The sequence below is a fragment of the Nocardioides pyridinolyticus genome, from assembly GCF_054653575.1.
Genome location: NZ_BAAIFY010000001.1, coordinates 53,352 through 276,136 on the forward strand (window position 1 = coordinate 53,352; position 222,785 = coordinate 276,136).

Here is a 222,785-nt window from a genome sequence, read left to right on the forward strand (position 1 = left end):
TCTACGCGCGGAACAAGTTTGAGCCGATCGAGGGAGACGAGTCACGTCTCATCATCAAGATGTCCGCTATCCGTCGCGTCCTTCAGTAGGTCGAGCAGTCACCGCGGCTCCGGAAAGTTCTCGTTCGTCAGCCCGCCGGCCGGCAGTTGCAACTTCGCCCGCGCCTGCCCCGAGCGGTGTGCGTTCCACGCCCGGATCGTGAGGGCCAGGCCGACTGTTTCGTTGATCCGCCCGCCGCGCACGCGTAGTCGGGTGATCCGGGACCTGAGCTGCGCGATCGGGTCCGATGACGCGATGCCGTCGCCATCCGAAACGCGCATCAGGAACCAGGTCGCTGCCTCGGCGTCGGTCTGGGCGAAGAGCCAGTGGCAGAGCCCGTAGACGGACGCTGGCAGGCTCTCGCGAGACGCCAGGCGCGCAGCGAGTTCTGCTGAGGCGCGGATTTCGGGGTGGCGCTCGAGGAAGTCGTTCATCTCGAGCGGCGTCGGCTTGATCGCGCCCGTGTTGGTCTTCATGCCGCGGTCCCACATCACGGCCCGACGGGCGACTGCGGCGAGGGTCGAGGTGTTCTCCTCTCCCTGGAGCTTCAGCGCGTCCGAGTAGGTCCGCTTGGCACCGGCGTCGACTGTCGGCATCACGTCGGGTGAGAGTCCGCGAACCACGACCATCGGAACCGTGGCACCTGACGCCACGATTGCGTGGAGGCGGTGCTGGCCGTCGAACAGCTCACCGCTGGTTGAGAACTTCACCGTCTCCCCGTTGAGGTGCCAGTGGCCGGCCGACATGTCACGGGCGTAGGAGTCGACCACTGGGCGGCGCAGGTTCCGGTTGTTCGGGTTCTTCGAGAGCCACTCCTCGGCGGTCGCGGGGGAGACCTCGACGATCTCGACGGTGGGGACTGAGCAATTTTGCTCAGTTGCGGGCTTGGGCATCGGTTGCCTGTCGGTCAGGTGTCCGGTTTCGGACAGGTGGGCAGGTGTTCAGTCCTGAACAGGTGGGGACATGTCCCCACCTGTGCCCGCCCCTTGTGGAGCGGGCGCCTCGGTGGGGAGCGGCCGGGCGGGTAGGTGGCGGCCATATCAGTCGTCGTCCGTGGTGTCCGCGAGTTCCGACAGGCGCACCAGCTCGGCAGCCAGCGCCCGGGCGTCCGAGCTAGCGAAGCGGTGCTCGAACGAGTCCCGTGTCGTCTCGCCCTCGTAGGACACCCAGATCTCGGGGACATGCCCGATTCGTCGCCTCAGCGAGGTCTGGAGGTGGTCCGGTCGCATCGTGTCGTCGGACCACTCGATCTCCGGGTAAAGGCTGAGGTCGACGTCCGCGCCGAACAACCAGCATGAGCGATCGACGGGGCAAGCGTCCGGGTGACCATCCGGCCGATCGCACCACGGAGCGCAAAGGTCGGCACGAGCGGCGACGGCCTCGTTGTAGCCACGCCCGAGGTCCGCTACTCCATCGTTGATGTGTCCGAGGAGAACCACGACCTCGTCAACGTGACGCCTCATTCGGACCAGCCCGTTCCAGTCGACGTAGATCAGTCCGTTCGGAGCCCAGATCTGACCAGCGTCGACCACCGACCCGCCAACCTCGGCGGCGAGCTTCTCGGCTGTCGTAGTCATAGCCGCGCCTCGACCTGCTCGGCCGAGGTGATCAGGGCGGTTGCCAGCTCACGCGCCTCCTCGGGACGAAGGCAGGCTTCACCGCGGCCGTTGTCCTCGAGTCGGACGTAGACCGGAAGCTCGGCCGCCGCGAAGTGCACGCGCGGCTGTCCGTCCGAGATTCGGGTCGCGGCTTCGATGCTGACCTCGAAGGTTCGGGCCTCGCCAGGGAGACCACACGCCAAGCCGGTCTCCACCAGAACCGCACGTGAAGAGTGCGACGTGGTCCCGCCGTGCGGGTCGCCGGCGTCGAAGTCGACGACATGGTCGACGCACCAGTCCGGGCAGTTCAGGTTGACGGTGCGAACAGTGGTAGATGATGTGGTCATGGTGCTGGTCCTCCTACGGACTAGTTCCACGGCCTCGCTGGTCCGGCATGACCAGTCGAGGCCACCTTTAGTTAGAGGGTCACGCTGGCCACCGACATGTCGGTGGCGCGGGCCTTGGCGATGATCGACGCGAGGTCGGCGGTGTTGTCCCAGTCGAGGAACCAGCGCAGGGTGCGCCACTCGGCGGGGGTGAGGTCCAGTCCGTCAACCGCCTGGGCGAGAGCCTCGCGTTGCTCGACGAACGGCCTGTAGAGCGGTTGGTTGGTGCGCTCGCGTAGGTCGGCTTCGTACTCCCCAATGGACTGTCGGAACTCGGCGCTGTTGCGGATCGCCTTGATCATGAATTGAGTCCGTCGACTCGCGTCCGGAGGAGACCTGCCAGCCCCTCAGCGGCAGGGGAGTCCAAGTGTGCGACGTACCGACCGTCCATCCACAGCGTCAGCGGCGCATCAGCCTCCGGGAGCACGTCGACCTCCCAGCGGTGGCGAACCTTGGGCGCGGTCGGGTCGCCCATGTCGGCCCTGGTCGCCTTGATCGATGCCTTCGTGAGGGCAGGGCCTACTGCGCCTGCCTCGTCGGGCGTCAGGACCAAGCGCCGCGATCCAAGCAGGTCTGAGTCGACGAACACGAGAACCTCGTCGCTCTGACCCTTGCCGACGACGATGCGGAGCTGGCCGGACCAGCCGCCGTCAACCTCGGTCTCGTGGAGGATGTTGGTGTAGTTCTCGCGGGTCGTGGCGCTCATCCCGCCTTCACCGCCTCCGCTGCGGTGACGAGGTGAGCAGCCAGCTCGAGAGCCTCGTCGGGCGTCAGGGAAACCGTGACGTCCTCGACGCGCTTGCTGCCCTCCAGATAGAGCGCGACCGCCGGTTGGCGGCTGTCACCCTCGGCCCAGAGCGGGTAGGTGCCCAGCTTCGGAGTGCCGTCGTACTCAGGGTCCGCAGTGGCCTCGATCGTCGGCCACAGCGACAGGTCGGGAAGATGCTCCCCGCGGTCGCAGAAGGTGCTCGGCCTACACCAGGACGGGCAGGTGCTGGTCGGCGGTACGGTCGTGATTGGTGCAGTCATGGTGGGTCATCTCCAAGCCTGAAACTCGCCCGATAACTTCACCCACAACGCTTGTCCCACCGCCGTCTTCGCCGCTCAGTTGCACAGCGCTTAGCTGGTCGGCACCCCGAAGATGCCGGGGGAGCCGCCCAGGGTCCAACCCAGCAAGAAGAACGCTCTCAACTGGGAGGACGATGGCGTGACACGGAAGGCAGGGTCGTGATCTCGGGAGCGACGGGGAGTGATGGCTACTGCAGCGCTGACGAGCCGGCCGCTTCGCAGCGTTCTGCGAGTTCGTCGATCCCCACGAGCCACGCCAGGTTGGCGTTGGGCAGTTCCGGATCCTGGGCGCTTGCCTGATCGAGGTACACCTCGGTGGGCGTGATGAGGAGATCGAGAGCGTCCTGCGCCTCCCGATCGCCCTGCTCGCGGAGGTCGTTCAGCTGCGCCGCGAAGCGCTCGAGGGCCGCCGGCTTGGGCTGCATCTCGCCCGGCAGCGCGGACTCGACCTTCGGGCAGATGTCCTTCAGGGTCAGCTCTCCCTCGGCTGTCGTACCGGCGTCGGTGGTACCGCCGCATCCGCTGAGCAGGTAGGTGGCTGCCGCCAGCGGCATGACAAGTCGCATCCTCATGGGCGGGAGGCTAACGGCAGAGCGAGGGGGGACCTGAACAGTCGCCGAGCACTGGGACGAGGACGGCAGCCGCGTCGAGGGGAACTGATCGCCGCTCACCCCTAGGGGTGTTGCGCAGGTTTGGATATCCTTCTGTCAGGGAATCGATCCTTCGACCGAAGCGACCCTCCCGAGGTGATGACGCATGCAGTCCGCCGTGCCGCCTGTCGACCCTGTCCGGGTCGGGCTGATCACGGACCACGCGATGGTGCGTGCCGGAGTCCTCGGGATGACGGCGCCGTACGCCGACCGGGTGGTCGTCGTCGAGATCGGGCCGGACTCCGACCTCGGCGAGGCCGATGTCGTCCTCTACGACGTGCTCCGGCTGAGCCACGGCGACGGCAAGGACCTCGAGACCGCGGTCAAGGCTCACCCGGGCCGGGTGCTGGCGCTCTCCCGGGAGCTCCAGCCGGGCCTCACCGCGCGTGCCCTCGGCATGGGGGCGATCACGGCGGTGTCGCTCGGCGCCGACGCCGACGAGCTCGTCCGGGCGATCGAGGACTTCGCGGCCGGCTACCTCGAGGACGGCTCGCAGGCGGACCTCGACAACCAGGCCGACCAGCGCCGCCAACAGGGGCGCGACGTGAACCTGTCGCCGCGCGAGCTCGACGTGCTCGGGCTGATCGTCCGCGGCCGGTCCAACGACGAGCTCGGCGACGATCTCTTCATCACGATCAACACCGTCAAGACCCTGATCCGGTCGATCTACCGCAAGATCGGGGTCACCACGCGCGCGCAGGCCGTCGCCTGGGGCGTCGAGCACGGGTTCCCGACGTCGGCTCCGGACGAGTCCTGACCGCGCTACCGCATGTTCTCGCGGAACAGCTCGAGCATCCGGTACGCCGTCGGCGTGCTGTCGCCCAGCCCGGAGCCGAACGGCCGGCGCATGAAGTCGGAGTAGCCGGCGACCCCCTGGAGGTCGGCGGTGCCGACCTCGCGGAAGTCCATCGACCAGTCGGGGAAGGCCCGCTCCTCGATCTGGTCGCGCAGCAGGACGAGCACGCCGTGGTGGCGGGTGTCCCGCTCGATCCCGGCGAACGTCGTCTCCACCACCTCCTCCGGCCCCTCGAGGGTCTGGATGATGTTGCCGCCGCTGTGCAGCAGCATGCCGGTCAGGCCGCGCTCCTGGTTGCGTGGCCGGATGGCGTCCAGCAGGTCGACGAGGTCGGGCACGTCGAGCACCTGTGAGGCAGAGCTGACGTAGGTGAGGGACAGCATGGACGCGCTGTACCCCGAGCGCGACCGGACATGATGTCGCCATAAGCGAGGACAAGCGCGTGGCCCGGTCCACCGGCGAGCCGGGCAAGCACGGGCCTGCGGGCGCGGCCCGCTGGACGGCGTACCTCGGCTGGGTCCGTGAGGACATCGCGGACGCCGTGCTGGGGCTCAGTGAGGACGAGCGGCGTCGGACGAGGCTCCCGTCGGGCTGGACGCCGATCGAGCTGCTCAGCCACGTGCTGCACATGGAGCAGCGCGGTTCGTGTGGGGCTTCCTCGGCGAGCAGGTCGAGGCGCCGTGGGGCGACTGGACCGTCGACGAGCCGTGGGACAGCGAGCTCGGCGGCCGATGGCACGTGCCCGAGGAGGTGACCGTCGGGGAGCTCGTCGCCGGGCTGCGAGCGGTGGGGGAGCGGACCCGTGCGGTGCTGCGCGACTTCCCGCTTGACGCGACCGCGTCGCCCGGCGGGCGGTTCGCCGCGGACCCGCCGACGCTGGAGTGGATCTGCTTCCACGTGCTGGCCGAGTACGCGCGGCACGCGGGCCACCTCGACATCGTCGTGGAGCTCGGGACGACCCCCTGACATGGAGAAGGCCCGTTCCGCCTTCCCGGGAGACCGGGCGCGCGGAACGGGCCTTCTGGACCTGCCGTTGACGCTCCCCCCAGCGCGCCGCGGATCCCCACGCTCCGCGTGCGGTAGGTCCACCCGATGTTGAGTTGACCGGAGGCCATCCCCCTGAGGTCCTTCGGCCTTCGGTGTCGGAGTGTTTCCCTTCCGACGACCAGAACACTAGAGATCCGAGATCCACAGCCCGCCCACGGAAGATCCACAGATCGGCCAGAAATCCGTAACGCGTTAGCCTCGGCGCGTGCTCCTCGCCTTCGACACGGCAACACCGCTCGTCACCGTCGCCCTCCACGACGGGGACGACGTCGTCGTCGAGCTGACCGCGGACCGTGCCATGAAGCACGCCGAGCAGCTCGCCCCGCTCATCGACCGGGCGCTCACCGACACCGGCCTGGTCCGCCAGGACCTCACCGCGATCGCGGTCGGCGTCGGCCCTGGCCCGTTCACCGGCCTGCGGGTCGGGCTCGTGACCGCGCGGACGCTCGCCTTCGCGCTCGACCTCCCGGTGTACGGCGTCTGCTCGCTCGACGTCCTCGCCGTCGAGGCCGTGGCGACCGGCGCCGTGGACACCGACTTCGTCGTCGCGACCGACGCGCGCCGCAAGGAGGTCTACCTCGCCCGGTACGACGCCGGCGGCGCGCGCCTGGACGGCCCGCTCGTCGACCGGCCGGCCGAGCTGGCCACCGACGCCCCGGCCGTCGGTCCTGGCGCCGAGCTCTATCCCGAGGCGTTCCCGCGCCGGGTTGGCCCGGCCGCCCCGAGTGCCGGCTGGCTCGCCCGCGCCGTCGCGGAGGAGCGGGTCGAGCTGCACGACCCGGAGCCGCTCTACCTGCGGCGCCCCGACGCCGAGGCGCCGCACGCCCCGAAGCGCGTGTCGTGACCATCCGGCCCGCCGCGGCCGCGGACGTCGGCGCGGTCGCGGCCCTCGAGCAGGAGTGCCTGGGCGACGACGCCTGGTCCGCGGCCCTGGTCGAGGAGGGCATCCGCGGCGCCCTGCCGACGATCCACTACCTCGTGGCCGAGCAGGACGAGCTCGTCGTCGGCCACGCGGTCGCGAGCGTCGCCGGTGACATCGCCGAGCTCCAGCGGATCGCGGTCGCCCCCGAGCAGCGCCGACACGGCCTCGCGACCGCGCTGCTCGACGCGGTCGTGGAGGTGTCCCGGGCGGCGAGCGCCGACCGGCTGCTCCTCGAGGTCCGGGAGGACAACGCCGGCGCGCTGGCCTTCTACGCAGCGCGCGGGTTCGTCGAGGTCGACCGGCGCCGCCGCTACTACCGCGACGGCGCCACCGCGGTCGTCCTGAGCCGTGCTCTGCGGCCTCACTGCGGCTAGGGGTGCATCCGGGCGCCCTTGACGACCTTGTCGACGGCGTTCTTGGGGCCGTGCAGCGCCAGCCCGGCCAGGTCGAGGTCGTCGCGCCGGACGGCCGCGACCGCGGCCCGGTTGTCGTCGTCGTTGCCGGTCCGGAACAGGTCGGAGGTGAAGACGCCGACGGTCATCTCCCGGCGCAGCGCCCGCTCGTGCGCGGCCTTGAGGGTGGCCGCGTCGGCCTCGAACACCATCACCGGCTGGCCGAGCATCGCGAGGTACGGCGTGCCGTCGGCGTCGGCGTACGGCTCGCCGATCAGCTGCGGCCACTGGTGCGCGACGCCGCTGACGAGGAACGCGGTCATGTTCAGCCGCTGCCAGGTGGCGAGGTCGTCGCGGACCAGCACGGCGATCTTGGTGTCGAAGCCCATGCCGGGACGATCCCCGGTCAGGCGCGTGCGGGTCTTGTACGTTCCTGACATGGCGCCGCAGCCCACGATCCGCGCCTGGCGGCCGCCGGTCGCCGGGGTGGCCGAGGTGCTGCACGCCCACTTCCCGGACCACGCCTACCCGTCCCACACGCACGACACCTGGACGGTGCTGCTGGTCGACATCGGCACGGTCCGCTACGGCCTGGACCGGCACGAGCACGGGGCGCTCGGCGACCGGGTGACGCTGCTGCCGCCCGGCGTGCCCCACGATGGACGCTCGGTGGAGGCCGACGGCTTCCGCAAGCGCGTCGTCTACCTCGAGCCCGGCCTGATCGGCGCCGACCGGGTCGGCGCGGCCGTGGACCACCCGGGCTGGGTGGAGCCGGCGCTGCGCCGTGAGGTCAGCGCGCTGCACGACGTCCTCGACCACCCCGGCGACGCGTTCGAGGCGGAGGTCCGGGTCGCCCTGGTCGCCGACGCGCTGCGGCAGCGGCTGTCCGGCGCCGCGGCGGCGGTGCGGCGGGACCGCCCGGTCGCCCACCGGCTCCGCGACCTGCTCGACGCCCACGTCGTCGACGGCCTGTCGCTGCCGGAGGCCGCGGCCGCGCTGGGCGTCACGCCCACGCACCTCGTGCGCTCGTTCGGCGCGGAGTTCGGGATCCCGCCGCACCGCTACCTCACCGGCCGGCGCCTGGACCGGGCCCGCCGGCTGCTGCTCGCCGGGGAGCGGGCCGCCGACGTGGCGGTCGCGGTGGGCTTCCACGACCAGGCCCACCTGACCCGGCACTTCCGCCGGCTCCTGGGTGTCCCGCCGGCGGCGTACGCCCGGTCGGCACAATGAGCACCATGAGCGAGCGCCGGATTGAACCCTTGGTCCTCGGCATCGAGACCTCGTGCGACGAGACCGGGGTCGGGATCGTCCGCGGCAACACGCTGCTGGCCGACGCGGTCGCGAGCAGCGTCGACGAGCACGCGCGCTTCGGCGGCGTCGTGCCGGAGGTCGCCAGCCGGGCGCACCTCGAGGCGATGGTCCCGACGATCGAGCGGGCCTGCGAGACCGCGGGCATCCGGCTCCACGACGTCGACGCGATCGCGGTGACCAGCGGCCCCGGCCTCGCCGGCGCGCTCATGGTCGGCGTCGCCGCGGCGAAGGCGCTCGCCCTCGGCCTCGGCAAGCCGATCTACGGCGTCAACCACCTCGCGGCGCACGTCGCGGTCGACCAGCTCGAGCACGGGCCGCTGCCCGAGCCCTGCCTGGCCATGCTGGTCAGCGGAGGCCACTCCTCGCTGCTGCGCGTCACCGACGTGACGACCGGCGTGGACCCGCTCGGCGCCACCATCGACGACGCCGCGGGCGAGGCCTTCGACAAGGTCGCCCGGCTGCTCGGGCTGCCGTTCCCCGGTGGCCCGCACATCGACCGGGCCGCCCGCGAGGGCGACAGCGTCTACGTCGACTTCCCGCGCGGCCTCACCTCGCGCCGCGACCTGGAGCGGCACCGCTTCGACTTCTCGTTCTCCGGGCTCAAGACCGCCGTCGCGCGCTGGGTCGAGGCGCGCGAGCGGTCGGGCGAGCCGCTGCCGGTGAACGACGTCGCGGCGTCGTTCCAGGAGGCGGTCTGCGACGTGCTGACCCGCAAGGCGATCGACGCCGCCCAGAACGAGGGGATCGAGGACATCCTCATCGGCGGCGGGGTCGCCGCGAACTCCCGCCTCCGCGCGATGGCCGAGGAGCGAGCCGCCGCGAAGGGCATCCGGGTGCGGGTCCCGCGCCCCGGTCTCTGCACCGACAACGGTGCGATGGTCGCTGCGCTGGGGTCGGAGATGGTCGCGCGCGGGCGGACGCCCTCCGCGCTCGACCTCCCCGCCGACTCCTCGCTGCCGGTGACCGACGTCCTCGTCTGACAACACCACCGCTCCCGCGCTTCGTCGACCCCCACCCGGACACGAGCCGGCGAGGGATGGGTTGTCATGCTTGCCCCATGCATCAGGTGAAGGGCGTAGTCGCCCGCGCGAAGGGTCAGCCGGTCGAAGTGGTGACGATCAACGTCCCGGACCCGGGTCCGGGCGAGGCGTTGGTGAAGGTGCAGGCCTGCGGGGTGTGCCACACCGATCTGCACTACCGCGAGGGTGGCATCAACGACGACTTCCCGTTCCTGCTGGGCCACGAGGCCGCGGGCGTGGTCGAGGCGGTCGGGCCGGACGTCACGAGCGTGGCGCCGGGGGACTTCGTGGTGCTGAACTGGCGCGCGGTCTGCGGTGAGTGCCGGGCGTGCAAGCGCGGCGACCTGCAGTACTGCTTCAACACCCACAACGCGACCCAGAAGATGACGCTGGCCGACGGTCCGGACGCCGGGGCCGAGCTGTCCCCGGCGCTGGGCATCGGTGCGTTCGCGGAGAAGACGCTGGTCGCGGCCGGCCAGTGCACCAAGGTCGACCCCGAGGCGCGGCCCGCGGCCGTGGGCCTGCTGGGGTGCGGGGTGATGGCGGGCATCGGTGCGGCGATCAACACCGGCGCGGTCTCGCGCGGCAGGTCGGTGGCGGTCATCGGCTGCGGTGGCGTGGGCGTGGCGGCGATCGCGGGTTCGGAGCTCGTCGGCGCGTCCCCGATCATCGCGGTGGACATCGATGCCAAGAAGCTCGAGACCGCGAAGAGGATGGGCGCCACCCACACCGTGGACTCCTCGCAGGTCGACCCGGTCGAGGAGATCAAGCGGATCTGCGGTGAGTTCTTCGAGGGCGCCGACGGCGCGGACGTGGTCGTGGAGGCCGTCGGGCGGCCCGAGACGTGGAAGCAGGCGTTCTACGCCCGCGACCTGGCCGGCACCGTGGTCCTGGTCGGCGTACCGACCCCGGACATGAAGGTCCCCGACCTCCCGCTGATCGACGTGTTCGGCCGCGGTGGGGCGCTGAAGTCCAGCTGGTACGGCGACTGCCTGCCCACCCGGGACTTCCCCATGCTGGTCGACCTCTACCAGCAGGGCCGGCTCGACCTGGACGCGTTCGTGACCGAGGAGATCGGCATCGACGACATCGAGGCCGCGTTCGAGCGCATGCACCACGGCGACGTCCTCCGCTCGGTGGTGGTCCTGTGACCGCCCCCGGATCTGTGCGCGTCGACCACGGGATCACCAGCGGCACCTTCAGCCTGGACGGGCAGACCTTCGAGGTCGACAACAACGTGTGGGTCGTCGGCGACGACACCGAGTGCGTGGTCATCGACGCCCCCCACGACGTCGAGGGCATCCTCGCCGTCGTGGGCGACCGCACGGTGAAGGCCATCGTGTGCACCCACGCCCACGACGACCACGTCCGGGTCGCGCCCGAGCTGCGCGAGCGCGCCAACGGTGGGCAGGGTGCGCCGATCATGCTGCACCCCGACGACCGGGTGCTGTGGGAGCTGACCCACGTCCAGGACGGCGAGGGCCACCTGTGGGACCTCGACCTCGCCGACGGGGTCCGCATCGAGGTCGGGGGCACGGCGCTCGAGGTGCTCCACACGCCCGGCCACGCGCCCGGCGCGGTGTGCCTCTACGCGCCGGACCTCGGCTGCGTGTTCACCGGCGACACGCTGTTCAACGGCGGGCCCGGCGCGACCGGGCGCTCCTACTCCGACGAGGACCAGATCTTGCGGTCCATCCGGTCCCGGCTCTTCGCGCTGCCCGACGACACCGTCGTCCACACCGGGCACGGCGACGACACCACGATCGGTGCGGAGAAGGAGAGGCTCGGGACCTAGGTCCCTCGCTGTCCTAGAACGGCCGGACCAGCAGCGCGACCCCGTGGCCACGCGCCCGGGTGAGCACGATGGTCGCCTCGGCCTCGCCGTGGAGGTCGAGGCGCTTGCGCAGCTGCTCCGGCACCACGTCCACGCCCCGCTTCTTGATCGTCAGCCGCCCGACGCCGCGCTCGCGCAGCGCGGCCTTCAGCGCCTTCTCCCGGTAGGGCAGCTCCTCGAGCACCTGGTAGCTCCGCGCGAACGGCGTGCGGAACGAGTGGTCCGAGGTGACGTAGGCGATGTGCTCGTCCACGAGCCCGCCGTCCACCCCGGCCGCGACCGCCGTCACCAGCCCGGCGCGGATCACCGCGCCGTCCGGCTCGTAGAGGAACGCCCCGACGTCGCGGACGCCGGCGCCCGGGTCGTCCTCCTCGGTGAGCGTCGCGAGGCCACCTTCGCCGATCACCGTCGCCCGCCGCGCGGTGGTGGCCAGCCGGCCGGACCACAGCGCGGCCTCCTTCACCTCGCCGTGGTCGCTCACCCACTCGGCCTCGACGCCCGCCGGGACCAGCTCGTGCGGGATCCCCGGCGCGACCTTCACGCACGCGTCGCGCGCCAGCAGGCCCTCGACGAACGGCCACGGGGGAGTCCAGCCGTCGACGTCGAACGTGCGGCCCCTCGCCGTACGACGAGCGGGGTCGGCGAAGGCGACCTCGAACGGCGTCGTGTCGATCGTCGTCGCGTCCGCGACCTGGACCGCGCCGGCGAGGTCGAGCGCGTCGAGGTTGGCCCGCGCGACCTCCACCCGCACCGGGTCGAGGTCCACGCCCGCGCACACGATCCCGACCCGGGCGGCGGCGAGCAGGTCGCCGCCGATGCCGCAGCCGAGGTCGATCAGGGTCTGCGCGGACGCCGCGGCCAGCCGGGCCGCCCGGTGGTCGGCGACCCGCCGCCGGGTGGACTGCTCCAGCCCGTCGGGCGTGAAGTACATCCGGTCGGCCAGGTCGCCGAACTTCTCCCGCGCCCGGACGCGCAGCGTGGCCTGGGTGAGAGCCGCGGCCGCCTGCTCGGGGGTCGCGCTGCGCCGCAGCCGCGTCAGGGTCGCCAGCGAGTCGTCGCCGGCGGCGACCGCGTCGCCGAGCAGCCGCTGGCCGTCGTCGGTGAGCAGCCACCGGAATGCGTCGAGATCCACCCCGGGATCCTCGCAGGACGGGGGTTCTCTGGCACTCAGTCGGGGAGAGTGCTAGTTTCTGATCTGGCACTCTCCTCCGGAGTGTGCCAGCGCTTGCGACACGGTGCGACCCCCGCGACGGCGTACCCGACCCGCAAGCACCAGACGTGCATCACCCAACACATCGAAGTGCCAGAAAGTGGAGGTCGACACGTGTCGGTCAACATCAAGCCCCTCGAGGACCGCATCGTCGTCAAGCCGCTCGACGCCGAGCAGACCACGGCCTCGGGCCTGGTCATCCCGGACACCGCCAAGGAGAAGCCCCAGGAGGGCGAGGTCCTCTCCATCGGCCCCGGCCGGATCGACGACAACGGCAACCGCGTCCCGCTCGACGTGAACGTCGGCGACAAGGTCATCTACAGCAAGTACGGCGGCACCGAGGTCAAGTACGCCGGCGAGGAGTACCTCATCCTCTCCGCGCGCGACGTCCTCGCGGTCGTTTCCTGATTTCACCGGGTCGTCCGCCTCTCGGCTGCCATGAGCACGCCCTGAGGCGGACGGCCCGATCTCGTTAGAGGAGAGTCATGCCGAAGATCCTGGAGTTCGACGAGAACGCCCGCCGCGCGCTCGAGCGCGGCGTGGACGCGCTCGCCAACACCGTCAAGGTCACGCTCGGCCCCAAGGGCCGCTACGTCGTCCTCGACAAGAAGTGGGGCGCCCCGACCATCACCAACGACGGCGTGACCGTCGCGCGTGAGGTCGAGCTGGACGACCCGTTCGAGAACCTCGGTGCCCAGCTCACCAAGGAGGTCGCCACCAAGACCAACGACGTCGCCGGCGACGGTACGACGACGGCGACCGTCCTGGCGCAGGCCATGGTGCACGAGGGCCTCCGCGCGGTGGCCGCCGGCGCGAACCCGATGAGCCTCAAGCGGGGCATGGACGCCGCGGCCGAGGCCGTCGGCGACGCGCTCAAGGAGGCCGCCCGCGAGGTCGAGTCGGTGGAGGACATGGCGTCGGTCGCCACGATCTCCAGCCGCGACAGCCACATCGGCGACCTGCTCTCGCAGGCCTTCGACAAGGTCGGCAAGGACGGTGTCATCACCGTCGAGGAGTCCAACTCGATGGGCACCGAGCTCGACTTCACCGAGGGCATGCAGTTCGACAAGGGCTACATCAGCCAGTACTTCGTCACCGACCCGGAGCGCATGGAGGCCGTCCTCGACGACCCGTACATCCTGCTGCACCAGGGCAAGATCTCGGCGGTGTCCGAGCTGCTCCCGCTGCTGGAGAAGGTCATCCAGTCGGGCAAGCCGCTGTTCATCCTCGCCGAGGACGTCGAGGGCGAGGCGCTGTCGACGCTGGTCGTCAACAAGATCCGCGGCACGTTCAACGCCGTCGCGGTCAAGAGCCCGGCCTTCGGCGACCGCCGCAAGGCGATGATGCAGGACATCGCGACGCTGACCGGTGGTCAGGTCGTCGCCCCCGAGGTCGGCCTCAAGCTCGACCAGGTCGGCCTCGAGGTGCTCGGCCAGGCCCGCCGCGTCGTGGTGACCAAGGACAACACCACGATCGTCGACGGCGCCGGCGACTCCGCCGAGGTCGAGGGCCGCGTCAACCAGATCAAGGCCGAGATCGAGTCCACCGACTCCGACTGGGACCGCGAGAAGCTCCAGGAGCGCCTCGCGAAGCTGGCCGGTGGCGTGTGCGTGATCAAGGTCGGCGCCGCCACCGAGGTGGAGCTGAAGGAGAAGAAGCACCGCATCGAGGACGCCGTCTCCGCGACGCGCGCCGCGATCGAGGAGGGCATCGTCCCCGGCGGTGGCTCCGCGCTCGTCCACGCGGTCTCGGTCCTCTCCGACGACCTCGGGCTCACCGGCGACGAGGCGATCGGCGTGCGCATCGTGCGTCGCTCCGCCGACGAGCCGCTGCGCTGGATCGCCGAGAACGGCGGCGAGAACGGCTACGTCGTCACGACCAAGGTCCGTGACCTCGGCGTCGGCAACGGCTACAACGCCGCCACCGGCGAGTACGGCGACCTGGTCGCCCAGGGCGTCCTGGACCCGGTCAAGGTGACCCGCTCCGCGCTGGTCAACGCCACCTCGATCGCGGGCATGCTGCTCACGACCGAGACCCTGGTCGTCGACAAGCCCGAGGACGAGGAGCCGGCTCCCGCGGCCGGCCACGGCCACGGTCACGGCCACTGATCTAACGCCGAGTCGGCGCAGTCTCAGCTGAGACTGCGCCGACTCGGCGTTTCAGGGGCAGTCGGGCTGCACCGTCGGTCGCTCCTGGCCCCGGAGCAGGTAGACGGGCTGGCCGGTGCAGGTCGTGCCGTGCTCGACGTAGCGCTCCCGGACGACCTTCTCCAGCCGAGGTACGCCGGCGTCGGTCCAGGCGTCGAAGTCGACCCACTCGACCAGCCAGGTGGGGGCGTCCGGGCCGGCGAGCAGCGCGCGCAGCTCGGCGTAGCCGGGGTCACGGGTGCGCATCGGCAGGCTCCACAGGTAGGGGTAGGGCGAGCGCAGCCCGCTGGCGTCCTGGAGGTCGGCACGGCCGCCGAACACCACGAGCGTGTCGGCGGGCTCGGCCGCCTCGGCGAGCGCGTCACCGGTGCGCACCTCGTCGAGCTGCTGCTGGCCGGTGAGGCTCCAGGTCAGCCAGCAGGCCGTCGCGGCTGCGGCGGACAGCACTGCGGCGACGACCAGCACGCGCATCCGGCGTCCGCCGGGCGACTCCCGGCCGGCCAGCAGGGCCACGCACAGGACGGCTCCGGGAACGAGCGGCAGCAGGTAGTCGCGCCAGTAGCTACCGCCGAGCAGGAGCGCGACCAGGTCGACGGCGACGACCGCGAGCGTCCCGGCGAGCAGGGGCGGGTCGTCGGCCCAGAGCTCTCGGAAGTGTGCCACCAGCCCGGCGAGCACTGGGAGCAGCATCGTGGCGACCGCGATGACCAGCAGCAGGAGTGCGCGCCGCTCGGGTGCGTCCGGCACCTCGTCGGCGATCACGTGGGCGGCGTCGGCGCGGAACCCGTAGGCGGCGTACCAGAGCTCGCCCAGGTGGATGCCTTCTGCGTTCGCCCAGGCCACGGTGACCAGCACCGGCACGGCCGCGCCCGCGAGCGCGGCGAGGCCGAGCCGGAGCGCGCCTCCGACGCGCCCGGTCACCGCCCCGGTGAGCAGCAGGGCGGCGGCGAAGACGAGCCCGGCCGCGAGGTTCTGCTTGAGGCCGACCGCCGTCATCGCGGCGAGGCCGGCGGCGAACGCGAGCCAGCCCGAGCGGTGGCGGACGGCGAGCAGCGTCAGCGCGATGCTGCCGGTCAGCAGCGGCAGCGCGAGCAGCTCGCTCTTGGTCGCCACGACGTCGATCATCGGGTTCGAGAGCAGCGCGGCGGCGAGCGCGGCGGCCCACGGGACGGCGCGCGGCCGCCCGGCGAGCGCCGCGACCCGCGCGGCGAGGACCACCGTCAGCCCCGCGACGAGCGCTCCGGCCAGCCGCAGCGCGATCTCGCCGCCGAGCGCGTCGATGCCGCTGAAGAGCCAGATGAGCGGCGGCGGCCGGTCGACCCAGTACGGCCCGAACGGACTGTCGGGCCGTGGGTCGAGGGCCCGCGCGACCAGCAGGAACCCGGCCTCGTCGGCATGGAGCGGCAGGCTGAGGGCGGGGAGCCGGGCGAGGACGGTGAGTGCGACCGCGACGCCAACCGGGTGTCGTCGTACGGCGTGCAGCACGAGCCCACCGTAAGACCCGGGTAACGAGACGGACTCGAAGCCGCAACGGGAACCCGGCAGACTGACGCCCATGTTGTGGAGAGTTCGGACGACGCTGCCCGACCGCCCCGGGGCGCTGGCCGTGCTCGCGGCGAGCTGCGGCGACGCCGGGGTGAACATCCTCGGCCTCCAGATCTTCCCGGGCGTCGAGTCGGTCACGGACGAGCTCGTGCTCCAGACCCCCGGCGACTGGGCCGAGGCGGAGATCGCCTCGCTGCTCGGGCGCTCGGGCGCGCTGTCGGTCAGCGCCGCCCCCTGCACGGAGGCCGCGCTCACCGACCAGCCCACGCGCTACGTCCAGGCCGCGCGGGCGATCCTCGCCCAGCCCGCGTCCTTCCCCGACGTCGTGGCCCGGCTCTTCGACGCCGAGGCGGGCGCGGACCTCGCCCAGGACGTGATGGACATCGCCGTCGGCGACGTGCAGGTCCAGGTGAGCCGCACGGCGCCGTTCACCGCCACCGAGCACGCCCGGGCGGCCGCCATCGCCGACCTGGTCACCGACGTCCTCGAGCGGGACCGCGCGGCGGCCCCCGCGGGCGACCGGCGCCTCGGCACCGGCACCGCGCCGGAGTACGTCGCGGCCGGCGACTCGGTCGCCGCCCTGGTCGACGGTTCGGTCGTGGGCCGCGCGGTCGTGAAGGTCGACGGCGCCGCGGACGTCGACGTCGATCCGGCCTTCCAGCGCCGGGGCGTCGGCACCCGCCTGCTCGTGGACATCGCGCGCGTGGCCCAGGGGATGGGCCTCGGCGAGATCGTGCTCACCACGCGCGCGGACAACCAGGCGGTGCTGCCGATGGTGATGGCCGCCGGGCTCCGCGGCCGGATCCGGATGGCGGGCGACACGCTGACCGTCCGGGTGCCCGTGCACGAGCTGAAGCCGCTGCGAACTTCCTGAGGTTCCCTCGGTACGCTGGGGGAGTGGAGGTACCCGAGAAGTTCGCCAGCCTGGGCCTGACCTACGACGACGTCCTCCTGCTGCCGGGTCACTCCGACCTCGCGCCGGCGGACATCGACATGACCACGCGGCTGACCCGCGAGATCAGCCTCAACGCGCCGTTGGTCAGCGCCGCGATGGACACCGTGACCGAGTCGCGCATGGCGATCGCCATGGCGCGCCAGGGCGGCCTCGGCGTGCTGCACCGCAACCTCTCGATCGAGGACCAGGCCTACCAGGTCGACCTGGTGAAGCGGACCCAGACCGGGATCATCTCCAACCCGGTGACGATCGGCCCCGACGCGACCCTGGAGCAGCTCGACCAGCTGGCCGGCGAGTACCGCGTCTCCGGCTTCCCGGTCGTGGACAGCGAGAACCGGCTCCTCGGCATGATCACCAACCGCGACCTGCGCTTCACCCCGGTCGCGGAGTGGGCGACCACCAAGGTCGACGAGGTGATGACGCCGATGCCGCTGATCACCGGCGACGCCGACATCAGCCGCGATGACGCCACGGCCCTGCTGCGCAAGCACAAGCGCGAGCGGCTGCCGCTCGTCGACGCGCAGGGCCACCTGGCCGGCCTGATCACCGTCAAGGACTTCGTCAAGGGCGAGCAGTTCCCCCACGCGTCCTACGACGGCGCCGGCCGGCTCATGGTGGGCGCGGCCATCGGCTACTTCGGCGACGCCTGGCAGCGCGCCACCACGCTCATCGAGGCCGGGGTCGACGTGCTCGTCGCCGACACCGCCCACGGCAACGTCCGGCTGCTGCTCGACATGGTCCAGCGGCTCAAGACCGACCCGGCGACCAGGCACGTCCAGGTCGTCGGCGGCAACGTCGCGACCCAGGACGGCGCGCAGGCGTTCGTCGACGCCGGCGCGGACGCCGTCAAGGTCGGCGTCGGACCGGGCTCGATCTGCACCACCCGCGTGGTCACCGGCGTCGGCGTGCCCCAGGTGACCGCGGTCTACGAGGCGTCGCTGGCGTGCAAGCCGGCCGGCGTACCCGTGATCGCGGACGGCGGCCTCAAGTACTCCGGCGAGATCGCCAAGGCGATCGTGGCCGGCGCGGACACCGTGATGGTCGGCTCGCTGCTGGCCGGCTGCGAGGAGTCGCCCGGCGAGCTGGTCTTCGTCAACGGCAAGCAGTTCAAGTCCTACCGGGGCATGGGCTCGCTCGCCGCGATGTCGAGCCGCGGCAAGAAGTCCTACTCCAAGGACCGCTACTTCCAGGCCGAGGTGGCCAGCGACGACAAGATCGTGCCCGAGGGCATCGAGGGCCAGGTGGCCTACCGCGGCCCGCTCGCGGCCGTCGCGCACCAGCTCATCGGTGGCCTCACCCAGTCTATGTTCTACGTCGGTGCGCGCACGGTCCCCGAGCTCCAGGAGAAGGGCAGGTTCGTGCGGATCACCCAGGCCTCCCTCCAGGAGAGCCACCCGCACGGCGTGCAGATGACGGTCGAGGCGCCGAACTACTCCGGGCGCTGAGCCTCGGGCCGGAAGCCCAGCGCCGCGCTGGCCCGTCGGCCCGCCTCCACGACCGCGGGAGCCAGCTCGGCCTCGCGTGCCGGTCCGACCCGCTGGAGCGGGAACCCGAGCCCGATGACCGCCTCCAGCTCGCCCTGGTGGTCGAAGACCGGCGCGGCGAGCGAGCCCACGTCCTCGTGGCGCTCCCCGAAGGCCGCGAAGTAGCCCTGCTCCCGGGTGATCCGGCGCTGGCGGTCCAGGCTCGCCATCGAGGTCGGCGTCGAGTCGGTGAAGCGGGCGAGGGAGGAGCCGGTCAGGTCCGCCCACGCGTCCGGGTCGAAGGCCAGGAAGACCTTGCCGGGTGCGCCGGCATGGATCGGCATCACCTGGCCGACCATGAACGGCCGCATGACCACGTGTCGGGTCGGTGCCACCGCGATCACGGTCCGGAAGATCCCGTCGCGCGCGTACAGGCACGCGGACTCGCCGGTCTGGTCGCGCAGGTCGTTGAGGATCGGCCGGACCAGCCGAACGACGTCCATCCCGAGCGTCCCGGGCGTCGCCCAGCGCACGAGCGCGACCCCGATGCGGTACCGGTCACCGTCGCGGTCGAGGAAGCCCTCCAGGGTCAGGTCGGTGACCAGGCGCTGGCAGGTGCTGGCCGGCAGCCCGGTACGACGGATCAGCTCCTGGAGCGTCGGCTCGGGACTCTCCACGGTGAAGCAGTTGAGGATCGTCGTGACCTTGCGCAGGACGAGCGTCGAGCCCTTGCGGGCGCCATCGGGTACTGGCACGAGGCCCAGCCTAGGCGCCGGGGCACCCTTGACGCGGGCCGGTCTGACCCACATAGTGGGTCGGAAACTCACAATACGGGTTACGGAGGACAGGGAATCATGACGGACCGAAACGAACTGGCCGAGCGGGTGGCCGCCGAGAGCGCCGCCGAGCCGCGCCGCGGAGGCGTGACCCGGGTCGGCCTCATCGTGCCGAGCTCGAACACGACCATGGAGACCGAGCTGCCCGAGCTGTTCGCCCGCCAGGCAGCGGCCACCGGTCAGCGCTACACCTTCCACTCGGCGCGCGCCACGCTGAAGAGCGTCACCCGCGAGGAGCTCCTCGCGATGGTGGACAAGGCGGCCGACTGCGCCGTGGCCGTCTCGGACGCCGACGTCGACGTGATCGCCTACGCCTGTCTGGTCGCGGTCATGGCCCAGGGTCCGGGCGCGCACACCGCCTCCGAGGAGACGATCGCCCGCGCGGCGGCCGACAACGGTCATCCCGCCGCCGTGACCAGCAGCGCCGGGGCGCTGGTGCGGACGCTCCAGGGACTCGGCGCCAGCCGGGTGGCCATGGTCGCGCCGTACATGAAGCCGCTGACCGCGATGGTCCGCGACTACGTCGAGGGCTCCGGGATCTCGGTGGTCGATGCGGCCAGCCTCGAGGTCGAGGACAACCTCGCCGTCGGCTGCCTCGACCCGGCGCAGCTGCCCCGGATCGCGCGCGGGCTGCACCGCGAGGGGGCCGAGGCCATCGTGCTGTCGGCCTGCGTCCAGATGCCCTCCCTGGCCGCCGTGCAGGAGGTCGAGGACGAGCTCGGGGTGCCCGTGGTCACCGCGGCCACCGCCACGACGTACGAGATCCTGCGGCATCTGGGCCACGAGCCCGCCATCCCGGGCGCCGGTGGGCTCCTGGACGGTCGCTTCAGCCTGGCCGAGGCGGTCCGGTGAGCCCGGCCGTCCTCGCCTTCGCCATCCTGGTCGTCGCCTTCGCCATCGGGTCCTTGACCCGGATCAGCGCCGGCCTGCTCGCCTTCGTCGCCGCGTTCGCGGTCGGCGCCTTCGTGGCCGACCTCTCCACCGATGACGTGGTCGGCGTGTTCCCCGGCGGGCTGTTCCTGATCCTCGTCGGCGCCACGCTGCTCTTCGGGATCGTGCGCCTCAACGGGACGATCGACCTGCTCGCGTACTGGGCGGAGCGGCTCGCCGGCGGGCGTCGCCTGCTGATCCCGGTGCTGATGTTCGCGCTCACGGCGATCCTGTCCTCGGCCGGCGCCTTCACCCCGGCGGCGATCGCGATCGTCGCCCCCGTCGCACTGGCGCTCGGGTCGCGCTTCGAGATCAGCACCCTCGCGATGGGCCTGGTCGTCGTTCAGGGCGCGAACGCCGGGGCCTTCTCGCCCGTCAACCCCTTCGGTGTGCTCTCGAACAAGATGCTCGACGACGCCGGGGCGTCCGACGGCACGCTGCCGCTCTACCTCCTGTGCCTCGCCTTCAACGCGGTGCTGGCCGTCGTGGCCTACGTCCTGGTGCAGGGGCTGCTCACCCGGCGCCGGCGCAGGTCCAAGGCCACCGCGGCCGCCGTGGCCGCGGTGCCGGTCGGTGCCGCGGGGTCGGCCGGGTCGGCCGGGTCGGCCGGGGAGCCGGCGGGAGTGGAGCCCACGCGGGTCGAGGCCACGCCCATCCGGGTGCTGACCCTGGTCGGTCTCGTGGCGCTGCTCGTGCTCACCACCGGCTTCGGGATCGACGTCGGCGTCGCGACGCTGATCATCGCGCTGGCCCTGATCGTGGTCCAGCCCTCGATGCAGGACGCGGCCATCAAGCACATGCCGTGGTCGGCGATCCTGCTGGTGACGGGAATCGTGACGTACGTCGGCGTGCTGGAGGCCATGGGCGCCCTCGACGAGCTGCAGGCCGCCATCGAGCGCCTCGGCAACGGGTCGATCGCCGCCCTGGTCGCCTGCTACGCGGTCGGCGCCGTCTCGGCGTTCGCGTCCACGACGGGAACGCTGGGCGTGATCAGCCCGGTCGTGGTGCCGATCGCGATGGACCCGAGCCTCACGCCCCTCGGCGTGATCGTCGCGCTCTCGATCAGTTCGTCCGTGGTCGACACCAGCCCGATGTCGACCAGCGGCGCCCTGCTGATGGCCAGCGCGGAGCCGGAGGACGAGCGTGTCTTCTTCCGGGCCCTGCTGGTGTGGGCGATGGCCATGGTCCTCGTCGTGCCCGCCCTGGTGTGGTTCCTGTTCGTCCAGCTGGGCGTGGTGTGACGGTCGTCGGGCGCCGGGGAGCGGCGGATAGTCTTCTCCGGTGACCGACATCGAGATCGGCCGGGCCAAGCGCGCCCGGCGCGCCTACTCCTTCGACGACATCGCGATCGTGCCCTCGCGGCGCACCCGCGACCCCGAGGAGGTCAGCACCGCCTGGCAGATCGACGCCTACCGCTTCGACCTGCCGGTGCTGGCCGCGCCGATGGACTCGGTGATGTCGCCGTCGACGGCGATCGCCCTCGGCAGGTTCGGCGGCCTCGGCGTGCTGAACCTCGAGGGCATCTGGACCCGCTACGAGGACCCGAGCGACCTGCTCGAGGAGGTCGCGGGGCTCCAGGGCACCGAGGCGACCGCGCGGCTCCAGCAGATCTACCGTGAACCGATCAAGGCCGAGCTGGTCGTGGAGCGGCTGCGCGAGATCCGCGAGGCGGGCGTGACCGTCGCCGGCTCGCTCTCGCCTGCGCACACCAAGGAGTTCGCCAAGGCCGTCGTCGACGGCGGGGTCGACATGTTCGTCATCCGCGGCACCACGGTCTCGGCCGAGCACGTCTCCTCGCAGGCCGAGCCGCTCAACCTCAAGGAGTTCATCTACGAGCTCGACGTGCCGGTGATCGTGGGCGGCTGCGCCACCCACCAGGCGGCGCTCCACCTGATGCGCACCGGTGCCGCCGGCGTCCTCGTCGGCTTCGGCGGCGGTGCGGCGCACACCACCCGCACCGTGCTCGGCGTCGCGGTCCCGATGGCCTCGGCCGTCGCCGACGTCGCCGCGGCCCGCCGCGACTACCTCGACGAGTCCGGCGGCCGCTACGTCCACGTCATCGCGGACGGCTCGATCGGCAAGTCCGGTGACATCGCCAAGGCGATCGCCTGCGGCGCCGACGCCGTGATGGTCGGCTCGCCCTTCGCCCGCGCGACCGACGCGCCCGGCCGGGGCTTCCACTGGGGCACCGAGGCGCACCACCACGACCTGCCGCGCGGCCAGCGCGTGCAGTTCGAGACCGTCGGCACGATCGAGGAGATCCTCTTCGGCCCCTCGCGGGTCGCCGACGGCACCATGAACCTCATGGGCGCGCTCCGCCGCTCGATGGCCACCACCGGCTACACGGAGCTCAAGGAGTTCCAGCGCGTCGAGGTGGTCGTGGAGTGAAGGTCGCGGCCGGCCAGGCCGTCTCGGTCTCCGGCGACCTGGCCGCGAACGTCGCGACCGCGGCCCGGCTGACCGCGCGCGCTGCCGCGGAGGAGGTGCGCGTGCTCGTGCTGCCCGAGGCGTTCCTGACCGGGTACGACGCCACCGCGTTCCGTGGCCCGCTGCCGTCGGCCGATGAGCTGGACGACGGCTGGCTGGACCCCGTCCGCACGGCCGCGGCCGAGGGCGACGTGGTGGTCGTGGTGGGCACCGCGCTGCGGCGCGGTGAGCACCGGCGGCTGTCGCAGGTGGTGGTCCGGCCGGACGGCAGCACGACGGCGCCGTACGACAAGCAGTTCCTGGACGGCCTCGAGAAGGAGGTCTTCACCGTCGGCGACCACGGCACGTCGATCACCGTCGACGGCCACGAGCTGGGGCTGTCGATCTGCTACGACGGCTGCTTCCCCGAGCACGCGCAGGCCGCGGCGCTCGACGGGGCGGTCGGCTACCTGAGCTCGGCGGCGTACTTCCCGGGCGGTGAGCACCGCCGCGACCTCTACTACGCCGCGCGGGCCGTCGAGAACGGGATGTACGTCGTGTTCGCCGGGCTCACCGGCCCCTGCGGCGCCTACTCCTTCATCGGCGGCTCCGCCGTCTACGACCCCGAGGGCCGGACGCTCGCGAGGCTCGGCGAGGAGGAGGGCCTGGCGATCGCCGCGACCGACGTGGCCCTCGTCGAGGCCACGCGCGAGCGGCACACGATGGTCTTCGACCACCGCGCCTCGCTCGGTCCGCGCGTCCGCATCTAGTCCTCGATCAGCCCGCGGTTGCCGCCGAGCAGGTGGACGGCGTGGCGGATGGACTCCAGGTGTGCACCGGTCGCGCGGACGATACGGATCGGGTTGCCGGGGGAGTAGTGGCTCCACTGCGTCGGCAGGTACGCCGCCCGGGGCGTGCGCCTGAGCGAGGAGGTTGTCCGCGTCCGCCGTCGAGACCGCGAACTCCTCGTCGGCCGGCGGCACGAACCCGTTGAGGCCGTAGGTTCCATCGGGTCCCAGTCGTAGCGCTTGCCGGTCCCGGCGGCGTCCTCGGCAGCGCTCGCCCACACGGTGTTGTGCCAGAGGAGGTCGCCGCCCATGACCAGGTTGAACGAGCGCGGTCCGGGGTCCTCGGCCGGTGTCGGATCGGCGGTGGGTGCGGGTGTGGCGGGGGCGGAGTCGACCGCGACCGGCGTCCGCGGGGCCGGGGCGTCCTCGCAGCCGGTGGCCACGACCAGCAGGGCCGCCAGCGCGGCTGCCGTCCCCGTCACTCGGCCATGGGTACGGCTCCTGGTGACGGGCGAGGACACATCGGCGATACCGGCGTTTGCCAGACTGGAGACATGAGCCACCCCAGTGCCCTCAGCCCGGACGCCCGGGACGCCGCACTCGCGACGATGCAGGGCGTGGGCGGCCAGACCGAGCTCGACGTGCTGGTGGTCGGCGGCGGGATCGTCGGCGCCGGCACCGCGCTCGACGCCGTCACCCGCGGCCTGTCGACCGGCCTGCTCGAGCAGCGCGACCTGGCCAGCGGCACGTCGTCGCGCTCGTCCAAGCTCGTGCACGGCGGGTTGCGCTACCTGGAGATGCTCGACTTCGCCCTGGTGCGCGAGGCGCTCCAGGAGCGCGGGCTGCTGCTGACCCGGCTGGCGCCCCACCTGGTCCGGCCGGTGCCGTTCCTCTACCCGCTGACCCACCGCGCCTGGGAGCGGCCCTACGTCGGCGCGGGCCTCGCGCTGTACGACGGCCTGGCGATGGCCGGCCGCTACGGCTCCGGCCTGCCCCGGCACCGCCACCTCTCGCGGCGGTCGGTCGCGCGGATCGCCCCCGACTTCAACCCGGCCTCGCTCGCCGGGGCCATCCGGTACTACGACTGCCAGGTCGACGACGCCCGCCTGGTCACGACCATCGCCCGCACCGCGGCCGCCCACGGCGCGCACGTGGCGACGCGGGTCAAGGTGACCGGGTTCCTCCGCGAGGGCGAGCGCGTCGTCGGCGTACGCGCCCGCGACCTCGAGCACAACCGTGACGTCGAGGTCCGCGCCCGGGTGGTCGTCAACGCCGCCGGCGTCTGGACCGACGACCTCCAGGAGATGGTCGGCGGCCGGGGGTCGCTGCACGTGCAGGCGTCCAAGGGCATCCACCTGGTCGTGCCACGCGACCGGATCCGGTCCGAGGCCGGGTTCATCGTGCGCACCGAGACGTCCGTGCTGTTCGTGATCCCGTGGGGCCGGCACTGGATCATCGGCACCACCGACACCCCGTGGGACCTCGACAAGGCCCACCCGGCCGCGTCCCGCACGGACATCGAGTACGTCCTCGCCCACGTCAACGCGATCCTGCGCGAGCCGCTCGACCACTCCGACGTGGAGGGCGTCTACGCGGGCCTGCGGCCGCTGCTCTCCGGCGAGTCCGAGCCCACGTCCCGGATCTCGCGCGAGCACACCGTCGTCACGCCCGTGCCCGGACTCGTGATGATCGCCGGCGGCAAGCTCACGACGTACCGCGTCATGGGCCGCGACGCCGTCGACGCCGCCGCTCACTCGCTGACCTCCACGCTCGGTCTCACCGTGCGTCCCTCCATCACCGACCGGGTGCCGCTGCTCGGCGCCTCTGACTGGGAGACGCGCTCGAACCAGCGGGTGTTGCTGGCGCGGCGGTCCGGTCTGCACGTCGCGCGGATCGACCATCTCCTCGGCCGGTACGGGGGCCTGGTCGACGACCTCCTCGCACTCATCGCGTCGCAGCGCTCCCTGGGCCTCCCGCTCGAGGGCGCCGAGGACTACCTCGCCGCCGAGGTCGTCTACGCCGTCACGCACGAGGGCGCCCGCCACCTCGACGATGTCCTCACCCGCCGCACCCGCATCTCCATCGAGACCTTCGACCGCGGCGTCTCCGCCGCACCTCACGCCGCCGCGCTCATGGCCGACGCCCTCGGCTGGGACGCCGCCCGCACCGCCGACGAGGTCGACCACTACCTCCGCCGGGTCGAGGCCGAGCGGCAGTCGCAGCTCAAGCTCACCGACCAGGAGGCCGACGAGGCGCGGGTGTCGGTGCGGGACATCGTGTAGCGGCGGGCGGTGGCGGGTTTCACCGGGTACCCGGTGAAACCCGCCCGACACGCCGGTGGCTCACGGCGTGTCGGGCGGGTTTCACACGAGAGGTACGACGATCAGGCGGCCCACGTCCGGCCGAGGAGCGTCGCGCGGATCCGGGCGACGGTCCGCTCCGGGCGATAGAGGTCGGCCCAGACGATGCGGATGCACCGCCAGCCGGTGACGCCGCAGATGAGCTCCTCGCGCCGCTTCTCCCGGAGCACGGTGTCCGTCACCGACTCGCCGGGTCGGCGGTGCCGGAGGTATTTCACCTTGCCGTCGAACTCGAGGAACGCGCCGAGCGCCGGCCAGGCGAAGTCGACGCGCGCCAGGAGGCGACCGCGACCGTCGAAGATCTCGTACTGGGGGATGGGCTCCGGGACCTGGTGCCGCCACATCAGCCAGTCGGCCCTGGTCTCCCCGGCGGATTCATGACGACCATCGGCTCGGTCGAGGACGATGTGGAATCCGAGACTGTGCGGATGGTTCGCCATCGCGGCGCTTCGCCTGCGGAGAAGCGGAACGGTCGTCTCGCCCGCATGGAGCAACCCGTCGACGACGACCAGGGCGTGCTCGGCGTCGGTCACGGTGACCACGTCGAGGGCGGTCCTCGTCCCGCTGGTGACCGGAAGGCCACTCCTCCGCGTGACGTCCTCGACGAGTGCCGACCCGCAGTGCGGAACCCGGCCGGCCTGTCGCCGGTCGGCGTTGCCGTCCAGGCGCAGGACGTGAGTCTCGTCGCCGAGGTCCCAGACGGGTACGCCGAACGCGTCGGCCGCCGTCGGGCCGGACAGGACGGTCGGCGTCCGCGTGCACCGCAACGTGGCCTCTGCGGTCAACAGCCGTCGGGCGGCGTCGTCGAGTCCGGCCCAGTGGGGTCCCGCCGTGTAGGCGCCGTGGCGGAGTCGGTGCAGGTCGCCCGAGGCGACCATGCGGGTGATCGCCTTGTCGGTGTACCCGCCTGCGAGGAGCTCGCGGGTCAGCATGACCTCGGACATGGCAGGACTCATTCCGCACCGGGGAGGCCGGCAACCAGCGAGATCACGAGCTGTGGACAACGTGCCCCGAGGCCCCGGGCAGCCCAAACCGCGCGCTTGACATCCAGTATCAATGTGTAAAACACCACAGAGCACTACTCGTGGGTAGTGTCGGAGACGCGGGTCACATACGCTCGGTACATGAGCGCCCCGAACCCCGCATCCGCCGGTGGCCCGGTCGTGGACGGCCCGCACGACCCGGAGCACGACCCGCGCGCGTCGTACGCCCTCGAGCCCGAGTACACCGCCGCGCTGACCAGGCGGCTGGTGGCGACCACCGGGCAGACGGCGGAGGTGCGCTCGCCGCTGGACGACGCGCCGCTCGCGCACATCCCGCAGTCCAGCGAGGAGGACGTCGCCGAGGCGTTCGCCCGGGCCCGCAAGGCCCAGGTGGCGTGGTCGCGCACCCCGCTGGACCGGCGCGCGGCCGCCTTGCTGCGCCTGCACGACCTGATCCTGGACCGCCAGGACGAGATCATCGACCTGATCCAGCTCGAGTCCGGCAAGGCGCGCAAGCACGCCTTCGACGAGCCGCTGCACGTCGCGCTCACCGCCCGCTACTACGCGCGTACGGCGCACCAGCACCTCGACCCCCAGCGCAAGATCGGCGTCGTGCCCGGTCTCACCCGGGTGGAGGTCAACCGCATCCCCAAGGGCGTCGTCGGCATCATCTCGCCCTGGAACTACCCCTTCACGATGGCGCTCTGCGACGGCCTCCCGGCCCTGCTCGCCGGCAACGCCGTCGTCGCGAAGCCGGACGCTCAGACCATGCTGTCGGCGCTGCTGGCCAAGGAGCTGCTCGTCCGGGCCGGCTTCCCCGAGGACCTCTGGCAGGTCGTCGCCGGGCCGGGCCCGGAGATCGGCGGCGCGATCGTCGCCCGCGCCGACTGCGTCTGCTTCACCGGCTCCACCGCGACCGGCCGCAGGATCGCCCAGGGCTGCGCCGAGCGGCTGATCGGCTGCTCGCTCGAGCTCGGCGGCAAGAACCCGCTGCTGGTGCTGCGCGACGCCGACCTCGAGAAGGCCGCCGAGGGTGCCCTGCGCGCGTCGTTCTCCAACTCCGGCCAGCTCTGCGTCTCGATGGAGCGCATCTTCGTCGCCGACCAGGTCTACGACCGGTTCGTCGAGCGGTTCGTGGCCCGCGTCGAGGCGATGACGCTCGGCGCCACCATGGACTGGGGCAACGACATGGGCCCGCTGATCTCCCAAGCGCAGCTCGACACCGTCACGGCCCACGTCGAGGACGCCGTCGCCAAGGGCGCCCGCGTGCTCACCGGCGGCCGGCCGCGCCCCGACCTCGGCCCGTACTTCTTCGAGCCGACGGTCCTCGAGGGCGTCAGCCCCGACATGACGTGCTTCGGGCACGAGACCTTCGGGCCGGTCGTCTCGCTCTACCGCTTCCACGACGAGGCCGACGCCATCGCCCGCGCGAACGACGGGCAGTACGGCCTCAACGCCTCGATCTACTCCCAGGACGGCGCCCGCGCCCGCGCGATCGCGCAGCTCATCAAGTGCGGCACGGTCAACATCAACGAGGCGTTCGCCGCCACGTTCGCCAGCCTGGACGCCCCGATGGGCGGCATGCGCGAATCCGGCATGGGCCGGCGCCAGGGCAGCGAGGGCGTCCTGCGCTACACCGAGACCCAGTCGGTCGCGACGCAGCGGCTGATCCGCTTCGCCCCGCAGCTCGGCATGTCCGACGAGACCTACGCGAAGGTCATGACCGCGAACCTGCGCCTGATGAAGAAGCTCGGCCGGGCATGAGCTTCGACTACGACGTCCTGGTCGTCGGCTCCGGCTTCGGCGGCTCGGTCGCCGCGCTGCGGCTGACCGAGAAGGGCTACCGGGTCGCGGTCCTCGAGGCGGGCGCGCGGTTCGAGGACGACGACCTGCCGCAGACGTCCTTCGAGACGACCAAGTACCTCTTCCGTCCCGAGATCGGCTGCTACGGCATCCAGCGCATCGACGCGCTGCGCGACTGCCTGATCGTCTCCGGCGCCGGCGTCGGCGGCGGGTCGCTCGTCTACGCGAACACGCTCTACGAGCCGCTCGCGCCGTTCTACTCCGACGCGCAGTGGAGCCACATCACCGACTGGCGCGACGAGCTGGCGCCGTACTACGACCAGGCGAAGCGGATGCTGGGCGTGGTCGAGAACCCGCTGCGCACCCCGTCGGACGACGTGATGGAGAAGGTCGCCGCCGAGATGGGCGTGGGCGACACCTTCCACCCGACGCCGGTCGGCGTCTTCTTCGGCGGCCCGGGCGCGGGCATGGGCCAGGAGGTCGACGACCCGTTCTTCGGCGGCGCCGGCCCCACCCGGCGTACCTGCACCGCATGCGGCTCCTGCATGACCGGCTGCCGCCACAACGCCAAGAACACGCTGGTCAAGAACTACCTCTACCTCGCCGAGCAGAACGGCGCGCGGGTCCTGCCGCTGACCACGGTCACCCGGGTGCGGCCGCGCGACGGCGGCGGGTACGACGTGCACGTCCGCTACACGAAGGCCAAGGTCAACCGCCGGTCCGCGCGGCGGGTGCTGACCGCCGAGCAGGTCGTGTTCGCGGCGTCCGCGCTCGGCACGCAGCGGCTGCTGCACCGGATGCGCGACGAGGGGCACCTGCCGCGGCTGTCGTCGCGCCTGGGCTACCTGTCGCGGACCAACTCGGAGTCGATCGGCGGCGTGATCGCGCCCGACACCTCGGTCGACTACAGCCAGGGCATCGCGATCACGTCGAGCTTCCACCCCGACGAGAGCACCCACATCGAGCCGGTGCGCTACGGGCGGGGCAGCAACCTGATGTCGCTGCTCCAGTCGGTGCTCACCGACGGCGACGGCGACGAGCCGCGCTGGCGCACCTGGCTGCGGGAGATGTGGCGACAGCGCCGCGAGGTCAAGAACCTCTACGACATGAAGCACTGGTCCGAGCGCACGGTGATCGCGCTGGTGATGCAGAGCCTCGACAACTCCATCACGACCTACACCAAGCGCGTCCCGGGCACGAAGCGCCGGTACCTGACCTCCAAGCAGGGCCACGGCGTTCCGAACCCGACCTGGATCCCCGCTGGCAACGAGGCGATCCGGAAGATGGCCCAGATCATGGGCGGCCTGGCCGGCGGCGCCGTGGGTGACGCCTTCAACAAGCCGCTGACCGCGCACTTCCTCGGCGGCTGCGCGATCGGCGACTCGCCCGACACCGGTGTCGTGGACGCCTACCAGCGCGTCTACGGCTACCCCGGCCTGCACGTGGCCGACGGCTCGGCGATCTCGGCCAACCTGGGCGTGAACCCGTCACTGACGATCACCGCCCAGGCGGAGCGCGCCATGTCGTTCTGGCCGAACAAGGGGGAGTCGGACCCGCGGCCCCAGCTGGGTGCGGCGTACCGCCGGGTCGCGCCGGTGACCCCCGCGGCCCCGGCCGTCCCCGACGACGCGCCGGGCGCCCTGCGGCTGCCGATCGTCGGCGTGTCCTGACCCGTGTCCTGACCGGCCGCCGAGTGCCGTCGGAGACCGTCGAAAAAAGATCTGAACCGGCCGTCGCAGGCCGTAACCGGGGTCAGGACGCGTCGTTGAGACGAGCGGACCCGGTCATAACGCTCCCTCCCCCCGCCGGGTCCCATGTCCAGGCTCTGTCCAGCAGACGCGTGGACGATCAGGGCCCGGCCATCCCTCCCTCCCCGGCCGGGCCCTGATGCGTTTCCGGATGCCGGTGGGGGGCTCGATAGGCTCAGCACATGAACCCGGCTGCGGAGCACGATCTGGTCCTGGTGGTCGACTTCGGGGCCCAGTACGCCCAGCTGATCGCCCGCCGCGTGCGCGAGGCGCGCGTCTACTCCGAGATCGTGCCCCACACGATGCCGATCGCGGAGATGCAGGCCCGCAACCCGAAGGCGATCATCCTGTCCGGCGGTCCGTCCTCGGTCTACGAGGAGGGCGCCCCGACCATCGACCCCGCCGTCTTCACGAGCGGTACGCCGGTGTTCGGCATGTGCTACGGCTTCCAGCTGATGGCGCGGGGGCTGGGCGGCGAGGTCGCGCACACCGGCTTCCGGGAGTACGGCCGCACCTCGGTCGACATCGTCGAGAACGGCACGCTGCTCTCCGAGGTGCCGCAGCAGCACACGGTGTGGATGTCCCACGGCGACTCGGTGACCGCGGCGCCCGACGGCTTCGACGTGCTCGCGTCGACGGAGAAGACCCCGGTGGCGGCGTTCGAGAACGTCGACCGCGGCCTCGCCGGCGTGCAGTGGCACCCCGAGGTGCTGCACACCGAGCACGGCCAGAAGGTGCTCGAGCACTTCCTCGTCCAGATCGCGCACTGCCGCCAGACCTGGACCATGGTCAACATCGTCGAGGAGCAGATCGAGGCGATCCGCGAGCAGATCGGCGACCGCGGCCGGGCGATCTGCGGCCTGTCCGGCGGGGTCGACTCCGCGGTGGCCGCCGCGATCGTGCAGCGCGCGATCGGCGACCGCCTGACCTGCGTCTACGTCGACCACGGCCTCATGCGCCAGGGCGAGACCGAGCAGGTCGAGCGCGACTTCGTGGCCGCCACCGGCGTGGACCTCAAGGTCGTCGACGCGGAGAAGCAGTTCCTCGACGCACTCGCCGGGGTGACCGACCCGGAGCAGAAGCGGAAGATCATCGGCCGCGAGTTCATCCGGGTCTTCGAGGCGGCCGAGGCCCAGATCCTCGGGGACGCCGTGAAGGAGGGAGGCGACAAGGTCGCCTTCCTCGTGCAGGGCACGCTCTACCCCGACGTCGTCGAGTCGGGCGGGGGAGCGGGCACCTCCAACATCAAGTCGCACCACAACGTCGGCGGCCTGCCCGACGACCTCGAGTTCGAGCTGGTCGAGCCGCTGCGCACGCTGTTCAAGGACGAGGTCCGGCTCGTCGGCGAGCAGCTCGGGCTGCCGACGGAGATCGTCTGGCGGCACCCCTTCCCGGGTCCGGGCCTGGGCATCCGCATCATCGGCGAGGTCACGCGGGAGCGGCTCGACATCCTGCGCGAGGCCGACGCGATCGCGCGCGAGGAGCTGACCCGCGCCGGGCTCGACCGCGACATCTGGCAGTTCCCGGTGGTGCTGCTGGCCGACGTCCGCAGCGTGGGCGTCCAGGGCGACCACCGCACCTACGGCCACCCGGTCGTGCTGCGGCCGGTCACCTCCGAGGACGCGATGACCGCGGACTGGGCCCGGCTGCCCTACGACGTGCTCGAGCGGATCTCGACGCGGATCACCAACGAGGTCCGCGAGGTGAACCGCGTCACGGTCGACATCACCTCCAAGCCGCCGGGCACCATCGAGTGGGAGTGATCTTGCGGGTTTCTTGCCCCGAAACGGTCATGCGGGACCCGAGGAGCCGGTAGAGTCCTTCTCGAACCGCCGGGGACCCGAGACCCCGGCGGTTCTTCCATTCCCGGCTGGGTACTGGCCGCGCATGTCGACGAACACCCGATTGATCCACGCCACGCCCGAGCAGGTCTGGGACGTGCTCGCCGACGGCTGGCTCTACCCGCTCTGGGTGGTCGGTGCCTCGCGGATGCGCGAGGTCGACGACCACTGGCCGGCGGTCGGGGCGCAGCTGTACCACTCGGTGGGCACCTGGCCGCTGCTGATCAACGACTCCACCGAGGTCGTCGACGCGACCCCGGGCGTGCTGCTCAAGCTCCGGGCGCGAGCCTGGCCGACCGGCGAGGCCGACGTCATCATCCGGCTGTCCGCCGTCGGCACCGAGACCGAGGTGACCATCGAGGAGGACGCCGTCAGCGGGCCGGCCAGGCTGATCCCCAAGCCGGCCCGCGACCTGCCGCTGAGCTGGCGGAACGTCGAGACGCTGCGGCGGCTCGCGTACATCGCCGAGCGCCGCGTGGTGGGCGCCGACGTCGACTGAGTCAGCTGACCTGCTTCCACGGGTCGTGGTCGGACAGGATCTTGTCGACGCGGGCCTGGTCGAGCCGGGCGACGACGTGCTGGTTCTCCTGGGCGTCGCGGACGCACTTGGCGAGCGTGAACGCCGAGGTGGTGAGGAAGATCGTGGAGAGGGCCAGGAAGGCCTTGGGCCACGGGTCGGCCGGCAGGTAGTAGACGGCCACGAGCATCGCGAAGAGGGCGAGGCCGAAGGCGATGGCGGCCTGGGCGTAGAAGGCGGTCGTGTTCTTCGGGGCGGGCGTGTTGTTGTCCATGGCTCCACCCTGGCCGCGCGGCGCCCGGGGTCGCATGCGCACGGATACTCACTTCGTTTGCGACACTGCCGCGTGTGAGCGCCTCGACGTCGCCCGCCGCCATCGCGGTCGAGAGCCGGCTGTTCCATGCGCTCGCGGTGCTGCGGGTGGTGGTGCTCGCCAACGCCCTCGCGCTCAGCGCCTACCGGTTCGACAACTTCCAGCGACCGGCCGTCGGGCTCGCCTGCCTGGCGGTGATGGTGCTGTGGACCGGCGTCGCCACCTGGGCGTACGCCGAGCCGCGCCGTCGTACGCCGCCGCTGCTGGTCGCCGACCTCGCGATCGCGCTCGGGCTGCTCCTGGCCAGCCCGGTGGTCAAGGGCGAGGGCTTCAACGCCAGCGTGCCCGGCTTCTGGGTGATGGGCGCGCTGGTCGCGTGGGCGATCCACTGGCGGCTGGCCGGCGGCCTCGTCGCCGGCGCCCTGCTCGCGACGGCCGACCTGCTGGTGCGCCAGGACCTCGCCCAGTCCGACTACGGCAACGCCTTCCTGCTGGTGATCGGCGGCCCGATCATCGGCTTCATGTGCGGCTCCCTCCAGGAGATGGCGACCGAGCGCGACCAGGCCGAGCGCTCCGCCGCGGTCGCGGCCGAGCGCGCCCGGCTGGCCCGCGCGGTCCACGACGGCGTGCTCCAGGTGCTGGCGCTGGTGCAGCGCCGGGGCGGTGACCTCGGGCCGCTGGCGGGCGAGCAGGAGCGCCGGCTGCGGGCGCTGATCCGCGCGCAGGACGACCTCGCCCCGACGACGGAGGGCACCGTCGACCTGGTCGCCGAGCTGACCGCGCTCGAGCGGCGTCCGGGCGTCACCGTCTCGACGCCGGGCGCCCCGGTCGAGCTGCCGGCGGGTACGGCGCACGAGCTGGTGGCCGCGGTCGGCGCGTGCCTCGACAACGTCCGCGCGCACGTCGGCGACAACGCCCCGGCGTGGGTGCTGCTCCAGGCCTTCCCCGACCGGGTCGAGGTCTCCGTGCGCGACGACGGGCCCGGCATCCCGGCGGGCCGGCTGGAGGAGGCCGCGGGTCAGGGCCGGCTCGGCGTCAGCGCGTCGATCCGGGGAAGGATCGCCGAGATCGGCGGCACCGCCGAGCTGGCGACGGGGTCCTTCGGGACCGAGTGGGAGATCGTCGTACCGAAGGAGGCACCAGCGTGAGCATCAAGGTGATGGTGGTCGACGACCACCCGATGTGGCGCGACGCGGTCGAGCGGGACCTGGCCGACGCCGGGCTGGACGTCGTGGCGGTGGCGGCCAACGGACGCGAGGCGGTCGCGCGGTTCCCGGCGGCGCGGCCGGACGTGGTGCTGCTGGACCTCCAGATCCCCGAGCCGGACGGGGTCGCGGTGACCGCGGCGATCGCGCAGCGGTCCCCGGAGACGCGGGTGCTGATCCTCTCCGCGTCGGGGGAGCAGGCCGACGTGCTCGCGGCGGTGAAGGCGGGCGCGACCGGCTACCTGGTGAAGTCCGCGTCGCGCGAGGAGCTGGTGGACGCGGTGCGCCGGGTGGCGGCGGGCGAGCCGGTGTTCACCCCGGGGCTGGCGGGGCTGGTGCTGGGGGAGTTCCAGCGCGACCCCGAGCAGACGCCGCTGACCGAGCGCGAGACCGAGGTGCTGAAGCTGGTCGCGAAGGGGTTGTCCTACCGGCAGATCGCCGAGCGGCTCGTGCTGTCGCACCGCACCGTGCAGAACCACGTGCAGAACACGCTGCGCAAGCTCCAGATGCACAACCGGGTCGAGCTCACCCGCTACGCCATCGAGCAGGGTCTCGACGACGACTAGCGATCGCGGCGCGTGCGGCGTTCATGCCGCATGCGCCGTGCACGCCGCCCCCGGGGTGTGCGGCGGCCGAGCCCAGGAAGAGCCCGCGGACCGGCGTCTCGGCCCGGCCGAGCCCGGGGACCGGGCGGAACACCAGCTGCTGGTGCAGCTGAGCGGTGCCGCCGTTGACGCCGCCACCGATGAGGTTGGCGTTGCGGCTCTCCAGCTCCCGGGGCCCGAGGACCCGGCGGGCGAGGACGCGGTCGCCGAACCCCGGCGCGAGCTCCTCCAGCCGGGCCTGCATCCGGTCGGCGAACCGCTCGGTCGCGGACGCGTCCCACGCGCCGCCCTGCGGCACGTGCGTGTAGGCCCACATCGACTCGGTGCCCGCCGGTGAGCGGGTCGGGTCGGTCGTCGTCATCTGGCCGGTGAGGAGGAAGGGCCGCGCGGGGATCGTGCGGGACCCCACCTGGTGCAGGGCCTCGGACATCTCGTCGACCGAGTCCGCCACGTGCACCGTGCCGGCGGCGTAGGGCTGCTCGACCCGCCACGGGACGGGGCCGCTCAGCGCCCAGTCGACCTTGACGGTGCCCGGGTCCATCTCGAAGTCGCGCATCGCGGTGTGCACGCGGCGGGGGAGTGCGTCGGCCGGGACCAGCCGTCCGTACAGGGCCGGGGCCGAGACGTCGGCGACGACGGCGTGCCGGGCGGCGTACCGCTCGCCGGTGGCGGTGCGGACCGCGCGGGCGCGCCTGCCGGACACCTCGATGGCGACGACCTCCTGGCCGGTGAGCACCTCGGCCCCGCCGGCGCGGAGCCGGCGGCCGAGGGCCTGGGCGAGCTCGCCGGCACCGCCCCGGGGGACCGGGAAGCCGACCGTCTGCCCGAGCATCGTCAACAGCACGCCCATGAGCGCGGAGCCCGGGGCGTCGAGCGGGATGTCGGCGTGGCCGGCGTTGCCGCAGAGCAGCAGGCGGGGCCCGGCGCCACCGAACCGGTGGCGGGCGAGCTCGGCGATCGGCGTGAGCATCTCGCGCACGAAGCCGAACCCGCCGACCGACCGGAGCCGGGCGGCCGCCGCCAGTCCGTGCCGGACGGGCGGGAACGGGGACAGCAGCGCGCCGACGATCGACGGCCCGATGCGGTCCCAGTCCGCGCACAGGTCCAGCCACGCCTCGCCGTCACCGGGATGCTGCTGGTCCATGATCGACGCGGTGACCTGGCGGTCGCGGTGCAGCACGGCCCACTGGTCCGAGTCGGGCATCAGGTGCCCGAGGGCCGCGGGCGCGTGCACCCACTCCAGGCCGTGCCGCTCGAGCTCGAAGCCCTGGATCGTCGCCGACGCGGCGGCCAGGGGGTAGAACGCGCTGAACGTGTCCTGGACGAAGTCGGGGTGCAGCTCGCGGTCGCTCGCCACCGCACCGCCGATCTGCGGCTGCGCCTCGAGCACCAGCACCGACCAGCCGGCGTCCATCAGGTGGTTGGCCGCGACCAACCCGTTGGGGCCGGCCCCGACCACCACGGCGTCGTACGTCGTCATCGCAGCACGTTCCCCGAGGTCGGCGGGACGGGCCGGTCGTGGTCGACGGTCAGCCGCTGGGCCAGCGGACCGACCAGGCGGTCGTAGACCTTCGGAAGGAACGTGAAGCCGAAGCGGATCACGTCGTTCGCCACGCTCAGCTGGGCCGGCAGGAACGGCAGCCGGACCCGGGCCAGGATCTGCCGGGCCGCCCGCTCTGCGGAGCTGTACGGCGGGGGCGGTCGCCCCTGCCACCCGAGGTAGTTAGCGGCGTTCGGGTAGATGGGGGTGTCGACGCCGCCGGGCGCCACGTAGCCGATGTTCAGGTCGGGCACGTCGCGGTTCTCCAGCCGCAGCTGCTGCGCGAGGGCGCGCACGCCCCACTTGCTCACGACGTACGGCGTCATGGTCGGGACCGTGACGTGACCCAGGATCGAACCCACGAACAGGAGTGTCCCAGCCTCCTGGCGCCGCAGCACCGGCACGACATGCCGGGCGACGTTGGCCGCGCCGAGGAGGTTGGTGCGCAGGACGCCGTCGAACACCTCGACCGGCACGTCCTCGGTGCGGCCGTAGGAGACGACGCCGGCGTTCGAGATCACCAGGTCGAGCCGGCCGAAGCGCTCGAGCGTCGTGTCGACCAGGGCGGCGACCTCGTCGTCGGAGCCCACGTCGGTCGGCACCACGAGGGTCTCGGCCTCGCACTCCTCGGCGACGGACTCGAGCGCGGCCTTGTCGCGGGAGGCGAGCACCACCGAGGCGCCGCGCCGCGACGCCTCGATCGCGGTCGCCCGCCCGATGCCGCTGGACGCGCCCGTGACCACGACGATCATCCGCGGACCACCAGCCCGCGGTGCGGCAGCGTCGGGATCCGCTCGGGATCGTGCGCGGTCTCGCCGACCGTGTCGTAGGCGGTGTCGGCCAGCACCCGCGCGGTCTCGGCGAGGATCCGCACGGTGAGCGGCTCGCCCGGGCAGCGGTGCCCGGTGTGCGGGTCGCCACCGCCCTGCGGCACGAACGCGAACGCGTCGGGCATCGCGTCGGGCAGGAAGCGCTCCGGCAGGAAGGACTCGGGCTCGGACCACCAGGCCGGGTCGCGGTCCGTGCCGGGCACGTCGAGCACGAGCAGGTCGCCCGGCTCGACCCGCGTCCCGCCGATCTCGGCGGGCGAGGTCACCCGACCGGCGAGCGCGGGCACGAACGGGCAGGTGCGCCTGGTCTCGTGCCCGAACGCGCGCCGGCGCTCGCCGGCCGGGTCGTCGTGGAGGAGCGGCCGCCACTGGGGATGGGCGGCGAGCTCGCGGGCCAGGAAGGTGCCCGGCCACGCCACGGCCACGGTCGGCCGCAGCACGTTGAGCAGCTCGACGCCGGCGACGGCGGCGGCGAGGTCGCTGTCGGCGAGGACGCGGAGGGCGGAGCCCGCAGGCGGGACGTGCGCGCCGGAGCGCGTCTCCTCGACCAACCGCCGGGCCCAGCCGTTCATCCGCAGCCGGGCCGCCCAGGCCCGGGGGTACGCCGCCGCGGCACCGCCGAAGCCGTCGACGATCGCCGCCAGTCGGTGGCTGACGCGTGTGGCGCGGGTGGCGGGGAGCTCCACGCCCGCCCAGGCGAGCACGGCGGCGCCGTACACCTCGACGAGCTCGTCGAACACGGTCACCTCGCGCCCGGCCCAGCCCTCGAGCCGCCGCTCGAGGTCGCGCCCGATCGTGGCGGCGAGGGCGTCGACACGCTCCGGATCGAGGATCTCGAAGAACAGCTGCTTGCGCTGCCGGTGCTCGGCGCCGTCCAGCCCGTGCACGGCGCCGGAGCCGAAGAGCAGGTTCCGGAGCGGCGGGGGTACGGCGGTGGCACGCTCGACCGCCGACTCGTCGTAGAACAGCCGGGCGCCCTCCCGGCCGCGGACGACCACGGCGCGGTTGCCGAGCAGCGAGGACTCGAAGACGTCGGCGCCCGCGTGCGCCCTCCGCTCCTCGGGCAGCGCGCGGTAGCCGGATCGCCAGAGGTGCAGCCCGAGATCGGTGGGCATCGTCAGCCCTTCTTCGCGGCCGCCTTGCCGCCCGTGCGACCTACGTACTGCTTCTCGTTCGTGACGTCCGAGGACTCAGAAGGCATGCCGGTGGGTACCCCATGGGCGATCCGCCATGCAGACACTCGACGGGTTGGAGTCCCGAGCCCAGGGCCACGCCGCCGCCTGGACGAAGCGTGGCTTCCTCGTGCTGCTCCTGGTCTTCGTGCTCACCGGGGTGGCCGGGTTCCTCGGCGTCCGGACGACGACCGCGAGCGACGACGCCGACGGCTGGGAGCTGCACGTCCGGCACGCCGAGATCGCCCGCTCGGGCCTCGACGTCCCGTGGGAGGTGACCGTGCACCACGAGGGCGGCTTCGGCAAGGAGGTCGTGCTCGCGGTCACCGGCGACTACTTCGACATCTTCGAGACCCAGGGGTTCACCCCGGAGCCCAGCGACGCGACCCGCGATGCCGACACGCTCGTGCTGACGTTCACCGCGCCGCCCGGCGACACGTTCGTCGTCGGGTACGACGCCTACATCCAGCCCGCCGCCCAGCAGGGCGCCGACGGGACCATCGCCGTGCTCGACGGCGGCACACGCGTCGCGTCGGTCGACTTCAGCACCGCCGTGCTGCCGTGAGGCTGCCCTGACACTGCCGTGAGATTGCCGTGAGGAGGACGCCGTGGAGATCGTGATCCGCGCCCTGGTCATCTTCGTGTTCCTGTGGCTGGTCACCCGTGCGGTCGGTCGGTCGTCGCTCGGCGAGCTCAGCACGTTCGAGCTGCTGCTCTACGTGACCATGGGCGACCTGGTGCAGCAGGCCGTCACCCAGCAGGACTACTCGGTCACCGCCGCGATGCTCGCGGTCGGCACCTTCGCCCTCCTGACGGTCCTGCTGTCGTGGAGCCAGTGGCGCTTCCCGCGGCTGCGGCCGGCGCTGACCGGCCGACCGGTGCTCGTGTTCTCCGATGGCTCGCCCGACGTGGACAGCATGAGACGGGAGCGGCTCGCGATGGCCGACCTGCTCGTCGCGGCGCGGCAGCAGGGCATCCGGAACTCCACCCAGATCGAGTACGCCGTCCTCGAGGCCGACGGCCGGATCTCGTTCTTCACCTATGACACGGGCGTGGAGGACGAGGGCGCGCCGAGCAAGCCCGCGCCGGGCTAGCCCTGGCATTCTCGCCAAAGTTCACCGCTTGGGGTGAGATAGCGATTCCCCCGGGGGGTACTGACTGTGCGGCGGCGGGCGCCGGCACTCACGCAGAGTCGGACCCGCCGCCCGAGTGTCCCTCAGGACGTCGGCGGGTACGGCCCGTCCTTGAGCAGCCGGGCCAGGTGCGCGGCGTTCTTCGCCGCCGTGGCCGTCGTGGACGCGGTCTTCTCCGGCGTCTCGTCCAGGTCGTTGTAGTCGGTGCCCTGCATCGCCTCGCCGACCCAGTACGTCACGGCGTTCGCCGCGATGCTGAAACCGGTGTCGTTGAGCGCCTGGAGCACCTCGGCGCTCACATGGTGGGCGCCGTCCTCGTTGCCGACGACGGCGACGAGCCCGACCTTCCCCTCGGTGAGCATCCGTCCCTCGTCGTCGGTCTCGCCGAGCTCGGCGTCGAGCCGCTCGAGCACCATCTTGCACACGGACGACGGTTGGCCGAGCCAGATCGGCGTCGCGATCACGAGGAGGTCGCTGCCGAGCAGCTTGGCGCGGATCCCGGGCCAGGCGTCGCCGTCCCCCTCGTCGGTGCTGACGCCGAACTTCACGTCGTGGTCGACGACTCGCACGAGCTCACCGGTCGCGCCCTCCTCCTCGAGCGCGTCCAGGACCTGCCGGCCGAGCAGCTCGGAGCTGGAGGGCGCGGGCGAGGGCTTGAGCGAGCAGACGAGGACGAGGGCACGGAGCGGGACGTCGGTCATGGGGTCTCCTGTCGGACGGGACGGTCAGGCGGGCTTGAGCGGGTCGTGTCCGACGTTCATGAGGCGACGCCGCCACGCGGCCTCGCCCGCCGTCGGCTCGAGGTCCTCGCGGCGCTCGGACAGCACCCGCTCGACGACCTGGCCCATCACGTCGACGTCGTCCGGCGTGAGGTCGGAGCGGCGCTTGCCGAGGATGTCGAGGACCCGGTGGCCGAGGTGGCTGCCTGCCTGCTCGGGGACCTCCTCGGCGTCCTCGCCGGCGCCCTGGACCATGAGCCAGTCGCGCAGCTCGCGCGAGGTCATGTTGACCACGCGGTGGAACTCGTCCCAGAGCTCGTCGTCGACGATGCTGTCGGCCATCGGTCTCCTCCTTGCGACGTCGGTGCGTTCCCCCTCAGTAACCCGGGTACCGCCGGGGCATGTCCGAGGACCGTCCGGGGGCCCAGCACTGGGTGCCCGACCGGCTGAGCCTCCGCGCGCTGCGCGAGGCCGCCCAGGAGTGCCGGGGCTGTGAGCTCTACCGCGACGCGACCCAGGCCGTGATGGGAGAGGGCCGGCGCGACGCCGCGGTCATGGTGCTCGGCGAGCAGCCGGGCGACCACGAGGACCGGGAGGGGGAGCCGTTCGTCGGCCCGGCCGGCAAGGTGCTCGACGAGGCCCTCACCGACGCCGGGATCGTGCCCGAGGACGTCTTCCGCACCAACGTTGTCAAGCAATTCCGCTGGTCCGGCACGCGCGGCAGGCAGCGCATCCACCAGTCACCGACCCGCGCGCACGTCGCGGCGTGCGCACCGTGGCTGGCCGCGGAGCTGGAGCTCGTGCGCCCGGCCGGCGTCGTGCTGCTGGGCGGGACCGCGGGGAAGGCGGTCTACGGACCGGCGTTCCGGGTGGGCGAGGCACGCGGTCGCGTGCGGGACTGGCCGGGGGACTTCGCGGTGGGTCGTACGCCGGCGTGGGTGCTGCCCACCACGCACCCGTCGGCGGTGCTGCGCGCCGACGACCGCAGGGCGGCGTACGAGGAGCTCGTCGCCGACCTGCGGGTCGCGGCGCAGCAGCTGGCCGGCTAGCCAGCCGGCGCTCAGCTGTGTCGGTCAGCTATCTCGTGAACAGGCTGTAGCCGCCGGGGCCGACTGCGAAGCCGACGATGATCAGCACGATGCCCCAGAGCCACGCGCCCTTGAAGAGCTGGACGATGCCGGCGATCACGAGGATGACGGCGATGATCCACAGCAGGAATGCCATGCGGGGGTACCTCCCTCTCGGTTGACGAGGGGACGGTGCCCGATCATCGGGCGGGGTAGTCCTGTCGGGTCAGCGGCGGGCGTAGGTGGTGGTGCGTTCGATGACGGGGCGGCCGATGCCGGCGCCGATGTCGACGAGCTCGGCAACGGTCTTGGCGGAGCCGTGCTCGGAGCCGGCCATGCGGGAGATGGTCTCCTCCATGAGGGTGCCGCCGACGTCGTTGGCGCCGGCTTGGAGCATGGCGCGGGTGCCGTCGACGCCGAGCTTGACCCAGGAGGTCTGGATGTTGGGGATCCGGCCGTGGAGCAGGATGCGGGCCAGGGCGTGGACGGCGAGGTTGTCGCGCAGGGTGGGGCCGGGGCGGGCGACGCCGGCGAGGTAGATCGGGGCGGAGGTGTGCACGAACGGCAGCGGCACGAACTCGGTGAACCCCCCGGTCCCGGCTTCGGTGGCGGCGTCCTGGATGCGGGCGAGGACGCGGAGGTGGCCGACCCAGTGGCGCGGGTTGTCGACGTGGCCGTACATCATGGTGGAGGTGGTGGGGATGCCGACGCGGTGCGCGGTGGAGACGACCTCGATCCAGGTCCGCGCGGGGAGCTTGCCCTTGGTCAGGACCCAGCGGACCTCGTCGTCGAGGATCTCCGCCGCGGTGCCCGGCAGCGACCCGAGGCCGGCCTCGCGGGCCTTGATGAGGAAGTCCTCGATCGACAGGCCGGTGCGGGCGGTGCCGTTGACGACCTCCATGGGGGAGAAGGCGTGCACGTGCATGGCCGGCACCCGCTGCTTGACCGCGGTGACGAGGTCGAAGTAGGCGGTCGCGGGGAGCTCGGGGTCGATGCCGCCCTGCATGCAGACCTCGGTGGCCCCCAGCTCCCACGCCTCGGCGGCGCGGTCGGCGACCTCGTCGAGGGAGAGGGAGTAGGCGTCGGCGTCGGTGCGGCGCTGGGCGAACGCGCAGAACCGGCAGCCGACGTAGCAGACGTTGGTGAAGTTGATGTTGCGGTTGACCACGTAGGTGACCTCGTCGCCGACGGTCTCGCGGCGCAGGTCGTCGGCCAGCCGGCAGACCTGCTCGAGCAGCGGGCCCTCGGCGGTCATCAGCGTGTACGCGTGCTCGTCCGACAGGTTCCCCGGATCCCGCTCGGCGGCGGCCATGGCCTCGCGGCCCTCGGCGTGCAGGACGGCCGGGGCGCCCTCGATCAGCTGGGTGCTGGACGCGGCGTCCTTCACCGAGTCCCAGTCGCCGTACACGTTGGCGAAGTCCGAGCGCCGGTCCTCGGTACGGCCCTCGGTGTCGACGGCCGCGAACAGATCGGTACGGCCCACGCTCGCGAAGCCGCCGTCGGGCTCCTGCCACGGCAGGCCGGCCGGCTTGACCCCATCACGGGCGAGCCCGGCGTCCGGACCGTCATGGATGGCGAGCGCGGCGACGTGCGCGGACACGCGGGGGTCGAGCCAGGGCTCGCCGGCGCGGACGTACTCGGGGTGCACGGTCAGCCGGGGCTTCAGCTCGAAGCCGCACCGGGCGGTGATGTCGCGCAGCCGGTCCAGCGAGGGCCAGGGGCGCTCGGGGTTCACGTGGTCCGGGGTGAGCGGCGAGACGCCGCCCCAGTCGTCCACCCCGGCACCCAGCAGGAGCCGGCACTCCTCGAGGTCGACCAGGTTCGGGGGCGCCTGGATCCGGGCCTTGGGGCCCAGCACGATCCGGGTGACCGCGATCGCGGCGCGGTACTCCGCCAGGCCCAGGTCACCGGCGTGCCGCATCGCGGTGTCGGGCTTGGCGCGGAAGTTCTGGACGATGACCTCCTGCACGGCGCCGTAGGCCTTGATCGTGGCGCGCAGCGCGAAGATCGTCTCCGCCCGCTCGACCAGGTCCTCGCCGATGCCGACCAGGAGGCCGGTGGTGAACGGGATCGACAGGCGGCCGGCGTCCTCGAGCACCCGCAGCCGGACCTGCGGGTCCTTGTCCGGGGACCCGAAGTGCGCCTCGCCCCGGGTCTCGAACAGCCGCCGCGAGGTGGTCTCCAGCATCATCCCCATCGAGGGGGCGACCGGCTTGAGCCGGTTCATCTCCTCCCACGACATCACTCCGGGGTTCAGGTGGGGCAGCAGCCCGGTCTCCTCCAGCACCCGCACCGCCATCGCCCGGACATAGGCCAGCGTGGAGTCATACCCCTGCTCGTCCAGCCACGCCCGCGCCTGCGGCCACCGGTCCTCGGGCCGGTCCCCGAGCGTGAACAGCGCCTCCAGGCAGCCCAGCTCCGCCCCCTGTGCTGCGATCTGGAGGATCTCGTCGGGGGACAGGTACGGCGCCCGCCCCTCCCGCGCCGCCTGACCCGGTGTCTCCACGAACGTGCAGTAGTGGCACCGGTCGCGACACAACCGAGTGACCGGGATGAACACCTTCGGGGAGTAGGTCACCACCCCGGGACGCCCGGCGGCCACCAGACCCGCGTCGCGGACCCGCGCCGCGGCCGCACACAACCGGTCCAGATCGTCCCCGGACGCAGCGAGCAGGGCCGCCGCCTCGACCACGTCGAGGGCGGCGCCCCGCTCGGCACGGGCCAGCGCCCGACGTACCTGCTGAGGGGTGGGCTGCTCCACCCCTAGAGGCTAACCGGGACCTGCTTCTCCTCCGCGCTGGGCTCCGACGGCTGGACCGGAGGATGGCGGTCGAGCGCGCTCGGCCACCAGATCCTGCCGCCGAGGTCGAGGTTGATCGCGGTGACCAGGACCGAGCGGACGATCAGCGTGTCGAGCAGGACACCGAGCGCCACGGCCACGCCGAGCTCCACCAGGAACACGAACGGCAGCGTCGCCAGCACGAGGAACGTCGCCGCCAGGACCAACCCGGCTGAGGTGATCACCCCGCCCGTCGACGAGAGGGCGATCAGGGAGCCCTTGCGGGTCCCGTGCTGGGCCGTCTCCTCCCGGACGCGGGTCATCAGGAAGATGTTGTAGTCCACCCCGAGCGCGACCAGGAACACGAACGCGAACAAGGGGAAGCCCGCATCCGCTCCGGCGAAGTCGAAGACGTAGGTGAAGATCAACGACGACAACCCGAGCGCGGCACCGAAGGACAGGATCACGGTGGCGATCAGGATCAGCGGTGCGGTCAGCGCCCGGAGGAGTACCACCAGGATGGCCAGGACGACCAGGAGGACGAGGGGGATGACCACCAGGTTGTCGCGCTGCGACGCCGTCTTGGTGTCGAGGTAGAACGCCGCCCCACCTCCGACGAGGGCGTCCGCTCCGTCGATGGCGTGGACGCTGGACCGCGCCGTCCCGACGACGTCGAAGGCCGGCTCGGACGCGAGGTCGTACTTGATCGGAACCTGGAAGTAGCTGCGACCGTCGCTGATCGGCACGGGGTCGGTGGGCTGGCCGAGCCCCTCGATGTCGGCGACCGCCTCCTGGACGTCGGCGAGGTGGCCGTCGTCGGTCACCACCTGGATGGTGTTGGACGTGTCGGCGAGGTCGTGCTCGGCGAGCAGCTTCTGGGCCGTGACCGAGTCGAGGGTCTCCGTGAAGCTGTCCTCGGTGGACAGGCCGTTCGCGTCCAGCTTGAACATGCCCAGGCAGGCGATCGCCAGGATCACGGCGGTGCCGACCCAGACCGCGCGCGGCCGCACGCCGATCCGATCGCCGATGCGCGCCCAGAAGCCCGTCTGGGTCGGCTCCGGCGAGCCGAACACCGGTCGGGCCGGCCAGAAGATCCACCGGCCGAAGATCACCAGCAGGGCGGGCAGCAGCGTGACCATCACGAGCAGGGTCACGCCGACGCCGACGGCCAGGACCGGGCCGAGGCTGGCCGTCGAGTTGAGATCGGCGAAGGCCAGGCACATCAGGCCGACGACGACGGTCGCGGCGCTCGCGATGATCGCCGGCGCTGCGCGGTGCAGCGCGAACGCCATCGCCTCGTGGCGGTCCTCATGGCGGCGGAGCTCCTCGCGGTAGCGAGCCACCAGCAGCAGGGCGTAGTCGGTGCCGGCGCCGATCACGAGGATGCTCAGGATGTACTGACTCTGGTCGTTGACGACCAGCCCGACGTACTTCGCCAAGAGGTAGACCACCCCGCCCGCCATCGTGCTGGCGACACCCGCGCACGCGATCGGGAGCATCCAGAGGACGGGGCTGCGGTAGGTGATGAGCAGGATCAGGATGACCACGGCGAACGTCATCAGCAGCAGCGTGACGTGCGAGCCGTCGAAGGAGCTGATGAAGTCGTAGGCCTGGCCGCCGAACCCGCCGACGTAGACGTCGACGCCGTCCATCGCCGTGATGTCCTTGATCCGGTCGACGGGCTGCTCGATCTTGTTCCAGCCGTCCTTGCCCAGGTTGAACGTGAAGTAGAGGTAGGCCACCTCGCCGTCCTCGGACAGCAGCGTCGGGACGTTCTGGCCCTGAGCCTGGAGCGCGGCCGCGCCGTTGGGCGTCAGCACGCCGGCTTCGGTGACTCCATCGATCCGGCTGATCTCCTCGCCCTGCGCGTCGATCGCGGCGAGGTCGTCGTCGGTGAGGCCGCCCGAGCGGTGGTAGGCCACCAGCGTCGGGATCTCGTTGGGGTCGACCTCGCCGGAGAGCTCGTCGGCGACCCGGGTCGACTCCGCGGAGGACGGCACCCACGAGGACTGCTCGTTGTTCTTCACGTCCGCGAGCTTGGATCCGAGGATCGACATCAGCGCAGTGAGCGCGAGCACGACGACCAGGACGATCCATTTGCTGATCCGGCCGGTGAGCCTGCCGGCGATCTGGATGTGCATGAGGGGACTCTCTCAGTGAGCGGGGGCAGCGGGCATCGGGGTTCTCCCCTAGTCCGACCGCTTCCGAGGGTGGAAGTCATCGGACACTCGTAGGTCGAACGGGGAAGACCGCGATCGACACGCAACCACCACAACAGGTCAGAACCTGACCGCAGCGTCGAGCCGGCACGCTCGCTTGCTCGGGCTCAGCCGTAGAGGCGGTCCACCACGTCGGCGTACTTGGAGTTCACGACCCGGCGCTTGAGCTTCAGCGTCGGGGTCAGCTCCTCGGACTCCGCGGTCCACTCCACCGGCAGCAGCTCGAAGGCCTTGATCTGCTCGGGGCGCGAGAGCCGCTCGTTCGCTGACTCGACCGCCGCCTGGGCCATCGCCAGGATCTGCGGGTGCTGGGCGAGCTCGGCCAGGTCGGTCCCCTCGATGCCCATCTGCTGGGCCACCAGCGGCGCGATCTCGCCGTCGAGCGTGAGCACCGCGACGACGTACGGCCGGCTGTCGCCGATCGCCATGGCGTGGCCGATGATCGGCGACTCCTTGAGGTGGTTCTCGATGTTCGACGGCGCGATGTTCTTGCCGGCCGAGGTGATGATCAGCTCCTTCTTGCGGTCGACGATCGCGAAGAACCCGTCCTCGTCGGGCCGTTGGCGATGACGGCGCCGCAGGTCTCGGTCATGCCGTAGACGTCGTAGACCTTGAGGCCGAGCCCGGCCATGAACTGGGCGACGTCGAGCGGCATCGGCGCGGCCGCGGAGCCGGCCCAGGTCACCTGGTCCAGGCCGAGCAGCAGCTTGAGGAACCCGAGGATCTGCTCGTCGGCCTTCCGGTAGGCCTCCTCGATCTCCGGCGTCATCGTGCCGCCGACCTCCTGCGCCTGCACCCAGGCCAGGGAGGCGGCCATCGAGTCCTCGACCATCTTCCGGTTGGCCGGGTCGGGGTCGGCCGCGAGCTTCGCGGAGATGCCGGTCTTGATCTTCTCCCACACCCGCGGGACGCCGAAGAACGCCGTCGGGTGCACCTCTCCGAGCGCGCCGAGCAGCTCGGCCGGGTCGCCGATCGCGTACATGTGGCTGCCGGTGATCTGGGGGCCGTAGAGGCCGAGCACCCGCTCGGCGATGTGCGCGAGCGGCAGGTAGCTCACCGAGCGCTGGGGGTCCATCAGCCCGGCCTTCTCCTGGGTGGAGACGGCCTCGTAGAGCACGTTGCGGTGCGTCAGCACGACGCCCTTGGGGCTCCCGGTCATGCCCGAGGTGTAGAGGATCGTCGCCGGGGCGTCCGGCGCGAGGGACGCGGCCCGCTCCTCGACGGCGCCCGGGTTCGCCTCGCGGTACGCCGCCCCGGCGGCCACCAGCGCCTCCCAGTCCTCGTCGATCATCACGACCTTGCGGATGCTGTCGACCTCCTCGAGCGCCTTCGCCCAGCGCGCCCGGTGGTCCGCGGTCTCGAGGACCACGATCGTCGGCGCGCTCGCGGGTCTCCGCCCACGTCGACGTGCGCCAGGACTCGCCCTCGGGGACGTGGTGGCGGTCGGAGTACGCCGGCTGGTCGGCGTGCGCACGAGCGGTGTCGGCGAGCGCGTCGACGAGGGTGCGCCCCTCGACCAGCGCCTGGATGCGGTCACGCCCGTTGCTAGATCCCGAGGCTGCGGCCGATGATCTCCTTCTGGATCTCGGTCGTGCCGCCGTAGATGGTCTGGATCCGGCCGTCCACGAACGCCTTCGCGATCGGGTACTCCATCATGTAGCCGTAGCCGCCGTGGAGCTGCACGCCCGCGTCCGTGACCTGCTTCTGGAGCTCGGTGGTCCACCACTTCGCCATCGCGGCGAGGGTGGCGTCGACCTCGCCGGCGTTGAGCTTGAGGATGCAGTCGTTGACGAAGACCCGGGCCACGTGGGCGTGCGTCGCCATCTCGGCCAGCACGAAGCGGTTGTGCTGGAACGAGCCGATCGGCCTGCCGAAGGCCTGCCGCTCCTTGGCGTAGGCGAGCGACAGATCGAGGATGTGCTCGATCGCGGCCACCGCCATCGCGGCGATCGAGATCCGCTCCTGCGGCAGGTTCATCATCAGCGAGATGAAGCCGGAGCCCTCCTCGCCCAGCAGGTTGTCCTTGGGCACCTCGACGTTGTCGAAGAACAGCTCCGCGGTGTCCTGGGCCTTCATGCCGACCTTGTCGAGGTTGCGGCCGCGCTCGAAGCCCTTCATGCCCCGCTCGACCACGAGCAGCGAGATGCCCTTGTGGCCGGCGTCGGGGTCGGTCCGGCAGACCACGATCACCAGGTCGGACAGGATCCCGTTGCTGATGAAGGTCTTGGAGCCGTTCAGCACGTAGTGATCGCCCTTGTCGACCGCGTGCGTGCGAACGCCCTGGAGGTCCGAGCCGGCACCCGGCTCCGTCATCGCGATCGACGAGATCAGCTCACCGCTCGCCAGGCCGGGGAGCCAGCGCTGCTTCTGCTCCGGCGTCGCGAGCTGGGAGATGTAGGGGACGATGATGTCGGTGTGCACCGGGAAGCCAGGGCCGCTCGCGCCGACCCGGGCCATCTCCTCGGCGACGATCGTGTTGTAGCGGAAGTCCTTGACCCCGGCGCCGCCGTACTCCTCGTCGACGTCGAAGCACAGCAGCCCCGCCTCGCCGGCCTTGAGCCACACGTCGCGGCTGACCTGCCCGTCCTGCTCCCACTGCTCGTGGTGCGGGACGACCTCCTTCTCCATGAAGGTCCGCACGCTCTGGCGGAAGTCCTCGTGCTCCTGCTCGTAGATGCTCGGGCGCTGGAGGGCCATCAGGACACCCACTCCTTGATCTGGGAGATGGTCGCGGCCGGGTCGTCGGACGCGGGCACGACGGACAGGGTGGTGACGCCGGCCTCCTTGAAGGCGGCCAGCCGCTCCTTGACGTAGGACTCGGGGCCGACCAGGTTGCCGGCCTCGAGCCACTCGGTGGGGACCTTGGCCGCGGCCTCGTCCTTCTTGCCGGCGAGGTAGAGGTCCTGGATCTCCTTGGCCTCCGCCTCGTAGCCGTACTGGCAGGCGAGGTCGTTGTAGAAGTTCTTCCCGCGAGCGCCCATGCCGCCGACGTAGAGCGCGTACATCGGGCGCGCGAAGTCCAGCAGGGCCTTGGTCTCGGGGCCCTCCCCGATCGCGACCATGCCGCCGGCACTGATCTCGAGCGGGCCGAGGTCGGCCGAGCGCTTCGCGGCGCCCTTGGCCAGGGCGTCGCCCCAGACGGCCTTGGCCTTCTCGGGGTAGAAGAGGTGCGGCAGCCAGCCGTCGGCGACCTCGGCGGTCATCGCGACGTTCTTGTCACCGAGGGCGGCGACCCACAGCGGGACGTCCGGCCGCTCGACCTTGGTGAGGATCTTGAGCGGCTTGCCGAGTCCGAGACCCTGGTCCGCGGGGAGCGGCAGCGTGATGATGCCGTCGTGGACCAGTGGCTCCCGCCGCAGCCCCATCCGGATGATCTCGATGACCTCCCGGGTGCGCCCCAGCGGCTTCTCGTAGGGCAGGCCGTGGAAGCCCTCGATCACCTGCGGGCCGGACGCGCCGAGGCCGATGACCGCGCGGCCGCCGGAGACGTTGTCGAGGCCGGCCGCGGTCTGGAGCAGCGCGCCCGGCGTCCGGGAGAACACGTTGAGGATGCCCGCGCCGATCTCGATGGTCTCGGTCTTCGCGGCGAGGTAGCCCATGAGCGTGGGGGAGTCGAACCCGTACGCCTCGGCGACCCAGACCAGGTCGAGCCCGGCCTTCTCGAGGTCGACGATCTGGTCGGCGGCCTGACGGGGGTTGCCGTCGTACATCAGGGGCATCGAGAGCTTCATTGTGACAGCATAACTGTCACGGTCGCTCCGGGGTCAACGGGATGTGATCTCCACGATGCGGCCTCGCTCAGCGGGCGCGGGTCGAGTAGTGGATGGTCTGCGCCCGGATCAGGCCGTCCTCCACGACGCCCTCGGCGGACAGCAGGCGCACGTCGGGGGCGTAGTTCTCCACCAGATCGCGCTCGAGGTCGCCGACCTGCCGGTAGTGCAGGTGCGACTCGATGACGCCGCGGGTGCTCCTGCTGGACATGCGAGATCCTCCCCGTTGCCGCACCGGTATCCGCCGCGGCCGGTTCGATGCGCGAAGGGCGCTTCGTTGCCGATTCATCACGGTAGGCAGATGAGTTCGCACTCCCGTGCCGGGCCCACCGAGGGAAGTGTCGGTTCGCCTGCCTACCGTGATGAATCGGCGCGGTCACGGTTCGCGCGCCACCACCGTCGCCGACCTCAGCCGCGTCCGTGCCAGCTGTCCCAGAGGGCGGCGTAGGACCCGCCGGCCCGGACCAGCTCGTCGTGGGAGCCGAGCTCGGAGATCGTGCCGTCCTCGACGACCGCGACCCGGTCGGCGTCGTGCGCCGAGAACAGCCGGTGGGCGATCGCGATGACCGTCCGGCCCTCGAGCACGGCGGCCAGCGACCGCTCCAGATGGCGGGCCGCCCGCGGGTCGATGAGCGAGGTGGCCTCGTCGAGGACCAGCGCGTGCGGGTCGGCCAGCACCAGGCGGGCGAGCGCGACCTGTTGGGCCTGGGCGGCGCTCAGCGCGCGACCGCCGGAGCCGACCTCGGTGTCCAGGCCGTCCGGCAGCGCCTCGACCCAGTCGAGGGCGTCGACGGCCGCGAGCGCGCCGCGGATGTCGGCGTCGGCCGAGCCCGGCCGGGCGAGCGCGAGGTTGTCGCGCAGCGTGCCCGCGAAGACGTGGTGCTCCTGGGTGACCAGGGCGACGTGGCCGCGCAGGTCGTCCAGCGGCAGCTCGGTGAGGCCGACGCCGCCGACGGTGACCGATCCGGTGCGCGGCGGATGGATGCCGGCGAGCAGCCGGCCGAGCGTGGACTTGCCGGCGCCGGACGGGCCGACCATGGCGATCCGCTCGCCGACCCCGACGGACAGGTCGACGCCGTGGAGGACGTCGCGGCCCTCGACGTAGGAGAACCGGACGTCGGCGGCGTCGATCTTCTCGCCGTCCGGCTCGCGCCCGGACACCTCGCGGTCGTCGGGCACCTGGCCGACCCCGAGCAGGCGGGCGAGCGACGCGGCACCGAGCTGGAGCTCGTCGAGGATCGAGACGATCCGGTCCACCGGGTCGATCAGCATCTGCACGTAGAGCGTCGCGGTCGTGACCGCACCGAGGCTGACCTCGCCCTGCGTGTAGAGGTAGCCGCCGAACAGCAGCGTCGCGACCGTCGGGACCAGGTAGGAGACCTCCATGCTCGGGAAGAAGACCGTGCGCAGGTAGAGCGTGTAGCGCTCGGCCCGGTACGACGCGGAGATGTCGTCGTCGATCGCGGCGACCCGCTCCTGGCCGAGGCCGAGCGCCTCGACGGTGCGGGCGCCCTCGACGGTCTCGGTCAGCGTCGCGTTGATCTGGGAGTAGGTGGCGCTCTCGCGGAGGTAGCCGTCCTTGGCCCGCCGGAGGTACCAGCGCAGCCCGATGACGAGCGGCGGTACGCCGAGCAGGCAGGGGAGTGCGACCCACCACCCGACCGAGATGGCGGCCACGAGCGTGACGACCGCGCTGATGACGGCGATGGTCCACTCGGGCAGCGCCATCCGCACCGACCAGCCGAGCTGGTCGACGTCGCGGCTGGTGCGCGTGAGGAGGTCGCCGGACCCGGCCGCCTCGACGGTGCCGACCGGCAGCGCGAGGGTGTTGTCGACGAAGTCCTCGCGGAGCTCGGCCAGCACCTGCTCGCCGAGCACCTGGCTGACGTAGCGGGCGAACCGGGTGAGCACGGTCTGCACGAGCAGGAAGCCCGCGAGCAGCGCGATGATCCGGTCGACGTGGTCGACGGTCGTGCCGTCCTCGACGGCCTGGACGAGGTCGCCGATCAGGCGCGGCGCGGCGAGGGCCGCGAGGGCGGCCGCGACGTGCAGCCCGACCGCGCCCCAGAGCATCCTCGGGTGCCGCTTGGCGAGCTGCACGGCGTACCGCCGGACGGCACGGCCGTCGGCGACGGGCAGGTGGGTGCTCACCGGGCGACCTCGCTCACCGACAGCTCCTGCTCGGACCCGCGGGTGACCACGCGGCGGTAGTCGGCGTCGGACCTCAGCAGCTCCGCGTGCGTGCCGGTCGCGACGACGCGCCCGTCGCGCAGGAACGCGACGACGTCCGCCGCGTCCAGCATCAGCGGGCTCGTGGTGGTGACGACCGTCGTGCGGCCGGTCCGGTGCCGGTGCAGGCGGCTGGCGATCCGGGCCTCGGTGTGGGCGTCGACCGCGGAGGTCGGCTCAACCAGGACCAGGATCTCCGGGTCCGCGGCGAGGGCGCGGGCGAGCACGAGGCGCTGGCGCTGGCCGCCCGAGAAGCTGCGGCCGCGCTCGGCGACCACCGTGTCCAGCCCCTCGGGGAGCGCGTCGAGGATGTCGCCGGCGGACGCGGTGTCGAGCGCGCCGCCGACGTCGCCGCGGCCCGTCACGTCGAGTCGGTCACCGAGGCGGCCCGAGAACAGCATCGCGGCCGTGTCGGACACGACGATGCGGCTGCGGACCTCGAGCGGCGAGAGGGCGGGCAGCGGGACGCCGCCGAGCGTGACCTCGTCGTCGACCGGCGCGTGCGTCATGCCGAGCCGGTCCGCGAGCTCGGCCGACTCGTCGGGCTGCTCGCTGACGATCGCGGTGAGGAAACCCGGGCGCACCTGGAGACCGGTGCGCGCGTCCGCGAGCGGGGCGCCCGACGCGGGCGACGCGGCCGGGCGCTCCGGCTCGGCCACCTCGGGTTCGAGCGCGAGCACCCGGCAGACGCGGGCGGCCGCGACCCGGGCGCGGATGAACTTGTTCGCGTACTCGGTCGCCGTGCGCAGCGGGATCATCAGGAACGCCGAGTAGCCGTAGAACGCGACCAGCTCGCCGGGGCTGATCTCGCCCCGCACGGCGTACCGCGCGCCGATCCAGACCACGATCACCACGAACAGGCCGGGCAAAAACACCTGGAGCGCGTCGAGCACCGACTGGAGGCGCGCTACGCGGACGCCGGCGCGGCGGGTGGTCTGCGACTGCTCGGTGTACCGGTCGTGGAAGACCTGCTCTCCGCCGATGCCGCGCAGCACCCGCAGGCCGCCGACGATGTCGCTGGCGGTGTTCGACAGCCGGCCCATGAGATGCCGCTGGTGGGCGGCGCGCTTCTGGAGCGGGCCCAGGATCGGGACGACACCCAGCATCAGCAGGGGTACGCCGATCAGCACGACCAGGCCCAGGGTGACCGAGGTCTGGAGCAGGATCACGGACACCAGGAAGAACGAGACGATCGCGCCGGCGAAGCGGGCGGAGACGTCCATGACCTGGCCGATGTGCGACAGGTCGCTGGTGCCGATCGCGACGACCTCGCCGGTCGAGACCTTGCGCGGAAGCGTGCCGCCCAGGCGCGTGGTCTGGCGCCCGACCAGCTGGACGACCCGGTAGGCCGCGACCAGCCAGTTGGTGACCGCGAACCGGTGCCGCATGATCCCGCTGACCGCCTGCACGAGGCCGATGCCGAGCAGCACCAGGGCCCACCTCAACAGCTCGTCGGTGTCCTTCGCGGCGATGCCGCGGTCGATCGCGCGGCCGATCACGGCGGGCATGACGGCCTGGGCGCTCATCCAGACGATGCCGAAGGCCATGCCCCCGGCCAGCGTCCGCCACTGACCCTTGGCCAACCACCAGAGGAACCGCCCGGGGGACCGGTGATCGGCGGTCCCGGGGTGGTCGAGGGGCAGGCGCAGCACCCTCCCACGCTAAGGATCAGCGCGTTTGGAGAGCGAATCGTTTTCGCGGTGAGCAGCGTCACCCACGGTCGGCGGCGAGGCTGCGCGGCAGCACCAGCAGGAGCACTATCAGCACCGCGGCGATGCCGCCGGCCGCGACGGCCGCCCAGGTGCGGCCGACCACCACGTCGAAGATCAGCATCACCATGCCCGCGACCAGCAGCGCGATGCAGGTGATCACGCCGTAGACGAGCCGGTGCGCCGACTGCACGACCCGCTCCTTGACGTGGCTACCGGTCAGACGGCGGTGGATGGCCACCGGCCCCATCACCAGGGCCGTGGTGAGCGCGGCGAGCAGCACGAGCGCGAGGTAGAGGCCGATCTGGAACCGGTCGAGGTCCTCGAAGGTCTCCTGGAACGGCAGCGTGAGCAGGAAGCCGGCCGTCAGCTGGGCGCCGGTCTGCATGACGCGGAGCTCCTGGAGCAGGTCGTTCCACTTGCGGTCGAGCCGCTCCTCCTCGGTCTCGTCGCGACCGTCGTCGCTCATGTCGCCAGTCCTTCCACCACCTCGGCGCCGGGCAGGTCCCCGGCGAGGGCGCCGGGGAGGAGCAGCTTGGAACGACGCACCCCGGAGCCGATCACCGCCACGCCGATGTCGAGGACGCGGGTGTCGACCAGCAGCCGCCAGTCCGCCGGCAGGCCGACCGGCGTGATGCCGCCGTACTCCATGCCGGAGAGCTCCACGGCGCGGTCCGTCGAGAGGAACGACGCCTTGCGGACGTCGAGCGTGCGCTTGACCAGGTTGTTGACGTCGGCGCGGGTGTCGGCGCGGACCAGGCACGCGGCCACTCGCTCGGCACCATCGCGCCTGCCGCCGACCACCACGCAGTTGGCGCCGGTGTCCATGCCGAGCCCGTAGGCCTCGGCCATCGCGGCGGTGTCGGCGATCGCGGGGTCGATCTCCACGACGCCGACCCGGTCGGCGTGCGGCCAGGCCTCGAGGGCGGCCAGCACGGGCGGGGCGAGCAGGTCGGGACGGTCCAGCGCGGGGACCGTGGTGATGCGTCCCAGAGAGGGCGTGCTGGTCATGGCCGTCATCCTGTCACCCACCGTTCATGTCGCCCCCCGCAACCAGGACACAGTGCCCGCGTGTGCTGGTGGCATGCCCGAGAGGATCGTGATCGCCCACCGCGGGGCGTCCGGCCACCGGCCCGAGCACACCCTGGCGTCGTACCGCCTCGCCATCGCGCTGGGCGCCGACTACGTCGAGCGCAGACACGACCTCGGAGGCCTGTCGCCTTCACGCCTCCGGCATCAGGATCCACGCGGCCACGTAGGCGACCAGCGCGGCGCCGAAGCTGAACACCAGCGCGACGACCGCGGCGACGCGGACGAGCGCGACGTTCACGCCGAGGTAGTCGGCCAGCCCGGAGCACACGCCCGCGACCATGCGGTCGTCGCGTCGGCGTACCAGGTTCTTCAGGCGCGGGTCGTTCATCGGGGGTCCTCCTCGATCGTGGTGATGGTGGTGTCGGTGGCGCCCGTGGGCTCCACCCAGCCGCCCTGGCGGGTGGACCACTTGCGGCTGCCGGTCAGCGCCAGTGCCAGCAGGCCGCCCAGGCCGGCGAGCACCCACGGGACCGGCAGCAGCCAGCGGACGTCGGAGCCGGTCACCAGGTCGGTCTGGATCAGGGCCCAGACGCCGACGATCGCGAGGAAGGCGATGCCCATCACCAGGTGCCCGACGTTCACGGGGTGGCGGCCGGACTGCTTCTCTTGCGTGGTGCTGCTCATCGGTGCGTCACCTCGATCTCGCCCACGCCGAGCTCGATGTCCAGCGTGATGGTGGGGTCGCCGGGCGAGCCGACGGTCTGCTGGTCCCGGACGTCGATGCCGTCGCGCTCGTTGCCGAACAGCCGGATCCCGCCGACGCCGTGGATCCGGGCGTCGACGATCGCGCGGACGCCCTCGGGAAGCGTGATGTCGATGGCGCCGAGGTCGGCGTCGACGGTGATGCGGCGGCCGTCGAGGTTCTCCAGGTCGGAGACCTGCGAGAGGTCGATGCGCTGCTCACCCACGCCCAGGGAGTAGGAGGAGTCGACCTCGGCCGCGGTCGCCGGCCGCTCGGTCACGGTGTCGGGGTCGACCTCGTGCGCGGCCGTCGCGCCGGCCAGGCCGATCGTCGCCGCCAGGCCGAGGGCGATGATGCCGCCGGCGCGACCGAAGAAGGCCCCGACCACGAGCATCAGCCCGCAGATGCCGACCGCCAGGGCCGGGTACGCCGGATCGGCGACCGGGGCGCCGGCCACGTCGGCGATCCCCAGGACGCCCACGCCGAGCGCGATCAGCGCCAGCGTGAACCAGAACAGCACCGGGCCGCGCTTGCGCGGGTTCGGCTGCCGGACGTAGGACTGGAACGGCTGCACCGGCTGCGTGTAGTAGGGCTGCGTGGAGCTCGGCTGCGTGTAGCTCGGCTGGGGGACCGGGGCGGGCCCCGTCGGCTGGCCGACCCACCCGGTGGCCTGCTGGCCGACCAGCGGCGTGGAGGGCTGGCCCGGGACCGGCGGAGTCGAGGTCTGGTTGTTGCGGGTCAGCAGCCACAGCGCGACGAGCGCGACGATCGCCACCGGCCACGGGAACCAGAAGGCGCCCCACGAGTCGCCGACCAGCGCCAGCGCGGCGAGGACGCCGACGATCACCAGCGCGATCGAGCGGGACCGCTCGTCGAGGTTGAACGGCGCCTTGTCGTCGCCGTCCTCGGGGACGAGCAGCCAGCAGGCGCCGTACACGATCAGGCCGGCGCCGCCGAAGAACGCGAGCACCACGAACGCGACCCGCAGGATGAGCGGGTCCACGTCCAGGTGTCGCGCCAGGCCGCCGGCGACGCCCGCGACCTTGCGGTCGGTGCGAGATCGGCGCAGGCGGCCGAGGTCGCGGGCCTGGTCCCCGGTCACCCGGGGACCGGTGTCACCGGCGGCGGGCGGGGGCGGCGGAGGTGCTTCGGGCGGTGTGCTGGTCATGGTTCGAGCCTGACGGTCGGGGAGCCCCCGGACCATCGGGGACGTCCCTGATCATGCACCGGGGGAGACCCCCACCGGTCAGGGTGGGACCGGGGTCGGCCCTCATGGTGAGGGGGCTCTCGCTGTGTGACGATTGGGCCACGATGAGCAGCACCCACACCACCGCCGAGGCCGCGGTCCCGCTCGGCGGGCGGCGCGCCACCCGCGACACCCAGGAGCCGATCTTCGGCGGCGTGGCCTCCGGCCTCGCCAAGCACCTCGCGGTGCCGGTGCTGTGGGTGCGTGCGGGCTTCGTGCTGGGCACGTTCCTCGGCGGCGCCGGGGTCGTCCTGTACGCCGCCCTGTGGGCGATGCTGCCGTCGGACTCGAAGTTCGAGACCAGCGCGCCGGGCCTCGAGAGCGCCTCTCGCGGCGGCCGCCGCCCGGGCCGGATGCGCCGGCTGACCGACATCGGCCCGGCAGTCGCGCTGGCCGCCCTCGGCTTCGGCGCGATCCTGCTGCTCGAGGCGGTCTTCGGCCGCGGGGCGATCTTCTGGCCGCTGCTGATCGCGCTGGTCGGCATCGGCCTGCTCTGGCGTCAGGCCGACGAGGCGCAGCGCGAGCGGTGGCTCGACCAGACCGGGCGGGTCGACCCCGTGCGGGTCGTGTTCGGCCACGGGGGCTGGGCGTCGTACGCCCGGGTCGGCGCCGGCGTCGGCCTCATCATCCTGGCGGTCCTGCTGTGGTCGATCCACGGCGGCTCGCTGTCGATGGCGCGCGACGTGGTCGCCGCGTCGGTGTTGGCGATCATCGGGCTGGCGATCGTCGTCGGCCCCTGGGTCTACCGGCTGGCCTCCGACCTCAGCGACGAGCGCGCCGAGCGGGTGCGCACCCAGGAGCGCGCCGACGTCGCCGCCCACCTGCACGACTCCGTGCTCCAGACGCTCGCGCTGATCCAGAAGAACGCCGACGACGCCCCGGCCGTCGCCCGCCTCGCCCGCGCCCAGGAGCGCGACCTGCGGGCATGGCTCTACTCGGGTGAGTCGACCGACGAAAGCACCATCGCCAGCGCCCTGCGTGGCGTCGCGGCGCGGGTCGAGGACGAGTACGGCGTCTCGGTGGACGTCGTCACCGTCGGCGACTGCGCGTTCGACGAGCACCTGCGGGCGCTGGTCAACGCGACCGGTGAGGCGGTCACCAACGCCGCCAAGCACGCCGGCACCGGCCGCGTGGACGTGTACGCCGAGATCGCCGACGCCGCGGTCGACGTGTTCGTGCGCGACCGGGGCCGCGGGTTCGACCCGGCGTCCGTGCCGGCCGACCGCTACGGCGTACGCCGCAGCATCGTGGACCGGATGACCCGGCACGGCGGCACCGCCGAGGTGCGGTCCGTGCCCGGAGAGGGGACCGAGGTGCGCCTGCACCTGTCCCGGGAGCAGGAGGAGAGCCATGAGTGACGCCCACCCCGCGACGGGCCCGGTGACGGTCGTCGTCGTCGACGACCACGCGATGTTCCGCCGTGGTGTCCGCGCGGAGCTCGAGAGCGCGGGCCGCGGGGTGGTCGAGGTGCTCGCGGAGGCCGCGGACGTCGACGAGGCCATCGCCGTCGTCACCGCGCACCGGCCGGCCGTCGTGCTCCTCGACGTGCACCTGCCCGGCGGCGGGGGCGTCGAGGTGATGCGGCGAGTGACCGGCTCGGCCGCGTCGCCCGACACCCGCTACCTCGCGCTGTCGGTCTCCGACGCCGCCGAGGACGTCATCGGCACCATCCGGGGCGGGGCCCGCGGCTACGTCACCAAGACGATCACCGGGCCCGAGCTGGTCCAGGCGATCCAGCGGGTCGCCGAGGGCGACGCGGTGTTCTCCCCGCGCCTGGCCGGCTTCGTGCTCGACGCCTTCTCCGGCACCATCGAGGTCGCCGCCGTCGACGAGGACCTCGACCGCCTCACCGAGCGCGAGCGCGAGGTGATGCGGCTGATCGCCCGCGGCTACGCCTACAAGGAGGTCGCCAAGGAGCTGTTCATCTCGATCAAGACCGTCGAGACCCACATGTCCAGCGTCCTGCGCAAGCTCCAGCTCTCCTCGCGCCACGAACTCACCCGCTGGGCCTCCGACCGCCGGCTGCTCTAGCGGTTTTCGCGTTCACCCCGACGGGTACGTCGCTCGCGTGACTGCGACCGACGAACGCCCCCACCAGGGGCAGGCCGGGCTGAAGCGCTCGATCACCAACCCACAGCTCTTCTTCTACACGCTGGGCGACGTGCTGGGCTCGGGCATCTACGTGCTCATCGGCTTCGTGGCCGCGGCCGTCGGCGGAGCGTTCTGGATCGCCTTCGCGGTCGGCGTCACCATCGCGGCGATCACGGGCAGCGCCTACGCCGAGCTCGCGACGAAGTATCCCCGCGCCGCCGGTGCGGCGCTCTACGTCAACAAGGCGTTCGGCAACAAGGTGCTGACCTTCCTGGTCACGATCTCGTTCCTGTCGGCGAGCTTCGCGGCCGCCGGGTCCCTGGCCAGCGGCTTCGCGACGTACTTCGCCGAGCTGTTCTCGTCGCCGCCGGCCCTGCTCGTGACGCTGGCGTTCCTCGGGGTCCTGGCGATCGTGAACTTCATCGGCATCACCGAGTCGGTCGTCGTCAACATGCTGATGACCTTCGTCGAGATCGCGGGCCTCGCGATCATCCTGCTCTGCGGCATCGTCTACATCGCCGAGGGCAACGCCCACTTCGGCACGCTGGTCGAGTTCACCGCTGACGGCAACCCGGTGCTGGCGATCCTCGCCGGTGTGTCGCTCTCGTTCTTCGCGATGACCGGCTTCGAGAACACCGCGAACGTCGCGGAGGAGACCGTCGACCCGCACAAGGGATTCCCGCGCTCGATGATCGGCGGCATGATCGTCGCCGGCGTCGTCTACGTCCTGGTCTCGATCTCGGCGGCACTGACCGTGGACACCAGCACCCTGGCCGACTCGCCGGCCGCGCTGCTCGAGGTCGTGGAGAAGGGCATCCTGCCGGTCTCGACCGGGCTGATGAGCACCGTCTTCGCGGTCATCGCGATGGTCGCGATCACCAACACCACGCTGGTCGTCGTCACCACCCAGCCGCGCATCCTCTACGGCATGGCCAACGAGGACGTGGTGCCCGGCGTCTTCAAGCGGCTGCACCACGCGCGCCGCAGCCCGTGGGTCGGGCTGCTGTTCAGCAGTGCTGTCGTGACCGGCCTGCTGGTGATCGGCTCGGTCATCACCTCGGCCGGTGGCAGCATCGACCTGGTCGGCCGGCTCGCCACCGTCACGGTGGTGTTCCTGCTCGCGATCTACGCCCTCGTGATCGTCACGGCGCTCAAGCTGCGCGGCCAGGACGAGCACGAGAAGACCTTCCGCGCGAACACGCCCCTCCTCTACGTCGGCCTCGTCGGCAACCTGGCCATCCTGGCCTGGACCGTCTACGACGACCCGACCTCGCTGCTCTGGTGCGCGGGCCTGATCGCGGTCGGCGTGGTGCTGTTCGTGATCGAGTACTTCCTCGGCAGCCAGGACCGGCCGGCGGGCGCCGAGCGGGGAGACCCGAGCCTCGAGGCCTGATCGTGCCTCACTAGGCTTCGGGCATGGACGTCCTGCGCCAGATCCTGCTCGTGCTCCACCTGCTCGGCTTCGCGGCCCTCTTCGGCGGCCTGCTCGTCCAGGCGCGCAGCCCGGAGAAGTCCGTCAACGCGCTGATGCGCGACGGCATCGGCACGGCGTTCGTCGCCGGCCTGCTGCTCGTGGGTGTCCTGGAGTCGGGCGACGGCGACGTCAACCACGCCAAGGTCGCGGTCAAGGGCGTGATCGGGCTCGTGGTGCTCGTGCTGATCATGGCCAACATCCGCAAGCCGCAGATCTCGAAGGGTCTCTGGGCGCTGCTGCTGGCGCTGACCGTGGCGAACGTCTTCGTCGCGGTCCTCTGGTCCTCGGCCCACGCCTGACCGCTCCCCGGGCCCACCGGGCGGCACCGAGAGCGGCGTCGACGCCGCCGGGGTCGTCCAGCGCATCACCGCGGTGCTCGACGGCACGGCCGAGCCGGCGCCATTCTCGGAGATGCGGCAGCAGCCCGAGGGCGCCGGGGCCCTGTCCCTGATCGCCACGCCGTTCACGGTGCCGCGGAGGACGCGGTCGAGAGGCAGATGCTCCCGCCGAACCTGTTCGAGAACAGCGCGGAGATCCTCAACGTGCTGGCCGCACCGATCGGCGAGGCCTCCGGCGAGCACCAGCGACTGCTGGAGACCTACGCCCCGAGCGACCCGGTGCCGCCGCAGGTGCAGGCCTACGGCGCCACCCTCGGGTCCCGCGAGGACGTCGAGGTCGACATCTCCGGCTACGGGCGCAGCGGGCTGTCGGTGGTGGTGGTCCACGGCTGACCGGGCCGGGGGTGCCGACCCGTAGGCTGGCGACAGCATGAGCACCCCGATCCCCCTGCCCGGCATGCCCGCCCCGAGCACCGCCGACGAGTCCCGCACCACCCGCAGCGCCCCCTCCGCCGAGGAGCTCCTCGAGGGCCTCAACGAGCCGCAGCGGGCGGCCGTCGTCCACGCCGGCGCGCCGCTGCTGGTCGTGGCCGGCGCCGGGTCCGGCAAGACCCGGGTGCTCACCCGGCGGATCGCCTGGCTGATCTCCGAGCGCAAGGCCCACCCCGGCTCGATCCTCGCGATCACCTTCACCAACAAGGCCGCGGCCGAGATGAAGGAGCGCGTCGAGGACCTGGTCGGCAAGCGCGCCCGGATCATGTGGGTCTCGACGTTCCACTCCGCGTGCGTGCGGATCCTGCGCAAGGAGATCGAGAAGCTCGGCTACAAGTCGAACTTCTCCATCTACGACGCCGCCGACCAGAAGCGCCTGATGACGCTGGTGTGCAACGACCTCGACCTCGACCCGCGCCGCTACCAGCCGGGCGCGCTCCTGCACTGGGTCTCGAACCACAAGAACGAGCTGCGCGACGCCGCCGAGGCGACCAAGGACGCGCACAACCGGTTGGAGGAGACCTACGCGGCGGCGTACACGACCTACCAGCGCCGGCTGCGCGAGGCCAACGCGCTCGACTTCGACGACCTGATCATGCTCACCGTGCACCTCTTCCAGGAGTTCCCGGAGGTGCGCGAGGTCTACCGGCGCCGGTTCCGGCACGTGCTGGTCGACGAGTACCAGGACACCAACCACGCGCAGTACGCCCTCATCCACCAGCTCTGCGCCGACGACCCAGAGCTGGTCGAGGAGGACGCGGAGCGCGTCGAGCCCGCCGAGCTCATGGTCGTCGGCGACGCGGACCAGTCGATCTATGCGTTCCGCGGCGCGAACATCCGCAACATCCTCGACTTCGAGCAGGACTTCCCCAACGCCACCTCGATCCTGCTGGAGCAGAACTACCGCTCCACCCAGACCATCCTCACCGCGGCCAACTCGGTGATCAGCCGCAACAAGGGCCGCAAGGAGAAGCGCCTCTGGTCCGACGCCGGCGACGGCGAGCGGATCGTCGGGTACGTCGCCGACGACGAGCGCGACGAGGCCCGCTTCGTCACCGAGGAGATCGACAAGCTCACCGACGACGGGAAGCACCGCCCCGGCGACGTCGCCGTGTTCTACCGGACCAACGCCCAGTCCCGGGTGTTCGAGGAGGTCTTCATCCGCCTCGGCCTGCCCTACAAGGTCGTCGGAGGCGTCCGGTTCTACGAGCGGCGCGAGGTGCGCGACGCGCTCGCCTACCTGCGGCTGCTGGTCAACCCGGCCGACCAGGTCTCGCTGCGGCGGGTGCTCAACACCCCCAAGCGCGGCATCGGCGACCGCGCGGTGGAGTGCGTCAACGCGCTCGCCGAGCGTGAGCGGATCATCTTCTGGGAGGCGCTGCGGCGGGCCGGGGACGCCCCCGGCCTGGCCACGCGGTCGCTGACCGCGATCCAGGGCTTCGTGGCGATGATCGAGGAGCTCCAGTCGATGGTCGACGGGGGAGAGCGCCCCGACGTCGTGCTGGAGACCGTGCTGGCCCGCTCGGGCTACCTCACCTCGCTGGAGGAGAGCGACGACCCGCAGGACGAGACCCGGCTGGAGAACCTCGCCGAGCTGGTCGCGGTCGCCCGCGAGTTCGCCGAGGACCCGGTGGCCGGCCCGTCGGCCGACCCGACCGACGTCGACGCCGGGATCGTCGCGCCCGGCCTGGCCGACTTCCTGGAGCGGGTCGCGCTCGTCGCCGACACCGACCAGCTCCCCGACGACGATCCGGAGGACAACGGCGTCGTCACGCTGATGACCCTCCACACCGCCAAGGGGCTCGAGTTCCCGGTCGTGTTTCTGACCGGCCTGGAGGACGGGGTGTTCCCGCACGCCCGCTCGCTGGGCGAGCAGCCCGAGCTGGAGGAGGAGCGCCGGCTCGCCTACGTCGGCCTCACCCGGGCCCGCGAGCGCCTCTACATCTCCCGCGCCGTGGTGCGGTCCGCCTGGGGTGCGCCCTCGCACAACCCCGGCAGCCGCTTCCTCGACGAGCTCCCGGTCGACCTGGTCGACTGGCGGCGTACCGAGGCGGCGCAGACGCGCTGGGGCCGACCCGACCTCGCGGGCGGGTCACCGGCCCGGATGGGCGAGCCGACGGCCGCCGGCCGCCGGAACTTCTCCGCGGCGGCGGTGCGCGCCGACGCCGCCGCCCGGGCCAAGCCCGCCCGGGAGATTCCCAGCCTGGAGCCCGGCGACCGGGTCCTGCACGACTCGTTCGGGATGGGCACGGTCGTGGCGCTCGAGGGCGTCGCCGAGAAGACCGTGGCGTCGATCGACTTCGGGTCCGAGGGAGTCAAGCGCCTGCTGCTGCGCTACGCCCCCGTCGAGAAGCTCTGACGTGTGACGACGGCGTGTCTACGGCGTGACGCCGTTGAGGATCATCGCCTGGTAGGGGTCGACCGGGTCGCCCGCGCCGGGCCGGACCTCGAGGTGGAGGTGCGGGCCGGTCACGTTGCCGGTCGAGCCGACGGTGCCGATGACGTCACCGGCGGTGACGGTGTCGCCCTCGTTGACCAGGAACGACGTCTGGTGGCAGAACCAGAGCTCGGTGCCGTCCTCGAGCGTGATCACGGTCTTGTTGCCGTAGGCGCCGTCGTAGCCGACCGAGGTCACGACGCCGTTCGCGATCGCGCGGATCGATGTCCCGGAGGGCGCCGCGAAGTCCAGGCCCGTGTGGTAGTGCGACCACAGACCGTAGTCACCGAACTCGGCGGTCAGGCGGTAGACGCCCGCCTCGATCGGGAGCACCCACTGGTTGAGCAGGAGCTTGTCGGCGAAGGTCTGCGCCTTCTGGGAGAGCTGGGCGAGCGCGGCGTTGCGCTGCTCGGCCTGGCTCTCGGCCTCGGCGACGAGCTCGGCGTCGGCGGAGTCCTCGAGGGCGTCGCGCCGGCTGTCACGGGACACGGTCTCGCGGTCGAGCAGGTTGACGCTGGAGACGGCGCTCGCGCCGGAGAGGGCACTGGCGGCGTTGAACTTGGCGTCGTCGTCGGCGAGGCCGCCACCGGCGGCGGTCAGCGCGCCACCCGCGGAGATCGCGAGCGCGGCGACGCCGAGCAGGATCGGCGGGGAGGGCAGCGCCCGGAAGAGCGGTCCGCGGCTGGCGGCGCGGCGGCCGGCGCTGCGCTTCGCGGCCGAGCGCTTCTCGGGCGGAGGGGTGTGGCTCTCGGACGCGCTGGGTACGGAGACCTCGGCGATGCGCTCGACGACGGGCTCGACCACGGGCTGGGCGACGGTGGTCGCCAGGGCGGCCCGATCGGCCTTGGTGGGCTTGACGGCCCGGCGCTTCCCGCCCACGGACGCGGTGGCGGCCGGGGTCGGGAGGTCCGAGGGACGGCGGCCGGGGCCGCGACGATCCGCTCGGTGGTTACCCATGAATAAGTTCTCCGCTGCTCGGGGGTTCAGACGGCGAGGCACGACTGTAACGGACTGATCACGGTCCCGGGCAATCAACGTCCGAACAGGTGGCTCTCCGAGGCTACCTGGCGGCTGCCGAGCCGACCCCCGAGAGGCGGTTCCGGGGGGTTCCTGTCCGCTCAGCACCGGCCCCGACCGTGGCGAGCGTCACGCGTGGGCTAGCCTGCGCGCATGACCGCAGCGACCCCCGTACGGCGCATCCGGATCGTCGTCGGCAAGCCCGGCCTCGACGGGCACGACCGGGGCGCCAAGATCGTCGCCCGCGCGCTGCGCGACGCCGGTCACGAGGTGGTCTACACCGGTCTCCACCAGACGCCCGAGCAGATCGTCGAGACCGCGATCCAGGAGGACGCCGACCTCATCGGCCTCTCCGTGCTCTCCGGCGCCCACATGACGCTGTTCCGCCGGCTGGTCGAGCTGCTCGCCGAGCGCGACGCCTCCGACATCGTGGTCTTCGGCGGCGGGATCATCCCCGAGGAGGACATCCCGGTCCTCGAGGAGATCGGCGTGGCCAAGGTGTTCACCCCCGGAGCGCCCACGACCGAGATCACCGGCTGGGTCGCGGAGCACTTCGCCGAGTGATCGCCAGGTGATCGGGGCTTAAACCTCCGCCGTGAGGTGCCTCACGTCACGTCGGTCCGGCCTCGTCGTAGGTCGGAGGGCGGGACTAAGGTGCGAAGGACACCCCTGAGCACGAGGCGCCGCCTTCGCGCGCGCCCGCTCCGATCTAGAGGACTTGGTGGATCAGTGGATCTGATGGAGTACCAGGCGAAGGAGCTCTTCGCCAAGCACGGTGTGACCACGACGCTGGGCGTCGTCGTCGAGACCGCGGAGGCCGCCCGGGAGGCGGCCGAGCAGCTCGGCGGCGTCACGGTCGTCAAGGCGCAGGTGAAGGCCGGCGGCCGCGGGAAGGCCGGTGGCGTGAAGCTCGCCAAGACGTCCGAGGAGGCCTTCGAGCACGCGTCGAACATCCTGGGCATGGAGATCAAGGGCCTCACCGTGAACCGGGTCCTGATCACCCCCGCCACCCCGCCGGAGGAGGAGTACTACTTCTCCTTCCTGCTCGACCGTGCGAACCGCCGCTACCTGTGCATCGCGTCCGTCGAGGGTGGCGTGGAGATCGAGGAGGTCGCCAAGACCAACCCCGACGCCGTGCGGCAGATCCCGATCGACCCGGGCACCGGCGTCGACGAGGCGAAGGCCCGGGAGATCGCGACCGACGCGAAGTTCCCGGAGCCGGTCTTCGAGCAGGCCGTGACCATGATCCAGAGGCTCTACACCGTGTTCGTCGAGGAGGACGCCACGCTCGTCGAGGTCAACCCGCTCGCGCGGCTGGCCGGCGACAAGCTCGAGGCGCTCGACGGCAAGGTGTCCCTCGACGACAACGCCTCGGAGGTCCGGCACCCGGACCACGAGGCGTTCGAGATCAAGGACGAGTCGGACCCGCTCGAGGCCAAGGCCAAGGACAAGGGCCTGAACTACGTCAAGCTCGACGGCGAGGTCGGCATCATCGGCAACGGCGCGGGCCTGGTCATGTCGACGCTCGACGTGGTCGCGTACGCCGGCGAGGCACACGGCGGCGTGAAGCCGGCGAACTTCCTCGACATCGGTGGCGGCGCGAACGCCCAGGTGATGGCCGACGGCCTCGACGTGATCCTGAACGACGCGCAGGTCAAGAGCGTGTTCGTCAACGTCTTCGGCGGCATCACCGCCTGCGACGAGGTCGCCAACGGCATCAAGGGCGCGCTGGAGATCCTCGGCGACGAGGCGACCAAGCCGATCGTCGTCCGGCTCGACGGCAACAACGTGGCCGAGGGCCGACGGATCCTGGACGAGCTGAACCACCCGCTGGTCACCCAGGTCGACACGATGGACGGCGCGGCCGACAAGGCCGCCGAGCTCGCGAACGCGTAAGGACGAAGAAGCAGATGTCTATCTACCTCAACAAGGGCTCCAAGATCATCGTCCAGGGCATGACGGGCGGCATGGGCTCCAAGCACACCACCCTCATGCTCGACGCCGGCTCCAACATCGTCGGCGGCGTGAACGCCCGCAAGGCCGGTACGTCGGTCGAGCTGGCCGGCAAGGACCTGCCGGTGTTCGGCAGCGTCAAGGAGGCCATGGCCGAGACCGGCGCCGACGTGTCGGTCGTCTTCGTCCCGCCGGCCTTCACCAAGGACGCCTGCATCGAGGCCATCGACGCCGGCATCGGCCTGCTCGTGGTCATCACCGAGGGCGTGCCGGTGCAGGACACCGCCGAGGTGTGGTCCTACCTCCAGGGCAAGTCCACCCGGATGATCGGCCCGAACTGCCCCGGCATCATCACGCCGGAGGAGTCGCTGGCCGGCATCACCCCGCACACCATCGCGGGCAAGGGCCCGGTCGGCCTGGTGTCGAAATCCGGCACGCTGACCTACCAGATGATGTACGAGCTGCGTGACTTCGGCTTCTCCACCGCCATCGGCATCGGCGGCGACCCGATCATCGGCACCACCCACATCGACGCCCTCGAGGCGTTCGAGAACGACCCCGACACCAAGGCGATCGTGATGATCGGCGAGATCGGCGGCGACGCCGAGGAGCGGGCGGCGGCGTACATCAAGGACAACGTGACCAAGCCGGTCGTCGGCTACGTCGCGGGCTTCACCGCGCCCGAGGGCAAGACCATGGGCCACGCCGGCGCCATCGTCTCCGGCTCGTCCGGCACCGCCCAGGCCAAGAAGGAGGCCCTCGAGGCCGTCGGCGTGAAGGTCGGCAAGACGCCGTCCGAGACCGCCGCGCTGATGCGGGAGATCCTCCAGGCTCTCTGAGCCGCGTGCACGGCGGGTCGGCGCAGTCTCAGCAGAGGCTGCGCCGACTCGCCATTTCGCGCTCGATCCGGTCGAGAGCGAGGTGCAGCTCCGCGGAGCCCAGGAGCTCCTCGGCGAGGTCGGGGTCGATGACGTGCGTGCCGGTCGCGTCGACGCGGCGGCACAGGCCGTGGGGAGTTCGCCAGACGTAGTCGTCCGGCCCGAGTTGTCGGACCCGGTAGCCGAGGTGGGTCTTGGCCCGGTGGTGGGTCCGGGCCAGCGGCGCCGCGTTGTCGTCGCCGGTCTGGCCCTCCGGTCCGCCGTGGACGTACTCGACGGGGTGGTCCATGTCGATCCGGCGGCTGACCCGGCTCGCGTGCGGGAAGACCTCTCCCACAGTGCGCAGGTGCACGCGCTCCTTGACCGACTCCGGGTGCTCGTAGGCGTTGACGCGGGCGTGGTCGGCCAGGTCGACCACCGGCTTGAGGTCGACGTGGGCGTGGGCGAGCATCCGAGCGACCTGATCGAGGAGGATCGGCCCCAGCTCCTCGACCCGGGCCACGCCCCACCGGTGGAGGGCGGCCTCGGACAGGTGCACGTGCACGACGGCCCGTGGGCGGTGGCGACGACCGCTCGGCGCCCCTCCGTCGAGCAGCTCGACGACCTTGTCCGGGTGGGCGAGCCACCCGAAGGCCTCCGCGCGCAGCTCGTCGCGGCCGACGTCAGCGGGCAGGTGGGGACCAGCTCGCGATGTTGGTCGAGCGCGTCGGCGACCCGGTCGACCAAGTCCTCCACGAACGCGGCTGGACCCGCCTCGACCCGGGCGAAGACGGTGCGCAGCCCGTGCTCGTCGACGCGCTAGCATCCGACGTACCGTCGGCGCAGCTCGGCCTCGAGCCGCTCGGCGTACGCCCGCGGGTCGGCCTCGATCACCTTGGCCTGCGCGAGCTCGAGCACCCGCGACGGCGACTCGCCGGCGATGGCGTCTGCGACCGCATCATCGACCAGACGCACCGCGAACTGGTCGAGCCGTCGGCTCAGCGACGCCACCTTGCGCGCCACCCAGGCCTCGCACTCGCCCGACAGGAGCACCTCCCACGTCCGCGGCAGTCGATGCCGCAGGTCGAGGGCGTCGGCCAGCGCCGACCGCGCGCTCAGCGTGTGCACCTCACGCGCGATCGCGAGCTCGGGGAGCGAGAGCTCTTGAACCAGGGGAGTGCCGTCTCCGCCGACCTGGACCAACCGATCCTCGCCGCACCAGGCCCGGCCGCTCGCAGCTCGGCGCGGGTCGGACGCATGCAGATCGGCCCAGTGGGTCAGGAGCACGAGGTCGTCGACCTCCGCCGAGCGACGTCGCGCCAGCGCGGACCCCAGCGCCGCCAACGTGGCGGTCGCGTCCAGGTCTTCGGCGGGGAGGGCTGTGATGTCTCAGGACATGGGTGACAGTTCTGCATCAGGACTTCGGTGACACCTGATGTGTCAGGACTTCGGTGACACTTGGGGGTTCTTCGGACGTGTTCCGGGTGGTCGGCCGTTGCCGACGTAGCTGATCCCGACGGCGGGTCGGACGTGTTCGGCGAGGATCTCGCCTTGCAGGTCGGTGATGGTGATCTTGTCTCCGGGCTGAGTGCCCTCGGTGATGACGAGGACCTGTTTGAAGGCGTGGTCGACGTCGATCTTGTAGAAGACCTTGTCCACGTGAACGGTGCCGCCGGTGCTGACCTTCCGGATGCGGGTGTCGGCTGGCAGCTCGGCCGGCGGGGGTGGTTGCGGGTGCATGTACCGCTGCGGCACGGGCCGCTCGAACCATGGCTTCTGATCAGTGCTGGGGCGGGGCGGGTTGGCCTTCGGTGTTGCTTCCCATGCCGCCAACGGTGTGACGCGGCCCGGTAGCCCTTGGTGCGGACGTTCGGTGTTGTAGATGTGGTCGAAGGCGTCGACCTGAGCCTGCAGCTCGGCCAGCGACTCGGCAAGCGGCTGCTTGTCGAGGTAGCGGAACAGAGTCTGGTGGAAGCGTTCGTTCTTGCCCTGGGTGGTCGGCTTGTACGGCTTCCCGGTGATCGGCTCGACCCCAAGCCGCGACACGTGGTCGACGAGTTGGCCCAGGTACCCGCGCCGCGAGGGGTTGAGCGCGAGTCCGTTGTCGGACAGCAGCCGTTGCGGGACACCGTGGGCGGCGATGGCCTTGTCGACCACCTTGATCGCGTCCATGACGGTCTCGCCCCAGGCGACGTGGGACGCCACGGCGTAGCGGGAGTGGTCGTCGATGAGCTGGAAGATCACACACTTGCGGCCACCGGTCAGGACGTACTCGGTGGCATCCAGTTGCCAGCACGCGTTCGGGGCCGGGTAGACGAACCGCCGCCAGGCCGAGCGAGGTCGTTTCTTCGGCTCGAGTCGGGCAACGCCAGCCTCGCGGAAGATCCGAGCCAGCGACGCGACCGAGGGCACCACGTCCAGGCCCATCGCGTGCATCTTGTCGTGCACGCTGATCGGCCCGTGGTCCAGCCCGGACGCCTCGAGCGCCGCGCGCACCTGAACCGCTTGGGCCTTGACCGCCTCGGTCAGCTTCGAGGGGCTCGTCTTCGGTCGGCGGGTGCGGGGCTCGAGCACCGCGGCCGGTCCCTCGGTCTTGGCGCGCTTGCGCAGCTCGTAGAACGACTTGCGGGAGATGCCGTGCTCGGCACAGAACGTCGAGACCGCCCCGCGCGGTGCGTCATCGGGCCACTGGGAGATCGCGAGACGGACACGGGGATCGATGGGTTCACTGGCTGCCACCGCCGAAGCCTCGGGGCAGAAGTGTCACCACCAAGACGATTTAAAGTGTCACCGATGTCCTGATGGAGATTCGTCACCGATGTCCTGCGACATGACATTCGGCGGGGAGGGCCATGGTTCATGATATTCGAACATGTGTTCGAATACAAGCCTTCCGGCGAACCACATTTGGTGATGCTGGGACGTCCGTCCGACGGATATCGTCGTTGGTGCGTGCGACCTGCCGGTCGATGTGTGGACGGGGTGCTGATGCGACGACTCCACTCGCTGCTCGTGGCAACTGCCTTGTGTGCGGCTGTCCCCATCGCCGGTGCGAATCCCGCGGTTTCAGCGCCCCAGGCCGCGGCGGAGAGTGGCCTCGTACTCCACTACTCGATGGAGACGCTGTCGGAGGGCACGATCGCCGACATGTCCTCCAGCTCGCTGGATGGACAGGTCGTGGGCTCGGGCACGGTGCGGCTGATCACGAGCCTCGCGGGCTACGGCCGGGCGCTGCAACTCACGGGCACCCAGCACCAGTTCGTCGACGTACCTGCGTCGACGGTGCTGGATCTCGACACCTACACGCTGTCCGCCTGGGTGCGCTACACCGGGATCCAGAACGATCAGACGCTCGGGCGCTGGGAGGTCCTGGAGAAGGCCGGCGCGTACTGGATGAACGTCAGGACAGATGGCCTCGTGCGAGTCGGCGGCTTCTACGGCGTGGCGACGACGTACGACGGCACGTGGCTGCGTATCTACATCGACGGCCGCGCCGCCGGGGCCAAGCGCGTCGCGGGGCGCACGTGCATCAGTGGTGAGCCGATGGCGGTCGGGGCGAAGAACAATCCGACCAAGGGGTTGCTCGAGGCGTTCTGGGACGGGCGTCTGGACGAAGTCCGGGTCTACAACCGCGCTCTCAACGCCACGGAGATCGGCCAGCTCGCGTCGCGATCCTGAGGCCGCGCCCATGAGGCCGTTAGGTTCTTCGGGTGCCCGACTCTCGCCCCCGCCGTACGTTCGCCGTCATCAGCCACCCCGACGCGGGCAAGTCGACCCTGACGGAGGCGCTCGCCCTGCATGCCCGGGCTATCAACGAGGCCGGAGCCGTCCACGGCAAGGGTGACCGTCGCGGCACGGTGTCGGACTGGATGGCGATGGAGAAGGCCCGCGGGATCTCGATCACCTCGGCCGCGCTTCAGTTCGCCTACCGCGACCACGTAGTGAACCTGGTAGATACCCCAGGCCACAGCGATTTCTCCGAGGACACCTACCGGGTGCTCTCCGCCGTCGACTCGGCGGTGATGCTGGTCGACGCGGGCAAGGGCCTCGAACCTCAGACGCTCAAGCTGTTCCGGGTCTGCGCGCTGCGCGGCATCCCGGTGATCACCGTGATCAACAAGTGGGACCGTCCGGGGCTCTCGGCGCTGGAGCTCATGGACCTGATCCACGAGAAGATCGGGCTCCGCCCGACACCGCTGACCTGGCCGGTCGGCGAGGCGGGAGACTTCCGCGGGGTGCTGGACCGTCGCACGGGCGAGTTCGTGAAGTACACCCGCACAGCCGGCGGCGCCACGCGCGCCCCTGAGCGACGGATGGGGCCCGGCGAGGTGGAGGAGCCCGACGCGCAAGCTTGGGCCGCCGCGGTCGAGGAGCACGAGCTGCTCGAGCTCGACGAGGCCGACCACGACCAGGGACGCTTCCTGGCCGGGGCGACCACGCCGGTCATGTTCGCCTCGGCGCTGCAGAACTTCGGCGTCGCCCAGCTCCTCGACCTGCTGCTCGAACTCGCCCCAGCGCCCGGCGAGACCAGGGGCGTCGATGGCGTGGTCCGCCAGGTCACTGACGACTTCAGCGCCTTTGTCTTCAAGGTGCAGTCCGGGATGAACGCTGCCCACCGCGACCGCCTCGCGTACGCGCGGGTGGTGTCGGGTTCGTTCGAGCGCGGGATGGTGGTCACGCACGCTGCCACCGGCCGTCCCTTCGCCACGAAGTTCGCCCAGGCGGTCTTCGGCCGCGAGACGACGTCGGTCGAAACGGCCGAGGCCGGCGACATCATCGGCTTGGTGAACGCGAATGCGCTGCGGGTAGGCGACACCGTGTACGTCGGTCCGTCGATCGAGTACCCGCCCGTGCCGACCTTCGCCCCCGAGCACTTCATGACCGCCAGCGCCGGTGACATCGGCCGCTACAAGCAGTTCCGCCGCGGTATCGAGCAGCTCGATCAGGAGGGCGTCGTCCAGGTGCTGCGCTCGGACCTTCGCGGCGACCAGAACCCAGTCCTCGCGGCGGTCGGGCCGATGCAGTTCGAGGTGGTCGAGGACCGGATGACCAACGAGTTCAACGCCCCCATCCGCTTCTCGCGACTCGACTACCAGGTAGCGCGGCGCACCGATGCCGACGGCGCCGCTGCGCTGGCCGGGATCCGGGGCGTCGAGGTCCTGCAGCGCAGCGACGGCACCCACCTGGCGCTCTTCGTCGACCAGTGGCGCGCGAAGACGACCGCACGCGACCACCCCGACGTCATGCTCGAGGCACTGCCGGCCGGCGGAGGCTGACCGGTACCGGGTGAGCAGTGGGCCAAACTCACCAGTCGAAGACGGCGCCCAGTGCCAGATCCGGCACCGTCTGATGGGTCAGCGTCAACCGGTCTGGACCGGACCGGATATTGTGCCCGCCGTCACCCCACTCGGAGCGGAGGACCGCATGTCCACGTCCACCAGCGCTCGCCCGTCCGGCGAGCCCGTCAGCCCGCAACCCGGGACCGGCCGGAGCCCCTCGCCGAGGTCGATCGCCGCCTGGATCGCCGTCGCCCTCCTCGGAGCCGCCTCCTGGACCGTTCTGGCGCTCAGCCGCGGAGAGTCGGTCTCGGCGCTGTGGATCCTGTTCGCCGCGCTGTCGTCGTACCTGATCGCGTACCGCTTCTACTCCAGGTTCATCGCCCGCCGGGTGCTGAGGCTCGACGACACCCGCGCGACCCCGGCCGAGCGCCGCAGCGACGGGATCGACTTCGAGGTGACCGACCGCCGGGTGCTCTTCGGCCACCACTTCGCGGCCATCGCCGGCGCCGGCCCTCTGGTGGGCCCCGTCCTCGCCGCGCAGATGGGCTACCTGCCGGGGACGATCTGGATCATCCTCGGCGTCATCGCCGCGGGCGCCGTGCAGGACATGGTCGTCCTGTTCTTCTCCATGCGCCGCGACGGCAAGAGCCTGGGTCAGATGATCCGCGAGGAGATCGGCGTGGTCGGCGGCACGGCCGCCCTGATCGCGGTGTTCGCCATCATGATCATCATCCTGGCCGTGCTCGCGCTGGTCGTGGTCAACGCGCTGGCCGAGTCGCCCTGGGGCGTCTTCTCGATCGGCCTGACCATCCCGATAGCGCTCTTCATGGGCTTCTACCTGCGCTACCTGCGCCCCGGCCGGGTCCTGGAGGTCACAGCGATCGGCGTCGTTCTGCTGCTCCTCGCCATCGTCGGGGGCGGGTACGTCGAGGCCTGGGGCCTCGCCGACACCCTGACCATGTCGAAGGAGACGTTGACGATCGCGCTGGTCGTCTACGGCTTCGTGGCTTCGATCCTCCCAGTCTGGATGCTGCTGACTCCGCGTGACTACCTGTCGACCTTCATGAAGATCGGCGTGATCGTGCTGCTCGCCGTCGGGCTGCTGCTCGCCCGGCCAGTGCTCGAGAACGAGGCCGTGACATCGTTCGCGACCGCGGGCGACGGCCCGGTCTTCGCCGGCAAGCTCTTCCCGTTCCTCTTCATCACCATCGCCTGCGGCGCGCTCTCCGGCTTCCACGCATTGATCTCCTCCGGCACCACCCCGAAGATGCTCGCCAAGGAGAGCCATGTCCGGATGATCGGCTACGGCGGCATGTTGATGGAGTCCTTCGTCGCCATCTCCGCGCTGATCGCCGCCTGCGTCATCGACCAGGGCCTGTACTTCTCGATGAACGCGCCCGCCGGTGTGACCGGCGGGACGATCGACGGGGCGGTGAGCTTCGTCAACGGACTCGGCTTCTCGCTCACCCCCGAGCAGCTCCAGGCGGCGACTGACTCCGTCCAGGAGACTCTCGTCTCTCGCACCGGTGGCGCACCGACCCTCGCCTTCGGCATCTCGCTCATCTTCAGCGAGGCGTTCGGCGGCAACCTGGCGGCGTTCTGGTACCACTTCGCGATCATGTTCGAGGCGCTGTTCATCCTCACCGCCGTCGACGCCGGCACCCGGGTCGGCCGGTTCATGCTGCAGGACACGGTCGGCAACGTCTGGAAGCGCTTCGGCGACACCACCTGGAGGCCTGCCTCCTGGCTCGCGTCCGCCGCAGTGGTCGGCTGCTGGGGCTACATGCTGTATGTCGGCGTCACCGACCCGCTGGGCGGGATCAACCAGCTCTTCCCGCTGTTCGGCATCGCCAACCAGTTGCTCGCCGCGATCGCGCTCACCCTGTGCGTCACGCTGTTCCTCAAGCACGGCTGGTTGCGCTGGGTGTGGGTGCCGGCGGTGCCGCTGGTCTGGGACCTCGTGGTCACCATGACCGCCAGCTATCAGAAGGTGTTCTCCGACAACCCCGCCATCGGCTACTTCGCCCAGGCCGACAAGTACCGCACGGCCCGCGACGCGGGCGAGGTGCTGGCGCCGGCGACCGACGCCTCGCAGATGGACACGGTGATCACCAACTCCACGGTCAACGGCGTCCTGCAGGCGAGCTTCGCGGTGCTGGCGATCGTGATCGTCGCCAACGCCGCGGTGATCTGGGTGCGCGCGGTGCGCGCCGGCTCGCTGCCGACCACGGAGGTACCCGCGACGCCGTCGCAGATCGTGGCGCCCGCCGACTTCATCGCGACCCGCGAGGAGAAGGCCGCAGTCGCCGCCTGGGAGGCCGAGCGGAGCGAGACGGTGAGGGCCGGGAGGTGAGTCCCGTACGACGGGCCGTCGCAGGTGTGCGCTGGTACCTGCGTGAGTTGAGCGGCGAGGCGAAGTGGGACGCCTACCTCGAGCGCTGCGAGCGCGCGGGCGTCGTGCCGATCGGCCGGCGCGAGTTCGAGCGCCATCGCGACGGCCACCGGGAGAGGGCGACCCAGGGCCGCTGCTGCTGAACGCGCCCGCCTGTCAGCACGGCCCGGAGGGGGACTAACTCAGCTCATCTCGTCGACGACCGACTGCGTGTTCTCCAGGTACATCGCGGGCCGAGAAGGGTCGAACGGCTGGGTGTCGTTGTTGACCAGGGTGAACAGCACGGCCTGGCCGACCCGGGTGAGCGCGACCACCTGGTAGCTGACGCCCGGCTCCCCGTCGACCTCGACCCGCACGACCGACACCGCGCTCGCGTCCCCGAGGTCGGGCCGGGTGACCTCATAGAGCTTGCTGACACCACGGTCGTCGGTGTCCTCCGGGCAGGCGGCGAACGGGGCGACCGTGCCGTCGACGTACGCCTGGGCGTGCGCGACCGAGGCGAAGGTCATCAGCTGGCGCAGGATGCCCTCGGCGGGGCTGCGGTAGCCCGCGTAGAGCGTGTCGACCGGCTCCGGTCGCCCGGTGGGGGCGACGCCGCAGGCCTGGACGGCGTTCTCCACGTTGTAGGGCGCGAGGTCGAGGTCGTGGCTCGGACCCTCCAGACCGACCGCGCCGTTCGCCTGGCTGGTGGGCAGACCGCGCTCGAGCGGGAAGTCGTCCGGGATCGCGCCGGTCAGCCCGGTGGGCTCGTCGACGGCCTCAGAAGGCTCCTCAGCGGCGCAGCCGTCCACGGAGAAGACGCACAGCTGGTCGACGACCGGGGCGGAGTTGCGCAGGAGGGAGCCGACCGTGTTGGCCTGCTCCTCGCTTGCGGAGCTGAACGTCGTGGCCAGGTAGAGCGCGTTGCCGACCCGCACCGCTTGGAAGCCGGTCGTGTCGTGGAGGAAGTCGCCGTCCGCGACCTCGTTCCTCCAGAGGAACGCGTCCTCGGCGCCGGGCACCGGCAGGTCCCTCGACTCGGTGTTCACCAACCGCCCGTCGCGTGGACAGTCGAGGACCCCCCGGCGCAGGTCGTCCAGCGCGGCCCGGGCCGCGGCCTCGTCGGCGTAGACCGCGAGCGTGCGGCCGGTGCCGCCCTCCGAGCCGGGCTCGGCCCAGTGCGCCCCGGCGACGTCGGTGGTCCCGCTCGTCGAGTACACCTCCTCGCCGCACACGCGCACGTCGTCGACGACGCTCTCGTCGCGGACGTCGAAGGCGAACGTGGCGGTGTCGGGCAGCGCGCCGAGGTCGAAGTCGGGCGGGATCGTCTGCGTCCAGCCGCCCGGCGGCTGCGGGGCGGGCTGGACCGAGTCGGAGTCGCTGCCGCCGGCCGCCAGCGCGAACGGCGCCGCGATGATCGCGACGACGGCGAGGCCGCCGACGGTCGCGAGCGCGTTGTTGCGCCGCCGGATGCGGTTGCCGCGGCGGCGTACCTCCGCGGCGGGGAGCGGGTTCATGGCGGGTCCTGGGAGGGAGAAGTTCTCCAGCTCGTCGATCGGGTCAGGCATGGCTGAGTCCTTCCTCGTCCGCGAGCAGCGCCGCGAGGGCGGCGCGACCGCGGCTGAGCCGGGCCTTGATGGTTCCTTCGGGGACGCCGACCTCGCGGGCGACGTCGTGGACGGGGAGGTCGGCGATGTGGTGCAGCACCAACGCCTGCCGCTGCGCTTCGGGGAGCTGCTTGAGGGCGGCGACCAGCGCGACGTGGGCCTCGCTGGGTGCCGCGGCCTCGGTCCGAGCGCCGACCGCCCGGTCCACCGGTCGCCGGCCGCGCACGGTACGCCGCCAGCGGCTCACCGCGAGCCGGTATGCCGTCGTGCGGACCCAGGCCTCGGGATGCTCGGCCCGGTCCAGCTTGCGCCGGTGTGCCCAGGCGCGGGCGAACGCCTCCTGGACGCACTCCTGTGCCTCGTCGCGGTTGCCGATCATGGCGTAGACCTGTCCCGTGATCCGCTGGAACGACGCGGCGTAGAAGTCGTCGAACTCGGCTTCGTCCATCGACCTCTTCCCGTCTCGTGTGGGCCCACCGGAAGTCGGCGGGTCGCGAGGGATACGCCCGGTCCGCGCACACGGTTGCACGGACGGGCCGGGAATTTCCGCAGGCGGACGCTAGCGGGGTGCGGGCATCGCCGGCAGGCGGTCGAGCGCGCGCTCGACGACCCACAGGAAGTCGCCGTCGGCGAAGGTCACCTGGGGGGCGGGGACGAATCCGATCTGGGCGACGGAGGTGCCGTCGCGCACGACGCCCATGAGGTAGTCGACCGAGGCGTTGTCGCTGATCTCGGTGGTGACGTGCCAGACGGCGAGGTCCCGCCGCTTCTCGTCGAGCTGGCGTACCGGGCTCACCTCCGTGCCCATGCTCCTGTCGGCGCAGCGGGCCAGCTTGCCGCGGATCTCCTCGATGAACGCGTCCGCCTGCCGGGCGGTCGGGAGCGACGCCACGGTCTGGGTCAGCCCGAACTGGGCGGGCAGGTCGGCGCCGGGGATGAGGAAGGTGCGGGTGACGTCGTTGGAGATCGGCTTGCGTGCGAAGTCGGTCCGGTCGCAGCCGGTGGCGGCGGCGTTCGTCCGCGCCACCCGCGGCTCGGTGCCGACCCACGGCCGCTTGACGCCGGTGACCGACGGGAGGTCGATCTCGGCCAGCATCGCGGGCACGGAGGCGGCCGGCACGAGGCTGGTCTCGCCCAGCCGCGGCGTGGTGACGCACGCGCCGGCGTCCTCGAGCGCGCAGAGCCCGGACACGGCGTCGGCGAGGAGCCGGGCGGACTTCGGCGACCGGGGCTGCGCGCCGGCGGGGAAGCGGCTGAACGTCGTGGTCGTGTAGAGGCCGGTGCGGGCGATGCCCGCCACCAGGGTCGAGCCGTCGCCCTCGAAGGTCCGGACGGTCACGAGCGCGGCGTCGTCGCCGACCCCGCTGACCGGGCGCGTGTCGAGCAGGAGCGCGCGCTCGTCGTTGCAGGTGGCGAACCAGTCCAGGGCCGTCCGGTAGCCCCGCTTGGCGGCCTTCTCGCTCGCCGAGGCCTGCGCGCTCTGGACGACCTGGGTGGTGTCGGCCCGCTTGCGCCGGGCGGGCTGGAAGTCCCGGACCAGTGCTGCGGTGCCCTTGGCGTCGGCGAACCGGGCGTCCTGGCAGGCCATCACCAGGCCGGATCCGCCCGTGTTGTCGTGGGTGCGGACCGTGACCCAGGACGTGCCCGGGGTCGTGTTCGCGACCTGGGCCTCGTCCAGCAGCGCGGTCTCGGGCAGGTCGACCGGCTCGGGGGTCGGCCGGTCGGAAGGCTGGGCGGCGCTGACGCGCTGGCCGTTGAGCGTCGGGCGTACGCCGGCGCCGTCGCTCACGAGGGTCCCGGTGACCACGAGCGCGGCGACCGTCCCGAGCACGCCGACCACCGTGTGCGTCCGGCGGCGGGCGGCCCCGGCGCGACGCACGATCGTGGACCGCGGCCAGCGGGGCCCGCCCTCGAGGTGGGCGGCCACCGGCTCGAACATCGCGCGGATGTCGGTCGTGGGCACCTCGCGGGCCATCGCGAACTGCGCCGTCGCGGTCTGGAGCTCGCGCTCGGTGTCGGTGCGGGGGAGTCCGACCTCTCGCGCGATCTCGGCGAGCGAGGCCCGGGTCAGATGCGTGAGCAGCAGCACGCGGCGCTGGGTCATCGGCAGCTTGCCGAGCGCGTCCAGCGTGGCGCGGACCCCGGGGTCGAGGTCCTTCTCGCGGTGCCACAGCTTCGCGGTGTGGCGGCGCTGGGCGCGGCCGCACGCGCGCACCCGGGCCCACGCCTCGGGGTCCTCCAGCCGGGAGACCTTGCGCCAGTGGTGCCACGTGGCGACGAAGGCGTCGCGGACCGCGTTGCGAGATGCCGGGAGGTCGCCCGTGAGGCAGTACGTCAGCAGCAGCAGTCGGCCGCGGACGTCTTGGTAGAACTGGTCGAACTCGTCGGGGTCCTTCATCGCGCCGTCCACGGTAACCGGAACGGGTCAAGAGGGCCGAACCGGCGTGTGCGCCCGGATCCGGGCCGGACGCCGGGTGATGATGACCGGGCCATGACTTCCCTGCTGCCCGGCCCGGCCTCCGCTCAGGCGGCGGACCGGGCCGACGCGCGCCACCGCCGCCCGCTCGTGCTCGTCGCGCTCCTCGGCGGCACGGCCGCGGCGCTGGCGACGCTTCTGGTGTGCCTGGCGGCCGGGGTCGTGGGCTGGTTCCTCACCGATGCGGGCGTCCACGGAACCCCACGTGACGGACTGCGTGTGGGAGCGCTCGGGTGGTTGCTGGCCCACGGCTCCGGGCTGCACGTCGACGGCGTCGCGGTCACCGTCGTGCCGCTCGGCCTCACCGCGCTGGCCGCCTGGGCGGTCTGGCGGCTCGGCCACCGGGTCGGGGACTCGATCTCGGGGCACGGTCCGGACGCCGAGCGGATCGCCGACGGCGAGCGCGACTGGACGGTCCCGACGGCGACCCTCGCCTTCACCGCCGGGTACGTCGCCGTGGCGATCCTCACGCTCCGGCTGGCCGGCACCCCGGGCACCGCGCCGTCGCTGGCGCGGGTGCTGCTCTGGTCGCTGGTGCTCTGCCTCACCTTCGGCCTCGCGGCGATCTCGACCGGCTCCGGCCGCGCCGCGATCTGGGCGGCGACGCTCCCGCCCTCGGTCCGCGCCTCGGCCGTCACCTCCCTGCGCGTGCTCGGCGCCTACCTCGTCGTCGCCAGCGCCTTCTTGGTCGGCGCGCTGGTGGTCGACTTCGATACCGCGGTGAACGTCATGTCCCGGCTGCACACCGACGCCGGCGACGCCACGATCTACACCGTGCTCAGCGCGACCGTGCTGCCGAACGCCACGATCTTCTCCGCGAGCTACCTGCTCGGCCCGGGCTTCGCCGTCGGCCTCGACACCCTGGTCTCGCCCACGCTGGTCTCGCTCGGCCCCCTGCCGATGTTCCCGCTGCTCGCCGCACTGCCCGACGCCGGGCCGACGCCGGCCTGGACGGCGTACGTCGTCGGCCTCGCGCCGGTCGTCGCCGCGCTGGCCGCGGCCCGCGCGCAGCGCCGCAGCCCCACGCTGCGGTGGGACGAGGGCGCGCTCCGTGGCTGTGCCGGCGGCGTGCTGGCCGGCGTGCTCCTCGGCCTGCTCGCGGCCGTCGCGGGCGGCTCGGTCGGCCCGGGCCGGATGACCGAGGTCGGGCCGTTCGCGTTCGACGTGATGGTGCACGCGATCACGGCGTTCGGCGTGGGCGGTCTGGTCGGTGGCGTTCTCATGACCTGGTGGCAGCGGCGGGTCGCTCGGAGGGCATCTCTAGACTCCCTCGGGTGAGCACCCGCCTCGTCGTCCTCGTCTCGGGCTCGGGGACCAACCTCCAGGCACTCCTCGACGCCTGCGAGGACCCGGCGTACGGCGCCCGCGTGGTCGCCGTGGGCGCCGACCGCGACGACATCGAGGGCCTCGCCCGCGCCGAGCGGGCCGGCGTGCCGACGTTCGTGAAGAAGGTCGGTCAGTTCACCACCCGCGAGCACTGGGACCGCGCGCTCGCCGACACCGTCGCGGCCTTCGAGCCCGACCTGGTCGTGCTCGCCGGCTTCATGAAGCTCGTCGGCGCGGAGTTCCTCGACCGTTTCGGCGGCCGGGTCGTCAACACCCACCCGGCCCTGTCGCCGTCGTTCCCCGGCATGCGCGGGCCCGCGGACGCGCTGGAGTACGGCGTCAAGGTGACCGGCTGCACGCTGTTCGTCGTCGACGCGGGCGTCGACACCGGCCCGATCGTCGCGCAGCAGGCGGTCCCCGTCGAGGACGACGACACCGTCGACACGCTGCACGAGCGGATCAAGGTGGCCGAGCGGGCGATGCTCGTCGGCGCCGTGGGCCGGATGGCCCGAGAAGGCTTCACGATCACCGACAGGAAGGTCCGGTTCGGACGATGACCACCCCCCAGGATGTCCGCGTTCCGGTCAGGCGCGCGCTCGTCTCCGTGTACGACAAGAGCGGCCTGGAGGACCTGGTCCGCGGCCTGCACGAGGCGGGGGTGGCGCTGGTGTCCACCGGCGGCTCCGCCGCCCTCATCGACGGGCTGGGCCTCCCGGTCACCCGGGTCGAGGACCTCACCGGCTTCCCGGAGTGCCTCGACGGCCGGGTCAAGACGCTGCACCCCCGCGTCCACGCCGGCATCCTCGCCGACCGCCGGCTCGACTCCCACGTCCAGCAGCTCGCCGACCTCGAGGTCGAGCCGTTCGACCTGGTCGTGGTCAACCTCTACCCCTTCCGGCAGACCGTCGCCTCGGGGGCCAGCCCCGACGAGTGCGTCGAGCAGATCGACATCGGCGGCCCCTCGATGGTCCGCGCGGCCGCCAAGAACCACCCGTCGGTCGCCGTCGTCACCTCGCCCGAGCGGTACGCCGACGTGCTGGCCGCCACCGCGGCCGGCGGCTTCACCCTCGACCAGCGCAAGGCGCTGGCCGCCGAGGCGTTCACCCACACGGCGTCCTACGACGTGGCGGTCGCGAACTGGTTCGCCTCCTCCTACGTCCCCGCCGAGGACGGCTGGCCGGCGTTCGCCGGTGAGACGTGGGAGAAGGCCGCGGTGCTGCGCTACGGCGAGAACCCGCACCAGGGCGCCGCGCTCTACACCGACTCCTCGGGCGGCTCCGGCGGGCTCGCGGGCGCGGAGCAGCTGCACGGCAAGGAGATGTCCTACAACAACTACGTCGACACCGACGCGGCCCGCCGCGCGGCGTACGACTTCGACCAGCCGGCGGTCGCGATCATCAAGCACGCCAACCCGTGCGGCATCGCCGTCGGTGCGGACGTCGCCGAGGCGCACCGCAAGGCCCACGAGTGCGACCCGGTGTCGGCGTTCGGCGGCGTGATCGCGGTCAACCGCCCCGTCTCCGTCGCGATGGCCGAGCAGGTCGCCGAGGTGTTCACCGAGGTGATCGTCGCGCCGGGCTACGAGGACGGCGCCGTCGAGGTGCTCCAGGGCAAGAAGAACATCCGCATCCTCGTGTGCCCCGACCCGGCCGGCGACCGGCCCGCCGAGCTGCGACAGGTCAGTGGCGGCGTACTCGTGCAGATGACCGACCACGTCGACGCCGACGGCGACGACCCGTCGACCTGGACCCTCGCCGCCGGCGAGCCCGCCTCGCCGGAGCTGCTCGCGGACCTCGCGTTCGCGTGGACCGCCTGCCGCGCGGTGAAGTCGAACGCCATCCTGCTTGCGCAGGACGGCGCCTCGGTCGGCATCGGCATGGGCCAGGTCAACCGGGTCGACTCCTGCCGGCTCGCGGTCTCGCGGGCGGGGGAGCGGGCCGCCGGCTCGGTCGCCGCGTCCGACGCGTTCTTCCCGTTCGAGGACGGCCCGCAGATCCTCATCGACGCCGGCGTGACCGCGATCGTGCAGCCGGGCGGCTCGGTCCGCGACGAGCTGACCATCGAGGCGGCGAAGGCGGCCGGGCTGACGATGTACTTCACGGGCACCCGGCACTTCTTCCACTGAGCCTCGATCGGACAGGATGACCCCGTGACTGCACAGAAGCTGGACGGCACCACGACCCTCAAGGCGATCAAGGCCGACCTGACCGAGCGGGTGGCGAAGCTGCGCGCGCAGGGCGTCGTTCCCGGCCTCGGCACGGTGCTCGTGGGCGACGACCCGGGCTCGCACTGGTACGTCTCGGCCAAGCACAAGGACTGCGCCGAGATCGGCATCGCCTCGATCCGCGTCGACCTGCCCGCGACCGCGACCCAGGCCGAGGTCGAGGCGGAGATCGACCGCCTCAACGAGGACCCGGCGTGCACCGGGTTCATCGTCCAGCAGCCGACCGGTCTCGACGAGTTCCGGCTGCTGTCGCGGGTCGCGCCGGACAAGGACGTCGACGGCCTGCACCCGACCAACCTCGGCAAGCTGGTGCTCGGGGAGTCCGGCCCGCTGCCGTGCACGCCGATCGGCTGCATCGAGCTGCTGCGCCGCCACGGCGTCGAGCTGAACGGCGCGGAGGTCGTCGTCGTCGGCCGCGGCATCACCGTCGGCCGGCCGATGGGCCTGCTGCTCACGCGCCGCAGCGAGAACTCCACCGTGACGCTGTGCCACACCGGCACCCGCGACCTCGCCGCGCACACGCGCACCGCCGACGTGATCGTCGCCGCGGCCGGCGTGCCCAGCATCATCCGGGGTGACATGGTCAAGCCCGGCGCGGCCGTGCTCGACGTGGGCGTCTCCCGCGTCGACGGCAAGATCGCCGGCGACGTCGACCCGGACGTCTGGGACGTCGCGGGCTGGGTCTCGCCCAACCCGGGCGGGGTGGGCCCGATGACCCGCGCGATGCTGCTCTCGAACATCGTCTCCGCGGCCGAGCAGTCGGTGGCGTGACCGAGGAGCCGGAGGAGCAGGAGCCCGTCTCGGCCGAGCCCGTCGAGGAGGATGACGAGGGGCGTCGCTATCCCTCGACGATCGGCGGCGCGTTCTACCTGGTCGTGATCGCCGTCGTGGCGATCGGCCTCGGCATCGTCACGACCGGCAACTGGCGCGCGGGCGTGCAGTGGTTCGGCGGCGCGCTGGTCCTGGCGGCCCTCGCCCGTGCGGTGCTGCCGGCCCGCGACGCCGGCATGCTCGCCGTACGCAAGCGGTGGTGGGACTGTCTCCTGCTGGCCGGGACGGGTGCGGCCCTGATCTTCCTCGCGGTCACGATCCCCGACCAACCGCTCTAGAAATGCCGAGTCGGCGCAGTCTCAGCTGAGACTGCGCCGACTCGGCGTGGAATCAGATGAGGCCGAGCTCCTTCACGGCCTCGCGCTCCTCGGCGAGCTCCGCGGTGGAGGCGTCGATGCGGGCGCGCGAGAAGTCGTCGATCTCGAGGCCCTGGACGATCTCCCAGCCGCCGTCCTTCGTCGTGACCGGGAACGACGAGATCAGGCCCTCCGGGACGCCGTAGGAGCCGTCGGAGACGACCGCCATCGAGACCCAGTCGCCCTCGGGGGAGCCGAGCAGCCAGTCGCGGGCGGCGTCGACGGTGGCCGACGCGGCCGAGGCGGCCGAGGAGGAGCCGCGCGCCTCGATGATCGCGGCGCCGCGCTTGGCGACGGTCGGGATGAAGGTCTCCTCGATCCAGGCCTGGTCGTCCACGACCTCGGCGGCGTTCTTGCCGCCGATCTCGGCGTGGAAGATGTCGGGGTACTGGGTCGCGGAGTGGTTGCCCCAGATCGTCATCTTCTTGATGTCGGTGACGGCGGCGCCGGTCTTGGCGGCGAGCTGCGAGATCGCGCGGTTGTGGTCGAGGCGGGTCAGCGCCGAGAACCGCTCCTGCGGGATGTCGGGGGCGTTGGTCATCGCGATGAGCGCGTTGGTGTTGGCCGGGTTGCCGGTGACGCCGATGCGGATGTCGTCGGCGGCGACCTTGTTCAGCGCCTTGCCCTGGGCGGTGAAGATCGCGCCGTTCGCGGAGAGCAGGTCGCCGCGCTCCATGCCGGCGGTGCGCGGGCGGGCGCCGACGAGCAGGGCCAGGTTGGCGCCGTCGAAGATGGTCTCGGGGTCGTCGCCGATCTCGACACCGGCGAGGTTCGGGAACGCGCAGTCGTCGAGCTCCATCACGACACCCTCGAGCGCCTTGAGCGCCGGGGTGATCTCGAGCAGCCGGAGCTCGATCGGGCGGTCGCCCAGGAGCGAGCCGCTCGCGAGGCGGAACAGCAGGCTGTAGCCGATCTGGCCGGCGGCGCCGGTGACGGCGACCTTCAACGGGGTAGAGCTCACGACGACTCCTCGATCACGGTCTTGTGTTGTCGGCTCCCGACGCTAGCAGCGCTGGTGCGGGCTGCGATGCTGGGGTCCATGGCCATGTCCATGTACATGAGCAGGCCGGTGTGGGTGGCGGTCGTCGCGCTCGTGGCGCTGCTCCACCTCACCGCGTGCGGCACCGCGTCGGCGCCCAGCCCGCCCGCGGGCGTCGACGAGCTGGTCGTCCCGACCCCGAGCCCCGACCCCGACGACTACGTCGCCGACGTCGACAACCCGTGGTTCACCCTCCGGCCCGGGACCCACTCGTCCTGGGTGGTCGTGGACGGCCGCGGGCGGCACCGGGTCGACGTCACCGTCGAGCACGCCGCCCCGATCGGGGGCGTCCCGGTGACCGCGCGGTTCACGACCGGGGGCGCCGGCGAGGTGGTGGACCTCTACGCGCAGGACGTCGAGGGCAACGTGTGGTGGTTCGGCCGCGAGGGGGAGTGGGTCGCCGGTACCGGTGGCGCCGAGGCCGGCCTGGCGATGCCCGCGCACCCGCGGGTCGGCGACGGCTACCGCTCGGCGTACGCCGAGGGCGTGGTCGAGGACCGCGTCACCGTGATGTCCCTCGAGGAGGACGAGCTCGTCACCGAGGTCCGCTCGGACCTCGAGCCGGGCGCGGTCACCACGCTGACCTACCTGCGCGGGACCGGCCCGATCCGGCTCGACCGGGCCGGGAGCGACGACCGCGTGGAGCGGCTGGCCCCGTAGCGGCTACTGCGGCGGGCGGATCTGGGTCTGCTCGCCGGGGAGCTCCGGCTCGGGCTCCGGCTCGGCGGCCGCGGCCTGCTCCTGGGCGGCCTGCTGGGCCCGCCACTGCTCCGGCGTCTGCCCGACCGGGTGCCACGACTGGCCGACCGGGTCCCACTGCCAGCCGTCCTGGACGATCGGCGCGATGCCGTAGGTGGCGGTGGTGGAGGTGGTCTCCTCGTTCCACTGCTGCTGGTACTGGTCGGGCCCGACGACGGCCGTGACCCGCTGCGGCATCGACCAGCCGGAGCCCGGGACCGGGTCGCCGGAGCGGCCGAAGAACAGCGGGTAGGCGATGCCCGCGATGGCGGCACCGGCCAGCGGAGCCAGGATGAAGAGCCAGAGCTGGACGATCGCGTCCCCGCCGGCGAAGAGCGCCGGACCGATCGAGCGGGCCGGGTTGACCGACGCGCCGGTCGCCGGGATCGCCACGAAGTAGATCGCGGCCAGCGTGAGGCCGATCGCCAGGGGCGCCAGGGCCGGGTGCTCGAAGCGCTCGTCGGTGACCGCCAGGACGACCGTCACGAAGAGCATCGTCATCACGAGCTCGAGGAGGAACGCCGCCCACGCGGCGTAGTCGCCGGGGCTCTGGTCGCCGAAGAAGTTCTGCCCCATGCCGCCCTCGGCGTCGAAGCCGGAGAACCCCTGCATGAGCAGGAACAGCACCAGCGCGCCGAGGAAGGCGCCGGCGACCTGGGCGAGCGCATAGAAGGCCGCGTGGACCCACGAGAGGCGGCCACCGACGGCCGCGCCGAGGGAGACCGCGGGGTTGAAGTGGGCGCCGGAGACCCGCCCGAACGCGTAGGCCATGACCGCCACGGCGAGACCGAAGGCCAGGCCGACCGTCGTCACCGTCGTCGAGGTGCCGACCTCACCGGCGTACACCATGGAACCGCAGCCGAAGAGGACCAGGACGAAGGTCCCGAGCACCTCGGCGGTGAGCTTCTGCTGGAGGCCCGGGAGGGCGGTTTGCTCTGCCATGGGACGACTCTATGGTGAGTGGGTCCCCGAGCCTCAGGTATCTTGACGTCGAGGTATTTCCCCGAGCCCCCTCAGGAGTGGCGCAGCATGGCCAAGATCATCTACACCCACACCGACGAGGCGCCGCTGCTGGCGACCTACTCGTTCCTGCCGATCGTCCAGGCGTACGCCGCGAAGGCGGGCGTGGAGGTGGAGACCCGCGACATCTCGGTCGCGGCGCGCATCCTCAGCGCTTTCGGGCTCGCCGACGACGCGTTGGGTGAGCTCGGCGAGCTGGCCAAGACCCCCGAGGCCAACATCATCAAGCTCCCGAACATCTCGGCCTCGGTCCCGCAGCTCAAGGCCGCGATCAAGGAGCTCCAGGAGCAGGGCTTCGACCTGCCGGCGTACCCGGAGAGCCCCTCGACCGACGAGGAGAAGGAGATCCGGGCCAAGTACGACAAGGTCAAGGGCTCCGCGGTCAACCCGGTCCTGCGCGAGGGCAACTCCGACCGCCGCGCGCCCGCGTCGGTCAAGAACTACGCGAAGGCCCACCCGCACCGCATGGGGAAGTGGACGCCCGACTCCAAGACCAACGTCGCCACGATGGGTGAGCACGACTTCCGCTCCAACGAGAAGTCCGTGGTCATCCCGGCGGACGACACCCTGACGATCAAGCACGTCGGCGCCGACGGCACCGAGACCGTGCTCAAGGACGGCGTCAAGGTGCTGGCCGGCGAGGTCGTCGACGGCACGTTCATGGACGTCGCCGCGCTGCGCCGCTTCCTCACCGAGCAGGTGGCCCGCGCCAAGGCCGAGGACGTGCTGTTCTCGGTGCACCTCAAGGCGACGATGATGAAGGTCTCTGACCCGATCATCTTCGGCCACGTCGTGCAGGCGTTCTTCCCGACGCTCTTCGAGCAGTACGGCGACCAGCTGCGCGCCGCGGGCATCTCCCCGAACGACGGCCTCGGTGGCCTGCTCAGCGCCGCCGCCGAGCTCCCCGAGGGCGACGCGATCAAGGCCGCGGTCGACGCCGGCCTGGCCGACGGCCCCCGGATGGCGATGGTCGACTCCGACCGGGGCATCACCAACCTGCACGTGCCCTCCGACGTCATCATCGACGCCTCGATGCCGGCGATGATCCGCACCAGCGGCCACATGTGGGGCCCCGACGGCAACGAGGACGACACCCTCGCGGTCATCCCGGACTCCTCCTACGCCGGCGTCTACCAGACCGTCATCGACGACTGCCGCGCGAACGGCGCCTTCGACCCGGCGACGATGGGCTCGGTGCCCAACGTCGGCCTGATGGCCCAGGCGGCCGAGGAGTACGGCTCGCACGACAAGACCTTCGAGATCCCGGCCGCGGGCACCGTCCAGGTCGTCAACGGCGCCGGCGACGTGCTCATCGAGCACGAGGTCCAGCCGGGCGACATCTGGCGCGCCTGCCAGACCAAGGACGCCCCGATCCGCGACTGGGTCAAGCTCGCCGTCACCCGCGCCCGCGCGACCGGCGCCCCCGCGGTGTTCTGGCTCGACGAGACCCGCGCGCACGACGCGAACCTCATCGCGAAGGTGAAGGAGTACCTGGCCGAGCACGACACCGACGGCCTGACCATCGAGATCCTCGCGCCGGCCGAGGCGACGGCGTACTCCCTCGAGCGGATCCGCCGGGGCGAGGACACCATCTCGGTCACCGGCAACGTGCTGCGCGACTACAACACCGACCTGTTCCCGATCCTCGAGCTCGGCACGTCGGCCAAGATGCTGTCGGTCGTCCCGCTGATGAACGGCGGCGGCCTGTTCGAGACCGGCGCCGGCGGCTCCGCCCCGAAGCACGTGCAGCAGCTGGTCAAGGAGAACTACCTGCGCTGGGACAGCCTGGGCGAGTTCTTCGCGCTCGTGCCGTCGCTCGAGCTGTACGCCGAGCAGGCGGACGACCCGGCGGCCACGGTGCTCGCCGGTGCGCTGGACCGGGCCACGGAGACCTTCCTCAACGAGGACAAGTCCCCCACCCGTCGCGTCGGCGGCATCGACAACCGTGGCTCGCACTTCTACCTGGCGCTCTACTGGGCCCAGGAGATGGCGAACCAGTCCGAGGACGCCGAGCTCGCGGCGGCGTTCAAGCCGCTCGCCGACGCCCTGGCCGCGAACGAGGACAAGATCGTCGCCGAGCTCATCGCCGTCCAGGGCTCGCCCGTGGACATCGGCGGCTACTACCGCCCCGACGAGCAGAAGGCGTCGCAGGTCATGCGCCCGTCGGCCACGCTGAACGAGGCCATCGCGAGCCTGCGACCGAGCAGGGACCGGAGTTCGACCGCTGGTCGCGGCCGGACGCGCTGAGCAAGCGGGGCTACGTCCTCGCGATCCTCGTGCCCGTCCTGGTCGCGGCCGCGGGCTTCGGCATCGTGTCGCTCGTCTCGGCCGGGGAGGAGTCGGGGAGCGGGACCACGGTCCGGCTCCCGGTCTCCGGCTGGGCGGGCGACGCCGGCGACGGTGCGGCTCTCGAGGGCGTGCTCGCCCTCGACGAGGACCGGTGCGTCTACCTCGACACCGACCGGGGTGACGTCGTCCCCGTCTGGCCGGCGGGCTACCACGCCACGCTCGACCACAACCGGCTCCGGCTCTTCGACGGCGACGACGACGAGGTCGCCCGGGACGGCGACCGGGTCCGGGTCGGCGGCGGCTCGATCCCGGCCGGCACCTTCTCGTCCGAGCCGTGCGTCCCCGACACCGGCGAGGTCTTCGCGGTGCAGTCCGACGTCACCGTCCTGGAGTGACCCGGGCAGGTCACGACCCGTCGCCGCCCCCGCCGTCGAAGCCGCCGACGTCGAAGCCGCCGACGTCGAAGCCGCCGACGTCGAAGCCGCCGCCGTGCCCGCCGTCCGGCCCGGACCAGGAGTCGGGCACCGCCGGCGGCTGGAACGCCCACGTCATGACGGCGGCGCTCGCGAAGTACCCCTCGCCGTAGGGCTGGTAGGCGCCGCCGGCCTCCCAGTACGGCACCCGCCGCGACCGGATCGTGACCGTGCGGACCTCGGGGTCCTCGTGCGCGGCCACGCGCGCGGCGTCCTGGGCGCAGGCGGGCACCCGGCGGGTCCCGCCTCCGCGACCCGGCGTCCACATCACGTCCGTGACCGACGGGCCGTGCTGCGGGTTGAAGAAGCATGGCACCCGTCGCTCCGGCACGGGCCGTCCCTGGACCCGGGCCTGCACGCACGCCAGCGCGTACCGGCCGATCGCCAGGGTGTCGACGACCTTGCTGACCTCGTCCGGGGCGGCGATGCGCGGCGCCGCTCGGCCGGCGGACTCGTAGGCGTCGAGAGCCGTCTGGTAGTCCACGCGGGCCGCGTCGTCGAGCGGCCGCCCGGCGACCTCGGCGTCGAGCCGGCGCAGCTGCTCACCCAGGACCGTCACGTCCTCCTCGGCCAGCCGGCGCACGCCCTCGAGCTCGGCCCGCGACTCGGCTGCGTCGGCGCGCCGGCTCCGCCAGCGTCGACCGACCCACCCGGAACCGCCGGCGACCGCCAGCGCGAGCAGCACCCACTCCATCGCGAACTCCTTCAGCGCGGGTCTGCAGGCTACCCCGACGCGGCGGCGCCCGACCGGCCCCGGCGCGCCGGGGGGAGGCGTCGCGGAATAGGTGCTGGACCGGTCAAGTTGGAGACTGGTGTCCTCCGTCGACCGCCACCGGAAGAGCTCCATGACGATCACCGCCCCCAGCCCGACCGCGCCGTCGACCAGGGCCAGCCACTTCACGCTGGCCGTGCTCGCGCTGGCGCTCGGCGGGTTCGCGATCGGCACGACCGAGTTCGTGACGATGGGGCTGCTGCCGCAGATCGCGGAGGGCGTCGGCGTCACGATCCCGCAGGCGGGGCACGTCATCTCCGCCTACGCCCTCGGCGTGGTCGTCGGGGCTCCGGTGATCGCGGTCTTCGGCGCGAAGCTGCCCCGGCGGGCCCTGCTGATCTGGCTGATGGTGGCGTACGGCGTCTTCAACGTCCTCAGCGCGCTGGCGTCGGGCTACGGCGTGCTGTTCGTGGCCCGCTTCCTCGACGGCCTCCCGCACGGCGCCTACTTCGGCGTCGCCAGCCTCGTGGCCGCCAGCCTGGCGCCGGAGGGCCGCAAGGGCCGGGCCGTCGCCAGCGTGATGCTCGGCCTCTCGGTGGCCAACGTGGTCGGCGTCCCGGCCGCGACCTGGCTCGGCCAGCAGGTCGGCTGGCGTGCGGCGTACCTCGCCGCCGGCGTGATCGCGGTCGCCGCGGCCGCGATGATCCTCGCGTTCGTGCCGAGCTGCCCCGGCAACCCGGAGGCGACCGGCCGCAAGGAGCTGCTGTTCTTCCGCAACGGACAGGCGATGCTCACGCTGCTCGCCGGTGCCGTCGGCTTCGGCGGCCTGTTCGCGGTCTACTCCTACATCGCGCCGACCGTCACCGACGTCGGCGGGCTGAGCGAGTCCGCGGTCCCGCTGTTCACCGCCGCCTTCGGCGTCGGCATGGTGGCCGGCACCTGGCTGGCCGGCCGGCTCGCGGAGTGGTCGGTCTTCCGGACGTTGATCCTCTCCGGCATCGCGTCCGGCCTGGTCCTGGTGCTCTTCTGGGCGGTCGCGCCCTACGGCTGGGTGCTGCTGCCGGTGGTCTTCCTGGTCACCGCGACCGGGTCGGTGCTGGTCGTGAACCTCCAGCTCCGCCTGATGACGGTGTCGGGCGAGGCCCAGACGCTCGGCGCGGCGATGAACCACGCCTCGCTCAACGTCGCCAACGCCCTCGGCGCGTGGCTCGGCGGCGTCGTCATCGCGGCGCGCTACGGCTACCGGTCGCCCGCCCTCGTCGGTGCGCTGCTGTCGGTGGCCGGCATCGGCGTGCTGCTCTGGTCGGCCCACTCCGCGCGCAGCAGGTCGTAGCCGACGAGGTCGGCCGGGGCGCCGTCGCCGGTGCGCGCCGCCCGGCGCAGTACGCCGACCCGCTGCATGCCGAGCCGCTCCAGCACCTTCCAGGACGCGAGGTTGCCGGCCGCCGCGTAGCCCGCGAGCCGGTCCACGCCGAGCGTCCCGAACGCGTGGCCGGTGGCCAGCGCCGCGGCCCGGACCGTGAGCCCGCGGCCGCGCGCCTCGGGGTGGGTCCAGTAGCCGACCTCGGGGTCGCCGTCGATCCGGTAGATCCCGACCACGCCGAGCAGCCGGTCGTCGTCGGCGGTGCACCACGCCCAGGTGAGCGTCGACCCCGCCGCGAGCCGCTCGGTGACCTGCTCGAGGTAGCGCCGGCCGGCGGCCTCGTCGGGGTCGCGCGGCAGGAACGAGAGCCAGTGCTGCGTCTCCGCGTCGCCGAGGCCCTCGACGATCCGGGGCAGGTCGGCCGCGGTGAACGGCCGCAGCCGCACGCCCCCGCCCTCGACGACCGGGTTCTCCAGCCACGTCGTGCGCGGCTCGCGGGGGTCGTCGCGCAGCAGCGTGCCGACCCACACGTCGTGGAGCTCGCCGCGCTGCGGCGACCACTGCCGGATCGTGCCCTCGATGGTGAAGCCGAGCTTCCACGCGAGCCGCCGGGACGCCCAGTTGCCGACGTGGGCTCGCCAGGAGACCGTGCGCAGGCCCCGGTCGGCGAAGCCCCACTCCAGCAGCAGGCGAACGCCGCGCTCGACGTATCCGGTCCCGCGGGCCCACGGGTGCGACCCGAAGCCGAGGTCGGCCCGGTCGGCGCCCTGGGGGCGGAGGTCGACCGACCCGGCGAACCGGCCCTCGGCCTCGAGGGCGAAGCTCCAGCTCGTGCCGTCGGCCCAGCCGCGCGGCACCAGCTCGCCGACGTACTGCTCGGCGTCGGAGAGCGCGTACGGGACCGGGACGACCGTCCAGCGCTGGGACTCGGGATCCTGCGACTGCTCGAGCACGGCGGGCACGTCGGCGGGGCGGTGCGCACGCAGCGTGACGACGCCGTCGGTGAGTGTGGGAGCCAGCACACCGAGACCCTAGGGGCCGCGACCCGGGTACCCGAAACAGCACCTCGATGAGCCACAATGACCCGCATGTCCACCACGACCGCACCCGAGGTCTCGACCGCCCAGCAGGGCGCCGGGACGGCCCGCCCGCGGGTGCTCTCCGGGATCCAGCCGACCGCCGACTCGTTCCACTTCGGCAACTACCTCGGCGCGCTGCGGCAGTGGGTGGATCTCCAGGAGGACTACCAGCCGTTCTTCTTCATCGCCGACCTGCACGCGATCACCGTCGAGCAGGACCCGAAGGTGCTCCGCGAGCGCACGCTGCGCGCCGCCGCCCAGCTGCTCGCGGCGGGCGTGGACCCGGCGCGGTCGGCCATCTTCGTCCAGAGCCAGGTGCCCGAGCACGCCCAGCTCGGCTGGGTGCTCCAGTGCCTCACCGGCTTCGGCGAGGCCCGCCGGATGACCCAGTTCAAGGACAAGTCCGCGAAGGGCGGCGAGGGCGCGGCCAGCGTCGGCCTGTTCACCTACCCGATCCTCCAGGCGGCCGACATCCTGCTCTACCGCCCGCACTATGTCCCGGTCGGCGAGGACCAGCGCCAGCACCTCGAGCTGACCCGCGACCTCGCCCAGCGCTTCAACAGCCGCTACAAGAAGACCTTCCGCCTGCCCGAGCCGTACATCCTCAAGGCGACCGCGAAGATCACCGACCTCCAGGACCCGACCGCCAAGATGTCGAAGTCCGCGTCGTCGCCGTCCGGCATCGTGGAGATGCTCGACGACCCGTCGGTCTCGGCGAAGAAGATCCGGTCCGCGGTCACCGACTCCGGCTCCGAGATCCGCTTCGACGCCGAGGCGAAGCCGGGCGTGAGCAACCTGCTCACGATCTACTCCGCGCTCACCGGTCGCGCGATCAGCGACCTCGAGGCCGAGTACGCGGGCCGGGGCTACGGCGACCTCAAGAAGGACCTCGCGGAGGTCGTGGTCGAGTTCGTGACGCCGTTCCGCGAGCGCACCCTCGAGCTCCTCGAGGACCAGTCCTACCTCCTCGGCGTGCTGAAGGCCGGCGCCGAGCAGGCCGGCGAGGTCGCCCGGGGGACCCTCCGCGACGTCTACCAGCGGGTCGGCTTCGTGGCCGCGGGTCAGTAAGGTCGTCGCGTGCCCACCATTGGCGTAGCCGTCGCGATCCCGGAGCCCTGGGCGACCGAGCTCCAGGACTACCGCACCTCGGTCGGGGACACCACTGCGGCGATGATCCCCACGCACATCACGCTCGTGCCGCCGACCGAGATCGACGCCGTCCACCTGGCCGAGGTCGAGAAGCACCTCGAGGAGGCGGCGGCCGAGGTCGAGCACTTCTGCGTCCACCTGCGCGGGACGGGCACCTTCCGGCCGGTCTCGCCGGTGGTCTTCGTGACCCTGGTCGAGGGCATCTCCCAGTGCGAGCAGCTGGCGAAGTCGCTGCGTCGGGGCCCGCTCGACGTGGACCTCCAGTACCCGTACCACCCGCACGTCACCATCGCGCACCACCTCGGCGACGAGCAGCTCGACCGGGCCTTCGCGGAGCTCGCCGACTTCGAGTGCGAGTTCGACGTCGACGGCTTCCACCTCTACGTCCACGAGGACGAGACCGGCTGGCGGCCCACGCGCGACTTCCCGCTCCAGGCGGCGACGGCCGACTGATGCCGGCACTCGTCGAGCGGGTCCGGGGATGGGTCGACGAGGTACGCCGTCGCCGACCGCTGCTCGACCACCTCGTGCGGATGCAGGAGCACTACGGCGCGGTGAAGGCCGGCCAGCAGGCCGGTGCGGTGACCTACTTCGCGTTCCTGTCGTTCTTCCCGATCCTCGCCCTCGCCTTCTTCGTCGTCGGCTGGGTCTCCCGGGTGTACGCCGACGCGCGGGGCTCCCTCCGGGAGGTCCTCAACGCGGTGATGCCGGGCCTGGTCGGGCCCGACGAGGGCCAGATCCGCATCGATCAGATCGAGCAGGCCGCGGCGACCCTCGGGATCGTGGGTGCCGTGCTGCTGCTCTACTCCGGCCTGGGCTGGCTCTCGGCGATGCGCGATGCGCTCGTGGTCGTCTTCGAGATGCCCGCCTTCGAGCAGCCCAACTTCGTCTACGGCAAGCTCCGCGACCTGGTCACGCTCGTCGTCATCGGCGTGGTGCTCTTCGTCGCGGTCGGCGTGGCCGGCGTCGTCGGCGGCTTCTCCGGCGACCTGCTCGGCTGGCTCGGGCTCGACGAGGGCACCGCCTGGCTGGTGACCGCGCTGAGCATCGCGCTCGGGTTCCTCGCCAACATGCTGCTGTTCTTCGCGATGTTCGAGCTGCTCGCCCACCCCCACACGCCGCGCGGCTCGCTGTGGACCGGGGCGGCCCTCGGCGGCGTCGCGTTCGAGGTCCTCAAGCAGGCCTCCGGGCTGCTGTTCCGGGTCACCCAGGGCAACCCGGCCTTCCAGGCCTTCGGGATCGCGCTGATCGTGCTGGTCTGGATCAACTACTTCTCCCGGGTCGTCCTCTACGCCGCGGCCTTCGCACACACCTCGCTGGCCGCCCGGGCGGCCCGCCCCGAGCCGGGGGAGGCCCCGGTGCAGGGTCCGCCGTCGCCGCCGGTCTGGCGGCGCCCGACCGAGCCGGACGGGCCGGCCTGGGCGCCGGCGTACCTCGCCGGGGCGCTCAGCACGCTCGGGGCGATGGCGCTCGTGAAGCGGCTGACCAGGCGCGGCTGAGACCGGCGCAACCAATCCCGCCTCTCGCGCGTCTACAGGCCATAGCATCCGAGAGAGGTCTCGGGACACGGGGAAGGCACGGACATGAGTCGTCGGCGTCGTACTGCACAGGAGAAGGTCGCGCGGCTGCGGGCGGCACGCGCGAAGGCGCTGCGTCGCCGGGCGCGCGCGCAGCGGACCGCGTCCGTGGCGAGCGCGGCAGCGATCGCGGTCGCGGGGCTGACCGCACTCGGGGCAGCCGGTGCACCCGCCGGCGCGGCTACGCCGGCCGCGTGCGACCTCGAGACCCCGCCGAGCAACCCGACCGGCGGGGTCACCGCCGGGGGCACCTACTTCTTCACCGCCGACGACGGCGTGCACGGCCGCGAGCTGTGGAAGTCCGACGGCACCACCGCCGGGACCGTGCTCGTGACCGACGTCGTGTCGGACAACGACTACTACGGCGGCCCGCGCTCGCTGACCGCGGTGGGCGACACCGTCTTCTTCGTGCTCGACGACGGCAAGCACGGTCGCGAGCTGTGGAAGTCCGACGGGACCAGCGCCGGCACCGCCATGGTCAAGGACATCGGCAAGGACGACGGCTACGAGGGCTACGACGGATACGGCTACGGCGGCGGACCCCAGGACCTTGCGGCCGTGGGGGAGACGCTCTTCTTCACCGCGGACGACGGGAGACACGGCCGGGAGCTGTGGAAGTCCGACGGCACCGCCGCCGGGACGACGATGGTGGCCGACATCAGCGACGAGGGCGGCTACTACAGCGGCCCCGACGGACTCACCACGGTGGGGGACACGTTGTTCTTCACTGCGGACGACGGCGAGCACGGCCAGGAGCTGTGGAAGTCCGACGGCACCGCGGCCGGCACGGTCCTGGTCAAGGACGTCTACCGCGGCGGCTACGACAGCCGCGCCTCCTCCCTCAGCGCGGCCGGTGACCGGTTGTTCTTCGCGGCGCGCGACGGCCGGCACGGCCGCGAGCTCTGGGTCTCCGACGGCACCGAGGCCGGCACGACGCTGGTCAAGGACGTCAACCCCGGCAAGCGCTTCGGCGTGCCCTACGGCGGCGCCGTCGCGGCGGGCGGCTCGGTGTTCTTCGCCGCCGACGACGGCACCCACGGCCGCGAGCTGTGGCGGACAGACGGCACGGAGGCGGGCACCGTCATGGTCACCGACGTCGCAGCCACCCCCGACTACTACGGTGGGCCCAGCTCGCTGACAGCGGTCGGCGACCGGCTGTTCTTCGCGCTGGACGACGTCGAGCACGGCAAGGAGCTGTGGGTGTCCGACGGGACGCCCGCGGGCACCGTGATGGTCGAGGACATCCGTCCGGACGACTACGGCAGCGAGCCGACGTACCTCACCGCCGTCGAGGACACGCTGTTCTTCGCGGCGCGCGACGGTGAGACCGGCAAGGAGCTGTGGACCTCCGACGGCACGGCCGCCGGCACGGTCCTCGTGAAGGACATCGACGACGAGTCCGGCTACTACACCGGCCCGATGTCGCTCGCGGCCTCCGGAGGGAGGCTCTTCTTCAGCGCCGACGACGAGGGTCACGGGCGCGAGCTGTGGACCTCGGACGGCACCGCGGCCGGCACGTCGCTGGTCAAGGACCTCAACGTCCACTTCGGCTACGACGTCGACGGCACGCGGCCCAACACCAAGAACGGCACGATGCGCGTCCGGGGTCGGGCCGACGCGCCCGGTGAGCTGAAGGTCCGTCCGGTCGGCGGCTCGCGGCTGAAGGGCCAGACGGTCGACATCGTCGAGGCGGGCCGGGTCACGTTCGTGCTCGAGCCCACGCGGGCCGGGATGCGGGAGCTTCGCCGCACGGGCGTGCTCAAGGTCCGAGCGCAGTTCACCTACACACCGTGCAGCGGCCAGGCGAGCACCACGGTGCACCGCTTCACCTTCCGGCTGAGGTGAGCGCCGACGCCGGCTCGGCGACCGAGGTCCGCTTCCACCACAGCGCGTCGTTCCCCGAGCTGCTCGAGCGGGCGGGGTGCGCGCTGCTGGTCTCGACCTACCAGGCCGGCCAGCTCGCCGCGGTCGGCGTGGCCGACGGGCAGCTGACCTTCTCGTTCCGGCGCTTCGACCGGGCCATGGGCGTCGCCGTCGCCGCCGACCGCCTCGCGGTCGGCGGCAAGTCCCAGGTCTGGACGCTGCGCGACCACTCCGACATCGCCCCCGCGATGGCTCCGACGGGCCGGTACGACCGGTGCTGGCTGCCGCGCTCCTCGGTCGTCACCGGCGAGATCTCGTGCCACGAGCTCGCCTGGGGCGAGGACGGGCTCTGGGTGGTCAACACCGCCTTCTCCTGCCTCGCGCAGCTCGACGAGCGCCACAGCTTCGTGCCCCGGTGGCGGCCGCCGTTCGTCTCCGCCCTGGCCCCGGAGGATCGGTGCCACCTCAACGGGCTGGCCTTGCGCGATGGCCGGCCGGCCTTCGCCAGCATGTTCGCGCTGACCGACGAGCCGGGCGGGTGGCGCGCCGACCGCAACGACACCGGCACCGTGCTCGACGTCGCCTCGGGGGAGCCGGTCACGACCGGCCTGGCCATGCCGCACTCACCGCGCTGGCACGACGGGCGGCTGTTCGTCCTGAACTCGGGCTACGGCCGACTCGAGCACGTCGACCTCGCGACGGGGGAGCGCCACGTGGTCGCGACGTTCCCGGGCTACGCGCGCGGCCTGGCCTTCCACCGGGGGCTCGCGTTCGTGGGCCTCTCGCGGATCCGCGAGACCAACGTCTTCGGGGGAGCCCCCATCGCGGCGTACCACGACCAGCTGCTGTGCGGGGTCGGTGTGGTCGACCTGCGCACCGGCACCACCGTCGCGACCCTCCAGTTCGAGAACGGCGTGGAGGAGATCTTCGACGTGCAGGTGGTGCCGGGCGCGCGCTGCCCCACGTTCGGCGAGGACGACGTCTGGGTGCTGCCCGCCTGAAACGCCGAGTCGGCGCTGTTTCAGCCTGGTACAGGCTGAAACAGCGCCGACTCGGCGTTGACGCTGGCTCAGTGGCCGTGGCGGAGGGCCTGGTGGAGGTCCCAGTTGAGGCGCGAGATCACGTCGAGCGGGATCTCCTTCGGGCAGGCCGCGGTGCACTCGCCGATGTTCGTGCAGCCGCCGAAGCCCTCGGCGTCGTGCTGGGCGACCATGCCGACCACGCGGGAGTCGCGCTCGGGCTGGCCCTGCGGGAGCTCGCCGAGGGCGGTGACCTTGGCGCCCATGAAGAGCGAGGCTGAGCCGTTCGGACAGGCGGCCACGCAGGCGCCGCAGCCGATGCACGTCGCGGCGTTGAAGGACCGGATCGCGTCCTCGCGGGGAACCGGGACCGAGTGGGCCTCGGGGGCCGAGCCGGTGTTGACCGAGATGTAGCCGCCGGCCTGGATGATCCGGTCGAAGGCGCCGCGGTCGACGACCAGGTCCTTCAGGACCGGGAACGCGTCGGCGCGCCACGGCTCGATGACGATCTCGTCGCCGTCCTTGAACGAGCGCATGTGGAGCTGGCAGGTCGTGGTGACCTCCGGGCCGTGCGCCTGGCCGTTGATCATCAGGCCGCACATGCCGCAGATGCCCTCGCGGCAGTCGGAGTCGAAGGCGACCGGGTCCTCGCCCTTGGCGAGGAGGTCCTCGTTGAGCACGTCGAGCATCTCGAGGAAGGACATGTCCTCCGAGACCCCGTCGAGCTGGTAGGTGTGCATCGCGCCCTTGGCCTGCGCGTCCGGCTGCCGCCAGATCTTGAGGGTGACCTTCACTTGTAGCTCCGCTGCTTCATCTCGATGGCCGTGTAGACCAGGTCTTCCTTGTGCAGGACCGGCAGCTCGCCGTCCCCGGCGAACTCCCACGCGGCGACGTACGCGAACTGGTCGTCGTGGCGCAGCGCCTCGCCGTCCTCGGTCTGCGACTCCGCGCGGAAGTGGCCGCCGCAGGACTCGCGCCGGTTGAGCGCGTCGATGCACATCAGCTCGCCGAGCTCGAAGAAGTCGGCGACGCGGCCGGCCTTCTCCAGGGACTGGTTGAGGCCCTCGTGGGTGCCGAGGACCTTGACGTTGCGCCAGAAGTCGTCCTTGAGGGTCCGGATGAGGTCGATCGCCTTCTTCAGGCCGTCCTCGGTCCGCTCCATGCCGCAGTACTCCCACATGATGTTGCCGAGCTCGCGGTGGTAGGAGTCGACGCTGCGGGTGCCGTTGGTGCTCAGGAAGTGCGCGACGCGGTCCTCGACGGCCTGCTTGGCCTCGAGGACGGCCGGGTGGCTCTCGTCGATCTTCTCGAACGGGCCGTCCGCGAGGTAGTCGCGGATGGTGTGCGGCAGGACGAAGTAGCCGTCGGCCAGCCCCTGCATCAGCGCCGACGCACCGAGGCGGTTGGCGCCGTGGTCGGAGAAGTTCGCCTCGCCGGTCACGAACAGGCCCTCGATGGTGGACTGGAGGTCGTAGTCGACCCACAGCCCGCCCATGACGTAGTGGACCGCCGGGTAGATCCGCATCGGGGTCTCGTACGGGTTCTCGCCGGTGATCCGGGCGTACATGTCGAAGAGGTTGTCGTACTTCTCCTCGATGCCGTCGCGGCCCAGGCGCTCGATCGCGGCGCTGAAGTCGAGGTAGACGCCACGACGGACGCCGTCGACCTCCGGGCCGACGCCGCGGCCCTCGTCGCACACGTTCTTCGCGGCGCGCGAGGCGATGTCGCGCGGGACCAGGTTGCCGAACGACGGGTAGATCCGCTCCAGGTAGTAGTCGCGGTCCTCCTCCGGGATGTCCCGCGGGTCCTTCTCGCAGTCGGCCTTCTTCTTCGGCACCCAGATCCGGCCGTCGTTGCGCAGCGACTCCGACATCAGCGTCAGCTTCGACTGGTGCGAGCCGGTCACCGGGATGCAGGTGGGGTGGATCTGCGTGTAGCAGGGGTTCGCCATGTAGGCGCCCTTGCGGTGCGCGCGCCACGACGCGGTGACGTTGGAGCCCATCGCGTTGGTGGAGAGGAAGAAGACGTTGCCGTAGCCGCCGGTCGCGAGCACGACCACGTCGGCGAGGTGGGTCTCGATCTCGCCGGTGACTAGGTCGCGGGCGATGATGCCGCGCGCCTTGCCGTCGACCACGATCAGCTCGAGCATCTCGTGGCGGGTGTACTGCGTGACGGTGCCGGCCGCGACCTGGCGCTCCATGGCCTGGTAGGCGCCGATGAGCAGCTGCTGGCCGGTCTGGCCGCGGGCGTAGAACGTGCGGGACACCTGCACGCCGCCGAAGGAGCGGTTGTCGAGCAGGCCGCCGTACTCGCGGGCGAACGGGACGCCCTGGGCGACGCACTGGTCGATGATGTTCGTGCTGACCTCGGCCAGGCGGTAGACGTTCGACTCGCGCGAGCGGTAGTCGCCGCCCTTGACGGTGTCGTAGAAGAGGCGGTGGACGGAGTCGCCGTCCTCCTTGTAGTTCTTCGCGGCGTTGATGCCGCCCTGAGCGGCGATCGAGTGCGCCCGGCGCGGGGAGTCCTGGTAGCAGAAGGACTTCACGTTGTAGCCGGCCTCGCCGAGCGTGGCGGCCGCGGAGCCGCCGGCCAGGCCGGTGCCGACGATGATGATGTCGAGCTTGCGGCGGTTGGCCGGGTTGACCAGGCGGGCCTCGAACTTGCGGGTCTGCCAGCGCTCGTCGATCGGGCCGCCCGGTGCCTTGGCGTCGGCGATCGGCTCGCCCGGCGTGTAGTAGCCGGCGGCGTCGTCGCCGTGGTCGTGGCCGGGGGCGTCGTGCGAGGGGTCACCGGTGAGGGTGGTGTCAGGCATGTCGGTCATCTGGGAGCCCTTACTTGGTGATGACGCCGGCGAGGACGAAGATCGGGACGAGGGAGAAGCCGCCCGCGATCACCACGGCGAGGATCCAGCCGAGGGACTTGGCGTTGCGGCGGGCGCGGGCGTTGTTCGTCAGGCCCAGCGTCTGCGCGGCGCTCCAGGTGCCGTGGTGCAGGTGCATGCCGAGCGCGAGCATCGCCAGCAGGTAGATGAGCGTCATCCACCAGGTGTCGAAGGTGTCGACCAGGAGGTTGTACGGGTCGTTGGTCTCGCCGCCGGCGACGTTGACCTTGCCGACCGTGAAGTTGAGGAGGTGCCAGACGAGGAAGAGCAGGATCGTCAGCCCGCCCCAGCGCATCGTGCGCGAGGAGAGCGAGGACGCGTGGTTCTTCTTCACCACGTACTTCTGGCTGCGCGCGGTCTTCGCCCGGCGCCAGAGCGCGACGGCGGCGTACACGTGGACGACGAGGGCGACGATCAGCGCCGCACGCATGATCCAGAGGAAGCCCTCGTGGGGGAGCATCGGCTCGCCCAGCGTCCGCAGGTGGTGGGCGTACTCGTTGTAGGCGTCGTGGCCGGAGAAGGCCTTGAGGTTGCCGTACATGTGCGCGAGCACGTACAGGATGAAGAGGATGCCGCTCGCGGCCATCAGGAGCTTGAGGGTGATCGTCGAGCGCGAGGCCCGCGCACCCGTCACCAAGGTCGTCGTTGCCACAAGGAGCCACGCTACCTCTCGCCCCGTGGTGCTCGGCCCACGCCCGGGTGTGACCTTCGTCCGGTTACCGACGGGTTGGAACCGGTTCTCGGAATGCGGTGTGGCCCCTTTCACATCGGGCCGGAAGTGTGCAGACTCACCTAGCACCCGACCCACCGGAGGTGGCGATGGCGTCGACCGACGCTCGAGAGACGGCAGCAGGATCGAGTGGTGTCAACGGGCCCACCCGGGCGCGGATCGGGGTGAAGACGCTGCGCACCGACACGTGGTGGCTCTACCCGGCGGTGACGTTCGTGGTCTTCTCCGCGTTCATGGTCTACGCCACGTGGCGGGCGTTCTCCGGCGCGAACTACTACGCCTCGCCGTACCTCTCGCCCTTCTACTCGCCGTGCCTGGGTGACTGCGTCGAGGGGGCATCGGACTTCGGCCAGCCCTTCGCGGGCTTCCCGCTCTCGGCGGCCCTGATCATCCTGATCTTCCCGCTGGGCTTCCGGATGACCTGCTACTACTACCGCAAGGCGTACTACCGGGCCTTCTGGCTCTCGCCGCCGGCCTGTGCCGTCGCGGAGCCGCACGGCAGGTACTCCGGCGAGACGCGCTTCCCGCTCATCCTCCAGAACGTCCACCGCTGGTTCTGGTACGCCGCCGTGCTCGTCGCGTGCGTCCTGACCTTCGACACCGTGCTCGCCTTCCGCAACGAGGACCACGAGTGGGGCCACATGGGGCTCGGCACGGTCCTGATGATCGTCAACATCGTCTTCATCTGGCTCTACACGCTCTCGTGCCACTCGTGCCGCCACATCACCGGTGGCCGGCTCCGGCACTTCTCGAAGCATCCGGTGCGCTACAAGCTCTGGACCTGGGTGTCGAAGCTGAACGCCAGCCACGGCAAGTACGCGTGGTACTCCCTGTTCTCCGTCGCGCTCGTGGACCTCTACGTCTACCTGCTCGCCACCGGCGCCTTCGACGACCCGAGGTTCTTCTGATGACCACCGAGAGCACCCGCCACCCCTTGACGGGCAACGAGATGTCCGGCTCCGCGGAGGGCGGCATGGAGCGCCACGAGTACGACGTCGTCGTGGTCGGCGCCGGCGGGGCGGGCCTGCGGGCCGCGATCGCCGCGCACGAGGCGGGCGCCCGCACCGCGGTCGTCTGCAAGTCGCTGCTCGGCAAGGCGCACACCGTGATGGCCGAGGGCGGCATCGCGGCGGCCATGGGCAACCGCTGGCCCGAGGACAACTGGGAGGTGCACTTCCGCGACACCATGCGTGGCGGGAAGATGCTCAACAACTGGCGGATGGCCCAGCTGCACGCCCAGGAGGCGCCCGAGCGGGTGCAGGAGCTCGAGGACTGGGGCGCGCTGTTCGACCGCACCGACGACGGGCTGATCTCCCAGCGCGACTTCGGCGGCCACAAGTACGCCCGGCTCGCCCACGTCGGCGACCGCACCGGCCTGGAGATGATCCGCACGCTCCAGCAGCGCACGGTGCAGCTCGGCATCGACGTGTTCATGGAGTGCACGATCACCGAGCTGCTGAAGGACCGCCGGGAGGACGGGCAGAGCCGGATCGCCGGGGCGTTCGGCTACTGGCGGGAGTCCGGCCGGTTCATCACCTTCGACGCACCGACGGTCATCCTGGCGACCGGCGGCATCGGCAAGTCGTTCAAGGTGACGTCGAACTCGTGGGAGTACACCGGTGACGGCCACGCGCTGGCGCTGCGCGCGGGCGCGGCCCTGATCAACATGGAGTTCGTGCAGTTCCACCCGACCGGCATGGTGTGGCCGCCGTCGGTGAAGGGGCTGCTGGTCACGGAGTCGGTCCGCGGCGACGGCGGCATCCTGCGCAACTCCGAGGGCAAGCGGTTCATGTTCGACTACATCCCGGAGTTCTTCAAGGCGGAGACGGCCGACACCGAGGAGGAGGCCGACCGCTGGTATGACGACAAGAAGAACAACCGGCGGCCACCGGAGCTGCTCCCGCGTGACGAGGTCGCGCGCGCGATCAACGCCGAGATCAAGGCCGGCCGCGGGTCACCGCACGGCGGCATCTTCCTCGACATCGCCTCGCGCCGGTCGCCGGAGTTCATCCGCAAGCGGCTCCCGTCGATGTACCACCAGTTCAAGGAGCTGGCCGACGTCGACATCACCCAGGAGCCGATGGAGATCGGCCCCACCTGCCACTACGTGATGGGCGGGGTCGAGGTCGACGCCGACACCCAGGAGAGCGCGGTCACCGGCCTGTACGCCGTGGGCGAGTGCTCCGGCGGCATGCACGGCTCCAACCGGCTCGGCGGCAACTCGCTCGGCGACCTGCTGGTCTTCGGCAAGCGAGCGGGCGAGGCGGCGTCGGCGTACGTCGCGGGGCTGGGTGCCCGCCCGGCGGTCCGCGAGGAGGACGTGCAGGCGGCCAAGGACAGCGCGCTGGCGCCGTTCGAGGTCTCTGCCGGATCCGGGGGAGGCGGCGAGAACCCGTACACGATCCAGCAGGACCTCCAGCAGTCGATGAACGACCTGGTCGGCATCATCCGCACCGGGGCCGAGCTCGAGCGGTCGCTCGTCGAGATCGAGGAGTTCAAGGAGCGGGCGCGGACGATGGTCGTGGAGGGCCACCGGCAGTACAACCCCGGCTGGCACCTCGCCATCGACCTGCGCAACATGCTGATCGTCTCGGAGGCGATCGCGAAGGCGGCGCTGGCGCGGCAGGAGTCGCGCGGCGGCCACACCCGCGACGACTACCCGAAGACCGACCACGAGGTGTGGGGCAAGAAGAACCTCGTCGTCACGCTCAACGCCAGCGGGACCGGTGTCGACCTGACCGAGAAGCCGTTGCCGGTGATGCCGGACGAGCTCACGAAGTACTTCGAGGAGAAGTGACATGGGCTACGACCTGAAGATGCGCGTCTGGCGGGGCGACGTCGACGGCGGCGAGCTGCGGGACTACACCGTCGAGGTGTCCGAGGGCGAGGTCGTCCTCGACGCGCTGCACCGGCTCCAGGCCACCCAGTCCGGCGACCTGGCGATCCGGTGGAACTGCAAGGCCGGCAAGTGCGGCTCCTGCTCGGCGGAGATCAACGGCCGGCCGCGGCTGATGTGCATGACCCGGCTCGCGGACTTCGAGGAGACCGAGACGATCACGGTCACCCCGATGCGGACCTTCCCGGTCATCCGCGACCTGGTCACCGACGTCTCCTACAACTACGAGAAGGCCAAGGAGATCCCGTACGCCGAGCTCCCGCCGCGCGACGCCGACGGCAAGCGCCGGATGGCGCAGATCGACGTCGAGCGCGGGCAGGAGTTCCGCAAGTGCATCGAGTGCTTCCTGTGCCAGAACACCTGCCACGTCGTCCGTGACCACGAGGAGAACAAGCCCGCCTTCGCCGGCCCGCGCTTCTTCATCCGGTACGCCGAGCTCGACATGCACCCGCTCGACACCCACGACCGCCGGGCCCTGGCCCAGGGCGCGGCCGGGCTGGGGATGTGCAACATCACCAAGTGCTGCACCGAGGTCTGCCCGGAGGGCATCAAGATCACCGACAACGCGATCATCCCGATGAAGGAGCGCGTGGTCGACCGGAAGTACGACCCGTTGGTGTGGCTCGGCACCAAGATCGGCCTCCGCAACCGGGACAACGACGGGCGGACCGAGGTCTAGCTGGTGCGGGTGGCTCACTCCATCAGCCCGACCAGGACCCGCGAGGCGGCGTACGCCGCCAGCCCCGCTCCCGCTGCGACCACCGCGGTGACCAGCAGCAGCGTGAGGACTGCCTTCAGATATCTCATGGGCCCGAGCTCCCTCCGACGTTGCACCCTGTCCGTACGACGTCCGCGCGGTCGGGACGGTTGTCGGTGGGGGGCCGCCGGAGGTTGCGGTTTCATCACGGTAGGCAGGCGAACCGGCACTGCCCGCGGTGGGTATGGCACGGGAAGTGCAGACTCACCTACCTACCGTGATGAATCAGCGACGGACGGGAGCGCGGGCTCCGGAATCACGCGCACCCGGCACGGTTGAAAACATCACACTGCGTAGCCGCTGGTGGGACACCCTCCTATCGTTCGCACCATGACTGATCAGGGCACGGTCGAGGGCGGCCTGGACGAGCCCCGGGAGCTCGAACCCGACCAGGGCTCGCTCGACCTGGCGTCGCCGGAGGACCGGTGGACCGTCGCCGACTGGGAGCGCGAGGCGGCCGCCGTGCTGCGCAAGGGCCGTCGGCTCACCGACGAGGACCCCGACGCGAAGGTCTGGGACAAGCTGACCCGCACCACCCTCGACGGCATCGCCGTCACCCCGCTCGGCACGGCCGCGCTGCTCGACGGACTGGAGACCAGCGGCCGCCCGACCCGGCAGGGCGACTGGGACATCCGCTCCCGTGTCGACGGTCGCGACGCCCGGCTCGCTCACGAGGAGGCGCTCGTCGACCTCGACGGCGGCGTCACCAGCCTCTGGCTGGCCGGCGCCACGGACTACGCGACCGTCCTGGAGGACGTGCTCCTCGACCTCGCGCCCGTCGTGCTCGACGGCGGTGACCCGCAGGCCTTCCTCGCGTACGCCCGGTCCCAGCTGGACCAGGGCCGCGACCTCCATCCGGACACCAACCTCGGCGTCCCGGCCGCCGACGCCACCGGCGAGGTCGCGCAGCAGGCGCGCGAGCGGGGCATCCGCGCGTTCGTCGTCGACGCGACCGCCGTCCACGACCGCGGCGCCAGCGACGCGCAGGAGCTGGGCTGGTCGATGGCCGAGGGCGCGGCGTACCTCCGCCGCCTCACCGAGGACGGTCTCTCCGTCGACGACGCGGCCGCGCTGGTCGAGTTCCGATACGCCGCGACCGACGAGCAGTTCCCGACGATCGCCAAGCTCCGCGCCGCTCGCCGCCTCTGGGCCCGCGTCCTCGAGCTGAGCAACGGCACGGGCGAGATGCGGCTGCACGCCGTGACCAGCCGCCCGATGATGAGCAAGTACGACCCGTGGGTGAACATGCTCCGCACCACGGTCGCCGCGTTCGCCGCCGGCGTCGGGGGAGCGGACAGCGTCACCGTGCTGCCGTTCGACACCCCGCTCGGCCGGCCCGACGCGTTCGGCCGCCGCATCGCGCGCAACACCAGCCACCTGCTCATCGACGAGTCCCACGTCGCCCACGTCGCCGACCCGGCGGGCGGGGCGTACGCCGTCGAGAAGCTGACCGACGACCTGGCGGGCGCCGCCTGGGCGGTCCTCGGCCGCCTCGACGACGGGGCGAGCCTGGACGAGGAGATCGCCCGGGTCGTCGAGCGGCGCGAGCGTGAGATCGCCACGCGCCAGCGCCCGATCACGGGCCTGACCGAGTTCCCGAACCTCGGCGAGGTGCTCCCCGACCGCACCGGCGAGCCGGACCCGGTCCGCCGCTACGGCGCGAGCTTCGAGGCGCTGCGCGACGAGCCCGTCGCGGCCCCGGTCCACCTGGCCACGCTCGGCACGGTCGCCCAGCACACCGCGCGGGCGACGTTCGCGACGAACCTGCTCGCGGCCGGCGGCATCGCGGTCACCACCGAGCCCGGCCGGGTCGTGTGCGTGGCCGGCACCGACGCCGCGTACGACGAGGAGGGCGCCGAGGTGGCCGCCGAGCTGCGCGCCAACGGCGCCGAGTGGGTCATCGTCGCCGGCAAGCCGCGCGACTGGGCCGACGACTCCTGCGCGATGGGCGTGGACGCCCTGGACTTCCTGACCCGGACGAGGAGCAAGCTGGCATGACCGTCCCGCAGAGCTTCAGTGGCGAGCCCTGGGTCTCGCCCGAGGGCATCGAGATCAAGCCGATGTATGGTCCCGAGGACCTCGCCGGCCTCGACGCGCTCGACACCCTGCCGGGGCTGAGCCCGTTCCTGCGCGGGCCCTACCCGACGATGTACACCACCCAGCCGTGGACGATCCGGCAGTACGCCGGCTTCTCCACCGCCGAGGAGTCCAACGCCTTCTACCGCCGCAACCTCGCGGCCGGCCAGAAGGGCCTGAGCGTCGCCTTCGACCTCGCCACCCACCGCGGCTACGACTCCGACCACCCGCGCGTGCGCGGCGACGTGGGCATGGCCGGCGTGGCGATCGACTCGATCTACGACGCGCGCACGCTCTTCGACGGCATCCCGCTCGACCAGATGTCGGTGTCGATGACGATGAACGGCGCCGTCCTGCCCGTGCTCGCGCTCTACATCGCGGCGGCCGAGGAGCAGGGGGTGAAGCCGGAGCAGCTCGCGGGGACCATCCAGAACGACATCCTCAAGGAGTTCATGGTCCGCAACACCTACATCTACCCGCCGGCCCCGAGCATGCGGATCATCAGCGACATCTTCCAGTTCACCTCCCAGCGGATGCCGCGCTTCAACTCGATCTCGATCTCCGGCTACCACATCCAGGAGGCCGGGGCGACGGCCGACCTGGAGCTGGCCTACACGCTGGCCGACGGCGTCGAGTACATCCGCGCCGGCCTCGACGCGGGCCTGACCATCGACCAGTTCGCGCCGCGGCTGTCGTTCTTCTGGGCCATCGGCATGAACTTCTTCATGGAGATCGCCAAGATGCGCGCCGCCCGCGCGCTCTGGGCGCGGCTGGTACGCCAGTTCGACCCCCAGAACCCCAAGTCGCTGTCGCTGCGGACCCACTCCCAGACCTCCGGCTGGTCCCTCACCGCGCAGGACGTCTTCAACAACGTCCAGCGCACCTGCATCGAGGCGATGGCCTCCACGCAGGGCCACACCCAGTCGCTGCACACCAACGCGCTCGACGAGGCGATCGCGCTGCCGACCGACTTCTCGGCCCGGATCGCACGCAACACCCAGCTGCTGCTCCAGCAGGAGAGCGGGACCACGGGGACCATCGACCCGTGGGCCGGGTCCTACTACGTCGAGCGGCTCACCCACGACCTCGCCGAGCGCGCGTGGGCGCACATCCTCGAGGCCGAGGCGGCCGGCGGCATGGCCGCCGCCATCGAGCAGGGCATCCCGAAGATGCGCATCGAGGAGGCCGCCGCCCGCACCCAGGCCCGGATCGACTCCGGTGCCCAGAAGGTCATCGGCGTCAACACGTTCCGGCTCGCCGCCGAGGACAAGCTCGAGGTGCTCAAGGTCGACAACGACGACGTCTACCGCCAGCAGGTCGCCAAGCTCGAGCGGCTCCGCGCCGAGCGGGACGACGAGGACGTCCGGCGTACCCTCGAGGCGCTCACGAACGCCGCCGGCGACCGCTCTGCCGACTCCAGGGGAGGGAACCTGCTGGAGCTCGCCGTCGACGCCGCCCGCGCCAAGGCCACCGTGGGCGAGATCTCCGAGGCCCTCGAGAAGGTGTACGGGCGCCACCAGGCGGTCATCCGTACGATCAGCGGCGTGTTCAGGGAGACGTCGGACGAGGCCGGCAGCACGCTCGTGCAGCAGGTGCTCGACGCGACCTCGGAGTTCGAGGACGCGGAGGGCCGCCGGCCCCGCATCCTCGTGGCCAAGATGGGCCAGGACGGCCACGACCGCGGCCAGAAGGTCGTGGTGAGCGCGTTCGCCGACATGGGCTTCGACGTCGATGTGGGGCCGCTGTTCTCGACGCCCGAGGAGGTCGCCCAGCAGGCCGTCGACGCGGACGTGCACATCGTCGGCGTCTCCTCGCTGGCGGCCGGCCACCTCACGCTGCTGCCGGCGCTGAAGCAGGCGCTGGCCGACCAGGGGCGCCCGGACATCATGGTCGTGATCGGCGGCGTCATCCCGCCCGACGACGTGCCCACGCTCCGGGAGATGGGTGCCGCGGCGGTGTTCCTGCCCGGCACGGTCATCGCCGAGTCCGCGCTCGACCTGCTCGCCCGGCTGCGGGAACAGCTCGGTCACGGAGCCTGATGGCCGACGTCGACGCCCTCGTCGAGGGCATCCGCGCGGGGAAGCGGGCGGCCGTCTCGCAGGCGATCACGCTCGTCGAGTCCACCAGCGCGAAGCATCGCGCCCAGGCGCGCGAGCTGCTGACCGAGCTCGACAACGGCGCGGACGCGGTGCGGGTCGGCATCTCGGGCGTGCCGGGGGTCGGCAAGTCCACGTTCATCGAGGCGCTCGGCTCCCGGCTGACCGCGACCGGCCACCGGGTCGGCGTACTGGCCGTCGACCCGTCGAGCGTCCGCACCGGCGGGTCCGTGCTCGGCGACAAGACCCGGATGGCACGGCTGTCGACCGACCCGCGGGCGTTCATCCGGCCCTCGCCGAGCGCCGGCACGCTCGGGGGAGTCGCCCGCGCGACGGTGCAGGCGATGGCGGTGCTCGAGGCGGCGGCGTACGACGTCGTGCTCGTCGAGACCGTCGGCGTCGGCCAGTCCGAGGTGACGGTCGCCGGGATGGTCGACACCTTCCTCTTCCTCACCCTCGCCCGCACCGGCGACCAGCTCCAGGGCATCAAGAAGGGCATCCTCGAGATCGCCGACGTGATCGCGGTGAACAAGGCCGACGGCGACCGGGAGCAGGAGGCCCGGGTCGCGGCCCGTGACCTGGCCGGCGCGCTCCGGCTGGTCCGCGGCCGCGAGGAGTGGGCGCCGCCGGTGGTGACCTGCTCCGGCCTCGAGGACACCGGCGTCGACGACGTGTGGGACCGGGTGCTCGAGCACCGCAACCACCTCGGCGCCGACGGCCTGGCGCGCAAGCGCGCCGAGCAGCAGCTGGACTTCACCTGGGCGCTGGTGCGCGACGAGCTCGACCAGCGGCTGCGGCACTCCGCGGCCGTGAAGGCGATCCGCGAGGAGGTCCGGTCCGGTGTGCTGTCCGGTGAGCTCCCGGCCACGGTGGCCGCGGACCGTATCATCGCTGCGTACGACGCCGGCTGATCGGCGGGCGAAACCGACCATCGACGCTGCGCCGCCGAGCAGAGGTGGTCGGTGCTCGTCACGGCGCGCTCGCTGCCGTCCTCGACCGGACGAGGCTGATCGCCGGCCCCGCACGAGGTGAACTAACCTCGTCGTCATGGGCTCCACCTCCTCGACACCGTCCGAACCCTCGGATCTGGCGGCTGAAGCGCTGGTCGACGCGGCGGTGGACGAGCACGAGGCGGAGCTCGTCGAGCTCCGCCGCGACCTGCACGCCCATCCCGAGCTTTCCTGGCGGGAGCTGCGGACCACCGCGCTGGTGGCGGCTCGGGTCCGCCGGGCGGGCTGGCGGGTCACCGAGCTGCCGCGCACCGGACTGGTCGCCGAGATCGGCCAGAGCGGTCCGGTCGTCGCGCTGCGCGCCGACCTCGACGCGCTCCCGGTGCCCGACCTGACCGAGGACCCCTGGTCGAGCACCGTCGAGGGGGTCACCCACGCCTGCGGCCACGACGTCCACACCTCGGCGCTCGTGGGTGCCGCGGTGGCGCTGGGCCGGGTGCACGAGCAGGGCCTGCTCCGGGGACGGGTCCGCGTGCTCTTCCAGCCGGCGGAGGAGGTGATGCCGGGCGGAGCCCTCTCGCTGATCGAGCACGGCGTCCTCGACGAGGTCCACCGGCTGTTCGGGCTGCACTGCGACCCGAGCCTCGACGTCGGACAGGTAGGGCTGCGGGAGGGCCCCATGACCGGCGCCGCCGACCACCTCGAGGTGACCCTGAGCGGCTCGGGCGGCCACACCTCGCGTCCGCACCTGACCGAGGACCTCACCTACGCGCTCGGGAAGGTCGTCACCGAGCTCCCCGCGATCCTGTCTCGTCGCCTGGACCCCCGCGCCGGCGTCAGCGTGGTCTGGGGCGTCGTCCGGGCCGGCTCGGCACTGAACGTCATCCCGGCGACCGGCCGGCTCGGCGGCACGGTGCGGATGCTCGACGCGATCGCGTGGTCCGAGGCCGAGAAGCTGGTTCCGGTGCTGGTCGAGCAGATCGTCGCGCCGTACGGCGTGCACGCCCAGGTCGACTACCAGCGCGGCGTACCGCCCGTCGTGAACGACGCCGGGTCCATCGTGCTGCTCGGACAGGCCGTCGAGCGGGTCCTCGGCAGCGGCGGCCTCGTCTCGACCCAGCAGAGCCTCGGCGGCGAGGACTTCGGCTGGTACCTGGACCGGGTGCCGGGCGCGATGGGGCGGCTCGGGACCCGGACACCCGGCGGCCCGACGTACGACCTCCACCAGGGGAACCTGCGCGTGGACGACCGCGCCGTCGGCATCGGCGCGAAGGTCCTCGCGCAGGCCGCGGTGGCTTCGATGAGCGCCACCTGAGCGAGATCGTCCGGCAATCGCGCATCGACTCGATAACAACTTCGCCAACAGGCTTCCGTGGTGGTTCCCAGGCCCTAGGGTTTCCCTGTTTCGCGCCCTCACGGGCGTCCACAGAACCCGAAGGAGGCGTCTTGCGACGCACTACCAAGTTCGCAGCCCTGCTGACGGCCGGCATCCTGGCCCTCGGCGCCTGCGGTAGCGACAGCGACGAGCCCGAGAGCGGCTCTGATCCGACGTCCGAGGCCCCCCAGTCCGACATCAAGGTCGGCATGGCGTACGACGTGGGCGGTCGCGGCGACCAGTCGTTCAACGACTCCGCCGCCGCCGGCCTCGACCAGGCGGTCGACGAGTTCGGCATCGAGTCCGAGGAGGGCGAGGCCGAGGACGGCGAGGCCGAGTCCGCTCGCGAGGAGCGCCTGCGCACCTTCGCCGACGCCGGCTACGACCCGATCATCGCCGTGGGCTTCGCCTACGCCGCGTCGGTCGGCAAGGTCGCCGAGGAGTACCCGGACGTCCACTTCGCCATCATCGACGACGAGAGCCTCGCCGACGTCCCGAACGTCGCCAGCCTGGTCTTCGCCGAGGAGCAGGGCTCCTTCCTCGTCGGTGCCGCGGCCGCGCTCAAGACCGAGACCGACAACATCGGCTTCGTCGGCGGCGTCGAGACCCCGCTCATCCAGAAGTTCGAGGCCGGCTACATCGCGGGCGCGCAGGCCGTGAACCCGGACATCGAGGTCCAGTCGACCTACCTGACCCAGATCCCGGACTTCTCCGGCTTCGCCGACCCGGCCAAGGGCAAGACGGCCGCCGAGGGCATGTTCGACAACGGCGCGGACGTCGTCTACCACGCTGCCGGTGGTTCCGGTGGTGGTGTCTTCGAGGCCGCCGCCGCCGCTGACGGGTGGGCGATCGGTGTCGACTCCGACCAGTACAACACCGCCGACCCGTCGGTCCAGGACGTCATCTTGACCTCGATGCTCAAGAACGTGAACGTCGCGGTCTACAACTACATCAAGGAGGTCGTCGACACGGGCGAGGCCCCGGCGGGCGTCACGCGCTACGACCTGGCGGTCGACGGCGTGGGCTACTCGACCAGCGGTGGGTTCATCGACGACATCACCGGTGACCTGGACGAGTACAAGCAGCAGATCATCGACGGCGAGATCGAGGTTCCGACCGCGCCGTGACGGCCAGTCCGTCAGCGGCGGAAGCCAGCACCACCCGGACGGGTCCGCGGGGCGCAAGCCCCGCGGGCCCGTTCCGTCTCCGGCGCACGAACCGGTAGCGTCTCGCCCGAACCTGACAAGGAGGTCAGCGATCGTGACCACCCCCGCCGCGCCCGCCGCGGAGCCCAGCGCACCGTCCCCCGACGTCGCCGTCCGCCTCCGCGGCATCGGCAAGCGGTTCCCGGGCGTGATCGCGAACGACGACATCAACATCGACGTCCGACGCGGGACGATCCATGCGATCGTCGGCGAGAACGGCGCCGGCAAGTCGACGCTGATGAAGATCCTCTACGGCGTGCAGCCGCCGGACTCGGGGACGATCGAGATCAACGGCATCCAGGTCTCCCTGCACTCGCCCGCGGACGCCATCAAGAACAACGTGGGCATGGTCTTCCAGCACTTCATGCTGGCCGACAACCTGACCGTCCTCGAGAACGTCGTCCTCGGCGCCGAGAAGCTCTTCGGCATCGGCGCGAAGGCGCGGGCCGAGATCCAGCGCATCTCCGACGCCTACGGCCTCGGCATCGAGCCCGACCGCCTGGTCGAGGAGCTCGGTGTCGGCGCCCGCCAGCGCGTGGAGATCCTCAAGGTCCTCTACCGCGGTGCCCGGATCGTCATCCTCGACGAGCCGACCGCCGTCCTCGTCCCCCAGGAGGTCGAGGAGCTGTTCGACAACCTGCGCGACCTCAAGGCGGAGGGCCTCAGCGTCATCTTCATCTCCCACAAGCTCGACGAGGTCCTGTCGGTCGCCGACGAGATCACCGTGGTCCGCCGTGGCACGACGGTGAAGACCGTCGAGCCGCAGGACGTGACGGCCCGGCAGCTCGCCGAGCTGATGGTCGGCTCCGAGCTGCCCTCGCCGAGCACCGAGGCCTCCACCGTGACCGAGCACGTGCTTCTCCGGGTCGCGGGGCTGTCGCTGCCGAGCGCCGAGGGCCGACCGCTGCTCGATGACATCTCCTTCGAGATCCACCGGGGCGAGATCCTCGGCATCGCCGGCGTCGAGGGCAACGGCCAGGCCGAGCTCGTCGAGGCGATCATGGGCATGCGTCCGGGCGCCCTGGGACGGATCGAGCTCGACGGCGCCGACCTGTCCGGCCGCAGCACCCGCGAGCGCCGCGAGGGCGGGATCGGCTACATCCCCGAGGACCGGCACCGCCACGGCCTGCTGCTGGACTCGCCGTTGTGGGAGAACCGGATCCTGGGCCACCAGTCCCGCCCGCCGAGCGTCAGCCACGGCCTCATCGACAAGGGTGCGGCGCGCAAGGACACGCAACGCATCATCGAGGCGTACGACGTGCGCACGCCCGGCGCCGACGTGCTCGCCCGGGCGCTGTCCGGCGGCAACCAGCAGAAGCTGATCGTCGGCCGGGAGATGAGCAGCGATCCGGTGCTGCTGATCGCCGCGCACCCGACGCGCGGCGTCGATGTCGGTGCGCAGGCCGCGATCTGGCGGCACATCAAGGACGCGCGCCGTCACGGGCTCGCGGTGCTGCTGATCTCGGCCGACCTCGACGAGCTGATCGGGCTCTCGGACCGGATCGAGGTGATCCTGCGGGGCCGCTTCGTGGGCAGCTTCGACCCCGACGACGTGACCCCCGAGCGGCTCGGCTCGGCCATGACCGGAGCAGGAGACGCCGCATGACCAACCCACGCCTGCTGAGCCTGCTGCTCGGCCTCGCCGCGGCCGGCCTGGCCCTGCTGGCGGCGTTCGCGATCACCAGCGTGGTGCTGATCGCCGCCGGTGACCCGGTCGGCGAGGTGTGGGGCCAGCTGCTGTCCTGGCCCGAGCAGCGCAACCTGGCCAACATCATCAACAACGCCACGGTGCTCTACCTGTCCGGTCTCGCTGTCGCCGTCGGCTTCCGGATGAACCTGTTCAACATCGGCGTCGACGGCCAGTACCGCGTCGCCGCCTTCACCGGAGCGGTGGTCGCCGGCGAGGCCTGGCTGCCGGGCTACCTCAACACGGCGCTGGCGATCATCTGCGCGATGGCCGTCGGCGCGCTCTGGGCCGGCATCGCGGGCGTCCTGCGCGCCACCCGCGGGGTCAGCGAGGTCATCTCCACGATCATGCTGAACTTCATCGCGACCGGGCTGGTGGCGTACCTGCTCCGTCAGGTCTCGGTGCGCGAGGAGGGCAGCAACGACATCGGCACCCGCGAGATCCCCGAGGGCAGCCGGATCGGCGCACTGCCGTTCGGCGACTACGAGATCTACGGCTTCATCCTGATCGCCGCGCTCTGCGGGTTCCTGTTCTGGTTCGTGCTCAACCGGACCCGCTTCGGCTTCGACCTGCGCGCGACCGGCCAGTCCACCACCGCAGCGGTCGCCAGTGGCATCAGCGTCACGAAGATGACGATCGCGGCCATGATGATCTCCGGCGCGCTCGCCGGCCTCGTCGGCCTCCCGATCCTCTTCGGGGACAGCTACACCTACGGCTCGACCTTCCAGTCCGGCCTGGGCTTCGCCGGCATCGCGATCGCGCTCCTCGGGCGCAACAACCCGATCGGGATCGCCCTCGGCGCGCTGCTGTTCGCCTACCTCGACGAGCAGTCCAACCCGCTGCAGATCCTCGTCGGCGTGTCTCCCGACATCGTCGCGATCACCCAAGGCGTCATCGTGCTGACGGTGGTGATCTCCTACGAGCTCGTCCGTCGCTACCGGGTCCGGCTCGAGCAGCGGGAGGTCGCCAAGGCCTTGGCCACTCCGAGCACCGACAAGCCCGAGGAGGTCTCGGCATGAGCGCCCCCACCGCCACGCAGGCTCCGCGCCCGGCCACGGCCTCCCGAGCCCGCCGGCTGCCGCGCTGGTGGTTCGCCGCCGCGCTGTTCGGCGTCCTGTTCGCGCTCTCGGTGCTGGAGGCGGTGACCGGCGCCCACGACCTGGTCTCGCGCGGCACCGTCGCTGCCACGCTCATCGCGATCGTGCCGATCATGCTGGCCGGTCTCGGCGGCCTGTGGTCCGAGCGGGCCGGCATCGTCAACATCGGCCTCGAGGGCATGATGATCCTCGGCACCTGGGGCGGGGCGTACTTCGGCTACCACTACGGCGCCTGGGCCGGCGTGCTCGGCGCCATCTTCCTCGGCATGCTCGGCGGCCTGGTCCACGCGGTCGCCACGGTCGTCTTCGGCGTGGACCACATCATCTCCGGCGTCGCGATCAACATCATCGCGCTCGGTGCGGTGCAGTACCTCGCCTCGCTGACCTTCGCCGACCTGCCGGGCGGCGGCACCACGCAGTCCCCGAAGATCCCCGACGTCCCGACGATCGACATCGCCTTCATCGGCGACCCGCTCGGCGACCTCGCCGGGCAGGACATCTTCTTCGTCTCCCAGCTGGCGAGCACCCTGCAGGCGTTGGTGACCAACCTGTCCTGGCTGGTCGTCATCGCGATGCTGCTGCTGGTCGTGACCTGGTACGTCCTGTGGCGCACCCCCTTCGGCCTCCGGCTGCGCTCCTGCGGTGAGAGCCCGTCGGCCGCCGAGTCGCTCGGCGTCCACGTGCTGCGCTACAAGTTCGTCGCCGTGCTCATCTCGGGCGCGCTGGCGGGGCTGGCCGGCGGGTTCCTGGCCATGGTCGCGTCGAGCAACTACCGGGACGGCCAGACCGGCGGTCGCGGCTACATCGGCCTGGCAGCGATGATCTTCGGCAACTGGCGTCCCGGCGGCCTGCTCGCCGGCTCCGGCCTCTTCGGCTACACCCAGACGCTCGGTCTGCGCCAGGGTGGTGACTCGGTCCACGCGCTGCTGCTGGCGCTCGCCGTGCTCGCCATCGCCATGGCCATCTGGCAGGCCCGTCAGCAGCAGCAGCGCGCGGCGGTGATCACCGGCGTGGTGGCGATCGGTCTCGGTGCGCTCTACTTCGCGATCGACGAGGTGCCGCAGGACTTCACGAACATGACGCCGTACGTCGTCACGCTCCTCGTGCTCGCCTTCGCCTCGCAACGACTACGGATGCCGGCGGCCGACGGACAGATCTACCGGAAGGGATCAGCCGGGTGAGCGCGACCGACGTCGACTGGGACGCCCTCAAGGCGGAGGCCGTGGTCGCCATGGAGAAGGCGTACGCGCCGTACTCGCGGTACCGCGTGGGCGCAGCGGCCCTCGTCGACGACGGACGGGTCGTGGTGGGCTGCAACGTCGAGAACGCGGCGTACGGCGTGGCCCTGTGCGCCGAGTGTGGTCTCGTGTCGCAGCTCCACATCACCGGTGGTGGCCGGCTGACCCACTTCGTGTGCGTCGACAACGACGGCGAGGTGATCATGCCGTGCGGCCGGTGCCGGCAGCTGCTGTTCGAGAACGGCGGCCCGGAGCTGCTGGCCTGGACGGTGAGCGGGATCAAGCGGATGGACGAGGTGCTGCCGGATGCCTTCGGCCCCGACGACCTCGCTTGACCTCGGGTCGGCCGCCGTGGTGGCCGACCCCTACCCGGCCTTCGCCGCGGAGCGGGCGCGCCACGAGGTGGCGTGGCACGAGTCCTCGGGCATGTACCTCGCGTTCAGCCACGCCGCCGTCAGCGCGGTGCTGCGGGACCGGCGGTTCGGACGGATCTGGCGCGACAAGGAGCCGGCGGCCTACCTCGAGCCGTTCAACCTCCTCCATCGCAACCAGATGATGGAGAACGAGCCGCCCGAGCACACGCGGCTGCGCCGTCTGGTCGCCGGGGCGTTCAACCGCGGCCACGTCGAGCGGTTGCGCCCGCGGGTGCGGGAGCTGGCGGCGTCGCTGCTCGACGAGGTCGACCCCGCCGCCTTCGACGTCGTCGGCCAGTACGCCGAGCCGCTGCCCGTCCTCGTGATCGCCGAGCTGCTCGGCGTGCCCACGTCGTACGCCCACGACCTCCGGGACTGGTCGCAGGCGATCGTGAAGATGTACGAGGTCTCGCCCTCCCAGGAGGTCGTCGACGCCGCCGTGGCCGCGGCCACCGACTTCGCCGGCCTGGTGCGCGATCACGTCGCCGCACGGCGAGCTGCGCCCGCCGACGACCTGGTCAGCGACCTGGTTGCCACCGACCTCACCGAGGACGAGATCGTCGCGGCCGTCGTGCTGCTGCTCAACGCCGGCCACGAGGCGTCGGTCAACGTCTTCGGCAACGGCCTCACCGCCATGCTGCGGCGCGGGCTGCGGCCGGGCGCCGACGTCGCGGCGTGCGTGGAGGAGATGCTGCGCTTCGACTCCGCCCTCCAGCTCTTCGAGCGGACCGCCACCGCGCCGGTCACGGTCGGCGACGTCGAGGTCGCCGAGGGCGAGAAGATCGCGGTGCTGCTCGGGTCGGCCAACCGGGACGAGACCGTCTTCGAGCGCGCAGACGAGATGGACGTGACGCGCGACCCCAACCCGCACGTCGCGTTCGGGGCCGGTGTCCACTTCTGCCTCGGCGCGCCCCTGGCCCGGATGGAGCTCGTCGAGTCCGTCGGGCTGTTGTTCCAGCGGTTCCCCGACCTCGCGCTGGCCGGGGACCCCGAGAGCCGGGGCACGTTCGTGCTGCGCGGCTACCACCGAGTGCCCGTGGGAGGGACGCATGCATGACGCGGTCGAGGTGATCATCACCAAGCGTGACGGCGGTCGGCTGTCGGACAGCATGATCGACTGGGTGATCGACGCCTACACCCGCGGCGAGGTCGCCGACGAGCAGATGTCGTCGCTGGCGATGGCGATCCTGCTCAACGGCATGGAGCGCGACGAGATCGCCCGCTGGACCGCCGCGATGATCGCGTCGGGGGAGCGGATGGACTTCTCCGAGCTGTCACGTCCTACCGCCGACAAGCACTCCACGGGCGGCGTGGGCGACAAGATCACGCTTCCGCTGGCGCCGCTGGTCGCGGCCTGCGGCGTGGCGGTTCCTCAGCTCTCGGGCCGGGGCCTGGGCCACACCGGCGGCACGCTCGACAAGCTCGAGGCGGTCCCCGGGTGGCGCGCGGCCCTGTCGAACGAGGAGCTGCTCGCGCAGCTGGAGTCGGTCGGGGCGGTCATCTGCGCGGCCGGCGACGGCCTCGCGCCGGCCGACAAGAAGCTCTACGCGCTGCGCGACGTGACCGGCACCGTCGAGGCGATCCCGTTGATCGCCTCCTCGATCATGTCCAAGAAGATCGCCGAGGGCACCGGCGCGCTGGTGCTCGACGTCAAGGTCGGCACCGGCGCCTTCATGAAGCGGCTCGACCAGGCCCGCGAGCTCGCCGAGACGATGGTCGCGCTCGGGCAGGACGCCGGCGTGCACGCCGTCGCGCTGCTCACCGACATGTCCACGCCGCTCGGCCGGACCGCCGGCAACGCGGTCGAGGTGCAGGAGTCGGTCGAGGTGCTCGCCGGCGGCGGACCCGCGGACGTGGTCGAGCTGACCCTGGCCCTCGCGCGGGAGATGCTCGACGGCGCGGGCCGCACCGACGTCGACCCGGCCGAGGTGCTGGCCTCGGGCCGCGCCATGGACGCGTGGAGGCAGATGATCTCCGCCCAGGGCGGCGACCCCGACGCCGCGCTCCCGACCGCGCGGGAGTCACACGTGGTCGAGGCGCCGTCCTCCGGCGTACTCACCCGGCTGGACGCGATGGCCGTGGGCCTCGCCGCGTGGCGCCTCGGCGCCGGCCGGGCCCGCAAGGAGGACCCGGTGCAGGCCGGTGCCGGCGTCGTGTGGCACGCCCGCCCGGGCGACGCCGTCACCGAGGGACAGCCGCTGTTCACGCTGCTCACCGATGACGAGCACCGGTTCGGTCGCGCGCTCGAGTCCCTCGAGGGCGGCTACGACATCTCCGCAGAGGGCACGCCGTTCGAGCCGGCGCCGCTGCTCATCGACCGGATCTCCTAGGGCGCGTCGCTCGAGCGGCGCAATTGCGTCGGATGGGCAGCGAAGTCGGCGCCCGGGTTGCTCAAGCAGCGCAATTGCGCCGTCCGGGCGGTCGCTCGAGCGGAGACCGCGCCGAGTCGGCGGCTAGGTGAGCAGCAGGACGACGGTCTCGGCGACGCAGGCCGGCTTGGCCTCGTCCTCGATCTCGATCGTGTGCTTGAGCGTCACCTGGAGACCCGACGGCAGCTCGGTCACGTCGCCGAGCGAGACCGTCGAGCGGATCCGCTTGCCGACGCGCACCGGGTTCGGGAAGCGGACCTTGTTGGCGCCGTAGTTCAGCTTGGCGCCGGGGGTGTCGAAGGAGAACACCTGGCTGCCGAGGAGGGGGACCAGCGACAGCGTCAGGTAGCCGTGCGCGATGGTGCCGCCGAACGGCCCGTCGGCGGAGCGCTCCACGTCGACGTGGATCCACTGGTGGTCACCGGTGGCCTCCGCGAACGTGTTCACGCGGCCCTGGTCGATGGTCAGCCAGTCCGAGGTGCCCAGCTCCTCACCGCTGGCGGCCAGGACCTCGTCGAGAGAGTTGAAGACGCGCATGACCCGAGAACCTACTGGGTTCTGCGAGGATCGGTGCCATGACCCCGCCGACTCCGACGCTCGACCAGATCCGCCGGGCACCCAAGGTCCTGCTCCACGACCACCTCGACGGTGGGCTGCGGCCGCAGACGATCATCGACCTCGCGGCCGAGGTCGGGCACGCGCTGCCGCAGGTCGACGGCGCGCTGACCGCGGAGTCCCTCGGACAGTGGTTCGCGGAGGCGTCGGACAGCGGGTCGCTCGAGCGCTACCTCGAGACCTTCGACCACACCGTCGCGGTCATGCAGACCGCGCCCGCGCTGACCCGGGTCGCGCGGGAGTGCGTGGAGGACCTCGCCGCCGACGGGGTGGTGTACGCCGAGGTCCGCTACGCGCCCGAGCAGCACGTCGGGGAGGGGCTGACGCTCGACGAGGTCGTCGCCGCGGTGCAGGCGGGGTTCGACGAGGGCGTCGCGGCCACCGACGGGCGGATCGTCGTCCGCCAACTGTTGACCGCGATGCGGCACCAGGCCCGCTCCATGGAGATCGCCGAGCTGGCGATCGCGTGGCGCGACCGGGGCGTCGCCGGGTTCGACATCGCCGGCGCCGAGGCGGGCTACCCGCCCACCCGGCACCTCGACGCGTTCGAGTACCTCCAGCGGGAGAACTCCCACTTCACCATCCACGCGGGCGAGGCCTTCGGGCTCCCGTCGATCTGGCAGGCCATCCAGTGGTGCGGCGCCGACCGGCTCGGCCACGGCGTCCGGATCATCGACGACATCACCGTGCAGGACGACGGCAGCGTGGTGCTGGGCCGGCTGGCGGCGTACGTCCGCGACAAGCGGATCCCGCTCGAGATGTGCCCGTGGTCCAACGTGCAGACCGGCGCCGCCGCCTCGATCGCCGAGCACCCGATCGGGCTGCTGAAGAAGCTGCGGTTCCGCGTCACCGTCAACACCGACAACCGGCTGATGAGCCGCACCTCGATGAGCCACGAGATGGCGTCGCTGGCGGAGGCGTTCGGCTACGGGCTCGACGACCTGCGGTGGTTCACGATCAACGCGATGAAGTCGGCGTTCCTGCCCTTCGACGAGCGGCTGGCCGTGATCGAGGGCGTGATCAAGCCGGGCTACGCCGAGCTGACGGCGTGAGGCGGGGCAGGACCGCGAACCACGGGTGCTGCCAGCGGGACGTCGCCATCGGCACGACCGCGCCCTGCGCGGGGTCGTAGACCACCGGCTCACCGTCGCGCTGGTCCAGCACCAGCACGACGTGCCGCGGCAGCCACCGGCTGCCGAGGTAGACGGGCACCGGGTGCGGCAGCGCGGCGAGGACCTCCGCGCGGCGGTAGCGGCGCACCCGGCCGCCGAGGCGGCGGGCGACCGCCCACGGCGTCGTCCCGAGCGCACGCGGCCAGACCCGGTTGAGCTCGCGGTGCGTCGCGAGCACGCGGGCGTCGAAGTCCGGCCACGGGCCGGGGAGCCCCTCGCGGACCACGACCACCGACGGCCCGCAGGTGCGGGAGTCCGGCTGGCGCGGCCATGGCGTGGTCACGGCGTCGTCACGGGACCAGCTGGGCGTGCACGTCGGCGTAGGCCTCGTCGGCGGTGACCGGGCGGCAGCCGAGGGCGACCGCGTGGGCGACGACGCGCTGCTGGTCGCGCATCAGCGCCAGGCCGCGGCGCAGCAGCACCAGCGGCGGCTTGCGGTGCTCGCGGAGGTCGCGGGTCAGCCGGCGCCAGAAGGTCACCATCGGGTGCTGGCGCACGCAGTACGCCGCCGCGAGGATCCCGGCCTCACGGCAGTGCGGCACGATCTCCTGGGCGAAGATCCCCTCGGCCACGAACAGGTCGTGCCCGGCCAGGTCGACCGTGTGCGAGCCGCCGCGGCAGCTGGTCGAGATGTCGTAGACCGGCACGACCGCGCGACCGGTGCGGCAGAGCTCGTCGAGCGCGGCCATGGCGTCGTCGAGCAGCCAGGACGCCGGGTCGTCCCAGTCGGGGATGCCGGCGTTGGCGCCTTCGGTGATGAGGGGGAGCGACGGGTCGTCGCCGTCCTTGTAGAAGTCGTCGAGGCGCAGGACCGGGAGGCCCATCCGCTCAGCGAGACGGGACTTGCCGGCCCCGGAGGGACCGGCAAGCACGATGACGCGTGCCTTCACCCGATCAGACGCCGATCGGGTGCCAGACGGTCTTGATCTCCAGGAACGCGGTCATCGGCTCGAGCCCGGGGTCGAGCGTCCAGTCCGTCTCGGCGTCCGGCGCGCGGCGTACCCGCTTGAGGTTCTCGGCCGCCGCGACCTCGAGGTCGGCCGCCAGCGCCGCCTGACCGGCGATGCCGGTCAGGTCGATGGCGTTGACGTCCATGTGCGCGGCCAGCCACGGGCCGATGGTCGCCGCGGAGCCGGTCAGGATGTTGACCACGCCGCCGGGGACGTCGGACGTCGCCAGCACCTCGGAGAAGGTCACCGCCGGCAGCGGCCGGTCGAAGGACGACACCACGACCGCGGTGTTGCCGGTGACGATCGCGGGCGCGACCACGCTGACCAGGCCGAGCAGGCTCGACTCCTGGGGCGCGAGGACGGCGACCACGCCGGTCGGCTCGGGCGTGGAGAGGTTGAAGTACGGCCCGGCGACGGGGTTGGCGTTGCCGACCACCTGGGTGATCTTGTCGGCCCAGCCGGCGTACCAGACCAGCCGGTCGATGGCCTCGTCGAGGACCGCGCCGGCCTTGGAGGTGGACAGTCCCTCGGACTGCTCCAGTGCCTGCACGAACTGCGGGCGGCGGTCCTCCATGACCTCGGCGACCCGGTAGAGGATCTGCGCGCGGTTGTAGGCCGTGCGCGTGGACCAACTGCCGAACGCCTTGCGGGCGGCGACCACCGCGTCACGCGCGTCCTTGCGCGACGCGAGAGCGGCGTTGGCCACGAACCTCCCCTTGCTGTCGGTCACCTCGTAGGAGTGGCCGGACTCGGAGCGGGGGAACGCGCCCCCGATGTAGAGCTTGTAGGTCTTGCGGACGTCGATCCTGCTCACCTGAGGTACGCCTCCAGACCGTGCCGGCCGCCCTCGCGGCCATAACCGGACTCCTTGTAGCCGCCGAAGGGGCTGGTCGGGTCGAACTTGTTGAACGTGTTGGCCCACACGACGCCGGCGCGCAGCTGGTTGGCCATGTGCAGGATGCGAGAGCCCTTGTCGGTCCACACGCCGGCGGAGAGGCCGTACGGCGTGTTGTTGGCCTTTTCGACCGCCTCGGACGGCGTGCGGAAGGTGAGCACCGACAGGACCGGGCCGAAGATCTCCTCGCGGGCGATCCGGTGGGCCTGGGAGACGCCGGTGAAGAGCGTCGGCGGGAACCAGAAGCCCTTGGCCGGCAGGTCACAGGCGACCTGCCAGCGCTCGGCGCCCTCGGCGTCCCCGAGGTCGGAGAGCTCGCGGATCCGCTGGAGCTGCTCGCTCGAGTTGATCGCGCCGATGTCGGTGTTCTTGTCCAACGGGTCGCCCATGCGCAGGGTCGACATGCGGCGCTTGAGGCGGTCGAGGAGCTCCTCGGCGATACTCTCCTGCACCAGCAGGCGCGAGCCCGCACAGCAGACGTGGCCCTGGTTGAAGAAGATGCCGTTGACGATGCCCTCGACGGCCTGGTCGATGGGAGCGTCGTCGAACACGATGTTCGCGGCCTTGCCGCCGAGCTCGAGCGTGACCTTCTTGCGGGTACCGGCGACGGACCGGGCGATGGCCTTGCCGACGGCGGTCGAGCCGGTGAAGGCGACCTTGTCGACGTCCGGGTGGCTCACCAGCGCCTGGCCGGTGTCGCCGGCGCCGGTCACGATGTTGACCACGCCCGGCGGGAGGTCGGCCTGCTGGCAGATCTCCGCGAACAGCAGCGCGGTCAGCGGCGTGGTCTCGGCCGGCTTCAGCACCACGGTGTTGCCGCACGCCAGCGCGGGGGCGATCTTCCACGCCAGCATCAGCAGCGGGAAGTTCCACGGGATCACCTGGCCGGCGACACCGAGCGCCCGGGGGTCGGGTCCGCGCCCGGCGTACTCGAGCTTGTCGGCCCAGCCGGCGTAGTAGAAGAAGTGCGCGGCGACCGTCGGGACGTCGACGTCGCGGGACTCCTTGATCGGCTTGCCGTTGTCGAGCGACTCCAGGACCGCCAGCTCGCGGCTGCGCTCCTGGATGATCCGCGCGATCCGGTAGAGGAACTTGGCGCGCTCGCGGCCCGGCAGCTTCGACCAGACCTTGTCATAGGCGCGGCGGGCGGCCTTCACTGCGGCGTCGACGTCGGCCTGGTCGGCCTCCGCGACCTCGGCGAGGACCTCCTCGGTGGCCGGGCTGATCGTCTTGAACGACGTGCCGTGGCCGTCGACGAACTCACCGTTGACGAACAGGCCGTAGGACGGCTTGATGTCGACGATGCTCCGCGACTCGGGAGCGGGTGCGTACTCGAAGGGAGAGCTCTGGTTCTGGGGCACGGGAATCAGTCCAGCGTGAAGTAGTCGGGGCCGGAGTAGCGGCCGGTCTTCATCTTGGTGCGCTGCATCAGCAGGTCGTTGAGCAGCGTCGAGGCACCGAAGCGGAACCAGTCGGGGTCCAGCCAGTCCGGACCGGCCACCTCGTTCACCATCACGAGGTACTTGATCGCGTCCTTGCTCGTGCGGATGCCGCCGGCCGGCTTCACGCCGATCATCGTGCCGGTCTGCTCGCGGAAGTCGCGGACGGCCTCGAGCATGATCATCGTGACCGGCAGGGTCGCCGCCGGCTGCACCTTGCCGGTGGAGGTCTTGATGAAGTCGCCGCCGGCCATCATCGCCAGCCAGCTCGCGCGGCGGACGTTGTCGTAGGTCTGGAGCTCGCCGGTCTCGAAGATGACCTTCAGGTGCGCGTCGCCGCATGCCTGTCGCACGGCGACGATCTCCTCGAAGACCTGGAGGTAGCGGCCGGCCAGGAACGCGCCCCGGTCGATCACCATGTCGATCTCGTGCGCGCCGGCCTCGACCGCGTCGCGGGTGTCGGCGAGCTTGATGTCGAGGGCCGCGCGGCCGCTCGGGAACGCCGTCGCGACGGCCGCGACGTGCACGCCGCCGTCGCCGAGGGTCTCGCGGGCCGTGGCGACCATGTCGGGGTAGACGCAGACCGCGGCGACCGGCGGGCAGGTCGGGTCGGCCGGGTCCGGGCGCATCGCCTTGGAGGCGAGGGCGCGGACCTTGCCGGGGGTGTCCTGTCCCTCCAGGGTCGTCAGGTCGACCATGCGGATCGCGAGGTCGATCGCGAACTCCTTGGCGCTGGTCTTGATCGATCGGGTCCCGAGACCGGCGGCGCGGGCCTCGGCGCCGACCTGGTCGACGCCGGGCAGTCCGTGCAGGAACCGCCGCAGCGAGGCCTCGGACCGGGTGACGTCCTCGAACGCCGTGCCGGGGAGGGTGGAAGTGCTGCTCACCAACCCAGCATAGGGTTGAGCGCGCGATGCGACACAACCCAGGAGACAGCCCCATGGCACCCGCCGCAGCGGAACGGTTCCACGCGACCAGCGGACTCGTCAGCGGGTACATCGCGCTCGCCGCGACGGCGGGCATCCTCGTGCTCGCCGTACTCCCCTGGGAGGCCGGGCGACCGCTCGGTGTGGCCCTCCTGGCCGCGCTCGGGATGCTGCTCATCTGGTGCGCGATGCTGCGCCCGGCGATCTGGGCGACCGAGCGCACACTGGTGCTGCGCGGCATGTTCCACACCGACGAGATCCCGCTCGGCACCATCGACCGCGTCGCGGTCTCGCAGATCGTCTCGATCAGCGCGAACGGCAAGCGCCACACCTCGCCCGCCGTCGGCTACACCGCCCGCCAGATGGTGAAGGCCAAGCGCCGCAGCGCCCGCGGCAAGACCGTCCCCACCGCCGCCGACACCTACCAGGTGTACGTCGAGGAGCGGATCGCCCAGCTGGCCAAGGAGGACCGGGAGCGCTTCGGCCCCACCGACGCCGTGTCCCGCCGCACCTGGGCGTGGCCCGAGATCGCCGGCTGCGTCGCGCTCGTCGGCGCCTGGCTGGTCTGGCTGCTGGTCCTCTAGAGGCTGCGCCTCAGATGCCGGCGGCGGCCTTGATGCCGTCCCGCAGCGCATCGAGGCGGCCGACCGCGGCGATGCGGGCCGCGTCGACGCCGTCCTCGGGGTGCACCGGGACGACGACCTCGAGGTAGCACTTGAGCTTGGGCTCGGTGCCGCTCGGGCGGACGATCACGCGGGCACCGCCCGCGAGGCGGTAGCGCAGGCCGTCGGTCGGGGGGAGGTCGGGGCTGCCGAGGGAGAGGTCGTCCACCTCCTCGACCGCGAGGTCGCCGAGGGCGGTGGGCGGAGAGGTGCGCAGGCGCTCCATCGCGGCCGCGATCTCGCCGAGGTCGGTGACGCGGACCGAGAGCTGGTCGGTGGCGTGCAGCCCGTGCTCGACGGCGAGGTCGTCGAGCACGTCGACGAGCGTGCGGCCCTCGGCCTTGAGCGCGGCCGCGAGCTCGCAGAGCAGCAGCAGCGCGGAGACGCCGTCCTTGTCCTTCACGTGCTCGGGGTCGACGCAGTAGCCCAGCGCCTCCTCGTAGCCGAAGGCGAGGTCGTCGACCTTGCTGATCCACTTGAAGCCGGTCAGCGTCTCGGCGTACGGCCGGCCGGCGGCGGCCGCCATCTTCCCGAGCAGCGAGGACGACACGATGCTGCACGCGTAGGTGCCGGGCTTGCCGCGGCTCAGCAGGGTGTGCGCGAGCAGCGCGCCGACCTCGTCGCCGCTGAGCATCCGCCACCCGTGCGGGCCGGGTACGGCGGCGGCGCAGCGGTCGGCGTCCGGGTCGTTGGCGACCACCAGGTCCACGCGGCGCTCGTCGGCGAGCGCCATCGCGAGGTCCATCGCCCCCGGCTCCTCGGGGTTGGGGAACGCGACGGTCGGGAACTCCGGGTCCGGCTGCTCCTGCTGCTCGACGACCGCGGGGTCGCGGAAGCCGGCCGCCTCCAGCACCCGCTGCACCGTGGTGCCGCCGACGCCGTGCAGCGGCGTGTAGACGAGGGCGAGGTCGCGCGGGCCGTCGACGGCGAGGTCCGCGACCGTGTCGAGGTAGCGGTCGACGATCTCCTCGTCGAGGACCTTCCCGGACGAGCCGCGGGGCACGTCCGCGACGGGGCCGACCGCCGCGATCCGCGCCGCGATCTCGCTGTCGGCGGGCGGCACGATCTGGCTGCCGTCGCCGAGGTAGACCTTGTAGCCGTTGTCCCGCGGCGGGTTGTGGCTCGCGGTCACCATCACGCCGGCGGCGCAGCCGAGCTCGCGGATCGCGAACGCCAGCACGGGCGTGGGCAGTGGTCGGGGGAGCACGTACGCCGTCAGGCCGGCGCCCGTCATGACCTCGGCGGTGTCGCGGGCGAAGACGTCGGAGTTGTGGCGGGCGTCGTACCCGATGACGACCGAGCCGCGCACGTGGCCGGTGTCCTTCAGGTACGCCGCCAGGCCGGCCGCCGCGCGGGTGACGACGACGCGGTTCATCCGGTTGGGCCCGGCGCCGAGGGCGCCGCGCAGGCCAGCGGTGCCGAACTCGAGGGTGCCGGCGAAGCGATCGGCGAGGTCCTCGTCGGACCCGCCGGCCTCGACCGCCGCGATCGCGGACTCGAGCTCGGCTCGGGTCTGCGGGTCCGGGTCGTCGGCGGCCCAGGCCCGCGCGCTGGTGAGGAGTTCGGTCATGGAGGGCACGATACGAGGGTGGCCGCCCACTACGCGTTCTCCGGGTCCTGGCACCTCGCCGCGCCCCCAGGGGACGTGCACGCGGTGCTGGTCGACCTCGAGCACTACCCCGACTGGTGGCCCCAGGTGCGCGCGGTCGCCTCGCTCGGGCCGGACGACGCGCGGGTGCTCTGCCGCTCGGTGCTGCCCTACACCCTCGACCTCGTCCTGCACGCCGTCGACCGCTCGCCCGACCGGCTCGAGGTGGCGGTGTCGGGCGACCTGTCCGGGTCCGTCTGCTTCAGGCTCGCGCCGGAGCAGGGCGGCACCCGTCTCGACCTCGCCCAGCAGGTCACCGCCGGTGGCCTGCTGGGCGTCGCGTCTTCGGTCGCGCGTCCGGTCCTCCGGTGGAACCACCACCGGATGATGCAGGGCTGCGTCGTCGGGCTGGGTCGTCAGGCGTCGATCGTCGACATGTCGCCGTAGCGGTCGCCCATCGCGGCAAGGGCTCCGGATGCCTCCAGTCAGCCGCGGTCGAGCGCGCCGGCCGCTCGAACGACGCCGTGGCGAACGGTCCGCCGACGTGGGCTCCGTGCGCCTGGTCGTCGACGCTCGGCCCGACCTGGCCGGCGAACTCCTCGGCGGCGTCGAGCGGCTCGTAGCCCAGTGCGCGGCCCGGCGCGAGGTCCCACCACGCACGCGTGTTGTTCGAGATGCCGTAGAGGACGGCGTAGCCCGGCGCGGTCGCGGTGATCGCCGCCTCGACCATGCGCACGCAGTCGTCGTGCGAGAGCCAGGTCGAGAGGTGGCGCACCGACTCCGGCCGCTCGAGGAACGACCCGATCCGGCAGGAGACCGCGTCGATGCCGTAGCGGTCTGCGTACAGGCTCATCACGGCCTCGGCGGCGACCTTGCCGACGCCGTAGAACGTGTCGGGGCGCGGGCGGGTGTCGACGCCGAGCATCCCGTCGGGCACGCCGGCGCGCGGGGTGCGGCCGACGGCGTGGTTGGAGCCGGCGTAGACGAAGCGGCGCACGTCGTGCTCGACCATCGCGTCGAGCAGGGCCGCGGTCGTGATGACGTGCGAGGTCAGCGAGTCGGGGAGGCTGGCCTCGTCCGGGTGGCCGGCCAGGTGCACGACCGCGTCGAAGGACTCCTCGTCGAAGACCGCGGCGACCGCGTCGGCGTCCGCGCAGTCGGCGGTGTACCAGGACATGTCCGCACCGTCGGGCTGCGGCACCCGGTCGAGCCCGACGACGGTGTGCCCCCGGTCGGCCAGGCCGACGGTGACGACGCGTCCGATGCTGCCGGCGGCGCCGGTGACGAGAACCTTCACGAGGCGAAGGCTATCGAGCGGCGTCCGCTAGATGCGGGGGACGATCCGGCCGAGCAGGTCACCCATGCGCGACGCGGCGGCGCGGCCGGCCTCGAGGACCTCTTCGTGGTTGAGCGGCTGGTCGCTGATGCCGGCGGCGAGGTTGGTCACCAGGCTGATGCCGAGCACCTCCATGCCGGCCTCGCGGGCCGCGATCGCCTCCAGCGTCGTGCTCATGCCGACCAGGTGGCCGCCGAGGATCCCGGCCATCCGCACCTCCGCCGGGGTCTCGTAGTGCGGGCCCGGGAACTGCACGTAGACCCCCTCGTCGAGGCTCGCGTCGACCTCCTTGCAGAGGCTCCGCAGGCGCGGGCTGTAGAGGTCGGTGAGGTCGACGAAGTTCGCGCCCACGATGGGGCTCTTGCCGGTGAGGTTGATGTGGTCGGAGATGAGGACCGGGGTGCCCGGCGTCCACGTCTCCCTGAGCCCACCGCACCCGTTGGTGAGCACGATCGCGTGGCAGCCCGCCCGGCCCGCCGTACGCACCCCGTGGACGACGGCCGCGACGCCCTTGCCCTCGTAGTAGTGCGTGCGGCTGAGGAAGACCAGCAGGTTCTTGTCGCCCGCGCGGATGGAGCGGATCTTGCCGCTGTGGCCCGCGACGGCCGCGGCGCTGAAGCCCGGGAGGTCGGTGGTGCTGATCTCCGCGGTCGGCTCGCCGAGGGCGTCGACGGCCGGCAGCCAGCCCGAGCCGAGGACCAGGGCGACGTCGTGCTGCGCGACGCCGGTGAGCTCGGCCAGGGCGTCGGCGGCCTGCTGGGCGAGTTCGTACGGGCTGGGCTCGTTCACCCGCCGGACTCTAGTGCTCGCGTCGGGTGTCGGACGATTCGTGCGGGGCGCTGGTGCGGTTGGGATCCCCGGCTACAGCCCGGTCGAGCGGCAGGGGCGGCGCCGGAGGGCGGCCACGTAGTCGGCGGGGGCGTCGGCGGCCTCGGCGGCGTCGGCGAGGATGCCGAGGTACGACGCGGAGGGCAGGCCGCCCTCGTAGGCGTCGAGGACGTAGGTCCAGGCGACGACGGAGCCGGTCATGGTCGCGACGCGGACGCGGGTCTTGCGGTAGAGGCCGAGGTCGGCGCCCTCCCACGCGTCCAGGGCTGACTCGTCCTCGCGAGTGACGTCGTAGACGGCGACGAAGACCTGGTCGATCGGGTCCTCGACGATCGTCGACAGGGCGCCGTCCCAGCCGTGCTCCTCGCCGCCGAAGGTGAGCCGCCAGCCCTGCACCCAGCCCGTCGTCGAGAGAGGGGAGTGGGGGCACCGCTCGCCCATGCGCGCCGGGTCGAGGTTCGTCCCGTAGGCGGCGTACAACGTCACGCCGGAAGACTAAAGCACCCATTGAGAGTGCGCTGCGTCACGCCAGTAGGCTGACCACCGTGACCACGCACTTCAACGTCCTCGTCCTCGGTGCCGGCCCCGGCGGCTACGTCGCCGCCATCCGCGCCGCGCAGCTCGGCCAGACGGTCGCCGTCGTCGAGGAGAAGTACTGGGGTGGTGTCTGCCTCAACGTCGGGTGCATCCCGAGCAAGGCCCTGCTCCGCAACGCCGAGATCGCCCACATCATCACGAAGGAGAAGGACACCTTCGGGATCAGCGGCGACGCGTCCATGGACTTCGGTACGACGCACAAGCGCTCGCGCGGCGTCGCCGAGGCCAGCGCGAAGGGCGTCCACTACCTGATGAAGAAGAACAAGATCCAGGAGATCGACGGCTGGGGGACGATCAAGTCCCCGACCGAGATCGAGGTCGACAAGGACGGTCAGAAGACCACCTACACCTTCGACAACCTGATCATCGGCACCGGCGCCAAGGTGCGGATGCTGCCGGGCATGAGCAAGAGCGCGAACGTCGTCACCTACGAGGAGCAGATCCTCGACAGTGACCTCCCGAAGAGCGTCATCATCGGCGGCTCGGGCGCGATCGGCGTCGAGTTCGCCTACGTCCTCGCCAACTTCGGGGTCGACGTCACCATCGTGGAGTTCCTGGACCGGATGGTCCCGACCGAGGACGCGGACGTCTCCAAGGAGCTCCTCAAGCAGTACAAGAAGCTGGGCGTGAAGGTCCTCCTCTCGACCAAGGTCGAGAACGTCGAGGACACCGGCTCCGGCGTCAAGGTCACCGTCAGCACGGACGGCAGCAGCGAGGTCCTCGAGGCCGACCGGATGCTCGCGGCGTTCGGCTTCGCGCCGCGCGTCGAGGGCTACGGCCTGGAGAACGCCGGCGTGAAGGTCTCCGACCGCGGCGCGATCGAGGTCGACGCCCGCGGCCGCACCAACGTCGAGAACATCTACGCGATCGGCGACGTGACCGGCAAGCTCATGCTCGCCCACACCGCCGAGGCGATGGGCGTCGTGGCCGCCGAGACGATCGCCGGCGCCGAGACCGTCGAGATCAACTTCGACATGATCCCGCGGGCGACGTTCTGCCAGCCGCAGATCGCGTCGTTCGGCTACTCCGAGGCCCAGGCCAAGGAGAAGGGGTACGACGTCAAGGTGGCGACGTTCCCGTTCTCGGCCAACGGCAAGGCCCGGGGCATGGCCGAGGGCGTCGGCTTCGTGAAGATCGTCGCGGACGCCGAGTACAACGAGATCGTCGGCGCCCACATGATCGGCCCGGAGGTGACCGAGCTGCTGCCGGCGCTGACGCTGGCCCAGCAGTGGGACCTCACCGCCGACGAGGTGGCCCGGAACATCTTCGCCCACCCGACGCTGTCGGAGGCGATGAAGGAAGCCGTCGAGGGCATCGCCGGCCACATGATCAACCTGTGACCATGACCGAGCGAGTCGTCATCATCGGCGGTGGCCCGGGCGGCTACGAGGCCGCCCACGTCGCCGCTCAGCTCGGCGCCCAGGTCACGGTCGTCGACAGCGACGGCGTCGGCGGCTCCGCGGTCCTCACCGACTGCGTGCCGAGCAAGACCCTCATCGCCACCGCCGAGGTGATGAGCGAGCTCTCGACGTCGGTCGAGCTCGGCGTGAACTTCCACGACGCCGAGGGCGACGCCGCGACCGGCATCCGGGTGGACCTCGCCCGGGTCAACGCGCGGGTGAAGGCGCTCGCGGCCGACCAGTCCGGCGACATCGAGCGCCGGCTCACCCGCGACGGGGTCACGCTGGTCAAGGGCCGGGGCAGCCTGGCCGGCCCGGACCGCGTGGTCGCCCAGCTCGAGGACGGCTCGGAGCAGATCCTGCGCGCCGACGCCGTGCTCATCGCGACCGGCGCCGCCCCCCGCACCCTGCCGTCGGCACAGCCGGACGGTGAGCGGATCCTCACCTGGGAGCAGGTCTACGACCTCACCGAGGTGCCGACCGAGCTGATCGTGGTCGGCTCCGGCGTCACCGGAGCCGAGTTCGCCAGCGCCTACCTCAACCTCGGCATCCCGGTCACGCTGGTCTCCAGCCGCGATCGCGTGCTGCCCGGCGAGGACGCCGACGCCGCCAAGGTGCTGGAGGACGTCCTCACCCGCCGCGGCATGAACGTGCTCTCGAAGTCACGCATGGAGTCGGTCACCCGCGACGGCGACGTCGTCACGGTGACCCTCACCGACGGCCGCACGGTCCAGGGCTCGCACTGCGTCCTCGCGCTGGGCTCGGTGCCCAACACCGACGACATGGGGCTCGAGGAGGCCGGCGTCGTCCTCAAGGACGGCGGCTTCGTCAACGTCGACCGGGTCTCGCGGACCTCCGCCCGAGGGGTGTACGCCGCCGGCGACTGCACCGGCGTCCTCATGCTCGCCAGCGTGGCGGCCATGCAGGGCCGGATCGCCATGTGGCACTTCCTCGGCGACACCGTGCACCCCCTCGACCTGAGGAAGGTCTCTTCCAACGTCTTCACCGCGCCCGAGATCGCCACCGTCGGCTGGTCGCAGCAGGCCGTCGACGCCGGCGAGATGCAGGCCGAGGTCGTGATGCTCCCGCTGTCGGGGAACCCGCGCGCGAAGATGCAGGGCGTCCGCGACGGCTTCGTGAAGCTGCTGTGCCGCCCGGGCACCGGCATCGTGGTCGGCGGCGTGGTGGTCGGGCCCCGGGCCAGCGAGCTGATCCACCCGGTCTCGATCGCGGTCGCGGAGTCGCTCACGGCCGACCAGCTTGCCCAGGCGTTTACGGTGTACCCGTCGATGAGCGGCTCGATCGCCGAGGCCGCTCGACGCCTGCACCACATCTGACCTCTCGGGAGGCCTCATGCACGGCCGGCTCGCTGCTCTCACCGCCACGACCACCGCCACCGTCCTCCTCGCCACGGCGGGGCCCACGTTCGCCGACGACCCGGTCGCCGTACCGGACGGCGCCACGATCACCATCGACGGCCGCGGCCACGGCCACGGCCGCGGGATGTCACAGCTCGGCGCGTCGAACGCCGCCGAGGAAGGCGTCGGCTACCGGGGCATCCTCAGGTTCTACTACCCCGGCACCGCCCGGGGCACGGCCACCGGGCAGGTGCGGATCTTCCTCAGCAAGGGCGACCTCGACAACACGGTCCAGGTGCGCGCGCAGCGCGGCCTCGTGGCGCGGGCGGGCAGCAAGAGCTGGAACCTGACCAAGGCGAAGCCGCGCGCCCAGCGCTGGCGGGCCGTCCCGAGGGGCGACGCCCGGACGATCCTCCAGTACCGGCAGCAGGGCTGGCACCAGTACCGCTCCGTCGCCGGCACCCTCGCGTTCGCCGCCCGGGGCAAGCCGCTCACCCTCGACACCCAGACCGGCCCGGCGCGCTACCGGGGCTCCGTCCGCTCGGTGCCCTCCCGCCCGGGCCACCGGATGGCCGTCAACGTGCTGCCGCTGGAGTCCTACCTCCGCGGCGTGGTCCCGGCCGAGATCAAGGCGTCGGTGGTGCCGCGGCAGGCGCAGCGCGCCCAGGCGGTCGCCGCTCGCAGCTACGCGGCCCTCAAGCGGTCCACGCGGCAGGACCGGCCCTACGACCTCGACGACACGCCCGGCGACCAGCACTACCTCGGGGTCGACGCGGAGTGGCCGGCCTCGGACCAGGCCGTCGCGGCCACCGCCCGCGAGATCCTAACGTACGCCGGCGAGCCCGCGTTCACCGAGTTCACGGCCAGCAACGGCGGCTGGACGGCGGCCGGGGACGCGCCGTACCTCACCGCCCGGGAGGACCCCTGGGACGCCGACCGGTGGGGGCCGGTCGACTTCAGCGACGCCGAGATCGAGGCCACCTGGCCCGGGATCGGCGACCTGACCAGCATCGAGCTCGCCGACCGCAACGGGGCCGGGGAGTGGGGCGGCCGGGTCGGCAGCGTCACGCTGACCGGCACCGTCGACGAGGCGACGATGAGCGGCGACGCGTTCTACCAGCGGCTCGGCCTCCAGTCGGCGTGGCTGGCCATCCAGGTCCACTGACCTAGACTCTGACCGATGCGCGTCCTTCCGCTCGTCCTGGCAGCCGCCCTCATGCTGGTGTCCGCGCCTGCGCACGCCGCCGACTCGGTGAGCGTCCCCGCGGACGCGACGATCGTCGTCAAGGGCCGCGGCTACGGCCACGGCCACGGCATGTCCCAGTACGGCGCCGAGGGCGCCGCGCGGCAGGGGCTGACCTACCGGCAGATCGCCGAGTTCTACTACCCGGGCACCAGGTGGGGGACCGCCAAGGGCCGAGTCACGGTGATGATCAGCGCGGACACCACCGACGACCTGGTCGTGGTGCCCCGCCCCGGCCTCACCGTGCGCGACACGGCCGGCACGAAGCGGGTCGAGCTGCCCGACGTCGGCGCCCGCTACTGGCGGGTGGCGGTCGGCGCCGACGGCGTCAACCGGGTGTCCTACAAGGCCGGCGGCCGCTGGAAGCCCTGGCGCGAGCTCGAGGGGCAGGGGGAGTTCGCCGCCCGGGGCAAGCCGATCGAGCTCGTCACGCCGTCCGGCATCCGGGCCTACCGGGGCCAGCTGCGGATCGGCGTCGTCGGCGGCGACCGGGTGACGGTCAACGACCTCGCCCTCGACAGCTACCTCAAGGGCGTGGTCCCGCTCGAGATCCCCGCGTCCTGGAGCCCGCACGCGGTGCGCGCGCAGGCGGTGGCGGCCCGCACCTACGCGGCCTTCGAGCGCCGCCACCCCAAGACCTCGGCGTACCAGCTGTGCGACACCGTCTCGTGCCAGGTCTACGGCGGGTACGCCGCCGAGCACCCGTCCTCGAACGCGGCCGTCGTCGCGACCCGGCGGCAGGTGCTGCTGAGCGGCGGCCAGCCGGCGTTCAGCCAGTTCGCGTCGAGCAGCGGCGGCTGGACCTCGGCCGGGTCGATGCCCTACCTGCCGGCGCAGAAGGACCCCTACGACGGCTGGTCGGGCAACCCGGTGCACACCTGGCAGACGACGGTGGCCGACGAGACCATCGAGCGCGCCTGGCCGCGCATCGGCGACCTGCGCCGGATCGTCGTCAACCGCCGCGACGGCAACGGCCAGTGGGGCGGCCGGGTCGCGACGCTCACGCTGCGCGGCACGGGTGGCCGCGTCCAGGTGTCGGGCGACACCTTCCGGTCCGCGCTGGGCCTGCGGTCGACCTGGGTGACGTTCAGCGTGCGCTGACGGCGCGCAGCACCGGCCGCATGACGAGCCCGGCGATCAGCGCCCAGAACGCCGCACCGATGCCGAGCACCGTGATGCCCGAGGCGGCGACGAGGAAGCAGACCGCTGCGGCCTCCCGCTCGCCCTCCTCGGCGAGCGCTCCGGCGAGAGCCGTGCCGAAGGTGCCGATCAGCGCCAGGCCCGCGGCCGCCGGGATCACGTCGCCCGGTGCGGCGGCGACGAGCGCGGCCAGCGCGGACGCGGCGAGCGCGAGCACGACGTACGTCGCCGCCGCGCTGGTCGTGGCGATCCACCGGCGGTCGCGGTCGGGGCCGGCCGTCGGGCCGGCGGTCATGGCCGCGGTGATCGCGGCGAGGTTCATCGCGTGGCCGCCGAAGGGCGCGCCGAGGAGGGTGCCGAGGCCGGTGACGCCGATCGACTCCCGCCACGGCACGGTGTAGCCGAAGCTGGACATCACCGCGACGCCCGGCACGTTCTGGGAGGCCATGGTGACGATGTAGAGCGGCACCGCGATGCTCACGACCGCCGGGACCGTCCACGAGGGCGTCGTCCAGGTCATCGTCGGCAGCAGGTCGGACCCGTCGACCGAGGAGCCGGCTTCGACGAGCACGACGACGAGCGCGACGGCCAGCGACGCGGGCACGGCCCAGCGCCGCGAGATCCGGTGCATCACCAGCCACGCGAGCACGACCGGACCGACCAGGAGCGGGGAGTCGACGACGCCCAGGACGGGCTGCAGGCAGATCGGCAGGAGGACGCCGGCGAGCATCGCGCGGGCGAGCGAGGTGGGGATCCGTGCGATCACGTCGCCGAGCCAGGGCAGCAGCGCGGTCAGCAGGATCAGGAGGGCGGTGACCGTGAACGCGCCGACCGCCGCCGGCCAGCCACCCTCGACGGTGCCGGTCGTGATGAGCAGCGCCGCACCCGGCGTCGACCAGGCCAGCGAGACCGGCGTCCGGTGCCGCACGCTGAGCCACACCATGCCCAGCGCCTGGACCACGCACAGCGCGAGCAGCCCGGACGCCGCCTCCGCGGAGCTCGCGCCGACCGCGACGAGCCCGGCGAGGACGACGACGAACGAGCTGCTGAAGCCGACGATCGCGGCCACGATCCCGGCGACCACCGGGCCGCCGTGGTCGTGGCTGCTCAGGACAGCACCAGGACCAGGTCGCCGCCCTCGACGGCCTGGGTGCTCGAGAGCGCGAGCCGCTCCACGGTGCCGGCGACCGGTGCGGTGATCGCGGCCTCCATCTTCATCGCCTCGATCGTGGCGACCGTGTCGCCGGCGGCGACCTGCTGGCCCTCCTCGACCACGATCGTCACCACGCCCTGGAACGGCGCGGCGACCTGGCCGGGCTTCGAGGTGTCGGCCTTCTCGGCGGCGGCGACCTCGGAGGCGATGCTGCGGTCGCGCACGTTGACCGGGCGCAGCTGGCCGTTGATCGTCGCGAGCACCGTGCGGATGCCACGCTCGTCGGCGTCGCTGATCGCCTGGAGGCCGAGGATGAGCGTCTTGCCCTCCTCGATCTCGACCTCGTGCTCGACGCCCTGGCGCAGGCCGTAGAGGTACTCCAGGGTCGGGACGACGGACAGGTCGCCGTAGGTCGCCCGCGACTCGCTGAACTCCTTCGTGGGGCCGGGGAACAGCAGCTCGTTGAGCATCCGGCGGCGCGTCGGGCTGGTCTGGCCGGGGCTGCCCGCCAGACCCTCCTGCTGCTCGTCGGTCAGCGTCTCGGCCGGCGGCTTGTGCGTGCGGCCCTCGAGCGCGCGGGTCCGGAACGGCTCGGGCCAGCCGCCCGGCGGGTCGCCGAGCTCCCCGTTGAGGAAGCCGATGACCGAGTCGGGGATGTCGAACGTGCCCGGGTTCTCGGCGAACTCCGCCGGGTCGGCGCCGACGGCGACGAGGTGCAGTGCGAGGTCGCCGACGACCTTCGACGACGGGGTCACCTTGACCACGTTGCCGAGGATGTCGTTGGCGGCGGCGTACATGTCCTCGATCTGCTCGAACTTCTCGCCGAGGCCCAGCGCGATCGCCTGCTGGCGGAGGTTGGAGAGCTGGCCGCCCGGGATCTCGTGGCGGTAGACGCGGCCGGTCGGCGCGGGCAGACCGGACTCGAACGGCGCGTAGACCCGCCGGGTCGCCTCCCAGTAGGGCTCCAGCGCACAGATCGCCGCCAGGTCGAGGCCGGTCTCGCGCGGACCGTGGTCGGTCGCGGAGACCAGGGCCGACAGGGGCGGCTGCGAGGTGGTGCCGGCCATCGAGGCGGTCGCGGCGTCGACGGCGTCGACGCCGGCGCCGATCGCCGCGAGCAGCGTCGCGAGCTGGCCACCCGGGGTGTCGTGGGTGTGGAGGTGCACCGGGAGGTCGAAGTTCTCGCGCAGCGCCGTGACCAGCGTGATCGCGGCCGGCACGCGCAGCAGCCCGGCCATGTCCTTGATCGCCAGCACGTGCGCGCCGGCGTCGACGATCCGCTCGGCCAGCTTCAGGTAGTAGTCGAGCGTGTAGAGCGTCTCGTCGGGGTTCGACAGGTCGCCGGTGTAGCAGAGCGCGACCTCCGCGACCGACGTGCCGGTCCCGCGGACGGCCTCGATCGCCGGCCGCATCTGCTCGACGTCGTTGAGCGCGTCGAAGATGCGGAACACGTCGATGCCGGTGGCCGCGGCCTCCTCGACGAACGCGTCGGTCACCGCCGTCGGGTACGGCGTGTAGCCGACGGTGTTGCGGCCGCGCAGCAGCATCTGGAGGCAGATGTTCGGCACGGCCTGGCGCAGCGCCGCGAGCCGCTCCCACGGGTCCTCGGCGAGGAACCGGAGCGCGACGTCGTACGTCGCCCCGCCCCACGCCTCGAGCGACCACAGCTGCGGCGTGGTGCGCGCGACGTGACCGGCGACCGAGAGCAGGTCGCGCGTCCGGACGCGGGTCGCGAGCAGCGACTGGTGCGCGTCGCGGAAGGTCGTGTCGGTGACGGCGACGTCCTTCTGCGCGCGCAGCCGGCGCGCGAACTCCTCCGGCCCGACCTCGAGCAGCAGCTGGCGCGACCCGTCGGGCGCGGGGACCTCGAGGTTCACCTCGGGCAGCTTGGTCGCCGGGTCGATGCTGACCGGGGCGGCGCCGTGGGGCTGGTTGACGGTGACGTCGGCGAGGTAGTTGAGCAGCTTGCTGCCCCGGTCGCCCGACCCGCGCGCCTGGAGCAGCTGGGGGTGGGTCTCGATGAACGAGGTCGTCACCCGGCCGGCCGCGAAGTCCGGGTCCGCCAGCACCGCCTGGAGGAACGGGATGTTCGTGGAGACGCCGCGGATGCGGAACTCGGCGACCGCGCGCCGGGCCTTCTCGACGGCCTTGTCGAAGGTGCGGCCGCGACAGGTGAGCTTGGCCAGCATCGAGTCGAAGTGTGCGGACACCTCGGCGCCGGTGTAGGTCGTGCCGCCGTCGACGCGCACGCCGCCGCCGCCGGGGGAGCGGTAGGTGGTGATCACGCCGGTGTCGGGGCGGAAGCCGTTGGCCGGGTCCTCGGTGGTGATCCGGCACTGGAGCGCGGACCCGCGCAGCTGGACGGTGTCCTGGGAGAGCCCGAGGTCCGCGAGGGTCTCGCCGGAGGCGATGCGCATCTGGGACTGCACGAGGTCGACGTCGGTGACCTCCTCGGTCACCGTGTGCTCGACCTGGATCCGCGGGTTCATCTCGATGAAGACGTAGTTGCCGTCGGGGTCGAGCAGGAACTCGACGGTGCCGGCGTTCCGGTAGCCGATCTCCCGCGCGAACCGCACGGCGTCGGCGCACATCCGGTCGCGCAGCTCGGGGTCGAGGTTCGGCGCCGGCGCGATCTCGACGACCTTCTGGTGCCGCCGCTGGACCGAGCAGTCGCGCTCGAACAGGTGGATGACGTTGCCCTCGCCGTCGGCGAGGACCTGTACCTCGATGTGCCGCGGATCGACCACGGCCTGCTCGATGAAGACCGTCGGGTCGCCGAACGCGCCCTCCGCCTCGCGCATGCAGGTCTCGACGGCCTCGCGCAGGTCCCGGGGGTCGTCGACGCGCCGCATGCCGCGGCCGCCGCCACCGGCGACGGCCTTCACGAACAGCGGGTAGGGCATGTCGCTCGCGGCGTCGAGCAGCGCGTCGACGTCGGTGGACGGGTCCACGCTCGCCAGGGTCGGCACGCCGGCCGCCTTGGCCGCCGCGATCGCCCGGGCCTTGTTGCCGGTCAGCGTCAGGACCTCGGCGGTCGGGCCCACGAACGTGATGCCGGCGTTCCCGCACGCCTCCGCGAGGCCGGGGTTCTCGGACAGGAAGCCGTAGCCCGGGTAGACCGCGTCCGCGCCCGCGCGGAGCGCGACCGCGACGATGGCCTCGGGGTCGAGGTAGCTGCGGACCGGGTGGCCGCGCTCGCCGATCTCGTAGGCCTCGTCCGCCTTCAACCGGTGCTCGGACCACCGGTCCTCGTAGGGGAAGACCGCGACCGTGCGCGCGCCGAGCTCGTACGCCGCGCGGAACGCCCGGATCGCGATCTCGCCGCGGTTCGCCACCAGCACCTTGGAGAACATGCCCACACCCTATGAGTCCCGCGCCGGTGGCGGCGTGGTCGTCGTCACCCGCGAGACGGGCCGGCCCCGAGCGGTACGGACCGCTCAGGCCAGGAACTGGCCGACCAGGTCGGGGTGGGCCTCGTGGGCGAGCGCGACCGCGACCGGCTCCGGCACGTCGGGCGCGGTGAGCGACTGGCGCCCGCCGGCCGTCGTGACCACCAGGGTGGCGAGCCCGGCGCGCCGCTGGAACCAGGTGGCGCGCAGGTTCCAGCCGATGACACCGTCGGTCTCGAGGGCCTCGCGGCGCCGGTTGAGGCTGCCGGAGCGGACGACGACGTAGCCGCCGACGAGGGCATGCCCGAGGCCGCGCACCCGGTCGGCGGCCAGGGCGAGCGCGGGCGGGAGGGTGAGGACCGCGACCGCGACCGGCAGCCACCACGCAGCCCCGGCGGGTACGGCGAGGGCGGCGGCCAGCACGAGGACCAGCGCCGGACCGACGGCGCGGGTGTAGCGCCGGTTGCGGGCGCGCGGACCGTGGCCGACCAGCGGCGCGTCGAGCGGCCCGGGGGTGCGCAGCACGGCGCCCGCCGCGCGGTGGACGACCGCCCGGGGTGCCGGCGGCACGAGCAGCGTGGACTGGCCGTTCGCGAGGCCGGTGACGATCGCGCTCGCGCGGCCGCCGCCGGCCACGCGGAGCCCGAGGGGCTCGCCGACCGAGACGCCCCGCACCCGCTCGTCGTCCATCGTGGTCTCGCGCGTGGTGATCAGCCCCCGCCGCAGGTGCCACGCGCCGGCGGTGTGCGTGAGCCGGAAGCCCCAGTTCGTGACGACGTACCCGCCGATGGAGAGGGCGGAGACGACGACCGCCAGGCCGAGGAGCACCAGCGGGACCGCGACCCACGCCGACCAGGTCGCGGCGTCGTCGGCGAGCCGTTCGGGGTGCAGCCGCCCGAGCCCGCCGACGGTGTTGGCGACCTGGGAGGCCACGCCGAGGACACCGGCCGCGATCACCAGGCCGGCGCTGGTCAGGGGAGCGAAGCGCACCCACGCGGGGTCGAACTCGAGCACCGCCCGCTCCTCGGCCGCGCCCTCGGCGGGCGCGTCGGCGTGCAGCAGCCGGACCCGCAGCTCCCGCGCCTGATCGGCCGGCAGGCCGTCGAGGTCGAGCCGCTCGTCGTCCTCGGTCGACGCGGTGCCGGTGCCGATGCGCACGCTGGTCAGGCCGAGGACCCGGTGGATCGGCGGCGCGGTGATGTCGACGGTGCGCACCCGGTCCAGCGGCGCCGACAGCACGTGCCGGTTGAGCAGCCCGCGCCGGAGCTCGATCCGGCCGGGCGTGATCCGGTACGCCGTGGTGAGGTAGCGCAGCACGCCGAGCCCGACCGGCACCACCACCGCCGCGAGCTGCCACCGCTCGCCGAGCCCGCCGGAGGCCGTACCGGCGACGACGAGGGCGATCAGCGCGGGCAGGAAGCGGACGAGCTCGCGGACCGGGTGGATGAGCAGCATCCGGGGGTCGAGGCGCTGCCACTCGCTCACGTGGCGTCGCCCGGCACGCTGTCGGCCATCAGCGTGAGCTCGTCGACCAGGCGCAGGGCGACCTCGCGGTCGAGCCCCTCGATGCCGAGCGCGCCGGCGGCCGACGCGGTCGTGACGGTGACCGTGGACAGGCCGAAGAGCCGCGCGACCGCGCCCTCGACGTGGTCGACGGTCTGGATCCGCGACATCGGCGCGATCCGCCGCTCGCGGGCCCACCAGCCGGTCTGGGTGTAGACGGCGGTGCCGGTGACCTCCCAGCGGTGCACGGCGTAGCGCCACCGGGGCACGACGGCGACGTACCCGGCCACGAGCAGCGCGACCAGCCCGACCACCCACCAGCCCAGCGGGAGCCAGTCGGTCAGCGGGCCGACGACGGCGAGCACGACGAGGAGCACGAGCCCCTCGATCCCGGCGACCAGCGCCCACATGAGGCGGGCGCGCGGGCTGACCCGCTCGCGGGGCTCGCGAAGTTGCATGCGACCGAATCTACGGCCCGGCGAGTCAGTCCTTGAGCTCGCAGATGACTGCGCCGTTGGCGACGGTCTGACCGACCTCGGCCTGGAGGCCGGTGACGGTGCCGGACTTGTGGGCCTTGAGCGGCTGCTCCATCTTCATCGCCTCGATGACGACCACGGTGTCGCCCTCGGCGATCTCCTGGCCCTCCTCGACGACGACCTTGACGACCGTGCCCTGCATCGGGCTGGTGACGGCGTCGCCGCTGGCGGCCGCGCCGGCCTTCTTGCCGCCCCCGCGCTTCGGCTTCTGGGCGCCGCCACCGCCGCCGGCCACGGCGAGGCCGCCGAGACCGCCGGGGAGCACGACCTCGAGCCGCTTGCCGCCGACCTCCACGACGACGGACCGCCGCTCACCCGCCTCTCCGGCACGGGGGTCCTCGGCCGAGTCGCCGGCGTACGGCGGGATCTGGTTGTCGAAGTCGGTCTCGATCCACTGCGTGTAGACGTCGAACTTCTCGCCGTCGCCGACGAACGCCGGGTCGGACACGACCGCGCGGTGGAACGGGATGACCGTCGGCATGCCGTCGACGACGAACTCGTCGAGCGCGCGCCGCGAGCGCTCGAGCGCCTGGGTGCGGTCGCGGCCGGTGACGATCAGCTTGGCGATGAGGGAGTCGAACGAGCCCGGGATGGTCTCGCCGTTCTCGTAGCCGCCGTCGAGGCGGACGCCCGGGCCGCTGGGCGGGCTCCAGGCCGACAGCGTGCCGGGCGCCGGCATGAAGTTGCGGCCGCCGTCCTCGGCGTTGATGCGGAACTCGATCGAGTGGCCGCGGATCTCCGGGTCGCCGTACCCCAGCTCCTCGCCGGCCGCGATGCGGAACATCTCGCGGACCAGGTCGATGCCGGTGACCTCCTCGGAGACGCAGTGTTCGACCTGGAGGCGGGTGTTGACCTCGAGGAAGGAGATCGTGCCGTCCTGGGCGACGAGGAACTCGCAGGTGCCGGCGCCGTAGTAGCCGGCCTCCTTCAGGATCCGCTTGGAGGACTCGTAGAGCTCGGCGAGCTGCGCGTCGGAGAGGTACGGCGCGGGCGCCTCCTCGACCAGCTTCTGGTTGCGGCGCTGGAGCGAGCAGTCGCGGGTGGAGACCACGACCACGTTGCCGTGCTGGTCGGCCAGGCACTGGGTCTCGACGTGGCGGGGCTTGTCGAGGAACTTCTCCACGAGGCACTCGCCGCGGCCGAACGCCGTGACCGCCTCGCGGACCGCGGACTCGTAGGCGTCGGGGATCTCCTCGAGCGTGCGGGCGACCTTGAGGCCGCGGCCGCCGCCGCCGAAGACCGCCTTGATCGCGACCGGCAGGCCGTTCTCCTCCGCGAACGCGACGACCTCGTCGGCGTCCTTGACCGGGTCCTTGGTGCCGGGGGCGAGCGGGGCGTTCGCCCGGTCGGCGATGTGCTTGGCCTTGGCCTTGTCGCCGAGCGCCTCGATCGCGGCCGGCGGGGGGCCGATCCAGATGAGCCCGGCGTCGATGACGGCCTGGGCGAAGTCGGCGTTCTCGGCGAGGAAGCCGTAGCCCGGGTGCACCGAGTCCGCGCCGGACTTCTCGGCGACCGCGATGATCTTGGCGATGTCGAGGTAGGAGTCCGCCGGGGTGGCGCCGCCCAGCGCGTGCGCCTCGTCGGCCAGCCGCACGTGCAGCGCGTCGCGGTCGGGGTCGGCGTAGACGGCCACGCTCCCGATGCCGGCGTCCTTGCACGCCCGGATCACACGAACCGCGATCTCACCGCGGTTCGCGATGAGGACCTTCTGCAGTGGCTTGCTCTCCGGCACCTGCGACTCCTGCTCGACGAGGGGATCATCTCCGCCCGGCAGGGTATCGCCAGCAGCGTGCCAGCGGGATGTGGGCCATGTCTCGTCAGCCCGCACGGGCCCGGTACGCCGGCCCCGTGCTCGCCGGTTAACAACCGCTAACCTGACGGGCTACAGTCCTGACATGACCTACGAGCTGTCCCGCGAGCACGAGGAGTTCCGCCGTACCGTCCGCGACTTCGCCGAGGCGGAGATCGCGCCGCACGCGGCGCAGTGGGACCGCGATCACCACTTCCCGGTCGACGTCGTGCAGAAGATGGGCGCGCTCGGACTGTTCGGCCTCACGGCACCCGAGGAGTTCGGCGGCGCCGGCGAGGACGGCGACTTCACCAGCCTGTGCGTGGCGATCGAGGAGATCGGGCGCGTCGACCAGTCGATGGGCATCACGCTCGAGGCCGCCGTCGGCCTCGGCATCAACCCGATCCTCACCTACGGCACGGCGGAGCAGCGGCAGACCTGGCTGCCCGACCTCGTGGCCGGCACCGCCCTCGCGGGCTTCGGCCTCACCGAGCCCGGCGCGGGCTCCGACGCGGGCGCCACCCGGACCAGGGCCGTGCTCGAGAACGGCGAGTGGGTCGTGAACGGCGCCAAGCAGTTCATCACCAACTCCGGCTCCGACATCACCAGCCTGGTCACCGTCACCGCCCGCACCGGAGAGCGGGAGGGCGGCGGGCCCGAGATCAGCGCGATCATCGTGCCGAGCGGCACGCCCGGCTTCACCGCGGAGAAGGCCTACGACAAGCTGGGCTGGCACGCCTCCGACACCCACCCGCTCTCGTTCGAGGACGTGCGGGTCCCCGAGGAGAACCTCCTGGGCGACCGCGGTCGCGGCTATGCGCAGTTCCTCGCCACCCTCGACGACGGCCGGGTGGCGATCGCGGCGCTCGCCGTCGGCTGCATCCAGGCGTGCCTCGACATGAGCCTGGAGTACGCCGGGGACCGGCAGACCTTCGGTGGCCCGATCGGCCGCAAGCAGGGCGTCGCCTTCCAGGTCGCCGACCTCGAGGTCATGCTGCACGCGAGCCGGCTGCTCACCTACAAGGCGGCGGCCATGAAGGACAGCCAGAGGAACGGGCAGGGCGCCCCCGTGAGGGACTTCAAGCAGGCCGCGGCCGTCGCGAAGCTCTACGCCACCGAGTCGGCCGTCACCGCCACCCGGATCGCGACCCAGATCTTCGGCGGCTACGGCTTCATGGAGGAGTACCCGGTCGCGCGCTTCTACCGCGACGCCAAGGTGCTCGAGATCGGCGAGGGCACCTCCGAGGTGCAGCGGATGCTGATCGCACGAGGACTCGGTCTGCCGGTCGAGTAGTGATTGGCGCCACACCGGGTACGGGAGGTCGTGCTTCCTACTTTCCTCGCGCGTGAACGCACCGTCGCCGGGCCCGGCTTCAGCCGCTGGCTGATCCCTCCGGCGGCGCTCGCCGTCCACCTCTGCATCGGTCAGGTCTACGCGACGAGCGTGTACAAGAACGCGCTCGTCGAGCACTTCGACACCAGCCTCACCGCGGTCGGCGTGATCTTCTCGATCGCGATCGTCATGCTGGGGCTCAGCGCCGCGGTCTGCGGGACCTGGGTGGACCGCAACGGGCCGCGGGCGGCCATGTTCACCTCGGCCTGCTTCTGGTCGACCGGCTTCCTCGTCGGCGCGATCGGCATCGGCACCGAGCAGCTGTGGCTGGTCTACCTCGGCTACGGCGTGATCGGCGGCATCGGCCTCGGGATCGGCTACATCTCGCCGGTGTCGACCCTGATCAAGTGGTTCCCCGACCGGCCCGGCCTGGCCACCGGCCTGGCGATCATGGGCTTCGGCGGCGGTGCGCTGATCGCCAGCCCGCTGAGCGCCCGGCTGATGGAGCTCTACGACCGGAGCGGGTATGTCGCCACCGACCCGACCTCGGTCCCCGACGGCCACGCGGTGATGCTGCTCTTCGTCACCCTCGGCCTCGTCTACTTCGCCTTCATGATGTTCGGCGCCTTCACCGTGCGGGTGCCCGCGGCCGACTGGAAGCCGGAGGGCTGGGACCCCCACGAGGTGGCGGAGAAGAAGCTCGTCACCACGGCCAGCGTCTCGGCGCGCAACGCGATCCGCACGCCGCAGTTCTGGCTGCTCTGGGTGGTGCTGTTCTGCAACGTCACCGCCGGCATCGGCATCCTCGAGCAGGCGGCGCCGATGATCCAGGACTTCTTCCGGGGCTCCGACGGCGCGTCGTCGGTCAGCGCGACCGCGGCGGCCGGCTTCGTGGGCCTGCTCTCGATCGCCAACATGGCGGGCCGGTTCGGGTGGTCGACGACCTCGGACCTGGTCGGCCGCAAGCCGATCTACCTCCTCTACCTCGGTGGCGGCACGGTCCTCTACCTGCTGCTGGCCACCGTCGGCGACGGCACCGTGGCCCTGTTCGTGCTGCTCGCCGCGGTGATCCTGTCGTTCTACGGCGGCGGCTTCGCGACCGTCCCCGCCTACCTGCGCGACCTCTTCGGCACCTTCCAGGTCGGGGCGATCCACGGCCGACTGCTCACCGCGTGGTCGGCCGCCGGCATCGCGGGGCCGCTGATCGTCAACGGCTTCCTGGACACGCAGGGGACTCCGGGCGAGCTCACCGCCTCGGCGTACCAGCCCGCGCTGTTCACGATGGTCGGGGTGCTGGTCATCGGCCTCATCGCGAACCTGCTGATCCGGCAGGTCGACTCGCGCTTCCACGAGCCCGAACGGCAGCACGAGATGGAGAGGAGCTCGTCGTGACCGCACGGATCGCGCTGGCCTGGACCCTCGTCGGCGTCCCGCTGGCCTACGGGCTGGTGGAGACGCTCCGCAAGGCGGCCGCTCTTTTCACGGGGTAGCGGTTAGCCTGGGCGCCATGTCCGACCGGTGGCGCCGCGTCCTCACCGAGGTGTACCGGTTCCTCGCCGTCGGCGGTCTGGCCACGATCGTGGCGTTCCTCCTGTTCAACCTGCTCGTCCACGGCTTCCGGCTGGGGTACGACGCGCCACTGGGTGACCAGCCGTACCTGGCGTACCTGATCGCGAACGTCATCGGCATGGTCGTCAGCTACCGCGGCAGCCGCAGCTGGGTGTTCAAGGACCGCCCGCCGCGCACGGCGGACGGCGGCCGGCTGATGTTCATCGCGATCAACCTGGGCACGATGCTCATCCCGATGGCCTGCCTGTGGGTCAGCCGCTACGTCCTCGGCCTCGACGACCCGGTCTCGGACAACATCGCCGCCAACGTGGTCGGGCTGTTCCTGGGCATGGTCGCGCGGTTCTACCTCTTCCGCACGCTGGTCTTCCGGCGCCCGGTGCACCTGGCCGACCTCCGGGAGCGCCCGCTCCAGGTCTTCGAGCTGAGCGAGCTGCGCGTGGACACCCAGCCGATCGAGGTCATCGTCGAGGGGACCACAGATCCGTCCACGCGTGCCCCAGCTCCGCGACGAGCTCCCTGACCAGCGGCAGGCTCACCCCGACCACGTTGTGGTGGTCGCCCTCGATGCCGGTGACGAACGCGCCGCCCAGGCCGTCGACGGTGAACGCCCCCGCCACGACCAGCGGCTCCCCGGTCGCGACGTACGCCGCCACCTCCTCGTCGGTCACGTCCGCGAAGTGCACGGTCGTGGACGCGGTCGCCGCGGCCACCCTGCCGGTGGCGGTGTCGCGCAGGCAGTGGCCGGTGCGCAGAACGCCGGAGCGGCCGCGCATGTCCTGCCAGCGGCGTACCGCCTCCTCGGCGTCGCCGGGCTTGCCGAGCGCGGCGCCGTCGAGGTCGAGCACGGAGTCGCAGCCGAGCACCAGCGCCGCGGCCGGGACGTCGTCGCGCGCGGCCACCGCCGCGCACTTCAGCTCGGCGAGCTGGAGCGCGAGCTCGGTCGGCGGCAGCCCGTCGAGCTGGGACTCGTCGACCCCGGACACGATCACGACCGGCTCGATGCCGGCGCTGCGCAGGGTCGCGAGGCGGGCGGGGGAGGCGGAGGCGAGGACGAGGGGCTGGCTCACGCCAGCGATTCAACCAGTCCGCGGAACGCCTGCTGCGCCTCGGGCATGATGGCCGGGTGCCCCTCCACCTCCCGCGGCTGACGGCCGCGCTGCTGTCGTGCGCGCTGCTCGCGGGGTGCGGCGGTGCTGGTGGTGATGGTGCTCATGGTGGTGGAGCGGCGTCGGACACCGACGGTCGCGATGCCCAGGCGGTCAACGCCTACGCCGAGCGCGCCGGGTACGCCCACCCCGACTCCCACGCCGCCGAGGCGGCCGCGCAGGCAGCCGGGGAGGGCGACGCCGAGGCCCAACGGGTCTTCGACCGGCTGGCCGCCACGCCTCAGGGCATCTGGCTGACGCCGGAGGAGTACCCCGCGGGGCAGGTCGGCGGCTTCGTCACCGAGGTCGTCACCGGGGCGGACGAGGCGGATGAGGTGCCGACGCTCGTCGTCTACGGCATCCCGAACCGCGACTGCACCGGCGGCTTCTCCGGCGGCGGCCTCCCGGCCGACCAGTACGGCCCCTGGGTGCAGGAGATCGCCGACGCGGCGGGCGAGGGCGAGCGGTCCGTGGTCGTCGTCGAGCCCGACGCGCTCGCCTCGTCGTTCCAGTGCGGCGACCGGAAGCAGCGGGTCCGGCTGGTCGCGGACGCCGTCGACCGGCTCGTCGCGGCCGGGGTGACGACGTACGTCGACGGCGGCCACTCGCACTGGGTCGAGCCGAAGCAGCTCGCCGGGCTGCTGGAGCGGGTCGGCATCGAGCACGTCCGCGGGTTCGCCACCAACGTGTCGAACTACCAGACCGACGAGGACGAGAAGGCCTACGGCGAGCAGCTGAGCAGCCTCCTCGGCGGCGCGCACTACATCGTCGACACCGGGCGCAACGGCAACGGCTCGACCGAGGAGTGGTGCAACCCGTCGGGCCGGGCCTTCGGCGCGGACCCGATGGCCGCGCCCGGCGGCGACGCCGCGCACCTGGACGCCTACGTCTGGGTGAAGCCCGCGGGGGAGAGCGACGGCGAGTGCAACGGCGGCCCCGCGGCCGGCCGGTTCTGGCCGCAGCGGGCTCTGGAGATGGCGGTCTCGTCCGGCTGGTGAGATGCGGCGCGCCGGGGTGCGCCCTACCTCCCTCCGGACGAGCGTCGCCCGTTGTTAGGCTTCGACGCATGCAGCCGGGCGACGACTGGGTGGCCGTCATCATCGAAGACGACCCCGACGTCCGCGACCTCATCGACATCGTGCTCACGCAGTCCGGCTTCCGCACGATCGTGACCGAGAACGGCCCCGCGGGGGTCGAGGCGGTCCGGCAGCACAACCCGTTGATCACGACGCTGGACGTGAACATGCCCGGCATGGACGGCTTCGCCGTCGCGCGCCGGCTGCGCGAGTTCAGCAACACCTACCTGATCATGATCACTGCGCTCGCCGACGAGATCGACGTCGTGCAGGGCTTCGAGGCCGGCGCCGACGACTACCTCGTCAAGCCGTTCCGACCGCGCGAGCTCCGCGCCCGCGCGGACTCGATGCTCCGCCGTCCGCGCACCCGGCTGGAGGCGCCGGCCGGCTGGGCCGGGAGCGAGGAGCCCGCGCCCGATGCCGCACCGCGGGAGGAGTCCTGGGCCGCCGCGGCGGCGCGCGACCTGGCCGCCAACGCGCCCCTCCAGCCGCTGCACGAGCAGCCGGTGCCGCCGCAGCCCGCCTACCCCTACCCCCACCCCGTGCCGCCCGCGCAGCAGCCCTACCCACCGCAGGCCCCGCCGCAGCCGGTGCCGCCCGCGCCGCAGCCCTACCAGCCGCGGCACCAGGCCGATCCGGTGCCGCCGGTCGACCCCGGCATGTACGGCGTCCCGCCGAGCCAGGGCGGCTGGATCCGCTTCAACGGCCTCGCGCTGAACAACGAGACCCGCGTGGTGACGGTCAACGGCGCCACGGTGGACCTGACCCGCACCGAGTTCGACCTGCTCGCGTCCCTGCTCGGCACCGGCCGCCGCGTCCGCAGCAAGGCCGACCTGGTGCTGACCATGCGGGGGCAGCAGTACGTCACGTCGTACTTCGTCAACGAGGCCGACAAGCGCTCGGTCGAGGTGCACATCGCCAACCTGCGCCGCAAGATCGGCGACGACTCGAGCAGCCCGCGGTACATCGAGACGGTCCGCGGTGTCGGCTACCGGCTCGCCGAGGCGGTCTGACCGCGACGCGGCGTCAGTTGGCGTTGACCGGGATGGACTGGGCCGCGGTCGGCTGGTCGCTCCGGAAGATCGAGATCGGCACCTTCTGCCGGACGACCTCCTGGTGGAAGCGGTCCGAGCCGGCGGCGTCCTGGACCCAGACGGTGGCGGTGAAGATCAGGTCGATGCCCTTGGTGTCCATCGAGGTCGGCCTGATCTCCTGGTTGCGGAGCTCGAAGGCGCCCTTCGGCGAGGTGATGAGCATGCCGTACTCGGTCGAGACCGGCTGCGGGTCGAAGGTGACCCGCTTGGCCTCGGCGTCGAGCCGGTACGGGTGCTGCACCCGGCCGCCGTCGTAGGTGACCGTGTTCGACTCGACCGTGATGTGGTCGAGGTAGGCGAGCCGCTTGGTGGCGAACGGGTCGCGGAGCTCGCGGTCGAGGTCGTAGACCTGGAAGGTGAACGAGAAGTACTTGCTGCCCTTCGGGTACCACTCGTTGGTCCGCGGCGTCGACTTGGTCGGATAGAGCGTGAAGACGAAGTCCATGCCGTCGACGTCGTAGTGCGACTGGAAGGTGCCGTCGCGGGTGAACTGCGAGGGGTACGGCGTCTCCGAGGCCGACGGCGAGACGCTCGGTGTCGTCTCGGGGTCCTGAGCGCTGGTGAGGCCGTCGAACACCGAGCAGCCGCTCAGCAGCACCACGGCGGCAGCGGCACTGGCCACCGCGGGGAGCAGGCGCGAGCGGAACATGGGATCTCCTGGATGGTTCGGGGCAGGGACGGGGTCGGTCAGGCCTTGAAGCCGCGGTAGCGCTTCATCGCCTTGATCACCATCCACGCGGTCTGGAGCACGGTGACGACGCCGAGGATCGGCCAGCACACGGCGAGGATGTCGGAGCGGAGCTGGATCGGCAGCAGCAGCGTCCAGATCGCGGCCGTGACCGCGAAGATCACCAGGAAGGCGACGTACGGATAGAGCCACGCGATGCCCTTGCCGCGCTCGGCCTTCGCCTGCGCCGCCCAGTTGTCGGTCTGCTGGCGGCTGAAGAACTTCAGCCAGGCCCGGACGAAGTGGCCCATCCGGATCACCATGTAGGCCTCGGCCGGGAAGACCAGCAACGCGAAGAGATAGTCCCGCCGGTTCGCGAACTCCATCGACCGCGCGACCCGGAAGTTCAGCCAGACCGCCGCCAGGGGCGGGATCAGCCACCACGGGCTGAACACGAACGCGTCGATGCTGAGCGACCCGGCGAGCAGCAGGACGAACAGGCAGCGGGTGGTGATGTTGACGACCATCGACATGTGCTCGAACCAGCGCAGCCGCAGGTTGGGGTGGAACGGCTGGCCCTTGGTGTCGCCACGCTGGCCCGGCCACATCAGGTCGATGGCGCCGAAGTTCCACTTCACCTGCTGAGCGTCGAGCGAGCGCAGCGTGTCCATGCCGCCCACATGGGCGCGGGCCCGGGCGGAGATCTTGGTGAGGTAGCCGGCGCTCTTGATCTGCAGCGAGAGCAGGGAGTCCTCGACCTCGCTGTCGTTCACCCACGGGGTGCGCTGGTGGCTGTCGCGCAGCACGTCGCGCAGGGCCTGGGTGGAGAAGATGGAGAACTGGCCGCCGAGCACCGCCATGTTGCGGCCCTTGAGCAGGTTCTGCATGTTGAACGCGGAGAACTGCGCCCGCTGGCCGGCGGTGAGGAACTTGGCCATCACGCCGTCGAGGGCGCTGTCGTCGATCGAGTAGATCGCGGAGATGCCGCCGATCCGGTCGTCGCTGGAGATCTCGTCGACGAGGTGCTGCACGGCGTCCGGCTCCGGCGTGGTGTCGCCGTCGACGCCGAGCACATAGTCCATGTGCTCGACCAGGGAGTAGCCGTAGTTGAGCGCGCCGACCTTCTTGTCGGGGTTCTTGCCGATGTCGTGGACGTAGACGATCGTGCTCTGCTCACCGGTCGCCGTCATCCGCGTGTGCGGGCCGGCGTAGTGGCTGGCGATCTCGACGGAGTCGTCGGAGGTGTTGTTGACGATCAGGTGGATGACGTCGGGGAGGCGGGTCTGCTGGAGCAGCGCGTCCAGCACGCCGGCGATCGTCTCGGCCTCGTTGTAGGCCGGGATGATGCAGCCCACGGTGGGCCGGTACGTCGGCGCCCCCTCGAGCTCGTCGAGGAACTGCGTCTCGTAGTCGGCCAGGCCCGGGTCGGCCGTGCGGACGTACTCGCTCCCGCCGGTGAGCAGGTCCGGCCGCTCGTACGGCACGGCACCGGTCCACGGCAGGGTCTGGTACGGGTACCCGTCGGACCGCACGTCGTTGTGGTTCACGCCCTCGTCTCCTGACCTGTACCGTCCCCCGGCACGTCACCAGTGTCGGGAACCCGCCTGAAGACGCCACACGGCAAAGCCGAAAGATTGGCTCAAGAACCGGTCCAGACCGGTCGGAGTCGGGACCTCAGCGGGGCAGGCCGCTGGCGCGCCATCCTCCGGGGCCGGACAGGTGCGGGCGGCGTACGGCGCGCGCCGGGGCGTTCCACGCGGGGCGGCGGCGCCGCGGCGGCGCCGCGGGGGCCTGGAGCGAGCCGAGCACCGCGACCAGCGCGGCCACCTCCTCGGGCGTGGCGTCGCCCTTGATCACGCGGAGGAAGGGGGCCTTCTCCTCGCTCACAGCGGGATGTTCCCGTGCTTCTTCGCCGGCAGCGTCTCGCGCTTGGAGCGCAGCAGCCGGAGCGCCCGGACCACCTCGACCCGGGTCTCGTGGGGCGAGATCACCGCGTCGACGTACCCGCGCTCGGCGGCGATGTAGGGGTTGGCCAGCGTGGTCTCGTAGTCGTCGATCAGCTCGGCCCGCTTGGCCTCGACGTCGCCGCCCTCGTCCGCGACCTTCTTCAGCGTCTTGCGGTGCACGATGTTGGCCGCGCCCTGCGCGCCCATCACCGCGATCTGCGCGGTCGGCCAGGCCAGGTTGATGTCGGCGCCGAGATGCTTGGAGCCCATGACGTCGTAGGCGCCGCCGTAGGCCTTGCGGGTGATGATCGTGACCAGCGGGACCGTCGCCTCGGCGTAGGCGTAGATCAGCTTGGCGCCGCGGCGGATGATGCCGTTCCACTCCTGGTCGGTGCCGGGCAGGAAGCCGGGCACGTCGACGAAGGTCAGCACCGGGATGTTGAAGGCGTCGCAGAACCGCACGAAGCGGGCGGCCTTCTCGGAGGCGTCGATGTCGAGGGTGCCGGCGAACTGCATCGGCTGGTTGGCGACGACGCCGACCGAGTGGCCCTCGACCCGGCCGAAGCCGACGATCAGGTTGGGCGCGAACAGCTCCTGGACCTCGAGGAACTCCTCGTCGTCCAGCACCGTGGTGATCACGTCGTGCATGTCGTAGGGCTGGTTCGGCGAGTCCGGGATGATCGTGTCGAGCGCCCGGTCGAGGTCGCTGAACTCCATGTCGGCGGCGTCGTCGAAGGACGGGCCCTCGTCGAGGTTGTTCTGCGGCAGGTAGGACAGCAGCGCCTTGACGTACTCGATCGCGTCGTCCTCGTCCGATCCCATGTAGTGGGCGTTGCCGGACTTGGTGTTGTGGGTGCGCGCGCCGCCGAGGTCCTCCATCGACACGTCCTCGCCGGTGACGGTCTTGATGACGTCGGGACCGGTGATGAACATGTTCGAGGTGCCGTCGACCATGATCGTGAAGTCGGTGACGGCGGGGGAGTAGACGTGGCCGCCCGCGCAGGAGCCCATGATCATGCTGATCTGGGGGATGACGCCGGAGGCGTGCACGTTGCGGCGGAAGATCTCGCCGTACAGGCCGAGCGAGACCACGCCCTCCTGGATGCGGGCGCCGGCGCCCTCGTTGATGCCGATGATCGGGCAGCCGGTCTTGATCGCCAGGTCCATGACCTTGGTGATCTTCTCGCCGTACACCTCGCCCAGCGAGCCGCCGAAGACCGTGAAGTCCTGGGAGAACACGCACACCTGGCGGCCGTCGATGGTGCCGTAGCCGGTGACCACGCCGTCGCCGTACGGGCGGTTCTTCTGGAGGCCGAACGCCGTCGAGCGGTGCCGGGCCAGCTCGTCGAGCTCGACGAACGAGCCCTCGTCGAAGAGCAGCTCGATCCGCTCGCGCGCCGTCTTGCGGCCCTTGGCGTGCTGCTTCTCGACCGCCTTCGCGGAGCCGGCGTGCACGGCCTCGTCCAGGCGCCGCTCCAGGTCGGCCAGCTTGCCGGCGGTCGTGTGGAGGTCGATGTCCTGCGGAACGTCGGTTCCCTCGCCGGGATGGGCACTCATCGGCTTCTGGCTCCTCGGGTGGCAGCGGTTGTGGACCGTGGGCCAATCTAGTGCCCGTGACCGCCGACGCGATGAGACGCCCCTCACTCCGCTCCGAGGCACTCGCGGCCCTCGCGCCCGACCTCGTGGTCGAGGTGCACGAGACCGCGACGTCGACCAACGCCGTCGCCGCCGAGCGCGCCCGGGCCGGCGCGCCCGACGGCCTCGTGGTCGTCGCCGAGCACCAGACCGCCGGTCGCGGCCGGCTGGACCGGACCTGGGAGACGCCGCCGCGGGCCGCCGCGATCTTCTCGGTCGTGCTGCGGCCGACGGTGCCCGCCGCCGACTGGCCGTGGCTGCCGCTGCTCACCGGGCACACCGTCGCCAAGGCCCTGCGCGCCCAGGGGTACGCCGCCGGCGTGAAGTGGCCCAACGACGTCCTCATCGCTCGTGCAACAGGTGAGAGCCGCAAGGTGGCCGGCATCCTGCTCGAGCGGTTGGAGACGCCCGACGGGCCGGCCGCGATCATCGGTGTCGGCCTCAACGTCTCGCTCACCGCGGACGAGCTGCCGGTGCCGACCGCCACCTCGCTGGCCCTGGAGTCGGGGGCCGAGCCCGACCGGACCGCGGTCCTCGTCGACCTGCTGCGCTCGCTGCGCGAGGCCGTCGACGCCTGGCAGGCCGGCGGCTCCGACGCCGTCCGCCACCTCCGCGCGTCGTACGCCGCCGGCTGCGTCACCGTCGGCCGCGACGTGCGCGTCGAGCTGCCGGGGGGCGGCACGCTGGTGGGCCGGGCGACGGGTGTCGACCCCTCGGGCCGGCTGGTCGTGCTCGGGTCCGGTGGGGAGACTCCGGTCGGTGCCGGTGACGTCGTGCACGTGCGCGCGGTCACACCCGACGGCGAACAGTGACATGATCGGCCAGTGGCCATCTCGCGCAGGCTCCTCAACGAGGGTGAGCACGTCGTCATCGACACCCGCACGCACGTCAAGGCACTGATCCTCCCGCTGCTCGTCCTGGTGGTCCTGCTCGCGATCGGCACGTACGCGCAGGTCAACCTCGACTCGACGTACGCGATGTGGGCCATCTGGATCGTGCTCGGCGCCGGGATCGTGTGGTTCGTGCTCCGCCCGCTGATCGTCTGGGCGACCGCGACGTACACGTTCACCGACCGGCGGCTGATCACCCGGCACGGCGTGATCGTGCGTCGCGGCCACGACATGCCGCTCGCGCGGATCAGCGACATCGCCTACGAGTTCGGCCCGATCGACCGGCTGCTGGGCTGCGGCACGCTGGTCATCTCCGACGCGAGCACCCACGGCCAGATCAAGCTGCACGACATCCCACGCGTCGAGGAGGTCCAGCGGAAGGTGAACGAGCTGATCCAGCGCTCGCACGGCGCCGCGGCGGGACATGAGGGCACCTGACCCGTCGGACCAGCCGGCGGACCAGCCCGACCTCGAGCGGGCGATCCTCGGCCAGGTACCGGTCTTCAACGCGCCGGAGGTGGCCCAGGCCACCGGCGTGACCATCGACGAGGCACGTCGGCTCTGGCGCGCCCTGGGCTTCCCCGAGCACGGGCTGGAGACCGCGTTCACCGACGCCGACGCCGAGGCGCTCGAGACGCTGCTGGGCGTCGTCCGCAGCGGGCTGATCGACTTCGACATGGCCGTGAACCTGACCCGCGCGGTCGGCCAGACCATGGCCCGGCTCGCCGACTGGGAGGTCGCGACGCTGCTGCACCGCGTCGAGCAGCTCGCGGAGGACGACGAGAGCGGTGGCGGCCGGACCGGCTCGGCGATGTCGCTGATCGAGGACCTCCAGGAGCCGTTCGAGGACCTCCTCGTCTACGTCTGGCGCCGGCACCTCGCCGCCGCGGTCGCGCGGGTCGAGGCGCTGCGCGCGAACGAGGAGGACCTCAACACCGTCCAGCTGACCGTCGGGTTCGCCGACATCGTCAGCTTCACCGCGCTGTCCAACCGGCTCTCGGAGGAGCGGATCGGCGACCTCGTCGAGCTCTTCGAGTCGCGCTGCGCGGACGTGGTCGCGGCCCAGCGCGGGCGCGTCATCAAGAGCATCGGCGACTCGGTGCTGTTCGTGAACGACGATCCCGTCCGGGCCTACGACACCGCCGAGGGGATCATCAACGTGATCGGCCGCGACAGCCGGATGCCCGACGTCCGGGTCGGCCTGGCGAGCGGCTCGGTCGTGATGCGGCTCGGCGACGTCTTCGGCCCGCCGGTCAACCTCGCCTCGCGGCTGACCGCGGTGGCCCGCCGCAACCGCATCATCATCGACAGCGCGACGGCCGGGCTGCTGCCCGAGACGGAGTTCGAGACCCGGCCGCTGCCCGCGCGCCCGGTGCGGGGGTTCGGCATCGTCGAGCCGGTGTCCGTACGCCGCTCCTGAGGGACGTTTCCCGTCCGGATCACAGTTTCCGCGTTTGCGCCCGGTCACCCTTGGGGGTGCCTACGGTGGGCAGATGATCGCGGTGCAGGACGTACGGCTCGATCCCGCGAGTCGGCGCATGTGGCGGGGTGACCAGGAGATCGTCCTGTCCCGCAAGGAGTTCGAGCTCGTCCACGTCCTGATGCAGCGGGCCGGCACGATCGTCACGCGTGACGAGCTCATGCGCGACGTCTGGCACACGACGTTCTGGACCTCGTCCAAGACCATCGACGTCCACCTCGGCTGGGTCCGCCGCAAGCTCGGCGACGACAGCCGCTACCCGAGCCTGATCACCACCATCCGCGGGCAGGGGCTGCGGTTCGAGACGGAGTCCCGGACCTCGTAGAGTCTGCGTGTGCTCGCACCGACCCTGGCCGTGATCGGCGGAGGCCAGCTGGCCCGGATGATGGCCGAGCCGGCGGCCGCGATGGCGATCCCGCTCCGGCTGCTCGCCGAGGCCGAGGGCGTGTCCGCCGCCCAGGTGATCCCCGACCACGTCGTCGGCGACTACACCTCGCTCGAGACGCTGCGCGCGGTGACGTCCGGCTGCCGGGTCGTGACCTTCGACCACGAGCACGTGCCGACCGAGCACCTGCACGCGCTGGAGGACGACGGGATCGCGGTGCGTCCCGGGCCCGACGCGCTCGTCCACGCGCAGGACAAGGGCGTGATGCGCCGCCGGCTCGCCGAGCTCGGCGTGCGCTGCCCCCGCAACGCGATCGTGGCGTCGGTCGCCGACGTCGAGGAGTTCGGGTTCCCGTGCGTCCTCAAGACCACGCGCGGCGGGTACGACGGCAAGGGCGTGTGGTTCGTCCGCTCGGCCGAGGACTGCGGTCCGGCCTTCGACGCCGGCGTGGCGGTGCTCGCCGAGGAGCTCGTCGACTTCAAGCGCGAGCTCTCGGCGCTCGTCGCGCGCTCGCCCAGCGGCCAGGCGGCGGCGTACCCCGTGGTCGCCTCGACCCAGAAGGACGGCATCTGCTACGAGGTGATCGCCCCCGCGCCCGACCTGGCACCGGCGCTGGCGGGGGAGGCGCAGGAGATCGCGCTGCGGATCGCCGGGGAGCTGGGCGTGACCGGGGTGCTGGCCGTGGAGATGTTCGAGACCAACGACGGCCGGGTGCTCGTCAACGAGCTCGCGATGCGCCCGCACAACACCGGCCACTGGACCCAGGACGGCGCGGTCACCTCGCAGTTCGAGAATCACCTCCGTGCGGTGCTCGACCTGCCGCTCGGGTCGCCCGCCCCGCGGGCCCGGTGGTCGGTGATGGTGAACATCCTCGGGGGCCCGGACGAGTCGGTGGGCCGGCTCTACGACGGCTACCCGCACGCGCTCGCGCGCGACCCGTTCCTGCGCGTCCACCTCTACGGCAAGGACCTGCGGCCGGGCCGCAAGGTCGGCCACGTCAACGCCTACGGCGACGACCTCGACGACTGCCTCGAGCGAGCGCGGCACGCCGCCGCGTGGTTCCGTGGCGACCTGGGAAACGAGAGTGAGTAGGCAAAATGATCAGGTGGTTGCTGTGAGTGGTGCACGGGGCGCACGTGTCGGCATCGTGATGGGCTCCGACTCGGACTGGCCGGTGATGAAGGCCGCCGCCGAGGCGCTGGCCGAGTTCGGCATCGAGTACGAGGCGGACGTGAAGTCCGCGCACCGGATGCCGGACGAGATGCTCGAGTACGGCCGGTCGGCGGCCGGCCGGGGCCTCTCGGTGATCATCGCCGGGGCCGGTGGCGCCGCCCATCTGCCCGGGATGCTCGCCTCCGTGACGCCCCTCCCGGTCGTCGGCGTACCCGTGCCGCTGAAGTACCTCGACGGCATGGACTCCCTGCTCTCGATCGTCCAGATGCCCGCCGGCATCCCGGTCGCCACCGTCGCCGTCGGCGGTGCCCGCAACGCCGGCCTGCTCGCCGTGCGCATCCTCGCGGCCTCCGACCCGGCGCTGCAGGAGAAGCTGGTCGAGTTCCAGGCCGCGCTGCGCGACGCCGCCGCCGCCAAGGGGGAGGTCGTGCGCAACGACTCCGCCGGGCGGCGGGTCGGCTTCTGACGTCAGTGGGTACCGGGCTGACATGACCGACCAGCCGCACGAGCACGACCAGGACGCCGAGCCGCCGACCCCGGACGGCGAGGAGCCCGACGCCGAGCAGCTCCAGCCCGACTCGGAACCCGCCAGCCACCCCGACCCGAAGCCGGACGAGACGAACGTCGAGCCCTGACGCGCCCCGGCGGTGGGTGAGCCACCGAACGGCGGTCGAGAACGGTGGCTCACCCACCGCTCGCCCGTCCGGCGGCCGCCTCGCTAGCCTGCCCGCATGCTGTTCCCCGAGTCCCGTCGCGCGCTGGAGGCGTACGCCGACGACACCCCTGTCCACACCGAGGGCTACGACATCGCGGCCGCCCGCGAGGAGGCGCGGCGGGTGGCCGCCGAGGAGCCCCGCGAGGACGTCGGGGCGGTGGAGGACGTGGACGCCGACGGCGTACCCGCCCGTCTCTACACGCCCGCGGGCGCCCGGCCGGGTGTGGTCGTGCACGCGCACGGCGGCGGGTTCGTGTTCAACGACGTCGCCGTCCACGACGCGTCCGCGCGCCGGCTGGCCAACCGGACCGGCCGGCAGGTCCTGAGCGTCGAGTACCGGCTCCCGCCCGAGCACCGCTTCCCGGCCGCCATCGACGACGTCAGCACCGCCAGCGCCTGGGCCGAGCGCACCCTCGCCGGCCCGCTGTTCGCGCACGGCGACAGCGCGGGCGGCAACCTCGCGCTGGTGGCGGCGCTGCGGCACCCGGGCCGGTTCCGCGCGGTGGCGCTGGTCTACCCGTTCCTCGATCCGACCGCCGGCTTCGACTCCTACCGCACGGCCACCGACGGCCTCGACCCGCGCGAGGCCGCCTGGTACTGGGAGCAGTACGCCGCGACCGAGGCCGACCTCACGGACCCCGACCTCGCGCCGCTGCTCTCCGACCGCCTCGGCTCGCTGCCACCGACGCTGGTCGTCACCGCCGAGCACGACCCGCTGCGCGACGAGGGCGAGGAGCTCGCGCGGCGGCTGGCGGAGGCCGGCGTCGAGGTGACGGCGACCCGCTACCTCGGCCAGCTGCACGGCTTCTGGCGGCACCCGCGGGTCTTCCCGTCGGCCGAGCCGCTGATGCGACAGGTCGCCGGGTACCTGCAGATGCACTGCCGGGAGTAGGTACTGAGAGGATGAGCGCCATGCGCGTGCACCTCGGCTGTGACCATGCCGGACTCGACCTCAAGGACCACCTGACCCGCTGGCTCACCGAGCACGGCTACGAACCGGTCGACCACGGCCCGTTCCAGTACGACGCCCTCGACGACTACCCGGTCTTCTGCCTGCGCGCGGCCGAGGGCGTCGCGGCGGACCGCGCGCAGGGCCTCGACAGCCTCGGCGTCGTCATCGGCGGGTCGGGCAACGGCGAGCAGATGGCCGCGAACAAGGTGCTGGGCATCCGCGCCGCGCTGGTCTGGTCGGAGGACACCGCCCGGCTGGCCCGCGAGCACAACGACGCCAATGTCGTCTCGGTCGGCGGCCGCATGCACTCCCTCGAGGACATGACCCGCTTCGTCGAGGTCTTCCTGGCCGAGCCGTTCAGCGGCGACGAGCGGCACGTGCGCCGGATCGGGCAGCTGACGTCCTACGAGCAGACCCGCGAGCTCCCGCCGCTTCCGGCCTCCGCCGCCGGCTCCGGCAGCGATGCCTGAGGGTCACACCCTCCACCGGCTCGCGAACGCGCTCACCGCCACCTTCGGCGGCCGGGCGGTCCGCGCGCTGAGCCCCCAGGGCCGGTTCGCGGACGCGGCCAGGCTGGTCGACGGCCAGGTGCTCCTCGACGCCGAGGCGTGGGGCAAGCAGCTGTTCATCGCCTTCCCCGACGAGCGGTTCGTCCACGTCCACCTCGGGCTCTACGGCAGCTTCGACGTCCACGACGACGTCGACGTCATCCCGCCGCCGATCGGTCAGGTGCGGTTGCGGCTCACCGCAACCACCACTGGGACTGATGGGCACGACTCGACAGGTTCGTACGCCGACCTGCGGGGTGCGACCACGTGCGCGCTGGTGACCCGGGAGCAGCGCGACGCGGTCGTCGCCCGCTCGGGCCCGGACCCACTGCGCGACGACGCCGACCCGGACCGGGCGTGGCAGCGCATCCGCCGCAGCAGGTCGCCGATCGGCCAGCTGCTCATGGACCAGGCGGTGCTGGCCGGCGTCGGGAACGTCTACCGCGCCGAGGTGCTGTATCGGCACCGGATCGACCCGATGCGCCCCGGCAACACCCTCCGCGTCGGCCAGTGGCAGGCGATGTGGGACGACCTGGTGCAGCTGATGCGCGAGGGGGTGCGCACCGGCCGGATCGACACCGTGCGTCCCGAGCACACGCCCGAGGCCATGGGCCGCCCGCCGCGCCGGGACGACCACGGGGGAGAGGTCTACGTCTACCGGCGCACCGGCCAGCCCTGCCTGGTGTGCGGCTCGGCGGTCCGGACGACGGTGCTCTCGGGCCGGAACCTCTTCTGGTGCCCGCGGTGCCAGCGCGCGTTCCGCTCCCGAGCGGTCTCCTGACCACTACTCTCTCGATCACCACCAGCCGAAGGACCCGAACGCATGACGGCACGCGCACGCGACATCCGGCGGGCACTGCTGCGCGGCGTACCCCCGGCCCGGCGCACGCTGGTGTGGCTCGTGGGGCTCACGGTCGTGATCACCGCGACCGCCCTGATCTGGCCGCAGTACATCCCGCTGACGGCGCTTCTCGTGCCGCTGCTGCTCGGCAGCCTGCTGCTCAGCCCGCGCCACCTGCCGTGGTTCGTGGTCTTCCTCATGGTGGCGCTGATGCTCTGCATCGCCCGCCTGGTCGCGGTCAACGCGCGCACGGTCTTCGCCATCGGCGTGCTGTTCCTGCTCTGCTTCATCGTGCTGGTGACGTCGTTCCGGCGCACTCGGCTCGGCGTCGGCGGCGCGATGGGCGAGTCGATGCTCGTCGACCTGCGCGACCGGATCCTCAAGCAGGGCGGCGTGCCGGCGCTGCCCGAGGGCTGGCTGGTCGAGAGCGCGCTGCGCTCGGCGGGCGGGACGCCGTTCGCCGGCGACTTCGTCGTCTCCAGCCGCACCCGGGACGGCTCCCGGGTCGAGCTCGTCGTCGTCGACGTGTCCGGCAAGGGCGAGCAGGCCGGCACCCGCGCGCTGCTGCTCTCCGGGGCGTTCGGCGGCCTCCTCGGGGCACTCCCGCCATCGGAGTTCCTCCCGGCCGCCAACGACTACCTGCTCCGGCAGGACTGGGCGGAGGGCTTCGCCACCGCCGTCCACCTCTCCCTCGACGTGGCGAGCGGCGACTTCCAGGTCCGCACCGCCGGACACCCGCCCCCCGCGCAGCTCATCGCCGGCACCGGCCGCTGGACCGTGCACGAGTCCGAGGGGCCCGTGCTCGGCCTGATGGAGGACGCCGAGTTCACCGTCGTCCGCGGGCAGCTCCGGCCCGGCGACGCGCTGCTCCTCTACACCGACGGGATGGTCGAGACCCCGCGCCGGGACATCGGGCTCGGCATCGACCGGATGCTCGGCCAGGCCGAGCGGCTGCTGCGCGGCACCTTCGACGGGGGCGCCGACCGGCTCGTGGACGCGCTCGGCTCGGAGAACGACGACCGCGCGCTCGTGCTCGTCCACCGACGCTGATTCCGGGTGGTCACCCGCGGTGTGGCACGATGACACCCGCACTCGAGCGGCCGGGACGGCGATCGGGCGCGCGCGGATGTAGCTCAATGGTAGAGCCCCAGTCTTCCAAACTGGCTACGCGGGTTCGATTCCCGTCATCCGCTCCAAGGGCCCCGCAGTCGGGGGTCTTGGCGGGGCGTAGCGTAGTGGCTAGCGCGCCTGCTTTGGGAGCAGGAGATCGCAGGTTCGAGTCCTGTCGCCCCGACGCACCACCCCCTGTTGACCGAAAAGTAGGAGAAGACCTGTGAAGAGCGCCGTCGAGACCTTGAGCCCGACCCGGGCCAAGCTGACCGTCGAGGTGCCCTTCGAGGAGCTCAAGCCGAGCCTCGACGCGGCGTACAAGCAGATTGCCAAGCAGATCAACGTGCCGGGCTTCCGCCGCGGCAAGGTGCCGCCCGCCGTCATCGACCGTCAGGTCGGCCGCGGTGCCGTCCTCGACCAGGCGATCAACGAGGTCGTCCCGCAGAAGTACGTCCAGGCGCTCCAGGAGAACTCCCTCACGCCGCTGGCGCAGCCGGAGATCGAGGTCACCAAGTTCGAGGACAACTCGGCCCTCGAGTTCACCGCCGAGGTCGACGTCCGCCCGGAGATCGACCTCCCGTCGTACGACGGTGTCGAGGCCACCGTCGACGACGTCGAGCTCACCGACGCCGACGTCGAGGAGCAGGTCGAGGCGCTGCGCGAGCGGTTCGCCACCCTGATCGACGTCGAGCGGCCGGCCGCCGACGGCGACTTCGTCGTCATGGACCTCAAGGCCACCCGCGACGGCGAGGTCGTCGAGGGCGCCGAGGTCGCCGGCATGTCCTACCGCGTGGGTCGCGGCGGCATGCTCGACGGCCTCGACGAGGCGCTGACCGGCATGGCCGCCGGCGACGAGAAGACCTTCACCTCCCAGCTCGTCGGGGGCGACCTGGTCGGCGAGGACGTCGAGGTCCTGGTCTCGGTCAGCCAGGTCCAGGAGCAGGAGCTCCCCGACCTCGACGACGAGTTCGCCCAGATGGCGTCGGAGTTCGACACCGTCGAGGAGCTCACCGCCGACGTGCGCGAGCGCCTGGGCCGCGGCAAGCGCCTCGAGCAGGCCGCCGCCGCCCGCGACGCCGTCCTCGAGGCGATCCTCGACAAGATCGACGTGCCGCTGCCCGAGGTCATGGTGACCGACGAGCTCAACGCCCGCCGCCAGAACATCGAGCAGCAGCTCGCGTTCGCCGGCATCACCATGGAGAAGTACCTCGAGGACGAGGAGCAGACCCAGGAGGAGTTCGAGGCCGACCTCGAGCGCCGGGTCCGCGACGCCGTCGCCGCGCAGTTCATCCTGGACGAGATCGCCAAGCGCGAGGAGTTCGGGATCGACCAGCAGGAGCTCTCCGAGCACATGGTCCGCCGGGCCCAGCAGTCCGGCCAGGACCCGCAGGAGTTCGCGAACCACATGTTCGAGCACAACCACATCCCCGACCTCGTGCAGGAGATCCTGCGCGGCAAGGCGCTCGCCCGGATCGTGGAGTCCGCGGTCGTCACGGACGCCTCGGGCAACGTGGTCGAGCTGAAGAACCTGCGCCCCGACGGCACCATCGGTGAGCCCGAGGCCGAGGTGGCTGCCGAGGACGCAGCCGCCGAGGACGCAGCCGCCGAGGACGCAGCCGCCGAGCAGGGCGACTCCGAGGAGAAGTCCGAGGCCTGAATCCACCCGATAGCCGCTCAGTGCACATTTGTGTACTGAGCGGCTATCGTCGTCCCATGGGTACGAGCCCGGGTCCCACCTACCTGGACGCGCTCTCGCTGGTCTCCGAGGTCGCCGACCGGCCGCGGTTGGCGATCACGATGGCCGTGCGGGCCGACGGGCGGGACGTGCCGCTCGACGGCCTCGCCGGGGCGTTCCCGGCGGCGACCGGGGCTGGACGCCGGTCCTCCTGCGCGCGAACACGGGGCTCGGGCTGCGCGAGAACGGGGTCGCGCTGTCCGCGCTCGTCCAACGGCTGGTCGAGGCCTGGCCGGTGCCGGTGACCCGGCTCGCGCTGGGTCGGGCACTCGATGGGCGGGCTGATCGTCCGGGCCGCCGGGGCGGTCGCCCTCCCGGCTCACGGCGACGGCGTGGCGCCGTGGACCGACCTGGTCTCCGACGTGGTCACCCTGGGCACGCCACACCTCGGAGCGCCGATCGCGGCCGGGGTCGGCCACGGCAGCCGGGGGCTGTCCCGGCTGCGCGAGACCGCGGCGTTCGGGCGGATCCTCGACCGGCGCTCGGTCGGCGTGCACGACCTGGTCGCCGGGCTGGCCGAGGACGTGCCGCCGCTGCCGCACGCCCGCTACCGCCTGGTCGCGGCGACGCTGACGACTCGACCCCGGCACCCCGTCGGCCACCTGGTCGGGGACCTGCTCGTGCGGGTGCCGTCGGGGTACGGCGAGGGCCCGCTCGCTCGGAGGCTCTTCCCCGGCGCCACGAAGCTGCACGTCGGGCGCACCGACCACTTCGGCCTGCTCAACCACCCCGAGGTCCACGCGGCCCTGCGCGAGTGGCTCTGCGAGAGTGGCCCGCATGAGCGGACCAGCTGACCGGGAGCTCCGGGTCGAGGACGTGATCGAGGCGCCGCCGGAGCAGGTGTGGGCGCTGCTGACCGACTTCTCCCGGATGCCCGACTGGAGCCCCGAGCTGGTGCGGATGGTGCCGCTGAAGCCCGGCGGGCTGCGGGTGGGGCAGTGGTACCTCGGCGTCAACAGGCGCAAGGCCGTGGTCTGGCCCACCCGGTCCGTGGTGGCCGCGGTCGAGGCCGGGCGGCGGCTGGTGTGGGACACCCGGTCCAGCGGCGCGCAGTGGATCTGGGAGCTCGCGCCCGAGGGGGCCGACGGCGGGAGCACCCGGGTCGTGCACCGCCGTCCGGTGCCGGGGAGGCTCACCGGACTGAGCCACGTGTTCGCCGGCGCGTTCCTCGGTGGCGTGGCCGGCCACGCCGACGAGCTCGAGGCCGGGATGGCCCGGACCGTGGCCCGCCTGAAATCTGCTGTCGGCGAACAGCGGGGGATTGGCCGTGGAACTGTCGACCCTTCCGGCTAGGGTCGCTTCCGTGACCCAGAACTCCAGCCCTCAGCTGAACGGCGGCGCGGGGATGAACGTCCTCGACGACCACATCTACCAGCGGCTGCTGCGCGAGCGGATCGTCTTCCTCGGCTCCGAGGTGCGCGACCAGAACGCCAACGCGATCTGCGCCCAGCTGCTGCTGCTCTCGGCCGAGGACCCCGAAGCCGACATCTTCCTCCACATCAACAGCCCCGGTGGCTCCGTGGACGCGGGCATGGCGATCTACGACACCATGAACTACATCCCGAACGACGTCGCGACGGTCGGCATGGGCCTCGCCGCGTCGATGGGGCAGTTCCTGCTCTGCGCCGGCACGAAGGGCAAGCGCTACGCGCTGCCGCACGCGCGGATCATGATGCACCAGCCGTCGTCCGGCATGGGCGGCTCGGCCTCCGACATCAAGATCCAGGCCCAGCAGTCGCTGCACATCAAGAAGGTGCTGCTCGAGCTGATCGCCGAGCACACCGGCCAGTCGGTCGAGCAGGTCGAGCAGGACGCCGACCGCGACCGCTGGTTCACCGCCGACCAGGCCAAGGAGTACGGCCTCGTCGACCAGGTCATCAAGAGCGCCCGCGAGGCCGCCGACGACGGGCGTCCCGCCCACCAGAAGGACTGACATGAACTACTACATCCCGCAGTGGGAAGAGCGGACGTCCTACGGCTTCCGGCGCATCGACCCCTACGCCAAGCTGTTCGAGGACCGCATCATCTACCTCGGCACGCCGATCTCCGACGACGTCGCCAACGCCGTCATCGCGCAGCTCATGTGTTTGGAGTCGATGAACCCCGACCAGGACGTGCAGATCTACATCAACTCGCCCGGCGGCTCGTTCACCGCGCTGACGGCGATCTACGACACGATGAACTTCATCAAGCCCGACGTGCAGACCGTCTGCATCGGCCAGGCCGCCTCGGCGGCGGCGATCCTGCTGGGCGCCGGCACCACCGGCAAGCGGATGGCGCTGCCGAACAGCCGGATCCTCATCCACCAGCCCTACACCGAGGGCACCTTCGGCCAGACCTCGGACATCGAGATCCAGGCCAACGAGATCCTGCGCATGCGCGAGCTGCTCGAGAAGATGATCAGCGACCACAGCGGCCGCTCGATCGAGGAGGTCAGCCGCGACATCGAGCGCGACAAGATCCTGACCGCCGAGCAGGCGCTCGAGTACGGCCTCATCGACTCCGTGGTGGAGTCCCGCAAGGGCACCCCCGCTCTCGCCCGCTGACGCTCGCTCGCTGACCTGACGCCGGATCCCGTGTCCGGCCCCCGACCGGGGCCGGCACGGGGTACCGTCGGAGAAGTTTTCGCACGACACGCTGGACCTGATCGGCCCGCACAGAGCTCGACTACCGGAGGATGACCGACCGTGGCACGTATCGGTGACGGAGGGGACCTGCTCAAGTGTTCCTTCTGCGGGAAGAGCCAGAAGCAGGTCAAGAAGCTGATCGCTGGTCCGGGTGTCTACATCTGTGACGAGTGCATCGACCTCTGCAACGAGATCATCGAGGAGGAGCTCAGCGAGGGGACCGAGGTCGGCCTCGACGAGCTGCCGAAGCCGAAGGAGATCTTCGAGTTCCTCAACTCCTACGTGATCGGCCAGGAGCAGGCCAAGAAGTCGCTCGCGGTGGCGGTCTACAACCACTACAAGCGCGTGCAGGCCGGCCTCCAGCCCCTCTCGGGCAAGCACAGCAAGGAGGAGGTGGTCGAGGTCGCGAAGTCCAACATCCTCGTGATCGGACCGACCGGCTGCGGCAAGACCTACCTCGCCCAGACGCTCGCGCGGATGCTGAACGTGCCGTTCGCGATCGCCGACGCGACCGCGCTCACCGAGGCGGGCTACGTCGGTGAGGACGTCGAGAACATCCTGCTCAAGCTGATCCAGGCCGCCGACTACGACGTCAAGAAGGCCGAGACCGGCATCATCTACATCGACGAGATCGACAAGGTCGCCCGCAAGGCCGAGAACCCGTCGATCACCCGCGACGTCTCCGGCGAGGGCGTCCAGCAGGCGCTGCTGAAGATCATCGAGGGCACCACCGCCTCGGTCCCGCCGCAGGGCGGTCGCAAGCACCCGCACCAGGAGTTCATCCAGATCGACACCACGAACATCCTGTTCGTGGTCGGCGGCGCCTTCGCCGGGCTGGAGCACATCGTCGAGCAGCGGGTCGGCAAGAAGACCCTCGGCTTCACCGCGGAGGTCCGCGGCCAGGCCGAGCGCGAGGCCGAGGACCTGCTCGCCCAGGTGCGCCCCGAGGACCTCACCAAGTTCGGCCTGATCCCCGAGTTCATCGGCCGCCTCCCGCTGATCGCGAGCGTCTCCAAGCTCGACCAGGAGGCGCTGGTGCAGATCCTCACCGAGCCGCGCAACGCGCTGGTGAAGCAGTACCAGAAGCTCTTCGAGCTCGACGGCGTCGACCTCGAGTTCACCGAGGACGCCGTCCAGGCGATCGCCGACAAGGCAATGGAGCGAGGCACCGGTGCCCGCGGCCTGCGCGCGATCATCGAGGAGGTCCTCCTCCACGTGATGTACGACGTCCCCTCCCGCGGTGACATCGGCAAGGTCATCGTGACCCGCGAGGTCGTCGACGAGGACGTCGCCCCGACGCTCGTCCCGCGCGAGGCCGAGAAGAAGAAGAAGTCCGCCTGACCTGGTCCGTGGTGACTAGGGCGGACTAGTCCTTCTGGGCCATTTGTGCCTATGGGTTTGGTGACCGTCGCCCGCGACCGAAACACTTCACGTGATGACTCCGCGCCGGCACCGCACCTTCCTCGACCACAAGCCGCCGTTGGTGGCGTTCGTGCTGGTCGCCGTCGCCTCCATGGGCCTGATGGTCCACGTCGCGCGCAGTGACGCCGCGCCGGCCTGGCTGCGCGACGGCGCGACCGTCGTGATCTCCGGCGGCTCGCCGCTGACCCGTCAGCTCCTCGAGCCCGCCGCGCCCGCGGAGCGCGAGCCGGCGCCTGCCGTCGCCCACGGCCCGGCCCCCGCCGCCCGGCCGCCGCACGACGGCCTCGCCACCCCCGACCTCCACGCCGCACCCGCGGTCCCCTCCGCGGAGCTCGACGCCGTGCCGGCGTACCCCGGCACGGGCCCGGGCGGACCCGCCCACCTGCCCCCGGGCCTCACCGACGGCCACGGCCAGGGCAACGACGGCCACGCCGAGCCCGCACCCCCGGTCCGCGGCCACCAGTCCGGGCACGGCCACGGACACTCCTCCTCCGGGCACGGCCGCGACGACCGGGACGACCGCGGCCCGCGCGGCCACGGTCACGGGCAGGCGAACGGCCACGGACACGACCACGGGCACGGCCACGGCGACGACGACCGCCACCCGGGTTCCCACGGGCACGGGCACCACTAGCCCCAGCGGCACCACTTCTCGTGGGAAACCCGCCCGACACGCCGGTCGGTCGCGGCGTGTCGGGCGGGTTTCACCGGGTACCCGGTGAAACCCGCCGCCGCCGCAGCCTCACTCCGCCGGCGCCAGCTCCGCGTCGACGATGAGCTCCGAGGCCGACTCGTCGACGGTGAAGACCAGGTTGCCGGTGATCTTGCCGGTCTTGCGCAGGTCGTCACCGGCCTGCTCGGCGGCCCGCACCAGCGCCTCGGGGCCGCGGATCTCGACGCGGGCGAGCTCGGCGCGCATGGAGACCTTCGCGTTCGACTTCGCGCCGCGGATGCCGATGAGGGCGGCGGAGACGGCGTCGAGGGTCGTGGGCTCGCTGGCGGCGGCGGAGCCGAGCTCGACGACGGTCGGCCAGGAGGCGCGGTGGATCGAGCCCTCCTGCCACCACGACCAGACCTCCTCGGTCACGTAGGGCAGGAACGGCGCCAGCAGCCGCAGCTGGGCGTGCAGCGCGAGGGCCAGGGTGGCCTTGGCCGACGCCGTGGCGGCGCCGCCCGACCCCTCCGGATCGTCGCTGGCGTACGCCCGCTCCTTGACCAGCTCGAGGTAGTCGTCGCAGAACTCCCAGAAGAACTTCTCGGCCGTCTCGAGCGCGGTGGTGTAGTCGTAGGCCTCGAACGCGTCGGTGGCCTTGCGGATCACGCCCGCGAGGCGGCCCAGCAGGGCGCAGTCGACCGGCTCGGAGACCTCGTACGGCGTCACGGCGGTCGCGCCCACGCCGCCGAGGACGAACTTCGAGGCGTTGAGGACCTTCATGGCCAGGCGGCGGCCGACCTTCATCTGGGTCTCGTCGAACGGCGAGTCCAGGCCGGGTCGGGCCATCGCGGCGCGCCAGCGGACGGCGTCGGCGCCGAACTTGTCGAGGATGTCGGTCGGGACGACGACGTTGCCCTTGGACTTCGACATCTTCTTGCGGTCCGGGTCGAGGATGAAGCCCGACACCAGCGCGTGCGACCACGGCGCGGCGTGGTGCTCGAAGTGCGAGCGGACGACGCGGGAGAACAGCCAGGTCCGGATGATGTCGTGCGCCTGCGTGCACAGGTCCATCGGGAAGACCCGCTGCCACAGGTCGTCGTCGGACTCCCAGCCGCCGGCGATCTGCGGGGTCAGCGACGAGGTCGCCCAGGTGTCCATCACGTCCGGGTCGCCGATGAAGCCGTGGGCCTTCCCGCGCTGGTCCTCGGTGTAGCCCGACGGCGCGTCGGTCGACGGGTCGATCGGCAGCTGCTCCTCGCGGGGGAGGAGCGGGTGGTCGTAGTCGGGCTCGCCGTCGGCGTCGAGCGGGTACCAGACCGGGAACGGGATGCCGAAGAACCGCTGCCGCGAGATCAGCCAGTCGCCGTTGAGGCCGCCGACCCAGTTGTCGTAGCGGTGCTGCATGTGCGCCGGCACCCACTGGATCTCGGCGCCGCGCTCGAGCATCTCGGTGCGCAGGGCGGCGTCGCGGCCGCCGTTGCGGATGTACCACTGGCGGGTGGCGACGATCTCGAGCGGCTTGTCGCCCTTCTCGTAGAAGTTCGTCATCCGCTGGGTGGGCTTCGGCTCGCCGTCGAGGTCGCCGCTCTCGCGGAGCGCGGCGACCACGGCCTCGCGGGCCGAGTACGCCGTCTTGCCCTTGAGCTCCTCGTACGCCGCCGCGGCGGTCTCGTGGGCGAGCCACGGAGGCGTCTCGCGGGACATCCGGCCGTCGCGGCCGATCAGCGTGCGGACCGGCAGGTCCAGCTCGCGCCACCAGGTGACGTCGGTGAGGTCGCCGAACGTGCAGCACATGGCGATGCCGGCGCCCTTGTCCATCTCGGCCAGCGGGTGGGCCAGCACCGGGATCTCGACGCCGAAGACCGGCGACGTCACGGTGGTGCCGAACAGCGGCTGGTAGCGCTCGTCGTCCGGATGCGCGATCAGCGCGACGACCGACGGGATCAGCTCGGGGCGGGTCGTCTCGATGAAGACCGGCGAGCCGTCCGGCTTGTGGAAGGCGACCCGGTGGTAGGCGCCGGGGTACTCGCGCGCCTCGAGCTCGGCCTGGGCGACCGCGGTCTGGAAGGTGACGTCCCAGAGGGTCGGCGCCTCCTGGAGGTAGGCCTCGCCGCGGGCGAAGTTGCGCAGGAACGCGCGCTGGCTGACGGTCTGGGCCTTGGCGCCGATCGTCGTGTAGTGCTGCTTCCAGTCGACCGAGAGGCCGAGCGTGCGCCACAGCTGCTCGAAGACCTGCTCGTCCTGCTCGACGAGCTGCTCGCACAGCGCGATGAAGTTCGGGCGGCTGATCGGGATCTGCTTCTTCGGGTCCGGCTTCGCCGGCGGGGTGAAGTCGGGGTCGTAGGGCAGCGACGGGTCGCAGCGCACGCCGTAGTAGTTCTGGACGCGGCGCTCGGTCGGGAGGCCGTTGTCGTCCCAGCCCATCGGGTAGAACACGGACTTGCCGCGCATCCGCTGGAAGCGCGCGATCAGGTCGGTGTGGGTGTAGGAGAAGACGTGCCCGACGTGCAGGCTGCCACTCACGGTCGGCGGCGGGGTGTCGATCGCGTAGACGTTCTCGCGCGGCTGGGTGCGGTCGAAGGCGTAGGTGTCGTCGGCCTTCCAGCGCTCGGCCCAGGTGACCTCCAGCCCTTCGAGGGCAGGCTTCTCGGGTACGACGGCGGCGCGGGTGTTCGCGCTCGGTGTCGTCCCCCCGGTGTCCGGGGCCTGGCTCTGGATGTCGGTCATGGAAGAAAGCCTAGGGCGCGGCCGTGGGACCGGAGAAACCGGTTGTCGCCACGCCCGCTTGGTGGCTGACTTCCGTCATGGACCTGGAGCTCACCGAAGACGCCGCCGGCTTCCTGGCCGACGCCGCGTCCTACCTCGCGGCCGACCCGGTGGTGACGACGGTGATCGGCACGGTGACCGCCCGGCTGGCGGCCCACCCGATGGAGGGGGCGCCGTACTGCTGGTGGGCCCTCGTGCGCGAGGACGACGAGGTCGTCGGGGCGGCGATGCGGACGGCGCCGTTCGCGCCCTATCCGCTGTACGTGCTGCCGATGCCCGACGAGGCGGCCGTGGCCCTCGCCGGGCTCCTGCACGAGCGCGGCGAGGAACTCGGTGGTGTCAACGACGCATTGCCGGCCGCGCGGCTCGTCGCGGAGGAGACCGCCCGGCTGACCGGGGCGTCGGTCCGCGTCGACGCGCACACCCGGCTCTTCGAGCTCGGCTACCGCCCCGTCGTCGACATGGCCGACCTGCTCATCGGCTGAGCGCCGCTGCGATCGCCTGCTCGGCCTCGGGGCCGGGCCTCCAGGAGCCGTGGGGACCCGCGAACACGCCCGTGCAGTGGTCGTCGACCCAGGCGGCCTGGTCGCCGGACCCGTCCAGGAGGAGCACCATCCGCTGCGGGCCGGTGTCGATGCACGTCCCGTCGTCGGGCGGCTGGAGGTCGCCGGCGAGGCCGTCGCGCACGGCGTCGAGCTCCTCCGCGGTGAGCCGTCCCTCGCGGGCGGGGTACTCCCGGGCGCCCAGCGGGTCGACCCGGTAGCAGACCACGCCGGCGATGGCGGTCGACGGGTCGAAGGACGCGTTCCAGGTGGGCGCGCCGTCGGCCAGCCGCTCGCCGGACGGGCAGGCCAGGCCCGGGATCCCGGACTCCTGCCGGAGCAGGTTGCCGAGGAACGCCGCGACCACGGCGTCGGTGCCCCGCTCGACCCCGCCGACCGTGATCGAGGAGCAGGCCCGCGTCGTGCTGCCGAGGAAGTACGTCGAGCCGTCCGCCGTCTCGACCTGGAGGGCCCAGGGCTCCTGCGCGACCAGCGCGGCGGCGCAGAGCTCGGGCAGCCGGTACGCCGGCAGCGCCTCGACGTCCTCCGCGAACGCCGCCGCCATCACGCCGATGACCGGCTGGCTGGGCAGCGGCTCACCGTCCGCTCCGGCGGCGGGGCAGGAGCGGACCGCGACCACGTCGCCGAGGTCGAGCGACGCCCCCGGCCGGTCGACCGGCACCGGCTGCGCGGGGCAGGCAGAGGCGGTGGTCGCCGGGGTGGGCGGCTGCGTCGCGGTGTCGGGCCGCCCGTCGTCCCCGTCCCCCCGGAGGGCGACGGGAACGGCGGCCGCCGCGACGAGCACGGCCACCCCGGCGGCCGCCACCAGAGCGCGGTTGCGGCGGCGGGCCGCCCGGCCCCGGCGCACCACGGCGTCCGAGCGCTCGGCGGGCGACAGGCCGGGGTCGTGGGGGGCGGCCCTCTCCAGGAGGTCACGGAGGTTCTCGGTCATGACAGGTCTCCTCGGTCGAAGAGCGGCGAGGTCCGCAACGTGGCCAGGGCCTTCGCGGTCTGGCTCTTCACGGTCCCGACGCTGATGCCGAGCGTCTCGGCGGTCTGGCGCTCGGTGAGGTCGTCGAAGAAGCGGAGCACGACCACCGCGCGCTGGCCGCGCGGCAGCAGCGCGAGAGCGGCGAGCACGTCGCGGCGTACCGCCACGTCCTCGGTCTCGGTCGCCTCCTCCGGCAGGTGCTCGGTCGCCAGCTCGCCGTTCCAGCGGCGCCGCCACCAGTCGGTGTAGGTCGTGACCAGGGCGGCGCGGACGTAGGACTCCGCGGCCTCGCGGCGCGATCGAGCCCCACCCGCGCCACGTCTTGACCAGCGCGGTCTGCAGGAGGTCCTCGGCCCGGTGCCGGTCCCCGGTCAGCAGGTAGGCACTGCGCCAGAGCGCGGTCGAGCGGGCGGCGACGAACTCCTCGAAGTCGCCCGTCGGGTGCCCTGCGCCCGCACCGGTCACCGTCGCAGCCTCGCTCATCGCTCACCCCTTCGCCCCTCGATCACTGAGCACGACGAGGTGTCCGACGGAAATGGTTGTCCCGACGCTCCCTAGACTTGCCGGGACATGACTGAGAGCCCCCGCCTTGCCGAGACCTTCGAGGAGGTCGAGGACGCCCTGCTGTCCCGATGGCCCGAGACCAAGCTCGAGCCGTCGCTCGACCGCATCCGCGCCTTCACCGAGCTCCTCGGCGACCCGCAGCGCAGCTACCCGGTCATCCATCTCACCGGCACCAACGGCAAGACGTCGACGTCGCGGATGATCGACACCCTGCTCCGCGCGCTCGACCTGCGCACGGGCCGGTTCACCAGCCCCCACGTCGAGCGGATGACCGAGCGGATCTCCGTCGACGGCGAGCCGCTGACCGACGAGGAGTTCGTGCGCGCGTTCAACGACGTCGCGCCGTACACCCACCTCGTCGACGAGACCGAGGCCCACCCGCTGTCGTTCTTCGAGACCGTCGTCGCGATGGCGTACGCCGCCTTCGCCGACGCCCCGGTCGACGTGGCCGTGGTCGAGGTCGGCATGGGCGGGTCGTGGGACGCGACGAACGTCGCCGACGCCGCGGTCGCGGTGGTGCTGCCGGTGGCGGTCGACCACGCGCAGTACCTCGGGGACACGCCCGCGGCGATCGCCGTCGAGAAGTCCGGGATCATCAAGCCCGGCTCGATCGCGGTGCTCGCCGAGCAGGAGCCCGAGGTCGCGGCGATCATGCTGGAGCGCGCCGCCGAGGTCGGCGCGACCGTGGCTCGGGAGGGCATGGAGTTCGGCGTCGTGTCGCGGGTGCCCGCGGTCGGCGGCCAGGTGGTCTCCCTGCAGGGACTGCGAGCGCGGTACGACGACGTCTTCCTCCCGCTCTACGGTGCGCACCAGGCGCAGAACGCCGCCGTGGCCCTGGCCGCGGTCGAGGCGTTCGCGGGGGAGGCCGCGCTGGACGAGGAGGTCGTGCGCGGGGCGTTCGCCGAGGTCACCTCGCCGGGCCGCCTCGAGATCGTGCGCCGGAGCCCCACGATCGTGCTCGACGCGGCCCACAACCCGCACGGCGCGGAGGCCACGGCCGCTGCGCTCGACGACTCGTTCACGTTCTCCCCGCTGATCGGGGTGATCGGCGTGATGGGCGACAAGGACCACGAGGGGCTGCTGGCGGCCTTCGAGCCGCACCTGGCCCACGTGGTCTGCACCCAGAACTCCACCGACCGCGCGCTGCCCGCCGACCGGCTGGCCGAGAAGGCGCGCGAGATCTTCGGCGAGGACCGGGTCACGGTCGCGCCGCGGCTGTCCGACGCGCTCGACCAGGCCGCGGCGCTGGCCGAGGCCGGCGAGGCGTTCGGCGACCCGCTCGGCGCGGGCGCCGTGCTCGTCACCGGATCGGTCGTCACCGTCGGCGAGGCCCGCTCCCTGCTCGTGCGGGGTGCCCGATGAGCGAGGTCCAGCAGGAGCGGTCGCCGCGGCGCGGCATGTGTGCCGCGGTGCTCAGCCTCGAGGCGATCACGCTCGGACTCACGACGCCGGTGATGATCAGCGTCGCGGGCGTCGCCACCGGCACCGCGCTGTGGGTCGGCCTCGGCCTCACCGTCGCCTGCCTGCTGCTCGCCGGCCTGCTCCGCGCCGAGTGGGCCTACAGCCTGGGCTGGGTGATCCAGGGCGCGGCCGTCGGCCTGGGCTTCGTCATCCCGCTGATGTTCCTGCTCGGCGGCATCTTCGCGCTCCTGTGGGGCTCCGCCTACTTCCTCGGCCTCAAGATCGAGCGCGAGCGGGCGGAGGCGTACGCGTCCTTCGACGCGTCACTCGACTCACCCGACGGCCGCGACGAGCGCCCCGGCGATGACTGAGAGCGCCCGGTCGAGCTCGTCGTCGGTGACGCCCCCGAAGCCGACCACGAGCCCGGTCAGCGTCGCGCTCCGGCAGTAGTCCGAGAGCAGGTTGACCTCGAACCCGGCCCGCCGGCCGGCGTCCCGGACCCGCAGCGCGTCGGCCTGCGGGAGCAGCCAGGTCGAGTACATCCCCGCCACCGGTCCGGCCAGCCGGGCGTACGGCGCCAGCGCCGCCTCGACCCGCGGCGCCCGCTCCGCGTAGACCCGCCGTGCGGTGCGGACCACCTTGTCGACGTACCCGTCCCGGAGCAGCGCGAGGAAGGCCCGCTGCACGGGCCACGGGGCGCCCTCGTGGGTGACCAGCCGTCGGGCGTTGAGGCGGTCGAGCAGGTCCGGCGGCGCGACCAGCCAGCCCAGGCGCAGCGAGGGTGCGACGGACTTGGCCGCGGTGCCGAGGTAGGCCACGTGGCTGCGGTCGAGGCTGGCCAGCGCCGGCACGGGCGCGACGTCGTAGCGGAACTCGGAGTCGTAGTCGTCCTCGACCACCACGGCCCCGGCGGTGCGGGCGGCGTCGAGCAGCGCGACCCGGTCGGGTCCGGGCATCACCCGGCCGAGCGGGTGCTGGTGGGCCGGCGTCACGTACGCCGCGGCGACGGCGGTGAGGTCGGTGACCGGCTCGAGCGCCGGGAGGTCGCGCACCTCGCGCACCGAGCCACGGACGGTCTCGACCGCGGCGCGGTAGCCCGGGTCCTCGAGCGCGACGGCGCCCGGCGGCAGCGCCGTGAGGAGGTGGCGGAGCCCGTCGGTCGTCCCGCTGGTGACGACGACCTCGTCCGGGTCCACGGCGAGACCCCGGGTCCGGGCGAGCCGCTCGGCGAGCAGCGCGCGCAGCTCGGGCAGCCCGCGCGGGTCGTCGTAGCCGCGGGGCGGCCGCGCGGCCGAGACCTCGCGCCAGGCCCGGCGCCAGCCGGCCGCGTGCCGCGGGTCGATCCACGGGGTGCCGGCGTCGAGGCGGACCAGCGGCCGCTCCCGCGGGGCGGCGCGCCGCCGGGGGAGAGCCTCGGGCGCCGCTCCGGTCGCCGCCACGAACGTGCCGGCGCCGCGGCGCGACTCCAGCCAGCCCTCGGCCAGCAGTTGCTCGTAGGCCTGCTCGGTGACCGACCGGCTCACGCCGAGGTCGGCCGCGAGCGCCCGGCTGCTCGGGAGGCGGTCGCCGCGCGCGAGCGTCCCGGCGACGACGAGCGCGCGGATCCGGCCGGACAGCTGGGTGCCGAGGGAGCCCGGGAGCGAGCGGTCGAGGATGACGGGGAGGGTGGACAACTGGCCTGCCGAACTGGTGGTCGATTGGCCCGTGTGTACAGGCCACTTCTGCACCACGATAGTCCCATGACGACGACGCAGCTGTCCCCGACCGAGCGCACCACTGTCGGCCGCGGCCGCAACCGGATGGTGGCGGACCGCGCCGAGCTGCACCGCCTGCTCGAGGAGGCGCTGATCGCGCACCTCGGCGTCGTCGTCGGTGGGCACCCGGTGGTGCTGCCGGTCGCCTTCGCCGTGGACCTCGACGGCCCGGACCGGGACGGCACGCTCTACGTGCACGGCTCGGTCGCGGCCGGCTGGCTGCGTGCCGCGGCGGACGCCACGGTGTGCGTGACCGTCACCGAGCTCGACGGGCTGGTCGCCGCGCGCTCGGCCTTCCACCACTCGATGAACTACCGGTCCGCGGTGGTCATCGGCACCGCCCGCATCGTCGAGGACGCCGACGAGCGGCGGCACGCGCTCGGCCTGACCGTCGACCACATGATCCCCGGCCGGGCGGCCACGCTGCGGGAGAGCACCCGCAAGGAGCTCGCGGCGACCGCGGTGCTCGCCGTCCCGCTGCACGAGGCGTCGATGAAGTCCCGCGCCGAGGGTCCGGTCGACGAGCCGGCGGACGTCGCCGCGGGGGTCTGGGGCGGCGTCGTGCCGGTACGCCGGGTGCTCGGCGCGCCGGTCGCCGACCCGGACTCCGCGGGACCGGTCCCGGCCGACGTCCTCGCCCGTGCCGCGGGTCGATAGGGTCCGGCCCATGACCCAGCGCACGCTCGTCCTGCTCAAGCCCGACGCCGTCCGCCGCAACCAGGTCGGCGAGATCATCCGCCGCATCGAGGCCAAGGGCTACGGCCTGGTCGCGCTCGACCTGCGTGTCGCCACCCCCGAGCTGCTCGCCGAGCACTACGCCGAGCACGAGGGCAAGCCGTTCTACCAGCCCCTCGTCGAGTTCATGCTCTCCGGCCCGGTCGTCGCGATCGTGGTCGAGGGCGAGCGCTGCATCGAGGGCTTCCGGTCCCTGGCCGGCGCGACCGACCCGACCGTCGCCGCGCCCGGGACCATCCGCGGCGACCTCGGCCGCGACTGGGGCCTGGCCGTCCAGCAGAACCTCGTGCACGGCTCCGACTCCGAGGAGTCGGCCGCCCGCGAGATCGGGATCTGGTTCCCGGCACTCTAGTCTTCCGCCGGGCGCCCGTTGGGGCGTACATGTTGCGCCGACTCGCGGGAAAACCGCAGGTGGGGCCGCGTGTCCTGCCGCTGACCCGCGGAAGCGCTTCGTAGCCTGTTGTCACACCTTCCCCAGCAGTACCACCAGCGACAGGGCGACGCATGGCGAACAGCTTCATCGGCCGCGACATGGCCGTGGACCTCGGGACCGCCAACACGCTCGTCTACGTCCGGGGCAAGGGCGTGCTCCTCGACGAGCCGAGCGTCGTCGCGCTCAACGACACGACCGGCGAGATCCTCGCCGTCGGCCACGAGGCCAAGCGGATGATCGGGCGCACGCCCGACAACATCACCGCGATCCGCCCGCTCAAGGACGGCGTGATCGCCGACTTCGACGCGACCGAGCAGATGCTGCGGTACTTCATCCAGCAGGTGCACCGCCGCCGGTACTTCGCCAAGCCGCGGATGGTCATCTGCGTCCCCAGCGGCATCACCGCCGTCGAGCAGCGCGCGGTCAAGGAGGCCGGCTACCAGGCCGGTGCCCGCCGGGTCTACATCGTCGAGGAGCCGATGGCCGCCGCGATCGGCGCCGGCCTGCCCGTGCACCAGGCGACCGGCAACATGGTCGTCGACGTCGGTGGCGGCACGACGGAGGTCGCGGTCATCTCGCTGGGCGGCATCGTCACCAGCCTGTCCGTGCGGACCGCGGGCGACGACCTGGACCAGGCGATCGTCGCGTGGATGAAGAAGGAGTACTCCCTCATGCTCGGCGAGCGCACCGCCGAGGAGGTCAAGATGACCCTCGGGTCGGCGTTCCCGCTGCCCGACGAGCCCGAGGCCGAGATCCGCGGCCGCGACCTGGTCTCCGGTCTGCCCCGCACGGTCGTGGTGTCCAGCGCCGAGGTCCGCCAGGCCCTCGAGGAGCCGCTGCACGCGATCGTCGACGCGGTCCGCTCCACCCTGGACCAGACCCCGCCCGAGCTGGCCGGCGACATCATGGACCGGGGCATCGTGCTGACCGGCGGCGGCGCCCTGCTCCGCGGCCTCGACGAGCGCCTGCGCCACGAGACCGGCATGCCCGTGCACGTCGCCGAGCAGCCCCTCACCTCCGTCGCCCTCGGCGCCGGCAAGTGCGTGGAGGAGTTCGAGGCGCTCCAGCAGGTGCTGGTCAGCGACCAGAGGCGGGGCGCATGAAGGAACGGCGCTGGCGCGGGCCGGACGGTCGCAAGCCCTCGCCCGCGCTCCTCGTCGCGCTCGTCCTCGCGAGCCTGAGCCTGATGACGCTGGACTCGCAGGCCGGCGGCCCGGTCGACTCCGTCCGCCGCGCGGTCGGCGAGGTGTTCGGGCCGGTCGAGGTCGCGACCGCTACCGCGGTGAGGCCGTTCACCGCCGTACCCCGCTGGCTCCAGTCGCGCGACGACCTCCAGGGCGACGTGATGGCCCTGCGGGCCGAGAACTCCCAGCTGCGCTCGGACCTGGCCACCCAGGACTACGACCGCAACCGCCTCGAGGAGTACGACGGCCTCACCTCCGCCGCCCAGAGCCTGGGTGCCTCGCTGGTGCCGGCGCGCGTGGTCGGGCTGGGGCCCTCGCAGTCGTTCTCGCGCACGGTCACGATCGACGCGGGCTCCGACGCCGGTGTCACCCCCGACCTCACCGTGGTCAACAACGACGGCCTGGTCGGCCGGGTCCTGCGCGTCACCCGCACGACCGCGACCGTGCTGCTCATCGTCGACGCCGACTCCGTCGTCGGTGCGCGCGTCGGGCGCAGCATGCAGGTCGGCCTGCTCCACGGCCGCGGCGTGCTCGGCAGCGACGGCCGCCTCGACCTCGAGCTGGTCGACCAGACCGCGGTCCCGTCCAAGGGCGACACGGTCGTCACCTGGGGGAGCGAGTCCACCGGCCCCTACGTCGCGGGCGTCCCGGTCGGGCAGGTCACCAGCGTCTTCACCAGCGTCCGCGAGAGCGCGCAGCGGGCCGTCATCGACCCGTTCGTCGACTTCGGCGCGCTCGACCTGGTCGGCGTCGTCGTCCCGTCGGGTACGCCGAGCGACCGCTCGATCATCGAAGCGGACGGGACCCTGCGATGACCTGGCTGCGCGCGCTCCTCGCCTTCGCCGCGATCTGCGTGGCCGCGGTCCTCCAGGTCTCGCTGTTCCCGCACGTCGCCTGGCACGGCATCGTCCCGAACATCTGCCTGCTCGTGGTCGTCGGTGCCGCGCTGACCCGCGGACCGCAGTTCGCGATGGTGCTCGGCTTCGCCGCGGGCGTCGTCCTCGACCTCGCCCCGCCGGCCGACCACCTCGCCGGCCGCTGGGCGCTCGCCCTCGTGGTGGTGGGGTACGTCGCCGGCCAGGTGCGGCGGGACGGTCGGCCGGACGCCCGCCCGTCCGCGACCACCGCGGTGCTCACCGTCGCCGCCTCGTCGTTCGTCGGCACCTCGCTGTTCGCGCTGTCCGGCATCGTGCTCGGCGACCCGATCGCGATCCCCGAGCTGCTCCAGGTGATCGCGGTCGCGCTGCTGTGGGACGTCCTGCTCACGCCGTTCGTGCTGCCGCCGGTGATGGTGCTGTTCCGGCGGCTCGAGCCCGACCGCGGCGCCCTGGCCCGATGAGCTCCCGGTCGGGCCGGCTGCGCCTGGTCGTCATCCAGGCCTTGGTCTTCTCGCTGTTCGCGACGCTGTTCGTGCGGCTCTACTACCTCCAGGTCGTCAGCGGCGACGAGTACCACGCACAGGCCGCCTCGCAGTCGGTCCGCGACATCGTGGTCCAGCCGCAGCGCGGCCTGATCGTCGACGACCTGGGCCGCCCGCTGGTGGCCAACCGCGCGTCGTGGGTGGTCTCGATCGACCGGTCCGTGCTCGGCAAGATGACCGAGCACCAGCAGGGCGTGCTGGTCGAGCGGGTCGCCGGCGTCGTCGGCGTCCCGGCGAAGCGCATCGACCGCCTGCTCGTCGACTGCGGCGACGACGGCTCGGTGGTCGGGGACTGCTGGAACGGCTCGCCCTACCAGCCGGTGCCGGTCGCCAGCGACGTGAAGCAGGACGTGGCGCTGCGCATCCTCGAGCAGCCCGAGGACTACCCGGGCGTGCTCGCCGAGCAGCAGAGCGTGCGCGCCTATCCGAAGCCCTTCGGCATCAACCTCGCCCACGTGCTCGGCTACCTCAGCCCGATCACCGAGGACGAGCTCGACGCCGCCGAGGAGGCCGGCGACCGCTCGGTCAACGGTGCCTCGTCGGTCGGCCGCGCCGGCGTCGAGAAGGAGTACGACCGCTGGCTGCGCGGCATGCCCGGCTACAGGAGCGTCGCGGTCGACTCGATGGGCCGCGTGCTCGGCGACGACGGCGAGGTCGCGGGGCAGCCCGGCGACACCCTGGTGACCAGCATCGACGCCAAGGTGCAGGCGGTCGTCGAGCAGCAGCTCCTCGAACGGATGCAGTACCAGCGCAGCCAGCACGACCCGGTGACCGGGCGCAACTACGTCGCCGACTCCGGCGCCGCGGTGGTCATGGAGGCCGACACCGGCCGGATCGTCGCCATGGCCAGCCAGCCGACGTACGACCCCGGGGTCTGGGTCGGCGGCATCACCAAGAAGCAGCTCGCCCGGCTCTACTCCGAGGCCGCGGGCAACCCGCTGCTCGGCCGCGCGACCCAGGGCCAGTTCGCGCCGGGGTCGACGTGGAAGCCGTTCATGACCGCTGGGGCGCTCACCCACGGCTACTCGCCGGACACCCGGCTCAACTGCTCGTCGGCGCTCCGCGTCGGTAACCGCGACTTCAAGAACTACGAGTCCGGCGCCTACGGCTACATCGGCTTCGCCAAGGCGCTCGAGGTCTCCTGCAACACCTTCTTCTACCGGATCGGCTACGACTACTGGCAGCGCTTCGGCTCCGACGTCGCCGACGTGGACGCCAAGGACCCGCTGGTCGAGGAGGCCAAGACCTTCGGGTTCGGGTCCGAGACCGGGATCGACCTGCCGGGCGAGTCGTCGGGCCGGATCGCGGACCGCGCCTGGAAGCGCGAGTACTACAAGTCGATGAAGGACTACTACTGCGACATCGCGGCCAAGCCGCAGGATGCCGAGACCAGCGACTTCGTCTACCTCTTCGCCCGGGAGTTCTGCGCCGAGGGCTACGCCTACCGGGCCGGCGACGCCGTCAACTTCGCGATCGGCCAGGGCGACACGCTGGTCACCCCGCTCCAGCTCGCCCGCGCCTACGCCGCGATCGCCAACGGCGGCACGCTCTACGCGCCCCGCGTGGCGAAGGCGATCGTCAGCCCCGACGGCCAGGTGCTCAAGCGCTTCGCGCCGAAGAAGGCCGGGAACGTCGGCGTACCGAAGGCCACGCTCGACTACATCGACGCCGCGCTCCAGGGCGTCGCGGCGAACCCCTCCGGCACGATGAACTGGAAGCTCCAGGGCTTCCCGCTCGACCAGGTCGTCATCCGCGCCAAGACCGGGTCCGCCGAGGTCACCGGCAAGCAGACGACCGGCTGGGTGGCGTCCTACACCGAGGACTACGTCGTCGTGATGATGATCAGCCAGGGCGGGACCGGGTCCGGATCGACCGGCGACGGGATCCGGAAGATCTGGGAGACGCTCTACGGCGTCGACGGCGAGACCGTCCGGCCGGAGAAGGCCGCGATCCCGGGTACGACGCCGCCGACCGCGCTGCCGACGTTCATGAAGGACGGCACCATCCTGCCGCCCGCCCCCTCGTCGGCCCCCTCGTTGGCCCCCTCGTCGGCCCGGAAGGAGGACTGATGCTCCGGAACCCCAGGCTGGACTGGGTCCTGATGCTCGCGGTGCTCGGGCTGGTCACGCTCGGCACCCTGCTGGTGTGGTCGGCGACGACGCACCGGGAGGACCTCACCGCCGGTGACCCGACGGCGTACCTGAAGAAGCAGCTGGTCAACATCGCGATCGGCCTGGTGCTGCTCGTGGTCGTGATGGCCACCGACCACCGCTGGGTGCGGATCATCACGCCGCTGGTCTACCTCGCCTCGCTCGGCGGGCTGGTGCTCGTGCTCACCATGGGCAGCACCGTCAACGGCTCGCGGTCCTGGGTGCAACTCGGCGGCCTGTCCATCCAGCCCTCGGAGTTCGCGAAGCTCGCCGTGGTCGTCGGCATGGCGCTCTGGGTGGCCGAGCGCGCGGACGTCCGCCGCGGCCGCCCGGTCGGCTCTCGGGGAGGCGGCAGCCTCGGCGACGTCGTCGGGATGCTGGTGATCGCCGGCCTCCCGGCCAGCCTGATCCTGCTCCAGCCCGACCTCGGCACCATGCTCGTGCTCTCGGCGACCGTCTTCGGCGTGCTCGCGATCTCCGGTGCCCCGCGTCGCTGGCTGGCCCTGCTCGCCGCAGGTGGCGTCACGGCGGCCGTGGCGGCGATCGCGGCCGGCTTCCTCAAGCAGTACCAGGTGGATCGCTTCCTCGCGTTCACCAACCCCGACCTCGACCCGCGCGGCGCCGGCTACAACGTCGAGCAGGCCCGGATCGCCGTCGGCAACGGCGGCCTGTTCGGGCAGGGGCTCTTCGACGGCTCGCAGACCCGCTCCGGCTTCGTGCCCGAGCAGCACACCGACTTCGTCTTCACGGTCGCGGGGGAGGAGCTGGGCCTCGTCGGGGCCGCCGTCCTGATCGCGCTGCTCGGCGTCGTGATCTGGCGCGCGCTGCGGATCGCCGCCCGCACCGACGACGTCTTCGGTCGCCTCGCCGCCGCCGGCATCGCCTGCTGGTTCGGCTTCCAGGCCTTCCAGAACGTCGGAATGTGCCTGGGGATCATGCCGGTCACCGGCGTCCCGCTGCCGTTCGTCTCGTACGGCGGCAGCTCGATGTTCGCCGGCCTGCTCGCGATCGGGCTGCTCCAGAACATCCACCTGCGCTCGACCGCGACCGAGCCGAGCCGGTTCACCGTGCCGGACCGGGTGCTCGTCCGGACCTGACCGATCGGCGTCAGGGCTGGATGGACAAGAAGATGAACGCCGCCATCAGCACGAGGTGCACGAGCCCCTGCTGAGCCTTGGCTCGGCCCTGGACGACGGTCAGGACGGAGACCACCACCGTGAGGGCCAGCAGCACCACCTGGGTCGACCCGAGGCCGAGCTCGAGCGGTCCGTCCAGCCAGATCATCGCGACCGCGATGGTGGGGATGGTCAGCCCGATGGAGGCCATGGCCGACCCGTAGGCCAGGTTGAGGCTGATCTGCACCCGGTCTCGCAGGGCATTGCGCACGGCCGCGATGGACTCCGGCGCCAGGACCAGGAGCGCGATGACGACGCCGACGACGGCGTACGGGAAGCCGAGGTCCTTCACCACCGACTCGATGGTCGGCGAGAGCAGCTTGGCCAGCCCGACGACCGAGACCAGCGAGACCACGAGCAGGCCGAGGCTGATCCACGCCTCCCGGGTCGGCGGCGGGTCGGCGTGGCCGTCGCCGTCCTCGTCGATGATCCCGGTCACCCGGCCGTACTCGTCGCTGCTCACGGGCAGGAAGAAGTCGCGGTGGCGGACGGTCTGGGTGAACACGAACCCGCCGTACAGGGCGAGCGAGCAGACCGCCGCGAACGCCAGCTGCGAGGTGGAGAACTGCAGTCCCTCGCCCGACGTGGTGAAGCTCGGGAGGACCATCGTCAGCGCCGCGAGCGTCACCACCGTCGCCAGCGCCGACCCGGCGCCGGACGCGTTGAAGCTCACCAGGTGGTGCTTGCCGGCGCCGACCAGCAGCGAGATGCCGACGATCCCGTTGAGGGTGATCATCACCGCGGCGAAGACGGTGTCGCGCGCGTACGTGCTGACCCCGTGGCCGCCGCTGGTCATCAGCATGACGATCAGGCCGACCTCGATCACGGTCACGGCGACTGCGAGGATCAGCGACCCGAACGGCTCGCCCACCTTGTGCGCGATCACCTCCGCGTGGTGCACCGCGGCCAGCACAGCCCCGACGACGCCGGCCGCGATCAGCGAGAGCACGACGGCGCCCTCGTGGTAGCTCCACGTCACCCCGAGCAGCGCGACCGCGAGCACCGGTACGACGACCGTCCACTGGAACCGTCCTCGTATCGCGTTCGCGCTCATGGGCAGAACCCTACGGAATCGCCGAAGGGCCCTACCTGATCACCGCCACGATCACGACGCCGATCTACGGCAAGCTCGGCGACAACTACGGGCGCAAGAAGCTGTTCCTGTTCGCGATCACGGTCTTCGTCGTCGGCTCCGCGCTGTGCTCGGTCCCCTCATCGGCGGCTTCTTCGCCGGGCAGGACATCATCTTCGGCATCTCGGGGTGGCGCTGGGTGTTCCTCGTCAACGTGCCCATCGGCGTGCTGGCGCTGTTCGTGGTCACGGCGACGCTGAACGTCCACCACACCCCGCGCCGGGTGCGCATCGACTGGTGGGGCGCGGTGTCCCTGGTCGTCGGCCTCGTGCCGCTGCTGACCGTGGCGGAGCAGGGCCGCACCTGGGGCTGGGACTCGCCCCGGTCGATCGCCTGCTACGCCGTCGGCGCGCTCGGCGTGGCCGCGTTCGTGCTGGCCGAGCGGGCGATGGGCGATGCCGCGCTGATCCCGCTGCGGCGGTGACCATCACCGCGAGCGTGATCGTGGGCATGGCGATGTTCGGCGGCATCATGCTGCTCCCGCTCTACATGCAGATCGTGCACGGCGCGACGCCCACCGAGTCCGGGCTGCTGATGCTGCCGATGGTGGTCGGCATGATGGCGTCGTCGATCGGGTCCGGCCAGGTCATCTCTCGCACCGGCCACGTCCGGTTGTTCCCGATCGTCGGGTCGGGGGTGATCGTCGTGGGGCTGTTCCTGCTGTCCCTGTGCGGCGCCGATACCGCCCAGCTCTTGGTCAGCCTGGCGATGTTCGTGCTCGGCCTGGGCCTCGGCAGCTGCATGCAGCCGCTGCTGCTCATCGTGCAGAGCGCGGTCCCGCCCGGCGAGATCGGCGTGGCGACCAGCTCGGCCACGTTCTCCCGCCAGATCGGCGGCACGCTCGGCGTGGCGGTCTTCCTCTCCGTGCCGTTCGGGAGCGTCGGCTCCAACATCTCCTCCGCGATCGAGCAGGAGAGCCAGACACCGCAGTGGCGCGCGGCGGTCGCGGCGGGCCACGCCCCCGATCCCTCGGGTGGTCGCCGAGGTGCAGGACGACTCCTCGGTCATCGACACGATGGACCCCGTCATCGCCCATCCCTTCAAGGTCGGCTTCGCCGAGTCGATGGACACCGTGTTCGTGCTGGCCGCCGGCGTGGGCGTGCTCGCCTTCCTCGTCCTGCTCCTGCTGCCACCCGTCGAGCTGCGGGCCACCTCCGCGAGCGTCGCGGCACGCGCGGAGGCTGAGTCGCCGCCGGCGTGAGGTCTGTTTGGATGAACCCATGAGCGACGAGCAGACGATCGAGCCGGACATCGCCGAATCCGTTCATCACGTGGCCAACCGCTACGGCGTCCGTGGCCTCGAGGACATGATCGCGCTCGCGCAGCGCGAGCTGGTCGAGGCGCGGCAGGCGCTCGAGGAGCTGGCGCCCGACAGCGACTGACGGTTCGTCGCGCGGCTCGGGTGCGTCGTACGCTTGTCTCTTGCCCTGACCCCTGCCCTGACCACAGAGCCTGCGAGGTAGTCCATGTCCGCGCCCGCCAGCGCCCCGGAGTCGGTGTTCCCGCTGCTCGAGCCGCGTCTCCCGTCGGTGTCCAAGCCGATCCAGTACGTCGGCGGTGAGCTGAACTCCACCGTCAAGGACTGGGAGACCACCGAGGTCCGCTGGGCGCTGATGTACCCCGACGCGTACGAGGTCGGCCTGCCCAACCAGGGCGTGCAGATCCTCTACGAGGTGCTCAACGAGCGCGACTGGATCGTGGCCGAGCGCACCTACGCGGTCTGGCCGGACATGGAGAAGGTCATGCGGGAGGACAGCATCCCGCAGTTCACCGTCGACGCTCACCGCCCGGTGAAGGCGTTCGACGTCTTCGGCCTGAGCTTCTCCACCGAGCTCGGCTACACGAACATGCTGAACGCGCTCGACCTCGCGGGCATCCCGCTCCACGCCGCGAACCGCACCGAGGACGACCCGGTCGTGCTCGCCGGCGGCCACGCGGCGTTCAACCCCGAGCCGATCGCGGACTTCATCGACGCGGCCGTCCTCGGGGACGGCGAGGAGGTCGTCCTCGCGATCTCCGAGGTGATCCGCGACTGGAAGGGCGAGGGCCGCCCCGGCGGCCGCGACGAGCTGCTCCGCCGGCTCGCGGTCAGCGGCAACATCTACGTGCCGCGTTTCTACGAGGTCGCGTACGCCGCCGACGGCACCATCGAGGCCGTCGTGCCGAACCGGCCCGGCATCCCGTTCCGCGTCCGCAAGCACACGCTGATGGACCTCGACGCGTGGCCCTACCCGGCCAAGCCGCTGGTGCCCCTCGCCGAGACGGTGCACGAGCGGTTCTCGGTCGAGATCTTCCGCGGCTGCACCCGCGGCTGCCGCTTCTGCCAGGCCGGCATGATCACCCGCCCGGTCCGGGAGCGCTCGATCAAGACCATCGGCGACATGGTCGAGAACGGCATCCGCAAGTCCGGCTTCGAGGAGGTCGGCCTGCTCTCGCTCTCGAGCGCCGACCACACCGAGATCGGCGACGTGGCCAAGGGCCTGGCCGACCGCTACGAGGGCTCCAACGTCTCCCTGTCGCTCCCGTCGACCCGGGTCGACGCCTTCAACATCACACTGGCCAACGAGTTCTCCCGCAACGGCCGCCGGTCCGGCCTCACCTTCGCGCCCGAGGGCGGGTCGGAGCGGATGCGGAAGGTGATCAACAAGATGGTCACCGAGGAGGACCTGATCCGGACCGTCGCCACGGCGTACTCCCACGGCTGGCGCCAGGTGAAGCTCTACTTCATGGTCGGGCTGCCGACCGAGACCGACGAGGACGTCCTCCAGGTCGCCGAGCTCGCCAAGAAGGTGATCGCCAAGGGCCGTGAGGTCTCCGGCCGCAACGACATCCGCTGCACGGTCTCGATCGGCGGCTTCGTGCCGAAGCCGCACACGCCGTTCCAGTGGGCCGCGCAGCTCGACCACGAGACCACCGACGAGCGGCTGAAGAAGCTGCGCGACACCGTCCGCGAGGACAAGAAGTTCGGTCGCGCGATCGGCTTCCGCTACCACGACGGCAAGCCCGGCATCATCGAGGGACTGCTCTCGCGCGGCGACCGCCGGGTCGGCCGGATCATCGAGCAGGTGTGGCGCGACGGCGGCCGCTTCGACGGCTGGAGCGAGCACTTCTCCTACGACCGCTGGGTCGAGTCCTCCGAGAAGGCCCTCGTCGGCACCGGCGTCGACCTGGCCTGGTTCACCACCCGGGAGCGCGAGTACGACGAGGTCCTGCCCTGGGACCACCTCGACTCCGGCCTCGACAAGGACTGGCTCTGGGCCGACTGGGAGGACGCCCTCGCGGCCGCCGACGGCGCTGACATCGAGGTCGAGGACTGCCGCTGGACGCCGTGCTACGACTGCGGCGTGTGCCCGGAGATGGGCACCGAGATCCAGATCGGCCCCACCGGGCAGCAGCTGCTGCCGCTCTCCGTCGTCTGAACCGTCGAGTTGGGCGCCCCTCGCCGTTGAGTTGGGCGTGCGTCGCACGCGAATCGGGACCGGATCCCGTCGCGCTGCGAACTGAGCCCAACTCGCGGGCGAGTTCCGCCCAACTCGACGGAGCGGCTCAGGTCCGGGTCGGCACCCGCAGGGCGAGCTGGTCCTCCACCATCACCCGGTGCGAGACGTAGACCGCGAGCGGGAGCATCGGCAGCGCGAGCGCGAGCAGCAGCGCGAGCGGCCAGGTCCAGGCGCCCGTGGCGTCGTGCACGACGCCGACCAGGAACGGTCCGACCGCGGCGACGAGGTAGCCGGTCGACTGGGTGAACGCCGACAGCGCGGCGGTGCCCTCGGGCGTTCGGGCGCGCAGCCCGATCAGCGTGAGGATCAGCGGGAAGGTCACGGTCGCGGTGCCGACGATGATCGCCCACAGCACGGCCAGCGAGTGCGGGGCGACCATCAGTCCCACGAAGCCGACCGGGTACGCCGCGATCACGGCGAACAGCAGGCGGCGCGGGTCCTCGGCGCGGGCCAGCACGTTGGGCAGCCACAGCGACAGTGGGATCGACATGCCCGCAACCAGGCCCGCGAGGAGCCCAGCGACGGTGGCGGAGTAGCCGCTGTCGCGCCACAGCTGCGCGAACCAGCCGAAGATCGCGTAGGCCTGGAGCGACTGGAGGCCGAAGAACAGCGCCATCGCCTGGCCCAGTCGGGTTCCGGCGACCTGGCGGAACGTGATGGTGCGGGGCGTGCGCTCCAGTGTGCGGTCATGGGCGACCAGCGAGAGCCAGGGGAGCGCGGCGACGACCGCGAGGCAGGCCCAGGCGCCGAGGCCCCAGCGCCAGCTGTCGAACGCGTCCGAGATCGGCACAGTCAGCACTAGGGCCGCCGTCAGGCCGATCGACAGCGCGGTCGTGTAGATCGCGGTGACCCGGCCGATCCGGTCGGGGAAGTGCAGCTTCACCAGCGAGGGGAGGAGCACATTGGCCATCGCCATGCCGCCGAGCGCGAGCAGCGAGAGTCCCAGGAACAGCGCCTCGCTGCCCGTGGCCGCCCGGCCGAGCAGGCCGGCAATCGCGGCGAGGATCGCGAGCAACGTGACCCGGTGGATCCCGATCCGGCGGGCCGCCGCCGGGGCGAGCGCGCCGAAGAACGCGAAGGCGATGACCGGCAGCGACGTCAGCAGGCCGGCGACCGGGCCGGACATCGAGAAGCTCGCGCGCACCTCGGCCAGCACCGGGCTCACGCTCACCGCCGAGGGACGGAGGTTGAACGACAGCAGGACGATGCCGACGAGGACCAGCGCCGTCGCCCGGCGCGCGTTCGTGCTCACTCGGCCCATCGTCCCAGGGGCGGTGTCGCCGGTCTTCGGCAGGATGGTCCACATGCGGACCGTGACCGACGTCGAGAGACGACAGCGGCTGGCCCGCCGCCACGCGCTCGCCCCGGCCCACCGGGCCGCCGACGCCGTGGCCGCGACCCGCGCGATGACGGTGCTCCACGCGACTGAGGCGCCGAGCGTCTACCTCTCGCTGTGGGCGCGCGTCGAGGGCCTCACCGTCGCCGACGTCGACCGGGCGCTGTACGACGACCGCAGCCTGGTCAAGCAGCTGGCGATGCGCCGCACGCTGTTCGTCTTCCCGCGCGACCTGCTCCCGGCCGCGTGGGGAAGCGTGTCGGCGCGGGTGGCGGCCGCGCTGCGCACCCGTCTCGCGAAGGAGGTCGAGGCGGGCGGCCTCGCGCTCGACGGCGCCGCCTGGCTGGCCGCGGCCGAGAGCGCCGCGCTCGCTCGGCTGGCCGACGGCAGCGAGCTCTCCGCCGCTGAACTCCGCGAGGAGGTCCTCGAGCTCGGCGGGCGGCTCGACGTCGGCCGGGGCGCCTACGCCGCGAACGTCTCGGTGGCGCCCCGGGTGCTCACCCAGCTCGGCGTCGAGGGGCGGCTCGTCCGCGGCCGCAACGCCGGCCACTGGCGCACCGCCCGGCCGCAGTGGACCGCGATGACGAGCTGGCTGGATGAGGTCTCGGAGCCGCTGGCGGAGCGGGCCGGGTACGCCGAGCTCGTCGGTCGCTGGCTGCGCACGTTCGGCCCCGGCACCGAGGCCGACCTGGTGTGGTGGCTCGGCTCGACCAAGACCGCCGTCCGCGCCGCGCTCGCCGACCTCGCGGCGGTCGAGGTCGCGCTCGAGGACGGTCGTCCGGCGTATCTCCTGCCCGACGACGCCCTGCTGCCCGACGGCGGGGTGGAGTCGGTCGTCGAGCCCTGGGGCGCGCTGCTGCCGGTGCTCGACCCGACGGTCATGGGCTGGAAGGAGCGGGACTTCTACCTTGGACCGCACGGCCCGCTGCTGTTCGACACCAACGGCAACGCCGGCACCACGGCGTGGTGGGACGGCCGGATCGTGGGTTGCTGGGTGCAGGACCCCGATGGCGTCGTCGTGCTGAACCTGCTGGAGGACGTCGGTTCGGAGGCCCGGGCCGCGCTGATCGTGGCGGCCGAGCGGCTCACGGTCTGGTTGGAGGGCCACCGGGTGAGCACGGTCTACCCATCCCTTGCGATGAAGCAGGCGCTCGCGCCGTAGCCTTGACCGGTGCGTGACCAGCCCGAGCAGCAAGCCCCGCCCGTCCAGCGGCTCCGGATCCGCTACGCGAAGCGCGGCCGCCTCCGGTTCACCAGCCACCGCGACTTCAGCCGGGCCTTCGAGCGGGCGATCTTCCGGGCGCGGGTGCCGATGGCGTACTCGTCCGGCTTCAACCCCCACCCGCGGATCTCGTACGCCGGCGCCGCGCCGACCGGCTCGGCCAGCGAGGCCGAGTACCTGGAGATCGGGCTCGCCGAGGTCGTCGACACCGCCGCGGTGCAGGCGCTGCTCGAGGAGGCGCTGCCCGACGGGCTCGACGTGCTGGAGGTCGTCGAGTCGCCGGGCGGATCGCTGGCGGACCGGCTCCAGGCCAGCCGCTGGCAGATCGACCTGATGGTGCCGGCCGAGGCCGCCGCGGCCGCCGTCGCCGCCTTCCTCGCCACCGACGCCGTACCGGTGCAGCGGATGACCAAGAAGGGCCTGCGGGAGTTCGACTGCCGGGCCGCGGTGATCTCGCTGACCGCGACCGGCGGCCGGCTCGACCTCGTGCTGCGGCACCAGGAGCCCGCCGTCCGCCCCGACGACGTGCTGTCCGGCCTCGCCGCGGTCGCCGGCCTGGACATCGACGGCGCGCCGTTGCTCACGCGGCTCGCCCAGGGCCCGCTCGACGCGGCCACGGGGGAGGTCGGCGACCCGCTGCGTGTCTCGGAGTGAGGGGTTGCGCCCGAACGTGTGCGATACTCGCCGTGGTTGGACCGGATCACCCTCCGGAACGACCCGACGACGCTCTCGCGTTCGTCGCCAGACCGCGACGCGGCCCGGCAGGTCGGTGACAGCGACCCGCTCGTACCAGAGTTCTCTCTGGGGGCTCGGCGACCGCGGCAGGTGACGAGTGGGTCGCCGTCGCCACACGAAGGCTTTGCGTCATCGGCTCTGACCATCCGGGCCGGCGACGTCGGACCGCTCGGGCGCAACGCGTCGGGGCGCTAGGAGTGCACATGGCCGACGAGTTCCAGGCCGGAACCGACACCCCTGCCACGGAAGCCGCTGAGGCTGCCGCTGAGCAGAAGCCCGCCAAGAAGGCGGCGGCGAAGAAGGCGGCGACCAAGAAGTCCGCCGCGAAGAAGACCACCACGAAGAAGGCGGCCGCCAAGAAGGCCGCCGCGCCGGAGGAGCAGTTCGACCTCCCCGTCGAGCCCGTCGAGCCCGCCGGGCCGGGCGAGGCCGACGCCCCGGCCCAGAAGCCCGCCAAGAAGGCGGCGGCGAAGAAGACGGTCGCGAAGAAGACCACGGCGAAGCGGACGACCGCCAAGAAGGCGGCCGAGGCGCCCGTCGAGGTGCCCGCCGCGGACGCCGGCGAGGCTCCCCACGGCGACCCGGTCGCGCCGGGCGCGCCCGCCGTGCTGTTCCAGACGCCGGAGACGACGGTCACCACCCGTCCCCGGCGGGCCCGCAAGACCGCCGAGGCCACGCCCGACCCGGAGGCGCCCGAGGCGGTCCCCGCCGAGGTGGCCGCGGCTCAGGAGGAGCGCGCCGAGGACGAGCCGGCCGCCAAGAAGACCGCCGCCAGGAAGTCGGCGGCCAAGAAGACCACGAAGAAGAAGGCCGAGCCCGAGCCCGAGCCGGAGCCCGCGGCCGCCGACGAGCCCACCGACGAGCCCACCGAGGAGTCCGACGAGGACACCGAGGACGGCGAGGGCCAGCAGGAGGGGCCCGGCTCCGGCCGTCGGCGCCGCCGTCGCGGTGGCCGCCGCCGGCGCAAGAGCGGCGATGCGAACGGCGAGGGTGGCGAGGGCGGCGAGTCCGCCGACGGCGAGGACTCCTCGGACGAGGAGTCGGCCGACGAGCCCTCCGGCGAGGAAGGCCAGGGCGAGAGCAGCTCCTCGCGCCGCCGCCGGCGCCGCCGCCGTACCGGCGACGACGGCGGCAGCGACGGGGGTGACGACCCGGAGAACACCGTCACCCGGGTCCGCAGCCGCCGCGCCGTCGAGGACGAGATCACCTCGATCTCCGGCTCGACCCGCCTCGAGGCCAAGAAGCAGCGCCGGCGCGACGGCCGCGAGGCCGGCCGCCGCCGCGCACCGATCGTGAGCGAGGCCGAGTTCCTCGCCCGCCGCGAGGCCGTGGACCGCGCCATGGTGATCCGCCAGCGCGACGACCTCACCCAGATCGCCGTCCTCGAGGACCGCGTGCTCGTCGAGCACTACGTGGCCCGCGAGTCGCAGACCTCGCTCATCGGCAACGTCTACCTCGGGCGGGTGCAGAACGTGCTGCCCTCGATGGAGGCGGCGTTCATCGACATCGGCAAGGGCCGCAACGCGGTGCTGTACGCCGGCGAGGTCAACTGGTCCGCGCTGGGCCACAAGGACGGCCAGCCCCGCAAGATCGAGTCGGTGCTGTCCTCGGGCCAGACCGTGCTCGTGCAGGTCTCCAAGGACCCCATCGGTCACAAGGGCGCCCGCCTGACCAGCCAGATCAGCCTGGCCGGCCGGTTCCTCGTCTACGTGCCCGACGGCACCACCAGCGGCATCTCCCGCAAGCTGCCCGACACCGAGCGCAACCGCCTCAAGGCCCTGCTCAAGGAGATCGTCCCCGACACCGCCGGCGTGATCGTGCGCACCGCGGCCGAGGGCGCCAGCGAGGAGGAGCTGACCCGCGACGTCGAGCGGCTCAAGGCCCGCTGGGAGGACATCGAGAGCAAGGCCAAGGGCAACGCCCCGCAGTTGCTCTACGGCGAGCCGGACCTCACCCTCAAGGTCGTCCGCGACCTGTTCACCGAGGACTTCTCCAAGCTCGTCATCCAGGGTGACGACGCCTGGGAGACCGTGCAGAGCTACGTCCAGCACGTCGCGCCCGACCTCGAGGAGCGCCTCGAGCGCTACGAGCCGGGGGAGCACGGCCGGGGCGGCAAGGCGGACGTGTTCGCCGAGTACCGGATCGACGAGCAGATCGCCAAGGGCCTGGACCGCAAGGTCTGGCTGCCCTCGGGCGGCTCGCTGATCATCGACCGCACCGAGGCGATGACGGTCGTCGACGTCAACACCGGCAAGTTCACCGGCTCCGGCGGCAACCTCGAGGAGACGGTCACCAAGAACAACCTCGAGGCGGCCGAGGAGATCGTGCGCCAGCTCCGGCTGCGTGACATCGGCGGCATCATCGTCGTCGACTTCATCGACATGGTCCTGGAGTCCAACCGCGACCTGGTGCTGCGGCGCCTGGTCGAGTGCCTGGGCCGCGACCGCACCCGCCACCAGGTCGCCGAGGTGACCTCGCTCGGGCTGGTGCAGATGACCCGCAAGCGGATCGGCACCGGCCTGCTCGAGGCGTTCAGCGAGACCTGCGAGCACTGCCAGGGCCGCGGTCTGATCGTCCACGAGCACCCCGTGGAGCCCAAGCGCGGCGGAGGCGGCGACGAGGACTCCAAGCGCAGCAGCCGTCGCGGCGGCCGCCGTGGCCGGGGCGGGAACGACGACCAGAAGGACCCGCAGAAGGACCAGCAGAAGCCGCCGAGCCCCAAGGACGTGGCGGCCATGGCCAAGCCGGAGCCCGAGGCCGTGGAGACGCCGGCGGAGCCCGCCGAGCCCGCGAAGCCCCAGGTGAGCACCCGCAGCCGTCGCCGGAGCGCCAGCCGCCCGGCCGGCCAGCCCGAGGCCGCCGAGCCCGCGGAGACGCCCCGGCCGGTCATGCAGGCCGAGCCGGAGCCGACCCCGGAGCCGACCCCGGAGCCGACCCCGGAGCCGACCCCGGAGCCCGTCGCCGAGCCGGTCGTGGAGGCGCCCGAGCCTCCGAAGGTCGTGACCCGGACCCGGCGACGCAGCGCGAGCCGGCCCGCCGGCCCGCCGGCCGACGAGACCGCTGAGACCCCTGAGACCGCTGAGACGGAGCCGGGAGTGGAGCCGGGAGCGGAGGACCACCCGCAGGTGGAGCACGTCCCGATCAAGAAGAAGGGCACCCGCAAGCGCTGAGCGCGGTTTTGCTCTCGGAGCGGCAGGTCCGTAGTATTGATCCTCGGTGCGCGCCCTGGGGTGCGCCCCTTCTGTGCGGCGCCGCGTGTGCGTTGCGCCCCAGACACTGAACAGCTTGGAATCGACGAAGGAGACCGCGGTGTACGCGATCGTGCGCGCTGGCGCGAAGCAGCAGAAGGTTGCCGTGGGCGACGTCATCGAGATCGACCAGGTCGCGGCGGCCGGTGACTCGGTCGACCTCCCCGTCGTGCTCGTCGTCGACGGTGAGAAGGTCACCTCCGACGCCAAGAAGCTCGACAAGGCGTCCGTGACCGTCGAGGTCCTCGGCCGCACCAAGGGCCCGAAGATCATCATCCAGAAGTACAAGAACAAGACCGGCTACAAGAAGCGCCAGGGTCACCGCCAGAAGTACACCCAGGTCAAGGTCACCGCGATCAACTCCTGATCGCCCCCACGGTTTGCAACGCATCGGACAGGACTGAAGAGATGGCACACAAGAAGGGCGCCGCGTCCACCAAGAACGGCCGCGACTCCAACGCGCAGCGGCTCGGTGTGAAGCGGTACGGCGGCCAGGTCGTCAACGCCGGCGAGATCATCGTGCGCCAGCGGGGCACCCACTTCCACCCGGGCAGCGGCGTCGGCCGCGGCGGCGACGACACGCTGTTCGCGCTGGTGGCCGGCTCGGTCGAGTTCGGGACCCGTCGCGGCCGTCGTGTCGTGAACATCCTCCCGGGCGAGTGACCTGACGCTCGCACCCACGATCCACCGCAGAACGGGCGTTCCGGAAACGGGACGCCCGTTCGGCATTTCACGAGAACTTCCGAGAGAGTAGGCATCATGGCCGTCCCCACCTTCGTCGACCGCGTGACGCTGCACGTCAGCGCCGGGCGCGGCGGCAACGGCGTGGCCTCGGTCCACCGCGAGAAGTTCAAGCCGCTCGGCGGTCCGGACGGTGGCAACGGCGGGCCCGGCGGCTCGGTCATCCTCCGCGTCGACACCGACGTCACCACGCTGCTCGACTACCACCACAGCCCCAAGCGCCGTGCCGAGCACGGCGGCCACGGCGCCGGCGGCCACCGCAACGGCGGCCACGGCTCCGACCTGGTGCTGCCCGTCCCGGACGGCACGCTGGTCACCGATCCGCAGGGCAACGTGCTCGCCGACATGGTCGGCCCCGGCACCGAGCTGGTCGTCGCGCAGGGCGGCCGCGGTGGCCTCGGCAACGCCGCGCTGGCCAGCGCCAAGCGCAAGGCGCCCGGCTTCGCCCTGCTCGGCGAGCCCGGCGACGAGCTCGAGATCGTCCTCGAGCTCAAGGTGGTCGCCGACATCGGCCTCGTGGGCTTCCCGAGCGCGGGCAAGTCGAGCCTGATCGCCGCCATCTCGCGGGCCAAGCCCAAGATCGCCGACTACCCGTTCACGACACTGGTCCCGAACCTCGGCGTGGTCACGGCCGGCGACACGACCTTCACCGTCGCCGACGTCCCCGGCCTGATCGAGGGCGCCAGCGAGGGTCGCGGCCTCGGCCACGACTTCCTGCGCCACATCGAGCGCTGCGCCGCGATCGTCCACGTCATCGACACCGCCAGCATCGAGCCGGGCCGCAACCCGGTCGACGACCTCGACGTGATCGAGAACGAGCTCAGCCGGTACGGCGGGCTCGAGGACCGCCCCCGCCTGGTGGCGCTCAACAAGGTCGACGTGCCGGACGGTCGCGACATCGCGTCGTTCGTCGTCGACGAGCTGAGCGAGCGCGGCCTGCGGGTCTTCGAGGTGTCGGCCGCTTCCGGCGAGGGCCTGCGCGAGCTGACCTTCGCGATGGCCGGCATCGTCGAGGCCGCGCGCGCCGCGAAGCCCGAGGTCGAGGCGACCCGGATCGTGCTGCGGCCGGCCTCCGCCGACGGCAGCGACTCCTTCACGGTCACGCGGACCGGCGAGGGCTGGCGCGTGCGGGGTGAGAAGCCCGAGCGCTGGGTGCGCCAGACCGACTTCAGCAACGACGAGGCGGTCGGCTTCCTCGCCGACCGGCTCAACCGACTCGGGGTGGAGACCAGGCTGGTCGAGCTCGGCGCGGAGGAGGGCGACGCCGTCCTCATCGGGCACCCCGACAACGCGGTCGTCTTCGACTTCAAGCCCGGCATCGACGCCGGCGCGGAGATGCTCGGCCGCCGCGGCGAGGACCAGCGCTTCGACGAGTCCCGCCCCGCGGCCCGGCGTCGCCGGGCCATCGACGAGGCGATGGACGACCGCGCCGAGAACGAGACCCGCGCCGACGTGGCCCGCCGGCTCGACCAGCCCGCCGCCGGGCCGACGTCGTACGAGATCGGCTCCGCCGACGATCCCGACTGGAACGAGTTCGATGACCAGGACTGAGGTCACCGGCGCCCGCCGGGTCGTGGTGAAGGTCGGCTCGTCGAGCCTGACCACGGCCACCGGCGGGATCGACCCCGAGCGGGTCCGCGACCTCGTCGACGTGCTCGCCAAGCTGCGCGCCGGCGGCGCCGAGGTGGTCCTCGTGTCCTCCGGTGCGATCGCGGCCGGCCTCGCACCGCTGGGCCTGAAGAAGCGGCCCAAGGCGTTGGCCGCGCAGCAGGCCGCGGCGTCGGTCGGCCAGGGGCTCCTCGTCCACCGCTACACCGAGGAGCTCGCCCGGCACGGCGTGATCGCCGGCCAGGTGCTGCTCACCGCCGACGACGTCACCCGGCGCTCGCACTACCGCAACGCCTACCAGACCTTCGCCAAGCTCCTCGAGCTCGGCGTGCTGCCGATCGTGAACGAGAACGACACCGTCGCCACCAGCGAGATCCGGTTCGGCGACAACGACCGGCTGGCGGCCCTGGTCGCGCACCTCGTGCACGCCGACCTGCTGGTGCTGCTCTCCGACGTCGACGGCCTGTACGACGCCAACCCCTCGCAGCCCGGCAGCTCGCTGCTGCCCGAGGTGCTGTCGGTCGAGGAGCTCACCGACGTCCGCATCGGCAAGACCGGTGCGGCCGGCCTGGGCACCGGCGGCATGCAGACCAAGGTCGACGCCGCCCGGATCGCCACCGGCGCGGGCATCCCGGTCGTGCTCACCTCGGCGGACCGTGCGGGCGCGGCGCTCGCGGGGGAGCAGGTCGGCACGCTGTTCCACCCCACCGGCCGTCGTCGCCCCACCCGGCTGCTCTGGCTCGCGCACGCGACCGAGCCGATGGGCACGATCCTGCTCGACCCCGGGGCCGTCCGCGCGGTCGTCGAGCGGCGCGCGTCGCTGCTGGCGGCGGGGATCACCGGCGTCCACGGCACCTTCCGCGCCGGCGACCCGGTCGACCTGGCGGCCCCCGACGGCACGCCGGTGGCCCGCGGGCTGGTCAACTACGACGCCGACGAGCTGCCGGAGCTGCTCGGGCAGTCGGGCCAGCGCGAGGTCGTGCACCGCGACGACCTCGTGCTGCTCTAGGTTCTTCCCCGTGCGTGCGCGGGTGCTGGTCCTCGGGGCGGTCGTGCTCGTTCTGCTCGTGCCGGCCGCCGCACTGACCTTCGCGCGCGTGGTCGAGCCCAGCACCGGGTTCTGGATCCGGCTGGAGGCGTTCACCGCGCTCGCGCTCCCGCTGTACGCCGCCGCGGCCCTGCTCCTCGCCCTGCGGCTCGCCGTCCGCCGCCGGTGGCGCACGCCCGCCGCCGCGGTGCTCGTGCTCGCGCTCGCCGGGGTCGGCGTCCACGCGTGGTGGTGCGCCCCTCAGGTGACCGGGGCCAACCCGCCGGCCGCCGAGGGAGCCGAGCCGGTCGTCGTGATGACCGCCAACGTCTCGGCCGGCCGGGGCGACCCGATCGAGGTCGTGCGGATGGCCAGCGAGGACGGCGTCGACCTGCTGGTCGTGCAGGAGATCACCGAGGCCGACCTCGCGGACATGGAACGGGCGGGGCTCGACGACCTGCTGCCGTACCGCGTCGGCGCGCCCGGCTACGGCGGCGACGAGATCATGGTGTTCGCGAGCACCGAGCTGGGGCAGGGCGTGCCGCTCGACCTCCGGCGCGGCGGGTGGGTGGTCGCGATGGGCGACCTCACCGTCGTGGCGGCGCACCCGTGGGCGCCGACCGACCCCGCCATCTGGAGCGACGACCTGGCGAAGGTCCGGGCTGCGGCCGCGGAGCACGACGCCGACATCGTCGTCGGGGACCTGAACGCGACCACCGACCACGCGCCGATGCGGGCGCTCGAGGACGACGGCTACCGCGACGTGGGCGAGCTCGCCAACCAGGGCTGGCAGCCCACCTGGCCCGCGAGCGGGCAGGTGGACGTGCTGGGCATCCCCGTGCCGAGCCTCACCCAGATCGACCACGTGCTGATCGGGCCGCGGCTGGCCGCGCTGGGCATGCACACCCGCGAGATCCCGGGCAGCGACCACCGGGCGGTCGTCGCCCAGGTCGCCTCCAAGGAGTGACACCCCGGGTCCCAAGGCGGGCAGCACGGGAGGACGTGACCCACGTCGTACGGCGTCGGGTGGGTGCGATCCGACCCGGCGCCGTACGCTGGTCGGTGCGATGAAGGATCGGACCGTCTACCTGGACCACGCTGCGACCACCCCGATGGTCCCGGCGGCGGTGGAGGCGATGACCGCGCACCTGCTCGAGGTCGGCAACGCGAGCTCGCTGCACGCCTCCGGCCGGCACGCCCGCCGCGTCGTCGAGGAGTCCCGCGAGACCATCGCCCAGGCGCTGGGCTGCCGCCCCGGCGAGGTGGTGTTCACCTCGGGCGGCACGGAGGCCGACAACCTCGCGATCAAGGGCCTGCACTGGTCCCGCGCCGCCGACCTCGGACCGTCCCCCCGCCTCATCACCTCCGCCGTCGAGCACCACGCCGTGCTCGACCCGGCGCACTGGCTCCAGGACGGCGGCGAGGCCGAGGTGCGCTTCGTCGGCGTCGACGCGGCGTGCCGGGTCGACCTCGACGAGCTCCGCACGCTGCTGGCCGAGCGTCCGGTCTCGCTGGTGTCGGTGATGTGGGCCAACAACGAGGTCGGGACCGTCCAGCCGATCGAGGAGATCGTCGCGATCGCCGCCGAGCACGGCGTGCCGGTGCACACCGACGCCATCCAGGCCGTGGGCTCCGTGCCGGTCGACTTCGCCAAGTCCGGCGTCGACGCGCTCAGCCTCACCGGCCACAAGCTCGGCGGTCCGTACGGCGTGGGTGCGCTGGTGCTGCGCCGCGAGCTGGCGGCGACGCCGCTGATCCACGGCGGCGGCCAGGAGCGCGACATCCGCAGCGGCACGCTGGACACCCCGGCCATCGCCGGGTTCGCGGCCGCGGTGGAGGTCGCGGTCAAGCACCAGGCCGAGCACGCCACCCGGATCGCCGCGCTGCGCGACGACCTGGTCCGCCGGGTCATCGAGGTGGTGCCGGACGCCCACCTCCACGGCGCCCCGCTGGACTCGACGGGGACCGACCGGCTGCCGGGCAACGCGCACCTGGGCTTCCCCGGCTGCGAGGGCGACTCGCTGCTGATGCTGCTCGACGCCCGCGGCATCGAGTGCTCCACCGGCTCGGCCTGCTCGGCGGGCGTGCCCCAGCCCTCGCACGTGCTGCTCGCGATGGGCTGCGACGAGGAGGCCGCGCGCCACTCGCTCCGGTTCTCGCTCGGCCACACCACCACCGAGGCCGACGTCGACGCCGTCGTCGAGGCCATCGGCCCCGCCGTCGAACGCGCGAGGGCAGCGCGCGCATGAGGGTCGTCGCTGCCATGTCCGGCGGCGTCGACTCCGCCGTCGCCGCGGCGCGCGCGGCCGAGGCCGGCCACGACGTCACCGGCATCCACCTCGCGCTGTCGCGCAACCCGGCGTCGTACCGCTCCGGCGCCCGCGGCTGCTGCACGATCGAGGACGCCAACGACGCCCGCCGTGCGGCCGACGTCATCGGGATCCCCTTCTACGTCTGGGACCTGAGCGACCGCTTCCACGAGGACGTGGTCGAGGACTTCATGGACGAGTACGCCGCCGGGCGCACGCCGAACCCGTGCCTGCGCTGCAACGAGAAGATCAAGTTCGCGGCCGTGCTGGACCGCGCGCTCGCGCTGGGCTTCGACGCGGTCGCGACCGGCCACTACGCCCAGCTGCGCACCGGCGCCGACGGCCTGGTCGAGATGCACCGGGCGGTCGACCACGGCAAGGACCAGTCCTACGTGCTCGGCGTGCTCGACCAGCAGCAGCTGCGGCACTCGCTGTTCCCGCTGGGCGGCTCGACCAAGGCGTCCGTGCGGGCGGAGGCGGCGGCCCGCGGGCTGCTCGTCGCCGACAAGCCGGACAGCCACGACATCTGCTTCGTCGCCGACGGCGACAACGCCGGCTGGCTGCGCGAGAAGCTCGGCGACCGCGCGCCCAACCACGGGGGCCCGATCGTCGACGAGTCGGGCTCGGTCGTGGGGACGCACGAGGGCACCTACGCCTTCACGATCGGCCAGCGGCGGGGGCTGCGCCTCGGGGTGCCGGCCGCCGACGGCAAGCCGCGCTTCGTGCTCGACATCGAGCCGGTCTCCGGCACCGTGACCGTCGGCCCGCGCGAACGGCTGGCGGTCCACCGGCTGACGGGCATCGAGCCGCGCTGGTGCGGCACCGTCCCGCAGTCCCTGGACGGCACCGTCCAGCTGCGGGCCCACGGCGAGGAGCTGCCGGCGCGGGTCCGCGTGGGGGAGTCGGTCGACATCGAGCTGCTGGCGCCGGCGTACGGCATAGCGCCGGGGCAGGCCGCCGTCCTGTACGACGGCAGCCGCGTGGTCGGGTCCGCGACGATCGCGGCCACCGCATGAGCGAGCGGAGCGAGCGAATCATTCGATACAGTCGACCGTGCGCCTCATGCGCGCACGGAGCGAAGCGAGTACGCGCATGAGCGTCGCGACCGGGGTCGGGTCCTACCCGGGAGAGAGCTTCGACGAGGCCCTGCGCGTCGTGCTGGGCGAGCTGCCCGACCTGCCGCACCTGCCCGAGGTGCCGGGCCGCGGGGCGACCGCGACGATGACCGGTCGTGGCCTGGCCGTCGTCGCCGAGCTCGGCGCCGACCTCCAGCCCGCCGGCTGGCGGCTGACCGGTGGGGGCGACGGCGTCGACCACCGCCGGGCCCGGAGCCTGCTCGCGCAGGACCTCGACGCGCTGGAGGAGCAGGCCCAGGGCGCTCTGCCCACCAGTGGCGGCACCTTCAAGGTGCAGGTCGCGGGCCCGTGGACGCTGGCCGCGACCGTGGAGAAGCCGCGGGGCGACAAGGTGCTCGCCGACCGCGGCGCCCGCCGGGAGCTGGCCCAGGCGCTGGCCGAGGGCGTGCGCAGCCACCTCGCCGACGTACGCCGCCGCCTGCCCGGCACCGACCGGCTGGTCGTGCAGGTCGACGAGCCGGCGCTGGCCGGCGTGCTCGCCGGTCAGGTGCCGACGGCGTCCGGGTTCCACAAGCACCGCAGTGTCGACCTGCCGGAGGCGTCCCAGGCGCTGGAGTGGGTGCTCGGAGCGATCGCCGAGGCGGGCGCCGAGCCGTGGGTGCACTCCTGTGCGCCGGCGACACCCCTCGGCCTGCTCCGGGGAGCGGGTGCGCGCGGGCTGTCGGTCGACCTGGCCGTGCTCTCGGCCGCCGACCACGACGCGCTCGCCGAGGCGCTCGAGGCGGGGGAGACGGTCGCGCTCGGCGTCGTCCCCGGTCTCGCCCCGGCGACCGAGCCCACCGACGCCCACGTCACCGAGTCGGTGCTGCGCTGGCTCGACATGCTCGGCCTGGACCCCGCCGAGGTCTCCGACGGCCTCGTGGTCACGCCGTCGTGCGGCCTCGCCGGCGCGACGCCGGCGTGGGTGCGGACGGCGCTGACGCTGCTGCGGACGACCGCCGGCAACCTCTGATTGGCCCCGCTCGGCGCTGGGTACCAGCGCGGCATGAGCCACCTCTCCGGCAAGACCGTCGCCATCATCGCCACCGACTTCTTCGAGGAGCCCGAGCTCGTCCAGCCGCGGGACGCCCTGCGGGACGCGGGCGCGACGGTGAAGGTCTACTCCGACAGCGGGAACGCCATCCAGGCGGTCCAGGGCGACACCGACCCGACCCAGAAGGTCGAGGTCGACGGGACGTTCGCCGACGTGGACCCGGGGGCCATCGACGCCCTCGTGGTGCCCGGCGGCACCGTCAACGCCGACCGGATCCGCCTCGACGAGCGTGCCCAGGACCTGGTGCGCCACGCCATGGAGCGCAGGCTGCCGCTCGCCGTGATCTGCCACGGTCCCTGGCTGCTCGTCTCCGCGGGCCTGGCCCGCAACCACACCCTCACCAGCTTCCCCAGCCTCGCGGACGACGTCCGGAACGCGGGCGGCACCTGGGTCGACGATGAGGTCGTCGTCGACGGCAACCTCATCACCAGCCGCAACCCGGACGACCTCCCCGCCTTCATCAAGGCGCTGGAGGACGCCCTGTCCTGAGGTGGACACCGCGACGGCCCCGCCGGGCATGAGCCGGCGGGGCCGTCGTGTGCGGGTGTCGCGAGGAGGGTCAGCCGATGTGGACCGGCGCGCCCTCCGGGCCGTCGGTCGCGAGCTCCTCGTGCTTGACGTTGAGGAACAGCCACACCGCGACCGAGCCGACGGCGATCAGCACGGCGCCCACGAGGAAGGCCGCGGTCGCGCCCTCGGTGAAGGCGCCGACGAACGCGAGCTGGCCGGCCGTGGCGGGGTCGACGCCCTGCCCCGCGAACGCACCGAACAGCGAGTCCCTGGTGCCTTCGGAGGCGTTCAGCGCCACCGTGCTCAGGATGGCCAGGCCGAGTGCGCCGCCGACCTGCTGCATGGTGTTGAGCACGCCCGAGCCGATGCCGGAGTCCTCCGCGCGGATGTGGTGCACCGCCGTCAGCGTGAGCGGCACGAAGGTCAGGCCCATGCCGATCGACATCAGGATGATGAACGGGAAGATCGACGTCCAGTAGTTCGTGTCGGAGCCGACGTGGGGCCCGTTCGCGAGGACGGCCGCGGCGGAGTTCGGGACCGAGAGCAGCGAGAACCCGACCAGGGCCGCGGCCGCCATCAGCGTGCCGACCCCGGCGATGTAGCGCGGGTCGATCCGGCTCGCCAGGTTCGACGAGATCGTCGCGCCGACCACGATGCCGACCGAGAACGGCAGGAACGCGAAGCCGGTGTGGAGGGGGCTGTAGCCCACCACCAGCTGGATGAACAGGCTGAGGAAGTAGAACATCGAGAACATCGCGGCCGGCACCAGCGCCATCACGAAGAAGCTGGTCGCCCGGGTGCGGTTCGCGAACACCCGGATCGGCAGCAGCGGGTGCTCCACCCGGGACTCGATGAACGCGAACACCGCGAGCAGCACGATGCCGGCGGCCAGCGACGCGATCGTCCACGGGTCGCCCCAGCCGTACTGCTCCTCACCGGCGCGGGTGAAGCCGTAGACCAGGCCGAGGAGGCCGAGCGTGCCGGTGATCGCGCCCGGCACGTCGAGCCAGCCCGGGTGCGTCTCGGACTCGTTGAGGAAGCGCGGCGCCAGGAAGGCGGCGGCCAGGCCGATCGGCACGTTGATGAGGAAGGTCCAGCGCCAGCCCTCGAGGCCCAGGATCGGGTCGAGACCGGTCAGCCAGCCACCGAGGATCAGGCCCACCGCGGCACCCGCGCCCGACATCATCGCGTAGACCGCGAAGGCCCGGTTGCGGGCCGGGCCGGCAGGGAACGTCGTCGTGATCAGCGCCAGGGCGGTGGGGGAGGCCAGCGCGGCACCCAGGCCCTGGAGGCCACGGGCGCCCAGCAGGAGGGCCTCGTTCTGGGCGAAGCCGCCGAGCAGTGAGGCGATCGCGAAGGTCGCCAGGCCGATCATGAAGATCCGGCGCCGGCCGTACAGGTCGCCGAGTCGGCCGCCGAGCAGCAGGAAGCCGCCGAAGGCCAGGGCGTAGCCGGTGACGATCCACGTCAGGTTGGCGTCGTCGATGTGCAGGTCCTCGCCGATGTAGGGGAGGGCGATGTTGGCGATGGAGGCGTCGAGCACCACCATCAGCTGCGCCACCGAGATGAGCACGAGGGCCCATCCCAGGTGGAGCTTCTTGCCCGAGCCGGTGCTCGGGTCGCTGGCCACGTCGGTCATCAGGGTTGTCCTTCTGGTGGAGGGTCAGGAGCGGGCCGGGGCGCGGGTGGCGGCCGGCAGGAGGATCTGGTCGATCACGCGGGTGATCAGCTCGTCGTCCGGTGTCTCGCCCAGGACGAAGACGCGGTGGAGGACGATGCCGGCGAGCGCCGGCTCGAGCAGGGCGAGGTCGGCGTCCTCACGGATCTCGCCGCGCTCACGGGCGCGCTCCCAGATCTGTTGTGAGGCCGCGATCTTGGGGCCGACCACCTGGGCCCGGAACGCGGCGCCGAACTCGGCGTCGCGGGCGATGGCGGTCAGCACGGCGGCGAACATGGCGATCGACTGGGGGTCGCCGAGGCCGCCCTCGGCGCACATGAGCCCGCGCAGGTCGTCTCGCAGGTTCCCGGTGTCGGGGACCTCCGTCGGACCCTTGCTGTGCTGGAGTGCGTCGACGACGAGGCTCACCTTGTTGGTCCAGCGGCGGTAGAGCGTCGCCTTGGAGGCCTTGGCCCGCGTCGCGACGGCGTCCATCGTGAGCCGGTCGTAGCCGACGTCGGCCAGGACCTCGAGGGTCGCCTCGAGGATCTCCAGCTCGCGGTCGCCCTCGACCCGGGGGCGCTCGGTGGGGGACATCGGTGATCCTTCGGAGTTCGGCTGTCGGTCGCATGGATGAAACGAAACGGTTTCGTTTCATCGGGAACAGCGTAGGGCCGCCCCGCATTCCGGTCCAACCGATATTTCCTGGATCTCCCGCGTGCACGGTCAGCAGTGGTCTGGACCGGAGCGCGCGTGCGCCGGCGTCGATGGTCCCCGGCACAATGGGCCTCGTGAGCGACGCCGTGACGGACCCGCGCGAGGAGCACCGCCTGATCGCCGAGCAGGTCGAGGAGGCGCGCTGGCGCTACTACGTCCTCGACAGCCCGACCCTCGACGACGCGGAGTTCGACCGGCTGATGCGCCGGCTCGAGGAGCTCGAGGAGGAGCTGCCCGAGCTGCGCACGCCGGACTCGCCCACGCAGAAGGTCGGCGGGGCGGTCGCCACGGAGTTCACCGCGGTCGAGCACCTCGAGCGGATGCAGAGCCTCGACAACGCGTTCTCCTTCGAGGAGCTCGAGTCGTGGCACGCGCGGCTCGCGCGCGACGGCGTCACCGACCCGGCGCTGCTGTGCGAGCTCAAGGTCGACGGCCTGGCCATCAACCTGCTCTACGAGGACGGCCGGCTGGTCCGCGCCCTCACCCGGGGCGACGGCACCACGGGCGAGGACGTGACCCCGAACGTGAAGACGATCGACGCCGTACCCCACCGGCTGAGGGGCACCGAGGAGTTCCCGGTGCCCGCGCTCGTCGAGGTGCGCGGCGAGGTGTTCCTGCCGGTCGAGGCGTTCCTGCGGCTCAACGACTCGCTGCTCGAGGCCGGCAAGGCGCCGTTCGCCAACCCGCGGAACTCCGCCGCCGGGTCCCTGCGCCAGAAGGACCCCCGGGTCACCGCGAGCCGCGCGCTCGGCATGGTCTGCCACGGCATCGGTGCCCGGCGGGGCTTCGAGCCGCAGGCGCAGTCCCACGCCTACGAGGCCCTGGCGGCCTGGGGCCTCCCGGTCTCCGAGCAGGTCCGGGTGGTGCCGACGCTGAAGGACGTCGAGGCGTACGTCGAGAACGCCGGCGAGAACCGCCACACGATCGTGCCCTACGAGATCGACGGGGTCGTGGTGAAGGTCGACGACGTCACCCTCCAACGCCGGCTCGGGTCCACCAGCCGCGCACCGCGCTGGGCGATCGCGTTCAAGTACCCGCCCGAGGAGGTCAACGCCAAGCTCCACGAGATCCGGGTGAACGTCGGGCGCACCGGCCGCGTCACGCCGTACGGCGTCATGGAGCCGACCAAGGTCGCCGGCTCGACGGTCGAGAACGCGACGCTGCACAACTACCACGAGGTCGAGCGCAAGGACGTGCGTCCCGGCGACACCGTGGTGCTGCGCAAGGCCGGCGACGTGATCCCCGAGATCCTCGGCCCGGTGCTGGCGCTGCGGCCCGAGGGCCTGCCGGCGTGGGTCGGGCCGGAGGAGTGCCCCGAGTGCGGCACGCCCCTGGTCGAGCAGAAGGCGGGCGACAAGGATCGGCGCTGCCCCAACCACCAGTTCTGCCGCGCGCAGGTGCGCGAGCGCGTGTTCCACGTCGCCGGCCGCGGCGCCTTCGACATCGAGGGGCTCGGGTACGAGGCCGCGGTGGCGCTGCTCGACGCCGAGGTGATCGGCAACGAGGGCGACGTCTTCGACCTCACCGCCGAGCAGGTCCTGCGGGCCCCGCTCTTCACGCGCGCGCCGAAGAAGGGCGAGGAGGGGCCGCAGCTCAGCGCGAACGGGCAGCGGCTGCTCGACAACCTGGCGAAGGCCAAGCAGGTCCCGCTCTGGCGGGTCCTCGTCGGGCTCTCGATCCGCCACGTCGGCCCGACCGCGGCCCGCGCGCTGGCCACCGAGTTCGGCTCGATGCACGCGATCCGCGCCGCCACCGAGGAGCAGCTCGCCGCGGCCGAGGGCGTCGGCCCGACGATCGCCGAGGCGGTGATCGAGTGGTTCGCCGTGGACTGGCACCGCGAGATCGTCGACAAGTGGGCGGCCTCCGGCGTCTCGATGGAGGACGAGCGCGACGAGTCGGTCGCCCGCACCCTCGAGGGCCTCACCGTGGTCGTCACCGGCTCGCTGGTCGACTTCAGCCGCGACTCCGCCAAGGAGGCGATCCTGTCCCGCGGCGGCAAGGCCGCCGGCTCGGTCTCGAAGAAGACCGACTACGTCGTCGTCGGCGACAACGCCGGCTCGAAGGCCGACAAGGCCGAGCAGCTCGACGTCCCGATCCTCGACGAGGCGGGCTTCAAGGCCCTGCTCGACGGCGGCCCCGCCGCCGTCAGTGGCTGAGGTCGGGGTGCTCGGCGGTCCAGCGTTCTGACTGCGTCAGCCGGAACAGGTAGGCCAGCGCCGGCAGCACGATGACGGCGGCCAGGGCGACGACGACGAGCAGGCCCCACAGGGTGGCCTCCGCGCCGGCGGCCTCGGTGATGGTGACCTGGTCGACCAGCAGCCAGGGGTACTGGCCGAGCCCCCACCCGCTGATCACCGCCGCGACGGCGACCACCGCGGTGACCCGGGCGGGGCGGTAGCGCCGGGACCACAGCAGCAGGAGCGTGGCGCTGCCCGCGACGAACGACAGCCCGACGAGAGGGAGGGCACGCCCGGTGAGACCGTCCCAGAGGGTCGGCGCGTCCCTGTCGAGCGGGACGAGACCGGCGACCACCACCAGCCCGGTGACGAGGCCGACGCCGATGGTGCGGCGCCGCAGCGCCGCGGCGAGCTCCGCGTGGCGGGCCCGGTCGGCGTCCGCGACCAGGAACACCCCGGCCAGGAAGGCGCAGGTGCCGACGGCGACGAGGCCACCGACCACCGAGCTCGGATTCAGCCACGAGCCCCAGAGCTCGCCTCTCCCCTCGAGGGGGACCCGCCCGGACGCGATCGCTCCGGCCACCGTGCCGAGGAAGAACGGCGTGATGAGCGAGGACCCGGCGAACACGGCTCCGAACAGCCGCGCCTGGCGCAGGGTTCCGGCGTACTTGCGGAACGCGAAGGCCGCGCCCCGCAGCACGATCCCGAGGAGGGCGAGGAGCAGGGGCAGGATGAGGGTGGTCATCGCTGCGGCGAACGACTCGGGGAACCCGGTCCACCAGATGACCAGCACGTAGATCAGCCAGACGTGGTTGGCCTCCCACACCGGGCCGATGCTGTGGTCGATCTGGGTGCGCAGCTCGGCACCGCTGCGGGCGCCGCCCGCCGTGAGGTCGAAGAACCCGGACCCGAAGTCCGCGCCCCCGAACAGCGCGTAGGCGATCAGCCCGACGAACAGGGCGGCCGCGACGACGACCGGGAGGGTCACCGTGCCCACCGGCCGCGGCGCTCGGGGGAGCTGTCGGCGAGCTCGGGTCCGTAGGGGCTGGGAAGGTCCTCCTCGCCGGCCCGCCACCGGCGGGCCATGGACCGCAGCACGACCACGGCGCCGACGGTCATGGCGGTGTACACGACCACGGTGGCCGCCAGGAGCAGCCACAAGCCGCTGTTGCTCCCAGCGGCCTCGCTGGTGCGCATGTGGCCGTACACGGTCCACGGCTGCCGTCCGACCTCGGTGGCGACCCACCCCGCCTCGAGCGCGATCACGGCCAGCGGCCCGGCGACCACGGCCGCTCGCAGCACCCACCGGCTTCCGAGCGGGTCGCGTCGACGCCAGCGCGCCACCCAGAAGACGACCACCGCCAGGGCGAGGAGCGTTCCGATGCCGACCATCGTCTGGAACGCCACGTGGGTGATGTTCACCGGCGGCCGGTCGGCCGGCGCGAACGTGTCGAGACCCTGCACGGGCTTGTCGAAGGAGCCGCGCGCGATGAACGAGCCCCACTTCGGGATCTCGAGGAACCAGCGTGGCTCACCGTCGATCAGAAGCCCGCCCATCCGCAACGGCGCGGGGTTCTCGGTGGTGGTGGCGAGCTCGAAGGCCGCCAGCTTGGCCGGTTGGGTCTCGCCGAGCCGGATGCCGAGAACGTGCCCGATGACCGGTTGCAGCAGTGCGGCGACGCTGGCGAACGCGAACGGGACGCTGAACCCGAGTCGGTGGTGGGCGTCGCGACGACCGCGCAGCATTCCCGTCGCGTACACCGCGGCGACGACGAACCCGACCAGCATGAAGGCTCCGACCCACATGTGCGCGAACTGGAGGAAGGCGCCGCTGTTGAACAGCACCGCCCACGGGTCGACGTCGACGACCTCGCCGTCCACCACCCGGAAGCCGGTCGGCATGTTCATCCAGGCGTTGACGGCGATGACGCAGTACGTGCCCACGACACCGGCCAGCGCCATCGGGACCAGCATCAGCAGGTGCCGGCGCGGCGGCATCCGTCCCCAGCCGTACAGGTAGATGCCGATGAAGATGGCCTCGACGAAGAACGACAGCCCCTCGAACGCGAACGGCAGCCCGAGGACGTCGCCGAACCGGCCCATCAGGCCGGGCCACAGCAGGCCCATCTCGAAGCTGAGGACGGTCCCGGACACGGCGCCGATCGCGAACAGCACCGCGGAGACCTTGCCCCAGCGCTTCGCCAGCCCGAGTGCCACCGGGTCGTCACGGACGATGCCGCGACGGTGCACGACGAAGATCATCGTCGGGAACGCCACCCCGAAGCAGGCCAGCACGATGTGCCATCCCAAGGACAGCGCCATCTGCTCTCGCGCCGGCAGCAGCCCGGCCGGATCGCTCGCTGCCACGATCAGCAGGTCCTGGATCGGCACGTCGACTCCTCAGCATCCGTCCGCGTCGGTCTCCGGTTCCCAAGACCCCCACCAGCATGCGACCTCGCGGCGTGCCGTGGCACGGGACCGAGGGGTCAGCGTGCGGGGAGCCGCGCGAGCAGGGTGCCGAGCCCGACGGGTTCCTCGAGAGCCATCATGTGCCCGACGTTCGGCATCGTCGGCCCGGAGTTGTGGAACGTGCGCGACACCCACATGGCCGACACCGTGGACCGGTTGCTGGAGCACTACGAGGCCCAGCGGCCGGACACGCGGGCCAAGGCGGTCGTGTGGGAGCACAACACCCCACGTCGGTGATGCCCGGTTCACCGACATGGGTGACGCCGGAATGGTCAATCTCGGGCAGCTGGTCCGCGAGCGCCACACTCCGTCCGACGTCGTGCTCGTGGGTTTCGGGAGCCATCACGGCACGGTGGTCGCGGCTGACGCCTGGGGCAGCCCCGCCCGTCGGATGGCGGTTCCACCGGCCCGGTCCGGGAGCACCGAGGACATGCTCCACCGCGCCCTCGGTGGAGACCCGGGGCTCTCTTCGTGTTCCCGCAGGAGCTGCCGGGGTGGGCGGCAGAGGAGCGCAGCCATCGCGCCATCGGTGTGGTCTACCACCCCGACGCGGAACGATGGGGCAACTACGTCCCCACCGTCCTCGGAAGGCGGTACGACGCGTTCCACTGGTTCGGCGAGACCCGTGCCCTCACCCCGCTGGCCGGGGTCCCGGACAAGACCGGCGAGCTCGAAGCGTGGCCCTTCGGCGAGTAGCCCGGGCCGTGCGGTAGGCGCCGCGTCGGCCCGATCGGTGGGGTCGGCTCTCCCTCTCCTAGGATTGACCCCATGCCTGAAATCACCCGAGACGAGGTCGCGCACCTGGCGAACCTCGCCCGGATCGACCTCTCCGACGAGGAGCTCGACCACCTGGCGCCGCAGCTGACGGTGATCCTGGAGTCGGTCGCCTCGATCCGCGGGGTCGCCGGTGACGACATCCCGCCGACGTCCCATGCGCTGCCGCTGACGAACGTCTTCCGCGAGGACGTCGTGACGCCCGGCCTGACCCCGGAGCAGGCGCTGTCCGGCGCCCCCGAGGTCGAGGAGCAGCGCTTCTCCGTGCCGCGGATCCTGGGGGAGGAGCAGTGACCGACTGGACGCGGAAGACCGCCGCGGAGATCGCGGACGCCCTCGCCGCCGGTGAGGTCACCTCGGTCGAGGTGACGCAGGCCCACCTGGACCGCATCGCCGCCGTCGACGCCGCGGTGCACGCCTTCCTCCACGTCGACGCCGAGGGCGCGCTCGCCCAGGCGGCGGAGTCCGACGCGCGCCGTGCGGCCGGCACCCCGCTGTCGGGCCTCGACGGCGTCCCGATCGCGGTGAAGGACGTGCTCACCACCGAGGGCCTGCCGACCACGTGCGGCTCGAAGATCCTCGAGGGCTGGATCCCGCCGTACGACGCCACCGTGGTGCGCAAGCTCCGCGAGGCCGGCCTGCCGATCCTCGGCAAGACCAACATGGACGAGTTCGCCATGGGCAGCTCGACCGAGCACTCGGCGTACGGCGCCACGCACAACCCGTGGGACCTCGACCGGATCCCGGGCGGCTCGGGCGGCGGCTCGGCCGCCGCGGTGGCCGCCTTCGAGGCGCCGCTGGCGATCGGCACCGACACCGGCGGCTCGATCCGCCAGCCCGGCGCCGTGACCGGCACCGTCGGCGTGAAGCCGACCTACGGCGGCGTCTCGCGCTACGGCCTGGTCGCGCTCGCCAACTCCCTCGACCAGGCCGGTCCGGTGACCCGGACCGTGCTGGACTCGGCGCTGCTGCACGAGCTCATCGGCGGCCACGACCCGTTGGACTCCACCAGCATCGACCAGCCGCTCCCGGCGCTGGTCGAGGCCGCGAAGCAGGGTGCCTCCGGGGACCTGTCCGGCCTCCGGGTCGGCGTGATCACCGAGCTGTCCGGCGACGGCTGGCAGCCGGGCGTGATGACCCGCTTCCAGGAGTCGGTCGACCTGCTGGTCAAGGCGGGTGCCGAGGTCGTCGAGGTGTCCTGCCCGACGTTCGTGCACGCGCTGGCGACGTACTACCTGATCCTCCCGGCGGAGGCGTCGAGCAACCTCGCGAAGTTCGACGCGATGCGCTACGGCCTGCGGGTGTGGCCCCACGAGGGCGCCAGTGCGGAGGAGGTCATGCGCGCGACCCGCGACGCCGGCTTCGGCGACGAGGTCAAGCGCCGCATCATCCTCGGCACCTACGCGCTGTCGAGCGGCTACTACGACGCCTACTACGGCCAGGCCCAGAAGGTGCGCACGCTGATCTCGCGCGACTTCGAGGCCGCGTTCGAGCAGGCCGACGTGCTGGTCTCGCCGACCGCCCCGACCACGGCGTTCAAGCTGGGCGAGAAGCTCGACGACCCGATCGCGATGTACCTCAACGACCTCGCCACCATCCCCGCCAACCTGGCCGGCGTCCCCGGCATCTCGGTGCCCAGCGGCCTGGCCGACGAGGACGGCCTGCCGGCCGGCTTCCAGATCCTGGCGCCCGCGCTCGCCGACGACCGGCTCTACCGGGTCGGCGCGGCCCTCGAGGCCGCGCTGCTCGCGCAGTGGGGCGGCCCGCTCGTTCCCCCCGAGGAGAACCTGTCATGACCGACACCCTGGTTGCCTTCGACGACGTCCTGGCGTCGTACGACCCGGCGATGGGCCTCGAGGTCCACGTCGAGCTGAACACCCACTCCAAGATGTTCTGCGGCTGCCCGACCGAGTTCGGCGCCGAGCCGAACTCCCAGGTCTGCCCGACCTGCCTGGGTCTGCCCGGCGCGATGCCGGTCGTCAACGGCAAGGCCGTCGAGGCGGCGATCCGGATCGGGCTGGCGCTCAACTGCGACATCGCGGAGTGGTGCCGGTTCGCGCGGAAGAACTACTTCTACCCGGACATGCCGAAGAACTTCCAGACGTCCCAGTACGACGAGCCGATCTGCTTCGACGGCTACATGGACGTCGACGTGGACGGTGAGACCTTCCGCGTCGAGATCGAGCGCGCGCACATGGAGGAGGACACCGGCAAGTCGCTGCACGTCGGTGGCGCCACCGGCCGCATCCACGGCGCCGATCACTCGCTGGTCGACTACAACCGCGCCGGCATCCCGCTCATCGAGATCGTCACCAAGCCGATCCTCGGGGCGGGCGCGAAGGCGCCCGAGGTCGCGCGGGCCTACGTCGCCCAGCTGCGTGACCTGATCGTCGCCCTCGGCGTCTCCGACGCCCGCATGGACCAGGGCTCGATCCGCGCCGACGTCAACCTGTCGCTGTCGCCGAAGGGCTCCGGGGTGCTGGGCACCCGGACGGAGACCAAGAACGTCAACTCGCTGCGGTCGGTCGAGCGCGCGGTCCGCTACGAGATGTCGCGGCACGCCGCCGTCCTCGGCGCGGGGGAGAAGATCCTCCAGGAGACCCGGCACTGGCACGAGGACACCGGCATCACCACGAGCGGCCGCGAGAAGTCCGACGCCGAGGACTACCGCTACTTCCCCGAGCCCGACCTGGTGCCTGTGGCCCCGAGCCGGGAGTGGGTCGACGAGCTGCGCGGAACGCTGCCGGAGAACCCGACCGTGCGCCGGGCGCGGCTCCAGGCCGCGTGGGGCTTCTCCGACCTGGAGATGCGCGACACCGTCGGCGCCGGCGCGCTCAACTCGATCGAGGAGACCATCGCGCTCGGCACCGCCCCGCAGGCGGCCCGGAAGTGGTGGCTCGGCGAGCTCGCCCGCCGCGCCAACGAGCAGGGCGTCGAGATCACCGCGCTGCCCGTCGGTCCGGCCGAGATCGCACGGGTCCAGGTGCTCGTCGACGAGGGCACGCTCAACGACAAGCTGGCCCGCCAGGTGTTCGAGGGCCTGTTCGCCGGCGAGGGCACCCCGGACGAGATCGTCGCCGCCCGCGGGCTGGCGATCGTCTCCGACGAGGGTGCGCTCTCGACCGCCGTGGACAACGCGATCGCCGCGAACCCCGACATCGCCGACAAGATCCGCGACGGCAAGGTCGCGGCCGCCGGCGCGCTGATCGGCGCGGTGATGAAGGAGATGCAGGGACAGGCCGACGCCGGGCGCGTGCGCGAGCTGATCCTGGAGAAGCTGCAGTAGCCCGACTCGGCCGAGGGGGCAGCGGGTTATGCTGCGGCCATCACCCACCCACGCCCGCAGCGGGGGAAGCCGGTCCGAGTCCGGCGCTGACCCGCAACCGTGTGCCCGCCCCGTGATGGGCGGGCGAGCCGGAGCACCTGCTGCGTCGCGTCCCGAATGACGCGCTGTCGACGGATCTGCAGCCGCGGGAAGGAACACCATGCGTCCCATCGTCCGAGGGGCGGCGGCGCTGCTCGCTGCCCCCGCGCTGGCCCTGTCGGCGCTCGTCGCCACGTCCGCCCCGGCGTCCGCCGTCGCCGACCCGGCACCCGCGGAGCGCGCCGCCGACTGGCTGGAGACCCAGCTGACCGACGGCCTCGTCCACAACGACCAGCACGGCTTCGACGACGTCGCCCTCAGCGGCGACGTCGCCTTCGCGCTCGAGCGGCTCGGCGGCCACGACGACGCCGTCGCCCAGATCATGGCGGCGATCGAGCCGCTGGCCCGCGACCAGTGGTACACCTCGACGTTCGGGGGCGTGACGACGACGTACGCCGGCTCGCTGGCCAAGGCCGCGGCGCTCGTCCAGCGCACGGGCGGTGACCCCACCGACTTCGGCGGGCACGACCTGGTCGCGGAGCTCGCGGACACCGTCTCGACGACGGGCCCGACCGCGGGCCGCGTGCAGGACGTCAACAACGACTTCGGCGACACCAACACCTTCGGCCAGGCGTACGCCGCCGAGGTGTTCGACGTCGCCGGCAGCGAGCTCACCGGCCCGGTGACCGACTTCCTGCTCGCGCAGCAGTGCGAGGAGGGCTGGTTCCGCCTCTACTTCGCCGACCGCGACGAGGCCGACCAGACCTGCGACCGCGACGATGCGTCGCAGGCCGACCCCGACGCCACCGCGATCGCGGTGCTCTCGCTGCTCTCGCAGACCGACGACACCGACGTCGCCGCAGCCCTGGAGTCCGCCCGCGCCTGGCTGCTCGACCAGCAGCGCGCCAGCGGCGCGTTCATCGGCGGCCCCACCACCGCCGTACCCAACGCGAACAGCACCGGCCTCGTCGGCACCGCGCTCGCCGCGCTCGGCGAGACCGCGGCGGCCGGGAAGGCCGCCGGCTGGCTCCGCGCCCACCAGCTGGTGAACGTCGCCGGCTGCAGGACGTTCGCGAGCGCCGACACCGGTGCCGTCGCCTACGACGACCGGGGCCGCGCGGCGCTGGCGAGGAAGCCGATCTCGGCGACGGTCCGGGACCAGGTCCGCCGCGCGACCGTGCAGGCCCTCGGGGTGCTGCCCCTCGCGCAGACCGGCGGCGGCGACATCGACGTGTTGGCCGGCCCGGACTACGTCCGGGCGGGCGGCCGGGTCCGCATCGGCTTCACCGGCGCGGCGCCGGGCGAGGCGATCTGCGCGCGGATCCCCGGGGGCCCGAGCGGCACGGGCTGGGCCAACCCGCTGGGTGAGGGCGGCGTCACCGTCAAGGTCCCCGCCGGCGGCGCGATCTCGAGGCACACCTACCGCGTGGGCAACCAGGCCGGACCGCTCGACACCGTGCGGGTCGCGGCGCTGGGCAGGAAGAAGCTCGACGTCACCGCCGCCAAGAAGCGCATCCCGGCCGGTGGCCGGCAGACGGTCGTCGTCCGCGGCCTCGCCCCGGGCGAGCTCGCCTCGGTCGACATCTCGTGGGTGGCCGGACCGGGCGGTGCGTCCGGCATGTCGTTCGTCGGCCAGGCCAACCGCCGGGGTGTCCTCCGGGCCCCGGTCAAGGTCGCGGGGCGTCCGGGCGAGGTGACCGCCAAGGCCCAGGGCCAGTTCAAGAACCGCAAGGGCTCCGTGCGGTTCACCGTCACCCGCTGACGTGCTCCCGCTGACGTGCTCCCGCTGACGTGCTCCGCCTGATCTCGCGTCTCGCCGTCGCGGCCGCCCTGGCCGCGACGGCGTACGTCGCGCTCCCCGCCGCACCCGCGGCGGCGGCCGCCTGTCCGACCGCGGACGGGGTCACGGTCGTCGTCGACTTCCACGAGCTGGAGGGCGGCGTGCGGTCCGTGTGCGTCCCCGACGGCGGGGGCGAGGCGGCCAGCCGGCTCTTCCCGCAGGCCGGCTTCCCGCTGACCTACGTGCGGAGCCAGCCCGGCTTCGTCTGCCGGGTCTCGGGCAAGCCCGCCGACAACCCGTGCATGAGCACGCCCCCGGCCGACGCCTACTGGGGCCTGTGGTGGTCCGACGGGAGGTCGGGTCGCTGGAGCTACTCCTCCACCTCGGCGGGCGGGCTCGAGGTGCCCGACGGCGGCTACGTCGCGTTCTCGTGGAACGGCCGGAGCGGCAGCGTCCCGCCGGGCACCAGCCCGACCCCGCGCCCCGACCCGACGCCGACCCAGCAGCCGTCCTCCGCGCAGCCCACCAAGCAGCCGTCGACCCCGTCGACCCCGCAGCAGTCCTCGGCGGCGCCGAGCGGGACCGCGAGCGGGTCGGCGAGCAGGTCGGCGAGCCCGTCCGACCAGCCGAGCGAGGACGCGAGGAAGAAGCCGCGGAAGCCTCGGACCGCCACGGCGAGCGTCAGGGCCACGTCGTCGGAGGCCGCCTCCGACGCGACCGAGACCGAGGACACCGTCGTACCCGCCTCGGCGGACCCGCCGGACGCCGGCGGCGCGGGGCTGCCCGCGTGGGTGGCGCCGGTCGTGGTCGTCCTGCTCTTCGGTGCCGCCGGCGGCGTCGCCGCGGCCCGCCGCCGTCGCGGCGGAGCGTCCTGAGCATGGCCCGGCTGCCGCGCGACCTGCACCCCGCCGCGTGGTGGGTGTGGGCGCTCGGCCTGTGCGCCGCGGCGACGTTCACGACCAACCCGTTCGTGCTGCTGATGCTCGTGGGCGTCGCGGCGACCGTCGTGTCGCTGCGCCGCTCCGACCAGCCGTGGGGCCGGTCGTTCCGGCTCTACCTCTGGCTCGGCGCGTTCATCGTGGCGATGCGGCTCGGGTTCTGGATCGTCTTCGGCGGCTGGTCCGGCGGCCGGGTGCTGCTCGACCTGCCGAGCGTCCCGCTGCCCTCGTGGTTCGCCGGCGTCAGCCTGCTCGGGCCGCTGTACGCCGAGGCCCTGCTGTTCGCGCTCTACGACGGGCTCCGACTGGCCACGATCGTGATCTGCGTCGGCGCCGCCAACTCGGTCGCCAACCCGAAGCGGCTGCTCCGCTCGATCCCCCCGGCGCTCTACGAGGTGGGCACGGCGCTCGTCGTCGCGGTGACCGTGCTGCCGCAGTTCGCCGACAGCGCGCGCCGGGTGCGGGCCGCCCAGAGCCTGCGCGCGGGGGACACCCACCGGGTCCGGCGGCTGCGCCGCTTCCTGGTGCCGGTGCTCGAGGACGCGCTGGAGCGCTCGCTCGCGCTGGCCGCCGGCATGGACACCCGCGGCTACGGCCGCGCGTCCGCCGCGTCGGTCGCGCAGCGCCGAACGACCGGCGTGCTGATGCTCGTCGGCCTCGGCGGCATCCTGGTCGGGACGTACGCCGTCCTCGACACCACCGCTCCTCGCCTCCTCGCGCTCCCGATGCTCGCGCTCGGCCTCGCCGCGGCGGTCGCCGGCCTGCTCAGCGCCGGACGCCGCGTCGAGCGCAGCCGCTACCGCCCCGACGCCTGGGAGTGGCCCGAGCTCGCGGTCGTCGCCTCCGGCCTGGTCGTCGGCGCGCTCGGCTGGTGGACCAGCCGGCACGAGCCCGCGGTCGCCTACCCGGCGCTCGACGGCGTCCCGACGATCAGCGCGACCGTGCTGCTGATGGCCGCGGTGGCCCTCGCCGGCCCGCTCGTCACCCCCGAGCCCCGGCTGGCGGTGGCCTGATGCTCGAGCTGCGCGGCATCACGTTCCGCTACGACGACGCACCCGTCCTCGACCGCGTGGACCTCACCGTCGAGGAGGGTGAGCTCGTGCTCGTCTCCGGCCCGACCGGCGTCGGCAAGTCGACCCTGCTCGGCGTGGTCACCGGACTGGTGCCGCGGTTCAGTGGCGGCACGCTCGCGGGCGACGTGCTGCTCGACGGCGCGAGCATCGTGCACCGGCCGCCCCGGGAGCGCGCGCACGCGATCGGGTACGTCGGCCAGAACCCCGCCGCCGGCTTCGTCACCGACACCGTCGAGGAGGAGCTCGCCTACGGCATGGAGCAGCTGGGCCTCCCCGCCGAGACCATGCGCCGGCGGGTCGAGGAGACCCTCGACCTGCTCGGCATCGCCGAGCTCCGCAACCGCGACCTGCGCACGCTGTCCGGAGGACAGCAGCAGCGGGTGGCGATCGGGTCGGTGCTCACCATGCACCCGCGGCTGCTCGTGCTCGACGAGCCGACCTCGGCGCTCGACCCGACCGCGGCCGAGGAGGTGCTGGCCACGCTCACCCGGCTCGTGCACGACCTCGGCGTCTCGGTGCTGCTCGCCGAGCACCGGCTCGAGCGCGTGGTGCCGTTCGCGGACCGGATGTGCCTGCTGGCCGGCGACGGCCGCGTCCACGTCGGCGAGCCCGGCGAGCTGCTCGTCGGCTCGCCGGTCGCCCCGCCGATCGTCGAGCTCGGCCGGGCCGTCGGGTGGGACCCGCTGCCGCTCAGCGTGCGGGACGCCCGCCGCCGCGCGCGGGGGCTGGCCGACCGGCTCACGCCGCCGGCGTACGAGGACGGGACGGTGGCGCCCGCCGTGGAGGTGCGCGGGCTGTCGGTGGTGCACGGCCGCACGGTCGCGCTGCGCGAGGTCGACCTCGCCGTCGGCCGGGGCCGTGTGACCGCGCTGATGGGCCGCAACGGTGCCGGCAAGTCGTCGCTGATCTGGGCGCTCCAGGGGAGCGGCCGCCGGACCGCCGGCCGGGTGGACGTCGCGGGCCGGGACCCGGGCGAGCTCTCGGCCGCCCAGCGGCGGGCGCTGATCGGGCTGGTGCCGCAGAACGCCGCCGACCTGCTCTACCTCGAGACCGTCCGTGAGGAGCTGGACGCCGCCGACGGCGGCACCGGGCGCGCGCGGGCGCTGCTCGACCGGCTCGTCGCCGGCATCCCCGACGGCCACCACCCGCGCGACCTGAGCGAGGGCCAGCGGCTCGCGCTCACGCTGGCGCTGGTGCTCGCCACCCGGCCGCGGGTGCTGCTGCTCGACGAGCCGACCCGGGGCCTGGACTACGCCGCCAAGCACGTGCTCGCCGGCATCCTGCGCGGCCTCGCCGCGGACGGGCACGCGGTGCTGGTGGCCACGCACGACGTGGAGTTCGTCGCCCAGGCCGCCGACGACGTGGTGGTGCTCGCCGACGGCGACGTCGTCTCGTCGGGGCCGGTGCGCCGGGTCGTCGCCGAGTCGCCGTCGTTCGCCCCGCAGGTCACGAAGGTCCTCGGCCCGCCGTGGCTGCGCGTCGACGAGGTCGCGGGTCAGCTGGGCCGGCTGGACGCCTCGTGACGCCGGCCGTCCGGGTCTCGCCGCGGTCACTGGCCGTGCTGGCGGTCGCGTCGCTCGCCGGTCTCGTGATGCTCTGCTGGCCGCTGCTGCTCCAGGTGCACGAGACGGCCCGCGTCGACCCGCCGTTCGTCTTCCTCGGCCTGCTGCCGGTCGTGCTCGTGGTGGTGCTCGCCGAGCTCAACGAGAACGGCCTCGACCCGCGCGTGCTCGCGATCCTCGGCGTGCTCAGCGCGGTCAACGCGATCCTGCGCGGCGTCTCCCCGGGCAGCGGCGGCGTCGAGCTGATGTTCTTCGTGCTGGTGCTGGCCGGGCGGGTCTTCGGCCCGGGCTTCGGCTTCGTGCTCGGCTGCACGTCGCTGTTCACCTCGGCCCTGCTGACCGCCGGCGTCGGCCCCTGGCTGCCCTACCAGATGCTCTGCGCCGCCTGGGTCGGCATGGGCGCCGGCCTGCTGCCGCGGCGGCTGACCGGCCGGTCCGAGATCATCGCGCTGGCGGCGTACGGCGTGCTGTCGGCCTACCTCTACGGCCTGTTCATGAACCTCTCCGGGTGGCCCTTCCTCGCCGGCATCGTGGTGCCCGGCCACGAGGGCTCGCTCGCGTACGTCGCCGGGGCGCCGGTGTGGGAGAACCTGCGGACGTTCCTGCTCTACACCCTGCTGACGTCGACCGGCTGGGACACGATGCGAGCGATCACCAACGCGGTCGCGATCGTGCTGCTCGGCCCGGCCGTGCTGACCACGCTGCGCCGCGCCTCGCGGCGGGCCACCGTGACGGGGGTCGTCGTCAGGGCCGGATGAGCAGGATGCGGTCGTCGCCCTCGCGGGGGCTGCCGCGGCCGTCGCGGTTGCTCGTCGTCACCCACAGGTCGCCGTCGGGGGTGACGACGACGGTGCGCATCCGGCCGTACTCGCCGACGAAGAAGTCGACCGGGTGGCTGGCGTGGTCGCCGTGCACGTCGACCCGCCAGAGCCGCTCGCCCTTGAGCGAGGCCAGCCACAGGTGGCCGTCGAGGAACGCGAGGCCGGACGGCGACGCCACGTCGGTCGACCACACGACCTGCGGGTTGGTGAGGCCCTGCCCCTCGACGGAGCCCTCGCCGCGGCCCTCGACCATCGGCCAGCCGTAGTTCCGGCCCTTCTGGATCAGGTTGAGCTCGTCGTAGGTGTTGAAGCCGAACTCCGAGGCCCACAGCCGGTCCTCGTCGTCGAAGGCCAGGCCCTGGACGTTGCGGTGGCCGTAGCTCCACACGGGGGAGTCGAACGGGTTGCCGGGCGCGGGGTCGCCGTCGGTGGTGATCCGGAGGATCTTGCCGGCCGTCGTCCCCTTGTCCTGGGCCAGGTCCGGGTGGCCGGTCTCGCCGGTGGAGGCGTAGAGGTAGCCGTCCGGGCCGAAGGCCAGCCGGCCGCCGTCGTGGATGATGCCGTGGGGGATGCCGTCGAGGATCACCTGGAGCGGGCCGAGCCGGCCGCCCTCGAGCGTGGCCTTCCCGATCCGGTTGTCGCTCGCGGTGCTGAGGTAGAAGAACAGGGTCCGGTCCCGCGCGAAGTCGGGGGAGGCGGCGACGCCCAGCAGGCCCGCCTCGCCCCCCTGGTCGCCCAGCGGGACGGCGGCGTCGATGGTGCCGATCTCGCGCACGTCGTACCCGGGCGCCTCGAGGAGCAGCACCCGGCGGGTGTCGCGCTCGGTGACGACCGCGTCGCCGTTCGGGAGGAACGCGACGCCCCACGGCGCGGCCAGCCCGGTCGCGATCGTGTCGACGAGCTCGGGCGGGGTGTCGTCCTGCGTCGGGGTGTCGGTCCCCTGGGGGCGGGACGACTCGGCCGTCGGGCTCGTCTCCGCGGTCTGCGGCGTCGCGGTGACGGTGTCGCCGGGGCCGGCGTCGGGCCCGGCGTCGGAGCACGCCGTGAGCAGGGCGGCGCTCAGCACGAGGGCCGGGACGAGGGCTCGCATGCTGTGACCCTACGTGGGCCGCCCATGGGCCCACCGGATGTGAGCCCACCGGGCAGGACAGGGAGAGGCC

The 222,785-nt window shown here is 72.1% G+C and carries 216 protein-coding genes, 2 tRNA genes and 5 pseudogenes (1 of these 223 only partly in view); 143 read left to right on the top strand and 80 right to left on the bottom strand.

Annotation, left to right across the window (positions count from 1 at the left end):
- Positions 1-89 carry the end of a hypothetical protein gene (locus tag ACYQ0U_RS00310; RefSeq protein ID WP_459968180.1) on the top strand. 379 nt of this gene lie to the left of the window's left edge, so only the last 89 of its 468 coding nucleotides appear in the window; the start codon falls outside the window, past its left edge; the stop codon is at positions 87-89.
- 9 nt (positions 90-98) lie between these two features.
- Here ACYQ0U_RS00310 and ACYQ0U_RS00315 read toward each other — a convergent pair whose 3' ends face one another.
- From ACYQ0U_RS00315 to ACYQ0U_RS00345, 7 genes are all read right to left on the bottom strand, one after another.
- Entirely contained in the window at positions 99-932 is an 834-nt protein-coding gene (locus ACYQ0U_RS00315) for a hypothetical protein (RefSeq protein ID WP_459968182.1), read from the bottom strand.
- 147 nt (positions 933-1,079) lie between these two features.
- The gene (locus tag ACYQ0U_RS00320) at positions 1,080-1,616 is read right to left on the bottom strand and encodes a hypothetical protein (protein ID WP_459968185.1); all 537 of its coding nucleotides are present in this window, start codon (positions 1,614-1,616) and stop codon (positions 1,080-1,082) included.
- Positions 1,613-1,984: a DUF6907 domain-containing protein gene (locus ACYQ0U_RS00325; protein ID WP_459968188.1), complete on the bottom strand. Its 372-nt coding sequence runs from the start codon at positions 1,982-1,984 to the stop codon at positions 1,613-1,615. Before ACYQ0U_RS00325 ends, ACYQ0U_RS00320 begins: the two co-directional genes overlap by 4 nt.
- 71 nt (positions 1,985-2,055) lie before the next feature.
- Positions 2,056-2,325 (bottom strand): hypothetical protein, encoded by a 270-nt coding sequence (locus ACYQ0U_RS00330; RefSeq protein WP_459968190.1) that lies wholly within the window; start codon positions 2,323-2,325, stop codon positions 2,056-2,058.
- On the bottom strand, positions 2,322-2,729 hold the full coding sequence (locus ACYQ0U_RS00335; RefSeq protein ID WP_459968192.1) for a hypothetical protein: 408 nt from the start codon (positions 2,727-2,729) through the stop codon (positions 2,322-2,324). Before ACYQ0U_RS00335 ends, ACYQ0U_RS00330 begins: the two co-directional genes overlap by 4 nt.
- Positions 2,726-3,052: a hypothetical protein gene (locus tag ACYQ0U_RS00340; protein WP_459968194.1), complete on the bottom strand. Its 327-nt coding sequence runs from the start codon at positions 3,050-3,052 to the stop codon at positions 2,726-2,728. The genes ACYQ0U_RS00335 and ACYQ0U_RS00340 overlap by 4 nt, the downstream gene beginning before the upstream one ends.
- Before the next feature lie 227 nt (positions 3,053-3,279).
- On the bottom strand, positions 3,280-3,663 hold the full coding sequence (locus ACYQ0U_RS00345) for a hypothetical protein (protein WP_459968196.1): 384 nt from the start codon (positions 3,661-3,663) through the stop codon (positions 3,280-3,282).
- Positions 3,664-3,847: 184 nt separating this feature from the next.
- On the opposite strand from ACYQ0U_RS00345, the gene ACYQ0U_RS00350 reads away from it, so the two are divergent.
- Positions 3,848-4,498, top strand: a complete 651-nt coding sequence (locus ACYQ0U_RS00350) for a helix-turn-helix transcriptional regulator (RefSeq protein ID WP_459968198.1) — start codon at positions 3,848-3,850, stop codon at positions 4,496-4,498.
- 5 nt (positions 4,499-4,503) lie between these two features.
- Here ACYQ0U_RS00350 and ACYQ0U_RS00355 read toward each other — a convergent pair whose 3' ends face one another.
- Complete coding sequence (locus ACYQ0U_RS00355) at positions 4,504-4,920, bottom strand: BLUF domain-containing protein (protein WP_459968200.1); 417 nt, start codon at positions 4,918-4,920, stop codon at positions 4,504-4,506.
- A 59-nt stretch (positions 4,921-4,979) separates the two neighbouring features.
- Here ACYQ0U_RS00355 and ACYQ0U_RS00360 point away from each other — a divergent pair, with 59 nt between their 5' ends.
- From ACYQ0U_RS00360 to rimI, 4 genes are all read left to right on the top strand, one after another.
- Positions 4,980-5,291, top strand: coding sequence for a mycothiol transferase (locus ACYQ0U_RS00360; protein WP_459968202.1), 312 nt, complete (start codon positions 4,980-4,982; stop codon positions 5,289-5,291).
- Positions 5,183-5,503 (top strand): mycothiol transferase, encoded by a 321-nt coding sequence (locus ACYQ0U_RS00365; protein WP_459968204.1) that lies wholly within the window; start codon positions 5,183-5,185, stop codon positions 5,501-5,503. The genes ACYQ0U_RS00360 and ACYQ0U_RS00365 overlap by 109 nt, the downstream gene beginning before the upstream one ends.
- A gap of 286 nt (positions 5,504-5,789) precedes the next feature.
- Complete coding sequence (gene tsaB / locus ACYQ0U_RS00370; RefSeq protein WP_459968207.1) at positions 5,790-6,428, top strand: tRNA (adenosine(37)-N6)-threonylcarbamoyltransferase complex dimerization subunit type 1 TsaB; 639 nt, start codon at positions 5,790-5,792, stop codon at positions 6,426-6,428.
- Entirely contained in the window at positions 6,425-6,880 is a 456-nt protein-coding gene (rimI, locus tag ACYQ0U_RS00375) for a ribosomal protein S18-alanine N-acetyltransferase (protein ID WP_459968209.1), read from the top strand. Before tsaB ends, rimI begins: the two co-directional genes overlap by 4 nt.
- On the opposite strand, the gene ACYQ0U_RS00380 is transcribed toward rimI, so the two are convergent.
- Positions 6,877-7,338, bottom strand: a complete 462-nt coding sequence (locus ACYQ0U_RS00380) for a DUF2000 family protein (protein ID WP_459968212.1) — start codon at positions 7,336-7,338, stop codon at positions 6,877-6,879. The genes rimI and ACYQ0U_RS00380 overlap by 4 nt on opposite strands.
- On the opposite strand from ACYQ0U_RS00380, the gene ACYQ0U_RS00385 reads away from it, so the two are divergent.
- The 4 genes from ACYQ0U_RS00385 to ACYQ0U_RS00400 all read left to right on the top strand — a co-directional run bounded on the left by ACYQ0U_RS00385 (position 7,337) and on the right by ACYQ0U_RS00400 (position 11,023).
- On the top strand, positions 7,337-8,128 hold the full coding sequence (locus ACYQ0U_RS00385) for an AraC family transcriptional regulator (protein WP_459968214.1): 792 nt from the start codon (positions 7,337-7,339) through the stop codon (positions 8,126-8,128). The genes ACYQ0U_RS00380 and ACYQ0U_RS00385 overlap by 2 nt on opposite strands.
- Before the next feature lie 5 nt (positions 8,129-8,133).
- Positions 8,134-9,189 carry a tRNA (adenosine(37)-N6)-threonylcarbamoyltransferase complex transferase subunit TsaD gene (gene tsaD / locus ACYQ0U_RS00390; protein ID WP_459968216.1) on the top strand — a complete coding sequence of 352 codons (1,056 nt, stop codon included), beginning with the start codon at positions 8,134-8,136 and terminating at the stop codon, positions 9,187-9,189.
- Positions 9,190-9,266: 77 nt separating this feature from the next.
- Positions 9,267-10,379: an S-(hydroxymethyl)mycothiol dehydrogenase gene (locus ACYQ0U_RS00395; RefSeq protein ID WP_459968218.1), complete on the top strand. Its 1,113-nt coding sequence runs from the start codon at positions 9,267-9,269 to the stop codon at positions 10,377-10,379.
- Positions 10,376-11,023, top strand: a complete 648-nt coding sequence (locus ACYQ0U_RS00400) for an MBL fold metallo-hydrolase (RefSeq protein ID WP_459968220.1) — start codon at positions 10,376-10,378, stop codon at positions 11,021-11,023. Before ACYQ0U_RS00395 ends, ACYQ0U_RS00400 begins: the two co-directional genes overlap by 4 nt.
- A 13-nt stretch (positions 11,024-11,036) precedes the next feature.
- Here the strand turns inward: ACYQ0U_RS00400 and ACYQ0U_RS00405 are convergent, their stop codons facing one another.
- A complete protein-coding gene (locus ACYQ0U_RS00405) occupies positions 11,037-12,194 on the bottom strand; it encodes a class I SAM-dependent methyltransferase (protein ID WP_459968222.1) in 1,158 nt (385 codons plus the stop codon).
- A gap of 192 nt (positions 12,195-12,386) precedes the next feature.
- On the opposite strand from ACYQ0U_RS00405, the gene groES reads away from it, so the two are divergent.
- Entirely contained in the window at positions 12,387-12,680 is a 294-nt protein-coding gene (gene groES / locus ACYQ0U_RS00410) for a co-chaperone GroES (RefSeq protein ID WP_459968225.1), read from the top strand.
- 77 nt (positions 12,681-12,757) lie between these two features.
- Positions 12,758-14,380 (top strand): chaperonin GroEL, encoded by a 1,623-nt coding sequence (gene groL, locus ACYQ0U_RS00415; protein ID WP_459968228.1) that lies wholly within the window; start codon positions 12,758-12,760, stop codon positions 14,378-14,380.
- Between the two features lie 51 nt (positions 14,381-14,431).
- On the opposite strand, the gene ACYQ0U_RS00420 is transcribed toward groL, so the two are convergent.
- Positions 14,432-15,904, bottom strand: coding sequence for a hypothetical protein (locus tag ACYQ0U_RS00420; protein ID WP_459968230.1), 1,473 nt, complete (start codon positions 15,902-15,904; stop codon positions 14,432-14,434).
- A 70-nt stretch (positions 15,905-15,974) separates the two neighbouring features.
- Here ACYQ0U_RS00420 and ACYQ0U_RS00425 point away from each other — a divergent pair, with 70 nt between their 5' ends.
- Both ACYQ0U_RS00425 and guaB read left to right on the top strand, forming a co-directional pair.
- Positions 15,975-16,838, top strand: a complete 864-nt coding sequence (locus ACYQ0U_RS00425) for a GNAT family N-acetyltransferase (RefSeq protein WP_459968232.1) — start codon at positions 15,975-15,977, stop codon at positions 16,836-16,838.
- A 23-nt stretch (positions 16,839-16,861) separates the two neighbouring features.
- Positions 16,862-18,364, top strand: coding sequence for an IMP dehydrogenase (guaB, locus tag ACYQ0U_RS00430; RefSeq protein WP_459968234.1), 1,503 nt, complete (start codon positions 16,862-16,864; stop codon positions 18,362-18,364).
- On the opposite strand, the gene ACYQ0U_RS00435 is transcribed toward guaB, so the two are convergent.
- On the bottom strand, positions 18,349-19,137 hold the full coding sequence (locus ACYQ0U_RS00435) for an IclR family transcriptional regulator (RefSeq protein ID WP_459968236.1): 789 nt from the start codon (positions 19,135-19,137) through the stop codon (positions 18,349-18,351). The genes guaB and ACYQ0U_RS00435 overlap by 16 nt on opposite strands.
- Before the next feature lie 99 nt (positions 19,138-19,236).
- Between ACYQ0U_RS00435 and ACYQ0U_RS00440 the strand changes: the two genes are divergently transcribed.
- From ACYQ0U_RS00440 to ACYQ0U_RS00455, 4 genes are read left to right on the top strand one after another with little or no spacing between them, the layout of a single operon-like run.
- A complete protein-coding gene (locus tag ACYQ0U_RS00440) occupies positions 19,237-20,070 on the top strand; it encodes a maleate cis-trans isomerase family protein (protein ID WP_459968238.1) in 834 nt (277 codons plus the stop codon).
- Positions 20,067-21,389 carry an SLC13 family permease gene (locus ACYQ0U_RS00445; protein ID WP_459968240.1) on the top strand — a complete coding sequence of 441 codons (1,323 nt, stop codon included), beginning with the start codon at positions 20,067-20,069 and terminating at the stop codon, positions 21,387-21,389. Before ACYQ0U_RS00440 ends, ACYQ0U_RS00445 begins: the two co-directional genes overlap by 4 nt.
- Positions 21,390-21,429: 40 nt before the next feature.
- Positions 21,430-22,536 carry a GuaB3 family IMP dehydrogenase-related protein gene (locus ACYQ0U_RS00450; protein WP_459968242.1) on the top strand — a complete coding sequence of 369 codons (1,107 nt, stop codon included), beginning with the start codon at positions 21,430-21,432 and terminating at the stop codon, positions 22,534-22,536.
- Positions 22,533-23,324, top strand: coding sequence for a carbon-nitrogen hydrolase family protein (locus ACYQ0U_RS00455; RefSeq protein ID WP_459968245.1), 792 nt, complete (start codon positions 22,533-22,535; stop codon positions 23,322-23,324). The genes ACYQ0U_RS00450 and ACYQ0U_RS00455 overlap by 4 nt, the downstream gene beginning before the upstream one ends.
- Here the strand turns inward: ACYQ0U_RS00455 and ACYQ0U_RS00460 are convergent.
- Positions 23,321-23,824, bottom strand: coding sequence for a hypothetical protein (locus tag ACYQ0U_RS00460; RefSeq protein WP_459968248.1), 504 nt, complete (start codon positions 23,822-23,824; stop codon positions 23,321-23,323). The two genes, ACYQ0U_RS00455 and ACYQ0U_RS00460, sit on opposite strands and share 4 nt — an antisense overlap.
- A 72-nt stretch (positions 23,825-23,896) precedes the next feature.
- On the opposite strand from ACYQ0U_RS00460, the gene ACYQ0U_RS00465 reads away from it, so the two are divergent.
- Positions 23,897-25,624: a glycerol-3-phosphate dehydrogenase/oxidase gene (locus tag ACYQ0U_RS00465; protein ID WP_459968250.1), complete on the top strand. Its 1,728-nt coding sequence runs from the start codon at positions 23,897-23,899 to the stop codon at positions 25,622-25,624.
- Positions 25,625-25,725: 101 nt separating this feature from the next.
- On the opposite strand, the gene ACYQ0U_RS00470 is transcribed toward ACYQ0U_RS00465, so the two are convergent.
- Positions 25,726-26,646 carry a type IV toxin-antitoxin system AbiEi family antitoxin domain-containing protein gene (locus ACYQ0U_RS00470; RefSeq protein WP_459968252.1) on the bottom strand — a complete coding sequence of 307 codons (921 nt, stop codon included), beginning with the start codon at positions 26,644-26,646 and terminating at the stop codon, positions 25,726-25,728.
- Positions 26,647-26,826: 180 nt separating this feature from the next.
- Here ACYQ0U_RS00470 and ACYQ0U_RS00475 point away from each other — a divergent pair, with 180 nt between their 5' ends.
- From ACYQ0U_RS00475 to ACYQ0U_RS00490, 4 genes are all read left to right on the top strand, one after another.
- Complete coding sequence (locus tag ACYQ0U_RS00475) at positions 26,827-28,449, top strand: succinic semialdehyde dehydrogenase (RefSeq protein WP_459968255.1); 1,623 nt, start codon at positions 26,827-26,829, stop codon at positions 28,447-28,449.
- Entirely contained in the window at positions 28,446-30,158 is a 1,713-nt protein-coding gene (locus tag ACYQ0U_RS00480; RefSeq protein WP_459968257.1) for a GMC oxidoreductase, read from the top strand. Before ACYQ0U_RS00475 ends, ACYQ0U_RS00480 begins: the two co-directional genes overlap by 4 nt.
- Before the next feature lie 260 nt (positions 30,159-30,418).
- Entirely contained in the window at positions 30,419-31,999 is a 1,581-nt protein-coding gene (gene guaA / locus ACYQ0U_RS00485) for a glutamine-hydrolyzing GMP synthase (RefSeq protein WP_459968259.1), read from the top strand.
- A 124-nt stretch (positions 32,000-32,123) separates the two neighbouring features.
- A complete protein-coding gene (locus tag ACYQ0U_RS00490) occupies positions 32,124-32,576 on the top strand; it encodes an SRPBCC family protein (protein ID WP_459968261.1) in 453 nt (150 codons plus the stop codon).
- Position 32,577: 1 nt separating this feature from the next.
- Here ACYQ0U_RS00490 and ACYQ0U_RS00495 read toward each other — a convergent pair whose 3' ends face one another.
- Complete coding sequence (locus ACYQ0U_RS00495) at positions 32,578-32,868, bottom strand: YiaA/YiaB family inner membrane protein (RefSeq protein ID WP_459968263.1); 291 nt, start codon at positions 32,866-32,868, stop codon at positions 32,578-32,580.
- A 74-nt stretch (positions 32,869-32,942) separates the two neighbouring features.
- Here ACYQ0U_RS00495 and macS point away from each other — a divergent pair, with 74 nt between their 5' ends.
- Both macS and ACYQ0U_RS00505 read left to right on the top strand, forming a co-directional pair.
- The gene (gene macS / locus ACYQ0U_RS00500; RefSeq protein WP_459968265.1) at positions 32,943-34,055 is read left to right on the top strand and encodes a MacS family sensor histidine kinase; all 1,113 of its coding nucleotides are present in this window, start codon (positions 32,943-32,945) and stop codon (positions 34,053-34,055) included.
- 11 nt (positions 34,056-34,066) lie between these two features.
- Complete coding sequence (locus tag ACYQ0U_RS00505; RefSeq protein ID WP_459968839.1) at positions 34,067-34,678, top strand: response regulator; 612 nt, start codon at positions 34,067-34,069, stop codon at positions 34,676-34,678.
- Here the strand turns inward: ACYQ0U_RS00505 and ACYQ0U_RS00510 are convergent.
- Genes ACYQ0U_RS00510 through ACYQ0U_RS00520 form a run of 3 tightly spaced genes read right to left on the bottom strand, consistent with a single transcriptional unit; the run spans position 34,638 to position 38,202 of the window.
- A complete protein-coding gene (locus tag ACYQ0U_RS00510; RefSeq protein ID WP_459968267.1) occupies positions 34,638-36,197 on the bottom strand; it encodes a phytoene desaturase family protein in 1,560 nt (519 codons plus the stop codon). The genes ACYQ0U_RS00505 and ACYQ0U_RS00510 overlap by 41 nt on opposite strands.
- A complete protein-coding gene (locus tag ACYQ0U_RS00515; protein WP_459968269.1) occupies positions 36,194-37,009 on the bottom strand; it encodes an SDR family NAD(P)-dependent oxidoreductase in 816 nt (271 codons plus the stop codon). The genes ACYQ0U_RS00510 and ACYQ0U_RS00515 overlap by 4 nt, the downstream gene beginning before the upstream one ends.
- Positions 37,006-38,202, bottom strand: coding sequence for a cytochrome P450 (locus ACYQ0U_RS00520; RefSeq protein ID WP_459968271.1), 1,197 nt, complete (start codon positions 38,200-38,202; stop codon positions 37,006-37,008). The genes ACYQ0U_RS00515 and ACYQ0U_RS00520 overlap by 4 nt, the downstream gene beginning before the upstream one ends.
- A 115-nt stretch (positions 38,203-38,317) precedes the next feature.
- Here ACYQ0U_RS00520 and ACYQ0U_RS00525 point away from each other — a divergent pair, with 115 nt between their 5' ends.
- On the top strand, positions 38,318-38,824 hold the full coding sequence (locus tag ACYQ0U_RS00525) for a hypothetical protein (protein WP_459968273.1): 507 nt from the start codon (positions 38,318-38,320) through the stop codon (positions 38,822-38,824).
- A gap of 43 nt (positions 38,825-38,867) precedes the next feature.
- The gene (locus ACYQ0U_RS00530) at positions 38,868-39,353 is read left to right on the top strand and encodes a DUF421 domain-containing protein (protein ID WP_459968275.1); all 486 of its coding nucleotides are present in this window, start codon (positions 38,868-38,870) and stop codon (positions 39,351-39,353) included.
- Positions 39,354-39,475: 122 nt separating this feature from the next.
- Here ACYQ0U_RS00530 and ACYQ0U_RS00535 read toward each other — a convergent pair whose 3' ends face one another.
- Both ACYQ0U_RS00535 and ACYQ0U_RS00540 read right to left on the bottom strand, forming a co-directional pair.
- Positions 39,476-40,093 (bottom strand): flavodoxin family protein, encoded by a 618-nt coding sequence (locus ACYQ0U_RS00535; protein WP_459968277.1) that lies wholly within the window; start codon positions 40,091-40,093, stop codon positions 39,476-39,478.
- A gap of 24 nt (positions 40,094-40,117) precedes the next feature.
- Positions 40,118-40,453: a DUF3140 domain-containing protein gene (locus tag ACYQ0U_RS00540; protein ID WP_459968279.1), complete on the bottom strand. Its 336-nt coding sequence runs from the start codon at positions 40,451-40,453 to the stop codon at positions 40,118-40,120.
- Positions 40,454-40,512: 59 nt separating this feature from the next.
- Here ACYQ0U_RS00540 and ACYQ0U_RS00545 point away from each other — a divergent pair, with 59 nt between their 5' ends.
- Positions 40,513-41,160, top strand: coding sequence for a UdgX family uracil-DNA binding protein (locus ACYQ0U_RS00545; protein WP_459968281.1), 648 nt, complete (start codon positions 40,513-40,515; stop codon positions 41,158-41,160).
- A 28-nt stretch (positions 41,161-41,188) separates the two neighbouring features.
- Here the strand turns inward: ACYQ0U_RS00545 and ACYQ0U_RS00550 are convergent, their stop codons facing one another.
- From ACYQ0U_RS00550 to ACYQ0U_RS00605, 12 genes are all read right to left on the bottom strand, one after another.
- On the bottom strand, positions 41,189-41,335 hold the full coding sequence (locus ACYQ0U_RS00550; protein WP_459968283.1) for a GPGG-motif small membrane protein: 147 nt from the start codon (positions 41,333-41,335) through the stop codon (positions 41,189-41,191).
- Between the two features lie 69 nt (positions 41,336-41,404).
- Complete coding sequence (locus ACYQ0U_RS00555) at positions 41,405-43,939, bottom strand: bifunctional FO biosynthesis protein CofGH (RefSeq protein ID WP_459968285.1); 2,535 nt, start codon at positions 43,937-43,939, stop codon at positions 41,405-41,407.
- Positions 43,940-43,941: 2 nt separating this feature from the next.
- Positions 43,942-46,098 carry an MMPL family transporter gene (locus ACYQ0U_RS00560; RefSeq protein WP_459968287.1) on the bottom strand — a complete coding sequence of 719 codons (2,157 nt, stop codon included), beginning with the start codon at positions 46,096-46,098 and terminating at the stop codon, positions 43,942-43,944.
- Between the two features lie 185 nt (positions 46,099-46,283).
- Positions 46,284-46,757 carry a hypothetical protein gene (locus ACYQ0U_RS00565; protein ID WP_459968841.1) on the bottom strand — a complete coding sequence of 158 codons (474 nt, stop codon included), beginning with the start codon at positions 46,755-46,757 and terminating at the stop codon, positions 46,284-46,286.
- Positions 46,685-47,545 (bottom strand): AMP-binding protein, encoded by an 861-nt coding sequence (locus ACYQ0U_RS00570; protein WP_459968289.1) that lies wholly within the window; start codon positions 47,543-47,545, stop codon positions 46,685-46,687. The genes ACYQ0U_RS00565 and ACYQ0U_RS00570 overlap by 73 nt, the downstream gene beginning before the upstream one ends.
- A gap of 176 nt (positions 47,546-47,721) precedes the next feature.
- Entirely contained in the window at positions 47,722-48,873 is a 1,152-nt protein-coding gene (locus ACYQ0U_RS00575; RefSeq protein ID WP_459968291.1) for an acyl-CoA dehydrogenase family protein, read from the bottom strand.
- A complete protein-coding gene (locus ACYQ0U_RS00580; protein WP_459968293.1) occupies positions 48,873-49,907 on the bottom strand; it encodes an LLM class F420-dependent oxidoreductase in 1,035 nt (344 codons plus the stop codon). The genes ACYQ0U_RS00575 and ACYQ0U_RS00580 overlap by 1 nt, the downstream gene beginning before the upstream one ends.
- 67 nt (positions 49,908-49,974) lie before the next feature.
- Positions 49,975-50,157 carry a hypothetical protein gene (locus ACYQ0U_RS00585; RefSeq protein WP_459968295.1) on the bottom strand — a complete coding sequence of 61 codons (183 nt, stop codon included), beginning with the start codon at positions 50,155-50,157 and terminating at the stop codon, positions 49,975-49,977.
- A gap of 197 nt (positions 50,158-50,354) precedes the next feature.
- A complete protein-coding gene (locus tag ACYQ0U_RS00590) occupies positions 50,355-52,097 on the bottom strand; it encodes an ABC transporter ATP-binding protein (protein ID WP_459968297.1) in 1,743 nt (580 codons plus the stop codon).
- Positions 52,094-53,827 carry an ABC transporter ATP-binding protein gene (locus ACYQ0U_RS00595; protein ID WP_459968299.1) on the bottom strand — a complete coding sequence of 578 codons (1,734 nt, stop codon included), beginning with the start codon at positions 53,825-53,827 and terminating at the stop codon, positions 52,094-52,096. Before ACYQ0U_RS00595 ends, ACYQ0U_RS00590 begins: the two co-directional genes overlap by 4 nt.
- Before the next feature lie 58 nt (positions 53,828-53,885).
- Positions 53,886-54,353 (bottom strand): DUF6328 family protein, encoded by a 468-nt coding sequence (locus ACYQ0U_RS00600; RefSeq protein WP_459968301.1) that lies wholly within the window; start codon positions 54,351-54,353, stop codon positions 53,886-53,888.
- Positions 54,350-54,895 (bottom strand): YbaK/EbsC family protein, encoded by a 546-nt coding sequence (locus ACYQ0U_RS00605; RefSeq protein WP_459968303.1) that lies wholly within the window; start codon positions 54,893-54,895, stop codon positions 54,350-54,352. The genes ACYQ0U_RS00600 and ACYQ0U_RS00605 overlap by 4 nt, the downstream gene beginning before the upstream one ends.
- A gap of 73 nt (positions 54,896-54,968) precedes the next feature.
- Between ACYQ0U_RS00605 and ACYQ0U_RS00610 the strand changes: the two are divergent.
- Positions 54,969-55,064: pseudogene (locus ACYQ0U_RS00610) on the top strand (glycerophosphodiester phosphodiesterase family protein); the annotation flags it as partial.
- A 42-nt stretch (positions 55,065-55,106) separates the two neighbouring features.
- Here the strand turns inward: ACYQ0U_RS00610 and ACYQ0U_RS00615 are convergent.
- From ACYQ0U_RS00615 to ACYQ0U_RS00625, 3 genes are read right to left on the bottom strand one after another with little or no spacing between them, the layout of a single operon-like run.
- Positions 55,107-55,304 (bottom strand): PspC domain-containing protein, encoded by a 198-nt coding sequence (locus tag ACYQ0U_RS00615; RefSeq protein ID WP_459968305.1) that lies wholly within the window; start codon positions 55,302-55,304, stop codon positions 55,107-55,109.
- Complete coding sequence (locus tag ACYQ0U_RS00620) at positions 55,301-55,600, bottom strand: hypothetical protein (protein WP_459968307.1); 300 nt, start codon at positions 55,598-55,600, stop codon at positions 55,301-55,303. The genes ACYQ0U_RS00615 and ACYQ0U_RS00620 overlap by 4 nt, the downstream gene beginning before the upstream one ends.
- Positions 55,597-56,826, bottom strand: coding sequence for a PspC domain-containing protein (locus ACYQ0U_RS00625; RefSeq protein ID WP_459968309.1), 1,230 nt, complete (start codon positions 56,824-56,826; stop codon positions 55,597-55,599). Before ACYQ0U_RS00625 ends, ACYQ0U_RS00620 begins: the two co-directional genes overlap by 4 nt.
- A 143-nt stretch (positions 56,827-56,969) precedes the next feature.
- Between ACYQ0U_RS00625 and ACYQ0U_RS00630 the strand changes: the two genes are divergently transcribed.
- The 6 genes from ACYQ0U_RS00630 (at position 56,970) to pcrA (ending at position 63,658) form a co-directional block, all read left to right on the top strand.
- A complete protein-coding gene (locus tag ACYQ0U_RS00630; protein WP_459968311.1) occupies positions 56,970-58,262 on the top strand; it encodes an ATP-binding protein in 1,293 nt (430 codons plus the stop codon).
- Positions 58,255-58,935 (top strand): LuxR C-terminal-related transcriptional regulator, encoded by a 681-nt coding sequence (locus ACYQ0U_RS00635; RefSeq protein ID WP_459968313.1) that lies wholly within the window; start codon positions 58,255-58,257, stop codon positions 58,933-58,935. Before ACYQ0U_RS00630 ends, ACYQ0U_RS00635 begins: the two co-directional genes overlap by 8 nt.
- Before the next feature lie 37 nt (positions 58,936-58,972).
- Positions 58,973-60,388: an APC family permease gene (locus ACYQ0U_RS00640; protein ID WP_459968315.1), complete on the top strand. Its 1,416-nt coding sequence runs from the start codon at positions 58,973-58,975 to the stop codon at positions 60,386-60,388.
- Positions 60,389-60,411: 23 nt separating this feature from the next.
- A complete protein-coding gene (locus ACYQ0U_RS00645; RefSeq protein WP_459968317.1) occupies positions 60,412-60,768 on the top strand; it encodes a hypothetical protein in 357 nt (118 codons plus the stop codon).
- A 198-nt stretch (positions 60,769-60,966) separates the two neighbouring features.
- Positions 60,967-61,200, top strand: a complete 234-nt coding sequence (locus tag ACYQ0U_RS00650; protein WP_459968319.1) for a hypothetical protein — start codon at positions 60,967-60,969, stop codon at positions 61,198-61,200.
- Positions 61,201-61,237: 37 nt separating this feature from the next.
- The gene (gene pcrA / locus ACYQ0U_RS00655; protein ID WP_459968321.1) at positions 61,238-63,658 is read left to right on the top strand and encodes a DNA helicase PcrA; all 2,421 of its coding nucleotides are present in this window, start codon (positions 61,238-61,240) and stop codon (positions 63,656-63,658) included.
- A gap of 18 nt (positions 63,659-63,676) precedes the next feature.
- Here pcrA and ACYQ0U_RS00660 read toward each other — a convergent pair whose 3' ends face one another.
- Positions 63,677-64,693 carry a M23 family metallopeptidase gene (locus ACYQ0U_RS00660; protein WP_459968323.1) on the bottom strand — a complete coding sequence of 339 codons (1,017 nt, stop codon included), beginning with the start codon at positions 64,691-64,693 and terminating at the stop codon, positions 63,677-63,679.
- A gap of 213 nt (positions 64,694-64,906) precedes the next feature.
- On the opposite strand from ACYQ0U_RS00660, the gene ACYQ0U_RS00665 reads away from it, so the two are divergent.
- The 3 genes from ACYQ0U_RS00665 (at position 64,907) to sucD (ending at position 67,545) form a co-directional block, all read left to right on the top strand.
- Positions 64,907-65,317, top strand: coding sequence for a cobalamin B12-binding domain-containing protein (locus tag ACYQ0U_RS00665; protein ID WP_459968325.1), 411 nt, complete (start codon positions 64,907-64,909; stop codon positions 65,315-65,317).
- A 165-nt stretch (positions 65,318-65,482) separates the two neighbouring features.
- Positions 65,483-66,649 carry an ADP-forming succinate--CoA ligase subunit beta gene (sucC, locus tag ACYQ0U_RS00670; protein WP_459968327.1) on the top strand — a complete coding sequence of 389 codons (1,167 nt, stop codon included), beginning with the start codon at positions 65,483-65,485 and terminating at the stop codon, positions 66,647-66,649.
- A gap of 14 nt (positions 66,650-66,663) precedes the next feature.
- Entirely contained in the window at positions 66,664-67,545 is an 882-nt protein-coding gene (gene sucD / locus ACYQ0U_RS00675; protein ID WP_459968329.1) for a succinate--CoA ligase subunit alpha, read from the top strand.
- Positions 67,546-67,573: 28 nt separating this feature from the next.
- Here the strand turns inward: sucD and ACYQ0U_RS00680 are convergent, their stop codons facing one another.
- From ACYQ0U_RS00680 to ACYQ0U_RS00690, 3 genes and pseudogenes are all read right to left on the bottom strand, one after another.
- Positions 67,574-68,128, bottom strand: a complete 555-nt coding sequence (locus ACYQ0U_RS00680; RefSeq protein WP_459968331.1) for a hypothetical protein — start codon at positions 68,126-68,128, stop codon at positions 67,574-67,576.
- A gap of 254 nt (positions 68,129-68,382) precedes the next feature.
- On the bottom strand, positions 68,383-68,907 hold the full coding sequence (locus ACYQ0U_RS00685) for a hypothetical protein (protein ID WP_459968334.1): 525 nt from the start codon (positions 68,905-68,907) through the stop codon (positions 68,383-68,385).
- A 321-nt stretch (positions 68,908-69,228) separates the two neighbouring features.
- Positions 69,229-70,302: pseudogene (locus ACYQ0U_RS00690) on the bottom strand (integrase core domain-containing protein); the annotation flags it as partial.
- A gap of 375 nt (positions 70,303-70,677) precedes the next feature.
- On the opposite strand from ACYQ0U_RS00690, the gene ACYQ0U_RS00695 reads away from it, so the two are divergent.
- The 4 genes from ACYQ0U_RS00695 to ACYQ0U_RS00710 all read left to right on the top strand — a co-directional run bounded on the left by ACYQ0U_RS00695 (position 70,678) and on the right by ACYQ0U_RS00710 (position 75,377).
- Entirely contained in the window at positions 70,678-71,241 is a 564-nt protein-coding gene (locus tag ACYQ0U_RS00695) for a LamG domain-containing protein (RefSeq protein ID WP_459968336.1), read from the top strand.
- Between the two features lie 32 nt (positions 71,242-71,273).
- Positions 71,274-72,839, top strand: coding sequence for a peptide chain release factor 3 (locus ACYQ0U_RS00700; RefSeq protein ID WP_459968338.1), 1,566 nt, complete (start codon positions 71,274-71,276; stop codon positions 72,837-72,839).
- A 148-nt stretch (positions 72,840-72,987) separates the two neighbouring features.
- A complete protein-coding gene (locus ACYQ0U_RS00705; RefSeq protein WP_459968340.1) occupies positions 72,988-75,195 on the top strand; it encodes a carbon starvation CstA family protein in 2,208 nt (735 codons plus the stop codon).
- Positions 75,192-75,377 (top strand): CstA-like transporter-associated (seleno)protein, encoded by a 186-nt coding sequence (locus tag ACYQ0U_RS00710; protein WP_459968342.1) that lies wholly within the window; start codon positions 75,192-75,194, stop codon positions 75,375-75,377. Before ACYQ0U_RS00705 ends, ACYQ0U_RS00710 begins: the two co-directional genes overlap by 4 nt.
- 39 nt (positions 75,378-75,416) lie before the next feature.
- Here the strand turns inward: ACYQ0U_RS00710 and ACYQ0U_RS00715 are convergent, their stop codons facing one another.
- From ACYQ0U_RS00715 to ACYQ0U_RS00725, 3 genes are all read right to left on the bottom strand, one after another.
- Positions 75,417-76,781, bottom strand: a complete 1,365-nt coding sequence (locus ACYQ0U_RS00715) for a hypothetical protein (RefSeq protein WP_459968343.1) — start codon at positions 76,779-76,781, stop codon at positions 75,417-75,419.
- Positions 76,774-77,268 carry an RNA polymerase sigma factor gene (locus ACYQ0U_RS00720; RefSeq protein WP_459968345.1) on the bottom strand — a complete coding sequence of 165 codons (495 nt, stop codon included), beginning with the start codon at positions 77,266-77,268 and terminating at the stop codon, positions 76,774-76,776. Before ACYQ0U_RS00720 ends, ACYQ0U_RS00715 begins: the two co-directional genes overlap by 8 nt.
- A gap of 111 nt (positions 77,269-77,379) precedes the next feature.
- The gene (locus tag ACYQ0U_RS00725; RefSeq protein WP_459968347.1) at positions 77,380-79,218 is read right to left on the bottom strand and encodes a hypothetical protein; all 1,839 of its coding nucleotides are present in this window, start codon (positions 79,216-79,218) and stop codon (positions 77,380-77,382) included.
- Between the two features lie 93 nt (positions 79,219-79,311).
- Here ACYQ0U_RS00725 and ACYQ0U_RS00730 point away from each other — a divergent pair, with 93 nt between their 5' ends.
- From ACYQ0U_RS00730 to ACYQ0U_RS00750, 5 genes are read left to right on the top strand one after another with little or no spacing between them, the layout of a single operon-like run.
- The gene (locus ACYQ0U_RS00730; protein ID WP_459968349.1) at positions 79,312-80,574 is read left to right on the top strand and encodes a cell division protein PerM; all 1,263 of its coding nucleotides are present in this window, start codon (positions 79,312-79,314) and stop codon (positions 80,572-80,574) included.
- Positions 80,571-81,179, top strand: a complete 609-nt coding sequence (purN, locus tag ACYQ0U_RS00735) for a phosphoribosylglycinamide formyltransferase (protein ID WP_459968351.1) — start codon at positions 80,571-80,573, stop codon at positions 81,177-81,179. Before ACYQ0U_RS00730 ends, purN begins: the two co-directional genes overlap by 4 nt.
- A complete protein-coding gene (gene purH / locus ACYQ0U_RS00740) occupies positions 81,176-82,747 on the top strand; it encodes a bifunctional phosphoribosylaminoimidazolecarboxamide formyltransferase/IMP cyclohydrolase (protein WP_459968354.1) in 1,572 nt (523 codons plus the stop codon). Before purN ends, purH begins: the two co-directional genes overlap by 4 nt.
- 24 nt (positions 82,748-82,771) lie before the next feature.
- Positions 82,772-83,617, top strand: a complete 846-nt coding sequence (locus tag ACYQ0U_RS00745; protein ID WP_459968356.1) for a bifunctional methylenetetrahydrofolate dehydrogenase/methenyltetrahydrofolate cyclohydrolase — start codon at positions 82,772-82,774, stop codon at positions 83,615-83,617.
- Positions 83,614-83,955: a DUF3017 domain-containing protein gene (locus ACYQ0U_RS00750; RefSeq protein WP_459968358.1), complete on the top strand. Its 342-nt coding sequence runs from the start codon at positions 83,614-83,616 to the stop codon at positions 83,953-83,955. The genes ACYQ0U_RS00745 and ACYQ0U_RS00750 overlap by 4 nt, the downstream gene beginning before the upstream one ends.
- 52 nt (positions 83,956-84,007) lie before the next feature.
- Here the strand turns inward: ACYQ0U_RS00750 and ACYQ0U_RS00755 are convergent, their stop codons facing one another.
- The gene (locus ACYQ0U_RS00755; protein ID WP_459968360.1) at positions 84,008-84,994 is read right to left on the bottom strand and encodes a malate dehydrogenase; all 987 of its coding nucleotides are present in this window, start codon (positions 84,992-84,994) and stop codon (positions 84,008-84,010) included.
- Positions 84,995-85,072: 78 nt separating this feature from the next.
- Between ACYQ0U_RS00755 and ACYQ0U_RS00760 the strand changes: the two genes are divergently transcribed.
- Positions 85,073-85,732 (top strand): hypothetical protein, encoded by a 660-nt coding sequence (locus ACYQ0U_RS00760; RefSeq protein WP_459968361.1) that lies wholly within the window; start codon positions 85,073-85,075, stop codon positions 85,730-85,732.
- A gap of 3 nt (positions 85,733-85,735) precedes the next feature.
- On the opposite strand, the gene ACYQ0U_RS00765 is transcribed toward ACYQ0U_RS00760, so the two are convergent.
- Positions 85,736-86,752 (bottom strand): MIP family channel protein, encoded by a 1,017-nt coding sequence (locus ACYQ0U_RS00765; protein WP_459968363.1) that lies wholly within the window; start codon positions 86,750-86,752, stop codon positions 85,736-85,738.
- Between the two features lie 87 nt (positions 86,753-86,839).
- Between ACYQ0U_RS00765 and ACYQ0U_RS00770 the strand changes: the two genes are divergently transcribed.
- A complete protein-coding gene (locus ACYQ0U_RS00770) occupies positions 86,840-89,077 on the top strand; it encodes an NADP-dependent isocitrate dehydrogenase (RefSeq protein ID WP_459968365.1) in 2,238 nt (745 codons plus the stop codon).
- A 29-nt stretch (positions 89,078-89,106) separates the two neighbouring features.
- Positions 89,107-89,514 (top strand): hypothetical protein, encoded by a 408-nt coding sequence (locus ACYQ0U_RS00775; protein WP_459968367.1) that lies wholly within the window; start codon positions 89,107-89,109, stop codon positions 89,512-89,514.
- Between the two features lie 10 nt (positions 89,515-89,524).
- On the opposite strand, the gene ACYQ0U_RS00780 is transcribed toward ACYQ0U_RS00775, so the two are convergent.
- Positions 89,525-90,286, bottom strand: coding sequence for a hypothetical protein (locus ACYQ0U_RS00780; RefSeq protein ID WP_459968369.1), 762 nt, complete (start codon positions 90,284-90,286; stop codon positions 89,525-89,527).
- A 151-nt stretch (positions 90,287-90,437) separates the two neighbouring features.
- Here ACYQ0U_RS00780 and ACYQ0U_RS00785 point away from each other — a divergent pair, with 151 nt between their 5' ends.
- A complete protein-coding gene (locus ACYQ0U_RS00785) occupies positions 90,438-91,637 on the top strand; it encodes an MFS transporter (protein WP_459968371.1) in 1,200 nt (399 codons plus the stop codon).
- On the opposite strand, the gene ACYQ0U_RS00790 is transcribed toward ACYQ0U_RS00785, so the two are convergent.
- Positions 91,544-92,689, bottom strand: a complete 1,146-nt coding sequence (locus tag ACYQ0U_RS00790) for a GNAT family N-acetyltransferase (RefSeq protein WP_459968374.1) — start codon at positions 92,687-92,689, stop codon at positions 91,544-91,546. The genes ACYQ0U_RS00785 and ACYQ0U_RS00790 overlap by 94 nt on opposite strands.
- 66 nt (positions 92,690-92,755) lie before the next feature.
- Here ACYQ0U_RS00790 and trpS point away from each other — a divergent pair, with 66 nt between their 5' ends.
- From trpS to ACYQ0U_RS00815, 5 genes are all read left to right on the top strand, one after another.
- Positions 92,756-93,814 (top strand): tryptophan--tRNA ligase, encoded by a 1,059-nt coding sequence (gene trpS / locus ACYQ0U_RS00795; protein WP_459968376.1) that lies wholly within the window; start codon positions 92,756-92,758, stop codon positions 93,812-93,814.
- 9 nt (positions 93,815-93,823) lie between these two features.
- Positions 93,824-94,348, top strand: a complete 525-nt coding sequence (locus tag ACYQ0U_RS00800; protein ID WP_459968378.1) for a 2'-5' RNA ligase family protein — start codon at positions 93,824-93,826, stop codon at positions 94,346-94,348.
- Complete coding sequence (locus ACYQ0U_RS00805) at positions 94,348-95,394, top strand: YihY/virulence factor BrkB family protein (protein ID WP_459968380.1); 1,047 nt, start codon at positions 94,348-94,350, stop codon at positions 95,392-95,394. The genes ACYQ0U_RS00800 and ACYQ0U_RS00805 overlap by 1 nt, the downstream gene beginning before the upstream one ends.
- 84 nt (positions 95,395-95,478) lie before the next feature.
- Positions 95,479-97,317 carry an ELWxxDGT repeat protein gene (locus ACYQ0U_RS00810; RefSeq protein ID WP_459968382.1) on the top strand — a complete coding sequence of 613 codons (1,839 nt, stop codon included), beginning with the start codon at positions 95,479-95,481 and terminating at the stop codon, positions 97,315-97,317.
- Entirely contained in the window at positions 97,314-98,336 is a 1,023-nt protein-coding gene (locus ACYQ0U_RS00815) for a TIGR03032 family protein (protein WP_459968384.1), read from the top strand. Before ACYQ0U_RS00810 ends, ACYQ0U_RS00815 begins: the two co-directional genes overlap by 4 nt.
- 68 nt (positions 98,337-98,404) lie before the next feature.
- Here ACYQ0U_RS00815 and ACYQ0U_RS00820 read toward each other — a convergent pair whose 3' ends face one another.
- From ACYQ0U_RS00820 to ACYQ0U_RS00830, 3 genes are read right to left on the bottom strand one after another with little or no spacing between them, the layout of a single operon-like run.
- On the bottom strand, positions 98,405-99,148 hold the full coding sequence (locus ACYQ0U_RS00820) for a succinate dehydrogenase/fumarate reductase iron-sulfur subunit (protein WP_459968386.1): 744 nt from the start codon (positions 99,146-99,148) through the stop codon (positions 98,405-98,407).
- Positions 99,145-101,166 carry a fumarate reductase/succinate dehydrogenase flavoprotein subunit gene (locus ACYQ0U_RS00825; RefSeq protein ID WP_459968843.1) on the bottom strand — a complete coding sequence of 674 codons (2,022 nt, stop codon included), beginning with the start codon at positions 101,164-101,166 and terminating at the stop codon, positions 99,145-99,147. Before ACYQ0U_RS00825 ends, ACYQ0U_RS00820 begins: the two co-directional genes overlap by 4 nt.
- Before the next feature lie 19 nt (positions 101,167-101,185).
- A complete protein-coding gene (locus tag ACYQ0U_RS00830) occupies positions 101,186-101,887 on the bottom strand; it encodes a succinate dehydrogenase cytochrome b subunit (RefSeq protein ID WP_459968388.1) in 702 nt (233 codons plus the stop codon).
- 167 nt (positions 101,888-102,054) lie between these two features.
- Here ACYQ0U_RS00830 and ACYQ0U_RS00835 point away from each other — a divergent pair, with 167 nt between their 5' ends.
- The 14 genes from ACYQ0U_RS00835 to ACYQ0U_RS00900 all read left to right on the top strand — a co-directional run bounded on the left by ACYQ0U_RS00835 (position 102,055) and on the right by ACYQ0U_RS00900 (position 120,085).
- Positions 102,055-102,873, top strand: coding sequence for a hypothetical protein (locus ACYQ0U_RS00835; protein WP_459968390.1), 819 nt, complete (start codon positions 102,055-102,057; stop codon positions 102,871-102,873).
- Positions 102,873-104,762 (top strand): fumarate reductase/succinate dehydrogenase flavoprotein subunit, encoded by a 1,890-nt coding sequence (locus ACYQ0U_RS00840; RefSeq protein ID WP_459968392.1) that lies wholly within the window; start codon positions 102,873-102,875, stop codon positions 104,760-104,762. The genes ACYQ0U_RS00835 and ACYQ0U_RS00840 overlap by 1 nt, the downstream gene beginning before the upstream one ends.
- Before the next feature lies 1 nt (position 104,763).
- Positions 104,764-105,540 carry a succinate dehydrogenase/fumarate reductase iron-sulfur subunit gene (locus ACYQ0U_RS00845; protein WP_459968394.1) on the top strand — a complete coding sequence of 259 codons (777 nt, stop codon included), beginning with the start codon at positions 104,764-104,766 and terminating at the stop codon, positions 105,538-105,540.
- A 408-nt stretch (positions 105,541-105,948) separates the two neighbouring features.
- Complete coding sequence (locus ACYQ0U_RS00850; protein WP_459968396.1) at positions 105,949-107,616, top strand: methylmalonyl-CoA mutase family protein; 1,668 nt, start codon at positions 105,949-105,951, stop codon at positions 107,614-107,616.
- Positions 107,613-109,733, top strand: a complete 2,121-nt coding sequence (gene scpA, locus ACYQ0U_RS00855; protein WP_459968398.1) for a methylmalonyl-CoA mutase — start codon at positions 107,613-107,615, stop codon at positions 109,731-109,733. The genes ACYQ0U_RS00850 and scpA overlap by 4 nt, the downstream gene beginning before the upstream one ends.
- Positions 109,733-110,701: a methylmalonyl Co-A mutase-associated GTPase MeaB gene (meaB, locus tag ACYQ0U_RS00860; RefSeq protein ID WP_459968400.1), complete on the top strand. Its 969-nt coding sequence runs from the start codon at positions 109,733-109,735 to the stop codon at positions 110,699-110,701. Before scpA ends, meaB begins: the two co-directional genes overlap by 1 nt.
- 136 nt (positions 110,702-110,837) lie before the next feature.
- Complete coding sequence (locus tag ACYQ0U_RS00865) at positions 110,838-112,055, top strand: amidohydrolase (protein ID WP_459968402.1); 1,218 nt, start codon at positions 110,838-110,840, stop codon at positions 112,053-112,055.
- A gap of 131 nt (positions 112,056-112,186) precedes the next feature.
- Positions 112,187-113,242 carry a BMP family lipoprotein gene (locus ACYQ0U_RS00870; protein ID WP_459968404.1) on the top strand — a complete coding sequence of 352 codons (1,056 nt, stop codon included), beginning with the start codon at positions 112,187-112,189 and terminating at the stop codon, positions 113,240-113,242.
- A 133-nt stretch (positions 113,243-113,375) separates the two neighbouring features.
- The gene (locus ACYQ0U_RS00875; protein ID WP_459968406.1) at positions 113,376-114,926 is read left to right on the top strand and encodes an ABC transporter ATP-binding protein; all 1,551 of its coding nucleotides are present in this window, start codon (positions 113,376-113,378) and stop codon (positions 114,924-114,926) included.
- Positions 114,923-116,026: an ABC transporter permease gene (locus tag ACYQ0U_RS00880; RefSeq protein ID WP_459968408.1), complete on the top strand. Its 1,104-nt coding sequence runs from the start codon at positions 114,923-114,925 to the stop codon at positions 116,024-116,026. Before ACYQ0U_RS00875 ends, ACYQ0U_RS00880 begins: the two co-directional genes overlap by 4 nt.
- On the top strand, positions 116,023-117,285 hold the full coding sequence (locus ACYQ0U_RS00885; RefSeq protein WP_459968410.1) for an ABC transporter permease: 1,263 nt from the start codon (positions 116,023-116,025) through the stop codon (positions 117,283-117,285). Before ACYQ0U_RS00880 ends, ACYQ0U_RS00885 begins: the two co-directional genes overlap by 4 nt.
- The gene (locus ACYQ0U_RS00890) at positions 117,282-117,677 is read left to right on the top strand and encodes a cytidine deaminase (protein ID WP_459968412.1); all 396 of its coding nucleotides are present in this window, start codon (positions 117,282-117,284) and stop codon (positions 117,675-117,677) included. The genes ACYQ0U_RS00885 and ACYQ0U_RS00890 overlap by 4 nt, the downstream gene beginning before the upstream one ends.
- Entirely contained in the window at positions 117,649-118,812 is a 1,164-nt protein-coding gene (locus ACYQ0U_RS00895) for a cytochrome P450 (RefSeq protein WP_459968413.1), read from the top strand. The genes ACYQ0U_RS00890 and ACYQ0U_RS00895 overlap by 29 nt, the downstream gene beginning before the upstream one ends.
- Complete coding sequence (locus ACYQ0U_RS00900) at positions 118,805-120,085, top strand: thymidine phosphorylase (protein ID WP_459968416.1); 1,281 nt, start codon at positions 118,805-118,807, stop codon at positions 120,083-120,085. The genes ACYQ0U_RS00895 and ACYQ0U_RS00900 overlap by 8 nt, the downstream gene beginning before the upstream one ends.
- A gap of 123 nt (positions 120,086-120,208) precedes the next feature.
- Here the strand turns inward: ACYQ0U_RS00900 and ACYQ0U_RS00905 are convergent, their stop codons facing one another.
- Entirely contained in the window at positions 120,209-120,661 is a 453-nt protein-coding gene (locus ACYQ0U_RS00905) for a MaoC family dehydratase (protein ID WP_459968418.1), read from the bottom strand.
- A gap of 38 nt (positions 120,662-120,699) precedes the next feature.
- On the opposite strand from ACYQ0U_RS00905, the gene ACYQ0U_RS00910 reads away from it, so the two are divergent.
- Positions 120,700-121,791: an adenosine deaminase gene (locus tag ACYQ0U_RS00910; protein ID WP_459968421.1), complete on the top strand. Its 1,092-nt coding sequence runs from the start codon at positions 120,700-120,702 to the stop codon at positions 121,789-121,791.
- Here the strand turns inward: ACYQ0U_RS00910 and ACYQ0U_RS00915 are convergent.
- From ACYQ0U_RS00915 to deoC, 5 genes are read right to left on the bottom strand one after another with little or no spacing between them, the layout of a single operon-like run.
- Positions 121,760-122,194 carry a cysteine peptidase family C39 domain-containing protein gene (locus ACYQ0U_RS00915; RefSeq protein WP_459968423.1) on the bottom strand — a complete coding sequence of 145 codons (435 nt, stop codon included), beginning with the start codon at positions 122,192-122,194 and terminating at the stop codon, positions 121,760-121,762. The genes ACYQ0U_RS00910 and ACYQ0U_RS00915 overlap by 32 nt on opposite strands.
- Before the next feature lie 7 nt (positions 122,195-122,201).
- Entirely contained in the window at positions 122,202-122,801 is a 600-nt protein-coding gene (locus tag ACYQ0U_RS00920) for an ATP-binding protein (RefSeq protein ID WP_459968425.1), read from the bottom strand.
- Between the two features lie 4 nt (positions 122,802-122,805).
- Positions 122,806-123,675: an aldehyde dehydrogenase family protein gene (locus tag ACYQ0U_RS00925; protein WP_459968427.1), complete on the bottom strand. Its 870-nt coding sequence runs from the start codon at positions 123,673-123,675 to the stop codon at positions 122,806-122,808.
- Positions 123,672-125,117, bottom strand: a complete 1,446-nt coding sequence (locus ACYQ0U_RS00930; protein ID WP_459968430.1) for an aldehyde dehydrogenase family protein — start codon at positions 125,115-125,117, stop codon at positions 123,672-123,674. Before ACYQ0U_RS00930 ends, ACYQ0U_RS00925 begins: the two co-directional genes overlap by 4 nt.
- Positions 125,118-125,122: 5 nt before the next feature.
- The gene (gene deoC, locus ACYQ0U_RS00935) at positions 125,123-126,082 is read right to left on the bottom strand and encodes a deoxyribose-phosphate aldolase (RefSeq protein WP_459968432.1); all 960 of its coding nucleotides are present in this window, start codon (positions 126,080-126,082) and stop codon (positions 125,123-125,125) included.
- Positions 126,083-126,135: 53 nt separating this feature from the next.
- Here deoC and ACYQ0U_RS00940 point away from each other — a divergent pair, with 53 nt between their 5' ends.
- Entirely contained in the window at positions 126,136-126,705 is a 570-nt protein-coding gene (locus ACYQ0U_RS00940) for a hypothetical protein (RefSeq protein WP_459968434.1), read from the top strand.
- A gap of 10 nt (positions 126,706-126,715) precedes the next feature.
- On the opposite strand, the gene ACYQ0U_RS00945 is transcribed toward ACYQ0U_RS00940, so the two are convergent.
- Positions 126,716-128,353: a phospho-sugar mutase gene (locus tag ACYQ0U_RS00945; protein ID WP_459968436.1), complete on the bottom strand. Its 1,638-nt coding sequence runs from the start codon at positions 128,351-128,353 to the stop codon at positions 126,716-126,718.
- An 18-nt stretch (positions 128,354-128,371) separates the two neighbouring features.
- Between ACYQ0U_RS00945 and ACYQ0U_RS00950 the strand changes: the two genes are divergently transcribed.
- A complete protein-coding gene (locus ACYQ0U_RS00950) occupies positions 128,372-128,818 on the top strand; it encodes an SRPBCC family protein (protein ID WP_459968439.1) in 447 nt (148 codons plus the stop codon).
- Positions 128,819-129,179: 361 nt separating this feature from the next.
- Here the strand turns inward: ACYQ0U_RS00950 and ACYQ0U_RS00955 are convergent.
- The 3 genes and pseudogenes from ACYQ0U_RS00955 to ACYQ0U_RS00965 form a co-directional block, all read right to left on the bottom strand.
- Positions 129,180-129,668, bottom strand: a pseudogene (locus ACYQ0U_RS00955) (NAD-dependent epimerase/dehydratase family protein); the annotation flags it as partial.
- A 27-nt stretch (positions 129,669-129,695) separates the two neighbouring features.
- Complete coding sequence (locus ACYQ0U_RS00960) at positions 129,696-130,496, bottom strand: purine-nucleoside phosphorylase (protein ID WP_459968441.1); 801 nt, start codon at positions 130,494-130,496, stop codon at positions 129,696-129,698.
- Positions 130,497-130,568: 72 nt separating this feature from the next.
- Positions 130,569-131,021: a gamma-glutamylcyclotransferase gene (locus ACYQ0U_RS00965; RefSeq protein ID WP_459968444.1), complete on the bottom strand. Its 453-nt coding sequence runs from the start codon at positions 131,019-131,021 to the stop codon at positions 130,569-130,571.
- 59 nt (positions 131,022-131,080) lie between these two features.
- Here ACYQ0U_RS00965 and lpdA point away from each other — a divergent pair, with 59 nt between their 5' ends.
- Genes lpdA through ACYQ0U_RS00985 form a run of 4 tightly spaced genes read left to right on the top strand, consistent with a single transcriptional unit; the run spans position 131,081 to position 136,234 of the window.
- Positions 131,081-132,472 carry a dihydrolipoyl dehydrogenase gene (gene lpdA, locus ACYQ0U_RS00970; protein ID WP_459968446.1) on the top strand — a complete coding sequence of 464 codons (1,392 nt, stop codon included), beginning with the start codon at positions 131,081-131,083 and terminating at the stop codon, positions 132,470-132,472.
- 2 nt (positions 132,473-132,474) lie between these two features.
- Complete coding sequence (locus ACYQ0U_RS00975) at positions 132,475-133,869, top strand: NAD(P)H-quinone dehydrogenase (protein ID WP_459968448.1); 1,395 nt, start codon at positions 132,475-132,477, stop codon at positions 133,867-133,869.
- A 16-nt stretch (positions 133,870-133,885) separates the two neighbouring features.
- A complete protein-coding gene (locus tag ACYQ0U_RS00980) occupies positions 133,886-135,055 on the top strand; it encodes a SpoIID/LytB domain-containing protein (protein WP_459968451.1) in 1,170 nt (389 codons plus the stop codon).
- Positions 135,056-135,070: 15 nt separating this feature from the next.
- Positions 135,071-136,234, top strand: coding sequence for a SpoIID/LytB domain-containing protein (locus ACYQ0U_RS00985; protein ID WP_459968454.1), 1,164 nt, complete (start codon positions 135,071-135,073; stop codon positions 136,232-136,234).
- Here ACYQ0U_RS00985 and ACYQ0U_RS00990 read toward each other — a convergent pair.
- The 5 genes from ACYQ0U_RS00990 to ACYQ0U_RS01010 all read right to left on the bottom strand — a co-directional run bounded on the left by ACYQ0U_RS00990 (position 136,221) and on the right by ACYQ0U_RS01010 (position 144,586).
- Positions 136,221-137,357, bottom strand: coding sequence for a benzoate/H(+) symporter BenE family transporter (locus tag ACYQ0U_RS00990; protein WP_459968456.1), 1,137 nt, complete (start codon positions 137,355-137,357; stop codon positions 136,221-136,223). The genes ACYQ0U_RS00985 and ACYQ0U_RS00990 overlap by 14 nt on opposite strands.
- A gap of 23 nt (positions 137,358-137,380) precedes the next feature.
- A complete protein-coding gene (locus tag ACYQ0U_RS00995) occupies positions 137,381-140,779 on the bottom strand; it encodes a pyruvate carboxylase (RefSeq protein ID WP_459968458.1) in 3,399 nt (1,132 codons plus the stop codon).
- A gap of 84 nt (positions 140,780-140,863) precedes the next feature.
- Positions 140,864-142,300, bottom strand: a complete 1,437-nt coding sequence (locus ACYQ0U_RS01000) for a PH domain-containing protein (protein WP_459968460.1) — start codon at positions 142,298-142,300, stop codon at positions 140,864-140,866.
- Positions 142,297-142,776, bottom strand: coding sequence for a PH domain-containing protein (locus ACYQ0U_RS01005; protein WP_459968462.1), 480 nt, complete (start codon positions 142,774-142,776; stop codon positions 142,297-142,299). Before ACYQ0U_RS01005 ends, ACYQ0U_RS01000 begins: the two co-directional genes overlap by 4 nt.
- Positions 142,777-142,801: 25 nt before the next feature.
- Positions 142,802-144,586: an acetyl/propionyl/methylcrotonyl-CoA carboxylase subunit alpha gene (locus ACYQ0U_RS01010; RefSeq protein ID WP_459968464.1), complete on the bottom strand. Its 1,785-nt coding sequence runs from the start codon at positions 144,584-144,586 to the stop codon at positions 142,802-142,804.
- Between the two features lie 163 nt (positions 144,587-144,749).
- Here ACYQ0U_RS01010 and ACYQ0U_RS01015 point away from each other — a divergent pair, with 163 nt between their 5' ends.
- Genes ACYQ0U_RS01015 through ACYQ0U_RS01030 form a run of 4 tightly spaced genes read left to right on the top strand, consistent with a single transcriptional unit; the run spans position 144,750 to position 148,065 of the window.
- Positions 144,750-145,937 carry an acyl-CoA dehydrogenase family protein gene (locus ACYQ0U_RS01015; protein WP_459968467.1) on the top strand — a complete coding sequence of 396 codons (1,188 nt, stop codon included), beginning with the start codon at positions 144,750-144,752 and terminating at the stop codon, positions 145,935-145,937.
- Positions 145,938-145,967: 30 nt separating this feature from the next.
- The gene (locus ACYQ0U_RS01020) at positions 145,968-147,368 is read left to right on the top strand and encodes an OFA family MFS transporter (protein WP_459968468.1); all 1,401 of its coding nucleotides are present in this window, start codon (positions 145,968-145,970) and stop codon (positions 147,366-147,368) included.
- On the top strand, positions 147,365-147,466 hold the full coding sequence (locus ACYQ0U_RS01025) for an MFS transporter small subunit (protein WP_459968471.1): 102 nt from the start codon (positions 147,365-147,367) through the stop codon (positions 147,464-147,466). The genes ACYQ0U_RS01020 and ACYQ0U_RS01025 overlap by 4 nt, the downstream gene beginning before the upstream one ends.
- Before the next feature lie 17 nt (positions 147,467-147,483).
- Positions 147,484-148,065: a GtrA family protein gene (locus ACYQ0U_RS01030; protein ID WP_459968474.1), complete on the top strand. Its 582-nt coding sequence runs from the start codon at positions 147,484-147,486 to the stop codon at positions 148,063-148,065.
- On the opposite strand, the gene ACYQ0U_RS01035 is transcribed toward ACYQ0U_RS01030, so the two are convergent.
- Positions 148,004-148,612 (bottom strand): Maf family protein, encoded by a 609-nt coding sequence (locus ACYQ0U_RS01035; RefSeq protein ID WP_459968477.1) that lies wholly within the window; start codon positions 148,610-148,612, stop codon positions 148,004-148,006. The genes ACYQ0U_RS01030 and ACYQ0U_RS01035 overlap by 62 nt on opposite strands.
- A 56-nt stretch (positions 148,613-148,668) precedes the next feature.
- Here ACYQ0U_RS01035 and ACYQ0U_RS01040 point away from each other — a divergent pair, with 56 nt between their 5' ends.
- On the top strand, positions 148,669-149,688 hold the full coding sequence (locus tag ACYQ0U_RS01040; protein WP_459968479.1) for a glycoside hydrolase family 6 protein: 1,020 nt from the start codon (positions 148,669-148,671) through the stop codon (positions 149,686-149,688).
- Positions 149,689-149,756: 68 nt separating this feature from the next.
- A complete protein-coding gene (locus ACYQ0U_RS01045; protein WP_459968481.1) occupies positions 149,757-150,779 on the top strand; it encodes a response regulator transcription factor in 1,023 nt (340 codons plus the stop codon).
- Between the two features lie 13 nt (positions 150,780-150,792).
- On the opposite strand, the gene ACYQ0U_RS01050 is transcribed toward ACYQ0U_RS01045, so the two are convergent.
- The 4 genes from ACYQ0U_RS01050 to ACYQ0U_RS01065 form a co-directional block, all read right to left on the bottom strand.
- Positions 150,793-151,509: a hypothetical protein gene (locus ACYQ0U_RS01050; RefSeq protein ID WP_459968483.1), complete on the bottom strand. Its 717-nt coding sequence runs from the start codon at positions 151,507-151,509 to the stop codon at positions 150,793-150,795.
- Between the two features lie 38 nt (positions 151,510-151,547).
- Entirely contained in the window at positions 151,548-153,074 is a 1,527-nt protein-coding gene (locus ACYQ0U_RS01055) for a glycosyltransferase family 2 protein (RefSeq protein ID WP_459968485.1), read from the bottom strand.
- Between the two features lie 127 nt (positions 153,075-153,201).
- Entirely contained in the window at positions 153,202-153,414 is a 213-nt protein-coding gene (locus tag ACYQ0U_RS01060) for an acyl-CoA carboxylase subunit epsilon (protein ID WP_459968487.1), read from the bottom strand.
- The gene (locus ACYQ0U_RS01065; protein ID WP_459968489.1) at positions 153,411-155,030 is read right to left on the bottom strand and encodes an acyl-CoA carboxylase subunit beta; all 1,620 of its coding nucleotides are present in this window, start codon (positions 155,028-155,030) and stop codon (positions 153,411-153,413) included. Before ACYQ0U_RS01065 ends, ACYQ0U_RS01060 begins: the two co-directional genes overlap by 4 nt.
- Positions 155,031-155,086: 56 nt before the next feature.
- Here ACYQ0U_RS01065 and ACYQ0U_RS01070 point away from each other — a divergent pair, with 56 nt between their 5' ends.
- From ACYQ0U_RS01070 to ACYQ0U_RS01170, 21 genes are all read left to right on the top strand, one after another.
- The gene (locus ACYQ0U_RS01070; protein ID WP_459968491.1) at positions 155,087-155,920 is read left to right on the top strand and encodes a biotin--[acetyl-CoA-carboxylase] ligase; all 834 of its coding nucleotides are present in this window, start codon (positions 155,087-155,089) and stop codon (positions 155,918-155,920) included.
- A gap of 12 nt (positions 155,921-155,932) precedes the next feature.
- Complete coding sequence (locus tag ACYQ0U_RS01075; RefSeq protein ID WP_459968493.1) at positions 155,933-156,436, top strand: PH domain-containing protein; 504 nt, start codon at positions 155,933-155,935, stop codon at positions 156,434-156,436.
- Positions 156,423-157,418, top strand: a complete 996-nt coding sequence (locus tag ACYQ0U_RS01080; protein WP_459968495.1) for an adenylate/guanylate cyclase domain-containing protein — start codon at positions 156,423-156,425, stop codon at positions 157,416-157,418. Before ACYQ0U_RS01075 ends, ACYQ0U_RS01080 begins: the two co-directional genes overlap by 14 nt.
- A 73-nt stretch (positions 157,419-157,491) precedes the next feature.
- The gene (locus ACYQ0U_RS01085; protein WP_459968497.1) at positions 157,492-157,803 is read left to right on the top strand and encodes a winged helix-turn-helix domain-containing protein; all 312 of its coding nucleotides are present in this window, start codon (positions 157,492-157,494) and stop codon (positions 157,801-157,803) included.
- Between the two features lie 3 nt (positions 157,804-157,806).
- Positions 157,807-158,955 carry a 5-(carboxyamino)imidazole ribonucleotide synthase gene (locus ACYQ0U_RS01090; RefSeq protein ID WP_459968845.1) on the top strand — a complete coding sequence of 383 codons (1,149 nt, stop codon included), beginning with the start codon at positions 157,807-157,809 and terminating at the stop codon, positions 158,953-158,955.
- A gap of 22 nt (positions 158,956-158,977) precedes the next feature.
- A complete protein-coding gene (purE, locus tag ACYQ0U_RS01095; RefSeq protein ID WP_459968499.1) occupies positions 158,978-159,502 on the top strand; it encodes a 5-(carboxyamino)imidazole ribonucleotide mutase in 525 nt (174 codons plus the stop codon).
- Between the two features lie 22 nt (positions 159,503-159,524).
- Complete coding sequence (locus ACYQ0U_RS01100; protein WP_459968501.1) at positions 159,525-159,671, top strand: hypothetical protein; 147 nt, start codon at positions 159,525-159,527, stop codon at positions 159,669-159,671.
- 96 nt (positions 159,672-159,767) lie between these two features.
- Entirely contained in the window at positions 159,768-160,643 is an 876-nt protein-coding gene (locus tag ACYQ0U_RS01105; protein ID WP_459968503.1) for an alpha/beta hydrolase, read from the top strand.
- Between the two features lie 20 nt (positions 160,644-160,663).
- Positions 160,664-161,173, top strand: coding sequence for a ribose-5-phosphate isomerase (locus ACYQ0U_RS01110; RefSeq protein ID WP_459968505.1), 510 nt, complete (start codon positions 160,664-160,666; stop codon positions 161,171-161,173).
- Entirely contained in the window at positions 161,166-162,032 is an 867-nt protein-coding gene (locus ACYQ0U_RS01115) for an Fpg/Nei family DNA glycosylase (protein ID WP_459968507.1), read from the top strand. The genes ACYQ0U_RS01110 and ACYQ0U_RS01115 overlap by 8 nt, the downstream gene beginning before the upstream one ends.
- Before the next feature lie 42 nt (positions 162,033-162,074).
- The gene (locus ACYQ0U_RS01120) at positions 162,075-163,142 is read left to right on the top strand and encodes a PP2C family protein-serine/threonine phosphatase (RefSeq protein WP_459968509.1); all 1,068 of its coding nucleotides are present in this window, start codon (positions 162,075-162,077) and stop codon (positions 163,140-163,142) included.
- A 72-nt stretch (positions 163,143-163,214) separates the two neighbouring features.
- Positions 163,215-163,288, top strand: a tRNA-Gly gene (locus ACYQ0U_RS01125).
- A gap of 25 nt (positions 163,289-163,313) precedes the next feature.
- Positions 163,314-163,386 (top strand) — tRNA-Pro (locus ACYQ0U_RS01130).
- A 39-nt stretch (positions 163,387-163,425) separates the two neighbouring features.
- Positions 163,426-164,859 carry a trigger factor gene (gene tig / locus ACYQ0U_RS01135; protein ID WP_459968512.1) on the top strand — a complete coding sequence of 478 codons (1,434 nt, stop codon included), beginning with the start codon at positions 163,426-163,428 and terminating at the stop codon, positions 164,857-164,859.
- Positions 164,860-164,915: 56 nt separating this feature from the next.
- Entirely contained in the window at positions 164,916-165,182 is a 267-nt protein-coding gene (locus ACYQ0U_RS01140) for a hypothetical protein (RefSeq protein ID WP_459968514.1), read from the top strand.
- Positions 165,183-165,209: 27 nt separating this feature from the next.
- A complete protein-coding gene (locus ACYQ0U_RS01145) occupies positions 165,210-165,731 on the top strand; it encodes a hypothetical protein (protein WP_459968517.1) in 522 nt (173 codons plus the stop codon).
- Positions 165,715-166,230 (top strand): SRPBCC family protein, encoded by a 516-nt coding sequence (locus ACYQ0U_RS01150; RefSeq protein ID WP_459968519.1) that lies wholly within the window; start codon positions 165,715-165,717, stop codon positions 166,228-166,230. Before ACYQ0U_RS01145 ends, ACYQ0U_RS01150 begins: the two co-directional genes overlap by 17 nt.
- A 52-nt stretch (positions 166,231-166,282) precedes the next feature.
- Entirely contained in the window at positions 166,283-166,870 is a 588-nt protein-coding gene (locus tag ACYQ0U_RS01155) for an ATP-dependent Clp protease proteolytic subunit (RefSeq protein ID WP_459968848.1), read from the top strand.
- A 1-nt stretch (position 166,871) separates the two neighbouring features.
- Positions 166,872-167,483 carry an ATP-dependent Clp protease proteolytic subunit gene (locus ACYQ0U_RS01160; protein WP_459968521.1) on the top strand — a complete coding sequence of 204 codons (612 nt, stop codon included), beginning with the start codon at positions 166,872-166,874 and terminating at the stop codon, positions 167,481-167,483.
- Between the two features lie 141 nt (positions 167,484-167,624).
- Entirely contained in the window at positions 167,625-168,905 is a 1,281-nt protein-coding gene (gene clpX, locus ACYQ0U_RS01165; RefSeq protein ID WP_459968523.1) for an ATP-dependent Clp protease ATP-binding subunit ClpX, read from the top strand.
- 94 nt (positions 168,906-168,999) lie between these two features.
- Positions 169,000-169,620: a hypothetical protein gene (locus ACYQ0U_RS01170; protein ID WP_459968525.1), complete on the top strand. Its 621-nt coding sequence runs from the start codon at positions 169,000-169,002 to the stop codon at positions 169,618-169,620.
- Positions 169,621-169,728: 108 nt separating this feature from the next.
- Here the strand turns inward: ACYQ0U_RS01170 and valS are convergent, their stop codons facing one another.
- Positions 169,729-172,359 (bottom strand): valine--tRNA ligase, encoded by a 2,631-nt coding sequence (gene valS / locus ACYQ0U_RS01175; protein ID WP_459968850.1) that lies wholly within the window; start codon positions 172,357-172,359, stop codon positions 169,729-169,731.
- 86 nt (positions 172,360-172,445) lie between these two features.
- Here valS and ACYQ0U_RS01180 point away from each other — a divergent pair, with 86 nt between their 5' ends.
- Positions 172,446-172,892, top strand: coding sequence for a hypothetical protein (locus ACYQ0U_RS01180; protein ID WP_459968526.1), 447 nt, complete (start codon positions 172,446-172,448; stop codon positions 172,890-172,892).
- Here ACYQ0U_RS01180 and ACYQ0U_RS01185 read toward each other — a convergent pair.
- Together ACYQ0U_RS01185 and ACYQ0U_RS01190 are read right to left on the bottom strand one after the other, a co-directional pair.
- Positions 172,882-173,901, bottom strand: coding sequence for a hypothetical protein (locus tag ACYQ0U_RS01185; RefSeq protein WP_459968528.1), 1,020 nt, complete (start codon positions 173,899-173,901; stop codon positions 172,882-172,884). The two genes, ACYQ0U_RS01180 and ACYQ0U_RS01185, sit on opposite strands and share 11 nt — an antisense overlap.
- Positions 173,898-174,200, bottom strand: a complete 303-nt coding sequence (locus tag ACYQ0U_RS01190; RefSeq protein WP_459968852.1) for a sigma-70 family RNA polymerase sigma factor — start codon at positions 174,198-174,200, stop codon at positions 173,898-173,900. The genes ACYQ0U_RS01185 and ACYQ0U_RS01190 overlap by 4 nt, the downstream gene beginning before the upstream one ends.
- A gap of 310 nt (positions 174,201-174,510) precedes the next feature.
- On the opposite strand from ACYQ0U_RS01190, the gene folC reads away from it, so the two are divergent.
- Both folC and ACYQ0U_RS01200 read left to right on the top strand, forming a co-directional pair.
- Complete coding sequence (folC, locus tag ACYQ0U_RS01195) at positions 174,511-175,866, top strand: bifunctional tetrahydrofolate synthase/dihydrofolate synthase (RefSeq protein WP_459968530.1); 1,356 nt, start codon at positions 174,511-174,513, stop codon at positions 175,864-175,866.
- Positions 175,863-176,276, top strand: a complete 414-nt coding sequence (locus ACYQ0U_RS01200; RefSeq protein ID WP_459968532.1) for a DUF4233 domain-containing protein — start codon at positions 175,863-175,865, stop codon at positions 176,274-176,276. Before folC ends, ACYQ0U_RS01200 begins: the two co-directional genes overlap by 4 nt.
- Here ACYQ0U_RS01200 and pdxR read toward each other — a convergent pair.
- Positions 176,238-177,578: a MocR-like pyridoxine biosynthesis transcription factor PdxR gene (pdxR, locus tag ACYQ0U_RS01205; protein ID WP_459968534.1), complete on the bottom strand. Its 1,341-nt coding sequence runs from the start codon at positions 177,576-177,578 to the stop codon at positions 176,238-176,240. The genes ACYQ0U_RS01200 and pdxR overlap by 39 nt on opposite strands.
- A 66-nt stretch (positions 177,579-177,644) precedes the next feature.
- Here pdxR and ACYQ0U_RS01210 point away from each other — a divergent pair, with 66 nt between their 5' ends.
- The 7 genes from ACYQ0U_RS01210 to rodA all read left to right on the top strand — a co-directional run bounded on the left by ACYQ0U_RS01210 (position 177,645) and on the right by rodA (position 184,678).
- The gene (locus ACYQ0U_RS01210) at positions 177,645-178,316 is read left to right on the top strand and encodes a pyridoxamine 5'-phosphate oxidase family protein (RefSeq protein ID WP_459968536.1); all 672 of its coding nucleotides are present in this window, start codon (positions 177,645-177,647) and stop codon (positions 178,314-178,316) included.
- A 10-nt stretch (positions 178,317-178,326) separates the two neighbouring features.
- Positions 178,327-178,746 carry a nucleoside-diphosphate kinase gene (gene ndk / locus ACYQ0U_RS01215; protein ID WP_459968538.1) on the top strand — a complete coding sequence of 140 codons (420 nt, stop codon included), beginning with the start codon at positions 178,327-178,329 and terminating at the stop codon, positions 178,744-178,746.
- Positions 178,747-178,898: 152 nt separating this feature from the next.
- A complete protein-coding gene (locus tag ACYQ0U_RS01220; RefSeq protein ID WP_459968540.1) occupies positions 178,899-179,930 on the top strand; it encodes a rod shape-determining protein in 1,032 nt (343 codons plus the stop codon).
- Positions 179,927-180,826 carry a rod shape-determining protein MreC gene (mreC, locus tag ACYQ0U_RS01225; protein WP_459968542.1) on the top strand — a complete coding sequence of 300 codons (900 nt, stop codon included), beginning with the start codon at positions 179,927-179,929 and terminating at the stop codon, positions 180,824-180,826. Before ACYQ0U_RS01220 ends, mreC begins: the two co-directional genes overlap by 4 nt.
- A complete protein-coding gene (gene mreD, locus ACYQ0U_RS01230) occupies positions 180,823-181,350 on the top strand; it encodes a rod shape-determining protein MreD (protein WP_459968543.1) in 528 nt (175 codons plus the stop codon). Before mreC ends, mreD begins: the two co-directional genes overlap by 4 nt.
- Positions 181,347-183,500, top strand: a complete 2,154-nt coding sequence (mrdA, locus tag ACYQ0U_RS01235; RefSeq protein WP_459968547.1) for a penicillin-binding protein 2 — start codon at positions 181,347-181,349, stop codon at positions 183,498-183,500. Before mreD ends, mrdA begins: the two co-directional genes overlap by 4 nt.
- Positions 183,500-184,678 carry a rod shape-determining protein RodA gene (gene rodA, locus ACYQ0U_RS01240; protein ID WP_459968548.1) on the top strand — a complete coding sequence of 393 codons (1,179 nt, stop codon included), beginning with the start codon at positions 183,500-183,502 and terminating at the stop codon, positions 184,676-184,678. The genes mrdA and rodA overlap by 1 nt, the downstream gene beginning before the upstream one ends.
- 10 nt (positions 184,679-184,688) lie before the next feature.
- On the opposite strand, the gene ACYQ0U_RS01245 is transcribed toward rodA, so the two are convergent.
- Complete coding sequence (locus tag ACYQ0U_RS01245) at positions 184,689-185,810, bottom strand: calcium:cation antiporter (RefSeq protein WP_459968550.1); 1,122 nt, start codon at positions 185,808-185,810, stop codon at positions 184,689-184,691.
- A gap of 145 nt (positions 185,811-185,955) precedes the next feature.
- Between ACYQ0U_RS01245 and ACYQ0U_RS01250 the strand changes: the two genes are divergently transcribed.
- The 5 genes and pseudogenes from ACYQ0U_RS01250 (at position 185,956) to ACYQ0U_RS01270 (ending at position 189,307) form a co-directional block, all read left to right on the top strand.
- A complete protein-coding gene (locus tag ACYQ0U_RS01250) occupies positions 185,956-186,312 on the top strand; it encodes an efflux MFS transporter permease (RefSeq protein ID WP_459968552.1) in 357 nt (118 codons plus the stop codon).
- A 20-nt stretch (positions 186,313-186,332) separates the two neighbouring features.
- Positions 186,333-186,674, top strand: a pseudogene (locus ACYQ0U_RS01255) (MFS transporter); the annotation flags it as partial.
- Positions 186,675-186,861: 187 nt separating this feature from the next.
- A complete protein-coding gene (locus ACYQ0U_RS01260) occupies positions 186,862-187,089 on the top strand; it encodes a hypothetical protein (protein WP_459968874.1) in 228 nt (75 codons plus the stop codon).
- A gap of 19 nt (positions 187,090-187,108) precedes the next feature.
- A complete protein-coding gene (locus tag ACYQ0U_RS01265; RefSeq protein WP_459968554.1) occupies positions 187,109-187,270 on the top strand; it encodes a hypothetical protein in 162 nt (53 codons plus the stop codon).
- 84 nt (positions 187,271-187,354) lie between these two features.
- Entirely contained in the window at positions 187,355-189,307 is a 1,953-nt protein-coding gene (locus ACYQ0U_RS01270; protein ID WP_459968556.1) for a TIGR03960 family B12-binding radical SAM protein, read from the top strand.
- A 127-nt stretch (positions 189,308-189,434) separates the two neighbouring features.
- On the opposite strand, the gene ACYQ0U_RS01275 is transcribed toward ACYQ0U_RS01270, so the two are convergent.
- Positions 189,435-190,649 (bottom strand): MFS transporter, encoded by a 1,215-nt coding sequence (locus ACYQ0U_RS01275; RefSeq protein ID WP_459968854.1) that lies wholly within the window; start codon positions 190,647-190,649, stop codon positions 189,435-189,437.
- A gap of 43 nt (positions 190,650-190,692) precedes the next feature.
- On the opposite strand from ACYQ0U_RS01275, the gene ACYQ0U_RS01280 reads away from it, so the two are divergent.
- The 12 genes from ACYQ0U_RS01280 (at position 190,693) to ACYQ0U_RS01335 (ending at position 204,272) form a co-directional block, all read left to right on the top strand.
- Complete coding sequence (locus tag ACYQ0U_RS01280; RefSeq protein WP_459968558.1) at positions 190,693-191,886, top strand: winged helix DNA-binding domain-containing protein; 1,194 nt, start codon at positions 190,693-190,695, stop codon at positions 191,884-191,886.
- A 9-nt stretch (positions 191,887-191,895) separates the two neighbouring features.
- Positions 191,896-192,600 (top strand): TIGR03936 family radical SAM-associated protein, encoded by a 705-nt coding sequence (locus tag ACYQ0U_RS01285; protein WP_459968560.1) that lies wholly within the window; start codon positions 191,896-191,898, stop codon positions 192,598-192,600.
- A gap of 284 nt (positions 192,601-192,884) precedes the next feature.
- Positions 192,885-195,851, top strand: a complete 2,967-nt coding sequence (locus tag ACYQ0U_RS01290; RefSeq protein ID WP_459968562.1) for an Rne/Rng family ribonuclease — start codon at positions 192,885-192,887, stop codon at positions 195,849-195,851.
- A 139-nt stretch (positions 195,852-195,990) separates the two neighbouring features.
- Positions 195,991-196,296, top strand: a complete 306-nt coding sequence (gene rplU, locus ACYQ0U_RS01295; protein ID WP_459968856.1) for a 50S ribosomal protein L21 — start codon at positions 195,991-195,993, stop codon at positions 196,294-196,296.
- 41 nt (positions 196,297-196,337) lie between these two features.
- Positions 196,338-196,592 carry a 50S ribosomal protein L27 gene (gene rpmA / locus ACYQ0U_RS01300; protein ID WP_459968564.1) on the top strand — a complete coding sequence of 85 codons (255 nt, stop codon included), beginning with the start codon at positions 196,338-196,340 and terminating at the stop codon, positions 196,590-196,592.
- Positions 196,593-196,688: 96 nt separating this feature from the next.
- Complete coding sequence (obgE, locus tag ACYQ0U_RS01305) at positions 196,689-198,221, top strand: GTPase ObgE (protein WP_459968566.1); 1,533 nt, start codon at positions 196,689-196,691, stop codon at positions 198,219-198,221.
- Positions 198,208-199,287: a glutamate 5-kinase gene (gene proB / locus ACYQ0U_RS01310; protein WP_459968568.1), complete on the top strand. Its 1,080-nt coding sequence runs from the start codon at positions 198,208-198,210 to the stop codon at positions 199,285-199,287. Before obgE ends, proB begins: the two co-directional genes overlap by 14 nt.
- A gap of 10 nt (positions 199,288-199,297) precedes the next feature.
- Complete coding sequence (locus ACYQ0U_RS01315) at positions 199,298-200,272, top strand: endonuclease/exonuclease/phosphatase family protein (protein ID WP_459968570.1); 975 nt, start codon at positions 199,298-199,300, stop codon at positions 200,270-200,272.
- 100 nt (positions 200,273-200,372) lie between these two features.
- Positions 200,373-201,554 (top strand): cysteine desulfurase family protein, encoded by a 1,182-nt coding sequence (locus ACYQ0U_RS01320; RefSeq protein ID WP_459968572.1) that lies wholly within the window; start codon positions 200,373-200,375, stop codon positions 201,552-201,554.
- Entirely contained in the window at positions 201,551-202,630 is a 1,080-nt protein-coding gene (mnmA, locus tag ACYQ0U_RS01325) for a tRNA 2-thiouridine(34) synthase MnmA (protein ID WP_459968574.1), read from the top strand. The genes ACYQ0U_RS01320 and mnmA overlap by 4 nt, the downstream gene beginning before the upstream one ends.
- A 76-nt stretch (positions 202,631-202,706) precedes the next feature.
- Positions 202,707-203,702, top strand: coding sequence for a uroporphyrinogen decarboxylase/cobalamine-independent methonine synthase family protein (locus tag ACYQ0U_RS01330; RefSeq protein WP_459968575.1), 996 nt, complete (start codon positions 202,707-202,709; stop codon positions 203,700-203,702).
- Between the two features lie 33 nt (positions 203,703-203,735).
- Entirely contained in the window at positions 203,736-204,272 is a 537-nt protein-coding gene (locus tag ACYQ0U_RS01335) for a type 1 glutamine amidotransferase domain-containing protein (protein ID WP_459968576.1), read from the top strand.
- 70 nt (positions 204,273-204,342) lie between these two features.
- Here ACYQ0U_RS01335 and ACYQ0U_RS01340 read toward each other — a convergent pair whose 3' ends face one another.
- Together ACYQ0U_RS01340 and ACYQ0U_RS01345 are read right to left on the bottom strand one after the other, a co-directional pair.
- Complete coding sequence (locus tag ACYQ0U_RS01340) at positions 204,343-205,932, bottom strand: MFS transporter (RefSeq protein WP_459968577.1); 1,590 nt, start codon at positions 205,930-205,932, stop codon at positions 204,343-204,345.
- Between the two features lie 24 nt (positions 205,933-205,956).
- Positions 205,957-206,547, bottom strand: coding sequence for a TetR/AcrR family transcriptional regulator (locus tag ACYQ0U_RS01345; protein WP_459968578.1), 591 nt, complete (start codon positions 206,545-206,547; stop codon positions 205,957-205,959).
- 185 nt (positions 206,548-206,732) lie between these two features.
- On the opposite strand from ACYQ0U_RS01345, the gene ligA reads away from it, so the two are divergent.
- Positions 206,733-208,823, top strand: a complete 2,091-nt coding sequence (gene ligA, locus ACYQ0U_RS01350; RefSeq protein ID WP_459968579.1) for an NAD-dependent DNA ligase LigA — start codon at positions 206,733-206,735, stop codon at positions 208,821-208,823.
- Here ligA and ACYQ0U_RS01355 read toward each other — a convergent pair.
- Complete coding sequence (locus tag ACYQ0U_RS01355; RefSeq protein WP_459968580.1) at positions 208,813-209,832, bottom strand: cytochrome d ubiquinol oxidase subunit II; 1,020 nt, start codon at positions 209,830-209,832, stop codon at positions 208,813-208,815. The genes ligA and ACYQ0U_RS01355 overlap by 11 nt on opposite strands.
- Positions 209,829-211,235 (bottom strand): cytochrome ubiquinol oxidase subunit I, encoded by a 1,407-nt coding sequence (locus ACYQ0U_RS01360; protein WP_459968581.1) that lies wholly within the window; start codon positions 211,233-211,235, stop codon positions 209,829-209,831. Before ACYQ0U_RS01360 ends, ACYQ0U_RS01355 begins: the two co-directional genes overlap by 4 nt.
- Before the next feature lie 156 nt (positions 211,236-211,391).
- On the opposite strand from ACYQ0U_RS01360, the gene ACYQ0U_RS01365 reads away from it, so the two are divergent.
- The 11 genes and pseudogenes from ACYQ0U_RS01365 (at position 211,392) to ACYQ0U_RS01415 (ending at position 221,562) form a co-directional block, all read left to right on the top strand.
- Positions 211,392-211,550, top strand: a complete 159-nt coding sequence (locus tag ACYQ0U_RS01365) for an erythromycin esterase family protein (protein WP_459968582.1) — start codon at positions 211,392-211,394, stop codon at positions 211,548-211,550.
- A gap of 31 nt (positions 211,551-211,581) precedes the next feature.
- Positions 211,582-211,698, top strand: a pseudogene (locus ACYQ0U_RS01370) (erythromycin esterase family protein); the annotation flags it as partial.
- Between the two features lie 86 nt (positions 211,699-211,784).
- Complete coding sequence (locus tag ACYQ0U_RS01375; protein WP_459968583.1) at positions 211,785-212,009, top strand: erythromycin esterase family protein; 225 nt, start codon at positions 211,785-211,787, stop codon at positions 212,007-212,009.
- Between the two features lie 72 nt (positions 212,010-212,081).
- Positions 212,082-212,381 (top strand): Asp-tRNA(Asn)/Glu-tRNA(Gln) amidotransferase subunit GatC, encoded by a 300-nt coding sequence (gene gatC, locus ACYQ0U_RS01380; RefSeq protein WP_459968584.1) that lies wholly within the window; start codon positions 212,082-212,084, stop codon positions 212,379-212,381.
- Positions 212,378-213,883 (top strand): Asp-tRNA(Asn)/Glu-tRNA(Gln) amidotransferase subunit GatA, encoded by a 1,506-nt coding sequence (gene gatA, locus ACYQ0U_RS01385; protein ID WP_459968585.1) that lies wholly within the window; start codon positions 212,378-212,380, stop codon positions 213,881-213,883. Before gatC ends, gatA begins: the two co-directional genes overlap by 4 nt.
- On the top strand, positions 213,880-215,373 hold the full coding sequence (gene gatB, locus ACYQ0U_RS01390; protein ID WP_459968587.1) for an Asp-tRNA(Asn)/Glu-tRNA(Gln) amidotransferase subunit GatB: 1,494 nt from the start codon (positions 213,880-213,882) through the stop codon (positions 215,371-215,373). Before gatA ends, gatB begins: the two co-directional genes overlap by 4 nt.
- 199 nt (positions 215,374-215,572) lie before the next feature.
- A complete protein-coding gene (locus ACYQ0U_RS01395) occupies positions 215,573-217,213 on the top strand; it encodes a prenyltransferase/squalene oxidase repeat-containing protein (protein WP_459968589.1) in 1,641 nt (546 codons plus the stop codon).
- A 29-nt stretch (positions 217,214-217,242) separates the two neighbouring features.
- A complete protein-coding gene (locus ACYQ0U_RS01400; RefSeq protein ID WP_459968591.1) occupies positions 217,243-218,106 on the top strand; it encodes a hypothetical protein in 864 nt (287 codons plus the stop codon).
- 2 nt (positions 218,107-218,108) lie between these two features.
- Positions 218,109-219,182 (top strand): energy-coupling factor transporter transmembrane component T, encoded by a 1,074-nt coding sequence (locus ACYQ0U_RS01405; protein ID WP_459968593.1) that lies wholly within the window; start codon positions 218,109-218,111, stop codon positions 219,180-219,182.
- Positions 219,182-220,765, top strand: a complete 1,584-nt coding sequence (locus ACYQ0U_RS01410) for an ABC transporter ATP-binding protein (RefSeq protein ID WP_459968595.1) — start codon at positions 219,182-219,184, stop codon at positions 220,763-220,765. The genes ACYQ0U_RS01405 and ACYQ0U_RS01410 overlap by 1 nt, the downstream gene beginning before the upstream one ends.
- Positions 220,762-221,562, top strand: coding sequence for an ECF transporter S component (locus tag ACYQ0U_RS01415; RefSeq protein ID WP_459968597.1), 801 nt, complete (start codon positions 220,762-220,764; stop codon positions 221,560-221,562). The genes ACYQ0U_RS01410 and ACYQ0U_RS01415 overlap by 4 nt, the downstream gene beginning before the upstream one ends.
- Here ACYQ0U_RS01415 and ACYQ0U_RS01420 read toward each other — a convergent pair.
- Positions 221,549-222,715: a PQQ-dependent sugar dehydrogenase gene (locus ACYQ0U_RS01420; RefSeq protein ID WP_459968599.1), complete on the bottom strand. Its 1,167-nt coding sequence runs from the start codon at positions 222,713-222,715 to the stop codon at positions 221,549-221,551. The two genes, ACYQ0U_RS01415 and ACYQ0U_RS01420, sit on opposite strands and share 14 nt — an antisense overlap.
- Positions 222,716-222,785: the final 70 nt, after the last annotated feature.

Coding starts and splice junctions, on each gene's coding strand:
- ACYQ0U_RS00315 (WP_459968182.1), bottom strand. CDS start 932: ATGCCCAAGCCCGCAACTGAGCAAAATTGCTCAGTCCCCACCGTCGAG.
- ACYQ0U_RS00320 (WP_459968185.1), bottom strand. CDS start 1,616: ATGACTACGACAGCCGAGAAGCTCGCCGCCGAGGTTGGCGGGTCGGTG.
- ACYQ0U_RS00325 (WP_459968188.1), bottom strand. CDS start 1,984: ATGACCACATCATCTACCACTGTTCGCACCGTCAACCTGAACTGCCCG.
- ACYQ0U_RS00330 (WP_459968190.1), bottom strand. CDS start 2,325: ATGATCAAGGCGATCCGCAACAGCGCCGAGTTCCGACAGTCCATTGGG.
- ACYQ0U_RS00335 (WP_459968192.1), bottom strand. CDS start 2,729: ATGAGCGCCACGACCCGCGAGAACTACACCAACATCCTCCACGAGACC.
- ACYQ0U_RS00340 (WP_459968194.1), bottom strand. CDS start 3,052: ATGACTGCACCAATCACGACCGTACCGCCGACCAGCACCTGCCCGTCC.
- ACYQ0U_RS00345 (WP_459968196.1), bottom strand. CDS start 3,663: ATGAGGATGCGACTTGTCATGCCGCTGGCGGCAGCCACCTACCTGCTC.
- ACYQ0U_RS00350 (WP_459968198.1), top strand. CDS start 3,848: ATGCAGTCCGCCGTGCCGCCTGTCGACCCTGTCCGGGTCGGGCTGATC.
- ACYQ0U_RS00355 (WP_459968200.1), bottom strand. CDS start 4,920: ATGCTGTCCCTCACCTACGTCAGCTCTGCCTCACAGGTGCTCGACGTG.
- ACYQ0U_RS00385 (WP_459968214.1), top strand. CDS start 7,337: ATGGCGCCGCAGCCCACGATCCGCGCCTGGCGGCCGCCGGTCGCCGGG.
- ACYQ0U_RS00380 (WP_459968212.1), bottom strand. CDS start 7,338: ATGTCAGGAACGTACAAGACCCGCACGCGCCTGACCGGGGATCGTCCC.
- tsaD (WP_459968216.1), top strand. CDS start 8,134: ATGAGCGAGCGCCGGATTGAACCCTTGGTCCTCGGCATCGAGACCTCG.
- ACYQ0U_RS00395 (WP_459968218.1), top strand. CDS start 9,267: ATGCATCAGGTGAAGGGCGTAGTCGCCCGCGCGAAGGGTCAGCCGGTC.
- groL (WP_459968228.1), top strand. CDS start 12,758: ATGCCGAAGATCCTGGAGTTCGACGAGAACGCCCGCCGCGCGCTCGAG.
- ACYQ0U_RS00425 (WP_459968232.1), top strand. CDS start 15,975: ATGTTGTGGAGAGTTCGGACGACGCTGCCCGACCGCCCCGGGGCGCTG.
- ACYQ0U_RS00440 (WP_459968238.1), top strand. CDS start 19,237: ATGACGGACCGAAACGAACTGGCCGAGCGGGTGGCCGCCGAGAGCGCC.
- ACYQ0U_RS00465 (WP_459968250.1), top strand. CDS start 23,897: ATGAGCCACCCCAGTGCCCTCAGCCCGGACGCCCGGGACGCCGCACTC.
- ACYQ0U_RS00470 (WP_459968252.1), bottom strand. CDS start 26,646: ATGTCCGAGGTCATGCTGACCCGCGAGCTCCTCGCAGGCGGGTACACC.
- ACYQ0U_RS00475 (WP_459968255.1), top strand. CDS start 26,827: ATGAGCGCCCCGAACCCCGCATCCGCCGGTGGCCCGGTCGTGGACGGC.
- ACYQ0U_RS00480 (WP_459968257.1), top strand. CDS start 28,446: ATGAGCTTCGACTACGACGTCCTGGTCGTCGGCTCCGGCTTCGGCGGC.
- guaA (WP_459968259.1), top strand. CDS start 30,419: ATGAACCCGGCTGCGGAGCACGATCTGGTCCTGGTGGTCGACTTCGGG.
- ACYQ0U_RS00490 (WP_459968261.1), top strand. CDS start 32,124: ATGTCGACGAACACCCGATTGATCCACGCCACGCCCGAGCAGGTCTGG.
- ACYQ0U_RS00495 (WP_459968263.1), bottom strand. CDS start 32,868: ATGGACAACAACACGCCCGCCCCGAAGAACACGACCGCCTTCTACGCC.
- ACYQ0U_RS00505 (WP_459968839.1), top strand. CDS start 34,067: ATGGTGGTCGACGACCACCCGATGTGGCGCGACGCGGTCGAGCGGGAC.
- ACYQ0U_RS00510 (WP_459968267.1), bottom strand. CDS start 36,197: ATGACGACGTACGACGCCGTGGTGGTCGGGGCCGGCCCCAACGGGTTG.
- ACYQ0U_RS00515 (WP_459968269.1), bottom strand. CDS start 37,009: ATGATCGTCGTGGTCACGGGCGCGTCCAGCGGCATCGGGCGGGCGACC.
- ACYQ0U_RS00520 (WP_459968271.1), bottom strand. CDS start 38,202: ATGCCCACCGATCTCGGGCTGCACCTCTGGCGATCCGGCTACCGCGCG.
- ACYQ0U_RS00525 (WP_459968273.1), top strand. CDS start 38,318: ATGCAGACACTCGACGGGTTGGAGTCCCGAGCCCAGGGCCACGCCGCC.
- ACYQ0U_RS00535 (WP_459968277.1), bottom strand. CDS start 40,093: ATGACCGACGTCCCGCTCCGTGCCCTCGTCCTCGTCTGCTCGCTCAAG.
- ACYQ0U_RS00540 (WP_459968279.1), bottom strand. CDS start 40,453: ATGGCCGACAGCATCGTCGACGACGAGCTCTGGGACGAGTTCCACCGC.
- ACYQ0U_RS00545 (WP_459968281.1), top strand. CDS start 40,513: ATGTCCGAGGACCGTCCGGGGGCCCAGCACTGGGTGCCCGACCGGCTG.
- ACYQ0U_RS00550 (WP_459968283.1), bottom strand. CDS start 41,335: ATGGCATTCCTGCTGTGGATCATCGCCGTCATCCTCGTGATCGCCGGC.
- ACYQ0U_RS00560 (WP_459968287.1), bottom strand. CDS start 46,098: ATGCACATCCAGATCGCCGGCAGGCTCACCGGCCGGATCAGCAAATGG.
- ACYQ0U_RS00575 (WP_459968291.1), bottom strand. CDS start 48,873: ATGGCCCTCCAGCGCCCGAGCATCTACGAGCAGGAGCACGAGGACTTC.
- ACYQ0U_RS00580 (WP_459968293.1), bottom strand. CDS start 49,907: ATGAAGCTCTCGATGCCCCTGATGTACGACGGCAACCCCCGTCAGGCC.
- ACYQ0U_RS00585 (WP_459968295.1), bottom strand. CDS start 50,157: ATGTCCAGCAGGAGCACCCGCGGCGTCATCGAGTCGCACCTGCACTAC.
- ACYQ0U_RS00600 (WP_459968301.1), bottom strand. CDS start 54,353: ATGAGCGACGACGGTCGCGACGAGACCGAGGAGGAGCGGCTCGACCGC.
- ACYQ0U_RS00605 (WP_459968303.1), bottom strand. CDS start 54,895: ATGACCAGCACGCCCTCTCTGGGACGCATCACCACGGTCCCCGCGCTG.
- ACYQ0U_RS00615 (WP_459968305.1), bottom strand. CDS start 55,304: ATGAACGACCCGCGCCTGAAGAACCTGGTACGCCGACGCGACGACCGC.
- ACYQ0U_RS00620 (WP_459968307.1), bottom strand. CDS start 55,600: ATGAGCAGCACCACGCAAGAGAAGCAGTCCGGCCGCCACCCCGTGAAC.
- ACYQ0U_RS00625 (WP_459968309.1), bottom strand. CDS start 56,826: ATGACCAGCACACCGCCCGAAGCACCTCCGCCGCCCCCGCCCGCCGCC.
- ACYQ0U_RS00630 (WP_459968311.1), top strand. CDS start 56,970: ATGAGCAGCACCCACACCACCGCCGAGGCCGCGGTCCCGCTCGGCGGG.
- ACYQ0U_RS00635 (WP_459968313.1), top strand. CDS start 58,255: ATGAGTGACGCCCACCCCGCGACGGGCCCGGTGACGGTCGTCGTCGTC.
- ACYQ0U_RS00645 (WP_459968317.1), top strand. CDS start 60,412: ATGGACGTCCTGCGCCAGATCCTGCTCGTGCTCCACCTGCTCGGCTTC.
- ACYQ0U_RS00650 (WP_459968319.1), top strand. CDS start 60,967: ATGCTCCCGCCGAACCTGTTCGAGAACAGCGCGGAGATCCTCAACGTG.
- pcrA (WP_459968321.1), top strand. CDS start 61,238: ATGAGCACCCCGATCCCCCTGCCCGGCATGCCCGCCCCGAGCACCGCC.
- ACYQ0U_RS00660 (WP_459968323.1), bottom strand. CDS start 64,693: ATGGGTAACCACCGAGCGGATCGTCGCGGCCCCGGCCGCCGTCCCTCG.
- ACYQ0U_RS00665 (WP_459968325.1), top strand. CDS start 64,907: ATGACCGCAGCGACCCCCGTACGGCGCATCCGGATCGTCGTCGGCAAG.
- sucD (WP_459968329.1), top strand. CDS start 66,664: ATGTCTATCTACCTCAACAAGGGCTCCAAGATCATCGTCCAGGGCATG.
- ACYQ0U_RS00695 (WP_459968336.1), top strand. CDS start 70,678: ATGGAGACGCTGTCGGAGGGCACGATCGCCGACATGTCCTCCAGCTCG.
- ACYQ0U_RS00705 (WP_459968340.1), top strand. CDS start 72,988: ATGTCCACGTCCACCAGCGCTCGCCCGTCCGGCGAGCCCGTCAGCCCG.
- ACYQ0U_RS00715 (WP_459968343.1), bottom strand. CDS start 76,781: ATGCCTGACCCGATCGACGAGCTGGAGAACTTCTCCCTCCCAGGACCC.
- ACYQ0U_RS00720 (WP_459968345.1), bottom strand. CDS start 77,268: ATGGACGAAGCCGAGTTCGACGACTTCTACGCCGCGTCGTTCCAGCGG.
- ACYQ0U_RS00725 (WP_459968347.1), bottom strand. CDS start 79,218: ATGAAGGACCCCGACGAGTTCGACCAGTTCTACCAAGACGTCCGCGGC.
- ACYQ0U_RS00730 (WP_459968349.1), top strand. CDS start 79,312: ATGACTTCCCTGCTGCCCGGCCCGGCCTCCGCTCAGGCGGCGGACCGG.
- purH (WP_459968354.1), top strand. CDS start 81,176: ATGACCACCCCCCAGGATGTCCGCGTTCCGGTCAGGCGCGCGCTCGTC.
- ACYQ0U_RS00760 (WP_459968361.1), top strand. CDS start 85,073: ATGGCCATGTCCATGTACATGAGCAGGCCGGTGTGGGTGGCGGTCGTC.
- ACYQ0U_RS00765 (WP_459968363.1), bottom strand. CDS start 86,752: ATGGCAGAGCAAACCGCCCTCCCGGGCCTCCAGCAGAAGCTCACCGCC.
- ACYQ0U_RS00770 (WP_459968365.1), top strand. CDS start 86,840: ATGGCCAAGATCATCTACACCCACACCGACGAGGCGCCGCTGCTGGCG.
- ACYQ0U_RS00780 (WP_459968369.1), bottom strand. CDS start 90,286: ATGGAGTGGGTGCTGCTCGCGCTGGCGGTCGCCGGCGGTTCCGGGTGG.
- ACYQ0U_RS00785 (WP_459968371.1), top strand. CDS start 90,438: ATGACGATCACCGCCCCCAGCCCGACCGCGCCGTCGACCAGGGCCAGC.
- trpS (WP_459968376.1), top strand. CDS start 92,756: ATGTCCACCACGACCGCACCCGAGGTCTCGACCGCCCAGCAGGGCGCC.
- ACYQ0U_RS00805 (WP_459968380.1), top strand. CDS start 94,348: ATGCCGGCACTCGTCGAGCGGGTCCGGGGATGGGTCGACGAGGTACGC.
- ACYQ0U_RS00810 (WP_459968382.1), top strand. CDS start 95,479: ATGAGTCGTCGGCGTCGTACTGCACAGGAGAAGGTCGCGCGGCTGCGG.
- ACYQ0U_RS00825 (WP_459968843.1), bottom strand. CDS start 101,166: ATGCCTGACACCACCCTCACCGGTGACCCCTCGCACGACGCCCCCGGC.
- ACYQ0U_RS00835 (WP_459968390.1), top strand. CDS start 102,055: ATGGCGTCGACCGACGCTCGAGAGACGGCAGCAGGATCGAGTGGTGTC.
- ACYQ0U_RS00840 (WP_459968392.1), top strand. CDS start 102,873: ATGACCACCGAGAGCACCCGCCACCCCTTGACGGGCAACGAGATGTCC.
- ACYQ0U_RS00845 (WP_459968394.1), top strand. CDS start 104,764: ATGGGCTACGACCTGAAGATGCGCGTCTGGCGGGGCGACGTCGACGGC.
- ACYQ0U_RS00850 (WP_459968396.1), top strand. CDS start 105,949: ATGACTGATCAGGGCACGGTCGAGGGCGGCCTGGACGAGCCCCGGGAG.
- scpA (WP_459968398.1), top strand. CDS start 107,613: ATGACCGTCCCGCAGAGCTTCAGTGGCGAGCCCTGGGTCTCGCCCGAG.
- meaB (WP_459968400.1), top strand. CDS start 109,733: ATGGCCGACGTCGACGCCCTCGTCGAGGGCATCCGCGCGGGGAAGCGG.
- ACYQ0U_RS00865 (WP_459968402.1), top strand. CDS start 110,838: ATGGGCTCCACCTCCTCGACACCGTCCGAACCCTCGGATCTGGCGGCT.
- ACYQ0U_RS00880 (WP_459968408.1), top strand. CDS start 114,923: ATGACCAACCCACGCCTGCTGAGCCTGCTGCTCGGCCTCGCCGCGGCC.
- ACYQ0U_RS00885 (WP_459968410.1), top strand. CDS start 116,023: ATGAGCGCCCCCACCGCCACGCAGGCTCCGCGCCCGGCCACGGCCTCC.
- ACYQ0U_RS00895 (WP_459968413.1), top strand. CDS start 117,649: ATGCCTTCGGCCCCGACGACCTCGCTTGACCTCGGGTCGGCCGCCGTG.
- ACYQ0U_RS00900 (WP_459968416.1), top strand. CDS start 118,805: ATGCATGACGCGGTCGAGGTGATCATCACCAAGCGTGACGGCGGTCGG.
- ACYQ0U_RS00905 (WP_459968418.1), bottom strand. CDS start 120,661: ATGCGCGTCTTCAACTCTCTCGACGAGGTCCTGGCCGCCAGCGGTGAG.
- ACYQ0U_RS00910 (WP_459968421.1), top strand. CDS start 120,700: ATGACCCCGCCGACTCCGACGCTCGACCAGATCCGCCGGGCACCCAAG.
- ACYQ0U_RS00940 (WP_459968434.1), top strand. CDS start 126,136: ATGGCACCCGCCGCAGCGGAACGGTTCCACGCGACCAGCGGACTCGTC.
- ACYQ0U_RS00945 (WP_459968436.1), bottom strand. CDS start 128,353: ATGACCGAACTCCTCACCAGCGCGCGGGCCTGGGCCGCCGACGACCCG.
- ACYQ0U_RS00975 (WP_459968448.1), top strand. CDS start 132,475: ATGACCGAGCGAGTCGTCATCATCGGCGGTGGCCCGGGCGGCTACGAG.
- ACYQ0U_RS00980 (WP_459968451.1), top strand. CDS start 133,886: ATGCACGGCCGGCTCGCTGCTCTCACCGCCACGACCACCGCCACCGTC.
- ACYQ0U_RS00985 (WP_459968454.1), top strand. CDS start 135,071: ATGCGCGTCCTTCCGCTCGTCCTGGCAGCCGCCCTCATGCTGGTGTCC.
- ACYQ0U_RS00995 (WP_459968458.1), bottom strand. CDS start 140,779: ATGTTCTCCAAGGTGCTGGTGGCGAACCGCGGCGAGATCGCGATCCGG.
- ACYQ0U_RS01005 (WP_459968462.1), bottom strand. CDS start 142,776: ATGCAACTTCGCGAGCCCCGCGAGCGGGTCAGCCCGCGCGCCCGCCTC.
- ACYQ0U_RS01015 (WP_459968467.1), top strand. CDS start 144,750: ATGACCTACGAGCTGTCCCGCGAGCACGAGGAGTTCCGCCGTACCGTC.
- ACYQ0U_RS01030 (WP_459968474.1), top strand. CDS start 147,484: ATGTCCGACCGGTGGCGCCGCGTCCTCACCGAGGTGTACCGGTTCCTC.
- ACYQ0U_RS01045 (WP_459968481.1), top strand. CDS start 149,757: ATGCAGCCGGGCGACGACTGGGTGGCCGTCATCATCGAAGACGACCCC.
- ACYQ0U_RS01050 (WP_459968483.1), bottom strand. CDS start 151,509: ATGTTCCGCTCGCGCCTGCTCCCCGCGGTGGCCAGTGCCGCTGCCGCC.
- ACYQ0U_RS01065 (WP_459968489.1), bottom strand. CDS start 155,030: ATGAGTGCCCATCCCGGCGAGGGAACCGACGTTCCGCAGGACATCGAC.
- ACYQ0U_RS01080 (WP_459968495.1), top strand. CDS start 156,423: ATGAGGGCACCTGACCCGTCGGACCAGCCGGCGGACCAGCCCGACCTC.
- ACYQ0U_RS01085 (WP_459968497.1), top strand. CDS start 157,492: ATGATCGCGGTGCAGGACGTACGGCTCGATCCCGCGAGTCGGCGCATG.
- ACYQ0U_RS01100 (WP_459968501.1), top strand. CDS start 159,525: ATGACCGACCAGCCGCACGAGCACGACCAGGACGCCGAGCCGCCGACC.
- ACYQ0U_RS01105 (WP_459968503.1), top strand. CDS start 159,768: ATGCTGTTCCCCGAGTCCCGTCGCGCGCTGGAGGCGTACGCCGACGAC.
- ACYQ0U_RS01110 (WP_459968505.1), top strand. CDS start 160,664: ATGCGCGTGCACCTCGGCTGTGACCATGCCGGACTCGACCTCAAGGAC.
- ACYQ0U_RS01115 (WP_459968507.1), top strand. CDS start 161,166: ATGCCTGAGGGTCACACCCTCCACCGGCTCGCGAACGCGCTCACCGCC.
- ACYQ0U_RS01120 (WP_459968509.1), top strand. CDS start 162,075: ATGACGGCACGCGCACGCGACATCCGGCGGGCACTGCTGCGCGGCGTA.
- ACYQ0U_RS01140 (WP_459968514.1), top strand. CDS start 164,916: ATGGGTACGAGCCCGGGTCCCACCTACCTGGACGCGCTCTCGCTGGTC.
- ACYQ0U_RS01145 (WP_459968517.1), top strand. CDS start 165,210: ATGGGCGGGCTGATCGTCCGGGCCGCCGGGGCGGTCGCCCTCCCGGCT.
- ACYQ0U_RS01150 (WP_459968519.1), top strand. CDS start 165,715: ATGAGCGGACCAGCTGACCGGGAGCTCCGGGTCGAGGACGTGATCGAG.
- ACYQ0U_RS01155 (WP_459968848.1), top strand. CDS start 166,283: ATGAACGTCCTCGACGACCACATCTACCAGCGGCTGCTGCGCGAGCGG.
- ACYQ0U_RS01160 (WP_459968521.1), top strand. CDS start 166,872: ATGAACTACTACATCCCGCAGTGGGAAGAGCGGACGTCCTACGGCTTC.
- ACYQ0U_RS01170 (WP_459968525.1), top strand. CDS start 169,000: ATGACTCCGCGCCGGCACCGCACCTTCCTCGACCACAAGCCGCCGTTG.
- ACYQ0U_RS01180 (WP_459968526.1), top strand. CDS start 172,446: ATGGACCTGGAGCTCACCGAAGACGCCGCCGGCTTCCTGGCCGACGCC.
- ACYQ0U_RS01185 (WP_459968528.1), bottom strand. CDS start 173,901: ATGACCGAGAACCTCCGTGACCTCCTGGAGAGGGCCGCCCCCCACGAC.
- folC (WP_459968530.1), top strand. CDS start 174,511: ATGACTGAGAGCCCCCGCCTTGCCGAGACCTTCGAGGAGGTCGAGGAC.
- ACYQ0U_RS01200 (WP_459968532.1), top strand. CDS start 175,863: ATGAGCGAGGTCCAGCAGGAGCGGTCGCCGCGGCGCGGCATGTGTGCC.
- ACYQ0U_RS01210 (WP_459968536.1), top strand. CDS start 177,645: ATGACGACGACGCAGCTGTCCCCGACCGAGCGCACCACTGTCGGCCGC.
- ndk (WP_459968538.1), top strand. CDS start 178,327: ATGACCCAGCGCACGCTCGTCCTGCTCAAGCCCGACGCCGTCCGCCGC.
- ACYQ0U_RS01220 (WP_459968540.1), top strand. CDS start 178,899: ATGGCGAACAGCTTCATCGGCCGCGACATGGCCGTGGACCTCGGGACC.
- mreC (WP_459968542.1), top strand. CDS start 179,927: ATGAAGGAACGGCGCTGGCGCGGGCCGGACGGTCGCAAGCCCTCGCCC.
- mreD (WP_459968543.1), top strand. CDS start 180,823: ATGACCTGGCTGCGCGCGCTCCTCGCCTTCGCCGCGATCTGCGTGGCC.
- mrdA (WP_459968547.1), top strand. CDS start 181,347: ATGAGCTCCCGGTCGGGCCGGCTGCGCCTGGTCGTCATCCAGGCCTTG.
- rodA (WP_459968548.1), top strand. CDS start 183,500: ATGCTCCGGAACCCCAGGCTGGACTGGGTCCTGATGCTCGCGGTGCTC.
- ACYQ0U_RS01245 (WP_459968550.1), bottom strand. CDS start 185,810: ATGAGCGCGAACGCGATACGAGGACGGTTCCAGTGGACGGTCGTCGTA.
- ACYQ0U_RS01265 (WP_459968554.1), top strand. CDS start 187,109: ATGAGCGACGAGCAGACGATCGAGCCGGACATCGCCGAATCCGTTCAT.
- ACYQ0U_RS01270 (WP_459968556.1), top strand. CDS start 187,355: ATGTCCGCGCCCGCCAGCGCCCCGGAGTCGGTGTTCCCGCTGCTCGAG.
- ACYQ0U_RS01275 (WP_459968854.1), bottom strand. CDS start 190,649: ATGGGCCGAGTGAGCACGAACGCGCGCCGGGCGACGGCGCTGGTCCTC.
- ACYQ0U_RS01280 (WP_459968558.1), top strand. CDS start 190,693: ATGCGGACCGTGACCGACGTCGAGAGACGACAGCGGCTGGCCCGCCGC.
- ACYQ0U_RS01290 (WP_459968562.1), top strand. CDS start 192,885: ATGGCCGACGAGTTCCAGGCCGGAACCGACACCCCTGCCACGGAAGCC.
- rpmA (WP_459968564.1), top strand. CDS start 196,338: ATGGCACACAAGAAGGGCGCCGCGTCCACCAAGAACGGCCGCGACTCC.
- obgE (WP_459968566.1), top strand. CDS start 196,689: ATGGCCGTCCCCACCTTCGTCGACCGCGTGACGCTGCACGTCAGCGCC.
- proB (WP_459968568.1), top strand. CDS start 198,208: ATGACCAGGACTGAGGTCACCGGCGCCCGCCGGGTCGTGGTGAAGGTC.
- ACYQ0U_RS01320 (WP_459968572.1), top strand. CDS start 200,373: ATGAAGGATCGGACCGTCTACCTGGACCACGCTGCGACCACCCCGATG.
- mnmA (WP_459968574.1), top strand. CDS start 201,551: ATGAGGGTCGTCGCTGCCATGTCCGGCGGCGTCGACTCCGCCGTCGCC.
- ACYQ0U_RS01330 (WP_459968575.1), top strand. CDS start 202,707: ATGAGCGTCGCGACCGGGGTCGGGTCCTACCCGGGAGAGAGCTTCGAC.
- ACYQ0U_RS01335 (WP_459968576.1), top strand. CDS start 203,736: ATGAGCCACCTCTCCGGCAAGACCGTCGCCATCATCGCCACCGACTTC.
- ACYQ0U_RS01340 (WP_459968577.1), bottom strand. CDS start 205,932: ATGACCGACGTGGCCAGCGACCCGAGCACCGGCTCGGGCAAGAAGCTC.
- ACYQ0U_RS01345 (WP_459968578.1), bottom strand. CDS start 206,547: ATGTCCCCCACCGAGCGCCCCCGGGTCGAGGGCGACCGCGAGCTGGAG.
- ligA (WP_459968579.1), top strand. CDS start 206,733: ATGGGCCTCGTGAGCGACGCCGTGACGGACCCGCGCGAGGAGCACCGC.
- ACYQ0U_RS01365 (WP_459968582.1), top strand. CDS start 211,392: ATGTGCCCGACGTTCGGCATCGTCGGCCCGGAGTTGTGGAACGTGCGC.
- gatC (WP_459968584.1), top strand. CDS start 212,082: ATGCCTGAAATCACCCGAGACGAGGTCGCGCACCTGGCGAACCTCGCC.
- gatB (WP_459968587.1), top strand. CDS start 213,880: ATGACCGACACCCTGGTTGCCTTCGACGACGTCCTGGCGTCGTACGAC.
- ACYQ0U_RS01395 (WP_459968589.1), top strand. CDS start 215,573: ATGCGTCCCATCGTCCGAGGGGCGGCGGCGCTGCTCGCTGCCCCCGCG.
- ACYQ0U_RS01405 (WP_459968593.1), top strand. CDS start 218,109: ATGGCCCGGCTGCCGCGCGACCTGCACCCCGCCGCGTGGTGGGTGTGG.
- ACYQ0U_RS01410 (WP_459968595.1), top strand. CDS start 219,182: ATGCTCGAGCTGCGCGGCATCACGTTCCGCTACGACGACGCACCCGTC.
- ACYQ0U_RS01420 (WP_459968599.1), bottom strand. CDS start 222,715: ATGCGAGCCCTCGTCCCGGCCCTCGTGCTGAGCGCCGCCCTGCTCACG.